General features: G+C 73.5%; 217 protein-coding genes, 2 tRNA genes and 1 pseudogene (1 of these 220 cut by a window edge). 133 read left to right on the forward strand and 87 right to left on the reverse strand.

Going from position 1 to position 226516, the window contains the following annotated elements:
- Nucleotides 1-65 precede the first annotated feature (65 nt).
- From trxA to ACLE50_RS00035, 7 genes are all read right to left on the reverse strand, one after another.
- The gene (trxA, locus tag ACLE50_RS00005; RefSeq protein ID WP_410941228.1) at nt 66-389 is read right to left on the reverse strand and encodes a thioredoxin; all 324 of its coding nucleotides are present in this window, start codon (nt 387-389) and stop codon (nt 66-68) included.
- Between the two features lie 75 nt (nt 390-464).
- On the reverse strand, nt 465-1469 hold the full coding sequence (trxB, locus tag ACLE50_RS00010) for a thioredoxin-disulfide reductase (RefSeq protein WP_410941229.1): 1005 nt from the start codon (nt 1467-1469) through the stop codon (nt 465-467).
- A gap of 208 nt (nt 1470-1677) precedes the next feature.
- On the reverse strand, nt 1678-2274 hold the full coding sequence (locus tag ACLE50_RS00015; RefSeq protein ID WP_410941230.1) for a hypothetical protein: 597 nt from the start codon (nt 2272-2274) through the stop codon (nt 1678-1680).
- Nucleotides 2271-2813 carry a sigma-70 family RNA polymerase sigma factor gene (locus ACLE50_RS00020; RefSeq protein WP_410941231.1) on the reverse strand — a complete coding sequence of 181 codons (543 nt, stop codon included), beginning with the start codon at nt 2811-2813 and terminating at the stop codon, nt 2271-2273. The genes ACLE50_RS00015 and ACLE50_RS00020 overlap by 4 nt, the downstream gene beginning before the upstream one ends.
- A 74-nt stretch (nt 2814-2887) precedes the next feature.
- Nucleotides 2888-4777 (reverse strand): protein kinase family protein, encoded by a 1890-nt coding sequence (locus ACLE50_RS00025; RefSeq protein WP_410941232.1) that lies wholly within the window; start codon nt 4775-4777, stop codon nt 2888-2890.
- 254 nt (nt 4778-5031) lie between these two features.
- Complete coding sequence (locus ACLE50_RS00030) at nt 5032-7287, reverse strand: DUF6049 family protein (protein ID WP_410941233.1); 2256 nt, start codon at nt 7285-7287, stop codon at nt 5032-5034.
- A complete protein-coding gene (locus ACLE50_RS00035) occupies nt 7284-7799 on the reverse strand; it encodes an NUDIX hydrolase (protein WP_410941234.1) in 516 nt (171 codons plus the stop codon). The genes ACLE50_RS00030 and ACLE50_RS00035 overlap by 4 nt, the downstream gene beginning before the upstream one ends.
- A 290-nt stretch (nt 7800-8089) precedes the next feature.
- On the opposite strand from ACLE50_RS00035, the gene ACLE50_RS00040 reads away from it, so the two are divergent.
- On the forward strand, nt 8090-9490 hold the full coding sequence (locus ACLE50_RS00040) for a CCA tRNA nucleotidyltransferase (protein ID WP_410942220.1): 1401 nt from the start codon (nt 8090-8092) through the stop codon (nt 9488-9490).
- A gap of 101 nt (nt 9491-9591) precedes the next feature.
- Nucleotides 9592-10185, forward strand: a complete 594-nt coding sequence (locus tag ACLE50_RS00045; protein ID WP_410941235.1) for a YqgE/AlgH family protein — start codon at nt 9592-9594, stop codon at nt 10183-10185.
- 308 nt (nt 10186-10493) lie between these two features.
- Here the strand turns inward: ACLE50_RS00045 and ACLE50_RS00050 are convergent, their stop codons facing one another.
- Nucleotides 10494-10955, reverse strand: a complete 462-nt coding sequence (locus ACLE50_RS00050) for an SdpI family protein (RefSeq protein WP_410941236.1) — start codon at nt 10953-10955, stop codon at nt 10494-10496.
- Nucleotides 10956-11198: 243 nt separating this feature from the next.
- Between ACLE50_RS00050 and leuS the strand changes: the two genes are divergently transcribed.
- A complete protein-coding gene (gene leuS / locus ACLE50_RS00055) occupies nt 11199-14057 on the forward strand; it encodes a leucine--tRNA ligase (RefSeq protein WP_410941237.1) in 2859 nt (952 codons plus the stop codon).
- Nucleotides 14058-14166: 109 nt separating this feature from the next.
- Nucleotides 14167-14991, forward strand: coding sequence for a hypothetical protein (locus ACLE50_RS00060; protein WP_410941238.1), 825 nt, complete (start codon nt 14167-14169; stop codon nt 14989-14991).
- A 22-nt stretch (nt 14992-15013) separates the two neighbouring features.
- Here the strand turns inward: ACLE50_RS00060 and ACLE50_RS00065 are convergent, their stop codons facing one another.
- Both ACLE50_RS00065 and ACLE50_RS00070 read right to left on the reverse strand, forming a co-directional pair.
- The gene (locus ACLE50_RS00065; protein WP_410941239.1) at nt 15014-15442 is read right to left on the reverse strand and encodes a DUF1707 SHOCT-like domain-containing protein; all 429 of its coding nucleotides are present in this window, start codon (nt 15440-15442) and stop codon (nt 15014-15016) included.
- A 22-nt stretch (nt 15443-15464) separates the two neighbouring features.
- Nucleotides 15465-16409: a DMT family transporter gene (locus ACLE50_RS00070; protein WP_410941240.1), complete on the reverse strand. Its 945-nt coding sequence runs from the start codon at nt 16407-16409 to the stop codon at nt 15465-15467.
- An 81-nt stretch (nt 16410-16490) separates the two neighbouring features.
- Between ACLE50_RS00070 and ACLE50_RS00075 the strand changes: the two genes are divergently transcribed.
- Nucleotides 16491-17423, forward strand: a complete 933-nt coding sequence (locus ACLE50_RS00075; protein ID WP_410941241.1) for a LysR substrate-binding domain-containing protein — start codon at nt 16491-16493, stop codon at nt 17421-17423.
- Here ACLE50_RS00075 and ACLE50_RS00080 read toward each other — a convergent pair.
- The 3 genes from ACLE50_RS00080 to ACLE50_RS00090 all read right to left on the reverse strand — a co-directional run bounded on the left by ACLE50_RS00080 (nt 17392) and on the right by ACLE50_RS00090 (nt 20287).
- Nucleotides 17392-18144, reverse strand: a complete 753-nt coding sequence (locus tag ACLE50_RS00080) for an SDR family oxidoreductase (protein WP_410941242.1) — start codon at nt 18142-18144, stop codon at nt 17392-17394. The two genes, ACLE50_RS00075 and ACLE50_RS00080, sit on opposite strands and share 32 nt — an antisense overlap.
- A gap of 91 nt (nt 18145-18235) precedes the next feature.
- Nucleotides 18236-18853 carry a C40 family peptidase gene (locus ACLE50_RS00085; RefSeq protein WP_410941243.1) on the reverse strand — a complete coding sequence of 206 codons (618 nt, stop codon included), beginning with the start codon at nt 18851-18853 and terminating at the stop codon, nt 18236-18238.
- Nucleotides 18854-19207: 354 nt separating this feature from the next.
- On the reverse strand, nt 19208-20287 hold the full coding sequence (locus ACLE50_RS00090) for an inositol-3-phosphate synthase (RefSeq protein ID WP_410941244.1): 1080 nt from the start codon (nt 20285-20287) through the stop codon (nt 19208-19210).
- Nucleotides 20288-20617: 330 nt separating this feature from the next.
- On the opposite strand from ACLE50_RS00090, the gene ACLE50_RS00095 reads away from it, so the two are divergent.
- The 4 genes from ACLE50_RS00095 (at nt 20618) to ACLE50_RS00110 (ending at nt 26107) form a co-directional block, all read left to right on the forward strand.
- Nucleotides 20618-21022, forward strand: coding sequence for a DUF5318 family protein (locus ACLE50_RS00095; protein ID WP_410941245.1), 405 nt, complete (start codon nt 20618-20620; stop codon nt 21020-21022).
- Nucleotides 21023-21159: 137 nt separating this feature from the next.
- Entirely contained in the window at nt 21160-23919 is a 2760-nt protein-coding gene (locus ACLE50_RS00100; protein ID WP_410941246.1) for a transglycosylase domain-containing protein, read from the forward strand.
- A 29-nt stretch (nt 23920-23948) separates the two neighbouring features.
- Nucleotides 23949-25448: a glycosyltransferase family 87 protein gene (locus ACLE50_RS00105; RefSeq protein ID WP_410941247.1), complete on the forward strand. Its 1500-nt coding sequence runs from the start codon at nt 23949-23951 to the stop codon at nt 25446-25448.
- Nucleotides 25445-26107 (forward strand): NUDIX hydrolase, encoded by a 663-nt coding sequence (locus ACLE50_RS00110; protein ID WP_410941248.1) that lies wholly within the window; start codon nt 25445-25447, stop codon nt 26105-26107. The genes ACLE50_RS00105 and ACLE50_RS00110 overlap by 4 nt, the downstream gene beginning before the upstream one ends.
- On the opposite strand, the gene ACLE50_RS00115 is transcribed toward ACLE50_RS00110, so the two are convergent.
- Complete coding sequence (locus ACLE50_RS00115) at nt 26108-26881, reverse strand: deoxyribonuclease IV (RefSeq protein ID WP_410941249.1); 774 nt, start codon at nt 26879-26881, stop codon at nt 26108-26110.
- Nucleotides 26882-27111: 230 nt separating this feature from the next.
- Here ACLE50_RS00115 and rpsF point away from each other — a divergent pair, with 230 nt between their 5' ends.
- The 8 genes from rpsF (at nt 27112) to ACLE50_RS00155 (ending at nt 33617) form a co-directional block, all read left to right on the forward strand.
- Nucleotides 27112-27426 (forward strand): 30S ribosomal protein S6, encoded by a 315-nt coding sequence (gene rpsF, locus ACLE50_RS00120; RefSeq protein ID WP_410941250.1) that lies wholly within the window; start codon nt 27112-27114, stop codon nt 27424-27426.
- 11 nt (nt 27427-27437) lie between these two features.
- The gene (locus ACLE50_RS00125; RefSeq protein WP_410941251.1) at nt 27438-27992 is read left to right on the forward strand and encodes a single-stranded DNA-binding protein; all 555 of its coding nucleotides are present in this window, start codon (nt 27438-27440) and stop codon (nt 27990-27992) included.
- Nucleotides 27993-28047: 55 nt separating this feature from the next.
- On the forward strand, nt 28048-28284 hold the full coding sequence (rpsR, locus tag ACLE50_RS00130; RefSeq protein WP_410941252.1) for a 30S ribosomal protein S18: 237 nt from the start codon (nt 28048-28050) through the stop codon (nt 28282-28284).
- Nucleotides 28285-28298: 14 nt separating this feature from the next.
- A complete protein-coding gene (rplI, locus tag ACLE50_RS00135; protein WP_410941253.1) occupies nt 28299-28745 on the forward strand; it encodes a 50S ribosomal protein L9 in 447 nt (148 codons plus the stop codon).
- An 828-nt stretch (nt 28746-29573) separates the two neighbouring features.
- Nucleotides 29574-30995, forward strand: a complete 1422-nt coding sequence (gene dnaB, locus ACLE50_RS00140; protein WP_410941254.1) for a replicative DNA helicase — start codon at nt 29574-29576, stop codon at nt 30993-30995.
- 196 nt (nt 30996-31191) lie between these two features.
- Complete coding sequence (locus ACLE50_RS00145) at nt 31192-31893, forward strand: FadR/GntR family transcriptional regulator (RefSeq protein ID WP_410941255.1); 702 nt, start codon at nt 31192-31194, stop codon at nt 31891-31893.
- An 11-nt stretch (nt 31894-31904) separates the two neighbouring features.
- Nucleotides 31905-32717, forward strand: coding sequence for an ABC transporter ATP-binding protein (locus ACLE50_RS00150; protein ID WP_410941256.1), 813 nt, complete (start codon nt 31905-31907; stop codon nt 32715-32717).
- Between the two features lie 72 nt (nt 32718-32789).
- Nucleotides 32790-33617, forward strand: a complete 828-nt coding sequence (locus tag ACLE50_RS00155; RefSeq protein WP_410941257.1) for a TSUP family transporter — start codon at nt 32790-32792, stop codon at nt 33615-33617.
- Between the two features lie 78 nt (nt 33618-33695).
- Here the strand turns inward: ACLE50_RS00155 and ACLE50_RS00160 are convergent, their stop codons facing one another.
- Entirely contained in the window at nt 33696-34037 is a 342-nt protein-coding gene (locus ACLE50_RS00160; RefSeq protein WP_410941258.1) for a DUF3040 domain-containing protein, read from the reverse strand.
- A gap of 116 nt (nt 34038-34153) precedes the next feature.
- Nucleotides 34154-34705, reverse strand: a complete 552-nt coding sequence (locus ACLE50_RS00165; protein WP_410941259.1) for a dTDP-4-dehydrorhamnose 3,5-epimerase family protein — start codon at nt 34703-34705, stop codon at nt 34154-34156.
- Nucleotides 34706-34941: 236 nt separating this feature from the next.
- On the opposite strand from ACLE50_RS00165, the gene ACLE50_RS00170 reads away from it, so the two are divergent.
- Nucleotides 34942-36105 carry a class I SAM-dependent methyltransferase gene (locus tag ACLE50_RS00170; RefSeq protein WP_410941260.1) on the forward strand — a complete coding sequence of 388 codons (1164 nt, stop codon included), beginning with the start codon at nt 34942-34944 and terminating at the stop codon, nt 36103-36105.
- 13 nt (nt 36106-36118) lie between these two features.
- Here ACLE50_RS00170 and ACLE50_RS00175 read toward each other — a convergent pair whose 3' ends face one another.
- A complete protein-coding gene (locus ACLE50_RS00175; protein WP_410941261.1) occupies nt 36119-37693 on the reverse strand; it encodes an SDR family oxidoreductase in 1575 nt (524 codons plus the stop codon).
- A gap of 575 nt (nt 37694-38268) precedes the next feature.
- Between ACLE50_RS00175 and ACLE50_RS00180 the strand changes: the two genes are divergently transcribed.
- Both ACLE50_RS00180 and ACLE50_RS00185 read left to right on the forward strand, forming a co-directional pair.
- Nucleotides 38269-38583: a hypothetical protein gene (locus tag ACLE50_RS00180; protein WP_410941262.1), complete on the forward strand. Its 315-nt coding sequence runs from the start codon at nt 38269-38271 to the stop codon at nt 38581-38583.
- A 377-nt stretch (nt 38584-38960) separates the two neighbouring features.
- Nucleotides 38961-40271 carry a D-arabinono-1,4-lactone oxidase gene (locus ACLE50_RS00185; RefSeq protein ID WP_410941263.1) on the forward strand — a complete coding sequence of 437 codons (1311 nt, stop codon included), beginning with the start codon at nt 38961-38963 and terminating at the stop codon, nt 40269-40271.
- A 45-nt stretch (nt 40272-40316) separates the two neighbouring features.
- Here ACLE50_RS00185 and ACLE50_RS00190 read toward each other — a convergent pair whose 3' ends face one another.
- Together ACLE50_RS00190 and ACLE50_RS00195 are read right to left on the reverse strand one after the other, a co-directional pair.
- Entirely contained in the window at nt 40317-41657 is a 1341-nt protein-coding gene (locus ACLE50_RS00190; protein ID WP_410941264.1) for an amidohydrolase family protein, read from the reverse strand.
- Nucleotides 41654-42307: an NYN domain-containing protein gene (locus tag ACLE50_RS00195; RefSeq protein ID WP_410941265.1), complete on the reverse strand. Its 654-nt coding sequence runs from the start codon at nt 42305-42307 to the stop codon at nt 41654-41656. Before ACLE50_RS00195 ends, ACLE50_RS00190 begins: the two co-directional genes overlap by 4 nt.
- 110 nt (nt 42308-42417) lie before the next feature.
- On the opposite strand from ACLE50_RS00195, the gene paaI reads away from it, so the two are divergent.
- The gene (paaI, locus tag ACLE50_RS00200) at nt 42418-42813 is read left to right on the forward strand and encodes a hydroxyphenylacetyl-CoA thioesterase PaaI (protein WP_410942221.1); all 396 of its coding nucleotides are present in this window, start codon (nt 42418-42420) and stop codon (nt 42811-42813) included.
- 9 nt (nt 42814-42822) lie between these two features.
- On the opposite strand, the gene ACLE50_RS00205 is transcribed toward paaI, so the two are convergent.
- The 4 genes from ACLE50_RS00205 to ACLE50_RS00220 form a co-directional block, all read right to left on the reverse strand.
- Entirely contained in the window at nt 42823-44058 is a 1236-nt protein-coding gene (locus ACLE50_RS00205; RefSeq protein ID WP_410942222.1) for a nitric oxide synthase oxygenase, read from the reverse strand.
- A gap of 352 nt (nt 44059-44410) precedes the next feature.
- A complete protein-coding gene (gene trmB, locus ACLE50_RS00210; protein WP_410941266.1) occupies nt 44411-45154 on the reverse strand; it encodes a tRNA (guanosine(46)-N7)-methyltransferase TrmB in 744 nt (247 codons plus the stop codon).
- A complete protein-coding gene (locus ACLE50_RS00215; protein ID WP_410941267.1) occupies nt 45147-46163 on the reverse strand; it encodes a glycosyltransferase family 2 protein in 1017 nt (338 codons plus the stop codon). The genes trmB and ACLE50_RS00215 overlap by 8 nt, the downstream gene beginning before the upstream one ends.
- Before the next feature lie 106 nt (nt 46164-46269).
- The gene (locus tag ACLE50_RS00220) at nt 46270-47229 is read right to left on the reverse strand and encodes a glycosyltransferase family 2 protein (RefSeq protein ID WP_410941268.1); all 960 of its coding nucleotides are present in this window, start codon (nt 47227-47229) and stop codon (nt 46270-46272) included.
- A gap of 583 nt (nt 47230-47812) precedes the next feature.
- Between ACLE50_RS00220 and ACLE50_RS00225 the strand changes: the two genes are divergently transcribed.
- Nucleotides 47813-48238: a hypothetical protein gene (locus ACLE50_RS00225; protein ID WP_410941269.1), complete on the forward strand. Its 426-nt coding sequence runs from the start codon at nt 47813-47815 to the stop codon at nt 48236-48238.
- Between the two features lies 1 nt (nt 48239).
- Nucleotides 48240-48638 carry a hypothetical protein gene (locus ACLE50_RS00230; RefSeq protein ID WP_410941270.1) on the forward strand — a complete coding sequence of 133 codons (399 nt, stop codon included), beginning with the start codon at nt 48240-48242 and terminating at the stop codon, nt 48636-48638.
- Between the two features lie 7 nt (nt 48639-48645).
- On the opposite strand, the gene ACLE50_RS00235 is transcribed toward ACLE50_RS00230, so the two are convergent.
- Together ACLE50_RS00235 and ACLE50_RS00240 are read right to left on the reverse strand one after the other, a co-directional pair.
- The gene (locus ACLE50_RS00235) at nt 48646-49113 is read right to left on the reverse strand and encodes a hypothetical protein (protein ID WP_410941271.1); all 468 of its coding nucleotides are present in this window, start codon (nt 49111-49113) and stop codon (nt 48646-48648) included.
- Between the two features lie 78 nt (nt 49114-49191).
- On the reverse strand, nt 49192-49800 hold the full coding sequence (locus ACLE50_RS00240) for a TetR/AcrR family transcriptional regulator (RefSeq protein WP_410941272.1): 609 nt from the start codon (nt 49798-49800) through the stop codon (nt 49192-49194).
- A gap of 139 nt (nt 49801-49939) precedes the next feature.
- On the opposite strand from ACLE50_RS00240, the gene ACLE50_RS00245 reads away from it, so the two are divergent.
- The 6 genes from ACLE50_RS00245 to ACLE50_RS00270 all read left to right on the forward strand — a co-directional run bounded on the left by ACLE50_RS00245 (nt 49940) and on the right by ACLE50_RS00270 (nt 59382).
- Nucleotides 49940-51520, forward strand: a complete 1581-nt coding sequence (locus tag ACLE50_RS00245; protein WP_410941273.1) for an MFS transporter — start codon at nt 49940-49942, stop codon at nt 51518-51520.
- Nucleotides 51521-51739: 219 nt separating this feature from the next.
- Nucleotides 51740-52066: a hypothetical protein gene (locus tag ACLE50_RS00250; protein WP_410941274.1), complete on the forward strand. Its 327-nt coding sequence runs from the start codon at nt 51740-51742 to the stop codon at nt 52064-52066.
- 402 nt (nt 52067-52468) lie between these two features.
- On the forward strand, nt 52469-54289 hold the full coding sequence (locus tag ACLE50_RS00255; protein WP_410941275.1) for a phosphoenolpyruvate carboxykinase (GTP): 1821 nt from the start codon (nt 52469-52471) through the stop codon (nt 54287-54289).
- A 236-nt stretch (nt 54290-54525) separates the two neighbouring features.
- Nucleotides 54526-56736 carry a carbon starvation CstA family protein gene (locus ACLE50_RS00260; protein WP_410941276.1) on the forward strand — a complete coding sequence of 737 codons (2211 nt, stop codon included), beginning with the start codon at nt 54526-54528 and terminating at the stop codon, nt 56734-56736.
- A complete protein-coding gene (locus tag ACLE50_RS00265; RefSeq protein WP_410941277.1) occupies nt 56733-56924 on the forward strand; it encodes a YbdD/YjiX family protein in 192 nt (63 codons plus the stop codon). Before ACLE50_RS00260 ends, ACLE50_RS00265 begins: the two co-directional genes overlap by 4 nt.
- Before the next feature lie 337 nt (nt 56925-57261).
- Complete coding sequence (locus ACLE50_RS00270; RefSeq protein WP_410941278.1) at nt 57262-59382, forward strand: hypothetical protein; 2121 nt, start codon at nt 57262-57264, stop codon at nt 59380-59382.
- Nucleotides 59383-59507: 125 nt separating this feature from the next.
- On the opposite strand, the gene ACLE50_RS00275 is transcribed toward ACLE50_RS00270, so the two are convergent.
- Entirely contained in the window at nt 59508-59846 is a 339-nt protein-coding gene (locus tag ACLE50_RS00275; RefSeq protein WP_410941279.1) for a DUF3024 domain-containing protein, read from the reverse strand.
- A gap of 94 nt (nt 59847-59940) precedes the next feature.
- Here ACLE50_RS00275 and ACLE50_RS00280 point away from each other — a divergent pair, with 94 nt between their 5' ends.
- The gene (locus tag ACLE50_RS00280; protein ID WP_410941280.1) at nt 59941-60531 is read left to right on the forward strand and encodes a peroxidase-related enzyme; all 591 of its coding nucleotides are present in this window, start codon (nt 59941-59943) and stop codon (nt 60529-60531) included.
- Nucleotides 60532-60538: 7 nt separating this feature from the next.
- On the opposite strand, the gene ACLE50_RS00285 is transcribed toward ACLE50_RS00280, so the two are convergent.
- From ACLE50_RS00285 to ACLE50_RS00295, 3 genes are read right to left on the reverse strand one after another with little or no spacing between them, the layout of a single operon-like run.
- A complete protein-coding gene (locus ACLE50_RS00285; protein ID WP_410941281.1) occupies nt 60539-61300 on the reverse strand; it encodes an amino acid ABC transporter ATP-binding protein in 762 nt (253 codons plus the stop codon).
- Nucleotides 61297-62220 (reverse strand): amino acid ABC transporter permease, encoded by a 924-nt coding sequence (locus ACLE50_RS00290; protein WP_410941282.1) that lies wholly within the window; start codon nt 62218-62220, stop codon nt 61297-61299. Before ACLE50_RS00290 ends, ACLE50_RS00285 begins: the two co-directional genes overlap by 4 nt.
- On the reverse strand, nt 62213-63157 hold the full coding sequence (locus ACLE50_RS00295) for an ABC transporter substrate-binding protein (protein WP_410941283.1): 945 nt from the start codon (nt 63155-63157) through the stop codon (nt 62213-62215). The genes ACLE50_RS00290 and ACLE50_RS00295 overlap by 8 nt, the downstream gene beginning before the upstream one ends.
- Nucleotides 63158-63455: 298 nt before the next feature.
- Between ACLE50_RS00295 and ACLE50_RS00300 the strand changes: the two genes are divergently transcribed.
- From ACLE50_RS00300 to ACLE50_RS00330, 7 genes are all read left to right on the forward strand, one after another.
- A complete protein-coding gene (locus ACLE50_RS00300; RefSeq protein WP_410941284.1) occupies nt 63456-63854 on the forward strand; it encodes an antitoxin in 399 nt (132 codons plus the stop codon).
- Nucleotides 63855-64166: 312 nt separating this feature from the next.
- Entirely contained in the window at nt 64167-65357 is a 1191-nt protein-coding gene (gene pdhA, locus ACLE50_RS00305; protein ID WP_410941285.1) for a pyruvate dehydrogenase (acetyl-transferring) E1 component subunit alpha, read from the forward strand.
- The gene (locus ACLE50_RS00310) at nt 65357-66337 is read left to right on the forward strand and encodes an alpha-ketoacid dehydrogenase subunit beta (protein WP_410941286.1); all 981 of its coding nucleotides are present in this window, start codon (nt 65357-65359) and stop codon (nt 66335-66337) included. Before pdhA ends, ACLE50_RS00310 begins: the two co-directional genes overlap by 1 nt.
- Nucleotides 66338-66345: 8 nt before the next feature.
- Complete coding sequence (locus ACLE50_RS00315) at nt 66346-67899, forward strand: dihydrolipoamide acetyltransferase family protein (RefSeq protein WP_410941287.1); 1554 nt, start codon at nt 66346-66348, stop codon at nt 67897-67899.
- Nucleotides 67900-67967: 68 nt separating this feature from the next.
- Nucleotides 67968-68483 (forward strand): FxsA family protein, encoded by a 516-nt coding sequence (locus tag ACLE50_RS00320; protein WP_410941288.1) that lies wholly within the window; start codon nt 67968-67970, stop codon nt 68481-68483.
- 484 nt (nt 68484-68967) lie between these two features.
- On the forward strand, nt 68968-70158 hold the full coding sequence (locus tag ACLE50_RS00325; protein ID WP_410941289.1) for an ATP-binding protein: 1191 nt from the start codon (nt 68968-68970) through the stop codon (nt 70156-70158).
- A 434-nt stretch (nt 70159-70592) separates the two neighbouring features.
- Nucleotides 70593-72527, forward strand: coding sequence for a VanW family protein (locus ACLE50_RS00330; RefSeq protein WP_410941290.1), 1935 nt, complete (start codon nt 70593-70595; stop codon nt 72525-72527).
- 75 nt (nt 72528-72602) lie between these two features.
- On the opposite strand, the gene ACLE50_RS00335 is transcribed toward ACLE50_RS00330, so the two are convergent.
- Entirely contained in the window at nt 72603-74429 is a 1827-nt protein-coding gene (locus tag ACLE50_RS00335; RefSeq protein WP_410941291.1) for an acyl-CoA dehydrogenase, read from the reverse strand.
- 214 nt (nt 74430-74643) lie between these two features.
- Between ACLE50_RS00335 and ACLE50_RS00340 the strand changes: the two genes are divergently transcribed.
- Nucleotides 74644-75921 carry a peptidoglycan recognition protein family protein gene (locus tag ACLE50_RS00340; protein WP_410941292.1) on the forward strand — a complete coding sequence of 426 codons (1278 nt, stop codon included), beginning with the start codon at nt 74644-74646 and terminating at the stop codon, nt 75919-75921.
- A 16-nt stretch (nt 75922-75937) separates the two neighbouring features.
- Here ACLE50_RS00340 and ACLE50_RS00345 read toward each other — a convergent pair whose 3' ends face one another.
- Nucleotides 75938-76570, reverse strand: coding sequence for an IspD/TarI family cytidylyltransferase (locus ACLE50_RS00345; RefSeq protein ID WP_410941293.1), 633 nt, complete (start codon nt 76568-76570; stop codon nt 75938-75940).
- Between the two features lie 392 nt (nt 76571-76962).
- Here ACLE50_RS00345 and ACLE50_RS00350 point away from each other — a divergent pair, with 392 nt between their 5' ends.
- The 5 genes from ACLE50_RS00350 (at nt 76963) to ACLE50_RS00370 (ending at nt 80315) form a co-directional block, all read left to right on the forward strand.
- Nucleotides 76963-77313, forward strand: a complete 351-nt coding sequence (locus ACLE50_RS00350) for a hypothetical protein (RefSeq protein WP_410941294.1) — start codon at nt 76963-76965, stop codon at nt 77311-77313.
- Between the two features lie 65 nt (nt 77314-77378).
- A complete protein-coding gene (locus ACLE50_RS00355; protein WP_410941295.1) occupies nt 77379-78203 on the forward strand; it encodes a hypothetical protein in 825 nt (274 codons plus the stop codon).
- Between the two features lie 10 nt (nt 78204-78213).
- A complete protein-coding gene (locus tag ACLE50_RS00360) occupies nt 78214-78936 on the forward strand; it encodes an alpha/beta fold hydrolase (protein WP_410941296.1) in 723 nt (240 codons plus the stop codon).
- Nucleotides 78937-78995: 59 nt separating this feature from the next.
- The gene (locus tag ACLE50_RS00365) at nt 78996-79334 is read left to right on the forward strand and encodes an MmcQ/YjbR family DNA-binding protein (protein ID WP_410941297.1); all 339 of its coding nucleotides are present in this window, start codon (nt 78996-78998) and stop codon (nt 79332-79334) included.
- 15 nt (nt 79335-79349) lie between these two features.
- The gene (locus tag ACLE50_RS00370) at nt 79350-80315 is read left to right on the forward strand and encodes a ketopantoate reductase family protein (protein WP_410941298.1); all 966 of its coding nucleotides are present in this window, start codon (nt 79350-79352) and stop codon (nt 80313-80315) included.
- Nucleotides 80316-80478: 163 nt separating this feature from the next.
- Here ACLE50_RS00370 and ACLE50_RS00375 read toward each other — a convergent pair whose 3' ends face one another.
- The gene (locus tag ACLE50_RS00375) at nt 80479-81078 is read right to left on the reverse strand and encodes a hypothetical protein (RefSeq protein WP_410941299.1); all 600 of its coding nucleotides are present in this window, start codon (nt 81076-81078) and stop codon (nt 80479-80481) included.
- A 475-nt stretch (nt 81079-81553) separates the two neighbouring features.
- Here ACLE50_RS00375 and ACLE50_RS00380 point away from each other — a divergent pair, with 475 nt between their 5' ends.
- Entirely contained in the window at nt 81554-82090 is a 537-nt protein-coding gene (locus tag ACLE50_RS00380) for a hypothetical protein (protein WP_410941300.1), read from the forward strand.
- Between the two features lie 50 nt (nt 82091-82140).
- Complete coding sequence (locus ACLE50_RS00385) at nt 82141-83049, forward strand: PrsW family glutamic-type intramembrane protease (RefSeq protein ID WP_410941301.1); 909 nt, start codon at nt 82141-82143, stop codon at nt 83047-83049.
- 405 nt (nt 83050-83454) lie between these two features.
- Here the strand turns inward: ACLE50_RS00385 and ACLE50_RS00390 are convergent, their stop codons facing one another.
- Nucleotides 83455-84003, reverse strand: coding sequence for a TetR/AcrR family transcriptional regulator (locus ACLE50_RS00390; RefSeq protein WP_410941302.1), 549 nt, complete (start codon nt 84001-84003; stop codon nt 83455-83457).
- A gap of 63 nt (nt 84004-84066) precedes the next feature.
- On the opposite strand from ACLE50_RS00390, the gene ACLE50_RS00395 reads away from it, so the two are divergent.
- The 6 genes from ACLE50_RS00395 (at nt 84067) to ACLE50_RS00420 (ending at nt 88413) form a co-directional block, all read left to right on the forward strand.
- On the forward strand, nt 84067-84504 hold the full coding sequence (locus ACLE50_RS00395; RefSeq protein ID WP_410941303.1) for a DUF6463 family protein: 438 nt from the start codon (nt 84067-84069) through the stop codon (nt 84502-84504).
- Between the two features lie 858 nt (nt 84505-85362).
- Nucleotides 85363-86046, forward strand: a complete 684-nt coding sequence (locus tag ACLE50_RS00400; protein WP_410941304.1) for a hypothetical protein — start codon at nt 85363-85365, stop codon at nt 86044-86046.
- Nucleotides 86047-86103: 57 nt separating this feature from the next.
- The gene (locus tag ACLE50_RS00405) at nt 86104-86742 is read left to right on the forward strand and encodes a pyridoxamine 5'-phosphate oxidase family protein (RefSeq protein ID WP_410941305.1); all 639 of its coding nucleotides are present in this window, start codon (nt 86104-86106) and stop codon (nt 86740-86742) included.
- 163 nt (nt 86743-86905) lie between these two features.
- Nucleotides 86906-87280: a hypothetical protein gene (locus tag ACLE50_RS00410; RefSeq protein WP_410941306.1), complete on the forward strand. Its 375-nt coding sequence runs from the start codon at nt 86906-86908 to the stop codon at nt 87278-87280.
- A 49-nt stretch (nt 87281-87329) separates the two neighbouring features.
- Nucleotides 87330-87740: a (R)-mandelonitrile lyase gene (locus tag ACLE50_RS00415; protein ID WP_410941307.1), complete on the forward strand. Its 411-nt coding sequence runs from the start codon at nt 87330-87332 to the stop codon at nt 87738-87740.
- Between the two features lie 10 nt (nt 87741-87750).
- Nucleotides 87751-88413, forward strand: a complete 663-nt coding sequence (locus ACLE50_RS00420) for a class I SAM-dependent methyltransferase (protein WP_410941308.1) — start codon at nt 87751-87753, stop codon at nt 88411-88413.
- A 92-nt stretch (nt 88414-88505) separates the two neighbouring features.
- Here ACLE50_RS00420 and ACLE50_RS00425 read toward each other — a convergent pair.
- Nucleotides 88506-88576: transfer RNA gene (locus ACLE50_RS00425), tRNA-Gly, on the reverse strand.
- A gap of 164 nt (nt 88577-88740) precedes the next feature.
- Here ACLE50_RS00425 and ACLE50_RS00430 point away from each other — a divergent pair.
- From ACLE50_RS00430 to ACLE50_RS00440, 3 genes are read left to right on the forward strand one after another with little or no spacing between them, the layout of a single operon-like run.
- On the forward strand, nt 88741-89931 hold the full coding sequence (locus tag ACLE50_RS00430; RefSeq protein WP_410941309.1) for a UDP-N-acetylglucosamine 2-epimerase: 1191 nt from the start codon (nt 88741-88743) through the stop codon (nt 89929-89931).
- Nucleotides 89932-89961: 30 nt separating this feature from the next.
- On the forward strand, nt 89962-90546 hold the full coding sequence (gene dcd / locus ACLE50_RS00435; RefSeq protein WP_410941310.1) for a dCTP deaminase: 585 nt from the start codon (nt 89962-89964) through the stop codon (nt 90544-90546).
- Nucleotides 90547-90592: 46 nt separating this feature from the next.
- Complete coding sequence (locus ACLE50_RS00440) at nt 90593-91801, forward strand: hypothetical protein (RefSeq protein WP_410941311.1); 1209 nt, start codon at nt 90593-90595, stop codon at nt 91799-91801.
- A 658-nt stretch (nt 91802-92459) separates the two neighbouring features.
- Here ACLE50_RS00440 and ACLE50_RS00445 read toward each other — a convergent pair.
- Nucleotides 92460-94766 (reverse strand): annotated as a pseudogene (locus ACLE50_RS00445) ((Fe-S)-binding protein); the annotation flags it as partial.
- Between the two features lie 570 nt (nt 94767-95336).
- Here ACLE50_RS00445 and ACLE50_RS00450 point away from each other — a divergent pair.
- From ACLE50_RS00450 to ACLE50_RS00475, 6 genes are read left to right on the forward strand one after another with little or no spacing between them, the layout of a single operon-like run.
- A complete protein-coding gene (locus tag ACLE50_RS00450) occupies nt 95337-95615 on the forward strand; it encodes a hypothetical protein (protein WP_410941312.1) in 279 nt (92 codons plus the stop codon).
- A 3-nt stretch (nt 95616-95618) separates the two neighbouring features.
- The gene (locus ACLE50_RS00455) at nt 95619-96413 is read left to right on the forward strand and encodes a hypothetical protein (protein WP_410941313.1); all 795 of its coding nucleotides are present in this window, start codon (nt 95619-95621) and stop codon (nt 96411-96413) included.
- A complete protein-coding gene (locus ACLE50_RS00460; RefSeq protein WP_458788545.1) occupies nt 96400-99495 on the forward strand; it encodes an ATP-binding protein in 3096 nt (1031 codons plus the stop codon). The genes ACLE50_RS00455 and ACLE50_RS00460 overlap by 14 nt, the downstream gene beginning before the upstream one ends.
- Entirely contained in the window at nt 99492-101456 is a 1965-nt protein-coding gene (locus ACLE50_RS00465) for a hypothetical protein (protein WP_410941314.1), read from the forward strand. Before ACLE50_RS00460 ends, ACLE50_RS00465 begins: the two co-directional genes overlap by 4 nt.
- Complete coding sequence (locus ACLE50_RS00470) at nt 101446-102048, forward strand: hypothetical protein (RefSeq protein ID WP_410941315.1); 603 nt, start codon at nt 101446-101448, stop codon at nt 102046-102048. The genes ACLE50_RS00465 and ACLE50_RS00470 overlap by 11 nt, the downstream gene beginning before the upstream one ends.
- The gene (locus ACLE50_RS00475) at nt 102045-103067 is read left to right on the forward strand and encodes a C40 family peptidase (protein WP_410941316.1); all 1023 of its coding nucleotides are present in this window, start codon (nt 102045-102047) and stop codon (nt 103065-103067) included. Before ACLE50_RS00470 ends, ACLE50_RS00475 begins: the two co-directional genes overlap by 4 nt.
- On the opposite strand, the gene ACLE50_RS00480 is transcribed toward ACLE50_RS00475, so the two are convergent.
- Together ACLE50_RS00480 and ACLE50_RS00485 are read right to left on the reverse strand one after the other, a co-directional pair.
- The gene (locus ACLE50_RS00480) at nt 103010-103837 is read right to left on the reverse strand and encodes an ESX secretion-associated protein EspG (protein WP_410941317.1); all 828 of its coding nucleotides are present in this window, start codon (nt 103835-103837) and stop codon (nt 103010-103012) included. The two genes, ACLE50_RS00475 and ACLE50_RS00480, sit on opposite strands and share 58 nt — an antisense overlap.
- Nucleotides 103825-105630, reverse strand: coding sequence for a hypothetical protein (locus tag ACLE50_RS00485; protein ID WP_410941318.1), 1806 nt, complete (start codon nt 105628-105630; stop codon nt 103825-103827). The genes ACLE50_RS00480 and ACLE50_RS00485 overlap by 13 nt, the downstream gene beginning before the upstream one ends.
- 270 nt (nt 105631-105900) lie before the next feature.
- Between ACLE50_RS00485 and dnaK the strand changes: the two genes are divergently transcribed.
- The 4 genes from dnaK (at nt 105901) to ACLE50_RS00505 (ending at nt 110372) form a co-directional block, all read left to right on the forward strand.
- Nucleotides 105901-107763: a molecular chaperone DnaK gene (gene dnaK, locus ACLE50_RS00490; protein ID WP_410941319.1), complete on the forward strand. Its 1863-nt coding sequence runs from the start codon at nt 105901-105903 to the stop codon at nt 107761-107763.
- 38 nt (nt 107764-107801) lie between these two features.
- The gene (gene grpE / locus ACLE50_RS00495; protein ID WP_410941320.1) at nt 107802-108467 is read left to right on the forward strand and encodes a nucleotide exchange factor GrpE; all 666 of its coding nucleotides are present in this window, start codon (nt 107802-107804) and stop codon (nt 108465-108467) included.
- Between the two features lie 154 nt (nt 108468-108621).
- A complete protein-coding gene (locus tag ACLE50_RS00500) occupies nt 108622-109881 on the forward strand; it encodes a DnaJ C-terminal domain-containing protein (protein WP_410941321.1) in 1260 nt (419 codons plus the stop codon).
- A gap of 5 nt (nt 109882-109886) precedes the next feature.
- Nucleotides 109887-110372, forward strand: a complete 486-nt coding sequence (locus ACLE50_RS00505; RefSeq protein WP_410941322.1) for a heat shock protein transcriptional repressor HspR — start codon at nt 109887-109889, stop codon at nt 110370-110372.
- Nucleotides 110373-110448: 76 nt separating this feature from the next.
- Here the strand turns inward: ACLE50_RS00505 and ACLE50_RS00510 are convergent, their stop codons facing one another.
- Nucleotides 110449-111681 (reverse strand): MDR family MFS transporter, encoded by a 1233-nt coding sequence (locus ACLE50_RS00510; protein WP_410941323.1) that lies wholly within the window; start codon nt 111679-111681, stop codon nt 110449-110451.
- A gap of 260 nt (nt 111682-111941) precedes the next feature.
- On the opposite strand from ACLE50_RS00510, the gene ACLE50_RS00515 reads away from it, so the two are divergent.
- The 4 genes from ACLE50_RS00515 to ACLE50_RS00530 all read left to right on the forward strand — a co-directional run bounded on the left by ACLE50_RS00515 (nt 111942) and on the right by ACLE50_RS00530 (nt 116193).
- Nucleotides 111942-113510 (forward strand): ABC transporter substrate-binding protein, encoded by a 1569-nt coding sequence (locus ACLE50_RS00515; RefSeq protein WP_410941324.1) that lies wholly within the window; start codon nt 111942-111944, stop codon nt 113508-113510.
- A complete protein-coding gene (locus ACLE50_RS00520; RefSeq protein WP_410941325.1) occupies nt 113507-114457 on the forward strand; it encodes an ABC transporter permease in 951 nt (316 codons plus the stop codon). Before ACLE50_RS00515 ends, ACLE50_RS00520 begins: the two co-directional genes overlap by 4 nt.
- Nucleotides 114454-115308, forward strand: a complete 855-nt coding sequence (locus ACLE50_RS00525; RefSeq protein WP_410941326.1) for an ABC transporter permease — start codon at nt 114454-114456, stop codon at nt 115306-115308. Before ACLE50_RS00520 ends, ACLE50_RS00525 begins: the two co-directional genes overlap by 4 nt.
- Nucleotides 115309-115383: 75 nt before the next feature.
- The gene (locus tag ACLE50_RS00530) at nt 115384-116193 is read left to right on the forward strand and encodes a TauD/TfdA family dioxygenase (protein WP_410941327.1); all 810 of its coding nucleotides are present in this window, start codon (nt 115384-115386) and stop codon (nt 116191-116193) included.
- Nucleotides 116194-116211: 18 nt separating this feature from the next.
- On the opposite strand, the gene ACLE50_RS00535 is transcribed toward ACLE50_RS00530, so the two are convergent.
- A complete protein-coding gene (locus tag ACLE50_RS00535; RefSeq protein ID WP_410941328.1) occupies nt 116212-117384 on the reverse strand; it encodes a globin domain-containing protein in 1173 nt (390 codons plus the stop codon).
- Between the two features lie 719 nt (nt 117385-118103).
- Between ACLE50_RS00535 and ACLE50_RS00540 the strand changes: the two genes are divergently transcribed.
- The 7 genes from ACLE50_RS00540 to ACLE50_RS00570 all read left to right on the forward strand — a co-directional run bounded on the left by ACLE50_RS00540 (nt 118104) and on the right by ACLE50_RS00570 (nt 124724).
- Nucleotides 118104-118427 carry a hypothetical protein gene (locus ACLE50_RS00540; RefSeq protein ID WP_410941329.1) on the forward strand — a complete coding sequence of 108 codons (324 nt, stop codon included), beginning with the start codon at nt 118104-118106 and terminating at the stop codon, nt 118425-118427.
- A gap of 239 nt (nt 118428-118666) precedes the next feature.
- The gene (clpB, locus tag ACLE50_RS00545) at nt 118667-121294 is read left to right on the forward strand and encodes an ATP-dependent chaperone ClpB (protein ID WP_410941330.1); all 2628 of its coding nucleotides are present in this window, start codon (nt 118667-118669) and stop codon (nt 121292-121294) included.
- A 102-nt stretch (nt 121295-121396) separates the two neighbouring features.
- Nucleotides 121397-121738 carry a YbaB/EbfC family nucleoid-associated protein gene (locus tag ACLE50_RS00550; protein ID WP_410941331.1) on the forward strand — a complete coding sequence of 114 codons (342 nt, stop codon included), beginning with the start codon at nt 121397-121399 and terminating at the stop codon, nt 121736-121738.
- Nucleotides 121735-122070, forward strand: coding sequence for a type VII secretion target (locus ACLE50_RS00555; RefSeq protein WP_410941332.1), 336 nt, complete (start codon nt 121735-121737; stop codon nt 122068-122070). Before ACLE50_RS00550 ends, ACLE50_RS00555 begins: the two co-directional genes overlap by 4 nt.
- Entirely contained in the window at nt 122067-122966 is a 900-nt protein-coding gene (locus ACLE50_RS00560; RefSeq protein WP_410941333.1) for a hypothetical protein, read from the forward strand. The genes ACLE50_RS00555 and ACLE50_RS00560 overlap by 4 nt, the downstream gene beginning before the upstream one ends.
- A gap of 66 nt (nt 122967-123032) precedes the next feature.
- Nucleotides 123033-123674, forward strand: coding sequence for a type III secretion system chaperone family protein (locus tag ACLE50_RS00565; protein ID WP_410941334.1), 642 nt, complete (start codon nt 123033-123035; stop codon nt 123672-123674).
- A 57-nt stretch (nt 123675-123731) separates the two neighbouring features.
- Nucleotides 123732-124724, forward strand: coding sequence for an adenosine deaminase (locus ACLE50_RS00570; protein ID WP_410941335.1), 993 nt, complete (start codon nt 123732-123734; stop codon nt 124722-124724).
- Nucleotides 124725-124776: 52 nt separating this feature from the next.
- Here ACLE50_RS00570 and ACLE50_RS00575 read toward each other — a convergent pair whose 3' ends face one another.
- On the reverse strand, nt 124777-126426 hold the full coding sequence (locus ACLE50_RS00575; RefSeq protein ID WP_410941336.1) for a flavin-containing monooxygenase: 1650 nt from the start codon (nt 126424-126426) through the stop codon (nt 124777-124779).
- A gap of 120 nt (nt 126427-126546) precedes the next feature.
- On the opposite strand from ACLE50_RS00575, the gene ACLE50_RS00580 reads away from it, so the two are divergent.
- Genes ACLE50_RS00580 through ACLE50_RS00590 form a run of 3 tightly spaced genes read left to right on the forward strand, consistent with a single transcriptional unit; the run spans nt 126547 to nt 128602 of the window.
- On the forward strand, nt 126547-127320 hold the full coding sequence (locus ACLE50_RS00580; protein WP_410941337.1) for an SDR family NAD(P)-dependent oxidoreductase: 774 nt from the start codon (nt 126547-126549) through the stop codon (nt 127318-127320).
- The gene (pyrE, locus tag ACLE50_RS00585) at nt 127317-127877 is read left to right on the forward strand and encodes an orotate phosphoribosyltransferase (protein WP_410941338.1); all 561 of its coding nucleotides are present in this window, start codon (nt 127317-127319) and stop codon (nt 127875-127877) included. Before ACLE50_RS00580 ends, pyrE begins: the two co-directional genes overlap by 4 nt.
- A complete protein-coding gene (locus ACLE50_RS00590) occupies nt 127874-128602 on the forward strand; it encodes a TrmH family RNA methyltransferase (protein ID WP_410941339.1) in 729 nt (242 codons plus the stop codon). Before pyrE ends, ACLE50_RS00590 begins: the two co-directional genes overlap by 4 nt.
- Before the next feature lie 133 nt (nt 128603-128735).
- Here the strand turns inward: ACLE50_RS00590 and ACLE50_RS00595 are convergent, their stop codons facing one another.
- From ACLE50_RS00595 to ACLE50_RS00605, 3 genes are all read right to left on the reverse strand, one after another.
- Complete coding sequence (locus tag ACLE50_RS00595) at nt 128736-129956, reverse strand: VTT domain-containing protein (protein ID WP_410941340.1); 1221 nt, start codon at nt 129954-129956, stop codon at nt 128736-128738.
- A 97-nt stretch (nt 129957-130053) separates the two neighbouring features.
- Nucleotides 130054-130521 (reverse strand): hypothetical protein, encoded by a 468-nt coding sequence (locus ACLE50_RS00600; protein WP_410941341.1) that lies wholly within the window; start codon nt 130519-130521, stop codon nt 130054-130056.
- Nucleotides 130518-131240 (reverse strand): RNA polymerase sigma factor, encoded by a 723-nt coding sequence (locus ACLE50_RS00605; protein ID WP_410941342.1) that lies wholly within the window; start codon nt 131238-131240, stop codon nt 130518-130520. Before ACLE50_RS00605 ends, ACLE50_RS00600 begins: the two co-directional genes overlap by 4 nt.
- A gap of 218 nt (nt 131241-131458) precedes the next feature.
- Here ACLE50_RS00605 and fbaA point away from each other — a divergent pair, with 218 nt between their 5' ends.
- The 4 genes from fbaA (at nt 131459) to ACLE50_RS00625 (ending at nt 135076) form a co-directional block, all read left to right on the forward strand.
- Complete coding sequence (fbaA, locus tag ACLE50_RS00610) at nt 131459-132487, forward strand: class II fructose-bisphosphate aldolase (protein WP_410941343.1); 1029 nt, start codon at nt 131459-131461, stop codon at nt 132485-132487.
- Between the two features lie 79 nt (nt 132488-132566).
- Complete coding sequence (locus tag ACLE50_RS00615) at nt 132567-132980, forward strand: DUF3151 domain-containing protein (protein ID WP_410941344.1); 414 nt, start codon at nt 132567-132569, stop codon at nt 132978-132980.
- 6 nt (nt 132981-132986) lie between these two features.
- The gene (locus ACLE50_RS00620; RefSeq protein ID WP_410941345.1) at nt 132987-134255 is read left to right on the forward strand and encodes an FUSC family protein; all 1269 of its coding nucleotides are present in this window, start codon (nt 132987-132989) and stop codon (nt 134253-134255) included.
- A gap of 140 nt (nt 134256-134395) precedes the next feature.
- Nucleotides 134396-135076: a lysophospholipid acyltransferase family protein gene (locus ACLE50_RS00625; protein ID WP_410941346.1), complete on the forward strand. Its 681-nt coding sequence runs from the start codon at nt 134396-134398 to the stop codon at nt 135074-135076.
- Nucleotides 135077-135097: 21 nt separating this feature from the next.
- Here ACLE50_RS00625 and ACLE50_RS00630 read toward each other — a convergent pair whose 3' ends face one another.
- On the reverse strand, nt 135098-135634 hold the full coding sequence (locus tag ACLE50_RS00630) for a hypothetical protein (RefSeq protein ID WP_410941347.1): 537 nt from the start codon (nt 135632-135634) through the stop codon (nt 135098-135100).
- 266 nt (nt 135635-135900) lie between these two features.
- Between ACLE50_RS00630 and ACLE50_RS00635 the strand changes: the two genes are divergently transcribed.
- Nucleotides 135901-137175: an adenylosuccinate synthase gene (locus tag ACLE50_RS00635; RefSeq protein ID WP_410941348.1), complete on the forward strand. Its 1275-nt coding sequence runs from the start codon at nt 135901-135903 to the stop codon at nt 137173-137175.
- A 17-nt stretch (nt 137176-137192) separates the two neighbouring features.
- On the opposite strand, the gene ACLE50_RS00640 is transcribed toward ACLE50_RS00635, so the two are convergent.
- The 5 genes from ACLE50_RS00640 to nth form a co-directional block, all read right to left on the reverse strand.
- Nucleotides 137193-138401 (reverse strand): MFS transporter, encoded by a 1209-nt coding sequence (locus tag ACLE50_RS00640; RefSeq protein ID WP_410941349.1) that lies wholly within the window; start codon nt 138399-138401, stop codon nt 137193-137195.
- 71 nt (nt 138402-138472) lie between these two features.
- Nucleotides 138473-139672: a MarP family serine protease gene (locus tag ACLE50_RS00645; RefSeq protein ID WP_410942224.1), complete on the reverse strand. Its 1200-nt coding sequence runs from the start codon at nt 139670-139672 to the stop codon at nt 138473-138475.
- Nucleotides 139673-139709: 37 nt separating this feature from the next.
- Nucleotides 139710-140456: an NUDIX hydrolase gene (locus ACLE50_RS00650; RefSeq protein WP_410941350.1), complete on the reverse strand. Its 747-nt coding sequence runs from the start codon at nt 140454-140456 to the stop codon at nt 139710-139712.
- Nucleotides 140453-141121: a TlpA family protein disulfide reductase gene (locus ACLE50_RS00655; protein ID WP_410941351.1), complete on the reverse strand. Its 669-nt coding sequence runs from the start codon at nt 141119-141121 to the stop codon at nt 140453-140455. The genes ACLE50_RS00650 and ACLE50_RS00655 overlap by 4 nt, the downstream gene beginning before the upstream one ends.
- Nucleotides 141118-141936 carry an endonuclease III gene (gene nth, locus ACLE50_RS00660; protein ID WP_410941352.1) on the reverse strand — a complete coding sequence of 273 codons (819 nt, stop codon included), beginning with the start codon at nt 141934-141936 and terminating at the stop codon, nt 141118-141120. The genes ACLE50_RS00655 and nth overlap by 4 nt, the downstream gene beginning before the upstream one ends.
- A gap of 224 nt (nt 141937-142160) precedes the next feature.
- On the opposite strand from nth, the gene ACLE50_RS00665 reads away from it, so the two are divergent.
- The 4 genes from ACLE50_RS00665 (at nt 142161) to ACLE50_RS00680 (ending at nt 145366) form a co-directional block, all read left to right on the forward strand.
- Complete coding sequence (locus ACLE50_RS00665; protein ID WP_344021712.1) at nt 142161-142409, forward strand: hypothetical protein; 249 nt, start codon at nt 142161-142163, stop codon at nt 142407-142409.
- A 164-nt stretch (nt 142410-142573) separates the two neighbouring features.
- Entirely contained in the window at nt 142574-143248 is a 675-nt protein-coding gene (locus ACLE50_RS00670; RefSeq protein WP_410941353.1) for a Crp/Fnr family transcriptional regulator, read from the forward strand.
- 157 nt (nt 143249-143405) lie between these two features.
- A complete protein-coding gene (locus ACLE50_RS00675) occupies nt 143406-144662 on the forward strand; it encodes an MFS transporter (protein WP_410941354.1) in 1257 nt (418 codons plus the stop codon).
- On the forward strand, nt 144659-145366 hold the full coding sequence (locus ACLE50_RS00680) for an HD domain-containing protein (protein ID WP_410941355.1): 708 nt from the start codon (nt 144659-144661) through the stop codon (nt 145364-145366). The genes ACLE50_RS00675 and ACLE50_RS00680 overlap by 4 nt, the downstream gene beginning before the upstream one ends.
- A 4-nt stretch (nt 145367-145370) precedes the next feature.
- Here the strand turns inward: ACLE50_RS00680 and ACLE50_RS00685 are convergent, their stop codons facing one another.
- Together ACLE50_RS00685 and ACLE50_RS00690 are read right to left on the reverse strand one after the other, a co-directional pair.
- The gene (locus tag ACLE50_RS00685) at nt 145371-146159 is read right to left on the reverse strand and encodes an MBL fold metallo-hydrolase (protein ID WP_410941356.1); all 789 of its coding nucleotides are present in this window, start codon (nt 146157-146159) and stop codon (nt 145371-145373) included.
- Nucleotides 146156-146962, reverse strand: a complete 807-nt coding sequence (locus tag ACLE50_RS00690) for an NUDIX hydrolase (RefSeq protein ID WP_410941357.1) — start codon at nt 146960-146962, stop codon at nt 146156-146158. The genes ACLE50_RS00685 and ACLE50_RS00690 overlap by 4 nt, the downstream gene beginning before the upstream one ends.
- Before the next feature lie 52 nt (nt 146963-147014).
- On the opposite strand from ACLE50_RS00690, the gene ACLE50_RS00695 reads away from it, so the two are divergent.
- Entirely contained in the window at nt 147015-147911 is an 897-nt protein-coding gene (locus ACLE50_RS00695) for a Gfo/Idh/MocA family protein (protein ID WP_410941358.1), read from the forward strand.
- Between the two features lie 87 nt (nt 147912-147998).
- Here ACLE50_RS00695 and ACLE50_RS00700 read toward each other — a convergent pair whose 3' ends face one another.
- The gene (locus ACLE50_RS00700) at nt 147999-148454 is read right to left on the reverse strand and encodes a RidA family protein (protein ID WP_410941359.1); all 456 of its coding nucleotides are present in this window, start codon (nt 148452-148454) and stop codon (nt 147999-148001) included.
- Nucleotides 148451-148621 (reverse strand): DUF4177 domain-containing protein, encoded by a 171-nt coding sequence (locus tag ACLE50_RS00705; protein ID WP_410941360.1) that lies wholly within the window; start codon nt 148619-148621, stop codon nt 148451-148453. The genes ACLE50_RS00700 and ACLE50_RS00705 overlap by 4 nt, the downstream gene beginning before the upstream one ends.
- A 99-nt stretch (nt 148622-148720) precedes the next feature.
- On the opposite strand from ACLE50_RS00705, the gene ACLE50_RS00710 reads away from it, so the two are divergent.
- Both ACLE50_RS00710 and ACLE50_RS00715 read left to right on the forward strand, forming a co-directional pair.
- On the forward strand, nt 148721-149770 hold the full coding sequence (locus ACLE50_RS00710; RefSeq protein ID WP_410941361.1) for an ArsA-related P-loop ATPase: 1050 nt from the start codon (nt 148721-148723) through the stop codon (nt 149768-149770).
- Nucleotides 149767-150936: an ArsA family ATPase gene (locus ACLE50_RS00715; RefSeq protein ID WP_410941362.1), complete on the forward strand. Its 1170-nt coding sequence runs from the start codon at nt 149767-149769 to the stop codon at nt 150934-150936. Before ACLE50_RS00710 ends, ACLE50_RS00715 begins: the two co-directional genes overlap by 4 nt.
- Nucleotides 150937-150954: 18 nt before the next feature.
- Here ACLE50_RS00715 and ACLE50_RS00720 read toward each other — a convergent pair whose 3' ends face one another.
- Both ACLE50_RS00720 and ACLE50_RS00725 read right to left on the reverse strand, forming a co-directional pair.
- Complete coding sequence (locus tag ACLE50_RS00720; RefSeq protein WP_410941363.1) at nt 150955-151650, reverse strand: class I SAM-dependent methyltransferase; 696 nt, start codon at nt 151648-151650, stop codon at nt 150955-150957.
- Nucleotides 151651-151674: 24 nt separating this feature from the next.
- Nucleotides 151675-151995, reverse strand: coding sequence for a WhiB family transcriptional regulator (locus ACLE50_RS00725; RefSeq protein WP_410942225.1), 321 nt, complete (start codon nt 151993-151995; stop codon nt 151675-151677).
- A gap of 344 nt (nt 151996-152339) precedes the next feature.
- Here ACLE50_RS00725 and ACLE50_RS00730 point away from each other — a divergent pair, with 344 nt between their 5' ends.
- The 11 genes from ACLE50_RS00730 to ACLE50_RS00780 all read left to right on the forward strand — a co-directional run bounded on the left by ACLE50_RS00730 (nt 152340) and on the right by ACLE50_RS00780 (nt 166628).
- Nucleotides 152340-154676 (forward strand): penicillin-binding protein, encoded by a 2337-nt coding sequence (locus ACLE50_RS00730; protein ID WP_410941364.1) that lies wholly within the window; start codon nt 152340-152342, stop codon nt 154674-154676.
- A 113-nt stretch (nt 154677-154789) separates the two neighbouring features.
- The gene (locus ACLE50_RS00735) at nt 154790-155638 is read left to right on the forward strand and encodes a hypothetical protein (protein ID WP_410941365.1); all 849 of its coding nucleotides are present in this window, start codon (nt 154790-154792) and stop codon (nt 155636-155638) included.
- A gap of 138 nt (nt 155639-155776) precedes the next feature.
- On the forward strand, nt 155777-157099 hold the full coding sequence (locus tag ACLE50_RS00740; protein WP_410941366.1) for an MFS transporter: 1323 nt from the start codon (nt 155777-155779) through the stop codon (nt 157097-157099).
- The gene (locus ACLE50_RS00745) at nt 157096-158247 is read left to right on the forward strand and encodes a DNA polymerase III subunit delta' (RefSeq protein WP_410941367.1); all 1152 of its coding nucleotides are present in this window, start codon (nt 157096-157098) and stop codon (nt 158245-158247) included. The genes ACLE50_RS00740 and ACLE50_RS00745 overlap by 4 nt, the downstream gene beginning before the upstream one ends.
- Nucleotides 158248-158252: 5 nt before the next feature.
- Complete coding sequence (locus ACLE50_RS00750; RefSeq protein ID WP_410941368.1) at nt 158253-158759, forward strand: 2'-5' RNA ligase family protein; 507 nt, start codon at nt 158253-158255, stop codon at nt 158757-158759.
- Between the two features lie 50 nt (nt 158760-158809).
- Nucleotides 158810-158886, forward strand: a tRNA-Thr gene (locus ACLE50_RS00755).
- A gap of 324 nt (nt 158887-159210) precedes the next feature.
- Entirely contained in the window at nt 159211-161259 is a 2049-nt protein-coding gene (locus ACLE50_RS00760) for an HNH endonuclease (protein WP_410941369.1), read from the forward strand.
- Nucleotides 161260-161937: 678 nt separating this feature from the next.
- On the forward strand, nt 161938-163677 hold the full coding sequence (locus ACLE50_RS00765) for a hypothetical protein (protein WP_410941370.1): 1740 nt from the start codon (nt 161938-161940) through the stop codon (nt 163675-163677).
- The gene (pgsB, locus tag ACLE50_RS00770; RefSeq protein ID WP_410941371.1) at nt 163674-165233 is read left to right on the forward strand and encodes a poly-gamma-glutamate synthase PgsB; all 1560 of its coding nucleotides are present in this window, start codon (nt 163674-163676) and stop codon (nt 165231-165233) included. Before ACLE50_RS00765 ends, pgsB begins: the two co-directional genes overlap by 4 nt.
- Complete coding sequence (locus ACLE50_RS00775; protein ID WP_410941372.1) at nt 165184-165561, forward strand: poly-gamma-glutamate biosynthesis protein PgsC/CapC; 378 nt, start codon at nt 165184-165186, stop codon at nt 165559-165561. Before pgsB ends, ACLE50_RS00775 begins: the two co-directional genes overlap by 50 nt.
- Nucleotides 165562-165581: 20 nt before the next feature.
- A complete protein-coding gene (locus ACLE50_RS00780; RefSeq protein WP_410941373.1) occupies nt 165582-166628 on the forward strand; it encodes a C40 family peptidase in 1047 nt (348 codons plus the stop codon).
- An 8-nt stretch (nt 166629-166636) separates the two neighbouring features.
- On the opposite strand, the gene ACLE50_RS00785 is transcribed toward ACLE50_RS00780, so the two are convergent.
- On the reverse strand, nt 166637-168859 hold the full coding sequence (locus tag ACLE50_RS00785) for a CapA family protein (protein ID WP_410941374.1): 2223 nt from the start codon (nt 168857-168859) through the stop codon (nt 166637-166639).
- A 152-nt stretch (nt 168860-169011) separates the two neighbouring features.
- The gene (locus ACLE50_RS00790) at nt 169012-170061 is read right to left on the reverse strand and encodes an iron-siderophore ABC transporter substrate-binding protein (RefSeq protein WP_410941375.1); all 1050 of its coding nucleotides are present in this window, start codon (nt 170059-170061) and stop codon (nt 169012-169014) included.
- A gap of 281 nt (nt 170062-170342) precedes the next feature.
- Between ACLE50_RS00790 and ACLE50_RS00795 the strand changes: the two genes are divergently transcribed.
- The gene (locus ACLE50_RS00795) at nt 170343-171317 is read left to right on the forward strand and encodes a ferritin-like domain-containing protein (protein ID WP_410941376.1); all 975 of its coding nucleotides are present in this window, start codon (nt 170343-170345) and stop codon (nt 171315-171317) included.
- Between the two features lie 45 nt (nt 171318-171362).
- On the opposite strand, the gene ACLE50_RS00800 is transcribed toward ACLE50_RS00795, so the two are convergent.
- Nucleotides 171363-172064: a GAF and ANTAR domain-containing protein gene (locus ACLE50_RS00800; RefSeq protein ID WP_410941377.1), complete on the reverse strand. Its 702-nt coding sequence runs from the start codon at nt 172062-172064 to the stop codon at nt 171363-171365.
- 66 nt (nt 172065-172130) lie between these two features.
- Nucleotides 172131-173177, reverse strand: a complete 1047-nt coding sequence (locus tag ACLE50_RS00805) for a zinc-dependent alcohol dehydrogenase family protein (protein WP_410941378.1) — start codon at nt 173175-173177, stop codon at nt 172131-172133.
- Between the two features lie 311 nt (nt 173178-173488).
- Between ACLE50_RS00805 and ACLE50_RS00810 the strand changes: the two genes are divergently transcribed.
- From ACLE50_RS00810 to ACLE50_RS00825, 4 genes are all read left to right on the forward strand, one after another.
- Nucleotides 173489-174115 (forward strand): hypothetical protein, encoded by a 627-nt coding sequence (locus ACLE50_RS00810; RefSeq protein ID WP_410941379.1) that lies wholly within the window; start codon nt 173489-173491, stop codon nt 174113-174115.
- A 176-nt stretch (nt 174116-174291) separates the two neighbouring features.
- On the forward strand, nt 174292-175284 hold the full coding sequence (locus tag ACLE50_RS00815) for an AraC-like ligand-binding domain-containing protein (RefSeq protein WP_410941380.1): 993 nt from the start codon (nt 174292-174294) through the stop codon (nt 175282-175284).
- A 33-nt stretch (nt 175285-175317) separates the two neighbouring features.
- A complete protein-coding gene (gene styD, locus ACLE50_RS00820; protein WP_410941381.1) occupies nt 175318-176787 on the forward strand; it encodes a phenylacetaldehyde dehydrogenase StyD in 1470 nt (489 codons plus the stop codon).
- Between the two features lie 50 nt (nt 176788-176837).
- A complete protein-coding gene (locus ACLE50_RS00825) occupies nt 176838-177959 on the forward strand; it encodes an NDMA-dependent alcohol dehydrogenase (protein WP_410941382.1) in 1122 nt (373 codons plus the stop codon).
- On the opposite strand, the gene ACLE50_RS00830 is transcribed toward ACLE50_RS00825, so the two are convergent.
- Nucleotides 177940-178860 (reverse strand): DMT family transporter, encoded by a 921-nt coding sequence (locus ACLE50_RS00830; protein ID WP_410941383.1) that lies wholly within the window; start codon nt 178858-178860, stop codon nt 177940-177942. The two genes, ACLE50_RS00825 and ACLE50_RS00830, sit on opposite strands and share 20 nt — an antisense overlap.
- A complete protein-coding gene (locus tag ACLE50_RS00835) occupies nt 178857-179360 on the reverse strand; it encodes a MarR family winged helix-turn-helix transcriptional regulator (RefSeq protein ID WP_410941384.1) in 504 nt (167 codons plus the stop codon). The genes ACLE50_RS00830 and ACLE50_RS00835 overlap by 4 nt, the downstream gene beginning before the upstream one ends.
- 262 nt (nt 179361-179622) lie before the next feature.
- On the opposite strand from ACLE50_RS00835, the gene ACLE50_RS00840 reads away from it, so the two are divergent.
- Together ACLE50_RS00840 and ACLE50_RS00845 are read left to right on the forward strand one after the other, a co-directional pair.
- Nucleotides 179623-179979: a hypothetical protein gene (locus ACLE50_RS00840; RefSeq protein WP_410941385.1), complete on the forward strand. Its 357-nt coding sequence runs from the start codon at nt 179623-179625 to the stop codon at nt 179977-179979.
- Nucleotides 179980-180312: 333 nt separating this feature from the next.
- Nucleotides 180313-180765: a hypothetical protein gene (locus ACLE50_RS00845; RefSeq protein ID WP_410941386.1), complete on the forward strand. Its 453-nt coding sequence runs from the start codon at nt 180313-180315 to the stop codon at nt 180763-180765.
- 106 nt (nt 180766-180871) lie between these two features.
- Here ACLE50_RS00845 and ACLE50_RS00850 read toward each other — a convergent pair whose 3' ends face one another.
- The gene (locus tag ACLE50_RS00850) at nt 180872-181588 is read right to left on the reverse strand and encodes an alpha/beta hydrolase family protein (RefSeq protein WP_410941387.1); all 717 of its coding nucleotides are present in this window, start codon (nt 181586-181588) and stop codon (nt 180872-180874) included.
- A 74-nt stretch (nt 181589-181662) separates the two neighbouring features.
- Here ACLE50_RS00850 and ACLE50_RS00855 point away from each other — a divergent pair, with 74 nt between their 5' ends.
- On the forward strand, nt 181663-182631 hold the full coding sequence (locus ACLE50_RS00855) for an aldo/keto reductase (RefSeq protein ID WP_410941388.1): 969 nt from the start codon (nt 181663-181665) through the stop codon (nt 182629-182631).
- A 24-nt stretch (nt 182632-182655) separates the two neighbouring features.
- Here ACLE50_RS00855 and ACLE50_RS00860 read toward each other — a convergent pair whose 3' ends face one another.
- The 8 genes from ACLE50_RS00860 to ACLE50_RS00895 all read right to left on the reverse strand — a co-directional run bounded on the left by ACLE50_RS00860 (nt 182656) and on the right by ACLE50_RS00895 (nt 187202).
- On the reverse strand, nt 182656-183255 hold the full coding sequence (locus tag ACLE50_RS00860) for an alkaline shock response membrane anchor protein AmaP (RefSeq protein ID WP_410941389.1): 600 nt from the start codon (nt 183253-183255) through the stop codon (nt 182656-182658).
- The gene (locus tag ACLE50_RS00865; protein WP_410941390.1) at nt 183255-183797 is read right to left on the reverse strand and encodes a DUF6286 domain-containing protein; all 543 of its coding nucleotides are present in this window, start codon (nt 183795-183797) and stop codon (nt 183255-183257) included. The genes ACLE50_RS00860 and ACLE50_RS00865 overlap by 1 nt, the downstream gene beginning before the upstream one ends.
- Nucleotides 183794-184207 (reverse strand): Asp23/Gls24 family envelope stress response protein, encoded by a 414-nt coding sequence (locus ACLE50_RS00870; RefSeq protein ID WP_410941391.1) that lies wholly within the window; start codon nt 184205-184207, stop codon nt 183794-183796. The genes ACLE50_RS00865 and ACLE50_RS00870 overlap by 4 nt, the downstream gene beginning before the upstream one ends.
- 5 nt (nt 184208-184212) lie before the next feature.
- The gene (locus ACLE50_RS00875) at nt 184213-184461 is read right to left on the reverse strand and encodes a hypothetical protein (protein WP_410941392.1); all 249 of its coding nucleotides are present in this window, start codon (nt 184459-184461) and stop codon (nt 184213-184215) included.
- On the reverse strand, nt 184458-185006 hold the full coding sequence (locus tag ACLE50_RS00880) for an Asp23/Gls24 family envelope stress response protein (RefSeq protein WP_410941393.1): 549 nt from the start codon (nt 185004-185006) through the stop codon (nt 184458-184460). The genes ACLE50_RS00875 and ACLE50_RS00880 overlap by 4 nt, the downstream gene beginning before the upstream one ends.
- A gap of 198 nt (nt 185007-185204) precedes the next feature.
- Entirely contained in the window at nt 185205-185672 is a 468-nt protein-coding gene (locus tag ACLE50_RS00885) for a hypothetical protein (protein WP_410941394.1), read from the reverse strand.
- A gap of 106 nt (nt 185673-185778) precedes the next feature.
- Nucleotides 185779-186483, reverse strand: coding sequence for a methyltransferase domain-containing protein (locus ACLE50_RS00890; RefSeq protein WP_410941395.1), 705 nt, complete (start codon nt 186481-186483; stop codon nt 185779-185781).
- A 137-nt stretch (nt 186484-186620) separates the two neighbouring features.
- Nucleotides 186621-187202 (reverse strand): L,D-transpeptidase, encoded by a 582-nt coding sequence (locus ACLE50_RS00895; protein WP_410941396.1) that lies wholly within the window; start codon nt 187200-187202, stop codon nt 186621-186623.
- A gap of 373 nt (nt 187203-187575) precedes the next feature.
- Here ACLE50_RS00895 and ACLE50_RS00900 point away from each other — a divergent pair, with 373 nt between their 5' ends.
- Nucleotides 187576-188760: a L,D-transpeptidase gene (locus ACLE50_RS00900; protein WP_410941397.1), complete on the forward strand. Its 1185-nt coding sequence runs from the start codon at nt 187576-187578 to the stop codon at nt 188758-188760.
- A gap of 87 nt (nt 188761-188847) precedes the next feature.
- Here ACLE50_RS00900 and ACLE50_RS00905 read toward each other — a convergent pair whose 3' ends face one another.
- Nucleotides 188848-189174 carry a putative quinol monooxygenase gene (locus ACLE50_RS00905; protein ID WP_410941398.1) on the reverse strand — a complete coding sequence of 109 codons (327 nt, stop codon included), beginning with the start codon at nt 189172-189174 and terminating at the stop codon, nt 188848-188850.
- Nucleotides 189175-189523: 349 nt separating this feature from the next.
- On the opposite strand from ACLE50_RS00905, the gene ACLE50_RS00910 reads away from it, so the two are divergent.
- The 7 genes from ACLE50_RS00910 to ACLE50_RS00940 all read left to right on the forward strand — a co-directional run bounded on the left by ACLE50_RS00910 (nt 189524) and on the right by ACLE50_RS00940 (nt 194693).
- Complete coding sequence (locus ACLE50_RS00910) at nt 189524-190489, forward strand: hypothetical protein (RefSeq protein ID WP_410941399.1); 966 nt, start codon at nt 189524-189526, stop codon at nt 190487-190489.
- Between the two features lie 196 nt (nt 190490-190685).
- Nucleotides 190686-191684, forward strand: a complete 999-nt coding sequence (locus ACLE50_RS00915; RefSeq protein ID WP_410941400.1) for a hypothetical protein — start codon at nt 190686-190688, stop codon at nt 191682-191684.
- A 67-nt stretch (nt 191685-191751) separates the two neighbouring features.
- The gene (locus ACLE50_RS00920) at nt 191752-192276 is read left to right on the forward strand and encodes a PadR family transcriptional regulator (RefSeq protein ID WP_410941401.1); all 525 of its coding nucleotides are present in this window, start codon (nt 191752-191754) and stop codon (nt 192274-192276) included.
- 76 nt (nt 192277-192352) lie between these two features.
- On the forward strand, nt 192353-192739 hold the full coding sequence (locus tag ACLE50_RS00925; protein ID WP_410941402.1) for a hypothetical protein: 387 nt from the start codon (nt 192353-192355) through the stop codon (nt 192737-192739).
- Between the two features lie 72 nt (nt 192740-192811).
- Nucleotides 192812-193444, forward strand: a complete 633-nt coding sequence (locus ACLE50_RS00930; protein WP_410941403.1) for a class I SAM-dependent DNA methyltransferase — start codon at nt 192812-192814, stop codon at nt 193442-193444.
- Between the two features lie 35 nt (nt 193445-193479).
- Nucleotides 193480-193863: a hypothetical protein gene (locus ACLE50_RS00935; RefSeq protein WP_410941404.1), complete on the forward strand. Its 384-nt coding sequence runs from the start codon at nt 193480-193482 to the stop codon at nt 193861-193863.
- A gap of 491 nt (nt 193864-194354) precedes the next feature.
- A complete protein-coding gene (locus ACLE50_RS00940; RefSeq protein ID WP_410941405.1) occupies nt 194355-194693 on the forward strand; it encodes a transglycosylase family protein in 339 nt (112 codons plus the stop codon).
- Between the two features lie 99 nt (nt 194694-194792).
- On the opposite strand, the gene ACLE50_RS00945 is transcribed toward ACLE50_RS00940, so the two are convergent.
- The 3 genes from ACLE50_RS00945 to ACLE50_RS00955 form a co-directional block, all read right to left on the reverse strand.
- Nucleotides 194793-195674, reverse strand: a complete 882-nt coding sequence (locus ACLE50_RS00945; protein WP_410941406.1) for an alpha/beta fold hydrolase — start codon at nt 195672-195674, stop codon at nt 194793-194795.
- Nucleotides 195675-195765: 91 nt separating this feature from the next.
- On the reverse strand, nt 195766-196671 hold the full coding sequence (locus tag ACLE50_RS00950; RefSeq protein ID WP_410941407.1) for an alpha/beta hydrolase: 906 nt from the start codon (nt 196669-196671) through the stop codon (nt 195766-195768).
- Between the two features lie 54 nt (nt 196672-196725).
- The gene (locus tag ACLE50_RS00955) at nt 196726-197406 is read right to left on the reverse strand and encodes a nuclease-related domain-containing protein (protein WP_410941408.1); all 681 of its coding nucleotides are present in this window, start codon (nt 197404-197406) and stop codon (nt 196726-196728) included.
- A 62-nt stretch (nt 197407-197468) separates the two neighbouring features.
- On the opposite strand from ACLE50_RS00955, the gene ACLE50_RS00960 reads away from it, so the two are divergent.
- A complete protein-coding gene (locus tag ACLE50_RS00960) occupies nt 197469-197948 on the forward strand; it encodes a DnaJ family domain-containing protein (protein ID WP_410941409.1) in 480 nt (159 codons plus the stop codon).
- A gap of 126 nt (nt 197949-198074) precedes the next feature.
- Here the strand turns inward: ACLE50_RS00960 and ACLE50_RS00965 are convergent, their stop codons facing one another.
- From ACLE50_RS00965 to ACLE50_RS00975, 3 genes are read right to left on the reverse strand one after another with little or no spacing between them, the layout of a single operon-like run.
- The gene (locus ACLE50_RS00965) at nt 198075-198566 is read right to left on the reverse strand and encodes an SRPBCC family protein (protein ID WP_410941410.1); all 492 of its coding nucleotides are present in this window, start codon (nt 198564-198566) and stop codon (nt 198075-198077) included.
- Nucleotides 198544-198882: an ArsR/SmtB family transcription factor gene (locus tag ACLE50_RS00970; RefSeq protein ID WP_410941411.1), complete on the reverse strand. Its 339-nt coding sequence runs from the start codon at nt 198880-198882 to the stop codon at nt 198544-198546. Before ACLE50_RS00970 ends, ACLE50_RS00965 begins: the two co-directional genes overlap by 23 nt.
- 46 nt (nt 198883-198928) lie before the next feature.
- Nucleotides 198929-199417, reverse strand: coding sequence for a DUF1707 domain-containing protein (locus ACLE50_RS00975; protein WP_410941412.1), 489 nt, complete (start codon nt 199415-199417; stop codon nt 198929-198931).
- Between the two features lie 167 nt (nt 199418-199584).
- Here ACLE50_RS00975 and ACLE50_RS00980 point away from each other — a divergent pair, with 167 nt between their 5' ends.
- The 3 genes from ACLE50_RS00980 to aroQ are packed head-to-tail and all read left to right on the forward strand — an operon-like array spanning nt 199585 to nt 201991.
- The gene (locus tag ACLE50_RS00980; RefSeq protein WP_410941413.1) at nt 199585-200757 is read left to right on the forward strand and encodes a sensor histidine kinase; all 1173 of its coding nucleotides are present in this window, start codon (nt 199585-199587) and stop codon (nt 200755-200757) included.
- Between the two features lie 47 nt (nt 200758-200804).
- Nucleotides 200805-201473, forward strand: coding sequence for a response regulator (locus tag ACLE50_RS00985; RefSeq protein ID WP_410942226.1), 669 nt, complete (start codon nt 200805-200807; stop codon nt 201471-201473).
- 44 nt (nt 201474-201517) lie between these two features.
- The gene (gene aroQ / locus ACLE50_RS00990) at nt 201518-201991 is read left to right on the forward strand and encodes a type II 3-dehydroquinate dehydratase (protein ID WP_410942227.1); all 474 of its coding nucleotides are present in this window, start codon (nt 201518-201520) and stop codon (nt 201989-201991) included.
- Between the two features lie 88 nt (nt 201992-202079).
- Here the strand turns inward: aroQ and ACLE50_RS00995 are convergent, their stop codons facing one another.
- On the reverse strand, nt 202080-202484 hold the full coding sequence (locus tag ACLE50_RS00995) for a VOC family protein (RefSeq protein WP_410941414.1): 405 nt from the start codon (nt 202482-202484) through the stop codon (nt 202080-202082).
- A 116-nt stretch (nt 202485-202600) separates the two neighbouring features.
- Here ACLE50_RS00995 and ACLE50_RS01000 point away from each other — a divergent pair, with 116 nt between their 5' ends.
- Together ACLE50_RS01000 and ACLE50_RS01005 are read left to right on the forward strand one after the other, a co-directional pair.
- Nucleotides 202601-203590, forward strand: coding sequence for a Gfo/Idh/MocA family protein (locus tag ACLE50_RS01000; protein ID WP_410941415.1), 990 nt, complete (start codon nt 202601-202603; stop codon nt 203588-203590).
- Between the two features lie 110 nt (nt 203591-203700).
- The gene (locus ACLE50_RS01005; RefSeq protein WP_410941416.1) at nt 203701-205167 is read left to right on the forward strand and encodes a peptide MFS transporter; all 1467 of its coding nucleotides are present in this window, start codon (nt 203701-203703) and stop codon (nt 205165-205167) included.
- A 98-nt stretch (nt 205168-205265) separates the two neighbouring features.
- Here ACLE50_RS01005 and ACLE50_RS01010 read toward each other — a convergent pair whose 3' ends face one another.
- Together ACLE50_RS01010 and ACLE50_RS01015 are read right to left on the reverse strand one after the other, a co-directional pair.
- On the reverse strand, nt 205266-205544 hold the full coding sequence (locus ACLE50_RS01010; protein WP_410941417.1) for a hypothetical protein: 279 nt from the start codon (nt 205542-205544) through the stop codon (nt 205266-205268).
- Between the two features lie 120 nt (nt 205545-205664).
- Complete coding sequence (locus ACLE50_RS01015) at nt 205665-206498, reverse strand: NmrA family NAD(P)-binding protein (RefSeq protein ID WP_410941418.1); 834 nt, start codon at nt 206496-206498, stop codon at nt 205665-205667.
- 133 nt (nt 206499-206631) lie between these two features.
- Here ACLE50_RS01015 and ACLE50_RS01020 point away from each other — a divergent pair, with 133 nt between their 5' ends.
- The 4 genes from ACLE50_RS01020 to ACLE50_RS01035 all read left to right on the forward strand — a co-directional run bounded on the left by ACLE50_RS01020 (nt 206632) and on the right by ACLE50_RS01035 (nt 209896).
- Nucleotides 206632-207612, forward strand: coding sequence for an AraC family transcriptional regulator (locus tag ACLE50_RS01020; RefSeq protein WP_410941419.1), 981 nt, complete (start codon nt 206632-206634; stop codon nt 207610-207612).
- A gap of 404 nt (nt 207613-208016) precedes the next feature.
- On the forward strand, nt 208017-208538 hold the full coding sequence (locus tag ACLE50_RS01025) for a maleylpyruvate isomerase N-terminal domain-containing protein (protein WP_410941420.1): 522 nt from the start codon (nt 208017-208019) through the stop codon (nt 208536-208538).
- A 70-nt stretch (nt 208539-208608) separates the two neighbouring features.
- Nucleotides 208609-209349, forward strand: a complete 741-nt coding sequence (locus tag ACLE50_RS01030; RefSeq protein ID WP_410941421.1) for an SDR family oxidoreductase — start codon at nt 208609-208611, stop codon at nt 209347-209349.
- A gap of 82 nt (nt 209350-209431) precedes the next feature.
- On the forward strand, nt 209432-209896 hold the full coding sequence (locus ACLE50_RS01035; protein WP_410941422.1) for a bifunctional nuclease family protein: 465 nt from the start codon (nt 209432-209434) through the stop codon (nt 209894-209896).
- 12 nt (nt 209897-209908) lie between these two features.
- Here ACLE50_RS01035 and ACLE50_RS01040 read toward each other — a convergent pair whose 3' ends face one another.
- The 4 genes from ACLE50_RS01040 to ACLE50_RS01055 all read right to left on the reverse strand — a co-directional run bounded on the left by ACLE50_RS01040 (nt 209909) and on the right by ACLE50_RS01055 (nt 216014).
- Nucleotides 209909-211786, reverse strand: a complete 1878-nt coding sequence (locus tag ACLE50_RS01040) for an ABC transporter ATP-binding protein (protein ID WP_410941423.1) — start codon at nt 211784-211786, stop codon at nt 209909-209911.
- 66 nt (nt 211787-211852) lie between these two features.
- Nucleotides 211853-213100 carry a multidrug effflux MFS transporter gene (locus tag ACLE50_RS01045; protein ID WP_410941424.1) on the reverse strand — a complete coding sequence of 416 codons (1248 nt, stop codon included), beginning with the start codon at nt 213098-213100 and terminating at the stop codon, nt 211853-211855.
- A gap of 131 nt (nt 213101-213231) precedes the next feature.
- Nucleotides 213232-215316 carry an acyl-CoA dehydrogenase family protein gene (locus tag ACLE50_RS01050; RefSeq protein WP_410941425.1) on the reverse strand — a complete coding sequence of 695 codons (2085 nt, stop codon included), beginning with the start codon at nt 215314-215316 and terminating at the stop codon, nt 213232-213234.
- Entirely contained in the window at nt 215313-216014 is a 702-nt protein-coding gene (locus ACLE50_RS01055) for a TetR family transcriptional regulator (RefSeq protein ID WP_410941426.1), read from the reverse strand. The genes ACLE50_RS01050 and ACLE50_RS01055 overlap by 4 nt, the downstream gene beginning before the upstream one ends.
- A 164-nt stretch (nt 216015-216178) precedes the next feature.
- Here ACLE50_RS01055 and ACLE50_RS01060 point away from each other — a divergent pair, with 164 nt between their 5' ends.
- From ACLE50_RS01060 to ACLE50_RS01075, 4 genes are all read left to right on the forward strand, one after another.
- Nucleotides 216179-217486, forward strand: a complete 1308-nt coding sequence (locus ACLE50_RS01060; protein ID WP_410941427.1) for an acetyl-CoA C-acetyltransferase — start codon at nt 216179-216181, stop codon at nt 217484-217486.
- Nucleotides 217483-218844, forward strand: a complete 1362-nt coding sequence (locus ACLE50_RS01065) for a 3-oxoacyl-ACP reductase (protein ID WP_410941428.1) — start codon at nt 217483-217485, stop codon at nt 218842-218844. The genes ACLE50_RS01060 and ACLE50_RS01065 overlap by 4 nt, the downstream gene beginning before the upstream one ends.
- Nucleotide 218845: 1 nt before the next feature.
- Nucleotides 218846-219721: a MaoC/PaaZ C-terminal domain-containing protein gene (locus ACLE50_RS01070; RefSeq protein ID WP_410941429.1), complete on the forward strand. Its 876-nt coding sequence runs from the start codon at nt 218846-218848 to the stop codon at nt 219719-219721.
- Nucleotides 219722-220111: 390 nt separating this feature from the next.
- Nucleotides 220112-221272, forward strand: coding sequence for a pyridoxal phosphate-dependent aminotransferase (locus ACLE50_RS01075; protein WP_410941430.1), 1161 nt, complete (start codon nt 220112-220114; stop codon nt 221270-221272).
- Between the two features lie 63 nt (nt 221273-221335).
- Here ACLE50_RS01075 and ACLE50_RS01080 read toward each other — a convergent pair whose 3' ends face one another.
- The gene (locus tag ACLE50_RS01080) at nt 221336-222064 is read right to left on the reverse strand and encodes a VC0807 family protein (RefSeq protein WP_410941431.1); all 729 of its coding nucleotides are present in this window, start codon (nt 222062-222064) and stop codon (nt 221336-221338) included.
- A 173-nt stretch (nt 222065-222237) separates the two neighbouring features.
- Between ACLE50_RS01080 and ACLE50_RS01085 the strand changes: the two genes are divergently transcribed.
- Both ACLE50_RS01085 and ACLE50_RS01090 read left to right on the forward strand, forming a co-directional pair.
- Nucleotides 222238-223797 (forward strand): adenylate/guanylate cyclase domain-containing protein, encoded by a 1560-nt coding sequence (locus ACLE50_RS01085; RefSeq protein WP_410941432.1) that lies wholly within the window; start codon nt 222238-222240, stop codon nt 223795-223797.
- 34 nt (nt 223798-223831) lie between these two features.
- A complete protein-coding gene (locus ACLE50_RS01090; RefSeq protein ID WP_410941433.1) occupies nt 223832-225448 on the forward strand; it encodes an acyl-CoA synthetase in 1617 nt (538 codons plus the stop codon).
- A 10-nt stretch (nt 225449-225458) separates the two neighbouring features.
- On the opposite strand, the gene ACLE50_RS01095 is transcribed toward ACLE50_RS01090, so the two are convergent.
- Both ACLE50_RS01095 and ACLE50_RS01100 read right to left on the reverse strand, forming a co-directional pair.
- Nucleotides 225459-226151 (reverse strand): SIMPL domain-containing protein, encoded by a 693-nt coding sequence (locus ACLE50_RS01095; protein WP_410941434.1) that lies wholly within the window; start codon nt 226149-226151, stop codon nt 225459-225461.
- Nucleotides 226148-226516, reverse strand: partial view of a prolyl oligopeptidase family serine peptidase gene (locus ACLE50_RS01100; RefSeq protein ID WP_410941435.1) — the end only. 1632 nt of this gene lie beyond the right edge of the window; 369 of the gene's 2001 nt are visible here — the last part of the coding sequence; its start codon lies off the right edge, out of view — the gene reads right to left on this strand; the stop codon is at nt 226148-226150. Before ACLE50_RS01100 ends, ACLE50_RS01095 begins: the two co-directional genes overlap by 4 nt.

The following is a 226516-nucleotide window of genomic DNA, read 5'->3' on the forward strand; positions in this document are numbered from 1 at the left end:
CGCAGCGTGATCTCGGTGCGCTACAGGCGCACTCGTCCGGGGCCGTGCCCGCGGCCCCGATCGGGTCAGATGTGGTCGGACAGGTCTGCGAGCAGCGCGGCCTTCGGCTTGGCGCCCACGATCTGCTTCACCGGCTTGCCCCCGGCGAACAGGATCATGGTCGGCACCGACATGACCTGGTAGTCGCGGGCGACCTCCGGGTTGGCGTCGATGTCGAGCTTGGCGACGGTGAGCTTCTCGGAGTTCTCACCGGCGATCTCGTCGAGCACGGGGGCGACCATCTTGCACGGGCCGCACCAGGTGGCCCAGAAGTCGACCAGGACGGGCTTGTCGCTCTTCAGGACGTCCTGGTCGAACGAACTGCTGGTGACGTCGACGGTGTTGGCCATGATGATCTCCTCGGATGTCGTACGTAGGTCTGTGACGGGCGTCTGGGACGAACGTCTGAACTGCGGTCGGGTGCGTCAGTGGGCCGCTTCGGCGACCTCGGCCGACGGGGCGTCGCCGTAGCCGCCGCCGGCGAGCTCGGCGGACACCTCGTGCCCGGCGAGCCAGCGCTCGGCGTCGATCGCGGCCGCGCAGCCGGAGCCGGCGGCGGTGATCGCCTGGCGGTAGGTGTGGTCGACCAGGTCGCCGCAGGCGAAGACGCCGGGCACGTTCGTGTAGGTGGAACGTCCGTCCGTCTGCACGTAGCCCTCGTCGTCGGTGTCGACCTGGCCTGCGAACAACGCGCTGCGCGGGTCGTGGCCGATCGCGACGAACATCCCGGTGACGTCGAGCGAGCTCGTCTCGCCGGTGACGGTGTCGCGCAGCTGCAGCTGCTTCACCGAGCCCTCGCCGGTCACCTCGGTGACCTCGGCGTTGGTGCGCCAGCGCATCTTCGGGTCGTTCACCGCGCGCTCGTACATGATCTTCGAGGCCCGGAACTCGTCGCGCCGGTGGATGATCGTGACGGTCTCGGCGAAGCGGGTGAGGAACGTGGCCTCCTCCATCGCCGAGTCGCCGCCGCCGATCACGGCGATGTTCTGGTCGCGGAAGAAGAACCCGTCGCAGGTCGCGCAGGAGCTGACGCCGCGGCCGAGCAGCTCCTGCTCACCTGGGACGTGCAGGTAGCGCGGCGCCGCACCGGTGGCGAGGACGACGGCCCGGGCGCGGAGGGTCTCCTTCCCGACCCGGACCTCCTTGACGTCGCCGTCGAGCTTCACCTCGTCGACGTCCTTGGCGCGCAGGTCGGCGCCGAAGCGCTGCGCCTGGCCGCGCATCTGCTGCATGAGCTCGGGACCCATGATCCCGTCGGTGAAGCCGGGGTAGTTCTCGACCTCGGTCGTGGTCATCAGGGCGCCGCCGAACTGGCTGCCCTCGAACACGAGCGGGGCGAGCTGGGCCCGCGCGGCGTACACCGCAGCGGTGTATCCGGCCGGGCCGGACCCGATGATGATCAGGTTGTGCACCGTGTCGTCGGTGGTCACCGGTACCGATCCCTCCTGGCACGCCCGGGCCCCGGGCGCGTGCTGACTACGCCTGCGGGCGGCCGGACCTGCCGGACCCCGCGTACTTACTTGGCCTCTGGCTGAACGCGATCCTAGTCGGGGGCATTCCCCGCCCCGGGCCGTCCCGAACGCGGTGCGGGTCACGGGTGGGCCACGGTCGCGGTACCGGCGTGCTGCCGATGCGGTGTCAGGGCGCCGGGGAGCCGGTCCCGCCGGGCCGCGCCGGGGCGTGGCCGGGGTGCAGCGGTGCGGTGTCGCCGACCGGGGCCGGGCCGGGTGCGGGCCGGTCGAGCAGCGGCAGGGCGACCGCGACGGCTGCGGCCGCCACGGCGAGCAGCGCGCCCCCGGCCCGCAGGACGCGCCGCGTACCCGGCCCGCGCCGCGGCCCGCGGGCGGCGGGCCGGGCTCCTGTACGGCGCCCGGTGCCCGGCGCGGCGGCGCGAGAGCTCCGCACCGCGGGGGCGCGGGAGCTCGACACCGCAGGGGCACGGGTGCTCCGCACCTCGGGGACACAGCCGGTGCCGTGCGTGCCACGGGCGCCGTGCGGGGCCCGGAGCGGGTCGCTGCGGGGTTCGGCCACCGGGATCGGGGGGCCGGGCTGCCGTGCGGTCTCGGCGCCGAGCGTCGCGCGGATGCGGGCCGCGACGTCGCCGGGCATCGGAGGGGCGCCCAGCGCCCGCAGCAGCGCCGCGGCCTCCTGCTCCGAACGTTCGCACCCCGGACGGTCGCACCCCGGACGGTCGTGCTCCGGGTGGTCCGGCGCGGGGCTCCCGGTGTCGTTCACGCGTCCTCCTGCAGGGGTCCGAGCAGCTCGACCAGCCGCAGCCGTCCGCGACGGCAGCGGCCCTTCACCGTCGCCGGGGCGATGCCGAGGATCGCGGCGGCGTCCGCGACCCCCGTGTCCAGGACGTCGACCAGCACCACCGCGGCCCGTAGCTCCCCGGGGAGATGGGTGAGCGCGTCGGTGAGGGCCAGCCGGCCGGGGATCTCCCGGACCGGGTCGTGCCCGGCGTCCGGGACGACGGCGGAGAGCCGGGCCCGCCGGCGTGCCGCCGAACGGATCCGGTCCAGGCAGGTGTTGACCAGGATCCGGTGCAGCCAGGTGCCGGGGTCGGCATCGCCGCGGAACCCGGGCGAGCGGAGAGCGGCGAGGAAGGTCTCCTGGACGGCGTCCTCGGCCTCGGCCGGGTCACCGAGCATCCGCAGCGCCACGGCCCAGAGCCGGTCGGCGTGCCGGCGGAACGCCGCGTCGAGGTCCGGCGGCGGGCCCGGCTCCCCGGTGCTCCCCGGCGCGGGGAGCGAGATGCGGTCGGTGCTGGTCACCGGCGCACCGTAGGCGGGTACGGCGGCTCACCGGGCCCGGTCGGGACCGGGCGTTCGCAGGTGCGAACGGATGGCTACTGGACCGTCCGCTGGAAGGTGACCTCGCTGATGTCGCTGGCGTTGTCCGAGCCGCCCCCGCCGAGCTTGGTGATCCACAGCAGCACGTGCTGGGTCGGCTGCGCGGTGTCCAGCGGGACCGTGGTCTCGCCGCTGCGCAGGGTCACCCGGTTCACCGGGGTCGTCGCCTCGAACGGGGCGTCCGCCGTCGGCGCGGTCCGGACCTCGACGACCGTGCCCGGGCTCGACGACGTGATCGTCAGCCGGTTGATCGGCTGCGCGGCGTCGAACGAGGCCATCAGACCGACGCCGGGCTTCAGCGCCGGGAACTGCTGCTTGTACTCCTGTGTCTTCCACGCCGTCGACGGGTTGCCGTCGATCGCACGCGAGGCCTGACCGGGGTTGTCCGGGTCCCCGCTCGGGTCGTAGGCCTCGACCGAGGACGGCACGACCGGGGTACCCGCCGCCTGCGCGGGTGCCGGACCGGGCTGCGCCGGCTGGGCGGGGGCCGACGCCGCGGGCGTCGGGACGACGACCGGCGGCCCACTGGACCCACCCGCGCCGAGCAGCGAACCGATCTGGATGCTCGCCCAGCCCAGGACGAGCACCACGGCCACGGCCAGCACCGACAGCCCGATGCGGAGGTTGCGCCGCCGCCGCGGGTCGTCGCGGGTGTCGGCGCCGAAGTCCTGCCAGACGTCGTCCGGCTCGGCGGGCGCACCGTCCCGCACCGGCGGGAAGAACGCCTGGTCGGCGTCGGTGGCGACGACGTCGCCGAGCATCCGGTGCATCGCTGCGGCGGTGTGCACGCGGCCGATCCCCTCGCCCTGGCCGAGCGCGCCGGTGCACAGCGTGTCCAGCTCCACCGGGACGCCAGGGCGCAGCGCCGACGGCGGCCGCAGCTTCCCGGCAGGGGTCCGCTCGGCGGCGACGAGACCGGCCCGCGCGGCGTCGGCCACCGACAGCGGCCAGCGGCGGGTCAGCAGGCAGTACAGGACGGCGCCGAGCCCGCGGACGTCGTCGGCGGCGGTCACCGACGGACGGGGCAGCAGGAACGCCAGCATCGCGCGGCCGTCCGGGGTGATCCGGATCCGCTGCGGGTGGTCGCAGCCGAGCACCAGGCCCTGCTGGTGCGCCTCGGTCGCGGCCGAGGCGAGGGTCTCGACGGCCTTCGCGGCGCGCTGCGCCCGGACCGGGCCCTCGGCGACGGCCTCGGCGAGCGACCGGCCGGGCACCCACTCGGCGACCGACGCGCCCAGCACGTCCTCGGGCAGCCCGTGCGTGCCGGGGGCCAGTACGTCGAGCAGCCGGGCGCTGCCGGGGTGCTCGAAGCAGCCCGAGCGCAGGGCGCGCACGACCATCTCGCCGGCGCGCGCGGCGCCCTCGGGGTCGTCCGAACGGTCATCGGCGGGCAGCCGCCGGAGCAGCGTGATGCCCACCGGACGGCGGAGCACCGTGTCCTCCGCGCGCCAGAACTCGGCACCGGCGGCCGGGTCGGACCCGATCCGCTGGCGGAGCACGTAGCGGTCGGTGACCTGGGATCCGGCGGTGGTGCCGACGGCGTCGCGGGCAGCGGGGATGCGGTCGGTGGACCGGGCCTGCGCGGGGACGGCGGCCGTGCGGCCGCCCTGGTCACCGGCGCCCTGTTCCCGGGGGGCCTGCTCCCGGGAGCCCGCGTCCCGCGGGCTCTGATCGCGGCCGTCCTGGTCGCGCTTGTGCGGGGACGGCTTGCGGTTCGTGGTGTGGGCCCGGGGCGCCGGTGCGGCGCCGTCCGGCCGGTCGACGGCCGGCTGCTCCAGCGTGGCGGGGCCGCCGTCGTCGTCACCCGGGTGGATCGGACGGGCCTCCCCGGAGTCATCGGGACGACCGTCGACACGGGCAGCACGTTGGTCGGTCTGCCCGTTCAACGGCCTCGCCCTCCCCCTGAGCTGACGTCACATCGGACTCAGCGTACGACACGTACGGCGTTCCCGGCCTCCTCGAGCGACCGGTCGCAATCGTTCGGTGATGTCATCGCTCGCTGCACCCCGGACGACTCCGGAAACATCGACCGCGTTCGCCCAGGTGCACCCGGGGTGCGACGAGCGGTCAAGTTCAGGGGACGAACGAGCAAGGTGACCCTTCTCATCCCGCGCGTGTCCCGCGCCGTGCGCGCCCGTGGTCAGCGGCCGCCGGGACGCAGCCTGCGCACGATCCGGCGTACCACCAGCACCACCAGCACCGCGCCCGCGACGGCGGTCAGCCACACCGTGACCGTCCCGTAGACCGTCGAGCGGACCCGGAGCCGGGTGTCCGGCCCGAGCTCGGCGCCGTCCGGGGTCCGCAGCCCGGCGTCGACGCTGAACTGGCCGGCCCGGGTCACCTGGGCGTTGACCCGGACCTGGACCCGGCCCAACGGTGGCACCGCCTGCACCTCGATCGGGTCGACGCGCAGCCCGCTGGTGGCCGCGAGCACGACACGGACGTTCATCGTGACCGGCAGCCCGTTCGCCACGGTGATCAGCAGCGGCGCGTCCGAGGTCCCCAGCGAGTACGGGCTCGGCGGCTCGAGCACCCGTACCGAGCTGCGGATCTGCTCCACCCGGTCGGCGACGACGTCGACCTCCCGCCCGGCGCGCGCCGGGTCGCCCCGCCAGGCCGAGGAGACCCCGCGCATCGTGCCGCGGACCAGCGGGTCGAAGACCTCGGCCGGGGTGGCGCCGACCCCGGTGCGGCTCTCGGCCGCCGCGCGCAGGCTCTCCAGTGCCCGGACCTGTCCCGCGACCGTCTGCACGGCGGTGTCCGGGATCTCCGCCCCGCCGGCCTGGGGCGGGTAGAAGAGCCGGACCGCGTCGTCGGAGTCGTCCCCGGCCGGGGCGCCGTCGGCAGGCGGGGCCGAACCGGTCGCGATCCCGGCGAGGCCGGCCGGGGCGATCCGGCCCTCGCCGATCAATGCGGCCAGTGAGCTCAGCACCCCGGTGGCGGCGTCGCCGTCGGCGGTCCAGCCGTGCGGCGGGGCCACCACCAGCGGGGCCGCCGGGGTCGCGCGCGACCGGGACGCCCGGAACGCCAGTGCCCCGCTCAGGTCCTGCCCGGCCAGCGCCCCGGCCGGGGACCCCTGCAGCTCCGGCCCGGTCGGCCCGGTGGCGGCCTCGGTGAGCAGCGGGTCGGTCAGCACCGCCCGGTCCGGGCCGCGGCCGTCGCGCCTGTCGCCGAGCCGCACCACCCCCGACGCCCGGCCACCGGTGCCGCCGCCGACGCCGTCGGAGGACAGGGCGAGGCGGGTGCCGCCGCCGAGCGCGGTGAGCGTCGGCTCGTCGAGGACGCCGTCGACCGGCCAGACCAGGTCGTTCTGCACCGTCGTGTCCAGCGCGGAGGACAGCGCGGTACGGCCCTGGGTCAGCACGGTCCGGGCGAGGTCGGCCTGGCCGCCACGGACCAGCGCGACCAGGTCGGCGTCGGCAGGCGGGAGGGCGACCAGGCAGCCGCCGCGGGCGGCGCCGGAGAGGTCGTCGAGCCAGGTGCGTGCGGCGTCGGCGCCGGTGCCGGGCACCGTGGCCCCGTCCGGCCCGGACTGCACCTGGTAGCCACCGCTCATGGCCTGCGCGGTGGCGACCAGCTCCGGGTCGACGGCCAGACACACCGACGCCCGGACCGGCGAGCCCGCGGGCGCCTGGCTCTCGAGCGCGCCGACCAGGCCCCGCAGCCGCCCCCCGGGGGCGAACGACGCGGCCAGCGAGTCGTCGGTCAGGACGGTGGGCTGCCCCGGCACCGGCGGGATCCGCCGCGGTGCGTCGGTGATCGGGTAGAGCATCGACACCGGGGTGGCGGCCGGTGGGCGCGGCGGCGCAGGCGCGCCGGGCACCGAGGACACCGGAAGCAGGGTCCGGACCGACGCCAGCCGGGAGGGCGGCCCGCCGCCTGCGGCCCCGTTGAGGTTCAGCAGCAGCGGGTAGGTGCCCGGCCCCGGCAGCGCCAGCGACGCGGCCGGGGCCCCGGCCAGCGGGACGCTGTAGCGGAACGGCGTCGAGGCCCCGGGGGCCAGCGGGCCGAGATCGGTGAAGGCGGGGGTGGCGTCGTCGGTGGCGGCGTCCCCGGCGAGTGCCGTCCGCAGCGCGGGCTCTCCGGACAGCAGCGGTCCCCGCTGGACACGGACGGAGAGCTGGTCGAGCGGGGTGTCGCCGGTGTTCGTGACGGTGCCGGAGACGACGAGCTCGGCCGGTCCGGAGCCGGTCACCACCCGCGGGGTCATCGCGTCGACGTCGATGCGGGCCGGGGAACCCGCCTGCTGGGCCGGTGCGGTGACCGAGGAGGCGATCCGGGCGGGTGCCGCGTGCGCCGCGTCGGGGGCCGTGCCGTGTCCGGGAGTCGTGCCGGCGCCGGGAGCGGCCACCAGAGCGGCCAGCGCGATCGCGGCCAGGGCCGCGACCCGGCTCACGCCGTCTCCTCCAGCAGGTTCGCCGCCTGCCGGACCAGGCGTCGCTCGTCGGCGTAGGCGAGGCGGCCCTCGAGGTCGCCGAGCGGGACCCACGCGACCTCGGAGACCTCCACGTCCTCGTCGGACAGCTCGCCGCCGAGCGCGCGCATCAGGTAGTGGTGCACGGTCTTGTGGACGCGCCGGTCCTCGGCGACGAACCAGAAGTCGATGGTGCCCAGGGGTGCCAGCACCTCGCCGATGATGCCGGTCTCCTCCTGGACCTCGCGCACCGCCGCCTGCTCGGCCGTCTCACCGGGCTCGATGTGGCCCTTGGGCAGCGACCAGAGCAGCCGTCCGCGCCGGTCGAGCCGGCCGATCAGCGCGGCCTCGCCGGTCCGCGGATCGACGACGAGGCCACCGGCCGACGTCTCGTCCACCGTCCGGAGCCGGCGGCGCCGGTCCGGAGACCGCGCCGCGCGTCGTCCGTGCCCCGCGCCTCGACCGGCGGACGAGCGACCGCGGGAGGTGGACATGTGGCGATGGTAACGAGGAGGTGGCGTTCCGGGGCGGTGACGAGCCGGTCGGGAAGATCGACATCCGGGGGAACGTGGCCGGACGGTGCCGGATGAGGTACCCGAGGCTGCACCGGGCCCGGGCGTGTTCCCTACACTGGCCGGTCGTGTCCTCGCGCTCCGTGTCCCCGCTGTCCGTGTCGTCGGCGTCGTCCCCGGCATCGGACTCCAGGACGAGCGTCCCGCCGGCGCCGGGTGATGCGCCGGAACCGGCGGAGCTGCAGCGCACACAGGAGAACGCCGTGCTCGAGATGCTCGACGTCCCGGCCGTCGCCGGCGACCTCGCCGCCCGGTTCGCCGAGCGCGGCCACACCCTGTTCCTGGTCGGCGGCAGCGTCCGCGACGCGCTGCTGCGCGGCACCGGCGCCTCCGACCGCGACTCCGGCGACCTCGACTTCACCACCGACGCGCGCCCCGAGGAGATTCTCGCCGCCGTCCACGGGTGGGCGGACGCCGTGTGGGACACCGGGATCGCCTTCGGCACCGTCGGGCTTCGCCGGGCCGGGTTCATCCTTGAGGTCACCACCTTCCGCGCCGACACCTACGACGGCACGTCCCGCAACCCCGAGGTCCGCTTCGGCGACTCCGTCGAGGGCGATCTGGTCCGCCGCGACTTCACCGTCAACGCGATGGCCGTCGAGCTCACCGGGCCGCAGCGCCGGTTCGTCGACCCGCACGGCGGGTTCGCCGCGCTCGCCCAGGGGATCCTGGACACCCCGGACCTGCCCGAGCGTTCGTTCGACGACGACCCGCTGCGGATGCTGCGCGCCGCCCGGTTCGTGTCCCAGCTGGGCTTCACCCCGTCCGAGCGCGTCGGTGTCGCGATGCGGGAGATGGCCGGGCAGCTGCAGCGGATCACCGCGGAGCGGGTGCAGGCCGAGTTCTCCAAGCTGATGCTCGGCGACCACCCGCGGCGCGGCCTGGAGCTGTTGTGCGACACCGGGCTGGCGGCTCAGTTCGTGCCCGAGATCCCGGGCATGCAGCTCGAGACCGACGAGCACATGCAGCACAAGGACGTCTACACGCACTCGCTCGTCGTCATGGAGCAGGCGATCGAGCGCGAGGAGGACGGCCCGGACCTGGTCCTGCGCCTGGCCACGCTGCTGCACGACATCGGCAAGCCCGCGACGCGGCGCAAGGAGCCGGACGGGCGCGTCAGCTTCCACCACCACGAGGTGGTCGGCGCCAAGATGGCGCGCAAGCGGCTGCGCGCACTGAAGTACCCCAAGGCCGTGATCGACGACGTCTGCCAGCTCGTCTACCTGCACCTGCGCTTCCACGGCTACGGCAAGGGCGAGTGGACCGATTCCGCGGTGCGCCGCTACGTCGCCGACGCCGGCCCGCTGCTGGACCGGCTGCACAAGCTCGTGCGGTCGGACTGCACGACCCGCAACCGCAGGCGGGCCGCGGCGCTGCAGCGCAACTACGACGGCCTGGAGGAGCGCATCGCGGCCCTGCGGGAGCAGGAGGAGCTCGACTCCATCCGCCCGGACCTCGACGGCAACCGGATCATGGAGCTGCTCGGGATCGGGCCGGGCCCGGCCGTCGGGAAGGCCTACAAGCACCTGCTGGCGCTGCGCATGGAGGAGGGCCCGCTCGGCGAGGAGCGGGCCGAGGCCGCGCTGCGTGAGTGGGCGGCCGAGAACCTGTAGCGGATTCACACGTCCGTGTAGGACGGACGTGTGGCACCGTGCCCGGCGCCGGCGGGCGGGTACCCGGTCCGCGCCCTCGGTGGGGGTGCGACGATGGGCTCGTGCGGGAACACCGCGCCGCGCGAGGCGCCGACATCCCCCCGGTCACCCCGGGGAGCCTGCTCGTAGCCGCACCCGGCCTGGGCGACCCGAACTTCGTACGGACGGTCGTCTACATGATCGAACACCGCCCGCACGGCAGCCTCGGTGTGGTGCTGAACCGCCCGGGGGCCACCGCCGTCCGCGACGTCCTGCCCGAGTGGGCCGGTCTCGCCAGCGACCCCGGTACGACGTTCGTCGGCGGCCCGGTGGAACACGGCACCGCGATCTGCCTGGCCGCGTTGCGCACCGGTCAGTCCACCGAGCTGCCGGGCCTGATGCCGGTACGGCCGCCGGTGCAGCTCGTCGATCTCGACTCCGACCCGGCCGTGCTGGCGCCGCGGCTGCGCGGCCTGCGGATCTTCACCGGCTACTCGGGGTGGGAGGCCGACCAGCTGGCCGGCGAGATCGCCCGTGGGGACTGGTACGTCGTGCCGGGCCTGCCCGACGACCTGATCACCACCGACGGCGACCGGCTCTGGGAGCGGGTGCTGCGCCGGCAGGGGACCCCGCTGGCACTGCTGGCCACGTACCCGCTGGACCCCGCGCGCAACTGAGCCGTTCATACGAACGTGTAGCGCGTCGCCGCAGGTGGGGCACTCTTCGATGATTGTTCATACGTATGTACACATCCGCGCGAGGCCGATGTCGGCGCCGACGAACCGGATGTTGTACGTACGTCCATCCGCGAAGTACCTCAGCTGCTGACGCATTCCGGTGTATGGATCCACGGCCGGGTGGTGACGCGGCGTGCGCTGTACGGATGTCCGTCCGTGAACGTCTCAGCCGATGAGGTGTCGCGACGGGCGGCGTCCCCGGCCGGGACGGACGCGCGACGCGCACCGGGCGTACGTCCGTACGGAACTCAGCTCGTCCCGGGCGTGGTGCCGGTGGCGTCACGGCACCCGGCGACCAGGTCGCAGCCCGAGCACACCCCGCCGCACACCGGCGCCGGCTGCTGCTCCACGACGTCGGCGGCGACGGTCAGCTCCGCCGCGCGCGCTCCGAGTGCCCCGCCGATCCCGGCCAGCACGACGGTGCCGACCGCGGACAGGACCGCCAGCACCCAGGCGGTGAGGCCGTCGCGGGCGAGGAACAGGGCCGCGCCCCCGGCCAACCCGGCGGCCGCGGCGGCGCCCATCGGCGCGGCGGCGATCCGGTTGGCGACGATCCACGCGTCCTGGGTGCGCAGGCTCGCGGTAGTCCGCACCCCGGCGTAGCGGTTGCGGGGAAGCCTGCCGGTCGCACCGAGCAGGGCGAGCACGACGAGTACCGCACCGGCCAGCACGAGCAGGACGGCGAGCACCAGGCGCAGCGTGGGAGGCACGTGACCAGGGTAGAACCCGGCGGAACCGGACCTCCCGCCCCGGCTACCCTGGAGCCATGTGCACGGCCCGGCGGCGGCCGATCCGCCGACTTCCCGGCGCCGCGCCACGGTGATCGCAGCCCCCGGCAGCAGATCCCACCGGCGCGGCGACGACCCCTCCTGCCTTCACGGGTGCGAGGGGTCGCAGCGTGTTCCGGGCCCCGACACGGGCCGTCGCGACAGGTTTCCCGAGGTGAAACGGACATGAGCACCGAGACCAGTACCGCCACCGAGCAGCGGGCGGACCGTCCGGCCTACCGCTACGACGCCGAGATGGCGACGCGGATCGAGCGCAAGTGGCAGGACCTGTGGGAGCGCGAGGAGACCTTCCACGCGCCCAACCCGGGTGAGCCCGGCTCGGAGAAGCCGAAGTACTACCTGATGGACATGTTCCCGTACCCGTCGGGATCGGGGCTGCACGTCGGGCACCCGCTGGGCTTCATCGGCACCGACGTGCTGGGCCGGTACCTGCGCATGACCGGGCACAACGTGCTGCACCCCATGGGGTTCGACGCGTTCGGCCTGCCCGCCGAGCAGTACGCCGTCCAGACCGGCACGCACCCGCGCACCACCACCGAGGCCAACATCGCCCGGTACCGCGAGCAGCTGCGCCAGCTGGGCCTGGCCCACGATCCGCGCCGCTCGGTGTCGACGACCGACATCGAGTTCTACCGCTGGACCCAGTGGATCTTCCGGGAGATCTTCGAGTCCTGGTACGACACCGACGCCGGCCGCGCCCGCCCCATCTCCGAGCTGTGCTCCGAGTTCGAGGACGGCACCCGCCCGACGCCCGACGGACGTCCGTACGCCGAGCTGTCCGAGGCCGAGCGCCGCAGCCTGATCGACGGCCACCGCCTGGCCTACATCTCCGAGGCCCCGGTGAACTGGTGCCCCGGCCTGGGCACGGTGCTGGCGAACGAGGAGGTCACCCCCGAGGGACGCTCCGAGCGCGGCAACTACCCCGTCTTCCGCCGCAACCTGAAGCAGTGGATGATGCGGATCACCGCCTACGCCGACCGGCTGGCCGACGACCTGGACCGCGTCGAGTGGCCCGATTCGGTCAAGTCCATGCAGCGCAACTGGATCGGTCGTTCCGAGGGTGCGCAGGTCCGGTTCGGCGTCGCCGGTGCGGACCCGATCGAGGTGTTCACGACCCGTCCGGACACGCTGTTCGGTGCCACCTACATGGTGCTGGCGCCCGAGCACCCGCTGGTCGACGCGATCACCCCGGCGGTCTGGCCGGAGGGCACCGACGAGCGCTGGACCGGTGGCGCCCCGACGCCGGCGGAGGCCGTCGACGCCTACCGCACCGAGGCCGCCCGCCGTTCCGAGCTGGAGCGGCAGGAGAACAAGAAGAAGACCGGCGTGTTCACCGGTGCGTACGCCACGAACCCGGTGAACGGCCAGGACATCCCGGTGTTCGTCGCCGACTACGTGCTGATGGGCTACGGCACCGGCGCGATCATGGCGGTGCCCGGCCAGGACCAGCGCGACTGGGACTTCGCGACCGCGTTCGGCCTGCCGATCGTGCGGACGGTGCAGCCGTCGGAGGGCTTCGACGGCGAGGCGTACACCGGCGACGGACCGGCGATCAACTCGTCGAACCCGGAGATCAGCCTGGACGGGCTGGGCGTCGACGAGGCGAAGCGCGTGATCATCGACTGGCTGGCCGAGCGCGGCGACGGCGAGGGCGTCGTCCAGTACAAGCTGCGCGACTGGCTGTTCTCCCGGCAGCGCTACTGGGGTGAGCCGTTCCCGATCGTGTGGGACGAGCACGGCCCGATCGCGCTGCCCGAAGACCAGCTGCCCGTCGTCCTGCCGGAGGTCGACGACTACGCGCCGAAGACCTACGACGCCGACGACGCGAACACCGAGCCGGAGCCGCCGCTGTCCCGGGCGACCGACTGGGTGAACGTCGAGCTGGACCTGGGCGACGGCCCGAAGGTCTACCGCCGCGAGACGAACACGATGCCGCAGTGGGCCGGGTCGTGCTGGTACTACCTGCGCTACCTGGACCCGGAGAACACCGAGCGGTTCGTCTCGAAGGCGGCCGAGGAGTACTGGGTCGGCAAGGACCTGGAGCGCTCGCCGCAGGACCCGGGCGGGGTCGACCTGTACGTCGGCGGCGTCGAGCACGCGGTGCTGCACCTGCTGTACTCCCGGTTCTGGCACAAGGTCCTGTACGACCTGGGCCACGTGACCAGCGAGGAGCCGTTCCGGAAGCTGTTCAACCAGGGCTACATCCAGGCCTGGGCCTACACCGACTCCCGCGGCATGTACGTGCCGGCGGAGGAGGTCGTGGAGACGGCTGGGGGGGACGGCGGCCCGGCTGGTTTCACGTGGAACGGCGAGCCCGTCACCCAGGAGTACGGGAAGATGGGCAAGTCGCTGAAGAACGTGGTGACGCCGGACGAGATGTGCGACCGCTACGGCGCGGACACGTTCCGGCTGTACGAGATGTACACCGGCCCGATGGACGCGTCCCGGCCCTGGTCGACCCGCGACGTCGTCGGGCCGCAGCGGTTCCTGCAGCGGGTGTGGCGCAACCTGGTCGACGAGAACACCGGTGAGGTCACCGTCGTCGACGGCGAGGCGCCCGAGGACATCACCCGCGCGCTGCACAAGGCGATCGCCGGTGTCCGCGAGGACTACCCGGCGCTGCACTACAACACCGCCGCCGCGAAGCTGATCGAGCTGAACAACGCGCTGACCAAGCGCGGGGCGCCGGTGGAGCGCGAGGTCGCCGAGTCGCTGGTGCTGATGATGGCGCCGCTGGCCCCGCACATCGCCGAGGAGCTGTGGCAGAAGCTGGGCCACGACGAGACGCTGGCCTACGCCCCGTTCCCCGAGGCCGACGAGCGGTTCCTGGTCGCGGACACCGTCGAGTTCCCGATCCAGGTCAACGGCAAGGTCCGCTCGCGGGTCACCGTCCCCGCCGACGCAGGCCAGGACGACATCAAGGCCGCGGCGCTGGCCGACGAGAAGATCGTCGCGGCGCTGGAGGGGGCCGAGCCGAAGAAGGTCATCGTGGTGCCGGGCCGCCTGGTGAACATCGTGCGCTGAGCGCCGGAATCGGGACCGTGCGCTGAGTCCCGGTGAACACTGTGTGCCGATCGGAGCCCCCGGGGAACGCCGGGGGCTCCGGCCACGTTGGATCGGCGGGAGGTACGACATGAGCACGGTAGTGACGCTGATCGTCGTGGTCGCGGTGATCGCCGCGATCGTCTGGCTGGTGCGCGGCCGGAACGCGCAGAAGGCCGCGGAGCTGGAGAACGCCAAGGCCGACGCGCGCCGCTGGGTCGAGCGGCTCGGCGGGCAGGTCTACAACCTCACCGGCACCGACGAGGCGTCGAAGCAGGCGCTCGCGGACGCGTCCGAGCGCTACACCGCGGCCGGCTCGCAGATGGAGCAGGCGTCGACGCCCGAGCAGTGCCGGCAGGTGACCGAGACGGCGTACGAGGGCCTGTACTACGTCCGCGCCGCCCGTACGGCGATGGGGCTCGACCCCGGCCCCGAGCTCCCGCCGCTGCCCGGGCAGCAGCAGGCCGGTGCGGTCACCGAGAACCGTGAGGTCGAGGTCGACGGCCACCAGTACGGCGCCTCGCCGAACCCGACCGACCGGAACAGTCACTACTACCCCGGCGGGACGGTCGCGGGCCGCCCGGTGCCGCGCGGCTGGTACTCCGAACCGTGGTGGAAGCCCGCGCTGATCGGTGGAGCGTGGGGTGTCGGGTCGGCGCTGCTGTTCTCGTCGTTGTTCTCCGGGATGGACGGCGCGGAGAACGCCGCCTACGCCGAGGGCCTGCACGACGGCATGGCCGACGCCGGCGGCGGGTTCGACGGCGGTGGCGACGGTGGGCCCGGCTTCGACGGTGACCCGGGTGGCATCGACGGCGGCGACCACGGCCTGTTCGGTGGCGACTGGGGCGGCGGCGACTGGGGCGGCGGCGACTGGGGCAACGACCAGGACTGGGGCGGGGGCGGCGACTTCTTCTGACCGTCGCGCCACCCCACCGGGGTCAGTCGCGGTCCCGCCAGAACAGGTTCGCGACGATCACCGCGGCCCAGATCCCGAGCGGGATCACCGGCCAGAAGAAGGAGAACCCGTCGTCGCCCGCCAGGCCGGTGACCAGCCAGATCGTGCTCAGCACGACCGCGGTCCCGGCCCAGCTCCGCCACTCGTCGAGGTGGCTGCGCTTCCCGGTCTCCGCCGGTTCGGCACCGTCGGCCGGGGCGACGGCGGCGGCCTTCGGCCGCACCGGCAGGTCCTCGACGACCTGCTCCAGCTCGTTGCGGACGGTCGCGGCGTAGGCCCGTTTCAGCCGTTCGTCGTACTCGATCAGTGTCAGCCGTCCCTCGTCCTGCGCGACGCGCAGCCGCTCCGCGACCTCGGCGCGTTCGGCGTCCGAGACCCGGACCAGTCCGGGATCCTGCTCCCCCGCCCCCATGGGACCCGAGGGTAGACCGGACTCAGGCGCCGGGGATCCGTCGTACGGACGATGTACGCGACGGGAGCGGTGCGGTCGCCACCCCGACCCCGGCCAGGCACAGCGCGCCCCCGGCGAGGGCGAGCGGCAGCGGGACCTCGGCGAGCAGCAGCCAGGACAGCGCCACGACCAGCGCGGGGATCGCGTACGTGGTGGCGGCGAGCCGGCCGGCGCTGGTGTGTGACAGGGCGTAGCCCCAGGCCAGGAACGCGACGGCGGTCGGGAACACGCCCAGATAGACCATGGTGACCGTCGACGACGCCGGTGCGGCCGCCGCGGCGGTGAGCAGCTGCGGGGCGAACGGCAGCGCGACGACGGTGCCGGCGAGGCAGCCCAGCCAGGTCGCGGTCAGCGGGTCGACGTGGCGCAGCAGCCGCTTCTGCCCGACGGCGCTGGAGGCGTAGAGCACCGCCGCGGCCAGCCCGAGCAGCACACCCGCGGTGTCGGCGCGACCGGCCGACGTCGCCGTCGTGATCAGGACGACGCCGGCGAGCGCGACCCCGATCCCGGCCACCAGGCGTCGTGGGAAGCCCTCCCCCAGCAGCAGCCCGGCGAGCACCGCGACGAGCACCGGTGCCACGTTGACCAGCAACGACGTCGTACCGGCGTCGAGGTGGCGCTCGGCGGAGTTGAGCGCGAGGTTGTAGAGCCCGAACCAGGCCGCACCCCAGGCCACGATCCCGGTGAGCACCCGTCCGCGGGGCAACCGGGGCGCCCTGCCCCGGGCCGCGCGGACCCCGACGACCACCGTCAGCACCGCCGACGCGGCCAGCAGCCGGCCCAGCGCCAGGGCACCGGCCGGGTAGTCGTGCCCGGCCGCCCGGATCCCGACGAACGCCGACGCCCACAGCACCACCGTCACGACCGCGGCGAGCACGGGCATCGGCACGGAACGCAGGGACGGCACGGGCGCGGCGACGGCGGTCATGTGATCAGCGTGGAACCGCGAAAGCTTCAGCACCAGCGGTTTCTCCTACCGGACCGTTCAGTCCCGCTGTACGGTCGTGGCGTGCTCGACACCCACCGGCTGCGCGTGTTCCGCTCCGTCGTCGCCAGTGGCTCGGTCGCGGCGGCCGCGGTGAACCTCGGGTTCACCCCGTCCGCGGTCAGCCAGCACCTCACCGCGCTCGCCCGCGAGACCGGGCTGACCCTGTTCGAGCGGGCCGGTCGCGGGCTGCGGCCGACCGCGGCCGGGCTGGCGCTGGCCGAGCAGGCCGACGCGATCCTGCTGCGGCTCACCGAGGCCGAGACCGTCGTCGCGGACCTGCGGGCGGGCCGTGCCGGATCGCTGACCGTGGGCTACTTCGCCTCGGTCGGTGCGGCGTGGCTGCCCGCGGTCGTGGCCCGGCTGACCGGCGAGTTCCCCGGGCTGCGGTTGCGGATGTCGCTGCTGGAGTGGCTGCCCGACGACCCGGCCGAGCGGGTGGACCTGCAGGTCGCCGTCGAGCGCCCGGACTACGTGCCCGGCGCCGGGTTCACCGCCCACCACCTGCGCGACGACCCCTACGTCGCGGTGCTCCCCGCCGGGCACCGGTTCGCCGGGCGCGAGGAGGTCGAGCTCGCCGAGCTGGCCGGCGAGCTGTGGGTGGACAACGACTTCGCCCGCGGCTGGTGCCGGCGCAACCTGGTCGAGGCGTGCACCGCGGCCGGGTTCAGCCCGCCGTTCGGCGTCGAGGCGCACGACTACCCGACGGCGCTGGCGTTCGTCGCCGCCGGGCTCGGGCTGACGGTGCTTCCCGAGCTGGGCGCGGTGTCGCTGCCGACGGGGCTGTGCGCGGTGCCGATCGTCCGTCCCACCCCGGTGCGCACGATCCTGGCCGTGGTCCGCGACGCCGTCGCCGGGACACCGCCGGTGCGCGCGGCGCTGGAGGTGCTGCGTTCCGAGGCCGTCGCGACCCCGGACCCGGTCCTCAGCCCTGCGGGCGGACCACGATCTCGGTGAGGTGCGCGTCCGGGGTCGCGGTGACCGCGGCCAGCACCGCGGCGGCGACCGACTCCGGGCGCAGGAACTTCGAGCCGTCGTAGACCCCGCCCACTGAGCCGATGCTCGTTCCGCCTGCGCTCATCTCGTGCTCGACGACGCCCTGCTGCATCACCGTGTCGGTCCGGCCCGGGTGCACCGATGTGACTCGGATGCCGTTGCCGGACTCCTCGGCGCGCAGCGCGTCGCCGAACGCGCGCAGCGCGAACTTGCTGGCCGCGTAGGCGCCCCAGCCGGGGCGGACGTTCAGCCCGGCCCCGGAGTTGATCAGCACGACGTCGGCCCCGCCGTCGGCGCCTGCGGCGCGCAGGGCCGGGAGCAGCAGCCGGGTGGTCTCGGCGACCGCGACGACGTTGACGTCGAACTCGTGGCGCCAGGTCGCGGCCGGGACCTCGGCGATCGTGCCGAGGTCGGTGACGCCCGCGGAGTGCACGAGCACGTCCAGCCGGGGCAGGTCGGGCACTGCGGCGGCCAGGGCCTCGTCGTCGGTCAGCTCGACCGGCATGGTCGTCACCTCGACCGGGCCCGCCGCGCGCAGCTCGTCGCGCACGTCGTCGAGCCGCTTCTCGTCGCGCCCGCCGATGACCAGGTCGTAGCGCGGGGCGAGCAGGCGGGCGACGGCGGCGCCGATGCCCTGGGAGGCACCGGTGACGAGGGCGACGGGGCGGCGGGGCGAGGTCATGGACGCAGAACCTACGCGAGCCGCGAGCGGCCCCGCCTCCCACGCACGGGGGTGCGGGAGGCGGGGCCGGTGGCCGGTCGGGAGACCTGGCTCAGAGGCGGCGCGCGGAGTTGAACGGCATCGCGTCGATCGACGAGGTCTTCACCGGCTGGCCGCTGGTGCTGGCGTGCACGACCTTGCCGTTGCCGGTGTAGATGCCGACGTGGCTGACCGGGGTGTAGAAGAACACCAGGTCACCGGGCTGCAGCGCGGACTTCGAGACCGCGGTGCCTGCACTCGCCTGCGCGCTGCTGGTGCGCGGCACGTCGCGGCCGGCCTTGCTGAACGCGTACTGCACGAGCCCGGAGCAGTCGAAGGCGCTCGGACCGGAGGCACCCCAGCTGTAGGGCTTGCCGATCTGGGCCTTCGCGGTGTCCAGCGCGGAGCTGCGGATCGCGGTGGCCGCAGCGGCGGCCTTCGCAGCGGACGCGGCGTGCAGCGCCGCCGGGTTCTGGGCGATCGGCTGCTGGGGCGTGGCGAACGCGGCGGGGGCCACGTCCCGGGTCACGGTGCCTGCGCCCGGGGCGGTGGCCCCGGCGGCGTCGGCGGTGGGGGTGTTGTCCGTGTCCTGGGAGCCGGTGGCCGGCAGCAGGGACAGGACGGCGGCCGCGGTGGCCGTGGTGGCGGCGACGGCGGCGCGGAGCGCCGGAGCGGTGGTTCGCTGGGGCACGGGGAGTTCCTCGGGGGTAGCACCACCGGAAGACCGTGGGGGCGGGGAGACCGGGGAGCTGCTCGCCGGGACGACGAACAGGTGGCCTGCAGCCCGCCCGCGTCGTCGCCCGGCGGTGACCTCACGCCCGTCCGCCCTCTGGTGGGTGCCGGTCGCGCGAGGCCGACAACCACGTTACGAACAGATATCAGGTAGATAAATGACGCACGACACAAAATAGTGATGACGGCGCTCACGAACAATTCCGAGACCGTTCCGGATCAGAAACTTCCGCATCCGGAAACGCGACGACCCGGCCGTGACCTGCGCGATCACCGGCCGGGTCGCCGAGCGGGTGTTACCGGAAGGAACGGTTCAGTTCTCGATCTCGCCCTGGATGAAGGACTCGACCCGGTCGTAGGCCTCGGAGTCGCGGTACTGCTCCGGCGGGGACTTCATGAAGTAGCTCGACGCCGACAGCAGCGGGCCGCCGATGCCGCGGTCCTTCGCGATCTTCGCGGCGCGGACGGCGTCGATGATGATCCCGGCCGAGTTCGGGGAGTCCCAGACCTCGAGCTTGTACTCCAGGTTCAGCGGGACGTCACCGAACGCGCGGCCCTCGAGGCGCACGTAGGCCCACTTGCGGTCGTCGAGCCACGCGACGTAGTCCGACGGGCCGATGTGGACGTTGCCCTTGCCCATGTCCCGGTCGACCTGGGAGGTGACCGCCTGGGTCTTGGAGACCTTCTTCGACTCGAGCCGCTCGAGCTCCTTCATGTTCAGGAAGTCCATGTTCCCGCCCACGTTGAGCTGCATCGTGCGGTCGAGCTGCACGCCGCGGTCCTCGAACAGCTTCGCCAGGACGCGGTGCGTGATCGTCGCACCGACCTGGGACTTGATGTCGTCGCCGACGATCGGGACGCCCGCGGCGCGGAACTTCTCGGCCCACTCGGGGTCGGAGGCGATGAAGACGGGCAGCGCGTTGACGAACGCGACGCCGGCGTCGATCGCGGCCTGGGCGTAGAAGCGGTCGGCGTCCTCGCTGCCCACCGGCAGGTAGGACACCAGCACGTCGGCCTCGGCGTCGCGCAGCGCCTGCGCGACGTCGACCGGCTCGCCGTCGGCCTCGGTGATCGTGTCGCGGTAGAAGCGGCCCAGCCCGTCGAGGGTCGGGCCGCGCTGCACGGTGACGCCGAGCGGCGGCACGTCCGCGATCTTGATGGTGTTGTTCTCGCTCGCCGAGATGGCCTCGGAGAGGTCCTGCCCGACCTTCTTGGCGTCCACGTCGAACGCGGCGACGAAGGTGACGTCACCGACGTGGTAGCCGCCGAAGTCGACGTGCATCAGCCCCGGGACCCGCGTCGACGGATCCGCGTCGGCGTAGTAGTGGACACCCTGCACCAGCGACGCGGCGCAGTTGCCCACGCCGACGACCGCGACCCGAACCTGACTCATCGCAGGCTCCTCCTGTTGTCTGTCTCGTCTGTCGTTGCACCGGCGGATCCGGGGCCGTTCCGTCGTGCCGCGCACGGCGGCAGCCACCCGGATCCCGCAGGCGGGGCCGTGGATGACACCCGCTCACCGCCGCCGTCGCCGCGCAGCTCCGTCGCGGGCCCGACCGTCGAGAGTATCCGCCCGTTCCGGAGGTGCGCTCCGCGGATGATCGTGCTCACAGCGGGAACACACCCGGACACCGGCTGCGACCTGGGACGAAGCGGTCGCGCCGTCGGGTGGACCCTCCGACCGACGGGCCCCACCGGCGCACACCGCGCGTACCCTGGACGGGTGCTCAGCCCGCGACAGGTGGTGGACTACGCCCTGCAGCGCCGTGCGCAGCTGGCGTCGGTGCGCGACGGCCGCGTCGGTCTCGAGGAGGCCTGCGACGCGGGCGCCTACCTGCTGCGGGCCGCCCGCTTCCACGGCGTCGCGACCCGGGACGACTGCCCGATCTGCGAGCGCGAGCACCTGGTGCACGTGTCGTGGGTGTTCGGCGAGAGCCTGCGCCACGTCTCCGGGTCCGCCCGGCCCGAACCCGAGATCGCCGCGCTGGCCGAGACCCACCCGGAGTTCACGGTGCACGTCGTCGAGGTGTGCCGGGGCTGTGGATGGAACCACCTGGTGCGGTCGTACGTCCTGGGAACGGGGCGTTCCGCACGTCGCAGGCCGGGCCGCCGGAGCGCCGGTGGCTGATCGTCGGTGACCCCGCTCGACCCCCGGCCGGCGTCCCCGCCCGGCCGGCTCCCCACAGCCGCGATCCCGCAGCACCGGGCACCCCGTCCCGTGACGCGGTGGGCCCGCCCGACCAGAGACCCCCACGGAGCCTCCCGGTGAACGACGAGCGAGACCCCCGGCGCCACGCCCCGCACCCCGGCCCGCCCCCCGGCGGCGCCGTCCGGCCCGGACCCCCGCCGCCCGGCGGACCCGGGCGCCCGGGCCCGCGGCCGGGCAACCCGCCGCAGGGAGGTGGCCCGCGTCCGCCAGCCCCGCAGCAGGGGCGTGGCGGCCCGCCGCCCGCGCCGCCGCAGCTGATCACCCACGAGCCGGCCGCGGCCGCGTCGCCGCCCCGGCCCGCGCCGCGACCCGCCCCCGGCGGGCCACCCGGCCCGCCGGACCGCGGGGACGGTGGCTCCGGTGGCTCGGGCGACGGCGGCTCCGGTGGCGGTGGCCGGAAGCGCTCCGGCCGCGGGCGGAAGATCGGCAAGGCGCTGTTGTGGCTGGTCGCGCTCGCCGTGCTCGGCCCGCTGCTCGCGGTCGCGATCGGCTGGGTCGTGTTCACCGTGCCCAGCGCCGAGGACGTCCGGGTCAGCCAGGTCGCCACGTTCGACTACGCCGACGGCTCGCCGCTCGCGACGGTCCGGCCGGACAACGTGAACCGGATCAGCATCCCGCTCGACCAGGTCCCGATGCACGTGCGGCAGGCCGTGCTGTCGGCGGAGGACCGCTCCTTCGAGTCCAACCCCGGCTTCGACGTCGGCGGTATCGGCCGTGCCGTGCTCAACCAGCTGCGCGGCGGTTCCGGCGGCGGCTCGACGATCACCCAGCAGTACATCAAGGTGACCACCGGTGAGGACCAGCACTCGCTGTTCCGCAAGTTCCGCGAGGTCGTCCTGGCTGCGAAGATCTCCAAGGAGATGACCAAGGACCAGATCCTCAACAACTACCTGAACTCGATCTACCTCGGTCGCGGGGCCTACGGCATCCAGGCCGCGGCGCAGGCGTACTTCGGCAAGAACGCGGCGGACCTGACCCCGTCCGAGGGCGCGGTCATCGCGGGGCTGATCCAGTCGCCGTCCCGGTGGGACCCGGCCAAGGACCTGCAGACGTCGAAGAAGCGCTGGAACTTCGTGCTCGACGGCATGGTCGCCCAGCGCTGGATGACCCCGGCCGACCGCGCGAAGCAGCAGTTCCCGCGGTTCAAGCAGACGGCAGGCGACCAGGGCGGCAGCGGTATCCCCGGCGACGACAAGGGGCACGTCTACCACGCCGCACGGGCCGAGCTGGAGCGGTTGGGGATCTCCGAGAACGAGATCAACACCCTCGGTCTGACGGTGGTCACGACGATCGACCCGAAGGCCCAGGAGGAGGCCGAGAACTCGGTCAAGCAGATCATGGAGAGCCAGCCGGGACAGCTGCGCTCGTCGCTGGTCTCGATCGACCCGAGGACCGGCGCGACCCGCGCCTACTACGGCGGGGACAACGGCGTCGGCCTGGACTACGCGGCCGTGCTCAAGCAGCCCGGGTCGTCGTTCAAGCCGTTCGTGCTGGCCGCGGCACTGCAGGGGAACCCGCCGATCGGGCTCGGAACGACCTACGACGGGTCGTCGCCGCAGATGCTCGCCGGCACGAAGATCACGAACTCCGAGGGCCTGAGCTGCGGCAGCTGCTCGGTCAAGGAGGCCATGACCAAGTCGATCAACACGGTCTTCTATAAGATGGGTCTCGACGTCGGTCCGCCGAAGGTCGCCGAGGCCGCGCACCAGGCCGGCATCCCCGCGGACCTGCTGCCCAACCCGACCGGCGGCATCTCGCTGGGTGACCGCGAGGTCCACCCGGCCGACATGGCGTCGGCGTACGCGACGTTCGCCGCCGACGGTGTCCGGCACGACCCGTTCCTGGTCCAGAAGGTGACCACCGCAGACGGTCGCGTGCTGTTCGACCGCGGCAACCCCGGCGACGGCGAGCAGGTCATGGACCCGAAGGTCGCGCGCAACGTCACCGAGTCGATGACCGACGTCGCGAGCTCGTCGCGGATCGCGCTCTCCGGCGGGCGCCCGGTCGCGGCGAAGACCGGCACCGTGCAGAGCTCCACCGAGGGCCAGAACAACGACGCCTGGACCGTCGGCTACACCCCGTCGGTCTCCACCGCGGTGTGGGTCGGCACCGACGACAACAGCCCCATCAAGACCTCCGCGGGACGACCGATCTACGGCCGGATGCTCCCGGGGTCGATCTGGAAGTCCTACATGGACGACGTCCTGGACGGCACGCCCGTCGAGAAGTTCTCCGACTACGAGCCGGTGGGCCAGGCGCCCCCGCAGCAGACCTCCACCGGCGAGAGCCAGGGCACCGGCCAGCAGGAGCCCTCGACGCAGCCGAGTACGGATCCGCAGCAGGGCGGCGATTCCGGCAACGGCGGGGACCGCGGCCAGGGCGACGGCGGGAACGGCGGCGACCGTGGCAACGGCGGCGACCGCGACGGCAACGGCGGCGACGGCAACAACCGCGGCGGCGACAACGGTGGCGGCAACGGCGGCGGTGGCAACGGCGGCAACGACGGCGGCGGTGACAACGGCGACAACGGCGGTGGCGGCAACGGGAACAACGGCGACAACGGCGGTGGCGACAACGGCGGCAACGACGGTGGCGACAACGGCGGCGACAACGGTGGCGGGGACAACGGCGGCGACAACGGTGGCGGCGGGAACGACGGCGGCAACGGTGGCGACGGCGGCGGCGAGGGCCGCCCGAACACGACCAACCGCGATGCGGCCGGCGGCGGCCCCGGTGGTGGCAACGGGGGAAACCCGAACGGCGGCGGTGACCGTGGCGGCGGGAACCCGAACGGTGGCGGTGACGGCGGGCGGTGACCGCGCCGACCGGAGCGGACCGCCCCGGCGTGACGGACCCCCGTCCCGGGACCGGTGAGCGAGCGGTCCCCACGTGGACCGAGCCTCTCGCCCGGGCCGCGAGCCGCGTCGTCGGCGGGCCGCTCGGGCGGCACGCGCTGGTCGGTCGGTCCCGCTGGTGGACACCGCTGCGCGTGGTGCTGCTGCTCGCCGTCGTCGTGCTGGCGCTGTCCTGGCTGGGCAAGGCGGCCTGCCTGCAGCAGTACCGGACCCCCGACGGGACGCTCGCGCTGGACTGGCGGGAGGACCGTCAGTACGTCGCGATGTGCTACTCCGACACCGTCCCGCTCTACGGCCTGGAGGGCCTCGCCGACGGCGGGCTCCCCTACCGCGACGCCTGGACCGACACCGCCTCGGACGGCAGCACGACCGAGCGCTACATGGAGTACCCGGTCGTCACCGGGTTCTTCCAGTGGACCAACGCGCAGCTGACCGAGGGATGGCTGTGGCTGGCCGAGCACTCGCCGCTGCCGGGCGGGCTCGACGTGGTCGTCTACTTCGACATCACCGCGTTCTGGCTGGCCGCGGCCTGGCTGACGGTCGTGTGGGCGGTGCTGATGCTGCGCCCCGAACGGCCGTGGGACGCCGCGCTGGTCGCGCTGTCCCCGCTGGCACTGGTGCACGCGTTCACCAACTTCGACGCGATCACCGTCGCCCTGGCCACCGGCGGCCTGCTCGCGCTGCGCCGGGACCGGACGCTGCTCGCCGGGGCCCTGCTGGGCATCGGCGCGGCGGCCAAGCTCTACCCGCTGCTGATCCTGCTGCCGGTGCTGCTCGTCGGGTGGCGCCGCAGGTCCGACGGCGGTCTCGTACGGGCCGCCCGCACGATCGGCGCGGCCCTGCTCACCTGCGCGGTGGTGAACCTGCCCGTCGCGCTGGCCTGGCCGCGGGGCTGGTCGGAGTTCTTCCGGCTCAACTCCACTCGGCTCGCCGACCCGGACTCGATCTGGTACGCGCTGAGCTGGTTCACCGGCTGGTCCGGCTTCGACGGCCCGCTCGACGACGGGCAGGTACCGGTCGTGCTGAACACCGTCGTCGCGGTGCTGACGCTCGTCGCGTTCGCCGGGATCGGCTGGCTCGCGCTGCGGGCCCCGCGCCCGCCGGCCGTCGCCGAGCTCGCCTTCCTGACCGTGGCGGCGTTCCTGCTGTTCAACAAGGTGTGGAGCCCGCAGTACTCGCTGTGGCTGGTGCCGCTGGCAGTGCTGGCGATCCCCCGCTGGCGCACCCTGCTCGCCTGGATGGCCGTCGACGCGCTGGTCTGGGTGCCGCGGATGTACCAGTACCTCGGCGTCGGGAACAAGGGGCTGCCACCCGGGCCGTTCCTGGTCACGGCGCTGGTGCGCGACGCGGTCGTCGTCGCGCTGTGCGTCCTCGTGGTCCGGCAGATCCTGCGCCGCGACCCGGTGCCCGGACAGGACCCGGAGCCGGTCTGGCCGCGTCCGCGCGGTCCCCGCTCCGCGGGGGCCGTCCGCGCGGGGGTCGGCTCGTGACCCCGGCGACGCCCGCGGCGCGGCTGCGGGAGCGGGTCGAGCAGGCCCTGCGGGTGCTCCCGCCGGAGCAGCGGCGCGTCGCCGACGACGCCGAACGGGCCGGGAGACGTGCGGCCGCGGTGACGATGACGCTGGTGCCGCTGTCCGGGGCGACCGGGGACGGGCCGCTCGCCGACGAACTCGGCTTCCTGCTCACCCGGCGGGCCGCGTCGCTGCGCGCCCACTCGGGCCAGTGGGCACTGCCGGGCGGGCGGATCGATGCCGGTGAGACCGCCGAGCAGGCCGGCCGCCGGGAGGTCTCCGAGGAGGTGGGACTCGACCTCGGCCCGGACCGGGTGCTGGGCCTGCTCGACGACTACCCCACCCGCTCCGGCTACGTGATCACCCCGATCGTGCTGTGGGCAGGCGACGCGGGCGAGCCGGAGCCGAACCCGGACGAGGTCGCCGAGCTGCACCGGCTGCCGCTGGCCGAGATCGACCACGAGCCGCGGTTCCTGACCATCCCCGAGTCCGACGCCCCGGTGATCCAGGTGCCGCTGCTCGGCCGCTACGTGCACGCCCCGACCGGCGCGGTGCTGCACCAGTTCCGGGAGGTCGTCCTGCAGGGACGCCCGACCCGGGTGGCGCACCTGGAGCAGCCGGTGTTCGCCTGGAAGTAGCTACTTCCCGACCTGTTCGCGGAGGTAGGCGATGTCGCGGGCCTGGCCGTCGGCCGGGGTCTCGACGACCACCGGTGCCCCCGCCTCGGCGACGACGGCGGCCAGCTCGTCCGGCGGGATCGTCCCGGCGTCGATGTTGGCATGCCGGTCGCGGGCCGAGTCGAACCCGTCACGTGAGTTGTTCAGATGGATCAGGTCGATCCGGCCGGTGATCGCCCGCGCCCGCTCGACGATCCCGGCGAGCTCCTCGCCGCCGGCGAACGCGTGGCAGGTGTCCAGGCAGAACCCGACGCCGAACTCGCCGACGGCGTCCCAGAGCCGGGCCAGCGCGTCGAACCGGCGGGCCATGGCGTGCTCGCCGCCCGCGGTGTTCTCGATCAGCACCGGCACGTCGAAGCCGTGCTCGCCCGCCTGGCGCTCCACGAACTTGCGCCAGTTGTCCACCCCGGCGGCCGGGTCGTCGCCGGAGGTCACGTGGCCGCCGTGCACGACCAGCCCGAACGCGCCGACCTGCGCGGCACCCGCCAGGTGCTGCTGGACGATCTTGCGCGACGGGATGCGGATCCGGTTGTTCGGCGACGCCACGTTCACCACGTACGGCGAGTGGACGACCACGGCGACGTCGGACGCGGCCAGCTCGGCCGCCCGCGGGTGCTCCGGCGGCTTCTTCCAGCCCTGCGGGTCGGACAGGAAGAGCTGGACGACCTCCGCCCCGACCTCCTCGGCCGCGGCGAGCGGATCCTCGGCGTCCCGGACGTGTGCCCCGATCTGCATGGGTCCACGGTAGCGAGCACCCCCGACACCGAGCGGTCGTGGCGCCACCGCCCGGCCCACGGACGGACGCCGTACCCGCAGGTCGGACCCCGGACGGCCGTTGGTAGTGTTCCCCGGTCATCCCGTGGTCCCGGTCCGTGTACCGGAAACTGTCGGGGTGGTCTGAGAACCTCCTGTCACGGCCGTCCGGGTCGTGACCGTTTCGAGTCCACAGGAGGTGAGTGGTTCTCATGCGTCATTACGAGGTCATGGTCATCCTCGACGGCAGCCTGGACGAGCGCACCGTGCAGCCGTCCCTGGAGCAGTTCCTCTCGGTCGTCAAGAACGACGGAGGATCGGTCGAGAAGATCGAGGTCTGGGGCAAGCGCCGCCTGGCCTACGAGATCAAGAAGCAGGGCGAGGCCATCTACGCGGTCGTCGAGATCACCGCGGAGCCGGCCACCGTCGCCGAGCTGGACCGCCAGCTGGGCCTGAACGAGTCCGTGCTGCGCACCAAGGTGCTGCGCAAGGACGTCACCCGTACGCCGGCGCCCGCCGCCGGCTGAGAGGGGTAGTCATGGCCGGCGAGACCGTGATCACCGTCGTGGGCAACCTGACGGCGGATCCCGAGCTGCGGTTCACCCCCTCCGGCGCCGCGGTCGCCAACTTCACCGTCGCGTCGACGCCGCGCACCTTCGACCGCCAGTCCGGCGAGTGGAAGGACGGCGAGGCGCTGTTCCTGCGCTGCAACATCTGGCGCCAGGCGGCGGAGAACGTCGCCGAGTCGCTGACCCGCGGCGCGCGGGTCGTGGTGCAGGGGCGTCTGCGGCAGCGGTCCTTCGAGACCCGTGAGGGCGAGAAGCGCACCGTCGTGGAGATGGAGGTCGACGAGGTCGGCCCCTCGCTCCGCTACGCGACCGCCAAGGTCAACAAGGTCGGCCGGGGCGGAGGCTCCGGCGGCTTCGGTGGCGGCGGTGGTGGTGGCGGCTACGACGGCGGCGGCTTCGGTGGTGGCCAGCAGGGCGGCTCCGGAGGCAACAGCTCCGGCGGCGGTTCCGGCTACGACGACCCGTGGGGTTCGGCCCCGCCCGCCGGCAGCGGCGCGGCGTCCGACGACGAGCCCCCCTTCTGATCCACGTAACCACCGCCCGCCCGACGGGCGGCTGAGACACTCCAGGAGCACCACCATGGCCAAGGCCATCGTGCGCAAGCCGAAGAAGAAGGTCTGCGCGTTCTGCAAGGAAAAGGCGCAGCCGATCGACTACAAGGACACCGGCCTGCTGCGGAAGTTCATCTCCGACCGCGGCAAGATCCGTGCCCGCCGGGTCAGCGGCAACTGCCGTCAGCACCAGCGGGACGTCGCCGTCGCGGTCAAGAACTCCCGCGAGGTCGCCCTGCTGCCGTACACCTCGACGGCCCGCTGAGGAAGGGGACACTCATGAAGCTCATCCTCAACGCCGACGTCCCGAACCTGGGTGCGCCCGGGGACATCGTCGAGGTCAAGGACGGCTACGGCCGCAACTACCTGCTGCCGCGCAAGCTCGCGGTCGTCGCCACCCGTGGCGCCGAGAAGCAGGTGGAGCAGATCCGCCGTGCCCAGAAGACCCGCGAGATCCGCGACCTGGGCCACGCCCAGCAGGTGGACTCGCAGCTGCGCAACATCAACGTGACCGTCCCGGCCAAGGCCGGCGACTCGGGCCGCCTGTTCGGCTCGGTCACCCCGAACCAGGTCGTCGACGCGGTCAAGGCCGCCGGCGGCCCGGTGCTGGACAAGCGCAGCATCGACGTCCCGGGTCACATCAAGACCCTGGGCAAGCACCAGGTGCAGGTCCGCCTGCACCCGGAGGTCACCACCGAGCTGGCCATCGCGGTCGTCTCGGTCTGAGTTGATCCGGGTCTGATCGCACCCCCGGTGCCGGCCACCGGGAACCGGCCACGGGCCGGGTGTCCGGTCGGCTACGCAGCGTGACAGGGCGGTGTCCGGAGCAGATGTGCTCCGGACACCGCCCTTCTCGCGTTCGAGGGGCCTGGTGCCGGCCCACGAGGCCCGTCGCGGAACCCCGCGGCGGGCCTTCGTCGTCTCCGCAGCCGCGCCGCGACGGTCGCCCGGACGGGGCGGGTGCGGGGGTGTGCGACACCCTCCGGAGCCGCGGGCACGGTCGCCGGGACCCGTTCGGGAACGACGCACGACACGCCACGCGGTGACGCCTCGCTCGTCGGGCGGTCCTGTGGACGCGGCGGGCGGCGAACGGCATCGACGACCGTGCCGACACGCCGATCACCCCGGTCCGGCGACACGCCCGGCCGAAGTTGTCCACAGCCGTCCCCATGGCACTGAACAGGGAAAACGCCGGTGAAGACGTCGTTGTCCCCATGCTGTCCACAGTGCGGTCCCGCGACGGGCGGTGTTCCTGCACAGTTCTGCACATTCCATCCCCAGGTCCCCCCACACCGCGATTCGTCAGGGGTCCACGGCGGCGCCTAGCCTCGGTTCCGGTCCCGGCGACGGACCCGCGAGCACCGCCCCGGCGACTGGCCCGCACGTCACCGCCGGGCCCCGGATCGAGACGACCGGCGAGCGGCCGGACGGTCCGGTGTGGAGGCAGGCGGGCGGCACGAGAGGCCCCGCCGACGGAGTTCGCGAAACGGTTCGGCGTGTCGCTCGCACGTCGAACTCGTGTTCGATACACTGGTTGCGGGGGTGACGCTGCGTATGGCTCTGACGGACGATCGTCCGGCCGGGAGGCCTCGTGCCGTCCGCGACGGCGAGGGATCGCCGGGCGGGAACGGGGACGGCGAGTCGAACGGTGCGTTCGACCGGCAGCCACCTCAGGACCTCACCGCGGAACAGTCGGTGCTCGGCGGGATGCTGCTGAGCAAGGACGCGATCGCCGACGTGGTGGAGGTGCTGCGGCCGGAGGACTTCTACCGGCCGGCGCACCAGACGGTGTACGAGACGATCCTGGATCTCTACGGCCGGGGTGAGCCCGCGGACGCGGTGACGGTGTCGGCGGAGCTGCAGCGGCGCGGGGAGCTGGTGCGCCTGGGTGGTGCGCCGTACCTGCACACGCTGATCGCGACGGTGCCGACGGCGGCGAACGCGTCGTACTACGCCGAGATCGTCGGGGAGAAGGCGATCCTGCGGCGTCTGGTCGAGGCCGGCACCCGGATCGTGCAGCTGGGGTATCACGGCAACGACGGCGGTGAGGTCGAGGAGGTCGTGGACCGGGCCCAGGCCGCAGTCTACGAGGTCACCGAGCGCACCACCACCGAGGACTACACGGTGCTGGAGGAGCTGCTCCAGCCCACGATGGACGAGATCGACACGATCGCGTCGCAGGGCGGGATGGCCGCCGGTGTGCCGACCGGGTTCGCCGACCTCGACGCGGTGACCAACGGCCTGCACCCGGGACAGATGATCGTCGTCGCGGCCCGTCCGGGTCTGGGCAAGTCGACGCTGGGTCTGGACTTCGCGCGGTCGTGCTCGATCAAGCACGGGATGACCAGCGCGTTCTTCTCGCTGGAGATGAGCAAGTCCGAGATCGTGATGCGTCTGCTCTCGGCGGAGGCGCGGATCCGGCTGGCCGACATGCGTGCGGGCCGGATGTCGGACGAGGACTGGACGCGGATGGCGCGGCGGATGTCGGAGATCTCCGAGGCGCCGTTGTTCATCGACGACTCGCCGAACCTGACGTTGATGGAGATCCGGGCCAAGGCGCGGCGGCTCAAGCAGCGCAACGACCTGAAGCTGATCATCCTGGACTACCTGCAGCTGATGACCTCGGGCCGCAAGGTCGAGTCCCGTCAGCAGGAGGTCTCGGAGTTCTCCCGGCAGATCAAGCTGATCGCCAAGGAGCTCGAGGTGCCGGTGGTGGCGATGAGCCAGCTCAACCGTGGTCCCGAGCAGCGCACCGACAAGCGGCCGATGCTGTCGGACCTGCGTGAGTCCGGCTCGATCGAGCAGGACGCGGACATGGTGATCCTGCTGCACCGCCCGGACGCGTTCGAGAACGACGACCCGCGCGCCGGTGAGGCCGACCTGATCCTGGCCAAGCACCGTAACGGCCCGACCACCACGGTCACCGTCGCCCACCAGCTGCACTACAGCCGCTTCACCGACCTCGCGCACGGCTGAGCCGGCGGCTGCAAGGTCTCGAATCCGACTGCACTTTCCGACGAAGGACGCACGTGATCTGCATTCGTGCAGATCACGTGCAGTCGCGCGGTGCGCTCGCGCCTCGTTCACCGCGCTCCAGTCGGCGAGCCACCGAACTCACTGTCATCAGACGTCTGAAGACTCTGCTAGCGTGCCGCACCGTGGAGATGTCCCCATGACCACGAGCTGGCGCCCACTCGAGCACGGACCAATCGTTCCCCAGGTGGAGACACGCCTCCGGGAGTGCGTCTCCACCGGTGCATGGGCCCCGGGCGAGAAGATCCCGAGCGAGTCGGCTCTTGCCGCCGAGATCGGCGTCGGCCGCTCGTCGGTACGCGAGGCCATACGCCTGCTCAGCAGCGACGGCCTGCTCGAAGTACGGCACGGCTCCGGAACGTTCGTGGCCACCCCGGGATCCTCGACGGCGTCAGTGGCGCAGATGCTGCGCTGCGCCCGGCTGCTGGAGGTCTACGAGGTCCGTCGGTCACTGGAGGTCGAGGCGGCCCGCCTGGCAACGCGCCGCGCCGCGGCCGACGACCTCGTAGGGCTCCGCGAGCGGCTGGCCGACCGTGCGGCGCGCGTCGATGATCCCGAGCAGTTCGTAGTGACCGATCTGGACTTCCATGAAGCGATCGTGCGTCTGTCCGGCAACGCCGTGCTGATCGATCTGTTCGCGTTCGCCCGGCCGATCATCCAGGCCGCACTGATCGACCGGATCGCGAACGACGGCCACCTGGCCGACGTGGACGACGCCCACGACGACCTCGTCACCGCCCTCGAGAACCGCGACGAAGCCGCTGCGATCGCCGCGACCATCGCGAACCTGGAGACGACGATGCAGGAGCTGCAGGCAGAAGAGCGGCGGGCCCGACGGTGACGGCGACACCTGTGCTCGATCGCCTCATCCTCGATGCGCGCTCGGTCGACATCACCCGGTCCGGGAAGCAGCTGCTCGACGACGTCGACATGCAGGTGCGATCCGGCGAGCACTGGGCACTGCTCGGCGCCAATGGGGCCGGGAAGAGCACACTGCTCGCGCTTCTGGGGGCGCGAATGCACCCCACAAGAGGCCAGGTGCATGTCCTCGGCCACCGGCTGGGGCGCGTCGACATGCGTGAGCTCCGTGAGTACCTGGGGCACGTCGATCCCCGACACGAGGTGACGTCGCCGCTCCCGGTCCGGGAGGTGGTCCTGACCGGTCTGACGAACACTCCCGAACCCGTCCCGCGCCGTTCTCTCACCCGGGAACAGATCTGGCGCGCAGAGCATCTGATCGACATGCTCGGCATCGGAGCCATTGCCGACTCGCCCTGGCAGCTGCTGTCCCAGGGCGAGCGGACTCGCACTCTGATCGCCCGGGCGCTCATGCCGGCTCCCCGCCTCCTGCTGCTCGACGAGCCCGCGACCGGACTCGACCTCGCGGGCCGCGAACAGCTACTGAGCAGGCTCTGCCGGCTGGCCGCCGAGCACCCGGAGCTGGCGAGCGTCACCGTCACCCATCACCTGGAAGACCTTCCGCCGCACACCAGCCATGCTCTGCTCCTCCGCAATGGACAGAGGCTGCGGGCCGGCCCCGCTGACGACGTCCTCACCACGCACAACGTGTCCCGGTGCTTCGACCACCCGGTGATCATCTCCAGGAAAGACGGACGATGGTCGGCGCGGAGCGCTCCTTCCGCGCCGAACGCCAGCACCACCTGAGCTGAACCGGCATCCGGGTCCGCGCCCAGTCGGCCACCAAGTCATCAGACGTCTGAACAGTAAGGAATCGTAGTGCCACAGCTCGACCGAACATCACAAGACATCGCCACCGGCAGTGCCGTCGCGATCGGCGCCACCGGCGGCCTCGTCGGAGGACTCCTCGGCGGCGGAAGCGGTGTCTTCTTCGTTCCTGCCCTCGACCATTTCGGTCGGCTGTCCCGGCCCGTGCTGCACGGCACCTCTACCGTGGCCAACATCGCCGTCTGTGCGATCGGCGCCCTCGTCTACTACCTCGCCGGGGGCGCCATCGACGTGGAGGTCGGAAGCGGTCTGATCGTCGGCGGCATCGTCGGCGGCTTCTTCGGCGCCGGAATCATCGCCCGCGTCCCCGACACGATCCTTCGGATCCTGTTCATCGCCATCGTTCTGCTGACCGCCCTCAAGCTCTACCTCGACGCCCTCGGCCTGAACCCACTCCACGACGCGGCGGCGCTCTCCCCCGAGCTGCTGGCGGTCCCGTGGTTCGTCGTCGCCGTCACCGTTGTCGCCGGGATCCTCATCGGCGCCTGGGCGGCTGCACTCGGCCTCGGTGGCGGACTGCTCGCCGTACCGGCGCTGGTGCTGCTGTTCGGAGCCGACATCCACACCGCCGCCGGTACCTCGCTGCTGATGTTCGTGCCGAACTCGATCGTCGGCGGGATCATGCATCTGCGCAAAGGCACCGCATCCCCACGGCTGGGGCGCCTGCTCAGCGTTGGCGCAGTCCCGGGCGCAGTGGCCGGAGCGCTGCTCGCGCTCGCCCTCGACGCGGTGGTGCTCGGCATCGTGTTCGGCACGTTCGCGCTGGCCATGGGCATCCGTGAGATCGCCCAGATGACCCGACAGCGCGTCGGCGGCTGACCTGGGGCCGCTGGGTTCACGACGTGGCTGTGTTCACGACGTGGCTGGTACTCGTCGGCGCGGGAGCCGTCGCCCGGGTCAGGCGGTGCGGGGGCGGCCGGGGTCCACGGCCGCGACCCCGAGAGCCAGCACGACGAACGCGATCCCGGCGACGACGACGGGGACGTTCACCGCGACCGCTCCGGCGAGCAGCACGACCATGGCGAGCACGAGCAGGATCGAGGGCAGCCAGCTGCTCATCCGGGCCTGGTGGCGGTGCGTGGCCGAACCGGCGGACCTGCTCAGCTCACCGAACCGGCGGACCAGCCACGGGTCGCTCACCCGCAGGTTCAGCTCGATCTCGTGCAGATCCCGGACCTCGCGCTCGCTCAGCACCGCGTACAACCCCTCGTCGTCGGGCCGGTGCTTCCTGCTGTGCACCGGCGCTCGGGCCTGGGGCGTCATCGATCCGGGCGGGACCCGAGTTTACGTGACCGGATCGTGATCTCCTCACCCGGACGAGCGGGATCACACCCCGCGGTGGGTGCGGGGCGGGATCACCAGTGCGACACCCGGTCCCGGCGTGGTCCGGCGGGCACGCCGAGCCGGCCGCACAGCGCGGTCCAGCTGCGGGCCGCGTCCGGCGGGAGCGGCGGTGTCGTGCCGTGCCCGGTGCGCGGCAGCAGCCAGCGGATCCGCAGGTCGGGGTCGTCGGGATCGACCTGGGCGCGGCCCGGCCGCGACCGGCGCACCGCTGTGGCGGTCTCCACGACCGTCCGCTCCTCGAGCGCCTGCACTCCGACCAGGCAGCCGGGCGGCACGATCAGGCGATGCCCCTCGCCGGCGTCGAGGACCTGGACCGCGAGCCGGCCGAAGGTCTCCGCGGCCGGGCGCGCGTCGACGACCACGGCGTAGCCTGCCCCGGCGACGACGTCGAGCAGCAGGCCACCGCGCGGAACCAGGTGCAGGCCGAGCACCGCTCCGGCGGACAGCCGGCGCCGGCGGCGGAACCGCAGGTCGTCGTAGGCACGCAGATCCGGAGCGTCCGGGCCGGGCGCTCCGGGATCGAGCAGCAGCGCTCCCGGGACGACGGTTCCCCGTACCCGCATGCCTGCCCCTCCCTCCTGATGCCCGGCGAGCGGCACGCGGTGCGTGCGACCCGTCGCCCGTCTCAACGAGCCGGTCGGACGGCGGTGACGCACAGCAAGATCACCATAGGCCGAACGGGTGTTGATCGTGACGGGGTGAAACCCCGCGCGGTCCCGGCCGTCTCTACGATCGGAAGGGAAGACGGTGACCGGGGAGTGCCCGCGTCGCCGGACGACGACCGGAACGGAGTGGCCCGATGGCCGAGGAGCCGCTGCGCGACACCGAGATGCGGTGCCGCAGCTGTGCGTCCACCGACGGCGTGACCGTCCTCGACCTGGGTGAGCAGGCACCGTGGGACCGGATGCCGCTGCAGGGCACCCCGCTGCCGGACGCCACCTTCCCGCTCCGGATGTGGCTCTGCGCGGCCTGCGGCCTCGCCCAGCTCGAGGTCGACGCCGACGTCGAGGAGGAGCTCGTCGCCGTCGAGCTGCGGGCGATGGCCGAGCAGAACGACAGCTCGGTCGCACGGCTCGCCGCGGACGGCATCGTCCGCCCGGGCGGAAGCCTCGTCGAGTACGGCAGCCCGCACGGCGACACCTGGCTGGCCCGCGTCGCGGCCCGCGGGATGGAGGCGCTCCCGGCCGAGGGCGTCGCGCCGGGGACCGCCGACGTCGTCGCGGACCTCTACGGCCTGCTGCACGCCCCCGACCAGGAGAGCGCGCTGCGCGACCGGGCCGCGATGCTCGCCCCCGGCGGCACGCTGGCGCTGCAGCTGCTGCCGCTGGAGACCCTGCTGCGTGAGAGCCAGTGGTACGACCTGCGGCACGGCCACTACGCCTACTGGTCGATCCCCGCGCTGGAGACGGCGCTGCGCCGCTACGGCCTGGGCGTGCACCGCGTGCACTGGTTCCCGCTCTCGGGCGGGACGGTGCTGGTCGTCGCGAACGCCGACCCGGAGCCCGACGAGCAGGCGCTGGCCTGGATCCGCGACGACGCCGGTCTCGGCGTCACCGACCCGGCGTCGCTGCACCGGCTGCAGGTCGCGGCCGACGACATCGCCCGTCTCGGCAACTGGCTGGTCGCCGAGCGCGCCGCAGGCCGGACCGTCGCCGCCTACGGAGCCGCGTCCCGCTCGGTGCCGCTGGTCTGCCACGCGCAGCTGAGCGCGGAGCTGCTCACCGCCGTCGGTGACGCGTCGCCGGCCAAGCAGGGACACCGGATGCCGGGCACCGACATCCCGATCGTCACGCCCGACGAGCTGGTGGCGCTGGAACCGGACCGGGTCGTGCTGTTCCTGGAGTCCCTGGCCGACGAGGTCCGCGACCAGCTGCCGCAGATCGAGGAGTCCGGCGGGCGCTGGGTGATCCCGGTCGCGGGCACCGAGCCGGTGCGCGAGCTGCCGGTACGCGTCGGGGCCTGAGCCCGGCCCGCGGTCAGGCCGCGTCGCGGGCGGCCTGCCTGCCCGTCTTCCCGGACGACGGCGCGGTCCCGGCCTCCCGCTCGGCGGTCCGGGTGATGTTGCGGACCATCCCGCCGAACACGATCCCGTGGAACGGCGCCACAGCCCACCAGTAGAGGTAGCCGGGCAGCCCGTGCGGGATGAACACGGCGCGCTGGTGGTACAGCGAGCCGGTGCCCTCGGGCCGCACTCCCATCTCCAGCCAGGCCCGGCCGGGCACCTTCATCTCCGCGCGCAGCCGCAGCAGCCCGGTCTCGCCGTCGGCGGCGGTGGGCTCGTCGATCCGCTCCACCCGCCACCAGTCCAGCGCGTCGCCGGTGTGCAGGTCGTCGGGGTCGCGGCGGCCGCGGGACAGCCCCACCCCGCCGACGAGCCGGTCCATCCAGCCGCGCACCGACCAGGCCAGCGGGAACGAGTACCAGCCGTGCTCGCCGCCGATCCCCTTCACCACCACCCACAGGTCCTCCGGTGGCGCGGTGCAGGCCTGCTCGCGCTCGTCGAGATAGACGCTGCCGCCTGCCCACTCGGGGTCACTGGGCAGCGGGTCGGAGGGCACGTCCTCGACGTCGGCCCCGGACCAGCGGGTCTCCACCGCGCCCTCGGTGACCCGGGCCAGCGCCAGCTCGACGGCGTGGTCGTAGCCGATGAGCCCGCCGGGCGGGTCGGGGACGTAGGTCTTGATGTCGTCCTCGGTGCACACCACCTCGTGCACCAGCGACTCGATCAGCGGGGTCGCGATCGATCCCGGCACCGGGGTGACGACGTTGATCCAGTGTGCGGACAGCGACGGGGACAGCACCGGCACCGGCAGCACCCGGCGCCGCTTCAGCCCGGCCACCGCGGCGTAGCGCTGCATCATCTCCAGGTAGGTGAGCACCTCCGGGCCGCCGATGTCGAAGGTCCGGTTGACCTCCGGCGGCAGCTCCGCGGCCCGGATCAGGTAGCGCAGCACGTCGCGCACGGCGATCGGCTGGATCTTGTTGTGCACCCAGCGCGGGGTCACCATGACCGGGAGTCGCTCGGTGAGGTGGCGCAGCATCTCGAAGCTCGCCGAGCCGGAACCGAGGATCACCGCGGCCTGCAGCACGGCCGTCGGGACGCCCGAGCGGAGCAGCGTCTCGCCGACCTCGGCGCGGGACGCGAGGTGCGCGGACAGGTCGGCCGGGTCGTCGTCGGGGTGCAGGCCGCCGAGGTAGATGATCCGCTTCACCCCGGCCTCGCGGGCGGCCTCGGCCATGATCAGTGCCGCGCGCCGGTCGGTGGCGGCGAACCCGGCCTCGGACAGTGAGTGGACCAGGAAGTAGACGACGTCGACGTCGGCGCAGGCCGCGCGCACGCTGTCCGGGTCGAGCAGGTCGCCCTGGACGATCTCGGCGTCGGCGGCCCACGGAACGTCGCGGAGCTTGTCCGGGTTCCGGACGAGGCAGCGGACCTCGACCGGGCCGCCGTCGGGGTCGGGGACGAGGTCGGGTTCGGGGCCGCGACCCAGCAGCCGGGGCGCGAGGCGCCCGCCGATGTAGCCGGTCGCTCCGGTGACGAGGTAGCGCACGGCCGCGATCGTGCCACCGGACGGCGCGTCCCGCCGGGTTCGTGCACCCCGCCGGGTCCGTGCACCGGCCCTGCGTACCCGGTGCGTACCGGCCGCGCGACGCCTGGCCCGGTCGGCGCAGCGGGCCGCGCGGGTGGAGCAGTCAGCGGGGCATGCGGTGACGGAGCGTCGAACTACACCCGTGTAGTCGACACCGTGTCCGGTCTCTGCGGCCGGACGGGTGCTGCGGTGGTGACCCGGCGCCACGACCCCCCTTCCGACCAGCCGATCCACGGCGGTAGTCGTGTGCGACCTCACGACGCCCGGGAGTTCTCGTCGGGACGACCGTTACCCACTGCTCCACCCGGGGCGCGAACGGGCACGAACAGTGGCCGTTCCCGCGCCTGTCCAGCACGACACGCCACCCCGCAGGGTGAATCGTGCGCGAACGCTGTAGTGGTTGCCGCGAGCCCGTTTCCCACCTCCGAGACACCCCGTTGACCAGAACGAGTGGGCCGAACAGAGCAGTCCCGGGTACGCGGACGGGGTAGCTCGGCACCCACGACCGGAGATCAGGGCAGCAGGAGGTAGCGCGGGTGTACGAGTTCGACAACGGCCTCGAGGCATCGGTCCGGCGGCGGCGCGAGCAGGGCTCCGCGGGCGACGGCTGGCCGTTCCCCGGCCGGCACGCGTCGCAGGACGAGATCCGCGACGAGACCCCGATCTTCCACGCGCTGACCATCGGCGGCTGGCGCGCGCGCCAGGCCACCGCGGGCGTGGGCTCCTCGGGCGCCGGCGTGCGGCGCGTGCACCGCGGCACCACCCGTCCGGTCGCGCCCCGGGGGGTGCCGGCCGTGCGCCGTCCGGCCGAGGGGGACGGCGGCGGCCGGCACCGGCTGAACGCGGCCTGAGCGGTACGCGGCGCCCGTCCCGGAGCCGGACGGGAGACGATCACCCGCGGCGACCTCGGGGTCCCGCGGGACGGGGACGGCCGGGCTCGGGGGAGCCGGGGCCGTCGGCACGCAGGGCGAGGGCCGGATGCCGGGCGGAGGGAGCCGCTCGGACCCGGCCCTCGCACGCGTGTGCCCGGCACTCCTGTGTGCGGTACCGGAACGGGCCGCACCGTCCGGAACCGTGGGGAGCGCGGTTCCGCGGCGGCGGGCGGGCGCCGGACGTCATCGGCCGGTACCCGAGTGGCGCAACATGATCGCCACGGAGTGTGACGGTAGTGGCAGTGCGGCCGCGTCACAAGAGGGTGCACGGCCCCGTGCGGGTCTACGCTCCACCGATGAGCACGGACGCCGTGGCGGGGCCGCGCCGGACCGACCGCCCACTCGACGAGGCGGGCGTGGTGACCGCGGTGCGCAGGGCCGCCGAACGCGGGGCCACGGTGCGTCCGACCGGCGCAACCGGCCGGATCCCGGGGCCGCTGGCCCGCACCGACGACGTCGCTCTGGACGCCTCCGCGCTGACCGGGGTCGTCCGGATCGGGCCGGCCCCCGCGAACGCGCCCGCTGACCGTGGGCCCGGCCCCGACACGCCCGGGTACACCCCCGGCGACGACACCACCGTCCGTGTCCGGGCCGGGGAGTCCCTCGCCGGGCTGTGTGCGGCGCTCGCCGCGTCCGGCCGGGCACTCGCGACCGTCCCGGACGCCCCGCGCGCGACGGTCGGCGGCGCCGTCCAGCTCGGCATGTACGGCGGGGCGCCGGCCGAGGGGTCGCTGTCCGCGCAGGTCCGTGCGGTGCGCCTGGTCGACGGCACCGGCCGGGTCCGCGAGGTGACCGGCCCCGATCTCGACGCCGCCCGCTGCGGGCTGGGAGCGCTCGGCGTCCTGACCGAGCTGGAGCTGCGTACCGTGGCGCTGCGCCGGCTGCGGGTGCACGAGCGGACCGCGGCGACCGAGGAGCTGCTCGCCGAGGGCTTCCCGGGCGCGCACGCGTGGACCGAGCTCGACGTCGCGGTGCACAGCGGGCAGGCGCTCGTGCGCACCGCGGACCCGGTGGACGACGACCCGGCCGCAGGCGACACCCCCGACCCGGCCGGTGCCCGCACCTGGGGCCGGGCGGTGTCCCGGCTGGCCGCGTCCTGGGCGGAGTGGGCCGAGTGGTCCGGCCGCCCCGGCTGGCCGCCACCGCCGCGCTGGGCGCCGGGCACCGAGGGCCCGCCCCACGAGGTGCTGCCCGACCCGCAGCCGTGGGACCCGGACCTCGCGGAGTGGGCGGTCCCGCTCGACGCGCTCGGCCCGGTGCTGCGCGAGCTCGGTGCCGCCGTCGCCGCCCGCGGTCGCGAGCTGCGCCCTGTGCGGGTGCGTACCGGCGCCGCGGAGACCGGGTTGCTGCACCCCGCGTCCGGCCGCGCCACCGCCTACCTGCGGATACGCACCCGCGGTACGTCCCAGGAGCCGGTCCGGCGCCTCGCCGGCGCGGTCTGCGAGGACGCCGGCGGGCGGCCCTGCTGGACCACCCGCACCAACTGGGGTCCCGACGAGATGGCCGTCGCCTACCCGGGCTGGGACGCCTTCCGCGCGGTGCGCGACCGCTACGACCCGGACCGCATCTTCACCGACCCCTACCTGGCGGACCGGCTCGGCTCCTGACCCCGGTCCGGATCCGCCCGTGGTCCGGGGTCCGGGAGGGGCGCGCTACGAGGCGGCGAGCGCGCCGCGCAGCCGTGCCGACACCGCACGGACCGCGGCGATCGCCTCGCCGCGGTCGGCACGCGTCGTCTCCCCGGCCTCGACGACCTGCTCGCCGCCGACCCACACGTCACGGACCAGCCGTGACCCGCCGGCCCAGACCAGGTTCGACACCAGCTGCGCGTCGTCGGACGGCGCGACGAACGCGGCGTCGTGCGTGTCGACGTGCACGACGTCGGCCCGCCGTCCCGCCTCGAGCGCACCCAGGTCGTCGCGCCCGATGGCGGCCGCGGCGTCGGCGGTGGCCAGCATCAGCGCGTCGGCCGCGGTGAGCGCGGCGGCGTCGTCGGCACCGACCCGGGCCATCAGCCCGGCCAGGCGCGCCTGGTTCCACAGGTCCATGTCGTCGCACGACGCCGGCCCGTCGGTGCCCAGCCCGACCGGCACCCCGGCGCGACGCAGGTCCAGCAGCCGCGCGGTCCCGGCGGCGAGCTTGGCGTTGGAGCCCGGGCAGTGCGCGACCGCGACCCCGTGCCGGGAGTAGACGTCGATGTCGTTGTCGGACAGGTGGACCGAGTGTGCGGCGAGGAACCGGCCACCAAGTGCGCCGTCGCCGTCGAGCATCGCGGGGACCGAGCCGTGCTCGGCGCGCAGCTGCTCGTCCTCGCCGAGGGACTCGGCGACGTGGGTGTGCAGCAGCGCGCCGCGCTCGCGGGCGTGCGCGGCCACCGAGGCGACCGCCCCCTCGGGCAGCGTGTACGCCGAGTGCGGGCCGTAGCCGTACTCGATCCGGCCGTCGGCGTCCGGGATCAGGCCGCCTGCGTCGATCCGGGCGGAGACGTCGTCGCGCATCTGCTCCCAGGTGCCGAGCCGGTCCCAGCCGGGGGCGGCGATGATCCCCGGGGTGAGCACGGCGCGGGAACCGGCGGCGCGCACGGCGTCGGCCAGGGCGTCGGTGAAGAAGTACATCTCGACGCTGGTCGTGCAGCCGGTGCGCAGCAGGTCCAGCGCTCCGGCGAGCATTCCGGCGTGGACGTCGTCGGCGGTGAGCAGCGCCTCGGCCGGCCACATCACCCCGGTCAGCCACGGCATCAGCGGCAGGTCGCCGCCCATGCCGCGCAGCACCGTCATCGGTGTGTGGCAGTGCGTGTTGACCAGGCCGGGCATCAACAGCCCCGGCAGCGGCCGCACGACGGCGTCGGTCGCCGGCGCCGACGCGGCCGGCCCGAAGAAGGCGATCCGGCCGGTGTCGTCGACGTCGAGCACGGCGTCGCGCACGACCGGGAAACCCGGCGTGCAGGGCAGCGCGACCGGTGCGGTGAGGCGTTGCACCGTCGCGGCGGTCAACGGCGGTCCAGCAGCGAGCGCAGCGACCGGAACGGCGGCAGCCAGGCGCCCTCGTCGGGCAGCGTGTCGAGGGAGACGCGCGGCAGCGGCTCACGGAACACGCCGTCCATGTCCTCGAGGTCGAGGAAGGAGATGACCTCCGAGGCCAGCGCGAACCCGGCGTACTCGCGGAAGCCGATGACGGTGACGTCGGTGCCGGCCTCGACCAGCTCCTCCAGCGGCTCCTTGAACGCCCGCCCGTCCCCGGAGGCGACGACGACGTGGCGCAGCCTTCCCTCGGACGCCCGCAGGTCGACGTGGGCGAGCATGTCGTCGTCGACGTCGGAGTCCTCGCTGGTCTTCGGCTTGGCGAAGACGGCGAAGCCGACGTTGCGCAGTGCCTCGACCCACGGCCGGACGATCTCGATGCTGCCCGGCGCGACGTTGGTGAACACGCACGCCTCGGCCTCGGCCTCGGGGCCGGCCAGGTCGAGCAGCCAGCGGCCGATCGCGTCGAACCGCGGCCGGTACGCCGAGGTGGGCCGCGCACCCAGCAGCGAGCCGAGGCTCATGTCCATGTTCGGGGCGTCCCACACGAGCAGGACCCGCTCGAGAGGGCCGGTCGCCCCCTGTCCGGCGTGTCCGTTGCCCGCGTTCGCCCCGCTGCTCATGGGCCGCAGCCTAATGCCGGACACTGGGCGCCGTGAGCGAGAGTCCCGACCCCCGCGCGACCGACGACGAAAGCGCAGCCCAGCGGACCGCCGAGCAGTCCGCGGCGGCGATGCGTGCCACCGACCGGGCGGCGGCCGGGGCGGGAATCACGATCACCGCGGTCGGCCCCGGCCACGCGACGGCGACGATGACCGTCCGCGAGGAGCACGTGAACGGCCACGACGTCTGCCACGGCGGTTACCTGTTCCTGCTCGCCGATTCCGCGCAGGCCTACGCGTGCAACGCCTACGGGGTGTCCGCGCTGGCGACGGGCGCGGACATCGCGTTCCTGCGGCCGGGACGGCTGGGCGACGTGCTGACCGCCGAGGCGACCGAGCGGGCCCTGGCCGGGCGGGCCGGTCTCTACGACGTCACCGTCCGCACCGCCGACGGCACGGTGGTCGCGGAGTTCCGCGGTCGGACCCGGCAGCTGCCGGGACTGGCCCCACCGCCCACGATCACCTGAGCGGGGTGCTCAGACCGGGCCGTGCGGCTCCAGGAACGCGGGACGCAGGGCGGGGTCCGGCTCGTCGTAGTAGCGGTGGAAGACCGGGGTCTGCCCGCCGGACATCGGCGGGACGATCCAGCTCCAGTCCGCCGGGCAGCTGCGTCCGGCGGCCTCCTCACGGGCCAGGTGGGTGAGGAAGCGCTCGGACTCGGTGAAGTGGTCGGCCATCGTGACGCCGGCGGCGTCGAAGGAGAACACCACGGCGCGGGTCAGCTCGACCAGCGCGCGGTCCCGCCACATCGTGCGCACCGAGCGGGTGTCCAGGCCGAGCCGGCGCGCGATCTCGGGCAGCAGGTCGTAGCGGTCGGGGTCGGCGAGGTTGCGGGCGCCGATCTCGGTGTCGAGGTACCAGCCGTTGAACGGCGCCGCCGGGTAGACGATCCCGCCGATCTCCAGCGGCATGTTGCTGATCGCCGGGACGGCGTGCCAGCGCAGCCCCATCCGGGCGAACCACTGGTGCTCCGGGTGCTGGATCGGGACCTCCTGCACGGCGTCCGGCGGGACGTCGAACAGGCGGGGACGGCCGTCCGCGCCGGTGATCATCAGCGGGAGGATGTCGAACCGGCCGCGCGGCTCCGGCCGCGGCCACCCCATGCCCGCGACGCGGTCGGTGAACCCGGCCTGACCGGGGTCACCGGTGACCGAGCCGTCCGGGTTGCGGTGCCCGGCGTAGCGGATCAGCTGGTCGTTGCGGATCCGCGGGCCCGGGCGGCCGGGCCGGTCCGGGGCGAACACCGTCATCGTCGAGCGGATGCGGCCGTCGCGGGTCGCGGCGCGCAGGTGCCCGACGCTCTCCTGCGCGACGTCCGCCGGGTCGTGCAGGTGGCGCAGGTCGCGGACCTGCAGCGACTTCCAGTACAGCCGGCCGATGCAGCGTGCGGAGTTGCGCCAGGCGACGCGGGCGCCGAACGCCAGCTCGTCGGCGGTGTGGGTGTAGGTGCCGGTCCGGTCGATCTCGTCGAGGACCTGGCGGCGGCGCTCGTCGAGCGCCGCGGACGGGCCGATCTCGGTGTGGAACTGCCGGAGGAACTCCTCGGCGGCGGCCGGGTCGGTCGGCTGCGGGGCACGCTCGTCCGGAGCGGGGGGCGGCGGATGCCCGCCGGAGCGGCCGTGGCCGGTGACGGGGCAGCCTGCGGGCCGGCCGGTCCCGGGGGCCGGGGCGGCGGGCGAGGCCGTGGGCGACGGCGTGGGCGCCGACGGCAGGGCGGTGGTGGTGCCGGCCGGGGCGGGCGGTCCGGCCGTGCCGTCCGGGGCCGGAGCACCCGAGGGGGTGATCGGGACGACGTGCAGCACCCGGGTCCCCTCGGCCGGCTCACCCGGCTCGGGCTGTGCCGCGATCCGCGTCGTCGCCGGGGCCTGCTCCGCAGCGGGTGCGTCCTCCGGGGACCCGGTGCGGCGCGGCGTCGGGCTCGGTCGGAAACCCGGCGACCGCGGATGCTGCGGCTGCGGCGGGTTCGCGGCGTGCTCGACCGTCGTCACGGGGTTCCTTCGGGATCACTCGTCTGAGGTTGCTGGTCGGGGAGCACCTCGACCGTAGTCGGTCACTCTCCGTGTGTCACCGGGCCTGCGGACGGGGGGTCGCGATGTGGACCAGATCCCTGATCGGCCGCCCCTCCTCCTCCGCCCGTTCCTCGAACTTCGTCATCGGGCGCCAGCCGGGCCGTGGCTGCCATCCGTCCGGGCCCACCGGCAGCTCCGGGTCGGGTACCAGCGCGGGCTCGGCGTCGACGACGCGACGCATCTGCTCGGCGTAGTGCTCCCAGTCCGTCGCCAGGTGCAGCCGTCCGCCCGGGGCCAGCCGCGACGCGGCCAGCCGGACGAAGCCGGGCTGTACCAGCCGCCGCTTGTGGTGCCGCCGTTTGGGCCAGGGGTCCGGGAAGTAGATCCGGATGCCGTCCAGTGTGCCCGGGGCGACCGCGTGCTCCAGGAGCTCGACGGCGTCGCCGCGCAGCAGCCGCTGGTTGGTCAGCCCGCCTGCCTCGATCCGCATGAGCAGCTGTGCCAGCCCCGGCTCGTACACCTCGACGGCGACGTGGTCGACGCCCGGCTCGGCCTCGGCCAGGAGCGCGGTCGTCTCCCCCATCCCGGAGCCGATCTCCAGCACCAGCGGGGCGTCCCGGTCGAACCCGGGGTTCCAGGGGGCGCCGGCCGCGACTGCGTCGACGATGTCGGTCACCTCGCCGCCCCACACCGGCCACAGCCGGTCCCAGGCGGAGCGCTGCCCGTCCGAGAGCCGGACGCGCTGGTGGACGAACGAGCGGATCCGGGTGTCGTGCGGGCGTTCCAGCTGCTCAGACACCGGGCGCGGACTGCTCGGGGGCCGAAGCGGCGGCGGGCAGCCGCACGTGCGCGGTGGCGCCGGGCAGCCGCCCGCGCAGGTACCCGGCGGCGGTGACGCCGAAGCAGGCGACGATCGCGGCGGCCGACTTCGGGTCGCGCTCACGGACCTCGCGGACGACGCCGCGGGGCAGCACCTTCATCGTGTAGCTGCTCTCCGCCGACAGCGAGTCCCCGGTTCCGACGACCCTGGAGACCGCGGCCTTGGACAGGCCCTCGGCCCAGCCGCGGCGCAGCAGGTAGCGCCAGGAGACGCGGTCGTCGGACACCCGGTGGTCGACGGCGGCGGCCGGCTCGAACAGGATCCGCGGGTTCCGGCCGTCGGCGGTGTAGGCCTGCCGGGCGCGGATGCAGAGCTCGGTCTCCTCGCAGCCCAGCGGGTTCTTCCCGATCCGGCCCATGTCCTCGGCGAACCCGCCGACGCGGTCGAACACCGTGCGGCGCAGGGACATGTTGCAGCCCATGAGGTTGCGCATCTCGGCACGCTCGAGGGGCTGGCCGGTGTAGGTGCAGCCGACGACCCAGTCCAGCTCGCCGGTGGCGTCCGGGTCGGCCGGGGCGGCGCCGGGCAACGTCTCCGGGCGCCCGCCGGGCCAGCGCGGGTGCGCGATCCCGCCGACGCCGATGACGTCCGGGTCGGCGTAGGGGGTGAGCAGGGCGCGCAACCAGCCGGGGCGGGCGGCGGCGTCGTCGTCGAGGAAGACGACGACATCGCCGGTGGCCAGCTCGACCGCGGTGTTGCGGGCACCGGAGAGGCCCTGGGTGTGCTCGTTGGCCACGACGACCACGCCGGACGGCCCGAACTCGCGTTCGGCCCGCTCACGCAGCCGCTCGTTGTGGTCGACGACCACGATCGTCTCGAGCGGGACGACGTCCTGGGCGGCGACCGACTCGACGGCCGCCTTGATGTCGTACCAGCGCTTCTCGGTGTAGACGCAGACCACCACGGTGGCGGTCGGCAGGGCGCTCACGGTTGCTGACTCCTCGGTTCGGCGCACACCCCGGCCACGACGGCCACGAGGGGACGCCCCGTGGTGGCCGCGGCCGGAGGGTGGTGGAACAGCCTCGACGGGAGGGTCAGCGGGCGTAGCCCGAGGACTTCCGGCGCTGTTCCATGCGGCGGTGCTCGGCCATCAGGGTACGCAGCACCCGGGTGCCGTCGGCGAAGGTCCGCAGGTTGGTGTCGCCGAACATGCGCTCGCGCTCGACCGACGGCACCTCCTTGATGGTGAGGTCCGCTGCGGCGACGCGGCAGTTCAGCACGGTCTCGATCTCGAAGCCGTCGCCCCAGATCATCGAGCCGTCCTCGGGCTGCGGCGCGGCCGGGTCCGGGAGCTCGAGCTGCGGGAGCAGGTCGGCCCAGAAGGCGTTGTAGCCGTAGCAGAGGTCGGTGTAGTGCGTGCCGAACAGCCGGTTCGCGACGGTGTTCAGGCCGGCGTTGCCGCTCTTGCGCAGCAGCGTGATGTCGTCGCTGCCACCGCCCTTGCGGAACCGGCTGCCCTTGGCGAAGTCCGCCCCGTTGACCAGCGCCTCGACGAAGGCGGGGATCTCGTTCGGGTCGGCCGAGCCATCGGCGTCGAACATGACGATGACGTCACCGGTCGCGGCACTGAAACCGCAGGCCATGGCGTTGCCCTTGCCCTTGCGGGTCTGGGTGATGACCCGGGCCCAGGGCAGCGTCCGACGCGCGGTGGCGACGGTGTTGTCGGTGGAGTTGCCGTCCACGACGATGACCTCGTGCACCGCGGGGCGCACGGCGGCGATCGCCGGCAGGACGATCTCGAGGTTCCGCGCCTCGTTGCGGGTCGGCACGATCACCGAGACGGCCGGGTTCGGGCTGCGTCGGGGTGCCGGACGCGGGCGCGGGCGCCGGAAGCCCTCGGGGCCCTCCGGACGCGGCGCGCGGGCGCCGTTGCTACGGGCAGGGCTCGCCGGGAAGGGCGTCTGTCCCACGCCGGAGCCGGTCTGGTTCCCCGAGGGCGCAGGTGCGCTCGACGCGGGGTCGACGGCCGGGCGGGCGGGCGTTACGGCGCTCACTCTTCCTCCATAAAGGTCCGCTCTACTCGTTCAACGACGGTTTCTCGGTGCGGTTGCGGTTCTTGCGTCCCGGGTGTGCGACGCGGACCCGTCGTGTTGACGCACAGGGGTGTCCCGGGGTTGCTCCGGACGGTCTTTCGTCCGGACTGCGGCCATCGGTTCCCGGTCGCACGCGGTGGTGCCGGTCACCGGGAGTCCCGATGCCGTGGGTGGAAACCGGTGGTTCTACGCATCCGCCCGGGTGCGGTGGCGGCGCACGCTTGTCGCCGTGTCCACAACCCGCACCCGGTCGAGCCGTGACGGCTCCGTCGCCGGCGCACTGGCCCTGACCAGGGCGAACTGTATCGACATCCTCGCCGACGTGCTTGCGCTGCAGGCGGATTCGGCTGTGCGGCGCCCGCGACGGGCCGCCGATCCGCAGTGGTGGGCTGCAGCGTTCGACGCTCCTGCCAGGGCGTTCGACGACGAGTGGGCCCGCGGCGCAGGACCACCCCTCCGACGGGCGTGCGTTCGATCACAACCGTTGCTCTCGGTCACGAATGCGGCCCCGGTCTCACTCGTACGACGGAGTGAGCGGGCGGCGGTGACCGCGCGTGGCGACATCCATCCGGTCCTCGTCGACGCCGCTGTGGCCGTCCTTGCCCGCGACGGTGAGCGCCCCGGACGCACCCGGGCGCGGAACCGGGCAGGGGCACGGCGTCGGGTCGGACAGCTGCCCGGCTCGTCGTCGACGGGGACGGTGGCGAGCCTGGCGGTGCTGCCGGGCGGCGCGTGCTCGGCGCTGCTCGGGGCGTTCCGGCTGCCCCATCCCGGACCGGCGGCGCTGCTGGTGCTCGCCGGGGTCCTCCTGCTGGCCGGGGCCGGGGTGGCCGTCCGGGTGCGTGCGGCGCGGACGGCCCGGGCGCGCGCGCTGGCCCTGCGGGTGACGACGGCCGTCCGCGCCGCTGCCGAGCGCGAGCTCCTGCGGCGCCGCGTGGCGGTGGAACGGGCGGTGTGTCGTGCGGCGTGAGGTGAGCGCACGTGAGGCGGGACGGCAGGTGGCGCGGCGGGCGCCGGCCCCGCGGCTGCCCTGGGGCACGGCGGGCTGCGTGGCCGCGGCGGCGGCTGCGACCTGGACGGCCCGCACCACGCACGACGCCTGGTGGACCGGGGTGGCGGTGCCGCGCGCGCCGGAGCCCGAGGACCTGCTGCGCTCGGGTGCGGCGGTACCGATGCCCGCCGGTGCCGACGCGTTCACCCACGTGTCGATGCACGGCACGACCGTGTGGGCCGACCTCGACGGCGACGGCTGGGCCGACCGGGCGGACCTCGTCGGCGCGGCGCCGGACCCCGGCGCGGACGACGCCGGGCACCCCGACCTGCCGGAGTACGGCGGCCCGGGCCCGGGAGACCTGGGCCCGGCCTGGTGAGCGGTGCTCAGTCCTCGGACTGGTCCCCGGCGGTGCGCGGCTCGCCGTCCGGCCCGACGGCCCCGCCGCCGCGCCGGAACCGGCCGCCGCGACCGGAGCGCTGCTCGGCGAGCTTCTCGTCGATCGCGGCCGACACCGCGGCCTGCCGGCGACGCTCGCGGATGCGCAGCAGCACGAGCATGCAGATGCCGTAGGCGACGCCGACGAGCAGCAACGTCACACCGATCTTGAACACGATCGTCTGGACCGCGCCCGCGTTCTTCGGGATGTCGACGATCGAGATCATCGCCAGGACGCCGAGGGTCAGCAGGTGGAACAGCACGACGAGCAACCGGTTGATCGACTGCGCCGTCTCCTTGTGCTGGAAGACGTCCTCCAGGAACGGCAGTCCGGAGCGCAGCAGGATCTGGCCGACACCGACCGTGATCAACACGCCGATCACCACCAGCATCAGGTAGCTGCCGGTTCCCTCCACAGTGGGCCCTCCAACGCTCGTGAGCAGGCTTGAACCCTACCCTGTGCGACCGTTCCGGCGCGCTCTGCGCGCGCCGGTTCACTCCTCCCGGTCGCCCGCCCCCGGGGAGCGGCCCAGCAATCGGGTGAGGGTCGCGTGCAGCTCCTCGGGCGGGACTCCCCCGGTCAGCGGAGCGCCGGTGAGGGTGCGCAGGTAGAGGCCGTCACCGACGAGCTGGACCAGCCACGCGACGACCGGGTCGTCGATCTCGGCGCGCAGGGCCGCGAGCCCGTCGGCGTCGACGGCGGCCAGGGCCTCCCGCGCGGCCGCGCCGGTGGTGCTGGCGTCGGCGATCCGCAGGGTGGCGAGGTAGCTGCGGGTGAGCCCGGCCGGTGACGGGCCGCCGGGCACCGAGGTCCGCAGGTAGTAGGCCACCGGGCCGTCGGGGTCGGCGCGCATGAGCTCGGCGTCGAGGGTGCTCCGCTCGCGCAGCCGGGTCAGCAGGCCCGTGGCCAGGGCCTCCTTCGACGAGAAGTGGTAGAGCAGCCCGCCCTTGGAGACCTCGGCGGCCGCGGCGACGGCGTCCAGGGTGGCGCCGGCCGAGCCCTGGTCGATCAGCAGCGATTCGTAGGCGTCCAGCACCCGGTCGCGGGCGGAGCTCGTGTGCGGGCTCCGGCCCGTCGCGGTGCCACGTCCTCGCTCGGCCATCGCCGCAGTCTAGGGGTGGTGCCACGTCTCACAGCGGCCGCATGGAATGAACTGCACCGTCTGGACGGTATATATGTGTACCGTCCGGACGGTAAAGATCCCGTCAGGACCGCTCGTGTGAGAAGAGAGGACGTCCGTCATGCCCGCCGCCACCGGTACCCGGGGCGCACCGGCCGGTCTGCGCGCCTGGCTGGCGCTCGCCGTGCTCGCCATCCCGACGCTGCTGGTGTCGATCGACAACACCGTGCTCGGTGTCGCGCTGCCCGCGCTCGGCGCGGCCCTGCGCCCCGACGCCTCGACGCTGCTGTGGGTGGTCGACGTCTACCCGCTGGTCCTGGCCGGTCTGCTCGTCACGATGGGGACGCTCGGTGACCGGATCGGGCGCCGGAAGCTGCTGATGGTGGGTGTCGCCGGGTTCGGCGCGCTGTCGCTGGTGGCCGGCTTCGCGACGTCCGCGGCACAGCTCGTGGTGGCCAGGGCGCTGCTCGGGGTGTTCGGCGCGATGCTGATGCCCTCGACACTGGCGCTGCTGCGCAGCGTGTTCGTCGACCGTGCGCAGCGGCGGCTCGCCCTGGCGATCTGGGCGACCGGGTTCGCGGCCGGTGCCGCGCTGGGGCCGATCGTCGGCGGGCTGTTGCTGGAGCACTTCTGGTGGGGCTCGGTGTTCGTGCTGAGCGTGCCCGCGATGGCGCTGCTGCTGGTCGTCGCGCCGTTCCTGCTGCCCGAGTCGCGCGAGGCCGCGCCCGGCCGGCTCGACCTGGCAGGCGTCCTGCTCTCGCTGCTCGCGATGGGCCCGCTGGTGCTCGCGGTGAAGCTGCTCGGCGCCGGGGACTCCGGCGGCCCGGCGGCGATCTCCGGGCTCGTCGGCGTGCTGGCTGCGGCCGGGTTCGTCGCGCACACCCGGCGCCGGGTCCGGCTCGGCCGCACCCCGCTGATCGATCTCGAGCTGTTCTCCCGCCCGGTCCTGCGGCACAGCGCGCTGGCCAACGCCACGACCATGTTCGGCCTCACCGGGCTGCTGTTCTTCTCCGCGCAGTACCTGCAGCTGGTGCTGGGGTACACCCCGCTGCAGGCCGGGCTGCTCCTGCTGCCGAGCTTCCTGGTGACGATCGTGTCCGGGCTGGCCGCGTCGCGTCTCGCCCGGCGCTTCCCGCTGCACGGGCTGGTGGCGGCCGGGCTGGCGCTGGTCCTGGCCGGCTACCTGGTCTGCCTGGCGCTGCGGGCCGGTACGACGGTGACGGTGCTGGTGGTCGCCGCCGTGCTCATCGGCGCCGGGATCGGGCTGTCGGAGACCGTCACCAACGACGCGATCCTGGCCGCGGCCCCGCCGGACCGTGCCGGTGCCGCCTCGGCGGTGTCGGAGACGGCGTACGAGATCGGCGCGGTGCTGGGCACCGCGCTGGTCGGCGGCGTGCTGTCCGCGGTGTTCCGGGCCGCGATCACCCTGCCCGGCGGTGCCCCCGCCTCCGCGGGCGAGACGCTCGGCGGCGCCGTCGACGCCGCCGCGACACTCCCGGGCCCGGCCGCCGCCGGGCTGCTGGACTCGGCCCGGTCGGCGTTCACCCTCGGCACCGACGTCGCCGCCGGGACCGGTGCGCTGGTCGTCGCGGTGGTCCTGGTCGTGGCCGGACTCGGGCTGCGCCGTGCCCACCACGACGTCCTGACCGCCGGCGTGGCTCCGCTCGAGGAGGTCGCCGCCGTCACCGGACGCGAGCGGTGAACACCCCGTCGCGCCGCGTGACCGGCTGCACGCGGTGAGCGGTGCCGGTCACCCGGACCGGTTCCGGGTGACCGCCCGGCTCCCCGGACGGGTCGACTGGGCGACGCGCGGGCATCACCCGGTCGCGATCGGGTCGATCCGGGTCATCCGGCTGGTTCACTACGCCTGCACGGGGCGGCCGCCACGGCCGTCGCAGTCGAGTCGAGCGGGAGGCGAGCCGTGCCCTACGAGGTGGTCAGCGCCTACACCCTGGTCGTCGGTGGCGACACCGTCGACCGTGCCGGAGGGACCCCGGACCCGGAGGTCTCCGTGCACACCACCGCCGAGGACGCCTGGCGCGCCCTCGACGTCGCGGTCCGCGCGCGCTGCGGGATGCGGCGGCGGCCGCACCGGGTGATCGACCCGGACGCCGTCACCCGGCTCGCCGACGCCTGGCGGGCCGGCGACCCCGAGGCCCGCTACTGGCAGGTGACCGCGCACCGGCTCCCGGTGATGCTGCCCGAGCTCGCACGGGCCGTGCCGGTTCCGGCAGGCGCCGTCCGCTGAGGCGGGCTTTCGCATTTGGGGTACCGAAGAACGTTCACATCGTGCGTTGATTCGGGACGTTCCGATTCTCCGGCGGCGTTATTCGGCAGCCCGATCGCGCTTTTCCGTGCCCGCGTCACCGTTCTGTGTGCTGCCGGTCATCCGGGCCCGGTTGCGTTCGTGTGACAAGGCCGTCACCAGGGACGACGATGCGTGCCGATTCGTCGTTCTGGATCGATCTACATGATCGGTGCTGTGCCTGACCTCTCAAACACGCCCATGGGTGCGCCCCGATTCCGCGGGTAGCCTCGCCGTACACATTTCCCGCCAGGGCCCGTTCCGCCTCGGTTGCCGAGACCGGATCGGGTTCACAGTTGTTCCCCCGGAACGGCGGGCCGGGGCCGGCGAGGAGAACAGGACGACATGACTGCAGCGACCGTTCCGGGTACCGACCGCGCACCGACCACCAACCAGGGCATCGTCGCCTGGGTTCAGGAGATCGCCGAGCTGGCCACCCCGGACCGCGTCGTGTGGTGCGACGGCTCGGACGAGGAGTGGAACCGGATCACCGACCAGCTCGTCGAGGCCGGGACCCTCACGCGTCTGGAGAAGAAGCCGAACTCGTTCTACGCGGCCTCCGACCCCGACGACGTCGCCCGGGTCGAGGAGCAGACCTTCATCTGTACCGAGACCGAGCGTGGCGCCGGGCCGACGAACAACTGGTGCGCGCCGGCCGAGATGAAGTCGACGATGACCGACCTCTACCGCGGCTGCATGACCGGCCGGACCATGTACGTGGTCCCGTTCTGCATGGGCCCCACCGACGCCGACGACCCGATGCTGGGCGTCGAGATCACCGACTCCGAGTACGTCGTGATCTCCATGAAGATCATGACGCGGATGGGCTCCGGCATCGTCCCGCTGCTCGACGCCGCCGGTGACCGCTGGGTCAAGGCCCTGCACTCGGTCGGTGCCCCGCTCGCCGACGGCCAGGCCGACGTCCCGTGGCCGTGCAACTCGACCAAGTACATCAGCCACTTCCCCGAGACCCGGGAGATCTGGAGCTACGGCTCCGGCTACGGCGGCAACGCCCTGCTCGGCAAGAAGTGCTACGCGCTGCGCATCGCCTCGGCCATCGCCCACGACGAGGGCTGGCTCGCCGAGCACATGCTGATCCTCAAGCTGATCTCCCCCGAGGAGAAGGCGTACTACGTCGCCGCGGCGTTCCCGAGCGCCTGCGGCAAGACCAACCTCGCGATGCTGCAGCCGACCATCCCGGGCTGGCGCGCCGAGACCGTCGGCGACGACATCGCCTGGATGCGCTTCGGTTCCGACGGCCGCCTCTACGCCATCAACCCCGAGTTCGGCTTCTTCGGCGTCGCGCCGGGCACCAACTGGAAGACCAACCCGAACGCGATGCGCACCATCGACGCCGGGAACGCGCTGTTCACCAACGTCGCGCTCACCGACGACGGCGACGTCTGGTGGGAGGGCCTCGAGGGCGAGCCCCAGCACCTCACCGACTGGAAGGGCAACGACTGGACCCCGGACTCGGGGACCGACGCCGCCCACCCGAACTCCCGCTACACCGTGCCGATCGAGCAGTGCCCGGTCGTCGCGCCGGAGTGGAACGACCCGAACGGCGTGCCGATCTCGGCGATCCTGTTCGGCGGCCGCCGCAAGACCACGGTCCCGCTGGTCACCGAGGCACGCAGCTGGCAGCACGGCACCTTCATGGGCGCCACCATGTCCTCGGAGAAGACCGCGGCCGCGGCCGGCGGGCTCGGCCAGGTGCGCCGCGACCCGATGGCGATGCTGCCGTTCCTCGGCTACAACGTCGGCGACTACTTCGCGCACTGGGTGGACGTCGGCAAGGGCGCGGACGACGACAAGCTGCCGAAGATCTTCTACGTCAACTGGTTCCGCCGCGGCGACGACGGTCGGATGCTCTGGCCCGGGTTCGGCGAGAACAGCCGCGTCCTGAAGTGGTGCATCGAGCGGATGGAGGGCAAGGCGGCCGCTGTCGAGACCCCCATCGGCCACGTGCCCACCCCGGACCAGATGGACCTGACCGAGCTCGACGCCGACCCGGCCGACATCGCGGCGGCGCTCGAGGTCGACGTCGAGGAGTGGAAGGCCGAGATCCCGCTCATCGAGGAGTGGTTCGCCAAGATCGGGGACGACAACCTGCCGTCGTCGATCAAGGACGAGTTCGAGGCGCTCAAGCAGCGACTCGGGGCCTGAGGGGCACCGGCTCCACCACGACACGTCCGCCCGAGGCGGTCCGGCAGCACGCCGGGCCGCCTCGCGGCGTGTTCGGGGCCGGGACGCGCGGTGACCAGGCGGATCCCCGCGGTGGCCACGGGTCGTTGAAGGGAAAACATCACGTCCGCGCCCGGTGACACCGTCGGTGCCCGGATCTACTCTGCGTCCTGTCCAGGTTCCACGGTGGCGCCGGACGCGCACGGCAAGGGGGCGGCATGGTCACGACGGAGCGACCGAGGGAACCGGAGAGCCCGCGGGGCGGGGCCGGTCGCCGGCTCGACCCGAAGCAGATCGCCATCTGGGCGGCCGTCGCCGTCGTCGGTGCGATCGCCTGGTCGATCGTCGCGTTCTCCCGCGGTGAGCAGATCTCCGCGGCCTGGCTGGTCTTCGCCGCCGTCGCGTCCTACGCGATCGCCTACCGCTTCTACTCGCGGTTCATCGTGCGCCGGGCGTTGCGCCCGGACGACACCCGGGCCACCCCGGCAGAGGTGGTGAACGACGGCACGGACTACCAGCCGACCGACCGCCGCGTGCTGTTCGGCCACCACTTCGCGGCGATCGCAGGCGCGGGCCCGCTGGTCGGCCCGGTGCTCGCCGCGCAGATGGGTTACCTGCCCGGCACGATCTGGATCATCGTGGGCGTCATCTTCGCCGGCGCGGTCCAGGACATGGTCACGCTGTTCTTCTCCACCCGCCGCGGCGGCCGCAGCCTCGGCCAGATGGCCCGTGAGGAGATCGGCCCGGTCGGTGGCATCGCCGCGATGGTCGCCGTCCTCGCGATCATGGTGATCCTGATGGCGGTGCTGGCGCTGGTCGTCGTGCAGGCGCTGGCGAACTCGCCGTGGGGCACGTTCTCGCTGGCCATGACGATCCCGATCGCCCTGTTCATGGGCTTCTACCTGCGCTTCATCCGGCCCGGGAAGATCACCGAGGTCTCGGTGATCGGTGTCGTCCTGCTGCTGCTCGCCATCGCGGGCGGCAGCTGGGTGCAGAACTCGGCACTGGCCGACGCGTTCACGCTCTCCGGCAACCAGCTGACCCTCGCGCTGGTGATCTACGGCTTCCTGGCCTCGGTGCTGCCGGTGTGGATGCTGCTCGCGCCGCGGGACTACCTGTCGTCGTTCATGAAGGTCGGCGTCGTCGCGCTGCTGGCGGTGTCGATCCTGGTCGCCTGGCCGACCATGCAGATGGCGCCGCTGACGCAGTTCGCGTCCAACGGCCTCGGGCCGGTCTCGCCCGGTGCGCTGTTCCCGTTCGTGTTCATCACGATCGCCTGCGGCGCGCTGTCCGGCTTCCACGCGCTCGTCGCCTCGGGCACGACGCCGAAGCTGATCCAGAAGGAGTCGCAGGTCCGGGTCATCGGCTACGGCGCGATGCTCACCGAGTCCTTCGTCGCGGTCATGGCGCTGGCCGCGGCCTGCATCCTGGACCCGGGGCTGTACTTCGCGATGAACATGCCGGCGACCGTGCTCGGCCCGACGGTCGAGTCGGCGTCGGCTGCGGTGCAGCAGATCGGGTTCACGATCTCGCCCGCCGACCTCACCGCGGCGGCCCAGGCCGTCGAGGAGCAGAGCCTGGTCGGCCGCTCCGGTGGCGCGCCCACGCTGGCCGTCGGCCTGTCGACGGTGTTCTCCCAGGTCTTCGGCGGCGACGCGCTGCGGGCGTTCTGGTACCACTTCGCGATCATGTTCGAGGCGCTGTTCATCCTCACCACGGTGGACGCCGGCACCCGCGTCGGGCGGTTCATGGTGCAGGACACGATCGGCAACGTCTGGCCGCGCTTCGCCGACACGAGCTGGCGCCCGGCCGCCTGGATCTCCTCCGCGGTGATGGTCGGCGCCTGGGGCTACCTGCTCTGGGCCGGTGTGAACGACCCGCTGGGCGGTATCTACCAGCTCTTCCCGCTGTTCGGCATCGCCAACCAGCTGCTCGCGGCGGTCGCGCTGGCCGTCTGCACCACGCTGATGATCCGGACCGGCCGGGCGCGCTACGCCTGGATCACCCTGGTCCCGCTCGCCTTCGACGCCGTGGTCACGCTCACCGCGAGCTACCAGAAGATCTTCTCGAGCAACCCGAAGATCGGGTTCTGGGCGCAGCGCAACCAGTACCAGGAGGCGCTCGACGCAGGGAAGACCAGCCTGGGCTCGGCCAAGACCGTCGAGGCGATGCACAAGGTCGTCTTCAACACCACGCTCGACACCGTCCTCACCGTGCTGTTCGCGGTGCTGATCCTCATCGTGCTGGCCGACGCGATCCGGGTGTGGATCAGGGCGCTGGGCGGCGGGACGCTGCCGGGCGGTTCCGAGGAGCCCTACGTCCGGTCCAGGATCTGGGCCCCGTCCGGCCTGATCCCGACGAAGGCCGAGCGCGAGCACGAGCGCGAGCTCGCCGGTGCCGGCGCGGGTGACTCGGGGGCGCGGCCGTGACCGGCTGGCGGGCGCGGCTGGCCGTGGCCCGGCGGCTCTTCCGTGAGCTCACCGGGGACGCGGCCTACGAGCGCTACCTGGAGCACCACGCCGAGCACCACCCGGACCGCGCACCGATGACCGAGCGCGAGTTCTGGCGGGAGCGCACCGACCGGCAGGACCGGGTGCCGACGGCGCGGTGCTGCTGACGCGGCGGGCCCGGCGTCCGGGTGTTTCACCCCGATGGAGCAGTGCATGCTGCTTCTGAGTGACCGAACGTGGACGCCGTGCGGTCCGGACGGGTGGCGTCGGGCGGGCCACACTCGTCGTCGACGCTGCGTGAGCGGGGTCGCGGGTAGCCTCCGGTGCGCAAATCGGTGTGCCGCAGCCGGGGTCGCGAGACCCGGGCGGGAAACACCGGACGGACCACGGCGATACACACCGTAGGCGTCGCCGCAGCCGTGGCGGTGCCGAGCGGTCGGAGCAGGTGTGCAGCAGCGGCCGGGTCACGAGCCCGGCCGTGCGTGTCACGGAGGTGTGGGCCAGATGCTCGATGTCCGGGTGAACCGGAGTCCGGACCCGGAGTCGCTCGTCGCGTTCGTCGAGCGGCTGGCGGGCAGTGGCCGGGGCGGTGCCGGGGTCAAGCGTGCCCGCAGCAGGGTCGTCGCCGACGTCCGGGCGGGGCGCACCCCCGCCGGTCTGCGCACGCTCGAGGCCGCCCTGGAGGCGCCCGCCCCCGAGGACCGGCCGGAGCCCGCCACCGGGTCGCTGCTCGACGCCGTCGCCGACGCTCCGCTGACCGTGCTGTCCGGCACCGCGACCGACGAGCTGGGGCGCGCGCTGGCCGAACTGACCCGCCGCGGAATGCGGGTGCTGCTCACGGGGCAGGACGCCGCACGGCTCACCGCGGTCACCACCGCGGTGCGCACGGCGCTGCCCGCCGGATCCACCGGCCGGATCGTCGACCGGATGCCCGCACTCGACCCCGCCGAGCTGCGGCGACTCCGCCGCCACCTGGCCCGTCTCGGCGCCGCGGCGGGCGCCGACCGCACGGGGCGGACGGTGCCGGAGGACTCCGTGCTGCCGTCGGCCGCGGTGATCGCCGAGTGCTGCGAGCGCGCGAACCACGTCGCCGAGGGCGATGCCGGCCGCACCGGCCGCGAGCGCGGTGACGCCGCCGCGGTCCCCGGCATGCTGCGCGGCCTCGAGGACGACCGGCGTGCCGCGGTCACCGAGGTCGCCCGCGGCGTGCTCGCCGCGCTGGACGACTTCGCCCGGCTGCCCGACGCCGACGGGCTGCGCGGCGTCGTCGGCCGCCTGGTGCACCAGGGCCTGCGCAGCGAGTTCGAGAACCTGCGCCACCTGCTCGCCCGCCAGCGCGACGACCGCCGCCGCTACGCCAGGGGTCCGACCGTCGAGCAGCGCGGGCCGCTGCCGGCCGGTGGCGACGCCGCGATCCACCGCTACCTGGACTTCCTCGAGTCGGGGGGCCGCGGCCGCCGGCGCTTCCGGTCGCCGGAGCAGCGGCAGGCCCAGCCGGCGCTCGACACGTTCCGGGTGCCCGACGCCGGCAGCGACTACGACGCCGTCTGCGCGATCGTCAACCACCTCGACCTCGCCGCCCGCGACGCCGAGATCGCCCGGCTGTGCGCGGTGCTCGGGCTGAACGCGCCGTCGTCGGCGGCCGAGCTGCCGGGCATGTGCCGCCGCCTCGACCAGGTCGCGGAGACCGTCCGCTCGGTCGGTGCGCTGCGCCACGACGTCCTGTTCCTGCAGAAGGACTCGCCGGTGATCGTGCCCGACCTGGCCGCCGCCGAGCGGGTCGCCCGCGCGATCGTCGAGTACGACGAGCACGGCGACCCGGTGCAGGCCGCCGAGGAGCTGGACACGTTCGCCGACGAGCTGGAGGCGGCCGTCCCGTCCGGGTCGCGGACCTCCGAGCACCTCGCCGCCGTCGCCGCGCTGCGCGAGCACGACGCCGACGCCTACGCCGCCGCGCTCGAGGACCTCACCCGCGCCCGCCGCGAGGTCGCCGACCGTGCCGACCTCGACCGCCTGCTCACCGAGCTGCGCCGGGGCACGTCCGGCCTGGCCGCCGCGTGGACCGCCGACGCCGAGGCAGGCACCCCCGGCTTCGGGCTCCTGCGTGCGGTCCCCGCCCGGACCCTGCTGACCTCGCTGCCGGCCGCGGACGCCGCGGACGTCGTCGTGGTGCTGGGCGCGGGCGCGCTGCAGGCCGACGCCCTGCTGCTGACCGCCGCCGCCCCGCGCCTGCTGGCCGTCGTGGGCGACGAGGCCCGCGCGTCGGGCACGACGCTGGTGGAGGTGCTGGGGCAGGCCTCCGCGCGGTTCCTGCGCGGGACCGGCGCCACCGGTGCCGAGCACGAGGCGGCCCCGGAGACCGGGACTCCGGAGACCGGGACCCCGGTCCCGGCGATCCCGGCTCAGGTCTCCGGCGAGCCCGCAGCCGCGGCGAGCACGGCCACGGGTGCCGAGTCCAGGGGTGCGGAGTCCGCGGGTGCCACGTCCGCCGGTGCTGCGGCTACGGGGGCCACGGAGGCCATGTCGACGGGTGCCGCGTCGGCGGGCGCGGTCCCGGCCCAGCGCCGTCCCGCGCCGGCCCGTCCTGCGACGACGTCGGCGCTGGCCCCGGCCCGGAAGGACTGAGGTCCTCAGCCGGTCCCGCCCTCGGCTCCGGGGCGGCTCCGGCCACGATCATCAGCGCGTCGACGGGGGCACGGCGGCAACGACGTGCTGATCATCGGCGAGGCGCGCTCGGGTGGGCCGGCGGTTCAGCGGGAGGCGCGGATCCCCGCAGCGACCCGTTCCAGCAGCACGAACGGGTCGTCGTCGGGCGGGTCCTGGCGCACCCAGCGTTCCTCGGAGGCCGGGTCGGCGCGGGCGTAGAGCGTCCAGCGGCCCTCCTCCGGGTCGTCGGCGCGCAGCTGCGCCAGCGACGTCGACGACCACGCCGGGCTCAGCTCCGGGTACGTCGGCGGCCGCCGGTCCAGGATCGTGACCGTGCGGCCCGCGGTGGTGTAGCCGATCCGCCGGTGCGCGCGTTCGTGCTCGTCGAGCACGTCGGCGCACCAGGTCGCCAGCTCGGTGCGCACCTGCTCGGGGACTCCCATGGCGCGTCATGCTCCCGGAGCGGCGCGGCCCGGGGAAGGGCGACGGCGCCGAAAGGTGTCCCCCGCGCCGCCGGGGGCACTAGCGTCGGTCACCGTGAGCAGCCACGAGGTGAGCAGGTTCGGGCACGTCGATCTCGACGGTCTCCCGCCGGACCTGGCCGAGCGGATCGGCGCGATCGCCGAACGTTCCGGCTTCGTCCCGAACGTCTTCCGTGCGCTGGGCCGGCGGCCCCGCGAGCTTCGCGCGTTCCTCGACTACCACGACGCGCTCATGGAGCCCGCCGACGACGGGGCCGGGCTGAGCCGGGCCGAGCGGGAGCTGGTCGTCGTCGCGACCTCGGGCGCCAACCACTGCACGTACTGCGTGGTGGCGCACGGCGCGGTCCTGCGGATCCGGGCCAAGGACCCGGAGATCGCCGACCGCGTCGCCACCAACCCCTACGCCGTGGAGCTGCCGGAGCGCGAGCGCGCGATCGTCGACCTGGCCCTGCTGGTCGCCCGGGACTCCGAGGGCCTCACCGACGCCGACCTCGACACCGCACGCGCCGCGGGCCTGAGCGACGACGAGATCTGGGACGTCGGCGCGATCACCGCGCTGTTCGCGATGTCGAACCGGCTCGCGCACCTGACCGCGCTGCGCCCCAACCCGGAGTTCTTCCTGATGGGGCGGCAGCCGCGCGCCTGAGCAGGGGTCAGAGCACCTTGGACAGGAACGCCCTGGTCCGCGACTCCCGCGGGTCGGACAGCACCGCGCGCGGGTCCCCGGCCTCGACGATCCGGCCGTCGTCCATGAACACCAGGCTGTCCCCGACCTCGCGGGCGAACCCCATCTCGTGCGTCACGACGATCATCGTCATGCCCTCGCGGGCCAGCTCGCGCATCACGTCGAGCACCTCCCCGACGAGCTCGGGGTCGAGCGCGGAGGTCGGCTCGTCGAAGAGCATCAGCTTGGGGCGCATGGCCAGCGCCCGGGCGATCGCGACGCGCTGCTGCTGGCCGCCGGAGAGCCGGCTGGGGTAGGCGTCGGCCCGGTCGCCCAGCCCGACCCGGCCGAGCAGCTCCATCGCCTGCTTGCGGGCCGCGTCCTTGCGCTCACCCCGGACGACGACCGGCGCCTCCATCACGTTCTCCGCGGCCGTGCGGTGCGGGAACAGGTTGAACCGCTGGAACACCATCCCGATGTCACGGCGCTGCCTGCCGAGCGCGGCGTCGCGCAGCCGGTACAGCTTCCCGTTCTCCTCGCGCAGACCCATGAGCTCGCCGTCCACCCACAACCGTCCGGTGTCGACGGACTCCAGGTGGTTGATGCAGCGCAGCAGGGTGGACTTGCCCGAGCCGGACGGCCCGATCACGCAGCACACCTGCCCCGGCTCGACGACGAGGTCGACCCCGCGCAGGACCTCGGTGTCGCCGAAGCTCTTGCCGACCGTCTCGGCCCGGACCATCGCCGTCATGCCTGCCCCTCTCCGGACTTGCCGAGCAGCCGGCTGCGCAGCAGTGGCGTGCCCTCGGTGACCGCACCGGCGACGCCGCGGCCGTAGCGCCGCTCGATGACCCGCTGCCCGGCGGTGAGCAGCGAGGTCAGCAGCAGGTACCAGGCCGCGGCCACGATCAGCAGCGGGATGGTCTGGAAGTTGGTCGAGTAGATCCGCTGCGCGGAGGTCAGCAGCTCGGTGTATCCGATGACGACGACCAGTGACGTCGTCTTCAGCATGCCGATCGTCTCGTTGCCGGTCGGCGGCACGATCACCCGCATCGCCTGCGGCAGGATCACCCGGCGCAGCGTCTGCACCCGGGTCATGCCGAGCGCCTCGGCGGCCTCGGTCTGGCCGTGGTCGACCGACTGGATGCCGCCGCGGACGATCTCGGCCATGTACGCGGCCTCGTTCAGCCCCAGGCCCAGCAGGCAGGCCAGGAACGGGCTGATCAGCGTGTTCGTGTCGAACACGACGAACTCCGGGCCGAACGGGATGCCCAGCGACAGGTTCGGGTAGAGCGCCGACAGGTAGCTCCAGAACAGCAGCTGGGCGATCAGCGGGGTACCGCGGAACAGCCACAGGTACACCCCGGCGACGCCGGAGAGCACCGGGTTCGGCGACAGCCGCATCACCGCGAGCCCGATCCCGCCGAGGATGCCGATCAGCATCGACAGCACGGTCAGGATCAGCGTGTTCTGCAGCCCGCGCAGGATCGGGCCGGAGAACAGGTACTCCCCGACCAGCGACCAGCCGAAGTTGTCGTTGGTGAGCAGGGTGTGGACCAGCATGGCCGCAAGCACGGCGAGAACCGCGATCGCGACCCACCGTCCGGGGTGCCGGACGGGGACCGCGTCGCGGGGCTCGGGCCGGGTGCCGGTCGGGGCCGGCTCAGCCACCGTTGATCTGCGAGGTCGGGACCGCGCCGTTGGCGACGTTCCACTTGTCGAGGATCTTCGCGTAGGTGCCGTCGGCGATCAGCGCCTGCACCGCGCCCTGCACGGCCTTGGCGTACTGGCCGTCGTTCTTCTTCACCGCGATGCCGTACGGCGCGGTGTCGTAGGGCTGTCCGGAGACCTCGACGGCGCCCTGGGTGGTCGTCTGGGCGTAGGACGCGACCGGGGAGTCGGCCAGCATCGCGACGATCCGGTTCGAGTTCAGCGCCAGCGTCACGTCGGTCTGTGCCTGCAGCTCGGTGACCGCGATCGCCGGCTTGCCCGCGTCGGTGCACTTCTTGGTGCGGGCCTGCACGTCCTCGACCTGCACCGTGCCCTGCTGGACGCCGACGGCCTTGCCGCACAGGTCGTTCGGGTCGATCTTGTCCGGGTTGCCCTTGCGGGTGGCGAAGCTGGTGCCCGCGGAGAAGTAGCCGACCATGTCGAGCACCTTGGTGCGCTCGGCGTTGATCGTCAGCGACGAGATGCCCGCCTCGTAGCGGCCGCCGGTGATGCCCGGGATGATCCCGGAGAACTGGCTCTGCTGGAACTGGGGCTGCAGCCCGAGCTTCTGCGCGACCGCGGTGCCGAGGTCGACGTCCATGCCGATGATGCTGCTGCCGTCGGCGCCGGTGAACTCGTTCGGCGGGTAGGTCGGGTCGGTGCCGACGACCCACTTGCCGTCGGCCTTCACCGCCGCCGGGACCATCGCGGCGAGCTTCTCGTCCTTCGCGGCCGCCGGGATCGGCGTGTCGGTGGAGACGGCTCCGGAGCCACCGGAGGGGGCGGAGCCTCCGCTGCCGTCGCCGCCCGCGCCGCAGCCGGCGAGGACCAGTGCGGTCAGCGAGACCGCGGCGACCCCGGTGAGGGATCGGACGCGGCGGGATCGGGCGGTCGTCATGCGGGCCTGGCCTTCCGGGTCGTGCGCGGGTCGAACCGGGCGATCGTGCCACTCCTGAAGCAGGTGCTCACAGCGTTCGGGCCGATCCGTTACACGCCCGTCGCAGCGCCGCGGAACTCCGCACCGGTCCGCGCACGTTCCCCTACTGTGGGTCGACGACCGGCTGCCCGGTTGACCGACCGGTGCAGCGGGAAGTCCGGTTCCCACGACCTGCGCCCACGCGCGATGCCCGGACCCGGACGCAGCGATCCCGACGCACGCGCGGCCCACCGCCGAGCCGCGCCCACAGGAGGTACCCATGTCGATCTTCCGCCGACTCACCGTGCTGGCGGGGGCCGCCGAGGCCGCCCGCCGCTACGCCCGGAACAACCCGGACAAGGCCGGCAAGGTGCTGGACCAGGCCGCCCAGTTCGTCGACAAGCAGACGAAGGGCAAGTACACGAACCAGATCTCCGGGGCGACCCGCAAGGTCAAGGACGCCACCGGCATCCCGCAGCCCGGCTTCGGCTACGGCGCCCCGGGCACCACGCCGCCCGCGCCGGGGCAGCCGGGCACCGCCACTCCGCCGCCGCCGGGTGCTACGCCGCCGCCGGCGCCGGGTGCTCCGGGCACCCCGCTGGGCAACGGGCAGCAGCCGGGCGCGGCGTCGCCGCAGCAGCCGCCGGTGATCCCGCCGGAGCGCCCCGCCGGCTCCTGAGCAGTGCCGCGGCGTCACGGCGCGCGATGATCTTCGTCGGACGTCCGACCGTCGTGAAACCGATGGTCAGGGCGTCCGACGGTCCGTCTCCCGATGGCCCCGGTGCCCGTCCACGGTACCGGGGCCGTCGTGTGCCCCGAGCGCCCGCGCCGGTGTCCGCGACCGCCTCCGACGTGCCAGGATCGACGACGACGCGCCCGCGTCCGGACCGCCACCCGCGGCCGGGTACGCGCGTCGGCCGCCCGCGACGAGGCGGGCATCGAGACCGTCGCCGGCCGTCACCCCGGTCCGTGCGACAGGAGGAGGTACGCCGTGGAGGAACCGCAGGCGTGGGTACCGACCGATCCCCGGTCACGCCCCAGCCACGACCAGGTCGTCGCCGGGCTCAAGGGGGTCGACGAGGGTGGCCCCGAGCTCGTCCAGCTGCTGACCCCCGAGGGTGAGCGGGTGCACGACGAGCGGTTCGACCGGTACGCCGACGAGGTGGACGTCGAACAGCTCAAGGCCCTCTACCGGGACATGGTCCTGGTGCGCCGGGCCGACCGGGAGGGCAACTCCCTGCAGCGCCAGGGCGAGCTCGGCATCTGGGTGCCGCTGCTCGGCCAGGAGGCCGCGCAGGTCGGCTCCGGGCGGGCGCTGCGCCCGACCGACATGGCGTTCCCCAGCTACCGCGAGCACGGCGTCGCGTGGACCCGCGGGATCGACCCGACCGAGCTGCTCGGGATCTTCCGCGGCACCGACCACGGGTCCTGGGACTTCGCCGAGCGGCGGTTCCACCCGTACACGATCGTCATCGGCAACCAGTGCCTCAACGCCGCCGGCTACGCGATGGGCCAGCGCTTCGAGTCCAAGGTGGGCGATCCCGCTTCCGGCGAGGCGACGATCTGCTACTTCGGTGACGGCGCCACCAGCCAGGGCGACGTGCACGAGGGATTCGTCTGGGCCGCCGCGTACGACGCGCCGCTGGTCTTCTTCTGCCAGAACAACCAGTGGGCCATCTCGGTGCCGCTGGACCGCCAGACCCGGGTGCCGCTCTACCAGCGTGCCCGCGGCTACGGCTTCCCCGGAGTCCGGGTCGACGGCAACGACGTCCTCGCCTGCCTCGCCGTGACCCGGTGGGCGCTCGAGGAGTGCCGCACCGGCAACGGCCCGGTGCTGATCGAGGCGTTCACCTACCGGATGGATGCGCACACCACCTCCGACGACGCGACCCGCTACCGGCTCGCCGACGAGGTGGAGCTGTGGAAGCTGAAGGACCCCATCGAACGGGTGCGCGTGCACCTGACCCGCCGCCTCGGCGTCGGGCAGGACTTCGTCGACGCCGTCGAGGCCGAGGCCGACGAGCTGGGCGCGCGGCTGCGCGAGTTCTGCCGGGCGATGCCCTCGCCAGGGCCGGAGCGGATGTTCTCCGAGGTGTACGCCGACGCGTCCGACCAGGTATCCCGTCAGCGTGACGAGTACCTGGCCTACCATGCGTCCTTCCTGGACGGGGAGGCCTCCTGATGGCCGGCGGGACGACGATGGCGAAGGCGCTCAACGACGGCCTGCGCGCCGCGATGGAGCGCGACCCCAAGGTCCTGGTCATGGGTGAGGACGTCGGCAGGCTCGGCGGTGTCTTCCGGATCACCGACGGGCTGCAGAAGGACTTCGGCGAGCAGCGCGTGCTCGACACGCCGCTCTCGGAGTCCGGGATCATCGGCGCGGCCGTCGGGCTCGCGGTGCGCGGGTTCCGCCCGGTCTGCGAGATCCAGTTCGACGGGTTCGTGTTCCCCGGCTACGACCAGATCGTCTCCCAGCTGGCGAAGCTGCGGTACCGCACGCAGGGCCGGGTTCCGGTCCCGGTCGTCGTCCGGATCCCGTTCGGTGGCGGCATCGGCGCGGTCGAGCACCACTCCGAGTCGCCCGAGTCGCTGTTCGCGCACGTCGCGGGGCTCAAGGTCGTCGCCTGTTCCAACCCGGCCGACGCGCACTGGATGATCCAGCAGGCCGTGCTGAGCGACGACCCGGTCGTGTTCTTCGAGCCCAAGCGCCGCTACTGGGAGAAGGGCGAGGTCGACACCGACCTCGCCGCGGCCCCGCCGCTGCAGTCCTCGCGCGTCCTGCGCCCGGGCTCGACGCTCACCCTGGCCACCTACGGGCCGATGGTGAAGACCTGCCTGGAGGCCGCCACGGCCGCCGCGGAGGAGGGTCGCGAGCTCGAGGTGATCGACCTGCGCTCGCTGTCCCCGCTGGACCTCGGCCCGGTCGCCGAGTCGGTGCGCCGCACCGGGCACCTCGTCGTGGTATCCGAGGCGCCGTCGGAGTCGTCGGTGACCTCCGAGGTCGCGGCCCGGATCCAGCAGGAGTGCTTCTTCTCCCTGGAGGCGCCGGTGCTGCGGGTGACGGGCTTCGACACCCCGTACCCGCCGTCGCGGCTGGAGGACGACTTCCTGCCCGATCTGGACCGGGTGCTCGACGCCGTCGACCGTTCGCTGGCCTGGTGAGGAGACCCGTGCGCGAGCTGTTCAACCTTCCCGACGTGGGCGAGGGACTGACCGAGGCCGAGATCGTCACCTGGCGGGTCCAGCCGGGCGACACCGTCGCGGTGAACGACGTGATCGTCGAGATCGAGACGGCGAAGGCCGCGGTGGAGCTGCCGTCGCCGTGGGCCGGGACGGTGCAGGAGCTGCTGGCCGAGCCCGGGGTCACGCTGACCGTCGGGACGCCGATCATCGCGATCGACACCGCCGGTGGTGCGGCGTCCTCGCCGGAGCAGTCGCCGGCGGAGGGTTCCGCGGACGGCGGCGCGAAGATCGGCGAGGCGGGCAAGGACGGCCGGATCGCCACGCTCGTCGGGTACGGGCCGCGGCAGGGGTCGGCGAAGCGCCGCCCGCGCCGCGGCGCTGCCCCGGAGGGCGGGCCGCTCCCGCCGGTCGCGGGAGCCCCCGCGGTACCGGCCGGGGACCCGGTCGCGCCGGACACCCCCGCCGCGACCGCGCCGGCGCAGCCGGCCGGCGCCGTGCAGGGGGGTGCCGCGCAGGAGGGTGCCGCAGAGGTCCCGCACGACGGTGGCAGCCGCGGTACCCCCGACGCGGGCCCCACCGCCGGTGCCGTGCCGCTCGCCCCGCCGCCGGTCCGGATGCTGGCCCGGGAGCTGGGCGTCGACCTGCGGACGATCACCGGCTCCGGTCCGCACGGCCGGATCACCCGCGACGACGTGCAGGCCGCGTCATCGGGTGCGGCGTCGTCGGGTGCTGCGTCGCCGGGTGTGGCTGCCGGTGCGGCCTCCGGTGTGGACGGAACGGGGGCCGGAGCCGCGGCACCCGCGAACGGGGCCGGTGCGCCCGCACCCGTGCGCCCGGCCGGTTCCGGGGACCGGCGCGAGCCGATCCGCGGCGTGCGCAGGGCCACCGCGGCCGCGATGGTCTCCAGCGCGTTCACCGCCCCGCACGTCACCGAGTTCCTGTCGGTCGACGTCACCGAGACGATGGCGCTGCGCGAGCGGCTGAAGGCGTCGAGGGCGTTCGCCGGGGTGAAGCTGACCCCGCTGGCGTTCGTGGCGAAGGCGGTCTGCCTGGCCGCCGCCCGGACCCCCGCGGTCAACGCCAGCTGGGACGAGCGGGCCGGCGAGATCGTCTACTACGAGCGGGTGCAGCTCGGTATCGCCGCGGCGACCCCGCGCGGGCTGGTCGTCCCGAAGATCCGCGACGCCGACCGGCTCGGCCTGCGCGACCTGGCCGAGGGGCTGTCGACGCTCACCGACACGGCCCGCGCGGGGAAGACGGCGCCCGCGGACCTGGTCGGCGGCACGTTCACGATCAGCAACGTCGGCGTCCTCGGCGTGGACACCGGCACGCCGATCCTCAACCCCGGCGAGGCGGCGATCCTGGCCGTCGGCTCGATCAAGCAGGCGCCGTGGGTCGTCGACGGCGAGCTGGCCGTGCGGACGGTGTGTCAGCTGGCGCTGTCGTTCGACCACCGGGTCGTCGACGGGGCCGAGGGCTCGCAGTTCCTCGCCGACGTCGGCGCCCTGCTGGAGGACCCGGGGATCGCGCTCACCTGGTGAGGTTGCTCCGTCCGGGGACGATCCGGGCGGAACGGGAGCAGAACGGCGTGCCCGTGCGTTGAGAGGGCATGCCGTTCCTGCTGCTGTACGTCGTGCTCGAGGTGCTGGCGGTCGTCGCGCTGGCGTCGTGGATCGGGCTGGGCTGGACGCTGCTCGTCCTGCTCGCCGGGTCGCTGCTGGGGCTCGCCCTGGCCCGGCGGGAGGGCATCCGTGCCGCCCGCGCGCTGGCCACGGCGGTGCAGCGCGGGAAGCTGGCCCACTCCGAGGCCACCGACGGCCTGCTCGTCGCCCTCGGCGGTGTGCTGCTGTTCGTGCCCGGTCTGATCACCGACGTGCTGGGCCTGCTGCTGCTCGTGCCGCCGATCCGCGGGATCGTGCGGCGCAGGCTGGTCGGCGCGGCGGAGCGCCGCTCGCCGGGCCTGCGCACGGCGCGGATCCGCTACGGCGCCACCGTCGTCGACGGCGAGGTCGTGCCGGACGAGCCGGCAGGCCGCGGCCCGGCCCCGGCGGTCGGCCGGGGTCCGGTGGTCGAGGGGGAGATCGTCGAGGGCGAGGTCGTCGACGGTCCGCGCCGGGAGTCCTGACCCCGGCGCGGGGAGGTCACCAGCTGGGGCGGGCGGTCACGAGGAGCGCGCGGAGCCCGTCCCACCGGCTCCGTCGTACACGCTGTGTGATGGGTCGCATGCGGAGGGTCGAGTGGTGCACCTGCACGGCGCGGTGCCGTCCACGGTTGCGGCTCACGATGGTCCCTTCCCCTGCGGGATCGGCGCTTCTGCGGGTGTACGCGACCCAGTGTCGCTGCTCAGGCGGGTCGTGACCAGGGGTCGGGGTGGAGGCCACTCCATCGTGACGACACCGATGTGATTCAGCTGCCGGCCTCTACGCAGGGTCGGCACGGGCGGCGCGCTGGGCCCGTGGGAGTCGGTCGTGCGCAATGCTCAACTCACGTTCCGTGACCGGGCCGTGAGGCGTCGTCCACTGGGCCGCACGGGTGAGAGCCGGCGACACGCCGCGCGTCGCATAGTCACGTCTACGGCTCGCGCAAGACCGGCGGATACCGTCACAGACATGGACCCGGTGCGGAACCCGTTCGCCCCCGGCGCCGGGCAGCGCCCGCCCGAGCTCGCCGGACGCGACCGCGAGGTCGACGCGTTCGAGATCGTCCTCGAGCGGGTCGCGCGCGGCCGCCCCGAGCGCAGCCTCGTGCTGACCGGGCTGCGCGGCGTCGGCAAGACCGTGCTGCTCGGCGAGCTGCGCTCGATGGCGATGCACGCAGGCTGGGGCGCCGGGAAGATCGAGGCCCGCCCGGACGCCGACCTGCGCCGGCCGCTGTCCGCCGCGCTGCACCGCGCGATCCGCGATCTCGCCGTCCGGCACCGTGCCCCGGAACGTATCGACGAGGTCCTCGGTGTGCTCAAGGCGTTCGCCATGCGGTCGGCCCCGGACGGCGCGAAGCTGCGCGAACGCTGGCAGCCCGGCATCGACGTCCCGGTGAAGAACGGCCGCGCCGACTCCGGGGACATCGAGATCGACCTCGTCGAGCTGTTCACCGAGGTCGCCGAGCTCGCCCAGGACGTCGGCTCCGGGATCGCGCTGCTCATCGACGAGATGCAGGACCTGCGGCCCGAGGACGTGTCGGCGCTGTGCGCCGCCTGCCACGAGCTGTCCCAGGCCCGTCAGCCGCTCGTCGTCGTCGGGGCGGGGCTGCCGCACCTGCCCGCGGTGCTGTCGGCGTCGAAGTCCTACTCGGAACGGCTGTTCAAGTACTCCCGGATCGACCGCCTCGACCGCGCCGACGCCGACTTCGCGCTGATCGCCCCGGCCGAGCGCGAGGACGCGGTGTTCGACCAGGAGGCCCTCGACGACCTCTACGTCCGCTCCGGCGGCTACCCCTACTTCGTCCAGGCCTACGGAAAGGCCGCCTGGGATGCCGCACCCACCAGCCCGATCGGGGTGCCGGACGTCGCGATGGCCGCACCCGAGGCCGAGGCCGAGCTGGCCGTCGGGTTCTTCGGGTCCCGCTACGAGCGGGCCACCCCGGCGGAACGGGAGTACCTGCGCGCCATGGCCGAGCTGACCGACGGCGAGGACCTCCCGGTCGAGACCGCGCTGGTCGCCAAGCACCTGGACCGACGGGCGTCGTCGCTCTCCCCGGCCCGCGACAGCCTGCTCAAGAAGGGTCTCGTGTACTCCGCGCAGCGCGGCCAGATCGCGTTCACCGTCCCGCATTTCGGCCGGTACCTGCTCGCCAACACATGATCTTCGAAGATCTTTTCCGGCCGGTGTAACACCGCCGGGGCCTGCGACGACGTCCTCTGTGAGCCCCGCGGCAGCACCGGACCCCCGACCCGATGCAGCCGCGGGGCGTTCCACGTTCCGGGACCCCTGCGGATCCCGCCGTGCCGGGGGCCGGTTCGCACGCCGGTGTCGCGGCGCCGGGTGCTGCCGGGGCCCGGACCGGCCGCCAGTAGCATTCCTCCGCGTGACCGCGTCCTGACGGCCGCCGACGACCAGCACGAGGTCGAGGTCCAGGGCGTCGCCTGCCCGGTGATGCGCGAACGCGACCTGTACGCCGTCGCCGGCACACGCACCGAGCACAGGACCGGCCTCCACCCCAGGGCCCGTCCCTCCGGTCGCCGATCCCCGACGGCGGCCGGAACCGCCCGAGCTGCCCGAGCGCGGAAGGAACCCCGATGCCCGATCGTCAGTCCCCGGCCGGCGAGAACACCGGCTCGCCGGGTGGCCCGCAGGGCATCCCGCTCAGCGAGCAGCGCACCCACGTCCTCCCCCGGGTCGGTGCCGACGGCGGCACCGCGGTCCTGGGCGGCGACGCCCCGGCATCCGCGCCCGCACCCGGCCCCGGTGGTCCCGGCGGCCCGGGCGGCCCCGGTGGCGGCGGGGACGACGGCGGCAACGACAACAACGACAACGGCAACAACGGTGACGGCGGGCGGCGCCGCAAGCGCCCGGTCGGCCTGATCGTCGCGGCCGCGGCCGTCGGCGTCCTGGGGCTCGGCTACGCCGGTGACCTGGTGTTCAGCTCCGGCAGCGTGCCGCGCGGCGTCACCGTCGCCGGCCAGCAGATCGGCGGGCTGTCCCGCGCCGCGGCCACCGAGAAGCTGCAGGGCGCGATCGAGCCGCGCACCTCGAAGCCGGTGCCGGTGCAGGCCGGCGACGTCCGGACCGAGATCGACCCGAAGGCGTCGGGGCTGAAGGTCGACTACCGCAAGACCCTGGACGACGCCGGCAGCCAGCCGCTCAACCCGGTGACCCGGATCAGCTCGTTCTTCACCAACCGCGAGGTCGGCGTGGTCAACACCGCCGACGACCGCGCCGTGCGCACCGCGCTGGAGCAGCTGTCCCCGCTGGTCAACTCCGAGCCGGAGGAGGGCGCGGTCCGCTTCGACGGTGCCAACCCGGTCGCCGTCCCGCCGAAGCCGGGCCACACGCTCGACGTGAACGCCGCCGTCGGCGAGGTCGAGGAGAACTGGGCCTCCGGTGCTCCGGTGCAGCTGCCGGTCAGCACCCAGCCGGCCGGGACCACCCCCGAGGACGTCCAGAAGGCCGTCGACGAGGTCGCCCGCCCGGCCGTGGCGTCGCCGCTGACCGTCACCGGCGAGGGGGCGACGGCCACGATCCAGCCGGCCGACGTCGCCAAGGCGCTGAGCTTCAGCCCTGACCCGGACGGCGCGACCAAGCTGGTCCCGAAGGTCAGCGACAAGATCCTCGAGGACGCGGCGGAGGACCAGCTCAAGGGCACCGAGAAGCCCGGCGTCGACGCCCGTCTCGACCTGGGGGCCACCCCGCCCAAGGTCGTCCCGTCGCAGGACGGGCGGGGCATCGACTACGCCAAGACCTTCGCCAACGTGCTCCCGGTGCTGACCGGCCCCGGCAAGCACGAGGTCCCGGCGATCTACGAGACGAAGCCGGCCGAGATCACCACCCAGGACCTGCAGTCCCTCGGCGAGGCCAAGGAGATCAGCTCGTTCACCACGGGCGGGTTCGCCCAGGACTCCGGGCAGAACATCAAGCGTGCGGCCGAGGCCATCGACGGCCAGATCGTCCAGCCCGGCCAGACGTTCAGCCTCAACGGCGTCACCAACCCGCGCGACGCCTCCAACGGCTACGTCGACGCCGGCATCATCGAGGACGGCCACCCCGCCCGCGGCGTCGGCGGCGGTGTCTCGCAGCTGGCCACCACGCTCTACAACGCCTCCTACTTCGCCGGGATGACCGATGTGGAGCACAAGGAGCACAGCTTCTACATCAGCCGCTACCCGGTGGCGCGCGAGGCGACGGTCTTCAACAACCTGATCGACGTCAAGTTCCGCAACGACGGGCCCACCGCCGTGCTGATCAAGACGTCGTGGACGCCGAGCAACGTCACCGTGAAGTTCCTCGGCCAGAAGATGTGGGACGTGAGCTCCCAGACCGGGCCGAAGTCCGACCCGACCGAGCCGCAGGTCGTCACGATCCCGCCGGGCCAGGAGTGCCAGCCCAGCGAGGGCAAGCCGGGCTTCACTTCGACCGACACCCGGACCATGCGCAACGTGCAGACCGGGGAGACGCAGAGCCACACCCGCACGGTGAAGTACAACCCGCACCCGACGGTGAAGTGCGGCAGCTGACGGCGTAGCAGCCCACACGACGAAGGCCCGGCCCGGGAGTCCCGGGGCCGGGCCTTCGTCGTCGGTGGGGCCGGATCAGAACGCGGCCTCGTCCAGCTCCATCAGCGCGTTGTCCGCGTTCTCGACGACCGCGCGGTCCGAGGTCAGGCGAGGCAGCACGGTCCTGGCGAAGAACGAGGCGACGCCGACCTTGCCCTCGTAGAACGACCGGTCCTTGGCGGAGAGGCCGTCGGTGCCCAGCTTCTCCAGCGCGACGCTCGCCTGGCGCAGCAGCAGCCAGCCGACGAGCAGGTCGCCGACCGCCAGCAGCAGCCGCACGGTGTGCTGGCCGACCTTGTAGAGGTTGGTGACGTCCTCGGCGGAGGCGTAGAGGTAGCCGGTCAGCGAGCCGAGCATCCCCTGCACGTCCTGCAGGGCCGTGCCGAGCAGCGCCCGCTCCTCCTTGAGGCGGCCGTTGCCTGCGTCGGAGTCGAGGAACGCCTGCACCTCGCCGGCGACGAACGCGAGTGCCTGGCCGTTGTCCCGCACGATCTTGCGGAACAGGAAGTCCAGGGACTGGATCGCGGTCGTGCCCTCGTAGAGGGAGTCGATCTTCGCGTCGCGGATGTACTGCTCGAGGGCGTAGTCCTGCAGGAAGCCCGAGCCGCCGAGGGTCTGCAGCGACTGCACCAGCTGCTCGGTGGCACGCTCGGAGCCGACGCCCTTGACGATCGGCAGCAGCAGGTCGTTGACCTTCTCGGCCAGCTCCGCGTCCTCGCCGCCGAGACGGATCTTGTCCTGCTGGACGGCGGTGTAGAGGTACACCGAGCGCATGCCCTCGGCGTAGGCCTTCTGCAGCATCAGGCTGCGCCGGACGTCGGGGTGGTGGGTGATCGTGACCCGCGGCGCGGTCTTGTCGGTCATCTGGGTGAGGTCGGCGCCCTGGACGCGCTCCTTGGCGTAGTCCAGCGCGGTCAGGTAGCCGGTGGACAGCGTGCCGATCGCCTTGGTGCCCACCATCATCCGGGCGTACTCGATGACCTGGAACATCTGCGCGATGCCGTCGTGCACCTCGCCGAGCAGCCAGCCCTGGGCCGGGGTGCCGTGCGCCCCGAACGTCAGCTCGCAGGTGGTGGAGCCCTTGAGGCCCATCTTGTGCTCGACGTTGGTCACGAACGCGCCGTTGCGCTCGCCCGGCTCGCCGGTCTGCGAGTCGAAGTGGAACTTCGGCACCAGGAACAGCGAGAGGCCCTTGGTGCCCTGCTTCGCGCCCTCGGGGCGGGCCAGCACCAGGTGCATGATGTTCTCGGTGAAGTCCTGCTCGGCCGAGGTGATGAAGCGCTTCACGCCCTCGATGTGCCAGCTGCCGTCGGGCTGCTCGACCGCCTTGGTGCGGCCGGCGCCGACGTCGGAGCCCGCGTCGGGCTCGGTCAGCACCATCGTCGCGCTCCAGCCGCGGTCGATCATCAGCTGCGCCCAGCGCTTCTGGTCCTCGGTGCCGTTGCGGTGCAGGATCGACGCGAAGTTCGGGCCGGTCATGTACATGAACACGGCCGGGTTCGAGCCGAGGATCATCTCCGCGGCGGCCCACTGGACGGAGGGCGGGACGCCCATGCCGCCCAGCTCGTTCGGCAGGCTCAGCCGCCACCACTCGCCGTCCCAGAGGACCTTGTAGGCGTCCTTGAGCTCCTGCGGGGTGGTGACCGAGAAGGTCGCGGGGTCGTAGACCGGCGGGTTCCGGTCGATCGTCGCGTAGTGCTCGGCCAGCGGCCCGGTGCACACCGACGACAGCTCGGACAGCACGCCCCTGGCGGTGTCGGCGTCCATGTCGGCGAACGGTCCGGTGCCCAGGTGGTCCTGCACCGAGAAGACCTCGAAGAGGTTGAACTCGAGGTCGCGCACGTTGCTCTTGTAGTGGCCCATCCCGTACTCCCCGCAACTCTGCCAGGGCCGATCGAACTTACCGGCCGGTAACTGACGCCAGAGTATTACTCGCTGGTAACCGTTTCAAGGCCCTTCCGGTACCGGTCGTGCCGGGTATCTCCGGGTGACCCTCCGGCGCGCCTCGTCGTGAAACGTGTGTTGCGCACGAGGATGAGGTGACGCATGGGGTGAGTACGGCGGCGTGGAGGCGGGCATGGACGGGGCAGGACGTGCGTGGAGCCGGCGCGGGGTGCTGCTCGGTTCGCTGGTCGCCGGGGCCGCGCTGACCGGGCTGCCGGCCGGACCCGGGCGGGCGCTCGCGTCGACGGGCGCCCCCGGCCGGGCACCGGTCCCGCCACCGGGCCCGCCGGTCGCACCCGGCCCGCCCGCGGTCCCGGGCCCGGTCGGCGACGGGCTCGCCCACGCCGAGGGCGTGCCCGCGCCCTACATCGCGCGCTGCTTCGAGTGGGGAGCGCGGCCGCCGTCGTCACCGCCGCAGATCCACGATGTCCGCCCGATCCGGATCCTGGTGCACCACACCGCCGGCCCGAACGGCACCGACTACGGCGTGCCCGCCGCGCACGCGCTGGCGCGGGGCATCCAGCGCTACCACATGGACCACAACGGCTGGCTCGACTCGGGCCAGCACTTCACGATCTCCCGCGGTGGCCACGTCATGGAGGGGCGGCTGTGGAGCCTCGGTGAGCTCAACCGCGGTCGGCGCGTCGTCGAGGGCGCGCACTCGCCCGGGCAGAACGTGATCGCGATCGGCATCGAGAACGAGGGCACCTACACCGGCGCCACCCCGACGCCGATGCTGTGGCACTCGCTGCGCGCCACGTGCGCCTACATCTGTGACAAGTACGGGATCGCCCCCACCGAGCTCTACGGGCACCGCGACTTCCGCGACACGCTCTGCCCCGGCGACCGGCTCTACGCCGCGCTGCCCCGGCTGCGTCGCGAGGTCGCGTCGCTGATGGGGCGACGGGTGTCCCGTACCGAGGTGGTCCGGTCCGGGTGGCCGGCCCTGCGTGGCGGCGACCGCGGCCCGGCGGTGGAGGCCGCGCAGTACCTGCTGCGCGACAGCGGTTTCTACCGGGGCAGGCCGGACGGCCGCTACGACGCGCGCACCGGCGCCGCGGTCACCGCGCTGCAGCGGGCCCACCGGGCGGGGAGACCGGTCTGCGGCGCCTGCGGCGCCGACGCGGGCACCGGAGTGCTCGGCGGACTGTCCTGGCCGTTGCTGGCGCGCCCCGTGCGGCTCGGTTCCGCGGGTGTACGCGGGGGGCGTGGCGCCGAGGGTTCCGGTGTCCCCGGCGGCCCGGGGGTCCCGGGGGACGACGTCGTTCGGGCGGTCGGGGTGCTCGCGGCGGCGCGGAACACCGAGAGCGTCCCGGACGTCGTGGACGGGCCGGCATGGCAGCGGCTGCTGTCCGGACCGGGGACCCCGGTTCCCGGTGGCGGCGACCCGGCAGGCGTCGCGAACCGCTGAGCGTGGCGCCGCCGGTTCAGCGGGCCAGGCGCCGGACCACCGCCAGGTCCTCCGGGCTCGCGACGTGCAGGTTCGCCGGGTCCCCCGGCACCGTCACGACCCGGTGGCCGAGCGCGGCCAGCATTCCGGAGTTCTCCACCGGACGGGGCGCGTCGGCGTGCGCGGCGCGCAGCACGTCCGCCCGGAACGCCTGCGGGGACTGGGCGAGGACGGTGTCCTGCTTGGGCAGCGTCTCCTGCACGACGCCGTCGACGACCCGCTGCACGACCTCGAGCATCGGGACGACCGGCACCGCGGCGTCGGCGCCCGCCCGGACCGCGGCGATCGCGTCGGTGAACAGCCGGTCCGCGGCCAGCGGATGTGCCGGGTCGGCGAGGACGAGGATCTCCGTGTCGTCCGGGACGGCCGCGAGCCCGTTGCGCAGCGACACCGCCTGGTGCTCGCCGCCGACGGCCGGCGCATCGACCGGCTCACCGTCCCACTCGACCCCGGCGGGCAGCACGAGCGCGACCCGGTCACAGGTGCGTCGCGCGGCCGCGACGGTGTGGTCGACCAGGCGTCGCCCGGCCAGCTCCTCCATCTGTTTGAGCCGGCCGAACCGGCTGCCGCTGCCCCCGGCCAGGACGATCGCCCACACCGCGCCGGTCACGTGTCGCACCTCTCCTCGGTCACTCCTGTGATCCTGCCCTCCGTCCGAACGGGACGGCGCATGCGGCGCGGAGCGTCCCGAAATGCCTGATCGATCCAGTTGTGCAGCACCGGTTGTCACCCCTGGCACAGACGCGACTGCGCCGAGTCACCCCCCACCTCCCCGCGGCGGGGGACGGGGGCGGGATGATCGGGTGCGTCGGGCCGGCGTGGAACCGGGAGCCCCCGCGCCGGCCCGGCCCCGAACCGTGCACCGCGCCCGGGGCGGCACCGTTATCCCATCGTGCGCGAGATGTGATCGGCAAGTGCCGACCCCGCGCGTCCCGTACCCCCTCTGACGTGGTAAAACTTCAGACGATCACGCGACGGACACGGGGTCGGGGGGAACACGTCGTGAAGCGGTTGGCAGGGGCGGTCGTCGGTATGTCGGCGGTGGCGCTGGTGGTGGCGTATCTGGCGTTCGGGTGGCCTGTGCTGCTCGTCGGAGGCCCGCTGTTCGTGGGCGTCGCGATCACGGTCGCGGTGATCGTGGTCACGGAGCGTCCCCGGGCGGTGCTCGTCGAGCGCCGCGAGGAGCGGGCCGGAGCCTCCCCCTGGCGGACCGCCGCCGAGCGTGGCGAGCAGCCCAGCACCGGTCTGATGAGCGGCTTCTTCGAGCTGTCCTCGGTGTCCGGCGTCGCGGGTGTCCCCGAGCAGCGGCCTGCGCCGGCAGCGCCGACAGCCCGGCCCGCCGCCGCGCGGTAGCGGTAGGACACAATCGCGGGGGTGACGATCTCCGTCGCCATCTCCAACCCGGTCCGGAGCCGCACGTGCTGATCGGAATGACCTTCGCCGTCCTGGCGATGTTCTGCAGCACCGGCGCCGCCATCCTGCAGGCCGACGCGGCCAGCCAGGGCGGGAGGACGAGCGCGGTCATGACCCGCCCCCGGTTCATCGGCGGGCTGGGCATGGACCTGCTGACCTGGCTGTGCATGGTCGTGGCCCTGCAGTTCATCCCGATCTTCGCGGTGCAGGCCACGCTCGCCGGTGCCATCGCGATGACCGCGCTCTACGCCCGGTACTTCCGGGGCGAGTGGCTGCGACCGGTCCATCGCTTCGCGATCGGGTTCAGCATCGCCGGGCTCGCGCTGGTCGCGGCCAGCGCCGGCACCGAGCGCAAGGCGCCGCTGACCGACCACGCCCAGACCGTGACCGTCCTGATCGCGGCCCTGGTCGTGTTCATGGGCGTCACGCTGGCGGTGCACAAGCAGACGAGGCCGTGGCCGTCGGCGCTGCTGGCCGGGCTCGGGCTCGGCGGCGGCTCGGTCTGCATCCGCGCGCTGCACGTCTCGGAGAGCACGTCGGTCGTCGGGCTGCTCGGCGAGCCGTTGATCTACGTGCTGGCCGGCATGGCCGTCACCGGGCTCTACAACTACGCGCGCGCCCTGCAGCTCGGCGACGTCGCGACGGTGACCGCGCTCTACATGGTCGTGCAGGTCGTCGTGCCCGGGATGGTCGGCATCCTGCTGCTCGACGACACCATCCGGCCCGGCTTCGTGCCGTTCCTGCTGCTCGGCCTGGCGCTGACCGTGACCGGCACCGCGATCCTGTCCCGGCGCCGTCCGGAGAAGCGGACACCGCCGCGCGTGTCCTAGCGTGGCGGGCATGCCGACCTTCTCCCGTCCCGGCGTCTCGATCTCCTACACCGATCACGGCGAGGGCTTCCCGATCCTGCTGATCGCCCCGGGCGGGATGCGCTCGGCCGCCTCGTTCTGGGAGAAGGCGCCGTGGGACCCGCGGACCCATCTCGTCGAACGCGGGTACCGGGTCATCGCGATGGACCAGCGCAACGCGGGCGAGTCCACCGCCGAGGTCCACGCCTCCGACGGCTGGCCGGTCTACACCGCCGACCAGCTCGCCCTGCTCGACCACCTCGGCGTCACCGAGTTCGCGGTGTTCGGCATGTGCATCGGCGGCGGCTACACCGCGAGCCTGCTCGTGACGGCGCCGGAGCGGATCCGGGCCGCCGTCACGCTGCAGCCGACCGGGCGCGAGAACAACCAGCACCGCTTCGAGGAGATGTTCGACGGCTGGCGCGACGAGATCGCCGACGACCATCCCGAGGCGAGTGCCGAGACCTGGGACTCGTTCCGGCACAACATGTTCGCCGGTGGCGGGATCCTGTTCTCGGTGCCCGACGAGGCACTCGCCCGGATCGCGACGCCGTGGCTGGTCCTGATGGGCGGCGACGAGTTCCACCCCGAGGCCGTCTCGCGGACGCTGACCGAGGTGGCCCCCGGCGCGCAGCTGGTGGAGCGGTGGAAGGCCGACGAGTACGTCGCGGACGGCAGGGCCGCCGTCGACGACTTCCTCGCGACGCACCTCTGAGGGGCCGGGCCTCCGATTCCTCCACGCCACCGGCCGCCCGGCGGCGCCAGACTGGGCGCATGCCGAGCTGGGACGACGTCGTACGGATCGGGTGTGCGCTGCCGGGAGTCGAGGAGTCGACCTCCTACCGCACTCCCGCGCTGAAGGTGCGGGGCAAGGGATTCGCCCGGCTGCGGACCGAGGCCGAGGGTGGGCTGGTTCTTTTCTGTGGCCTCGACGAGAAAGCGGCGTTGCTGGCTTCCGGTGACCGCGCGTTCTTCACCACCCCGCACTACGACGGCCACGGCGCGGTTCTCGTCGACCTGACGCGGATCGGCTCCGACCAGCTTTCCGAGCTGATCGAGGAGTCCTGGCGGCGGAAGGCCCCGGTGTCGCTGGTGCGGGCGCACGACGGCTGAGCGAAGATCGCTCACGTGCGCTACGTGATCATCGGTGCAGGTGCGGTCGGCGGAACGATCGGCGTCCGGTTGTACGAGTCGGGCCAGGACGTCGTGCTCGTCGCGCGCGGCAGGCACCTCGCGGCGATCCGCGACGGCGGGCTGCGGCTCGACGACCCGGACCGTTCCCGCACGGTGCCCGTCCCGGCCGTCGGGTCGGTGCGCGACGTCGACTGGCGGATCGGTGACGTCGCCGTGCTCGCGGTGAAGTCGCAGGACACCGTCGCGGTGCTCGACGAGCTGGCCGCCGTCGCGCCGGACGTGGTCGTCGCGTGCGCGCAGAACGGCGTCGGCAACGAGCGGGCCGCCGCGCAGCGCTTCGCACGGGTACAGGCGGTGCTGGTCATCCTGCCCGCCGAGCACTACGAGCCGGGCGTGGTCGTCGTGACGTCCGGCCCGGTCCCGGGCGTGCTCGACGTCGGCACCTACCCGACCGGCACCGACGACGTCAGCGAGGCGATCGCCGCGGATCTGGCCGCCGCCGGGTTCTCCGCGCACGCCGACCCGGCCGTCATGGAGGCCAAGTACGGCAAGCTGCTCACCAACCTCGCCAACGCCGCGGACGCCGCCTGCGGCGGCGACGACCCCGGCTTCCCCGCGCTGGCCGAGGCGCTGACGGCCGAGGGCCGCACGGTCCTCGACGCCGCCGGGATCGTCGCGCGGACCGGTGAGGACCAGCGCGTCCGCGACGAGGGGATCCTCGTCGACCGGCCGGTCGCCGGGCAGGAGCGGCGGGGCTCGTCGTCGTGGCAGAGCCTGCAGCGTGGCACCGGCTCGATCGAGGCCCGGTTCCTCAACGGCGAGATCGTGGCGCTCGGGTCCGCGCACGGCGTGCCGACGCCGGTGAACGCGGCGCTGCTGCGGGTGGCCGAGGAGATGGCGTCGCATGGGGAGGAGCCGGGCACCCGGTCGGCCGAGGAGCTGCTGGCAGGGAAGGCCTGACCGACGGTGCGTCGAGCCCGTACCCGCTGACCGCCCGCCTCAGGCACACGGGAGACCGCGGAGGCGCTGCTCGACGATCCCCCCGGTTACTCGACGAACCGGCGCCGTTCGAGCTGGTGGGGCGCCGGTCGTGAGCTCGCGGCGGAGCGGTGTCGGGCTGACCTCAGTTTCCGTACGACAGGGAGGCGCCGGAGGTCTCGAGCTCGGTCCGGGTGAACGGGACACCGGCGGCGGTGCCGCTGCCGACGGCAACTCGATAATAGTCGTCTCCGGTCGGGACGTCGGTCAGCGTGAAGTGGAAGGTGCAGGTGTCGGCGTACGACGAGGACCAGCCGTTCCCCTGGTAGCTCGTGATGCCGGCCCCGAGAGTCGTCGAGCCCACAAGATCGCCGGAGGCGTTGTAGATCGACACCGGAGCGCCGGGCTGAAGAAACGAGTAACCATTCCTCCCCTCGCAGCCCACGCCCGGGGAAAGTGAGCTCCACCTGACGTTCAGGGTGACGTCGCCGTCGACCGTCATCGTCCGGTGGGCTGCGGCGTACGCACTCACCATCACGATCGCCAGCAGAAGGCCGACCGCACCCAGCGCGATCCACCCGGCCCGGTGGCGTGGAGCGGCAGCCATCGGGCCGTGGAGGCCGGCCGGCGGCGGGCCGCCGTACCAGGGCGGGCCGGAGAAGCCGGCCGCGTGCGGAACTCCCTGGTGCTGCTGTCCCGGCTCGGGCATCCAGCTCTGCTGGTACGGCTCGCGAGTGCTCGTCATCTGGTCACGTCCCCGACATCGGCGCGCACCGGATGTGCCCGCGATGCCCGGCTTTCGGACGTTCGCGTTGGGCCGTTACGACTAGTCATCGAAAGAGATGATCTGCGCTGTTCGGCCCAGTACTCGCGATAACAGCAGGTCCTGGACTCCGATGGGATCGGTGTCATGGCCGGAGCGACCGGCCACGCGTCGTCGGGGAGAAGACATGAGCGAGCGGTGCCGGTGCGGGGCGGAGATCTTGCCGTCCCTGCACTTCTGTGCGGGGTGCGGCCTGGAGCGTCCGAGGATTCCGGAGCAGCGTCGAGCTCCGGTGACCGCCGTCCCGGCTCGGGGTGGAGCGCCCACCCCGGTGGCGACGTACTCGCCCGAGGCACAGTACGCATGGAGCGGACAGGGAGCCGGCTGGGCCCCGGCCCCGACGCAGTACCCGCCGCGTCGGGCGGAGCTCCCGTGGCTCGCCGCCGCTCTTGTGCTGGTGCCCGTCCTGCTCGCCGGTGCCGCGCTACTCGTCCTGCGTCCCGAGCTGTTCCCGACCTCGACCCGGACGGTCGTTCCGGCGTCGGCGCCCGTGGTACCTGCATCGGCTCCCGTGTCGACCCCGGCCACGGTTCCGACCGCGACTGCTCCGGTCCCGCAGTCCGCGGAGTCCGAGCTGGCCGACGCGGCTGCCGGAGATCGCACACGAGTCGCTGCGACAGTCGGCTACTGGGTCCCTCAGCTCTCGTCGAAGAAACCGGGAACGACGGATGGGGGTGTCACGTACGGATCGGAGGCGATTTTCAGGCAGTACCAGGCGTTCGCGGCGCAGTATCCCGGCGCGGCGCTGCTCTGGTCTGGAGACTGGCCGGTTTTCAAGAACGACGACTACTGGGTGGTCGTCGTCGCGCAGCCCTATTCGACCGCGGCGGAGGCAAACGCCTGGTGTTCTGCGCAGGGCTTCGGCGCCGACGACTGTTTCGCGAAGAAGCTCTCGAACACCGAGGGCCCGCAGGGAACGACGGTGCACCGGTGACCGCGCCCGCACACCCCCGCCACCAGGCAGCCCGCGTCTCGTTGCCTCCGGTGTCCGTGCTGTTCCCTTTTCGCGCGTGGCTGCGGAACCCTCAGTTCCGTAACCCGGTCACCTGGGGCTTCGTCGCACTTCTCGCGGTTCCGCCCTTCGCGATGAGCCTGGAGACTTCGTCGGGAGACGAGGGGCTGTCGAAGGCGGTGTTCGGGATCTACTTCGCAGTGGCGTGGTTCCTGGTGCTGCGCGCGCTCATCGCACCCGCACGGATCCGGGTGGTTCTGGTCCTCACTGTGATGGCGGTCGCGCTTGTCGTCGGGGGGCCGCTGGCGCTGGCCTTGGAACGGGCACTCGACGCCCCCCGGTACGACAATCTGGTTCTGGGGATCGTCACGGTGGCTGTTCCCGAGGAGTTGGCGAAGCTTCTCCCCGTCGCTGCGCTGGTGCTGTTCCACCGGCCGGTCCGCCAGATGCTCGGCCCACGTGAGTTCCTGTATCTCGGAACCGTGAGCGGGTTGGTGTTCGGGGCTGTGGAAGGAATCGACTACGCAAACCATCAGCCGAGTACCACCGGCGTCATCCTCGTCTGGCGCCTTCTGACCGACCCCATCGTGCATGCCTGCTGGGCGGGGCTGTCCGGATACTTCCTCGGCCTCGCAGTGCGTTACCGCGAGCCCGGGCCGGTCCTGGCGATTTCCGGTGTCGGCCTCGCCGTACCGGCGGTGTTGCACGGTCTGAATAATGCGTCGTCGGGTGAGTACGGGCTGATCTGGGCCGCGGTCGTGGCGGTCAGCGCCCTGTTGCTCCTCGGATACGCACGGATCGGCCTGATTGCCGCGCCGCCACAGTGTCCCGCTCCGGCCGGAGCCGATGTCCTCGCTGATCCTCCGACCGTGCGGATGCCCGTAGTCCGCGGCCCGGGGTCCGAACCCCGCAGCGGACTGTCCTCGACATACCGACGGTGAGGGCATAACAGTCGCACTGGACACCACGGCGCTGCTCCAGCTCGGCGATCACCCCGTCCCGGTCGGCAACGATCTGCTCGGCATCTCGGTCGGCTCGCGCGTAGCGCGCGAACGCCTCGTCCTCCCGCCGTCGACGCTCGGCCTGATCAGTCATCGAGACGATCGCTTGCTGCTGCGATGGCATCGGCACGATCCCGGACCTCCCGCTCCGCCTCGCCGCCGCTGCTTCCATCGTTCGCTCCCCCGCCCGGAACCTTCCACTAGCACTCCGTTTCGCCTGTGCGTCTCTCTCAGCGTTCTGACTTGGCCTCTCCCTGATCTGACTCGGTCCGCTTCTTCGAACTCCCACTTGTATGGAACGACGGTCGAGTGACAATGCGGGACTTCAGGCGGCGCTCGGCGAGCTCAGTCGAACAGCACGCGGGCGGCGCGGTCCATGACCTCCTCCCGGCTGCGTAGTGGATGATCCACGGCGATCAGGTCGTCCGCGACGGCGGCGCAGAACGCCAGTAGGCAGCGGGCCTCCAGCTCGTCGGGATCTCTGATGGTCGACCGGAACTGGTCGCGCAAGAACTCCATCCGCGCGTTGTCGACCCGACGCAGGCGCGCGGCGACCGTCGGGTCTCGTCGGGACCAGTCGCGTACGGCCAGGTCGACCGGCAGCAGCGCAGGGGAGAAGGTGAGGTCAGCCGCCCGTCGCGCTCGGGTGAGTGGCTGGCCGCTCTCCGCCGTGACCTGCGCGATGACGTCGTCGACGCTGCGACGCTCCCACGCGTCGAGCATTTCTCCGAGCAGGTGGGTGCGGTCGGTGAAGTAGCCGTAGAAGCCGCCCTTGGTCACACCGAGTGCGCGCGCGAGCGCTTCGACCCGCACCGCGTCCGGTCCGCCCGTGGCCAGCGCGCGTAGTCCCTCCTCGATCCACGAGCTGCGGGGGGTCCGCGCGGTCGCCGGCATGTACGGGAGCGTACAAACGCTGGTACGGTCCGATCCATACGCATCCGTACACATGGAGGCACGATGGGATCCGACTCGACCCGCCGCCGATACCTGACCGCGGCTGGCGGTTGGCTTGCCGTCGTGTTCGGGGCGGTGCATGTGGTCGCCGCGCCCTTGGCCCACCGCGCCGAGTTAGAGCGGGCCCGCGACGACGGGTGGTGGTCGACATTCACTCTGGACGAACCCACGACGCTCGACACGGCGAGACGGTCGGACGCGTTCTGGCGCACACTGGGCAGCTTCGGCGTCCCGGTGCTGACGTTCGGGGCGCACGTCGTGTGGTCGGTGCAGCGTGGGCAGCGGGTCCCGGCGTGGCTCGGCTGGGGGTTCCTGGTCTGGTCGTTGCCTTTCGTGACCGCGCTGCCTCGCTCGCCGAGCTGGACGGTCCCTGCGATCGGTGCGCTGATCGCCGCGGGCGACCGGGGAATGCCTGGCCCGTCGTGGACCGCCGACCGCTGACACCGACTCCGTCCCTCGCTCCGCGTCAGTGCGCCCACGTCGCGTAGAAGCGCCGGGGGTCCATGGCCCGTCCCGCTGGGGATCCCCTACTGGGCGCTCATGAGCGTGCCAATCCGACGACCGTGAGCTGCGCAGACACTGTCTCACGAGACCCGTCCGCTGAGGTGCACGACGTTCGAGTGACAGTCCCGTCGATCGCGGGTCGGGCGGGTTGGGTCAGCTGCCGCTGGGTGTGCCGGGTTCCTGCTCGAGCGCGCGGACGTAGGCCCGTATCTCGTCGAGCTCTCGTTGCACATGCTGATGGCGCGCTCGGGTGAAGGCCGACCAGTGCAGCGTGATTACCGCCTGCGCCCCGGTCTCGTCGGTGTCGAGGAGGGCGGCCAGGGCGGTGCGGGCGGTGTCGGGGTCGGCAGCAGCGCCTCACCATCGACGCAGCCAGCCCCGCCGAACTGCACCGACCATTGATCGTGCCCGCTCAATCGCCGCTCGATCAGCGCCGTCACTGGCGCTGCATGCAGTTCTCAGGACGCACGGGGGGCACCCGGTCGGCCGAGGAGCTGCTGGCAGGGAAGGCCTGAGTTCCCCTCATCGAAAGAGATGAACTGTCCCGAACCGGGCCGCCGTACCGATAACGGCGGGTCCGGGACCCCGATGACCCGGGTGTGACGGCCGGACCGACCGGCCGCACGCGTCGTCGGGGGGAAGCGGATGAACCAGCGGTGCCGGTGCGGAGCGGAGCTCTCGCCCGCCCTGTCCTACTGCGTGGGGTGCGGGCAGCAGCAGCCTGTCGTGGTCCCGCAGCAGCGGACGGCGACGGTCCCGGGGATCCCGCCGCAGCGCGCATACCGCAGGGAGGCGATGTACGAGACGGCGGGCGCACCGGCCCACCCGGCCTACGGGGCCCCGGTCCACCCGTCGTACAACTACGAGCCGCCGGCCGGGCTCGGGTACCCGGCACCGGCCGCCCCGGCCCGGCACCGCAGCGCGACGCCGTGGCTCGCCGCCGTTCTCGTCGTGGTCCCGATCCTGCTGGCCGGGGCCGCGCTGATGGTGCTGGGCCCGGACCTGGTGCCCGGCCGTACCGCCGAACCGGTCCCGGCCGTCGCCTCGCCGTTCGTCGCTCCGGCCGCCGCGCCGCCGAGCACTCCGGTCGTGGCTCCGGCCGCGTCGGCCGAGGTCGAGCTCGCCTCCCAGGTGGTGCTCGACGGTCCGCGGGTCGCGCAGGCGGCCGGCTACTGGGTGCCGCAGCTGTCGTCGAAGAAGACGGGCACCACCGACAACGGCATCGTCTACGACTCCGGCGCGATCCTCGCCCAGTACCGGGGCCTTGCCGCGCAGTACCCGGATGCCGCGCTGCTGCGCTCCGAGGACTGGCCGGTGTTCCGCAACGGCGGGTACTGGGTGGTCGTCGTCGCCCAGCCCTTCAGCACTGCCGACGGCGCCAACTCCTGGTGCGCCGCACAGGGATTCGGCCCGGACGACTGCTTCGCCAAGAAGCTGTCGTACACCTCGGGCCCGGAGGGCACGACCGCGCACCGCTGAGCGCACGGCAGCGGGAAACGAGACGACGACGCGACGGTCGCTGCCTACCGTGGAGCCATGACCGCTGCACCGGAGAGCACCGGGACCGAGATCCGCACCCTCGCCGAGCTGCAGGAGATCACCGGCGAGGCGTCCGGCCCGGCGATCGCGAAGGAACGCGCCCGGATCCTGCCGGTGCACCGGCAGTGGCTGGAGACCTCCCGGTTCTGCCTGCTCGCGACCTCCGGTGCGGACGGCACCTGCGACGTCTCCCCCAAGGGCGACCCGGCCGGCTTCGCGCACGTCGTCGACGAGCGCACGGTCGCGATCCCGGAGCGTCCCGGCAACGGCCGCGTCGACGGGTGGCGCAACGTCCTGGAGAACCCGCACGTCGGGCTGATCTTCCTGGTCGGCGGGCGCACCGACACGCTGCGGATCAACGGCGGCGCCCGGCTGGTCCGCGACGCGCCGTACTTCGACCTGCTCGCGGTCCGCGGACGACGCCCGCTGCTCGCGCTCGAGGTCACCGTCGCGCAGGTCTACTTCCACTGCCCGAAGTCGTTCCTGCGTTCGGAGCTGTGGGACACCGCCGGCTGGCCGGAGAAGGACGCCCTGCCGTCGGTCGCGCGGATCGCGAAGGAGCTGGCCCGCCCGGACGAGCCGCTGGAGAGGATCGAGGAGTACTACGGCCCGTCGTACGCCCAGAAGCTGTACTGAGCAGCTGTACGGAGCGCGACAGGGTCACGCCCCTCGGCGACGACCGTGGCGACACGTGCACCGCGGGGCAGCGGACGACCACCCGCCGTGCAACATCCCGGTGATCCGGACGTCACGCACGTTACATGGAAACCGCAGGTCATCAGGTGGAGAATCCGTCCATGTGACGTTCCCTGCCCAGCCGCTGCGGCGGCCCGTCCGCGCCCTGATGCTCGCCGTGCTCACCGCTCTCGCGGTACCGCTCGCGCTGGCCGGTGGCGCCGCGCTGCCCACCCGCGCCATCGTGCTCGGGATCGTCATGGGTGTGCTCGTGGGCGGGGTCGCGCGGACCGGGCTGTGGCTGGCCGGCGGGCCGATCGGCGCCGAGCGCGCGAACTCCCTCGCGGTGACGTCCGGGTTCGTCGCGGGCGTCGCGATGGAGGTCCTCGGAGCAGTCGCGGTCCTCGCGGGCCCGGTCGTGCTGGCCGCGATCCCGATCCTCACCGGTGGCGGCGTGCTGACCTGGTGGGTGCGGCGCGAGCCCCGCGGCCTGGCCTGAGCACCGGCCCCGGCGTGCTCCGGCACCTCGGCCGGAGCAGAGTGGTGCCGTGCAGATCACGCGCAGCAGCACCCTCGACACCCAGCAGGGCCCCGGTGACTGGTTCACCGGCGACGTCCACATCGACCCGGTCGCGTCCCCGGCCGCGAACTCGACGGTCGCCGCCGCGTCGGTGCACTTCGCTCCGGGGGCACGGACCGCATGGCACACCCACCCGCACGGCCAGACGATCTTCGTGACCGAGGGGTTCGGCGCCTGCCAGCGGGAGGGCGGCCCGGTCGAGCTGATCGGCCCCGGTGACCGCGTCTTCTTCGAGCCCGGCGAGAACCACTGGCACGGCGCCGCGCCGAACCGGTTCATGGTGCACACCGCGATCCAGCAGGTCGACGAGTCCGGCAGCGCGGTGACCTGGGGACGGCACGTCAGCGACGACGAGTACGCGGCGGCGCAGGCGTCGTAGGCTCCGCCGGGTGAGCGAGCCCGGACACCTGACCCGGACCAGAGCGGGCTACGACGCCATCGCCGAGGTGTGCGCGGACATGTTCCGCACCGAGTTCGACGACGCCCCCTACGACCGGGCGGTGCTCGCCGGGTTCGCTGAGAGCGTGCGCCGCGACCACCCCGACGCGCGGACGCTCGACGTCGGCTGCGGGCACGGGGTGGTGACGGCGTTCCTCGCCGGGCACGGCCTCGACGTCCGCGGGATCGACCTGTCCGCGGAGATGGTCGGGTTCGCCCGCCGGGCCCACCCGGGGATCACCTTCGACGTCGGCGAGATGAGCAGGCTCCCGGTCCCGGACGGCGACCTGGCCGCGCTGGTCGCCTGGTACTCGCTGATCCACGTCCCGGCAGGCGACCGGCCGGGCGTCGTCGCCGGGTTCGCCCGCGCGCTGCGCCCGGGCGGCTACCTCGCGCTGGGTTTCCAGGCCGGAACCGGCATCCACCGGCGCGACGAGGCGTTCGGCCACGCGATCGAGCTGGAGTTCCACCGCCTCGACCCGGACGACGTCGCGGCACTGCTGGCGGACAACGGGTTCGATGTCGTCCTGCGGCTGGTGCGCGCCCCGGAGGAGCGCAGTGCCGCCGCGCAGGTGCCGCAGGCGTGTGTGGTCGCACGCAGAACCGCGAAATAGCACGCGGAAAGCACGGAGGAGCCCGGAGAACCCCGGGAACGACGAAGGCCCAGGGACGGAACATGCCGTCTGACCTGGGCCTTCGTGCTCTGAGCGGATGACGGGAATCGAACCCGCGTATTCAGCTTGGGAAGCTGATGTTCTACCATTGAACTACATCCGCACGGTGCACGATCACCTTAGCACTCCGCGCCTCGGGCGTCGGCGGACCCCTTCCTCACCCGATCGGCCCAGCCGCCGACCACCTGGCGACAGCTGGTCGCAGTTTCGGCCCCGGCTTGCGACACTCGTTCGTGTTGTCGCCGCTCCCCGGCCGGAAGGATCCAGATGGGTGTGTTCGATCCGTTGACCGGTGAGAACTCGGTTCTGGACGACCACGAGCACGACGTCCTGCTCGTCGCAGGCAGCCGCCCCGAGGTGGCCCGCCTCGCCCCGGTCGCCGGCGCACTCGCCCGCGCGGACCGCATCCGCGGGATCACCGTCGCGACCGGCGTCGACCCGATGGCCGTGCACGAGACGTTCGAGGCGCTCGGCGTCGACACCGACATCACGCTGCTGGCGCCCACGGATCCCGAGGCCGGTGTCGCCGAGGTCGCGGCCGCCCTGCTCGTGCGGCTCGACCGGCTGATGGTCGACCAGGACCCGTCGGCGGTGCTGATCCACGGCGGCGGGCTGACCGCCTCGGTGACGGCCACCGTGGCGTTCTGGCGCCGCATCCCGGTCGTCCACATGCAGGCCGGGATGGGTACCGACGACCTGCTCTGCCCGTTCCCGCAGGAGGCGCAGCGCCGGGTGATCGGCCAGCTCGCCTCCCTGTTCCTGACGACGAGCGGCTCGGCCCTGGGCAGCCCGCTCGGCCCGAACGTGCTCACCATCGGCGACACCATCCACTCCCTGCCCGCCCCGCAGGACCCCGGATGCGCCGACGCGCTCGCCCGGATGCAGGAGAAGGACCGCCGCCTGGTGCTCGTCGACCTGACCCGGGCGGCGTCGCTGCCGGTGCTCGGCGCGCTCCCGGACCTGCTGGAACGGCACGCCCGGGTCGAGGTCGTCGTCACCGGGATGCTGGCGACCGCCGAGCCCGCGCTCGCCCTCGGTACACACCCGCGCGTGACGGTGGTGCCCGAGCTGGACCTGTCCGACGAGCTCGTCCTGCTGGGTGCGGCGACGGTGCTGGTCAGCGACTCGCCGGAGCTCGTCGTCGACGCCCCGGGGATGGGGTCGATCGGCGTGCTGGTCGACGGTCCCTACGTTCCCCAACCGGGCGACTCGATCCGCAGCACTCCCGCGAGCCAGACGGCCACCGCCGTCGGGCACATCCTGCACAGCGACCAGGGACGCCTGCCGACGCCGTCGGACGGGTTCGAGGCCGCGCGCGCCGAGCAGGCCGTCGCGTGGATGTTCGGGCTCAGCCGGTCGCCGCGGCTGCCCGTCGACGACACGCCCCCGCCGTCCGGCGGTCACGGCAGGCCCCGCCCGGGGGCCGACGGGCCGGGCGTGGAGTCCTCCGGCGCCTAACGCCGCGGGCACGGCCGTTACGCTGCCCCGGTGCTGCTCTCCGACGGAGACCTGAGCAAGGACATCGAGTCCGGCCGTCTCGTGCTCGACCCCTGGGACGCCGAGATGCTCCAGCCGTCGAGCATCGACGTGCGGCTGGACCGGTTCTTCCACGTGTTCCAGAACTCGCGCTACACCCACATCGACCCGTCCCAGCAGCAGGACGAGCTGACGACCGGCGTCGAGACGCCGGACGGCGAGCCGTTCGTGCTGCACCCGGGTGAGTTCGTGCTGGGATCGACGTTCGAGCGGGTCGGCCTGCCCGACGACCTGGCCGGACGCCTCGAGGGCAAGAGCTCCCTGGGGCGCCTGGGCCTGCTGACCCACTCGACGGCCGGGTTCATCGACCCGGGCTTCACCGGGCACATCACCCTGGAGCTGTCGAACGTCGCGAACCTGCCGATCACGCTGTGGCCCGGGATGAAGATCGGGCAGCTGTGCCTGTTCCGGCTGTCCAGCCCGGCGCAGAAGCCCTACGGCAGCGAGGGCGTCGGCTCCCGCTACCAGGGCCAGCGCGGCCCGACGCCGTCGCGGGCGTACAAGAACTTCCACCGCACCGACACCACGCGCCGCTGACCCGAAGGCCCCCACCGAGGGTGGCCGCGTCGCTACCCTGACCGCGATGGACGACGCCGACCGCACCGACCAGGGCCGCCCCGATCCGTGGGCCACCGGCCGCCGACGGCCCGGCCGTCCGGACCGGGCAGGCAGCCGTCCGGATCGGACGGGGCCGCGTGCCGCCGGTTCCGGGAGCGCGGGGCCGGACGCCGCCCGAGCCTCCGCCGATCCGGATGCCGCCGCCCCTGGCGCCGGCCGTGCCGGGGCCGCGCCGGAGCCGGGCGGATCCGACGGCCGGGCCCCCGACCTCGTCCCCGCCCCGCCACGGCCGAGCGGCGCGGAGCTCGTCACCCGCGAACCCGACCGGCACGGCTCCGGAGGGACCGGCGCCTCCGACGACGACGGCCCGTCGACGCCCCGGCCCCGCGATCGGGACCGCCCCCGCGACCGGGACCGCGACTCGGACCCCTGGCAGCACTGGCGCAGGCTGCGCCCGCGCTCCGTCCGCGGCGCGACGATGCTCGGCCTCGTCGGTGCGGCGCTGCTGCTGTTCCCGTTCCTCGACGACCCCGGACGCTGGTGGATCCCGGCCGGGCTCGGCCTGGGCACGCTGGTCCTGCTGGCACTGCTGCGGATCGACCGGCTGCTGCGCGGCTGGACTCCGCATGTCGCCGGGTTCGTGCTGGTCGTCGCGCTGCTGTACGGCACCGCGAACAACCGGTGGTCGTGGGCGCTGGCGCTGGCCGTGGGCGTGATCGTCGCCGGGCTCCTGCTCCTGCCGCGGTGGAAGGTGCTGGCCGTCGGCGTCGTGCTGCTGGTGGTGTCCGGGACCGGTTACGCGTTCCGGTCGTCGGAGATCACCGAGGAGAAGGCACGGGCCGACGAGCAGAGCACCGCCCAGTTCCGCAGCGAGTACGGGGTGCCGCGTCCACAGCTGGCCCTGGTCGGGCTCGACTCCGCAGCCGCGATGGGCGACCGGCGGGTGTGCTCGTTCGTGCAGCCCGCCGCGGTCGACCAGCTCCGGGCGGCGACCAACACGCCGACCTGCCCGGACGCGGTCGCCGCGTTCCAGGGCCGGACCCCGGCCGGTGCGCCGGTGACCCGGATCGACCGCAGCTCCGACCCGGTCGTCGCCCCCGGTGCCACTCTCACCGTCGACGGCTGCCGCACCGCCTGGGGAGCAGGCGCCGGTCCGGGGCTGGGCCGCGCGGTCCTGACCCGGACCCCGGCGGCGTCACCGACCTACCAGATCAGCTCGTTCGCCCCCTGCTGAGCGAGCCCCTCGCACGCCTCGGGTGCTCCGGCGCTCCGCATCCCGTGCCCCGAGGGGCACCCTCGCTACCGCCCGTGGCAACGAGGGTGCCCCTCGGGGCACGGGCGAGGGCGCGGCGCCCGAACAACGACGGCCGGCCCACCGCATGAGGTGGACCGGCCGTCGTCGGTAGCGGGAGCTGTCAGCTGTCGCTGCGCTCCTGCTGCTTGGCCTGCTCACCGGACGCGGCGCCGTTGCCGTTGGCGTGCCCGTTGCCGGTCGAGGTGCCGTTCTCGCCGGCGGACGCGCCGTCGGACCCGGACGACGGCGTCGTCCCCGACTTCTCCGTCCCCGACTTCTCCGTCCCCGACTTCTCCGTCCCCGACTTCTCCGTCCCCGACTTCTCCGTCCCCGACTTCTCCGTCCCCGACTTCTCCGTTTCCGTCTTCTCGGCGTCCGTCCCGGACTCGTTGTCCGCCTCGCCTGCCTCGGCCTCGGTGGACGCGGACCCGGCCGCTGCGGCGTCGGTCGTCGAGGAGTCGCTGGTCGCGGTCTCGGCGGCCTTGTCGTCCCCGGCCTTCACGTCCGTGGCGTCGGCCGTCCCGGAGTCGCCGGACCCGTCGGACGCCGCCGCACCGGAGGCCGCCGACTCCTTCGCCGACTCCTTCACCGGGTCCTCCTGCTCCGCCTCCTCGGCGACGTCGGCCTCGTCGGTGGCGACGGCAGGCGTGTCCGTGGTCGGCGCGGACTCCCCGGTCTCCTCCGGCTCCGGCTCCGGGGCCGGGTCGCCGCGCTTGACCGCGGCGAGCAGCATCTGCGAGACGTCCTGGACCTGCACGGCCTCACCGGCGACCTGGTTCACGCCGTCGGTCATCATCGTCCGGCAGAACGGGCAGCCCACGGCCAGCGTGCCGGCGGGGGTGCCGCCGTCGGCCTTCTCCAGGGTGTCGACGGCCTCGGTCGCGCGGGTCACGTTGATCCGCTTGCCGATCCGCTCCTCCATCCACATCCGGGCGCCACCGGCGCCACAGCACATGGAGCGGTCACCGTGGCGCGGCATCTCCGACAGCGTCGCGCCGGAGTCGCCGATCAGCTCGCGCGGGTCGGCGTAGACCTCGTTGTGACGGCCCAGGTAGCAGGGGTCGTGGTAGGTGACCGGCCCCTCCTCGCCCGCGGGTGCCGAGACCGGGACCAGCTTCTTCTCCCGCACCAGCTTGTTCAGCAGCTGCGTGTGGTGCACGACCTCGTAGCTGCCGCCCAGCTCCGGGTACTCCTTGCCGAGCGTGTTGAGGCAGTGCGGGCAGGTCGTGACGATCTTGCGGGTGCCCGGCTCGCGTCCCTCGAAGACGGTGTTGAGGACCTCGACGTTCTGCTGGGCGAGCATCTGGAACACGAACTCGTTGCCCGAGCGGCGCGCCGGGTCGCCGGTGCAGGTCTCCTCCGGGCCCAGGACGACGAAGTTCACCCCGGCCCGGTTGAGCAGCTCGGCGGTGGCGCGGATGGTCTTCTTCTGGCCGTCGTCGAACGCGCCGGCGCAGCCCACCCAGAACAGGTACTCGGTGTCGGGCGAGAGCTCGCCGTCGAACACCGGGACCTCGAAGTCCAGGCCCTTGGTCCACTCGAGGCGGTCCTTGGCGTTCTGGCCCCAGGGGTTGCCCTTGTTCTCCAGGTTCTTGAACAGCGAGTTCAGCTCGGTCGGGAACTCGGACTCGATCAGCACCTGGTAGCGGCGCATGTCGATGATGTGGTCGACGTGCTCGATGTCGACCGGGCACTGCTCGACGCACGCGCCGCAGGTGGTGCAGGACCACAGGATGTCCGGGTCGATGACGCCGGCGACGTCCTCACCGCCGACCAGCGGACGGCCCGCGGCCTCCAGCGCGTCGACCGGGATGGTGGCCATCCGGGCCTCGGCGTCGTCGCCGACGATGCCGATCTCGTCGCCTGCCATGTCCTTCTGCCCGCCGGCGAGCAGGTACGGCGCCTTCTCGTACAGGTTGTCGCGCAGCGCGTTGACCAGCAGCTTCGGGGACAGCGGCTTCTCGGTGTTCCACGCCGGGCACTGCGACTGGCAGCGGCCGCACTCGGTGCACGTGGTGAAGTCGAGCAGGCCCTTCCAGGTGAAGTCCTCGACCTTGCCGACGCCGAAGGTGTCCTCGTCGGGGTCGGCCTCCTCGAGGTCGAGCACCTTGCCCTTCGACAGCATCGGCTTCATGCCGCCGAGCGCCTTGTAGCCGTCGTCGTTGCGCTTGAAGTAGATGTTCGGGAACGCGGTGAACCGGTGCCACGCCACACCCATGGTGGGCTTGGCGGCGATCACGATCAGCCAGATCGTCGCCGACAGGACCTTCACCGTCGCGAACACGCTGACCAGCACGAGCGAGGCGGGCAGGATCAGCGACAGCAGGTAGGACACCGGCGCGGACCAGACCGGGACGTCGAAGGCACCCAGCGACATCTTCGCGCCGCGCACGATCAGGATGCCCGCACCCTCGAGGAACACGATCGCCTCGACGAAGTACGCACGGCCCATGTTCGAGCCGTAGAACCGCGACATGCGGCCCTCGCGGCTCGGGTTGTTCAGCTGGCGGATCACGATCAGCACCGCGATGCCGACCACCGTGCCGATGCCCAGCAGCTCCACGAACAGGGAGTACAGCGACCACTCGCCGATCAGCGGGAGGTGGAACGTCGGGTTCCAGACCTCGACGAACGCCTCGATCAGCGCCAGGAACAGGCCACCGAAGCCGACCATCACCAGCCAGTGGAAGATGCCGACGTGGCTCCACTTCAGCATCTTGGTGTGGCCGAGCGTCTCCTTCAGCATCTGCGTGAAGCGAGGCCCGAACGGGGCGAAGCGGGTCGGATCCGGCTCGCCGAGCTTGATGATCCGAACCATGTACATGACGGTGCGCGTCACCAGCACCACGGCGACGATCGCCGAGAGCACCGTGATGATGCCGAGCACGTACTGCACCCAGGTCATGCGGAGCTACCTCCCTGTAGAGCACCCGTCCCGAGGGTGGTTCCGGGACGGGCAGGCCGGTGACGGGAGACGCTGTCGCTCGTGGTGGGGGCAGCGTTGTCGTCGCGGCGGGACGGGACGGGAATCGGGGTGGAGAACGACGGCGGGACTCGGCCGGCCGGGGGCGCGCACGGGCTACCGTGCACCCGGGTCCGGGCGGGCCTCTCCATCGCGGTGCCTCCTCGAGTCGCCGGCGCGCGGTCGTGGTGGGACGTGCCGACGGTCGGGCGAACAGTAGTGCCCCGGAACCGCGAACGCCCTCCTCGACGAGGGGCCGGGTCGTGCTTTGTTACCGAAGAGTAGCCTGCCTTGACCACGGCGTCCCCGCCCGGTGTCGCACAGCACGACACCGCGCGATGAGGCAGGCGTCACGTACCGCTCGTCGCGGGGTGTTCCGCCGATCGTGTCCGGACGCTCGCGGTGCGTGGCGGTCACGCCGTGCGGACGGGCCATTCCTCTACTATCACTACGGGTCTCGTGGTGTACTCGCCTGCGGGAAACGACCATGAAGTGGATCCGCTAGGAGGAGCTGTGCAGACCTCGCGCGGAGCGCTGCAGCAGGTGCTCGCCCAGGGCCAGCTGTCGACGCTCAACCTTCAGCAGTGGATCACCAACAACATCGTTCCGCTGATCCTTCTCGCGATCGCCGTGATCCTGCTGTGGGTCGGTGGCCGCGGTGACAACGCCGGCGTGGCCCGGCGCAGCATCGGCCTCGTCGTGGGGCTGATCGCTCTGGGAATCGCGGTGAGCGGCAACGGCCGTGTCGTCGGCGAGGCGCTCGCCGGCCTGCTCGTCCCGTCCCGCGGGTGAGCCTTGCTGATTCGCACGGACGACGAGGTGTACCGCGTCGACGCGGTGTGGCTCGGGCCGCCGCGTGCCACCTTCCCGTGGCGCGCCCGCTACGTCAGCTACGGAGTCGGTCTGATCGTCATGGTGCTGATCATGGCGGTGCAGCGGCAGCTGGGCATCGGGCTGAGCTTCTTCTCGGTGGCCTGGGCACTCGTCGGCACGATCGCGATCACCAAGTTCCTCGGTAAGAAGATCGACTACGAGCGCCCGCTGGGGCAGGTCCTCGGCCAGTTCTGGGCCGAGGTGACCGGGCCGCGGGAGGAACGCAAGGTCGCAGGCGGGCTGGTCCGCGCCAAGCACGTGCGGGTGGGGCAGTCGTCGCGGGGCTCCCGTGACTCCCGGCGCGACACCCGCCGGGGGTCCGGCGGTGCCGGATCCCGTCCCGCCCGCCGGGGTGGGGCCGACGGGGCGGCCTGGGGCACCGGGCGACGCGGCGGACGTGCTGCGACCCGGACCGAGCCGTCGGGGATCTCGGGGCCGTCCGCGACGGCCGGACGTCCGGCCGCCGGCGGGGCCCGTCCCGCCGCGCTGCCCGAGCCGAACGCCGGCGCCGTGCCCGCCGGGGCCACGGCGGCACCGGTCGTCGTCGAGGCCGGACCTGCGGATACCGGCACCGAGGCGCCGCGCAGGCCCGTCCCGCCGCTGCCCGAGCCGGGCAGCGCGCGCAAGCCGCGGAAGCCGGTCCGCCCCCGCGCGACCCGGGCCCAGGTCAGGAAGAACGACCCGTGGCGCAGGAGCGGCCGCAGTGGCCGCACCTGAGCAGACCCCCCGCCGGCAGCGCCGTGGCCGTGGCCGCGCCGGTGAGGGAGGGTCGGACTACACACCGTCGATCGCGCTGCGCTCGATCGACGGACACATCACGCGCACCGGATCCCAGGTCATGGCCTGGTACCGGCTCGCAGCGCAGGCCTGGAGCTTCCGCAGTGACTCCCAGCGCGAGGTGCTGATCCGCCAGATCGCCGCGCAGCTCGGTGAGCTGCAGGGACGCTGGCTGCACCTGCGGGTCACCACGCGCCCGTACCCGGTGCACATGTGGGCGGAGTCGTTCGACCAGAACGCCGTCGGCCGGATGCCCGACGTCCCCGGCGCCCTCGGCTGGGACGGCTTCCTCGAGGGCGAGCAGCGCCACCTCATGGGCCTGTCCATGGCCGACAAGGAGGTGTTCATCGGCGTCGAGGTGTCCGGGCGCGGGCTGCTCGACCGCTGGGTGGAACGCGCCGCCCCGGTCCTGGACCGGATCGCGCCCTCGGCGGTGCGCGCCGAGCTGGCCGCGCTGGAGTCCGAGGTCAACCACATCGACGTCCTGATGGGCCAGTCCGGGCTCGACGCCGTCCCGGCCGGCGCCGAGGACATGGCCTGGCTGATGCACCGCTCGGTGGCACTCGGGCTGCCCGCGCCCCGCGGTCTGTCGTCGGTGCCGCGCGGGGTCTCCACCTGGGAGGCCGAGGACCTCGCCGCGTTCACCGAGGGCGTCGACCTGTACCAGGAGCCGTACGCGCCGACCGTGCGCGTCGTCGGTCGGATGCGGTCGCAGACGGTGTCGCGCAACGTCGCCGTCCTCTCGCTGGGTCTGATGGAGGGCCTGCGCATCCCCGAGGTCGACGACCCGTGGATGCAGCACTCCGACCGGCTGCCGTTCCCCGTCGAGTGGTCCGCGCGGATCTACATCCGCCGCCCGGAGGACGTCACCGGCGAGCTGCAGCGCCAGATGGGCAAGGTGCGCAGCCAGATCCGGCACTACACCCACGACCACGACCTCGACCCGCCGATGTCGCTGGCCCGCCAGGCCGACCGCGTGCTCGAGGTCGAGGACGAGCTCACGACCGGGCTCACCCAGCTCAACACCCGGCTCTACGGCTGGTGGCGGATCGCCGTCTCCGGCCGGGACGAGGCCGAGGCCACCACCCGCGCCCAGCAGGTGGTCGACATGTACCGGCCGAAGGTGCAGATCGAGCACCCCGAGGCCCAGTACCGCTACGCGCGCGAGTTCATCCCCGGCGAGCCGCTGGCGTCGACGGCGTATCGGCGGCGCGGCTCGGTGACCTGGGCCGCGGCCGGCGTGCCCGCTGCGACGGCCAGCGTCGGCGACCGGCGCGGGATCATGCTCGGCGAGACCTGCACCGCGACCCGCCGGCCGGTGGCCTGGGACCCGTGGCTGGCCCAGGAGGTCCGGCGGGCGTCCGGCCTGACCGCGATCGTCGGCGGGCTGGGGTCCGGCAAGTCGTTCCTGACCGGGCTCATCGTCTACAAGACACTCCGGGCCGGGGCCCGCTGGACGGTGCTCGACCCCTCCGGCCCGCTCGCCGAGCTGGCCCGGCTGCCGGAGCTGGCGCCGTTCTCCCGGCACATCAACCTGCTGCGCGCCGACCCGGGCATCCTCAACCCGTACCGGGTGGTCGCCGAGCCGCGCCCGGACCACTTCGCCGACGACGAGGACCCCGAGCGCGCCTGGAAGCGGGAGCGCTCGCTGGCCGCCGCCACCCGCCGCCGCCTGGTGCTCGACGTGCTGTCCGGCCTGCTGCCGTACGAGATCGCCCGCCAGCCGCACACCCGGATCGTGCTGCTGCGCGCCGTCCGCGAGGTCGGCGGTGCCCCCGACCGGCACCCGGGCATGGTCATCGACACGCTGCGCCGGCACGCCGATGAGGGCGAGGAGCACGCGGGTGTCGTCGCCGACTTCCTCGACGAGCGCCGCGAGCTGCCGCAGGCCGCGCTGCTGTTCCCGGACGAGACCCGCGACGACCCGTGGCACGCCGACCGCGACTACCGGCTCACCGTGCTGACCATGCAGGGTCTGTCGCTGCCGCGCCCGGGCAGCCCCCGCGAGGAGTGGACCGACAACGAGTCCCTCGGCGTCGAGCTGCTGAACCTGGCGTCCTGGCTGACCCAGCGCACGATCTACGACGCCGACCGCAACCTGCGCAAGGGAGTCGCGCTGGACGAGACGCACTTCCTGTCCCAGGTGCCCACGGGCAAGGTGCTGATCGACCGGCTCGCCCGTGACTCCCGCAAGTTCAACGTCCGCGCGCTGTTCGCCTCCCAGCTGGCCGGTGACCTGCTGCGGGTCTCCGGGTTCGCGGCGCTGGTCAACGCGGTGTTCGTCGGCCGCACCGACGACGAGGAGGCCCAGTCCGAGGCGCTGCGGCTGCTGCGGGTGCCCACCGACGTCGGCTACGAGGAGATGCTCGGGACGCTGTCCCCGCGCCCCCGGCACGACGACCGCCCGGACGACACCCCGCGCCAGTTCGTCTTCGCCGACGGCCACGGCGGCGTCGAGAAGATCCGGATCGACCTGGAGGGGCCGCACCTGGAGCACGTCCGGGAGGCCCTGGACACCAACCCGGACGCGGCCCGCGCCGCCGTCCCCCGGCCTCCGGCACCGTCCGGCGGGGACGCCGAGATCAACGCTCCCGACGAGCCCGCACCGCTGCCGTCCGGTCCCCGATCGGTGCCGGCAGCCGTCCCGGACCTCGACGGCGACGACCTCGATCTGGACGGTGACGGCTGGGCGGGCCTGCGCGGCACCGACACCCGCATCGGCCCCGGTGACACCGACCCGGTCCTGGCCGGGCCGGGGGTGCGGGCCCCGGCGGTGCGCGTCGTCGCCGCGGTGCCGGACGGGCCGGACGGCCTCGCCGACGCCGAGCTGTACGACGACGAGGAGATCGACCTGCTCGACGAGCTGGACGAGGACCTCGACGACCCGCGCGACCGGGACCACGGCGCCGGCACGGCCACCGGCACCGGGCGCGATCCGGAGGCCGACGGCGACCCCACCGAGCCCGGCCCGCACGACCCCGGGCGCGACAGGCCGCACGAGCCCGGCGAGGGCGGGCGGTGAAACCCGGGCTGGACCCCTCCGGCGGCGCCGGCCTCTGGGTGGTGCTCGGCGTCGTCGTCGCGGCGGTGCTGGCCGCGGAACGCCGCAGGCGCCTTACCCGCCGCAGGCAGCTCGGCCTGCCCGCCGCGCCCGCCCGGCGACGCCGGCGGGCCCTGGTCGTCGTCGCGGCGCTGGTCGGCGGGGTGGTCCTGCTCGGCTCGCCGGCGATGGCCCAGCCGCTGGACTGCAAGACCCCGCCCGAGCCCGACCGCCCGGGCACCGGCCTGGTCGGCTCGCTGGACCGGCCCGCCCCGATGCACGGCGAGCCCGGCTCGGTCTACGAGGAGGTCGGCTACGCGGGTCTGGTCTGGCACAACTACGACCTGGGCTGCACCGGCTCCGGTGTGCTGAACCCGTCGGTCACCACCGACACCTGGCTCGGCAACCAGGTCTTCAACCTGGCCAAGCTCACCGTCGGCGGGGTGAACTGGGCGCACTACCTGATCGCCGACGGCGGCTCGCTGTTCGAACCGCTCGACAAGCTCATCGCCACCGCGACGAGGGCGATGTACGAGACGGTGTTCACCACCTGGGTGGGCGTCGCCCTGCTCGGCTTCGCGGTGATCATCCTGCTGCTCGCGATGCGCGGGGAGCTGGCCCGGCAGGCGCAGCGCACCGGGATCGCGGTGTTCGCCCTGATGATCGGCTCGGCGGCCTACCTCGCCCCGGTGGACTGGTCGAAGGCCGCCGACGGGCTGCTGCTCGACGGCGTCACCCAGATGCAGGAGGGCTTCCTCTCCCAGGTCGGGCTCGGCACCCGCGACACGCTCCCGACGGTCCTGGTCGACCAGGTCGCCTACCAGAACTGGCTGCGCGGCACCTTCGGCGCGCCGGACGTCCCGCAGGCCCATGACCTGGGCCGGGACCTGCTGCGCGCCCAGACGTTCACCAACGCCGAGGTGCTCGAGGGCCGCGCCACCGGTGAGCTCGCGGAGAAGAAGAAGTCCGACTACGGCGCGATCGCCGACCGGATGGGTGACCGCTACCCCTACTTCACCGGCGCCGCGGGCAGCCGGATCGGGTCCGGGACGCTCGCGCTGATCGAGGCCGCGTGCATTGCGCTGTTCCAGCTGCTGTCCAAGGTGCTGGTGCTCGTCGCGATGCTGGTCATCCGGCTGCTGGTGGTGTGCGCACCCGCGGTGGCCGTCGTCGCGCTGCTGAAACCCGACGTCGTGCCTGCGCTGCTGCGCGTCGCCGGGTCCGCGGTGGTGAACACCCTCGTCGTCGGTGCGCTGGCCGGGCTGCACGCGCTGCTGGTCGTGTCGCTGTTCGCACCCGGCGCGGGCATCGACCTGTGGCTCGCGCTGCTGGTCACCGGGGTCGTGACGCTGGTGATGTGGGCGGTCGCGCGGCCGTTCCGGCGGCTGGTGTCGATGGTGTCGCTGACCCGGGAGCAGTTCGGCGGCATCGTCCCCGGCGCCGGGGACGGCCCGATGGGGCGCATGTGGAACCGGATGCGGGGGCCGGCGCCCGGCGAGGAGCGGCAGACCCGCTGGTGGGCCGAGCGCAGCTCCGGCACGGGTGCCGGGGACGGCGACGCCGCCCGCCCCGAGGCCGAGACGGTCGCCGGTCCGGGCGCGCGCACCCGTCGCCGGGCCCGGCCGGAACCCGCCCCTGCGGCCCCGGTGGCCGGCGGACCGACGCGGATCGCCGAGCCGCGGCGCGGCGCGCTGCCCGCCGGCGCGTCCGGGCGTGCCGACACCGGCTCCGGTGTGCCCGGGCGCAGCGATCCCGGCGAGATCGACGACCGCTCCATCTACCGCCGTACCGACGCCCGCAGCCGCCGCGCCGGCGAGCCGGCCGCGGTGACCCCGGAGCTGGTCGACGGCGTCCCGGTCTACAAGATCTACCGGCCGCGGGCCGCGCACGGTGCAGGCCGCGACACCCGGGGTGGCGACGTGTGGGGCGGCCGTGCCGATTAGGTCCTCGCGGGGCCGGCTCGGTGCGTACCGGGCGATCTGGCAGTGGCCGCTGCGGTCCCCGTTCCACCTGGCGGTGTTCGTGCTGGTGGTGGGCGCGGTCGTCGTCGGCCTGGTGATGCTCGGTGGCCGCGGTGACGGCACCGCGACCGCCGGTGGTGGCCTGCAGCAGCCCGACGACCCCTATGCGTCGCAGAGCGCCCCGTCGTCGGGGATCTCCGCGACGCCGACCCCGACGATGCTCCCGCCGGTCGCCGAGCTGACCCCCACGACACTGCCCCCGGCGAAGGCCCCGAAGGCCGCGCTGGACACCGCACGGCAGTGGGCGGCGGCGTGGGTGCGGCACCCGCAGGGCGTCACCCCGCAGCAGTGGCTCGCCGGGCTGCGGCCGTACACCACCGATGAGTTCCTCGGCGTCCTCGGCGGCGTCGACCCGTCGAACATCCCGGCGACGAAGGTGACCGGCGCGGCGACGCCGACGAAGGCGTCGCCGAAGAGCGTGCAGGTCACCGTGCCGACCGACGCCGTGACGCTCTCGATCCAGGTCGTCGACACCGACGCCGGCTGGCGGGTCTCCCGCTACGACCGGGCATGAACCCGGTGACCCGGGCACTGCGCCCGCTGCGCCTGCTGCTGCCGTTCCTGGTCATCGGCCTGGCGCTGGTGCTGTTCCTGACGGTCGGGTTCCTCGCGTTCAGCCCGAACCTCGCACAGAAGAAGGCGCCGGTCTCCGGCTGCGACACCGGGATCAGCACCGCGACCGCCGGGCCGGGCGGCGGCGGGGCGACGCTGGAGACCCTCACCGACGAGCAGCGGCAGAACGCGAACGCGATCATCTCCGTCGCCAAGGACATGGGGCTCCCGCCGAAGGCGTGGCTGGTCGCGCTGGCCACCGCCATGCAGGAGTCGACGCTGCGCAACATCAACCACGGCGACCGGGACTCGCTGGGGCTGTTCCAGCAGCGGCCCTCGCAGGGGTGGGGGACGCCCGCGCAGATCACCGACCCGGCGTACAGCACGCGGATCTTCCTCGACCGGCTCCAGGAGATACCCGGCTGGGAGCAGATGCCGGTCACGGTCGCTGCACAGACGGTGCAGCGCAGCGCCTTCCCCGATGCCTACGCCAAGTGGGAGGGCCTCGCCGCGGGCCTGGTGAAGACCGTCGGCGACGTCGCGAACCCCACCGGATGCGCCCCCGGCACCACGGGCGCGCTCCCGCCGGGCGCGAGCGGCGCCGCGATCGGCTTCGCGCTGCGCGAGGTCGGCAAGCCCTACGTCTGGGGCGCCACCGGCCCGGACGCCTACGACTGCTCCGGGCTGATGCTGCGCGCCTTCCAGGCGGCCGGCCTCACCCTGCCCCGGGTGTCGCAGGACCAGTACAACGCCGGCGGGCACGTCCCGGTCCGTCAGATGCAGCCCGGAGACCTGTTCTTCTACGCCTCCGACCGGACCGACCCGGCCACGATCCACCACGTCGCGATGTACCTGGGCGACGACAAGATGGTCGAGGCACCGAACAAGGACAACCCGGTGCGGGTGCAGCCGATGCCCTGGACCTACGGCGAGCTGGTGCCGCTCGCGACCCGGCCGGGGACGACGCCGAACCCGGCCTGAACGGCCAGCGCGGTCAGCTCGGCGGCCAGCACGGCGGGGCCTGCGGGGCGCGCGTGGATCGTCGCGTCGTCGGCGAGCGGGCCGCCGATCCGCGCCGGTGCGGGGCGTCGTTGCAGGTAGCAGCCCGAGTCGGTCGCGTGCACGACCAGGAAGGCCGGCGCGCGGCGGGCGTCGGGGACCTTGCGTCCGGCGCCGAGCTGGGCCAGCGCGCCACCGCCGGTCACCCGGTGCAGCAGCGCCGCCTCCGCTCCGGGGACGCCGCGGCGCAGCAGCTGGGCGACCAGCCGGTCGTGGGCGCCGTCGCACGCCTCGGCGGCGTCGGCGAGCAGGCGCACGGGGATCCGCACCGCCGGACCGGGCCCGGGGACGAGCGGGCCGAGCAGCTCCACCAGTGCCGCCGCGGGGTCGGCGACCCGGACCAGCCCGACCTCGTCGCCGAGGCGGACGGCGAGCACCGCACCGCTGGGCCGCACCCCGGCCAGCGCCCGAATTCCGTCCGGGACGACGAGGTCCAGCTGGAACTCCGGGGCGTGCACGGTGCGCAGGTCCTCGACCAGCCCGGGCCGGAACGTGGTGCCGTCGAACAGGCCGCGCGCGGTGAGCGAGGCGAGCGCGGTGCGGACGACCCGGGCCCGTTCGACGTCGGTGGCCCCCGGGCTGAGCAGTTCCAGGACCGAGGGGGCGGGCCCCAGGTCGAGGACGTCACGGGCGACGTCGAACTCGGTGGCGGACAGCACGACCGCCTTCGGCCACTCGATCACGTCGTCCATCTGCGCGTGCCCTCCGTGGAGCCGGTGCCGGTGTCGAAGCCGGGTCGCGCGGTGCTGTCGGGCCCGTCGGTGCCGTCGGTGGCGTCGGGGCAGTCGGCGCGCAGCACGGCGTCGACGGCGTCCACACCGACGTCGAAGACCTCGTCGGTCGGAACGACGTAGCGGTTGCGGTGGTCCTGGCCGTCCCGCATCCCGCCGCCGCCGAGCATCGGGCCGTAGCCGTTCTGGGCTCCTGTGCGCTCGCCGGACCGCAGCCCGGAACCGGGCTCGGCCTGCGAGCCGCGGAGCCCCCGGCCGTCCTGGGCCCGGCCCTCGGCCGGGTGGTCGGGGCCGTGGCCGCCGGGGCCGCCGCGCTCGTAGGGGCCGAGCCGGTCGTACCGGCCGCCGGACCCCGGTTCGTGGCCGCGCCCACCCCCGTAGCCGGCGCCGTACCCATAGCCGGCGCCGTACCCGCCCCCGGGAACACCGCCGTGGCCGCGCCCGCCCCCGTAGCGCTCGCCGTACGGGGAGCGCGACCCGCCGGGGCCGGACTCGGTGGTGCGTCCGCCGCCGTATCCGTTCGCGCCGTACCCGTTGCCGCCGTATGCGCTGCCGTTCCGCGATCCGCCGCCCCTCGGGACGGGTGATCCGTACGGACCGCCCGGGCTCTGTGTCCGGGGGGACAGCGGCACGGCACGGATGCGGTCGCCGAAGTCGGCGCCGTGGCGCCGCGGGTCCGGCACTCCGGGGTCGGGTGTCGTGCCCCGGGGCGGAGTCGTGCCGTTCCCGGCGCCCGAGCCCGGAACGGCGTCCGGGCCGGAGCCGACCGGCGTGATGCGGTCGGCGGGAGGCCGCGCGGGGCCCACGGTCCCGGAGTCCCGGCCCCCGGTCCCGCCGGGGGCCGGTCCGCCGGACCCACCCCGGCCGCCCTCCCCGCCCGGTCCGGTGGGGCCGCCGGGTCGCGGAGTGCGCGGGGTGACCGGGCGCGGGTCCGGTCCGTCCGGGCGGGTGCCGCCCGGGCCACCGACGGTGCCGGGCGGGGGTACCGGAGCCGGGACGGCCGCGTCGTCGGCCGGGCCGTGCGCGCCGCCGTCCGTACCTCGCGGGCCCGGCGGCCGGACCGGCGTCCCAGCACCGCCGGGCGGTGGCACCCGGGCCGGCGCCGCCGCCCCGCCCGCGGTCTGCACGGATCCGCCGTGCGGCACCGGGACCCCACCGCCGCCGGCACCACCCCCGCCGCCCGGGTGCGCGCCGGGAACCGGTGCCGCCGGGCGCGCCGGGGCGCTCGCCGTGGTGAACCGGTCGTCGACGGCCGAGGTCTCGTCCGCGTGCTGGTCCAGGGCCCGGGTGGCCGCGGTGTTGTTCAGCTGGTTCCGGTCGGCGATCGACACGTAGTCGTCGCCCGCACCGGCCGCCGACGCCATGAGCTCGGCCGAGTTGTCGGCGGCCTTCACCAGCCAGGCGAAGTACTTCGGATCGACGAACTCGATCTTGCGGCGCATCACCTCGAAGGAGTGCCCGTAGTCGGTGAGCCGGGCCGACGCGTTCTCGGTGACCCCGGCCGTGGCCGCGACGCCGCGCGCAGTCGTCGTCAGCGACTCCTTCGCCGCGTCCGACGCCTGCCCGCGCCACGCGAGCTCCAGGTCCCGGACGCCGCGGTCGGCCTGCTCCCGCGCGGCGTCGAGCCCGGTGGTGAGCGTGCCGAGGCCGCCGGTGACCGGGGTGACGGCGCCCATGCCCGGCTTGCCCGTCACCCAGGCGTACTTGGTGGCGATGTCGATGCTGTCGAAGGCGTAGCAGTGCGGGAGGGGCATGGCGGGAGGCTAGGGAGGCTCTCGAGCCGGGCGGAGCCGTTCCACGGAACCGGTCGCGATCGCGAACGGCGGGCCCGGGCGGAAGAAGATCGCAGAAAGTTGAGCCGTGTGGGAACAACCCCGTCCGGGTACCCGTTGAACGGGACAGAACAGGTTGAGTGCGGATCGCTCAAGCGGCTCGTGCGGACCGTGAACCGGTCTGGTACAACATGAGTCGAAGGCACTCAGCCCCGGACAGTGTCATCTCGGACTCAAACGGAGGAACCACACATGGCTCGTACGGTCGGTATCGACCTCGGGACCACCAACTCCGTCGTCTCCGTCCTCGAGGGCGGAGAGCCGACGGTCATCGCGAACTCGGAGGGCTCGCGGACCACTCCGTCGATCGTCGCCTTCGCGCGCAACGGCGAGGTCCTGGTCGGCCAGTCGGCCAAGAACCAGGCCGTCACCAACGCCGACCGCACCTTCCGCTCGGTCAAGCGCCACATCGGCACCGACTGGAAGACGCCGCAGATCGACGACAAGACCTACGCGCCGCAGGAGATCAGCGCCCGCGTCCTGCAGAAGCTCAAGCGGGACGCCGAGGCCTACCTGGGCGACGAGGTCACCGACGCGGTCATCACCGTCCCCGCCTACTTCGAGGACGCGCAGCGCCAGGCGACCAAGGAGGCCGGCCAGATCGCGGGCCTCAACGTCCTGCGCATCGTCAACGAGCCGACCGCCGCCGCGCTGGCCTACGGCCTCGACAAGGGCGAGAAGGAGCAGACCATCCTGGTCTTCGACCTGGGTGGCGGCACGTTCGACGTGTCCCTGCTGGAGATCGCCGACGGCGTCGTCGAGGTCAAGGCGACCAACGGTGACAACCACCTCGGTGGCGACGACTGGGACGAGCGGATCGTCACCTGGCTCGTCGACAAGTTCAAGTCCAGCCAGGGCATCGACCTGACCAAGGACAAGATGGCGATGCAGCGGCTGCGTGAGGCCGCGGAGAAGGCGAAGATCGAGCTGTCGAGCTCCAACTCGACCACGATCAACCTGCCCTACATCACCGTCGACTCCGAGAAGAACCCGCTCTTCCTCGACGAGACGCTCTCCCGTGCCGAGTTCCAGAAGATCACCCAGGATCTGCTGGACCGCACGCGCCAGCCGTTCAACCAGGTCATCAAGGACGCCGGCATCTCGGTCAGCCAGATCGACCACGTCGTGCTCGTCGGTGGCTCCACCCGGATGCCCGCCGTCACCGAGCTCGTCAAGGAGCTGACCGGCGGCAAGGAGCCCAACAAGGGCGTCAACCCGGACGAGGTCGTCGCCGACGGCGCCGCCCTGCAGGCCGGTGTGCTCAGCGGTGACGTCAAGGACGTCCTGCTGCTCGACGTCACCCCGCTGTCCCTCGGCATCGAGACCAAGGGCGGCGTGATGACCAAGCTGATCGAGAAGAACACCACGATCCCGACCAAGCGCTCGGAGATCTTCTCCACCGCGGACGACAACCAGCCCTCGGTGCAGATCCAGGTCTTCCAGGGTGAGCGCGAGATCGCCGCGTACAACAAGAAGCTCGGCATGTTCGAGCTGACCGGCCTCCCGCCGGCCCCGCGTGGCGTCCCGCAGATCGAGGTCTCCTTCGACATCGACGCCAACGGCATCGTGAACGTGTCCGCCAAGGACATGGGCACCGGCAAGAGCCAGGAGATGCAGATCACCGGCGGCTCCGCGCTCGGCAAGGACGAGATCGACCGGATGGTGCAGGAGGCCGAGACGCACGCCGACGAGGACCGTCAGCGTCGCGAGGAGGCCGAGACCCGCAACCAGGCGGAGACCCTCGTCTACCAGACGGAGAAGTTCGTCAAGGAGAACGACGAGAAGCTGCCGTCCGAGGTCAAGGACTCGGTGAACGCGGCCCTGGGCGAGACCCAGGAGGCGCTCAAGGGCACCGACGCCGCCGCCATCAAGTCCTCCATGGAGAAGCTGGCCGAGGAGTCCCAGAAGATGGGCTCCGCGCTGTACTCGCAGCCGGGCGCCGAGGGTGCCGAGGGCGCTGCCGGTGCGGCCGGTGACCAGTCCGCCGCCCAGGACGACGACGTCGTCGACGCCGAGATCGTGGACGACGACAAGGACGACAAGGGCAGCAAGTGACGGCCGGCGGCCATCCCGAGGACAGGACGGTCGACGACATGGCACACGACAAGCACGACGAGCAGCACACCGGCGAGCCGGACGTCGCTGCGGAGACCGCGGGTACGGACGGGGCCGGCTCGGCCCCGTCCGGGGCGGCCGACCCGGTCGCCGGGCCCGGCGAGGGCGCGGACCCCGAGGTCGAGAAGCTCACCTCCGAGGTGGCCGAGCGGACCGCGGACCTGCAGCGGGTCAGCGCCGAGTACGCCAACTACCGGCGCCGGGCCGAGCGGGACCGCGAGCAGGCCCTGCTGGGCGCGAAGGTCTCCTTCGTGTCCGACCTGCTCACGGTGCTCGACGACTTCGAGCGGGCGGAGTCGCACGGCGACCTCACCGGCCCGTTCAAGTCGGCGGCGGACAAGGTCGTCGGCGTGGTGAACAAGCTCGGTCTCGAGCCGTTCGGCGCGCCCGGCGAGGTGTTCGACCCGCAGCTGCACGAGGCGGTCCAGCACGAGCCTGCCGAGGGCTCCGGCCCGACGGTCACGGTGCTGGCCGACGTCCTTCGCCGTGGTTACCGGATCGACGACCGGGTGCTCCGGCCGGCGATGGTGACCGTGGCCGACAAGCCCGAGTCCGAGGTCGCCGCGGCGTCCGGGGACCAGGGCACCGACGGCACCGCGGACACCGACGGGACCGGCACGGCGGACGGGTCGCAGCAGGCCTGACGGCCGTACGGCGGAACGACGGACACGGTGCGGCGGGCGGCGGAGCGGACCTCCGCCCCCGCCGCACCGTTCTGCGGAGCACGGGCGTGCCTGCGGACGTTGTCGTGACAGACGTCGTGCCGGACACGACGAGCAGGACCGGAGAGGAGGCGGCATGACCCAGCGCGACTGGATCGAGAAGGACTTCTACCGCGACCTGGGGGTCTCCTCGACGGCGTCCCAGGACGAGATCAAGAAGGCGTACCGCAAGCTCGCCCGCGAGCTGCACCCGGACGCCAACCCCGGTGACGCGAAGGCCGAGGCCCGCTTCAAGGCGGTGTCCGAGGCCTATGGCGTCATCGGCGACGAGAAGAAGCGCAAGGAGTACGACGAGACCCGCGCGATGTTCTCCGGCGCCGGTGGATTCGGCGGCGGTTTCGGTGGCGGCGGGTTCCCCGGCGGGGGGTTCCCCCGTGGCGGCACCCCCGGCGGTGGCGCTGGCGGTGCGGGCGGGTTCGACTTCGGCGACCTGTTCGGCCAGGCCGGGGGCGGCCGCGGTGCCGGAGCCGGCGCCGGGACGGGCGACTTCAGCGACATCCTCGGGGACATCTTCGCCCGGGCCGGGCGCTCCGGCGGCGGCGCGAACGCGGGCTACGGCCCGACCGGTGCGCGGCGCGGCCAGGACGTCGAGAGCCGGATCACCATCCCGTTCGAGGACGCGGTGCGCGGCGCGAGCGTCCCGATCAAGCTGAACTCCCCGGGCCGTTGCGAGCGCTGCGCGGGTACCGGCTCCCGGCCGGGCACCACCCCGCGTACCTGCCCCACCTGCGACGGCGCCGGGCTGGTCAACCGCAGCCAGGGCGCGTTCTCCTTCTCCGAGCCGTGCCGCGACTGCCGCGGCACCGGCCGGATCGTCGACGACCCCTGCCCGCAGTGCCACGGCGAGGGAGTCAGCGACCGGACCCGGTCGCTGACCGTGCGGATCCCGGCCGGCGTCGACGACGGCCAGAAGGTCCGGCTCTCCGGCCAGGGTGAGCCCGGGCGCGGCGGTGCCCCCGCCGGCGATCTCTACGTCACGGTGACGGTGACCCCGCACCGGGTGCTCGGGCGGTCGTCGAAGAACGGCGACGACCTGACCGTCACCGTTCCGGTGACCTTCCCCGAGCTCGCCCTGGGTGCGACCCTGACGGTGCCCACGCTGGACGGGTCCGTCTCGCTGAAGGTCCCGGCCGGGTCCGCGAGCGGGCGGACGCTGCGGGTGCGCGGCCGGGGCGTCGAGCGGAAGAACGGCAAGAAGGGGGACCTGCTGGTGACCCTGGAGCTCGCCGTCCCGCAGAAGCTCGACGCCGCGGCCGAGGAGGCACTGCAGGCCTACGCCGAGGCGACCAAGGACGTCGATCCGCGGGCTGACCTGCTCGGGAATGCCAGGAGGTGACGGCGATGGCCGGACGAGCACGACGACCGGCAGTGGACGCGAACTGGGCCGAGACCGGACTGCCCGAGGGCACCCCGGCCGACCACCCGGTGTTCGTCATCTCCGTGGCGGCGCAGCTGTCCGGGCTGCACGCCCAGACCCTGCGCAGCTACGACCGGCTCGGCATCGTCTCGCCCGGCCGCGCGGCCGGCGGCGGCCGTCGCTACTCCGCGCGCGACATCGCGCTGCTCCGTGAGGTGCAGCGGCTCTCCCAGGACGAGGGCGTCAGCCTCGCCGGGGTGAAGCGGATCATCGAGCTCGAGGAGCAGGTCGCGGACCTGCGCTCCGAGCTGGCCGAGGTCACCGAGGAGCTGGAGGCGGCCCGCGCCGCCGCCGCGCAGGCGACCGCGGCCGTGCACCGCTCCTACCGGCGCGACCTGGTGCCGGTCGACCGGCGGCAGGCCGTGGTGCGCTGGCGTCCCGGGCAGCCGGACCCGGACGCCCGGGGCTGACCGGCCCGGCCCGAACACGGCACCGCCCGGGTACGAGACGGCACGACACGACACCGCCCGGGCCCCGGTACGCAGCTCAGGCCGAGGCCAGCCCGCCTCGGCGGGCCAGCAACCCCAGGACCACCGCACCGGCCAGCGGGATCGCCGTCAGCACCGCGAACGGCACGACCGGCGGGACGTCCGGGCCGAGCAGCGCGCCGACGCCCGTCGAGCCGAGCAGCACCATCAGCCCGCCGAACGAGGCCAGGACGCCGAAGTGCGCGCCCAGCCGTCGTTCCCCGGCCAGGCGCGGCACCAGATCCTGCGCGACCGGCACGGCGAGCATCTCCCCGGCGGTCAGCAGCAGCACCATCACCACCGCCGGTGCCGCGGCCCAGTGCCCGGGCAGCCCCGGCAGCAGCCGCGCCACCGCCACGACCCCGAACGACGCCGCCATCAGGCAGAACCCGAGCACCACCGCGCGCCCCGGCCCGATCCGCCGCGACCACCGCGTCACCCGCATCTGCAGGGCGATGACCAGCACCGACATCGTCACGAACAGGAATCCGAGCAGCCAGGTCGCACCGACCCGGCCCAGCTCGGCGGGCAGCGCCAGGTAGACCTGGTTGTAGCAGAGCAGATAGCCCGAGTAGCCGATCGCGAAGACCAGGAACGTCCGGTTCCCCAGCACCTCGCCCCAGCCCGCGAGCACCGGCTCACCGGTGTGCTCACCGGGCCGGTTCGGCAGCAGCCGCCAGTGCGCGAGCCCGACGAGCACGAACCCGGCCGCGCCCACCGCACACGCGACGCCGAAGTCGACGAGCAGCAGCGCCGTCCCGACCAGCGGCCCGGTGACCGTCCCGAGCTGGCCGGCGACGGCGAACAGCGCGAACACCTCCGCACGCGGTGGCCCCTCACCGCTGCGTTCGCGGGTTCCCGCCTCCCGGGCCAGCGACGACTCGACGGCCGGGGAGAACAGCGCCGCCGCGAACCCGGTGAGCAGCGCACCGGCGATCACCCAGGTCAGCGAGCCCGCGACGCCGAGCAGTACGAATCCCAGCACGCGCAGCGCGCACCCGGTCAGCACGACGGGCTTGGCGCCGTAGCGGTCGGCCAGCGCCCCGCCCACGACGAACAGGCCCTGCTGGCTGAACGTCCGCAGACCCAGCACCAGCCCGACCGCGGCCGCCGCCAGCCCGAGGTCGTCGGCCAGGTGCGTCGCGAGGTAGGGCAGCACCATGTAGAAGCCGAGGTTGAACGCCAGCTGGGTGGACACCAGCAGCTTCATCACCGGCGGCAGCCCGGCGAACTGCGCCCACCGGCCCGGCACCGGTGGGCGGGCTACGGGAGTCGTCCCGGCGGCGTCGCCACGGTCACCGGGGCGGCGGAGCAAACCACGCATCACGGTACAAGTGTTATCAGGCCGACGTTGCAGTCGCGATCCGGTGGCAGTAACGGGCGCGCCGTCTGTGCGAGATCCGGGTATGTGATCGGTGCCGACGTCGACAGATGCGCATGTGTGATCTTGACCGTTTCGTCATCCTTGCCGAGGATCCCCCGGGCGCTCGACCAGGCGCCGGAGAGGACCGCATGACCCCCGTCCCGACCCTTCCCACCACTCGATCGACCCGCCCCGCCCGCCGGGCGCTGCGGACCGTCGCCGCGCTCGCGGCGACCACCGCGGTGCTCACCGCCTGCGGCGGCTCCGGCTCCGGCGGCGGCACCCCGGTCCCCGACGGCCGGATGACCATCGACATGACGTTCTCGCCGGGCGCGGGCTACGCGATCGACACCGACGACGCGTTCGTGCTCTCCCAGCTCGGCGCCACCGAGACGCTCGTGACGTCGGGTACCGACGGCGTCGCGAAGCCCGGGCTGGCCACGGAGTGGTCCCGGCCGGACCCCCGTACGTGGCGCTTCCAGCTGCGCCCCGGCGTCACCTTCCAGAACGGCGAGCCGCTGACCGGCCAGGCCGCCGCGGGCGCGCTGAACTGGGTCGCGGGCGTCGACGCGCCGCCGCGGGCGGTCAAGGGCATCGGGCTGAAGGCCGTCGCCGACGGCGCGGACGCGGTGAAGGTCTCGACGACGAACCCGGACCCGATCCTGCCGCTGCGCCTGTCCGGCGCCAACACCGCGATCCTGGCGCCCTCGGCGTACAAGGCGAACCCGCCGGCCGCCCAGGGCACCGGCACCGGGCCGATGACGCTGACCAAGGTCGACGGGAACCAGTCCGCCGAGCTCGTCCGCAACGACAAGTACTGGGGTGAGCGCCCGAAGCTCGCCGCGGTCACCGCGAACTACGTCGGTGACCCCGCGGCCCGCGCCCTGGCGCTGCGCGCCGGAGACGCCGACATCGCCCAGGAGCTGCCCGAGTCCGCGGCGCTGGAGTTCACCGGCGGCGAGTACACCGACGAGACCGTCGCGGCCCCGCGGACGGCGTTGCTGCAGCTCAACGAGGCGCGGCCGCCCTTCCAGGACGTCCGGGTCCGGCAGGCGGTCACCGCGGCCGTCGACCGCAGGGCGCTCGCCGAGCAGGCCCTCGCCGGGTCCGCGCTGCCCGCGAGCGAGCTGTTCGGGCCCGCCGTCGCCTGGGGCTCGCAGGACCCCCCGCCGCCCGCCGACCCGCAGAAGGCGCGCGACCTGCTCGCCCAGGCCGGGTACGGCCCGGACAAGCCGCTGCGCGTCGAGCTCGGCACCTACGCCAACCGCGCCGAGCTGCCGACGCTGGCGACCGCGCTGCAGCAGATGCTGAAGGCGGCCGGGATCGAGGCGAACATCAAGGTCGGCGACTACGACGCCCGCGAGCCGGAGCTGCTCGCCGGTCGCTACGACATGTACCTGACCTCGCGCAGCTACCTCATCGACGTGCCCGACGCGGGGGCCACGCTGTCCACCGACTACACCTGCCAGGGCTCCTACAACATCAACCGGTACTGCTCGCCCGCGTTCGACGCCCTGCTCGCCCCGCTCGCCACCGAGACCGACCCGGCTGCCCGCCAGGAGGTCTTCCGGAAGGCGTCGGCGCAGCTGACCGCGGACGCCGTCGGGGTCCCGCTGGTGCACACCCGCGCCAACGGCGTCGGCCACCAGGTCGCGGGCTACACCGTCGACCCGCTGGCGAAGACGCTCGTCGTACCGGGGCTGGCGAAGACGGAGTGACCGCGGTCCTGCTCCGCCGGCTGCTCGCACTGCCGGTGGTCCTCGCCGCGGCGGCGCTGTTCGTGTTCGCGCTGCCGCGCCTGTCCGGACGCGACACCGCCCTGTCGGTGTTGCGCAGCCGTACCGGTGAGGCCGAACCGGACCCGGCGGCGCTGGCCGCGCTGCGGGAGCGGTACGGCCTCGACGGCTCCTGGCTCGACCAGTTCCTGAACTGGGCCGGCGGGATCCTGACCGGAGACCTGGGGATCTCCTGGACCAGCCGCACCCCGGTCTCCGGCCTGCTCTGGCCCGCGCTGGGCACCTCGCTGATCATCACGGTGCTGGCGCTCGTCCTGGCCGGGCTGGCCGGGGTCCCGCTCGGCGTCGCGGCCGCCCGGCGGCCCGGCGGGCGCCTGGACCGGGCGCTGACCACCGGGTCGGTGCTCGGCGTCGCCGTCCCGGAGTTCGTGCTGGGCACCGTGCTGGTGCTGGTGTTCGCGGTGCTGATCCCGGTGCTGCCCGCGACCGGCTGGGGCAAGCCCGCGCAGGCCGTCCTGCCGGTGCTGACGCTCGCGGCGTTCCCGGCGGCGCTGACCGCGCAGCTGGTGCGCGCGGAGACCGTCGACGCGCTGGGGCGTCCGCACGTCGCGGTCGCCCGCTCCAAGGGCCTGACCGACCGGGTCGTCGTGTGGCGGCACGGCGGGCGGCTCGCGCTCACCTCGGTGACGTCGCTGTCCGGGCTGTTCCTCGGCGGGCTGCTCGGCGGGTCGGTCGTGATCGAGGTGCTGTTCTCCGTGCCCGGCCTCGGCCGGCTGCTCTACGACGCCGTGCTGGGCCAGGATCTGCCGGTCGTGCAGGCCGGGCTGCTCGCCGTCGTCGCGGTGGCGGCCCTGGCCGGGATCGGCGCCGAGCTGCTCGCCCTCGCCCTGGACCCGGTGGCGCGCAGCGCGGACGGAGCGGCGTCGTGACCGCCCAGGCCGCGGCCGTGTCCGCGGGTGACATCCGGGACCGGCTGCGCCGCCCGCTCCGGATCGCCGCGGTCGCGCTGCCCGTGGTGCTGGTCCTGCTCGCCGTGCTGCCGTTCGACGCCTACGGCACCGACCTGTCGTCGCGGTTCGGCGGCCCGTCGGCCGAGCACCTGCTCGGCACCGACCAGCTCGGCCGCGACGTGTTCGCCCGGCTCGCCGTCGGGGCCCGGGTCTCGGTCGGGTTCACCGTGCTCGCGCTGCTGCTCTGCGCGGTCCTCGGCACCGCGCTCGGGACGGCCGCCGCCTGGGGAGGTCGCCTGGTGGGCCAGGTGTTCCAGCGCGTCGTCGACGTCCTGGTCGCGGTCCCGGCGGTGCTCGTCGGGCTGGTCGCGATCGCCGCCACCCCGGACGGCGGGCCCGGCCTCGGAGTCCTGCTGCTCGCGATCGTCTCGGTGGGCTGGCTGCCGTTCGCCCGGCTGGCCTACCAGCTCGTGCTGCGGGAGAAGGGCCGCGAGTACGTCGAGGGCGCCGTCGCGGTCGGCGCAGGCCAGGTGCGGATCGTGTGCGTGCACGTCCTGCCGAACCTGGCCCGCCCGCTGCTGGCACACCTGTGCCTGCGGTTCGCCAACATCCTGCTCACCGTGGCGGGGCTGTCGTTCCTCGGGCTCGGCCCGCAGCCGCCGACGCCGGAGTGGGGCGCGATGATCGCCGAGGGCCGGCAGTACATGTTCGCGGCGCCGCAGCTGGTGCTGGTGCCGTCGGTGGCCGTCGTCGGGACGGCGCTGCTGGTCGTACTGCTCGGCCGCGATCTGGAACGACGGGCACTGACCGGACCGTCCGGACAGGTCTGACGCTCGGCGCGTTCTGGCAACGGTGCGTTCCTGCCACACTTGTGCAGCAGGCACGACAGCGGCAGGAGGCCCCACATGGCACGGATGGGTACGGACGGGCGGCGCAGCGGCGAGGCGCGCGCCGAGCTCAAGGACCTGGTGGCCGACACCGGCGTCACGCCGCGTCGCGCGGAGCTCGGTGACGCCCGCACGGTGCTCGCCGAGGACGGCGTCGTCCTGGTCCCGGGCACGGGGCAGGATCCCGAGGCGCTGGTGACCACCGCCGCGGTGACCCTCGGCGGCCGGCTGCGCGAGCTGTTCGGCATCCGCCCGCAGGGCGGCACCGACGCCCCGGTGCTGGGCCTGCACAACGACGGCGCGATCCTGACCGGCGACGTGCACGGCCGCACCGTGCGGCTGCGCGACCCCGACGAGGACTACCTGTTCATGCACTGCTCGTCCCCCGCCCCCGACGGCGGCGACTCGGTGCTCGTCGACGGCTACGCGCTGGCCGACCGGCTCGCGACCGAGGCACCGGAGCTGTACGCGTTCCTGACCGGCTCCGACGTCGACTTCTTCGGCACCCGGACGAACCCGCCGCGCGGGGTGCCGAACACCCCGCTGCTGCGCCGGATGATCGAGTGGACCCGCGGCGGCCGGCGCGCGGTGCGGGCCAGCGACTACGCGCTCCCGGTCCCCCGCGAGCCGTACTTCGACGAGCACCTGGCCCGGATCGAGGAGTACGCCGACCTGCTCGCGACGGCGTTCGAGCTGGCCCCGCGGTTCCGGATGGAGGCGGGGGACCTGGTCGTGCTCGACAACTACCGGTTCCTGCACGGGCGGGACGCCTTCACCGGCTCCCGCACGCTGCACGTGCTCTCGGTGCGCACCACCGAGGCGTTCTGATCCCGGGCGGGGACCCGCTCAGTCCATCGTGAACGGGTCGTAGCTGATCCGGTCCAGGGGCGTCCCGGCGACGAGCATCCGGGAGACCGTGGACCGGATCATCGCCGGGGAGCCGCAAACCAGGACATCGTGGTCGCTCCACGCGCCGAACCGGGTGACGACGTCGGCCAGCGTGCCGACCTCGGCACCGGAGGCCCCGTCGTCGTGCTCGACGACCGGGATGACGTCCAGCCACGGCCTGCTGTAGGACATGCGGCGCAGCGCCGCGAAGTCGTAGAGGTCGGCCCAGCTGCGCCCGCCGACGAACACCTGGGTGCGCGGCGGGTTCGGGCGCCTGCCGACCTCGTCGAGCAGCGCCTTCATCGGGGCGACACCGGTACCACCGGCCACCATCAGCAGCTCGCGGTCGGAGTCCTGCGGCACGGCCATCCGGCCCATCGGCGGGCCGATCCGCCAGGTCTCGCCGACCGCGCTGTGCGCGACGATCGCGCGGCTGACCCAGCCGCCCTCGACGGCGCGGACGTGGAAGTCGATCGTCCCGTCCGGACGCGGCGCGTTGGCCGGGGACAGGTAGCGCCACAGCCGCGGACGGTGCGGCGTCTCCACCGACACGTACTGCCCGGCCTGGTAGGGCACCGGGTGGTCGGTCGCGACGGTGACCACGGCGAGGTCCCAGCCGATCCGCCGGTGCTCGACGACGCGGCCCAGCCACGACGCCGGGCCGTGCTCGGCGGCCGCGGCCTGCTGCATCGCGTCGGAGACGATCCCGTAGGCACCGACCCAGGCGTTCTCGACCTCGGGGGTCCAGGCGTCACCGGCGAAGGTCTGGATCGCCGAGAGCAGGGCCTGGCCGACGGCGTCGTAGTGCTCGGACAGCACGCCGAACTTGCGGTGGTCGCGGCCCAGCTGCTGCAGGAACGGGACCAGGTCGTCGGGCTGGTCGACCATCTGCACGACGTGCACGAGGGCGCGCAGCAGGCGGCTGCGCTGCACCTCCATGTTCACCGGGAACAGGTCGCGCGTCTCGGGCGCGGCGGTGAACAGCGTCGAGTAGAAGTGCTTGCCGAGCTCCTCGGCCTGCGGCTCCACCAGGGCGAAGCTCTGGCGGATGATCTCGACGGTGCGGTCCGCCTCGGACGTCGGCCGCTGCGGCGTGGCCACGTCGCCGGCGATCAGCTGGTCGGCAGTCATGCCTGACGGACACTCTCCTCGGTCGAAATCCGTACCGCGGGCGCACCGGGGGACACGGCCCCGATGCCGACGGCGAGCGTACGTGAGTGCCCTCGATGGCGGACATGCCGCACGACGGAACGAGCACGGAGCGTGCGTTCGCCGGTACGTGCGGTCACTTCGACATCCGTTCGGGGACGGGGCACTCGTCATGGCGTGGGGGCGCCACGATCAGGATAGCCCCCGGACCCCGGAACGCCGCACGTGGCGGACGGCACCCGCTCTCGGTGGGGGCGTTCGCCCGGGGCGGCGGCGCGGTGCCGTTCCCGGGGTGTCGCGGTGCCGGTTCCCGGGTTACGGCGCATCCGGGAACCGGAGCGTCACCGCCTGCTCCGCGGGCGGGCACGACTGCGCAGGGCGACGACGCCGCGCGCTCATCACCCGTCCGGGGCGGACGTCGCTCCCCGGGTACGTGCGGCGCTGACCTGCGCGGAACCGGACGAACGGGGTCTCCCGGACGGGAGACGCGCACCGGGCCGCGCGGTTGCCTCACCTGATCAGTATGAGCCGATCGTGCGATGTCAATACCCGTCACCGAATATCCGACTGGATCGTTTCCCTGGCAGACCGTCACCGGCCGAACACATGGAGCTATGGGTTCGGCCGGATGAGGCGGCAGGTGCGGCTCCGGCTCCCGGGGACTGCGCCACGACAGGAAACGGGCACGGAGGAGACCAGAAATGCTGTCCAAGAAGAAGCTCGCCCTCGCCGGTGGCGCCGCCGCCGTCGCCATCTGCGCGTCCGCCCCGATGGCCATGGCCGTCGGCGACCACGACCACACCAGCGGCCCGGACTACAGCACCACCGGCCCGAAGCAGTGCGACTTCGCCGGCGGTGACTCGGAGAACAACACGTTCACCACCATTTCCCCCGCGACCGACTCCATCACGGGCAAGGTCGACGGCACCGTCCGCGGCAACAACACCGGCAACGCCGGCAACTGCTCGGAGTTCGCCAACGACAACGGCAAGGACAACGAGGTCACGTTCTTCGACTTCTCCTGAGTCCAGCCGACTCGAGCACGCGTCCGGCCGGTGGCCGGGGCACGCACCACGGTGCGCCCCGGTCGCCGGCCGTTCGGCGTTCCAGGGGGCGATGAACCGCGCGAGAAAACCCCGGTTGAGCGGAATGGACTCAAGGTTCCCGTCGTTGCACCTGTCAAAGGGCGACATCGGCCGGGCACACTGGTCCTGCGTCGCCACGGACAGAAGACGACGAACCTCAGCGGGAGGACCCCCGGAGCATGGACTCCTTCAACCCCACCACTCGTACGCAGCAGGCCGTGTCCGCCGCCGTCCAGGCCGCGACCCTGGCCGGGAACCCGGACGTCGGGCCGACCCACCTGCTGGGTGCCCTGCTGGCCCAGGGCGACGGCATCGCCGCGCCGCTGCTGGCCGCCGTCGGCGCGGACGCCGACGTCATCCGCAAGGACGTGACGGCGCTCGGGAACCGGCTGCCCTCGGCCGCCGGCTCCTCGGTGAGCGCCCCGCAGCTGTCGCGGGACGCGCTGGCCGCGATCACCGCCGCACAGCAGCTCGCCACGGAGATGGGCGACGAGTACGTCTCCACCGAGCACCTGCTCGTCGGGCTGGCGCAGGCCGGCGGCGAGGTCGCGCAGCTGCTGCAGCGCCACGGAGCCACGCCGGACGCGCTGCGTGAGGCGTTCGGGAAGGTGCGCGGCTCCGCCCGCGTCACCAGCCCGGACCCGGAGGGCAGCTACCAGGCGCTGGAGAAGTACGGCCAGGACCTGACCGCGCGCGCCCGCGAGGGCGAGCTCGACCCGGTCATCGGGCGGGACTCCGAGATCCGCCGCGTCGTGCAGGTGCTGTCCCGGCGCACCAAGAACAACCCGGTGCTGATCGGCGAGCCGGGCGTCGGCAAGACCGCGATCGTCGAGGGCCTTGCCCAGCGGGTCGTGGCAGGCGACGTCCCGGAGTCGCTGCGCGGCAAGCGGGTCATCGCACTCGACCTGGGTTCGATGGTGGCCGGCGCGAAGTACCGCGGCGAGTTCGAGGAGCGGCTCAAGGCCGTCCTCACCGAGATCACCGAGTCCGCGGGCGAGGTCATCACCTTCATCGACGAGCTGCACACGATCGTCGGTGCGGGCGCGTCCGGCGAGGGCGCGATGGACGCCGGCAACATGATCAAGCCGATGCTCGCCCGCGGTGAGCTGCGCCTGGTCGGTGCCACCACGCTCGACGAGTACCGCGAGTTCATCGAGAAGGACGCGGCGCTCGAGCGCCGGTTCCAGCAGGTCATGGTCGGCGAGCCGAGCGTCGAGGACACCGTCGGCATCCTGCGCGGGCTCAAGGAGCGCTACGAGGTGCACCACGGCGTCCGGATCACCGATGCCGCGCTGGTCTCCGCCGCCACCCTCTCGGACCGCTACATCACTGCCCGGTTCCTGCCGGACAAGGCGATCGACCTGGTCGACGAGGCCGCGTCCCGGCTCCGGATGGAGATCGACTCGCGCCCGGTGGAGATCGACACCGTGGAGCGGGCCGTGCGCCGCCTCGAGATCGAGGAGATGGCGCTGACCCAGGAGGTCGACGCCGCGTCGAAGGACCGGCTGGTCGCACTGCGCGCCGAGCTGGCCGAGAAGCGCGAGGAGCTGTCCGCGCTCACCGCACGCTGGCAGAACGAGAAGGGCTCGATCGAGTCGACCCGAGAGCTCAAGGAGCAGCTGGAGCAGCTCAAGGGCGAGTCCGAGCGCGCCGAGCGCGACGGCGACCTGGGCCGCGCCGCCGAGCTGCGCTACGGGCGCATCCCCGAGCTGGAGAAGGAGCTCGCGGCGGCGACGGAGAAGGCCACCGGCACCGCGGACGGCGACGTCATGCTCAAGGAGGAGGTCGGGCCGGACGACGTCGCGGACGTCGTCAGCTCCTGGACCGGTGTGCCGGCGGGCAGGATGCTCGAGGGCGAGACCGCGAAGCTCCTGCGCATGGAGGACGAGCTGGGCGAGCGCGTCGTCGGGCAGGCCGAGGCCGTGCGGGTCGTCTCCGACGCCGTCCGCCGCGCCCGCGCCGGCATCGCCGACGAGAACCGTCCGCTGGGTTCGTTCCTGTTCCTCGGGCCGACCGGTGTCGGCAAGACCGAGCTGGCCAAGGCGCTGGCGGAGTTCCTGTTCGACGACGAGCGGGCGATCATCCGCATCGACATGAGCGAGTACTCCGAGAAGCACTCGGTGGCCCGCCTCGTCGGTGCCCCGCCCGGCTACGTCGGCTACGACCAGGGCGGCCAGCTCACCGAGGCCGTCCGCAGGCGTCCGTACTCGGTCGTCCTGCTCGACGAGGTGGAGAAGGCCCACCCGGACGTCTTCGACACGCTCCTGCAGGTGCTCGACGACGGCCGCCTCACCGACGGCCAGGGCCGCACGGTCGACTTCCGCAACACCATCCTGGTGCTGACCTCGAACCTGGGCGGCCAGGCGATCGCCGACCAGTCGCTGGACGAGAAGCAGCGCGACGAGGCCGTCATGGCGGTCGTCCGGGCGCACTTCAAGCCGGAGTTCCTCAACCGCCTCGACGACGTCGTGATCTTCCACGCGCTGTCGACCGACGAGCTGACCCACATCGTCGACATCCAGCTCGGCGTGCTGGGCAACCGGCTGGCGAAGCGGCGGCTGACCCTCGACGTCAGCGACGCGGCCCGCGAGTGGCTCGCCATGAACGGGTTCGACCCGGTCTACGGCGCGCGCCCGCTGCGCCGGCTGGTGCAGTCCGCGATCGGCGACCAGCTCGCCCGCGAACTGCTGTCCGGTGAGGTCCGCGAGGGCGACACCGTCCGCGTCGACCTCGACCCGTCGGCCGACGGCGGAACCGGCGGCCTGGTCGTCGGGTCGGCCACGGATCCGGTCGCGATCGCGAACTGATCCGGCCGAACCGGCGGTGACCGGCTGCGGGGCACGTCATCGTGCCCGGTCATGCAGCCGACCTCGCCCGCAGCCGGAACGACAGCAGGAACCGCACGGGCGGTGCCCCCATCCGGGGGCACCGCCCGTTCCTGGTCGGAGGACTACCGCGACCGCATCGAGACGGTCCGTGCCGACGCCGAACGGGCCGCCGAGCAGATCCGCCGGGTCCGCGCCACCGCCCGCTCCGACGACGGCGCGGTCACCGTCACCGTCGACTCCTCGGGGGCGTTGACTGCGCTGGACCTGGGGGTACGCGCCGACGACCTGCCGCGGGCCCGGCTCGCCGAGCTGGTCCTGCGCACCGCCCGGTCCGCGGCCGCCGACGCGGCCGCGCAGGTGCAGGCGGCCGTCGCCCCGCTGACCGCACACCACGGCGCCGAGCGCGGCGGACCCGGCCGGTGACCGGCCCGGACGGCCTGCGTGTCGAGCCGGAGCGGGTCACCGCGCACGCCGACGCGATGACCGGGATCGCCGGCGCGGTGCGCGCGGCCCGCCCGCCGGACGGCGGCTTCTCCACCGACGCCTACGGCGTGATCGGCCAGGTGTTCGCCGGGCAGGCGAGCGCCGCGCTCGCGCAGGGCGCGGTCGCACTGACCGACCTGGCGGCGGACCTGGAACGCAGCGCGGAGCGGCTGCGGGCGTCGGTGCAGGACTACCGGCTCACCGACTCCCGGGCGGCCCTCGACCTGGCGGCGATCGAGGTCCCGCGCGCCGGCGACGGAGACCTCGGGTGAGCGCGCCCACCGGCGGGACCGCTGCGGCGGATCCCGGCGAGGCCATGGACGACGCGTTCGAGGGCGCCGGTGTCGTCTCCTCCCTCTACGACTACGTCACGGCGCAGGGGGAGCAGGACGAGCGCGGGGTCACCGCCGCGGGCGACGCGGCCTGCATCGACGCGCTCGGGTTCGTCGTCGACCCGTTCGGCAGCCTGCTCGAGGCCGGGCTCGGCTGGGCGATCGAGCACATCTGGTTCCTGCGCGAGCCCCTTGACGCGCTGTGCGGGGACCCCGGCCGGATCGAGGACCGGGCCGAGGCCTGGCACACCGTCGCGGCGGCGCTGCGCACGCAGGCCGGTGCGCTCGACGACGCCGTCCCCCGCGCGGCCCAGGGCTGGTCCGGCGCCGCCGCCGACGCCTGGCTGGCCGCGGCGGGCGCGCAGCGCGCCGCGCTCGGCTCGGTCGCGGGAACCGCCGACCGGGTGGCCGGGCTCGTCCTGGACTCCGCCGTTCGCGTGGCGACCGAACGGGCGGTCGTCCGCGACATCGTCGCCGGGCTCGCCGCGGATGCCGTCCTGGCCCTGATCGCGGCCGTGGCCACCGGCGGGGCCGGGTTCGCGGTGGCGCTGCCCGGCGTCGTCGCCGATGCGGTGGCGACGGCGGTGAACCTGGCGCGTCGGGTGGAACACCTGGCCGACGCCCTGCGGATCGCGGCGAAGGAGGCCGACGAGCTGACCGGCGCGTTCGCCGAGACCTCCCGGCAGGCCTCCCGCGCCGAGCGGATCACCGGGCGGATCGGGGCGGTGGCGACCGCGGCCGTGGAGGAGGGAACCGGCGCGACGGTGGAGTACGAGAAGCAGTCCGGGTCGGGCCGGGCGACCCGCGAGGAGTGGCAGCTACCCCCGACCGGGTGACGAATGCGCCGGTCGGGGCCGTGGCGCTACCGCGTCGCGGGCCCGATCGGGGCTACGCTCCGCGGCATGTCCGTCTGGCTCGTCATCGCCATCATCGCGATCCTCGTGGGTGTCGGTCTGCTCCTCTTCGAGCGTTTCCGCGGCGGGGCGACGCGCGACCGCAAGCGCTGGGCGCAGATGCGCGAGTGGGAGTTCCAGGACTCCGACCCCGTCCTGCCCAGCCGCTGGCGCTACGGGACGATCCACCAGGGCGGCCCCGGTGTGGCCCGCAACCTGGTCTCCGGTTACGTCCCCACCCCGGACGAGCCGCGCAAGGCCTACGCCTTCGATCACGAGCAGGCCGGGAAGATCAGCTCGGTGCTCTGCGCGGTGAAGGTCCAGGAGGCGCTGCCGGCCGCCGTCGAGCTGCGGCTGCCCTCGGCCCCGCTGCCCGACGACGCCGGGCTCGACCTGCTCGAGCCGGTCGGCGAGCGCTACGCCTTCGTCAGCGACGCCGACGCCGTCCGCCCGCTGCTCACGCCGCGCCTGGCCGACGCCAGCGACGCGATCGGCGATGACGTCGAGCTGCTCTGGGCCGAGGAGTCCTGGGTGCTCGCCGCGGCACCCGTCGGGATCTCCGCGGACCGCATGCAGGACCTGCTCGCGGACCTCGCCGAGGTGGCGACGGTCCTCGAGGAGGGCATGAAGGCGCACCGCCCGACGGTCTGATCCTTCTCACGCCGGGACGGCGGGCACCGCGCGGTGTCGATCCGGAAGAATGACCGGATGACCACCGGGACCCCGCCGCTGCCGAAGGCCGAGCTGCACCTGCACATCGAGGGCACGCTCGAGCCCGAGACCGTTTTCGCGCTGGCCCGCCGGCACGACGTCGCGCTCCCGTGGACCGACGTCGAGGCGCTGCGCTCGGCCTACGACTTCGCCGACCTGCAGTCGTTCCTGGACGTCTACTACGCCAACATGGCCGTCCTGCGGACCCGCGACGACTTCGCCGAGCTGGCCTCGGCCTACCTGCGGACCTGCCCGGACCAGGGCGTCGAGCACGTCGAGATGTTCTTCGACCCGCAGGCGCACACCTCCCGCGGCGTCGACATCGGCGACGTCGTCGGCGGGCTCACCGACGCGATCGAGGAGCACTCCGGCACCGTGTCGGCCGGGCTGATCCTGTGCTTCCTGCGGGACCGTCCGGCCTCGGAGGCGGAGGAGACGCTGCGCGCCGCGGAGCCCTACCTGGACCGCGTCGTCGGCGTCGGGCTGGACTCGGCCGAGGTCGGCCACCCGCCGTCGGGGTTCACCGGAGTCTTCGACCGGGCCCGCTCGCTCGGGCTGAAGCCGGTCGCGCACGCCGGCGAGGAGGGCCCGCCCGCCTACGTCCGCGAGGCCCTCGACGACCTCGGCGTGCTGCGCGTCGACCACGGCATCCGCGCCATCGAGGACGACGAGCTGGTCGCCCGCCTGGCCCGTGACCGCACCCCGCTGACGGTGTGCCCGCTGTCCAACGTGCGCCTGGCGTGCGTCCCGGGTATCGGGCTGCACCCGCTGCCGGAGATGCTCGCCGCGGGGCTGAACGTGTCGCTGCACTCCGACGACCCGGCCTACTTCGGCGGCTACGCCGACACCACCTACGCCGCGTCCCGCGACGGGCTGGGGCTGAGCGCAGAGGACCTGCGGACGATGGCGGTGAACTCGTTCGAGTCGTCGTTCCTCGACGCCGACGTGATCGCGAAGCACGTCGCCGCCGTCCGCGCCTGGGAGGCCTGAGTCGCCCCGGCCGGGCGCGTTCAGGTCCGGCGCGGGTCGGCCCGGGCGCGGGTCAGGCCGTGGCGGCGAGCCGGACCGGGCGCGGGTCCAGCGGGCGTCCGGCGCCGGTCCGGCCGCGCACGACGCGGAACGGCGCGAGCCGGAACCGCCGGGTGCGCAGCTGGTACTCCGCGGTGTTCGACGGCCACATGACGACGTTCGCGCCCTCGCCGTTCTGGTAGTAGCTGGCGCAGCCGCCGGTCTCGTAGACCGTGCCCGCGGACTTGCGGCGGATGGTGCGCGTCCACCGCTGCTCGACGTCCGGGCGCACGTCGAGCGAGGTGATGCCGTCCTCGGCCATCCGGCAGACGGCGTCGGCGACGTAGCGGGACTGGGCCTCGGAGAACAGCAGCGTCGAGCTGGCGCCGCTGGTCGCGTTCGGTCCCTGCATGAGGAACAGGTTCGGGAAGTTCGGGTAGCTCATCCCCAGGTAGGCGCGCGGGTAGGCGCCCCAGTGGTCGTGCAGCGACCGGCCCTGGGCGTCGTGGATGCGCCGCGCGATCGGGGCCGTCGCGCCGACCTCGAAGCCGGTGGTCAGCACGATCGCGTCGACCTCGGCGCGCGACCCGTCCCCGGCGACGACCGTCGAGCCCTCGACCCGGGCCAGCCCACCGGTGTGCAGCGTGGTGTTCGGCGCGGACATCGCGGGCAGGTAGTCGTTGGACACCAGCGGGCGCTTGCACGCGTAGTCGTGGCTGGGGGTGAGCCGGGCGCGCAGCTCCGGGTCCGGGACCTGGTGGCGCAGGTGCCGCATGCCGACTTTGGACAGGGTGTCGCGCAGCAGCCGGGAGCGCCGGGTCGCGGCCAGCAGCTCGGCACCGACGTAGATCAGGTCGAACTGCATGCGGCACAGCAGCGGGTTCGCCGCGAACAGCCGCCGGGCGCTCTCCCCGATCGGCTTCTCCGGTTTCGGCAGCACCCAGGCCGGGGTGCGCTGCAGGACGTGCAGCTCGGCGACCTCGGGCTGCAGCTGCGGGACGAGCTGGATCGACGTCGCCCCGGTCCCGACGACCGCGACGCGCTTTCCGGCGAGCTCGGCGGAGTGGTCCCAGCGCGCGGAGTGGAAGACCGGGCCGGGGAAGGTGTCCAGGCCAGGCACGTCGGGCAGCTTGGGGTCGGCGACCAGGCCGGCCGCGCTGACCAGGACGTCGGCGGTGATCCCGCCGCGCGGGGTATCGATCCGCCAGCAGGACGCGTCGGGGTCCCAGGTCGCGGCGTCGACGGCGGCGCCGAACCGGACGTGCCCGAGCAGCCCGGTCGAGCGGGCCAGCCGTCGGGCGTAGTCCTGCACCTCGTGGCCGGGCGCGTAGAGCGTCGACCACTCCGGGTTGGTCATGGCGCGCAGCTGGTACAGCGGCGACGGCGTGTCGACGCCGACCCCGGGGTAGGTGTTGTCCCGCCACACCCCGCCGACGTCGTCGGCCCGCTCGAGCAGCACGAAGTCGTGCACGCCGCGGCGCAGCAGCGCCAGGCCGACGGCGAGGCCGGTGAACCCCGCACCGATCACCGCGACGCGGGTGTGCCGGGAGCGGCCGCGGTCGGCGGGGCCGTCCGGCGCGGCACGGCCTCCGGGGACGACGGGGGTCCCGGCCGGGGGCGTGGTGGCCGTGTCCGGGGAGTCGGGGTCGGCCGGCGGTCGCACCGGCGGCGCCTCGGACGTCATGGCCACGACGGTAGGCCCTGGAGTGGTCGAGGGCACCCGCGAGAGGCCCGTCTCACGCGTCGCCGGGCGATCTCCCGCCTCGGGCCGCACGAGTGCCGCACGGGCGGCTAGGCTCCCCCGGTGCCCTCCGTCATGATCACGGGCGCGTCGTCGGGGATCGGTGCCGCGTTCGCCGACAGGCTCGCTGCCGACGGCCGCGACCTCGTCCTCGTGGCTCGCGACACCGACCGGCTGCAGGCGGCCGCGTCCCGGTACCGGGACCTCGGCGTCGCGGTCGAGGTGCTGACCGCGGACCTGTCCGAGCCGTCCGGCCGGGCGAAGGTCGCGTCCCGTCTCGGCGACCCGGACCTGTCGCCGGTCGAGCTGCTGGTGAACAACGCCGGGCTCGCGCTCGGCTCGTCGTTCCTGCAGAACGACCCGGCCGCGCTGGCCCGCCAGCTCGCCGTCAACGTGACGAGCGTGCTGGAGCTGACCCGGGCCGCGCTGCCCGGGATGGTCGACCGGGGTACCGGGGCGGTCGTGAACGTGGCGAGCGTGGCGGGCTTCCTCGCCGGGCGCGGCTCCACCTACCCCGCCGACAAGGCGTGGGTCATCACGTTCACCGAGGGTGTGGCCGCGACGCTGCAGGGCACGGGGGTACGGGCGATGGTGCTCTGCCCCGGATACGTACGCACGGAGTTCCACGAGCGGGCCGGGATCCGGGTCGGTTCCCGGCGCGGCCCGCTGTGGCTGGAGGCCTCCCAGGTCGTGGACGAGGCCCTGGCGGATCTGGACAGGAATCGGGTGGTGTCGGTGCCCTCGCGGCAGTACAAGGCGATCGTCGGGCTGGCCGGGGTGCTTCCCCGGGGTGTGCTGCGGCGGCTGACGGCGTCGTTGGACCGGGACCGGACGTGAGCGCCCCGCACACGGAGCGCGCCCGGCTGGCCGCGCTGGTGCGCGAGCTGGGGGTCGTGCACGAGAAAGTGACGCTGTCCTCCGGCGCCGAGGCCGACTACTACGTCGACCTGCGCCGGATCACGCTGCACCACGAGGCGGCCCCGCTGATCGGGCGGCTGCTGCGCGCGCTGACCACGGACTGGGCCTACACCGCCGTCGGCGGGCTGACGCTCGGTGCGGACCCGGTCGCGACGTCGGTGCTGCACGCGGCCGCCTGCGAGGACGGCACCGAGCCGGTCGACGCGTTCGTGGTGCGCAAGGAGACCAAGAAGCACGGGATGCAGCGGCTCATCGAGGGCCCGGACATCACCGGGCGGCAGGTGCTCGTCGTCGAGGACACCTCGACCACCGGTGGCTCGGTGCTCACCGCGGTGCGGTCGGTGCTGCAGGCCGGCGCCGACGTCGTCGGGGTGTGCACGGTCGTCGACCGCGACACCGGCGCGCGCCAGGCCGTCGAGGCCGAAGGCGTGCCCTACCGCGCGCTGCTCGGGCTGGCCGACCTGCAGCTGGGATGACCGCGCCCGGGCCGTCCGAGCACACGGAGGCCGGGCACACGGAGGCCGGGCCCACGGAGGCCGGGCACACGGAGGCCGGCGACGCGGTGGGGCCGAGCGAGTGGTCGGTGCCCGGCCAGGTCGGCGTCGGTCCGTGGGAGGGCCCGTGGCCCGAGGGCGACGAGTGGGACCCCGAGCTGCTCGAGCACGGTGACCGGCGCAACGTCGTCGACGGGTACCGCTACCTCCGCCGCGAGGCGGTCGCGGCGGACCTGGCGCGGCGCGCGCACCCGTTCCACGTGGCGTTCGAGAACCTCGGTCACGACCACAACATCGGGACCGTGGTGCGCACGGCGAACGCGTTCGGCGCGGCCGGCGTGCACGTCGTCGGACGACGGCGGTGGAACCGGCGCGGCGCGATGGTCACCGACCGCTACCTGCAGCTGCACCACCACTCCGGCTACGACGGGCTGGCCGCCTTCGCCAGGGAGCACGGCCTCGCCGTCGTCGCGGTGGACAACACGCCCGGCGCGCGACGACTGGAGCAGACCCCGCTGCCGCGCGACTGCGTGCTGCTGTTCGGCTCCGAGGGCCCCGGCCTGTCCGCCGAGGCCCGCGCCGCCGCCGACCTGACCGTCTCGATCGCGCAGTTCGGGTCGACGCGCTCGATCAACGCCGGCGTCGCGGCGGGGATCGTCATGCACACCTGGATCCGGGAGCACGCGGACCTGTCGCAGGCGTGGTGATCCGCGTTCCGCGGAACGCCGGTGATCACGAGTTCGGTGGGATTCCGGCCATCGGTGGCCGGAATCCCTCCCGATCCGTGATCACGGCCGGGCCGGTCGCGGACGGAGCCGGACGGTCTGCCCGGTCGGCTGCTCAGTCCTGCTGGTCGGGGCGCGGCACGGCGGGCCGCCCGGTCCGGTGCCGGTAGGTCGGCTGCTCGTCCGGACCGCCCTGCGGCGCACCCGGACCCGGCTCGACGGGGCCGCCGTGCACCGGGTCGCCGCCGTGCGGGCCGAACGCCTGGTCGCCGCGAGATGCACCCTGCGGTGCGGACCCGTGCTGCGGCGCCGAGCCGTGCTGCGGCGCGGACCCGGGCTGCGGGGAACCCTGCTGCGGGGCACCGGCGTACGGGGCGCCCTGCTGCGGCGCACCACCCGGCGCCCCGTGGCCCTGCTGCTGCCCGGCCCGACCCTGCTGCTGCCCCGAGAAACCCTGCTGCCCCGAGAGACCCTGCTGCCCGGAGAAACCCTGCTGTGGCGGGTGGCCCTGCGGCGCGGCCCCCTGCTGTGGACCGTGCCCCGGCTGCCCGGCCTGCCCGTGCTGCGCACCGGCGGGCGCCCCCGGCGCGACCTCCGGCTGCCCCGGCCCGGGCACGGCGGCCATCTGCGTCGTGACGGCGGCCGGGTCGGTGTCGGCGGACGGGGCACCCCCGGCGGGAGCGGCCTTCTTCTTGGCCAGCTGCGCCCGCAGCACCTCGATGATGATCGGGATGACCGACACCAGCACGACCGCGACCAGGATCAGGTCGATGTGGTTGCGGACGAACTCGAACTGCCCGAGGAAGTAGCCGAGCACGGTCACCCCGGCGGCCCAGGCGACGCCACCGATCAGCGAGTACGTCAGGTACCGCTTCGGGTCCATCCGCGCGACGCCCGCGCTGACCGTGATGAACGTCCGCACGATCGGCACGAAGCGGCCCAGGACGATCGCCCGGTTGCCGTACTTCTCGAAGAACTCGCTGGTCTTCTGCACGTGCTTGGGGTTGAACAGCTTCGACTTCGGCTTGTCGAAGATCGCCGGCCCGGCCCGGTAGCCGATGAAGTACCCGACGGCGTTCCCGGCGAAGGCGGAGACCGTCAGGATCACCGCGACCAGCCACAGCGGCATGCCGATCGTGCCCTGGGCGACGAACAGCCCCGCTGTGAACAGCAGCGAGTCACCGGGCAGGAAGAACCCCAGCAGCAGGCCGCACTCGGCGAAGATGATCGCGGCCACACCGACGACGGCCCACGGGCCGAGCGACTCGATGATGACCGTCGGGTCCAGCCACGAGGGGCCGAGGGCGAGCGTCTGCGTCGCGGCGAGCACCGTCACGTCGGACGACGGTACCGGCCGTAGCTGTGGATCAACTGAGCACCCGCCCCGGAACCGGGACGGATCGGGCACGACCCCGGGTGGGGACGACCGGGGCTCAGCCGAAGGTCGGCAGGGTGCCCGGCAGCAGGACCGACACCAGCGCCAGCCCGCCGCCGAGCAGCGCGCCGAGCAGCAACGCGACCAGCACGGCCCACACGATCTGGCGCACCGGCGACCCGGGCGGGGTCGCTGCCGCGGCGCCCGTGCCGACCGGTGGCGGCACCGGACGCGGCGCGGGCGGCGGCAGCGGCCCGCCGGGGCGGACCGGCCCGACCGGCCGTCCGGCCTGTGAGGACTGCGGAAGCGACGGCTGGGGGACCGACTGCTGGGGACCCTGCGGTCCCGGGGGGCGTCCCGGCCGGCCCGAGGGCGGGAACTGCGACGACGCGACCGCCGTCGGCATCGGCGGGCCCTGCGGCGACGGGACCTGCCGGGCCGATCCGGTGCCGCGGGCGTGCGCGTGCAGCGCCTCCCCGAGCCACCGGGCCGCTCCGTCGTGCACGGGGCCGTGCGCGCCGGTCACCGCAGCTCACCGGGCATCGGGATCCCGTCGCCGGTGGCCTCGGCGGAGCCGCCGCGGTCCTGCATGATCCGTGCGACGGCGTCGAGCGCCCGGCTGGCCGTCGACTTCACCGTGCCGCGGCTCATCCCGGCGGCCTCGGCGATCTCGGACTCGCTCAGGCCGCCGTAGTAGCGGAGCACGAGCACCTCGCGCTGGCGCGGGGGCAGGTGCGACAACGCGTCGACGACGGCCTGGTGCTCGGCCGAGAGCATCGCCAGCGACTCCGCGGAGCGGGCGTTCGCCGAGTGCGGCGGCACGTACTCCCGCGCCGTGCGCCGCCGGCGCAGCACCGACCGCGATCCGTTGACGACCGCGGCGCGCAGGTAGGCGACGGCGGCCGCCTCGTCGCGCAGCCCGGTCCAGTTCCGGTGCAGCCCGGCGAACGCTTCCTGCACCACGTCCTCGGCGGTGGCCGGGATGTCGACCAGCAGCATCGCCAGCCGGACCAGCCGCAGCCGGTGGTCCCGGTACAGGTCGGCCAGCGTCAGCGGCTGCTCGGTGCCGTCGGCGGCGGTGTCTCCCGCCTCGGCGCCACCGGCCTCCTGGGTGCCCGGTTCGGCCGTCGAGGTGTCCTCGGGGGGTGCGAACGGACCCGTGCCGCCACGGTCCGGACGGCTGTCGATCGCGCGCAACCGGCCCAGTGTGCGGTCCACGGCGTTCTCGGCGCGCTCGTCTGCCACGGGGGACACCCTAGCGACCACACGCCGGTTCGTCCGACGTGTCCGGGGTTCCGGAGCGTGATCGGTCCCATGCGCTGCAGGACTCCCGTGACGTTCCGGGTGCGTGATACTCAGCGGTGAGACCCGTCGCACCCCGACCGAACCGGGGCGCGGGGGCCGCACCGCCGCTGTACCTGAACAATGCTGTCACCTCAGCTGCTGCCGACGAGGAGTCGATCGTGCCGATCGCCACGCCCGAGATCTACAACCAGATGCTGGACAACGCCAAGGCGGGCGAGTTCGCCTACCCGGCGATCAACGTGACCAGCTCGGAGACCCTCAACGCCGCGCTGCGCGGGTTCGCCGAGGCCGGGTCCGACGGCATCGTGCAGATCTCCACCGGCGGCGCGGAGTTCCTGTCCGGGACCCGGGTCAAGGACATGGTCACCGGATCGGTGGCGCTGGCCGAGTTCGCGCACGTCGTCGCCGAGCAGTACCCGGTCAACATCGCGCTGCACACCGACCACTGCCCCAAGGACAAGCTCGACGGCTTCGTCCGGCCGCTGATCGAGATCAGCCGGGACCGCGTCGCGAAGGGCGGGAACCCGCTCTTCCAGTCGCACATGTGGGACGGCTCCGCGATCGAGCTGGAGGAGAACCTCGCCATCGCCGCCGAGCTGCTCGAGGCCGCGGGCAAGGCGAAGATCATCCTCGAGGTCGAGATCGGCGTCGTCGGCGGCGAGGAGGACGGCGTCGACAACGACATCAACGAGAAGCTCTACACCGCCCCGGGCGACTACGAGCGCACCGTCGAGGTCCTCGGCGCAGGCGAGAAGGGCCGCTACCTGCTGGCCGCGACGTTCGGCAACGTGCACGGCGTCTACAAGCCGGGCAACGTCAAGCTCCGTCCGGAGATCCTCGAGCAGGGCCAGGAGGTGGCCCGCGAGAAGATCGGCGCCGGTGCCGCGGACAAGCCGTTCGACCTGGTCTTCCACGGCGGCTCCGGCTCGCTGCTGGAGGAGATCCACGAGGCGCTGGGCTACGGCGTCGTGAAGATGAACGTCGACACCGACACCCAGTACGCGTTCACCCGCCCGATCGCCGGGCACATGTTCGAGAACTACGAGGGCGTCCTGAAGATCGACGGCGAGGTCGGCAACAAGAAGCTCTACGACCCGCGCGCGTACCTGAAGAAGGCCGAGGTCGGGATGGCCGACCGGATCGTCGAGGCCTGCGAGTCGCTGAAGTCCGCCGGCAAGGCGCTCTGACGACACGCACGACCGTCCGGGGTGACACCGGCGTGTGGCTGCCGGTGTCCCCGCGGGCCCGAGGCGCCATGATGGGCACATGAGTCTGCACGGCAACTTGCTCGAGCCCGACGACACGCGCCTGCCCGCCGACCCGGCGGCCGCCGAGCTGGCCGCGGGGACGAGCCCGACCGAGGTGGCGGCGGGCAGCCCGTCGTCGTCGATCGCGTGGGCGGTGCTCGCCGAGAACGCCCTCGACGCCGGCGAGCCCGTCGCGGCCTACGCCTACGCCCGCACCGGCTACCACCGCGGGCTGGACCAGCTGCGCCGCAACGGCTGGAAGGGCTTCGGCCCGGTGCCGTGGTCGCACGAGCCGAACCAGGGCTTCCTGCGCTCCTGCGGCGCGCTGCTGCGCGCCGCGCAGGCCGTCGGCGAGGCCGAGGAGGTCGAGCGGCTGCGGACGCTGATCACCGACTCCGACCCGCAGGCGCTCGGCGCGCTCGGCATCGCCTGATCCGTCGTGCCGTCCGCGCTGCGTTCCCCGGTGTCCCGGGCCCGGTCGCGGCTGCGGCTCGGTGCCCGGCGGCTGCGGGGGTCCTGGCTGCCGGTGCTGCAGTGCGCCTTCGCGGCCGGGCTGGCGCTCTACGTGGCGGCCGACCTGATCGGCCACCAGCGGCCGTTCTTCGCGCCGATCGCCGCGGTGATCAGCCTGGGCATGTCGCTGAACTCGCGGCTGCGCCGGGCCGCCGAGCTCGTCATCGGGGTGAGTCTCGGGATCCTGGTCGGCGATCTGATCATCAGCCAGATCGGCAGCGGCGTCTGGCAGCTGATGCTCGTCGTCGCCCTGGCGCTGGGCATCGCGGTGTTCACCGACGGCGGCAGCCTGTTCGTCAACCAGGCGGGGTCCTCGGCGGTGCTGGTCACCACCCTGCTGCCGCCGGGGCAGTCCGGTGGTCTCGACCGCTGCGTCGACGCCCTGGTCGGCGGCCTCGCCGGGATCCTGGTCGCCGCGATCATCCCGGCGAACCCGCTGCGGATCGCCCGCCGCGAGACCCGGCGCGCCCTCGACGACCTGGTCACCGTGCTCACCGAGGTGGCAGGCGCGCTGCGCGAGCACGACGTCGAGGCCGCCCGCCGGGCGCTGCGCCGTGCCCGGGACACGCAGAAGAGCATCGACCAGCTCCGCGCGGCCGTCGGGTCGGCCGGCGAGGTCGCCACCGTCTCCCCGTTCCACCGCCCCCGGCGACGGCTGCTGCGCGGCTTCCGCGGCCTGGCCGAACGCATCGACTACGCCCACCGCAACGCCCGCGTGCTGGCCCGCCGCGCACTCACCGCGCTGGAGGACGGGGAGAGCGTGCCGCCCGAGCTCTCCGAGGTCCTCACCGAGATCGCGTCGGCGGTGAACGCGCTGATCTCCGAGATCAGCAAGGACGGCGACCGCGAGCGGGCCCGCTCGGTCCTGCTGGAGACCGTGCACCGGGCGCAGGTGCTCACCGCCCCGCTGACCGCGCCCGCGCCCCCGTCGACCGGGTCGTGGGCCGCCGGCGGCGAGGACACCCGCGCGGCGCCCCCGACCGCCCCGACCTGGGAGGACCCGGTCCCCGCGGTCTCGGTCCCGGTGCTCGTCGCGCAGATCCGCTCCATCGCGGTGGACCTGCTGCAGGCCACCGGCATGACCCACTCCGAGGCGCTGCGCGCGCTGCGCGAGCAGCTGCCCTCCCCGCAGGCGCTCCCGGACCGGGGTGCGGTCCGTGCCCGGGTCACCGGCGAGGGCGCCGACCTGGGCTGATCGGGCGCATCCGGCGCCGAAGGGGTTCCCCGGGCAGAGGGGCCGGAGCACAATCGGGCGCGCTCCGGCGCCGGGACTCCATACGTCCCCTGCACAGGGTGGTGCGGCCGCCGCCGTCGACCACGATCGGGGATCCGCACGTGCAGCTGCTCATCCGCTACGTCCTGGCCCCGCTCGTCCGGCTGGTCTGGCGACCCCGGGTGCACGGGGCCGACCGCATCCCGCTGCGCGGGCCGGTGGTGCTCGCCGCCAACCACCGGGCCGTGTTCGACACCGTGATCATCCCGCTGGTCGCGCCGCGCCCGGTCGCGTTCCTGGGCAAGGCCGAGTACTTCACCGGGCGCGGCCTGCGCGGACGGCTGGTCGCGTCGTTCCTGCGCGGGCTCGGCTACGTCCCGGTCGACCGCGGCAACGCCCGTGCCGGGCTCGCCGCGCTCGACGCCGGCCGCGGCGTCCTCGACGACGGCGGCGCCTTCGGGATCTACCCCGAGGGCACCCGCTCGCTGGACGGCAAGCTGCACCGCGGGCACACCGGGGTGGCGAGCCTGGCGCTGTCCACCGGCGCCGTCGTCGTCCCGGTAGGGCTGCGCGGAACCGACCGCGTCCAGCCGGTCGGGCACCGGTTCCCGCGCCCGGCGCGGATCGAGATCCGGTTCGGGGCGCCGCTGGAGTTCAGCCGCTACGAGGGCCTGGAGAACGCACCGGCGATCCGCCGCGCCGTCACCGACGAGATCATGGACGCGATCGCCGACCTCTCCGGCCAGGTCTACGTCGACTCCTATCACCGCCGTCCCGACGACACCCTGCGCGACGCCGCCTGAGCTGCGGAGACGGTGCAGGGCTCAGCCGGGCAGCACCGGATGCCATGGCTCGGTGTGCCGGTACCAGGCCCACCGGGTGACCTCGCGCGGGTACGGCTCGCCGTCGCGCACCGGTCGGGCGCCGGTCGTCCCGAGCTGGATCGCCCGCCCGGTCGCCGCGGTCACGCCCCGCCCGGAGTGCACCCGGATCCCGTCGGGGACGGCGTCGACCCGCAGCCGCGGGACCCGCCCGCCGAACACCCGCACGGCGTCGCAGTAGGCCTCGCCGTGCACGTCGAGCAGCTCACCGCGCCCGGCCAGGACGCCGCCGTTGTCGTCGCGGATCAGCGGGGCGGGCTGCGCGGTACCGGTCCGGGCCAGCGTCGCCGCCGCCCGCGGCGAGCGCGGCAGCCCCCAGACCGCGGCGACGACCGAGCGGCGGACGGCGGGGACATAGCCGACCTCGGTGGCCAGGGCCCCCTTGCGCAGCAGCCGGACCAGCACCGCGGCGAGGTCGGCGTCGTCGCCGTGCACCACGAGCCGGACGCCCGGGTACTCGGCGAGCAGCGGATCCACCACGTCCCTGCCCGGTCGCGGGCCCGCCGTGACCGAGCGCACCGCCGGATCGCCGACCAGGAACGACGGTGGGCGTTCCCGGCGCGCAGCGGGCCGGATACCGTGGGCACGAAGACGGCCGCGCGGCCGTTCACCCGCCGGTGAACAGGTCAGCAGTACCGCTTCGGGATCGGTCGAGACCACGGATCGAGTACCCTCCCCGCCGCGGAACCGGATGGCACGCCCGGATCCGCGGCCGTGACGTGCGTGTGTGAACTGGAGTCTCTTACATGCCCGCAATCGTGTTGATCGGCGCCCAGTGGGGCGACGAGGGCAAGGGCAAGGCGACCGACCTGCTGGGCGGCGAGTTCGGCTGGGTCGTCCGCTACCAGGGCGGCAACAACGCCGGGCACACCGTCGTCACGCCGGACGGGCGCGACTTCGCGCTGAAGCTCATCCCCTCGGGCATCCTCTCGCCGGGCGTGAAGAACGTGATCGGCAACGGGGTCGTCGTGAACCCCGAGGCGCTGATCGAGGAGAAGGCCGGGCTGGAGAAGCGCGGCGTCGACACCTCCGGCCTGCTGATCTCCGCCGACTCGCACCTGATCATGCCGTACCACGTGGCGATCGACCGGGTCACCGAGCGCTACCTCGGCAAGGCCAAGATCGGCACCACCGGCCGCGGGATCGGCCCGGCGTACCAGGACAAGGTCGCCCGGGTCGGCGTGCGTGCCGCGGACCTGCTCGACGAGAAGATCCTGCACCAGAAGGTGGAGGCCGCCCTCGAGCTGAAGAACCAGATCCTGGTGAAGGTCTACAACCGGCGCGCGCTCGACTTCCACGAGGTCGTCGACACCGTGCTGGAGCAGTCGAAGGAGTTCGCCGACAAGATCGTCGACACCCGGCTGCTGCTCAACCAGGCGCTCGAGCGCGGCGAGACGCTGCTGCTGGAGGGCTCGCAGGGCACCCTGCTCGACGTCGACCACGGCACCTACCCGTTCGTGACCAGCTCGAACCCGACCGCGGGCGGCGCCGCCGTCGGCTCGGGCATCGGGCCGAACCGGATCGACCGGGTGATCGGGATCCTCAAGGCCTACACGACGCGCGTGGGGTCCGGCCCGTTCCCGACCGAGCTGCACGACGAGATGGGCGAGTTCCTCCGCAAGACCGGCGGCGAGGTCGGCGTGAACACCGGCCGGGACCGCCGCTGCGGCTGGTTCGACGCCGTCATCGGGCGCTACGCCGCCCGCGTCAACGGCATCACCGACTTCTTCCTGACCAAGCTCGACGTGCTGTCCGGGCTGGAGACCGTGCCGATCTGCGTCGGCTACGAGGTCGACGGCCACCGCATCGACGAGATGCCGATGACCCAGACCGGCTTCCACCACGCGGTCCCGGTGTACGAGGAGATGCCCGGCTGGATCGAGGACCTCTCCTCGGCCCGCAGCTGGACCGACCTGCCCGCCAACGCCCGCGCCTACGTGGAGCGGATCGAGGAGCTGACCGGTGCACCGGTGTCCGCGATCGGCGTCGGCCCGGGCCGCGAGCAGACGATCACCCGCTGAGCCCGCACGGGCCGGGGTCAGCGGTTCGCCGCCGCCTCGGCCCGCGCGGCCGGCTCGTCGCGCACCGGCGTCACCGCCGTCGCGACGAGCGGAGCCAGCGCGGCCACGGCGAAGCCCAGGCCGTAGCCGGTCGCGCCCACCAGGGCGCCGAGCACGACCGGGACCGCCGAGGCGATCGCGTTCTGCCCGGTGTTCTGGACGCCGAGGGCCCGCCCGGACCAGGACACCCCGGCCAGCTCGGCGGTGCTGGTGAAGGCCAGCCCGTTGTCGGCGACGGTGACCACCGCGCCGACCGCCAGCATCGTCACGGCCAGCCAGGGCGCCACCGCGTCGCCGAGCGCGAACAGCAGCAGCACCACCGTCGCGCCCACCGCCACCTGGCGCATCGGCCGCAACCGCGAGCCGACCCGGTCGGACCACCAGCCGGACCCGATCCGCCCGAACGCGCCCGCGACCTGACCGGCGGCGACGAACGCGCCGGCCGCTGCGGGAGCCCAGTGCTGCTGGCGGACCAGGTACTCGGTGCCGAACGCCGACACCGCGAACTGCGGCACCACCAGCAGCGCCGACGCCGCGTGCACCCGCCACAGCGTCGGTGTCCGGTACGGCGACCGCACCGGCGCCGAGCCGGCCGGGCGTTCCCTGCGGGGCGGGTCCGGGGCCAGCAGCAGCACCAGCACGGCCGCGACCAGGCACAGCGCAGCGGGCAGCAGCAGCGCCGTCCACGGCCCGGCGGCGACACCCAGCGCAGGCAGCGTCAGCCCGGCCAGCGCGACACCCAGCGGCTGCGCGGTCTGCCGGATGCCCATCGCGGTGCCGCGCTCGCGCACGGAGAACCAGCCCATCACCATCCGGCCGCTGGCGGCGAACACCGACGCGGCACCGGCCCCGCCGAGCAGCAGGAACACCAGCGTCGCGGGTCCCGGGAACAGCGCGGCGAGCCCCACGGCGGCCGCACAGGCCACCAGCCCTGCGGCGATCACCCGTCGCTCGCCGGACCGGTCGGCGGCCGCACCCCAGGCGATCAGTGTGAGCAGCAGGCCGGTGGTCGGCGCGCCGACGTAGGTGCCGACCCGGGCCAGCGAGAGCCCGCCCTGGTCGCGCAGCAGCGGGACCAGGAACGGCAGGCCGTAGACGAACGAGCAGGCCGCGGTCTGGGCGAGCACGCCGACGCCGAGGACCAGCCAGCGGCGGCGGCTCCGGGTGACGTCGGGCGCGGAGGTCATGTACCTACGCTAAGCATCGTTCTCACCATCCGGCCAATCGCTCCCGGATGCTGAGAACCGTGCTCAGGCGGTCAGGACGCGCACTCCCCGGTGTCGGCGGCCTGCGAGCCGCCCGAGGCGGCGGCGTTCAGAGCCTGCGCGACCTGCTCGGCGGTGAGCACGAAGCCGGTCTCGGAGTCGTCGAGCGCCGCGCCGAAGACCACGCCGACGACCTTCCCGTCCGGGGTGATCATCGGGCCGCCGGAGTTCCCCGAGCGGACGACGGCGCGCACGGTGTAGACGTCGCGCACGACGCTGCCCTGTTCGTAGATGTCCGGGCCACGCAGACGGATCCGCTCGCGGATCTTGCCCGGGGTGATCGTGTACGGCCCGTCCAGCGGGTAGCCGAGGATGATCGTGTCGTCGCCGACGCGGGCCGGGTCCGGGCTGAACGGCAGCGGCTCCTTGTCCAGGTCCGGCACGTCCAGCACGGCGACGTCGACCTCGGGGTCGTAGAACACGACTGTCGCGTCGAGCATGCGGGTACGCCCGCTCGACGTGGTCGCCTCGACCGAGGTGCTCGAGGTACCGGCGACGACGTGCGCGTTGGTCATGACCTTCTGCGGCGCGACGACGAACCCGGTGCCCTCCAGCGCGCGGCGGCAGGACGGCGCCCGCCCGCGGATCTTCAGCACCCGGTCCTGGACCTCGGAGACGATCGGCGAGCGCGCGAGCGCGGAGTCCGGTGGCCCGACCGCGGCGACCGGGGTCCGGGAGAACGGTGAGACGACGTCCGGGAAGCCGGAGTCGTCGAGGATCTGGCGCAGCTCGGCGGGCAGCCGGCGCGCCGAGTCGGGCATGACGCCGTCGACCGAGGACAGCACGCGGGAGTCCCGCAGCCCGCTGGTCAGTCCGGTCAGGTTCGTCGAGGCCAGCGGCAGCGCGATCAGCCACGCGGCGACGACGACCGCGACGGCCTGCACCCCGGCACCGAGTGCGGAGTCGACCTTGAGCGTGCGCTCGCCGCGGATCCGGTCGCGGACGAACCGGCCGAGGTAGACACCGGTGGCCTCGCCGAGCGCGACGAGCAGCACGACCGCGCCGATCCCGAGCAGGATCTTGGCCTGCTGCGACTCCACCTGCGCGGCCAGCAGCGGCGCGAGCCGCAGCCCGAGCACCGCCCCGGTGAGCACGCCGAGGAACGACAGCACCGCGACCGCCACCCCGTGCCGCCAGCCGGACGCGGCCGCCAGCAGAGCGAGGAGCACGACGACGACGTCGACCCAGCTCAGATCCACACCGGCACCTCGATCCGGTCGTGCGGGTCGGTCACGCGCTCTCCTCGCCGTCGGTCCGGGGGCCGGTGTCGTGGTCGCCGGCAACGGTGCCGGTCCGGTCGGTGCCGCCGTCCCGGGCCCGGGACCAGGCCCGATCGAGCTCCTCGACCCGGGTGGCGTCCCACGGACGCTCCCAGCCGGACCGGTGCAGCAGAGCGGACAATATGCCCCCGGTGAATCCCCAGATCACCAGCCCCGAGGTCCGGAACGCCGGGCCGGTGTGCCCGCGCGGACCCCGCACGGTGAACCGGTTCGCGGGGTCGGTGAGCTGCGAGATCGGTACCCGCAGCACCCGGGCGGTCTCCCCGGTGTCGACGGCGCGGACCGCGCACGGCTCGGCCCACCAGGCCAGCACCGGGGTCACGAGGAACCCGGTCGGGGGAATGAACAGCTCCGGCAGGACGGCGAGCGGCCGCACCCCCGCCGGGTCCAGCCCGGTCTCCTCCCGGGCCTCGCGCAGTGCGGCACCGACCGGGCCGTCGTCGCCGGGGTCGAGAGCGCCACCGGGGAAGGCGACCTGACCGGCGTGGGCGCGCAGGGTCGGCGCCCGCTCGGTGAGCAGGACGGTCGGCTCCGGGCCGTCGTCGGAGAACAGCATCAGCACCGCGGCCCGGCGGGCCTCGGCAGCGCGTGCGCCCGGGTCGCGGCGGGCCGGGAACCAGGACAGGTCCAGGTCGCGGACGCCGTCGACCAGCGGGGCGAGGGTGTGCGGCACGGTCACCGGGTCGGGGACGTTCACGTCAGGCGCTCCACCGCGGCGGCGACGGCGTCGGCGTCGCGGAACGGGACCGGCGGGAGGACCGGGGCGACCGACCCGTCGGCGCGCACGACGTAGCTGGCAGGAAGGGCCGGTGGGACCCGCAGCGCGCTGCGCAGCCCGCCGCCCGCGTCGGCCACGGCGGGCAGCCGGATTCCCAGGTCACGGGCCAGGGTGAGCGCCGCGACCGGGTCGTCCTGCACGTCGACGGTGAGGACCTCGACCGCGCCGGGGCGGGCGGCGTAGGCGGCGAGCGCGGGCAGCTCGGCACGGCAGGGAGCGCACCACGACGCCCACACGTTGACCAGCACCGGCCGTCCGGCCACGGCGCGCCCGACGTCGACGGTGCCGTCGTGCCCCAGGCAGGGAACGGTCACCCCGGCCAGCGGCCCGGCCGCCGGGGCGCCGGTGGGGCCCGGGCAGGGGGCGAGGGCGGCCGCGTCCCGGGCGGCGGCGAGCGCGGCCGGGTCCGCGGCGGCGGGGTCGGAGTCCGGGGCGGCCGCGGCAGGCGGGCTCCCGGAGCGGGCCGGTGCGGGCCCTGACTGCTCGGAGGAGGCAGGCCACAGCGCCCACACCGCGATCGCGACGAGCACGGCCACGACGGCCGTCGAGACGATCTCGGAGCGGCGGGCGCCGGTCCGGCTCACCGTGCGGCGTCCGTGGTGGCGCCGTCCGGGGTGATACCGGCGAGCTCGAGCAGGTGGTCGCGCTCCGGGCCCTTGACCAGCGCGGCGGCCTCCGCCGGGTCGGTCGGCCCCAGCCCGTAGGACGGGCAGTCCACGGCCAGGGTGCACGCGCCGCAGGCGGGCTTGCGGGAGTGGCAGACCCGGCGCCCGTGGAAGATCACCTCGTGCGACACGGTCGTCCAGTCGCGCCGCGGGACCAGCGCCCCGACGGCGTGTTCGACCTTGACCGGGTCCTCCTCGGTCGTCCAGCCCCAGCGGCGGACGAGCCGGCCGAAGTGGGTGTCGACGGTGATGCCGGGGACGTCGAAGGCGTTGCCGAGGATGACGTTCGCGGTCTTGCGGCCGATGCCGGGCAGCTTCACCAGGTCCTCGAGCCGCGCGGGCAGCTCCCCGCCGTACTTCTCGACGACGGCCGCCCCCAGCCCCATCAGCGACGACGCCTTGTTCCGGTAGAAGCCGGTCGGCCGGATCATCTCCTCGAGCTCGGTCCGGTCGGCGGCGGCGTAGTCCGCGGCGGTGGGGTAGCGCGCGAACAGCGCCGGGGTGACCTGGTTGACGCGCACGTCGGTGCACTGCGCGGACAGGATCGTCGCGACGGCGAGGTCGATCGGAGTGGTGAAGTCCAGCTCGCAGTACACGTGCGGGTACGCCTCGGCCAGCGCGCGCAGGATCCGGTTCACCCGCCGCGCGCGCCCGATCGGGGACTCCCCGGCCTGCACCCGCGCGGCGAGCCCGGCCGCGGCGCGCCGGGACGGCCGCCGGACGGAGGTGCTCACGTCACCGAGCGTACGGGTGGGCCCCGACAGGATGGGCACCGACAGGATCGGCGCCGACGGGATGGGCACCGGTGGGAACGCGACGGCCCCGGCGTGCCACGGGCCTCCCGGCCGACTGCCGCATGATCATTACCGGACCGGGGTCACGAACGGGTCACAGGTCGGTGGCGCGCCGACCCCCGGTCGCCCGGCACGCGGACGGGTGCGAGAGGATCAGGTCTGCCATGACTGCCTGGTTGAGCGTCCTCGTCCCGCTGCTGGTGATGTTCTTCGCGCTCGGTATGGAGCGTGTGGAGTCCCGGCTCCGTGAGTCCACCGTGCGGCAGGACGAGCTGGACGAGATGCTGGAACAGCCCCGCCCGGACGAGGTGCGCGCGCTGTTCCGCTCCGGTACCAGTCGCGCGCTGGAGCTGTTCCGCCTGCGGAACCGTCGGCGCCGGGGTACCCGACGGAGCCAGGTTCCGTCTGCCTGACAAGATCGTCATGGGTGCTTACGGGTGCCCCTGGCGGACAATGACGACCCGATCGGCGGAAGCCGATCGGGTCGTGTGCTGCGCACGTGTGTGGTGAAGGCCTCTACACTGGCGCGCCGACGACCTGCCGTGGCCGAAGCGGCCGGTGAGCGAGGAGCATTGCAGTGGACGAGGTTCTGATCCGGGCGGGGATCTTCCAGGGCGTGGAACCCCAGGCGGCGGAGGCGCTGACCGAAGCGCTCGAGGCCACCGAGTTCTCGCGTGGGCAGGTCATCTTCTCCGAGGGTGAGCCCGGTGACCGCCTCTACATCGTTGCCGGCGGCAAGGTGAAGCTCGGCCGCAAGTCCCCGGACGGCCGGGAGAACCTGCTGATGGTGGCGGGGCCCTCCGACATGTTCGGCGAGCTGTCGATCTTCGACCCGGGCCCGCGTACGTCGTCGGCGACCGCGGTGACCGAGGTGCGCTGCTACACGATGGACCGCGCCGCGCTGCGCGAGTGGATCGGCAAGCGCCCGGAGATCGCCGAGCAGCTGCTGCGCGTGCTGGCCCGCCGCCTGCGCCGCACCAACAACATGCTCGCGGACCTGATCTTCACCGACGTGCCCGGTCGTGTCGCGAAGTCGCTGCTGCAGCTCGCGCGCCAGTTCGGCTCCCAGGAGTCCGGCCTGCTGCGGGTCACCCACGACCTCACCCAGGAGGAGATCGCCCAGCTCGTCGGCGCCTCCCGGGAGACCGTGAACAAGGCGCTCGCCGACTTCGCGCACCGTGGCTGGCTGCGGCTCGAGGGCAAGAGCGTGCTGATCCTGGAGCCCGAGCGTCTCGCGCGTCGCGCGCGCTGAATCGGCACCGCGCGTCGCGCGCGTTGATCGGTACCGCGCGTCGCGCGCGTTGATCGGTACCGCGCGCCGCGCGCGCTGATCTTCCCCGTGCCCCTGGCGTCCCGGGGGGACGGAAACTCTCTGGTACGCACGTACCAGAACATGTGATGCTGGGAGCATGGGCGCCACGTTCTCCGACTACCGGGCCGCCCTGTCCGCACCCGGCGCCGCCGCGCCGGTGTGCGCGTCGGCGCTCGGGCGGCTGCCCATCGCGATGTACAGCCTCGCGGTGCTGCTCTACGTCCGCGAGGCCCACGGGTCCTACGCCGTCGCCGGTGCGGTCTCCGCGGCCGCGCTGGTCGGCGTCGCGACCGGCATGGTCGCCCAGGGCCGGCTGCTCGACCGGCTCGGCCCGACCCGCCCGCTGCTGCTGATCGCGGCGGTGTACCTGCTGCTCGCGGCCGGTCTGGTCGTCGCGATCGAGGCTCGGGCGCCGCTCGCGGTACTCGCCGTGGTCGCGTTCGGGACCGGTGCGGCCGGCCCGGCGCTGGAGGGCGCGTCGCGGGCGTTGTGGTCGGAGCTGGTGCCCGCGGGACGGCGGCTCGAGGCGGCGCTGACCTACGAGGCGATCAGCCTCGAGACGTTCTTCATCCTCGGGCCCGCGCTCGCCGCGATCCTGGTGACGACGACGCCGTGGCCCGGCACCGCACTCGTCGTCGCCGCCGTGCTCGACGCCGGCGGGACGGTCTGGTTCGCGCTCACCCCCGCCGTACGGCGCCGGTCGGCGCGGATCCGCACCGCACGCGCGGCCGGGCCGCGGACGCCGTCGGGGGACGCGCTTCTCGGGGTGATCCGGCGGCCCGGGCTGCAGACGGTGGCGCTGGCGTCGTTCGGGTTCGGGCTGGTCGCGGGCACCGCGGAGGTCGGGGTGCTGGCCGCGTCGGCGCATGCGGGGGCCCCGGCCGCGGGTGGCGTGCTGCTGTCGGCGTGGTCGGTCGTGTCCGTGCTCGCCGGGATCGGTTACGGGATGCGGCCGTGGCCGCGGGCACTGCACCTGCGGATGCCGGTGCTGCTCGGCGGGTTCGGCGTGCTCGTCGCGGTGATGGGTCTGGTGTCGCCGTCCGGGTCGCTGGTGTGGCTCGGGCTGGTCATGATCCTGGCCGGGGCGCTGATCACCCCGCAGACCACGGCGCACTCGCTGGGTGTGGAGCTGACCGCGCCCGCGTCGGCGGCGACCGAGGCGTTCAACTGGGTGGTGACCGCGGCGGTGCTGGGGGTCTCCGGTGGGCAGTCGCTGGCCGGGGTGTGCGTGGACCGGCTCGGGCCCGCGGGCTACGCCGTCGGCGGCGGGCTGGGTGCGCTGGTCGCGGTGCTGCTGTGGATCCGCAGGCACGGGGTCGCCCGCGCCGCATCGGCACGGGAGGCGATGGCGTGAAGCGCAGTGCCGCGGACCTGGGCGAGCTGCGTGCGGTCGTCGCCGCCGAGATGGCCGGGGCCGACGTCGCGCACGACCTCGGGCACCTCGACCGGGTCGCCGGACTGACCGGGCGGCTCGCGTCACGGGAGGGCCTGGACGGCTACGCCGCCACGGTCGCCGCCTACGTGCACGACCTGCACCGCGCCGCCGAGGCCCGCACCGGCGTCGTCGTCGCCCCGGCCGAGGTCCGCGCCGCCGCGGCCGCGGTGCTGGACCGGGCCGGGATCGACCCCGCCGTGCACGAGGCCGTGCTGGACGCGGTCGAGGCCACCGGCCGGTACTCGTTCTCCGCGGACCCCGCCGCCACTGTTCCGGAGGGCGACGCGGCCCGGATCGCCGCCTGCCTGCACGACGCCGACATGCTGGACGCCATGGGCGCCACCGGGATCGCCCGCGCCTTCGCCTACGGCGGCGCGATCGGCGAGCCGCTGTGGGACCCGGCCGCGTCGGTGCGCACCGACGGCTACCGCTCCGGGCCGACCGGCTCCGTCGTCGCGCACTTCCACGAGAAGCTGCTGCGGCTGCGCGGGGAGCTGGTCACCGCGGCCGGCCGCGAGCTGGGCGAGCGGCGGCACGCGGCGCTGGAGGAGTTCGTGCGCCGGTTCCGCGAGGAGTGGATCGAGGCCCACGACGACGCCGCGGGGGCCCCGCCCGCGCCGTGAGCGCTCAGCCGCGCAGGTGATCCAGCTGCGCGCGCACCGACAGCTCCGCGGCGTCCCACAGCGACTCGTCGACGTCGGCGTAGACCACCTCGACCACCCGGCGGGCCGTCGCGTCCGGGCCCAGCTGCTCCAGTGCGGCCCGAACCTGGTCCAGGCGCTGCTCACGGTGGGTGAGGTACCGGGTCGCGACCGCGGCGGCGTCGGGCAGCTCCGGTCCGTGCCCGGGCAGCACCGGCGTCCCGGCAGGCAGCTCGGCGATCCGGCGCAGCGAGGTCAGGTACGGACCCAGTGCCCCGTCCGGGTGGGCGATCACCGTGGTGCCGCGGCCGAGGATCGTGTCCCCGGCCAGCAGCGCGGCCCCGTCCACCCCCGGTGCGGTGACCAGCAGTGACACCGAGTCCGAGGTGTGTCCCGGGGTGGCGAGCACGGTCAGCTCCACCCCGGCCGCGCAGATCGTCTCCCCGTCGGTCAGCGGGGCCGTGCCGCACACCAGGTCCGGGTCGGCGGCGTACACCGGGGCGCCGGTCAGCTCGGTGAACCGGTCGATCCCGCCCGCGTGATCGTGGTGACGGTGGGTGAGCACGACCGCGGCCACGGTCCGGCCGCCGGCGAGCGTCTCGAGGTGGGTGCCGTCGTCCTCACCCGGGTCGACGACGACCACGTCGGCCGCACCGGGCGCGGCCAGCACCCAGGTGTTGGTGCCGTCGAGGGTCATCGGGCCGGGGTTGTCCTGCAGCAGGACCGACGCCAGCGGGTGGGCCGGGCGCAGCTCACCGTAGAGCGGGTGGGTCACCGGCCGGCCTCGGTGAAGCGCCAGGTCGGGTCGCCGGGCAGCGTGATCGTCACGACCTTCCCCTCGCGGCGCACCTCGGGGGTGATCGGCGAGATGTCCCGGCTCTCGGCGGCGTCGAGGACGGCCGCGGTGTCGTTGTGCTCCGCGAGCTCCTGCAGCGTGCGCAGGGTCGGCGGCATCAGCTTCACGTCCCCGGTCTCGTAGGCGGCGAGCGCATCGGCGGGGCGCCACCAGCGGGCCTCGACGGCCTCGCTGGTGTGGTCGTCGGCGTCCTGGCCCTCGGGAACCCGTGCGACGAGGAACGCGGTGTCGTAGCGCTTCGGCTGCCCCTGCGGGGTGATCCAGCGCGACCACGGCACCAGCAGGTCCGCGCGCAGCTGCAGGTCGTGCTCGGCGAGCAGCCACGGCAGCGAGACCCGGTGGTCCACCAGCTGGGCGCGGTCGTCGGCGAGGTGGCCGACCGGGCCGGGGGCGTCGCCGTCGGTGGCGGCGAGCAGCACCCCGCTCTCCTCGAACGTCTCGCGCACCGCGGCGGTCACGACGGCGGCCGCGGGCTCGGCGTCGAGACCGAGACGGGCACCGAACCGTTCCGGGTCCGGCCCGGTCCAGCGGTCGGGGTCCGGGGTGTCGTCGCGGGCGACACCACCACCGGGGAACACCGTCATGCCGCCGGCGAACGCCATCCCGGCGACGCGGCGCTGGAGGAAGACCTGCAGGTCACCGGAGCCGGGCTCGTCGCGGACCAGCAGCACGGTGGCGGCGGGTCGCGGCTCGACCGGCGTCTGCGGCGGAGGAGCTGTCATGTGCCGGACCCTAGGACATCGCACCGGTGCACCGGCGAGTGAGAATGCCCGCATGAGGATCGGACTGGTCGGCGCGGGCCCGTGGGCGCGCACCGTGCACGCGCCCGCGATCGCCGCACACCCGCAGTGGAGCGCGGCGGGTGTCTGGGCCCGGCGCCCGGAGGCGGCGGCCGAGGTCGCGGCGGTGTCCGGCGGGCCGGTGCACGACTCGTTCGACGACCTGCTCGACGCCTGCGACACCGTCGCGTTCGCCGTCCCGCCGCAGGTCCAGGGTGAGCTCGTGCTCCGCGCCGCGGCCGCCGGGAAGCACCTGGTGCTGGAGAAGCCGCTGGCCGCGGACCTGGTGGCGGCGGAGCGGGCAGCCGCCGCGATCGACGACGCCGGGTGGTACTCGGCGACGATGCTGACCCTGCGGTTCGACCCGGCGATCCGGGCCTGGCTCGACGCCGTGCCGGCCGGCCCGCACGGGCCGGACACGGTCGCGGCGGCGCGCTGGCTGTCCGGGGCGCTGCTCGGCGGGCCGTTCGCGACGTCGTCGTGGCGGGCCGAGCACGGCGCGCTGCTCGACGTCGGCCCGCACGTGATCGACCTGCTCGACGCCGCACTGGGCCCGGTGACCGGCGTCGACCAGGCCCGGCTCGACGAGCCGGACCTGTGGCGGATCGGGTTGTCGCACAGCGGCGGCGCGCACAGCTCGATGATGCTGTCGCTGCGGATCCCGGTGGACCCGACCGACTTCGAGGTCGCCGTCGCAGGCGGCGCCGGTCGGCACCTGCTCGACACGCGCCCCGCCGACGCCGCGGCCTGCTACGGCACGCTGCTCGGCGAGCTCGCGACCGCGATCGACACCGGTGAGCCGCTCACCGCTGTCGACGCCCGCCGTGCCCTGCACCTGCAGCAGATCGTCGAGGAGATCCGCGCCGCCGTACGGGACCGAGAAACCGGGTAGGTACGACCGCGCCGGGCGGACGATCCGGGTGCTACCGCGCTGGGCGGACGACCTGGGTGCTACCGCGCTGGGCGGACGACCTGGGTGCTACCGCACCTCGACGACCAGCTCCACCTCGACCGGGACGTCCAGCGGCAGCACCGCGACGCCGACGGCGGAGCGGGCGTGCCGCCCCGCGTCGCCGAAGATCTCGCCCAGCAGGTCGGAGGCCCCGTTGACGACGCCCGGCTGCCCGGTGAACGACGGGTCCGACGCGACGAAGCCGACCACCTTCACCACACCGGTGACGGCGTCGAGCCCGACCAGGCCGTCGACGGCGGCGAGCGCGTTCAGCGTGCAGATCCGGGCCAGGTCGTAGGCCTGCTCCGGGGTGACACCGGCGCCGACCTTGCCGGTCGCGGCGACCTTCCCGTCGACGAACGGGACCTGGCCCGCGGTGAAGACGAGGTCGCCGGTGCGGCGCGCCGGGATGTAGGAGCCGGCCGGCGTCGCGACCTCGGGAAGGGTGATCCCCAGCTCCTGCAGGCGGGCGCGCGCGCTCACGACTGGACCGGGCGCTTGAAGTAGGCGACGAGCTGCTCGGGGCTGGCACCGGCGGTGACGGTGACCAGCTCCCAGCCCTCCTGGCCGAAGTTGTCCAGGATCGCCTTGGTGTTGTGGATCAGCAGCGGGGCGGTCAGGTATTCCCACTTCACGACCGGAGAGCTCATGGTCGCGACCCTAGCGGTCGGCGGCGGGACACGTGTGGGCCGCACCTCGTCCGGGCTCGTCGGGAGGCCGACGGCGTGCGATCTCCGTACGCTGCCCCCGTGACGACGAGTGCGCCCGACGCCGCCGCCGATCCCGCCACCTGGCCCGCCGAGCTCGCGCAGGCCCGCCTGCACGTGGTGTCGGGGAAGGGCGGGACCGGCAAGACGACGGTCGCCGCCGCCCTCGCGCTCGCGCTGGCCACCGGCGGCAAGCGGGTGCTGCTGATCGAGGTCGAGGGCCGCCAGGGCATCGCCCAGGTCTTCGACACCGCCCCGCTGCCCTACGAGGAGCGCCGGATCGCCGTCGCTCCGGACGGCGGCGAGGTCCGTGCCCTGGCCATCGACACCGAGGCCGCGCTGCTCGAGTACTTCGAGATGTTCTACAAGTTCGGCATGGCCGGGCGGACGCTGCGCCGGATGGGCGCCATCGAGTTCGCGACGACGCTGGCCCCGGGTCTGCGCGACGTGCTGCTCACCGGCAAGGCCAAGGAGTGCGTCGCCCGCACCGACCCCGACGGGCGCCCCACCTACGACGCCGTCGTCGTCGACGCCCCGCCGACCGGGCGCCTGGTCACCTTCCTCGACGTCACCAAGGCGATGGCCGACCTGGCGAAGGTCGGCCCGATCCACTCCCAGGCCAAGGGCGTCGACAAGTTGATCCACTCCCCGGAGACCGCGGTCCACCTGGTCACCCTGCTGTCGGACCTGCCGGTCACCGAGACCCTCGACGCCGTCGACGAGCTGGAGGCCGCGCGGATCCCGCTCGGCACGGTCGTGGTGAACCGGATGCGCGAGCAGTGGCTGCCGGACCGCTCGGTGACCGCCGCCGCGGGCGGCCGGGTCGACGCGAACCGGATCCGGCACGGCCTGCAGAGCGCGGGCATCGAGCTGGACGAGGCCGAGATCGACGGCCTGGTCGAGGAGACCGTGGAGCACGCCGTCGCCGTCGCGTCGGAGACCGAGGCGCTGACCCGGCTCGACACCGAACCCGATCCGCCGCTGCCCCGGGTGACGCTGCCGGCGCTGCTCGGCGGCGTCGACCTGGGGACGCTCTACGAGCTCGCCGAGATCATGACCGAGCAGGGTGTGCACGTGGAGGGACGGCGATGAGCCCGGAGACCGGCAAGAAGGGCACCCCGCCCCCGACGCTCGACGTCGACGCCCTGATCGACGACCCGCAGACCCGGGTCATCGTGTGCTGCGGCTCCGGCGGCGTCGGGAAGACGACGACGTCCGCGGCGATCGCGCTGCGCGCCGCCGAGCGCGGCAGGCAGGCCGTGGTGCTGACGATCGACCCGGCCAAGCGCCTGGCCCAGGCCCTCGGCCTCGACGAGCTGTCCAACGACCCCGCGCCGGTGGCCGACGCCGACGGCGAGCTCTCGGCGATGATGCTGGACATGCGCCGCACCTTCGACGAGATGGTGCACGGCCACGCCCCCGAGGACCGCGCCCGCAAGATCATCGAGAACCCCTTCTACCAGACGATCTCGACGTCGTTCTCCGGAACGCACGAGTACATGGCCATGGAGAAGCTCGGCCAGCTCGTCGCGGCCGGGACCTGGGACCTCGTCGTCGTCGACACCCCGCCGTCGCGGTCGGCGCTGGACTTCCTCGACGCCCCGCAGCGCATGTCCCGCTTCCTCGACGGCCGGATGATCCGGCTGCTCGCCTCCCCGGCCCGGGCGGGCGGCAAGGGTCTGCGCAAGATCGTCGGCGCCGGGTTCGGGCTGTTCGCCAAGACCGTCGGGACGATCATCGGCGGGCAGATGCTGCAGGACGCGTCGGCGTTCGTGCAGGCCTTCGACACGCTGTTCGGCGGGTTCGCCGAGCGGGCGGAGAAGACCTACGCCCTGCTGCGCTCACCGGGCACGGCGTTCCTCGTCGTCGCCGCGCCGGAGCCGGACGCGCTGCGCGAGGCCGCGTACTTCACCGACCGGCTGTCGTCGGAGGAGATGCCGCTGGCCGGGCTGATCCTCAACCGGACCCATCCGGTGCTGGCGCCGGTGTCGGCGGCCCGGGCACGGGCGGCGGCCGAGCAGGTCGGCGGGCCGGGCTCGCAGATCGCCGCGGCGGTGCTGCGGCTGCACGCCGACCGAGTCGACCTGGCCGAGCGCGAGCAGCGGCTGCTCACCCGGTTCTCCGGTGCGCACCCGTCGGTGCCGGTGGTGCGGGTGCCCGCCGTCGTCGAGGACCTGGCCGAGCTCGACGGGCTGCGGCACGTCGGCGACCTGCTCGGCGGCGAGGCCCGCTCGGGCGCCGCCGCGACCGTCGGCTGAGGCCGGTCGAACGGCAGGTCAGGGCAGGTCGAAGAAGATCATCGGGTTGCGCGTGGTGCCGCGTGCCCCGGTGATCCCCAGCTCGGCGCGCACGGCGTCGAGCGCGCGCAGGTTCTCCCGGCCCGCGGTCCGGGCGGCGGTGAACCAGGTGACGTCCTGCTCGCGCAGCCGGCGCAGCACCTGGGAGCCCTCGGTCCACGGCCGTGCCCACCGCAGGTGGAACACGTCGTGCACGCTGGCCGGGGTGCCCGCCGCGACCCGCGGGAACAGCTCGTCGAGGTACCAGCGGGCGAAGCTGCGTCCGTGGTCGGCGTCGACGAACAGGTAGCCGGTGCCCGCCGGTACGGCGCCGACGGTGTCGCGCAGGTCGCCGGGGTGGAACACCCAGCGGTCCCGCGCCAGCGCCGCCGGCACCGACCCGCGGGCACGGTCGACCTTGTCGAACGAGTGCAGCTCGCCGTACCCGTTGTCGCGCAACGCGGAGAGCATCCAGGTGGTCGACCAGCCGTGGAAGGTCCCGACCTCGGTGACCTGCGCAGGCCGGTGGTGGCGCAGCAGCAGGTAGGTCAGCTCCGCCTCGACGTCGTCGAGCTGCGGGACGACGTCCGGGTGCGTGGCGAGGAACGCCCGCTGCTGGGCGATCACGGCCGCGAGGTCGCCCGCGTGTTCCCGGTACAGGTCGGTGAGAAGCGACAGCCGGTCGGTGGTCCGCACCCCCCGAAGCGTAGCGGGCGATGATCACGCACCCTTGTGACCACCGGCGTAGTGCTCGCTGCGGGCACGTCCGAGCAGCCGCGCCCAGTCGCCGACGCCGGGCCTGCGGCGCAACAGGGCGCGCCGCTCCCGCTCGGTCGTCCCGCCCCAGACGCCGGAGTCGATCTCGTTGTCCAGGGCGTGGGCGAGGCACTCGGTGCGGACCGGGCAGCGCACGCAGAACTCCTTCGCCTCGCGCTGCCGGGAGCCGGTGACGAACAGGTCCTCGGCGTCGGTGGTGCGGCAGCGTGCCGCGATCCGCCAGTTCCAGACCGGGCCAGACGGGCGGCGGCGGGCGGCGCGCAGCCGGGGCGCCCCGGTGCGGCGGGAGCCGATCGGGACGACCGGCGCGTGCCGGGCGGGGACGGGGTGCGCGGTGCTGCTCGGCGCAGTGCTGATCGAGTCGGTGCCGATCGGCTCGGTGTTGATCGGCTCGGTGTTGATCGAGTCGGGGCTGCTCGGGTCGATGCTCATCGGGGTGCCTCCGGGGCCGGGGCGGACCGGTTCGGGGTCCGCGTCGTGACACCGTCGATCCTGGAAGGCGTCACCCGTCCGGGGCAGGTCGCAAAACTACGCAACCACGCGGCGCGCACCTGACGGGTTCGGAACACCGGGGCCGTAGGCTGGCCGTCGTGAGGTTCCCCCGGCGCATGCTCCGCCCGATCGGTGTGCTCGCGGGACTGTGTGTCCTGCTGGGTGTGGTCACGGCCGGGATGGCGTTCCCGCTGGTCGGCGGCCTCGGCATCATGTCGAACGAGGCCGGGGACAGCGTCACGTCCAGCTCGGTCGACCTGGTCAGCAACCCCGCCCCGCTGACGACGACGCTGACCGACTCCGGCGGCAAGCCGATCGCGTACCTGTTCGACCAGAACCGGACGCAGGTCACCAACGAGCAGATCTCGCCCGCGATGAAGGCCGCGATCCTCGCGATCGAGGACCGCCGGTTCTACGAGCACCAGGGTGTGGACTGGCAGGGCACGCTGCGCGCGGTCGTCGCGAACTCGGCGTCGGGCGACGTGAAGCAGGGCGCGTCGACGCTGACCCAGCAGTACGTCAAGAACTACATGCTCTACGTCGACGCCCGCACCGAGGCCGAGCGGCTCAAGGCCACCGAGCAGACCCCGGCGCGCAAGCTCAAGGAGGCGCGGATCGCCCTGCAGCTGGAGCGCCAGCTGTCCAAGGACCAGATCCTCAACCGCTACCTCAACATCGTGTTCCTGGGCAATGGCTCGTACGGCGTCGCCGCGGCCGCCCGGACGTACTTCAACACGACGCCGGACAAGCTGACCGTGCCGCAGTCGGCGATGCTCGCCGGCATGGTCCGCTCGACCACCCAGTTCGACCCGGTCCAGCACCCCAAGACCGCGACCGACCGGCGCAACGTCGTCATCGACCAGATGCGCCAGCAGGGCATGATCGACGACGCGCAGGCCAAGCAGGCGACGGCCGCGCCGCTCGGCATCGTGAACCCGCTGGTCCGGGTGCCGAACGGCTGCATCGGCGCCGGCGACACCGGCTTCTTCTGCAAGTACGTCGTGCAGTACCTGACCGAGGCGGGCTTCTCCGACGAGCAGATCAACCGCGGCGGGTACACGATCCGCACGACGCTGGACCGCGGCGCGATGGAGAAGGTGAAGGCCTCCCTGGACAAGGAGGTCCCGCCGGACACCCCGAACGTCGCGAACACGATGTCGCTGGTCCAGCCGGGCAAGGACAAGCACCGGGTGCTCGCGATGGGCGCCAGCCGCCCGTTCGGCCTCGACGCCGACCGCGGCGAGACCAGCTACGGCCTGCCGTACCAGCCGGTCAACCTGGGTGCCGGCTCCATCTACAAGATCTTCACCGCGGCCACCGCGCTGGAGAAGGGGCTCGGCATCAACTACCAGATGCAGATCCCGCCGTCGGGCTACGCGTCGCCGATCTACGTCGACGGCGCCGGCCGCCCGATCCCGGTCAAGAACACCGGCAACTTCCCCGGCTCGATGACCCTGACCGACGCGCTCGCGAAGTCGCCGAACACCGGGTTCATCAAGCTCGAGGAGTTCACCGGCGTCCCGGACGTCGTCGACATGTCGGTGCGGCTGGGGATGAAGTCGCTGGCCAAGTCCCCGTTCGTCGACCCGAACACCGGGGAGCGCACCGACCGCTCGATCGCCGAGGTGATCAAGCAGCAGCGGCTGGCGTCGTTCACCCTCGGTGTGACGCCGACGTCGGTGCTGGAGCTGGCGAACGTCGGCGCGACGCTGTCCTCGGGCGGCCGCTGGTGCCCGCCGACCCCGATCGACTCGATCACCGACTCCACGGGCAAGAACGTCCCGATCACCGAGGAGCCGTGCGACCAGGCGGTCGACCCGGCGCTGGCGAACACGCTGCTCACCGGCATGAGCCACGACGACACCATCGGTACGTCGGCGAACGCGGCCAAGGCCGTCGGCTGGAACCGGCCGATGTCGGGCAAGACCGGTACCACCCAGCAGCACAAGTCGGCGGCCTTCGTCGGCGCGGTCCCGGAGATGTCCGGCTCGGTCATCACGTTCGACAACTCCGACTCGCCCCGCCCGCTGTGCGACGGCGGCGGTGCCCCGTTCGCCTGCGGTGAGGGCAACATCTTCGGTGGCAAGACCCCGGCGCGCACCTGGTTCGGTGCGGTCAAGCCGCTGCTCGACGGAAAGCCGCCGACGCCGCTGCCGCCCACGGACCCGCGCTACCTCGAGGGCGGCGCCGAGTCCAAGGTCCCGGAGGTGCTCGGCCGGTCCGAGGGCGACGCCCGCGGCGAGCTGGAGGGCCAGGGCTGGAAGGTCGGGACGCGCACGGTGGACAACCTCGCGCCCAAGGGAACGGTCGTCGGGCAGGAGCCGCGCGGCGCTGCGCTTCCGGGCGAGCAGGTGACCCTGCAGATCAGCAGCGGGACCGTCCCGGCTCCGCCGCCCCCGCCGGGTGCCGGTGCGCCTGCTCCGGCGGCCCCGGCGCCGCAGCCGGGCGGCTGACCCGGCCGCCGTCGGGCCTGATCAGGGCCGCGCGTCACCCGTCCGGGGCAGCGACGCGCGGCACGGACCGCCGGATCGGGGCGGACGGGCGCCGGCCGACCTAGCATGCGGACATGGCCGTGGGGTGGAGGGGTAGGCGCCGACCCGCGCCGGTGCCCGACGCCGGCGGCGAGCGCTGGGGCGTCGCCCGGCTGGTCGCGGAGCGGCGGGCCGAGCAGGACGGCACCGACCCCGGTAGCCCCGAAGGCCGGACTCCGGTCGACGGGCCGGCGGCCCGCTCCGCCCCCGTCGGGCGCGCCCGGCAGGCCGCAGGCGCCGACCGGGACCCGGTACCCGCGCCGCGGTCCGGTGGTTCCGGGGAGCCCGGGGACGCGCCGGCCCGGCCCCCAGAATCGGCATCGGCATCGGCATCGGCATCGGCCGGGCCGGAGGCCACCCCCGTCCGCACGCCGCCGGTCCGCACACCCCCGCCCCCGCACGACCCGGGGCCCGTCCGCGACGCCGAGCCCGCGAACGCAGGCCGGGTGGTCGCGTCCGGGCGGCCCGTCCGCCGTGCGGTGCCGGTGCAACGCCGTCCCGGCCCGGTGACCGCGACCGACCCCGCCGCCAGCTCCGAGGCCAACCCGCCCGCAGCCGAGACCGCGACCGAGGCCGACCCGGCCGCAGCCGAGCCCGCGTCCGGTGCCGCCCCGCGGGCGGCCGGGTCCGCAACCGGGTCCGGATCCGCCGCCGAGCCCGCAGCCGAACACCGTCGCCGGGCCCCGGACCGCCCGGCGCGCCCCGGTGGAGACGCCGCCTACCGGGTGCCCGCACTGCCCGCGCGCCCGCCGGTGGACCTCGAACCGGGGCTGGTCGGGTTCTCCCGGCTGACCCGTGGCCGTACCGGGGCCCGGGTGTTCGCGCTCTGCTTCGTCCTGATCTACCTGGTGATCGTCGTCCAGACCCTGATCTCGATCTTCTGAGCCCGTTCGTCCGCAGCCGGTGCCGTCGGTGGTGTCGGTGCCCCGCACTACCCTGAGCCGGACCGGGCCGGCCCCGGGCCGAGTGTGAGGAGGTGACCGGCGATCCCGTCGCACGCTCCCCCTGCACCGCGCGGCTCGGTGCTGGCGATCCCCGCGTTCCGCCGCCTGTGGACGGTCACCGCGCTGACCTCGACCGGCGAGTGGCTGTCGCTGCTGGCGCTCACCTCGCTGGCCACCCACCTCACCGCGACGGCGGGTTTCACCGCGCAGAGCTTCGCGCTCGGTGGGGTCGTCGCGACCAAGCTGGTGCCGTCGCTGCTGTGCGGGCCGCTGGCAGGGGTGCTCGCGGACCGCTTCGACCGGCGCCGGGTCATGATCGTCTGCGACCTGGCGAAGTTCGTGCTGCTGGCGTCCGTGCCGTTCGTCCACTCGCTGTGGTGGCTGCTCGTCGTGACGCTGCTGCTGGAGCTGTGCACGATGTTCTGGATCCCGGCCAAGGACGCGGCGGTGCCGAACCTGCTGCGCCGCCCGGAGCAGATGGAGCAGGCCGCGCAGCTGAGCCTGGTCGTCACCTACGGTGTCGCGGTCGTCGGCGGGGCCGGGCTGTTCGCCCTGGTCGCGAAGGCCGCCCCGCTGCTCGACGCCGCCGACCCCACGGCCGCGGTGCACGTCGCGCTGTTCCTGAACTCGTTCGTCTTCCTGGCGTCGGCGCTGGTGGTGGCGCTGCGGATTCCCGAGCTGTCCGGGCGGGCCGCGGTCGCCGACCGGCGTGAGGTCCCGCCGTCGATGCTGTTCCTGCTGCGCGACGGCTTCCGGTTCGTCGCCGGCACCCCGCTGGTGCGCGGGCTGGTGATCGGCATCGTCGGTGCGTTCACCGCGGGCGGCGCGGTGATCGCCACCGCGAAGCTCTACGCGTCCGGCCTCGGTGGCGGCGACGCGGCGTACTCGGTGCTGTTCGCCTCGGTGTTCGCCGGGCTCGCGCTCGGGATGCTCGCCGCGCCCCGGCTGGCGCAGCGGCTCCCGCACCAGCGGCTGTTCGGCGCCGCGATCGTCGGGGCCGGGCTGGCGCTGGTGCTCGTCGCCGTCGCCGTGCACCTGTTCATGGCGATCGCCGCGGTGGTCCTGGTCGGTGGGTTCGCCGGCGTCGCGTTCCTGACCGGGCTGACGATCATCGGGACGCGGGTCGCCGACGAGGTCCGCGGCCGGGTGAACGCGTTCGTCCAGTCGCTGGTGCGGCTGGTCCTGCTGGGTGCGATGTCGCTGGTCCCGGTGGTGGTCGGGGTGATCGCGACCCGGACCGTCATGATCGGCGGCGCCGCGGTCGTCGTCGACGGGACGCGGTTCGTGCTCGCCGGTGGTGGCATCCTGGCGGCCGCGGTCGGCGCGATCGCCTACCGCCTGATGTCGGGGGCCGACGCCGTGGAGCCGACCGGTCCGGTGCGTGTGGAGGAGATCCCGTGAGCGTCTGGGACGACGTGGTGGGCCAGCCCGCCGCCGTCGCCGAGCTGGGTGCGGCAGCCGCGGATCCGGCGGCGATGACGCACGCGTGGCTGTTCACCGGGCCCCCCGGGGCGGGTCGGTCGAACGCGGCACGGGCGTTCGCGGCGGCGCTGCAGTGCCCCTACGGCGGCTGCGGCGAGTGCAGTGCCTGCCGGACGACGCTGGCCGGTACCCACTCCGACGTCCGCGAGATCAACCCCGAGGGTCTGTCGATCAAGGTCGACGAGATGCGCGCCCTGGTGCAGCTCGCGGCGCGGCGCCCGGCCACCGGCCGGTGGCAGATCGTGATCATCTCCGACGCCGACCGGCTCACCGAGGGCGCGTCGAACGCCCTGCTCAAGGCGATCGAGGAGCCCGCTCCGGAGACGGTCTGGCTGCTGTGCGCGCCGTCGGACCACCCGGAGGACGTGCCGGTCACCATCCGGTCCCGCTGCCGCCCGGTGCACCTGCGCAGCCCCGCCGTGGAGGCCGTCGCGAGCGTGCTGCGCGAGCGCGACGGGATCCCGGCCGAGCAGGCCGAGTGGGCGGCGTCGGTGTGCGGCGGGCACGTCGGCCGCGCCCGGCGGCTCGCCCGTGACCCGCAGGCCCGTTCGCGCCGCGAGACGATTCTCGGCGTCCCGACGCACCTGCGGCGGCTCGGCGACGCGTTCTCCCACGCCGACGCGCTGATCCGCTCCGCGGAAGCCGAGGCCGAGGAGATCCGGTCCTCCCGCGACGACGTGGAGAAGGAGGAGCTCGCCGTCGCCATGGGCGCGGGCGGCACCGGGAAGGGTGCGGCGACGGCGGCCCGGTCGGCGAAGGCCGCGGAGCGGGACCTGGAGAAACGGCAGAAGAGCCGCGCGACCCGGACCCAGCGCGACGCCCTGGACCGTGCACTCGTCGACCTCGCCGGGTTCTACCGGGACACGATCGTCGCCGCCTCGGGCGCCGAGGTGCCGCTGAGCAACCCGGACCGGGACCGCGAGATCCGCACCGCGGCCGCCGAGTGGGGCCCGGAGTCCTCGCTGCGGCGGCTGGAGGCCGTGCTGGCCTGCCGGGACGCCCTCGAGCAGAACGTGAAGCCGCGGATCGCGGTCGAGGCGATGATGACCGCGCTGCACCGCGGCTGAGCACCGTGGACGACCGGCCGCTGATCCTCACCGGCGTGCTCGACGAGCCGGTACGACGGTGGCTCGACGACCTGCGCGAGCGGCACTTCCCGCCCCAGCGCAACCACCTCGCCGCGCACCTGACGCTGTTCCACGCTCTGCCTGCCGACGACGCCGACGCGGTCACCGCCGATGTCCGCGCCGCCGCGTCGGAGCGCCCCCCGCTCGCCGCGACGGTGACCGGACCGCGCCTGCTCGGCCGCGGGGTCGCGCTGCGGATCGACTGCCCGGAGCTGCTCGCTCTGCGCCGTTCGCTCGCGGCCCGCCGGGCCGACCGGCTCACCCGGCAGGACGCGACCAAGAACGACCTGCACGTCACGGTGCAGAACAAGGTCGACCCCGACACCGCCCGCAGGCTGTACGACGAGCTGGCCGCCCTCGAGCCACAGGCCACGACGGTCACCGGCCTGGCCCTCTGGCGCTACGACGGCGGCCCCTGGGCCCCGGCCGGACGCTTCGCGTTCGGGGGCTGATCCCCCTCGTCGGATCGGCGGGGCCGATCGCTACACTGGGTCCGCACCACGCCGCCTTAGCTCAGTCGGTTAGAGCGACGCACTCGTAATGCGTAGGTCAGGAGTTCGACTCTCCTAGGCGGCTCCACAGGTCGGAGGCCCGTTTCGGGCCTCCGACCAGCTCTTGTACAAGCTCGTGGCCTCTTTTGTGTGGCCTCCCGCTCGCCGGCAGAGGCCCCGTTCGGGCTCTGCCCAGCTTCCAGGCGAGCTTCGTGGCACGTTCGTGGCACGGGGTTGGGGCGGCGCCTGCTTCCATGATCGGCGTTCTGCCGGTGTTCGGTGCCGGATATGGCACCGAACACCGGCAAACCGATGATCACGGTACCGGTGATGCCATCCCGCCCCGCTCGCACAGGGTCTCGTGGCTCGACGGTCCCGGGTCAGGATTCGAGCGGAGCGAGACCTCCGCCGCGTGCCGGAGCCCCGGGCGGGGAAGCGGAAGGGCACGGGCTCTGAAGTGATTACCGGGATGCCGGGCTGCCCAGGGCTCGTCGGAAACGAGCCGGCGCACGAGCAGGTCACCGGGGATCCGGTTGCGGCCGACGAAGACCTTCCCGCCCTACGGGCCTGCTCGCTCCCCGCCTGTCATCGTCCGCGCCTGCCCCGTTCAACGGTCATCTCCCTGCGCCGAATGACCGCAACTTTTACTGGAGAACTGGCTGCATACTCCGGTAGAATCGAACACGTGGTCGACACAACGGTCGAAGAGGCACTCGCCGGGCACATGCCGCCCGGCGGGACCCTCGCCGCGCTCTGCGAGGCCACTGCCGCCGTACCCGGCGAGCTGTCGGATCGTGAGTTGCTGAAGACCGTCGAGGCTGCGGTGCAGCTGGAGCGCTGGGCCGGTGCGGTCCGCACCCGCCTGCTCGGCGCCCTGGTCGAACGGCACCCACCGGGCAGTACCGCACCCGTCCCCGACGCCACCGGCAAGACACCGGTACCGGTGGCCCGCTGGCTACCGTCGCAGGTCGCGATCGCCACCCATCTGACCGAGGACCAGGCCCGCGGCGAACTCGGCATGGCCGAACGCCTCTACCGGGTGCTGCCCGAGACCCTCGCCGAGTGGGAGGCCGGGCGGATCGGGGAACGCGCCGCCGAGGCCATCGCCGAGTCCACCCAGGTCCTCGACGACGCCGCCGCCCGTGCGGTGCAGGCCGCGATCCTGCCCGGCGCCTCCACGATCACCCAGACCCGGCTCCGCGCCCGGCTGCGGACCGCGATCCACCGCGCCGACCCCGACGGAGCAGCCAAGCGCCACCAGCGGGCGTTCGACGACCGCGAAGTGACGATCAGCCGCACGGACAACGGCATGGGCTCACTGTGGTTGTCCGGATCGGCGGCCCAGACCGAAGCCTCCTGGAACTCTCTGGATCGTCTCGCCCGGTCGTTGGGCAGCGAGGATCCGCGGACGCTGGCGCAGCGGCGCTGCGATCTGGCGCATGAGTTGTTGCAGGGCACGGTGACGATCACCGATCTGACCTCGGTGATGACCGCGGTGAGCACCGTGATCAACAGCCGCCACCCGGCAGACGCCGCGGCGGCCACGAGCACCGGGACTGGAACTGCAACTGGTGTACCGCCAGCGACGCACCCAGCGCGCCCCAACAGGGCCGCGGGGGCCTCCCGCGAAGCCTCCGGCAGCGACACCACGGCCGGACCCGGTACCGCACAGACGGCCGCGGCGACGACCAACAGCGCGACCGAGACGCCGACCGGCGCAGCCACCGATAGCTGCCCGAACGATGTCGACCCCGACGTCATCGCCACCGCCGTCGCCGAAGTCCTCGCGTGTAAGCCCGACCCCAACGCCACGATCGGGCGTAAACCGTTGATTCAGGTCGTGGTCGGCCTCGACACCCTGCTCGGCGGTAGCCGGCCCGGGGAGATCACCGGCCACGGCCCCATCTCCGCGACCACCGCCCGCGCTCTGGCTGCCGGTGGTGACTGGAAACGGCTGGTCACCGACCCCGCCACCGGACAGTTGCTCGACTACGGACGCAACGCCTACCGGCCACCGGCGAACCTGCACGACCACGTCCACGGCCGCGACGGCACCTGTCGTGGTCCGGACTGCGAACGCCGCATCCGCGACCTCGATCATCACCAGGACTGGGACAAGGACGGTCACACCGTCGACGACAACCTCTTCGGGCTCTGCCAACGCCACCACAAGCTCAAAGACGTCACCGGCTGGCACGCCCTGGTGCGCCCCGACGGTGGACTGACCTGGATCAGCCCGGACGGGTATCAGTCGACCACGTACCCGAAGGACTACCGCGTCTTCACCGAGGACACCGTGGTCACCGAGGGCGTCGCGGAGCGGCGGGTGATCAAACTTGACACCGATACCGGCACCGACATACCCAACGTCCGGAGCAGGTTCACCCGCCCCGCCGGCGAAGGGGAAACCTTGATCCCGGAACCCCGCGACGGCGACGACGACACCCCCGCACCGTTCTGACGATCCCCCGATCGGTCTGAGGCCTGGGTGTCCGACTGCGGAGCACCGACGTGCCTGACAAGCGCGTGTGCGTGTGAACCAGCGGTAGGCCGATGCGTGACCGGACACCGAGCACGATGGTCGCGGGGCCGCTTACCCCGAATGCGACTGCCCCTGCACCGGGGGTGATCACGGACGCGGCACAGCGCAACCGGTGGGCGACGCGTAGTGACCCACGCTCCTTCTTCTCGTTGAGTCGGATGAGCGCCCGGGACCGGGCTCGGCTCGCCGGACACCAGGTCCGGCTCAGGGGAAGACAGACGGTGTGGTCGGCCGCGCGGGGCGCGGTGCCGGCGGCACAGGGGAACAGCGATGACGTCAGTGTCCGCCGCGCACCGCGCGACCGAGGGCCGTACCGGGCTGCGTCGGGTCGCACCGGAGCGGTCCGCTGCGGAGCGGACCGAGACGGTGACCGAGGCAGCAACAGCAGCTCCGGCGCAGGCCGAGGCAGCGCGAACCGAGGCAGCGCAGACCGGTGCAGCGCAGACCGGTGCAGGGCGGGCCGGTGCAGCGCAGACCTGTGGAGCGCAGGCCGGTGGAGCGCAGGCTGAGGCCGTGCAGGCCGGTGCAGCGCGGACCGATCAGGCGCGGGGCGATGCAGCGTCGGACGACCGAGCGCACACCGAGTCGGAGCGGGTCGTGCCCGGCTCGGAGCACGTCTTCCCGCCGCCGCGGTTCCCGGCGGGCGTCGGGGTCGCGCCGGCCGTGCTGCTCGCCGTGCTGCTGGCCGGCGGGGCCGGACTGGCGCTGCTGTCGGTCCCGGGCACCGACCCGGCGACCGGGGCGTCGACGGGCGGGGTCGACCGGCCGGGACTGGTGGCCGGGGTGTCGGTCGCCGTCGCCGGGATCTGGGCCTACCTCGCCCTGCGGACGACGATCGTCGGCCCGGTCCGCCGCCTGCGCGACGACCTCGAGGCCCGGGTCCGCGACGGCGAGCACGTCCCGCGCGCGTCGTTCACCTCCGAGACCGAGCGCGTCGTCACCGCGATCCGGGGCACGCGGCGGGGCCGCACGCTGAGCGCGGTCCTGGCCCTCGTGCTGGTCGGGGCCGGGCTGGTGTCCTGGCTGGTGGCGGCGACGGTGCTGGTCGGCGAGCGTCCGCGCGCCGCCGACGAGGTCGCCGCGGAGGGCCGTCGCACGGCGGGCGACGTCGCGCTCGCGGTGCGCCACGAGCTGGAGAACGGCCTCGGCGGGCTGACCGGGGTCGCCGCCGGTGCAGCCGGGCTGGACCCGGGCACGGTCGCCGGCGAGGTGCTCGTCGCCCGCCCGGTGTTCGACGCGGCGACCGTCCTCGACCCGGCCGGCGACGTCGTCGGCGCGGCCGGGACCGGACGTGCTGTCCTGCGCACCGCCCCGGCCCCGGGCATCACGCTGCTCAACACCCGCGGTCCGGAGCCGATCCTGGTCGCCGCCGCCCCGCTGGCGGACGGGAACACGCTCGTCGGCGAGTACGACGTCCGCACCCTCAACGAGCTCCTGCGCGGCACCCCCGACCAGGTCGCCGTCGTCGACCCGGGGATGCGCACGGTCCTGCGCAACACCGGCTACCGCGCCTTCGCCGACCTGAGCGACCCCGAGCAGCGCAGCGCGGCCGAGCAGGCGGCCCGGCCGGTGCCCGCGGCCCCGCTCGCCGGACCGCTCCCCGGGGCCCCGCCCGGCGCCGGTGACGCGGCGACCGCCGGTGGTGCCGTGACCCCGGGCGCTCCGGTGACTCCTGTCGACGGGACCGTCGCCGCCGCCCGGCGGATCGGCTTCCAGGACGCGACGGCAGCGCTGGGCTGGGTGGTCGTCGTCGAGCAGGATCTGCGGGCCACCGCGGTCAGCCAGGACGCCGTCGGCCGGTCCGCGACCGCGATCTGCGGCGTCTGCGCCGCGGCCGTGCTGTTCCTGCTGGCCTGGACCTGGGTCGGCACCGTGCGGCCGCTGCGCGGGCTCGGCGGGTACGCGGAGGCGATCGCCGGGATCCCGGAGGGCGGGGTCGCGCCGGCGCCCCGCGCCCCGCAGCGGGTGAACGAGGCCGGCGCGATCGCGGCCGCGATGAACCGCCGGCTGATCACGCTGCTGCGCGAGCGCGCTGCCGCGGGCTCGGCGTCGGCGGCTGCCGACCGCGAGAGCGCCGACCTCTACGAGACGGTCTGCTTCGCCCGGATCACCGACGAGCCGGCGCAGGCCCCGCAGTGGGTCCCGTTCCCCGCCGGCGGGGCGAGCGCCGATCGGGGAAACCGCGGTGAGGAGAGCTCCGGTCAGGGGAACCCCGGCCCGGAGAACGCCGGTCAGGGGAACCCCGGCCGGGACCACACCGACCACGCGACGGTCTGCTTCTCCGCCGTCACCCGGACCGCCGCCGGGCGGGAGCTCACCGGGGCCGAGCGCCGATGACGTTCCTGTTCACGATCTACGCCGTCGGGTGTGCGATCGCCCTGGTCGCGGGGATCGTCGAGCAGCGACGGCACTACCGGAACCTGCGCAGCATCCCGCGGCGGATCGTCGTGAACGGGATCCGCGGCAAGAGTTCGATCACCCGGCTCTGCGCCGGTGCGCTGCGCGGTGGCGGCCTGGTCACCGTCGCGAAGACGACCGGCACCGCGGCCCGGTTCATCGGCCCCGACGGCGTCGACGAGCCGATCTACCGCAAGTTCGGCCTGGCCAACATCGTCGAGCAGATCGACATCGTGCGCCGCGCCGCCGCGTTCCGGCCGGACGCGCTGGTCATCGAGTGCATGGCCGTCCTGCCCGATCTGCAGGAGGTCAACGAGCGCAAGCTCGTGCAGTCCACGATCTGCGTGATCTGCAACGTCCGCGAGGACCACCTCACCGAGATGGGGCCGACCCTCGACGACGTGGCCCGCTCGCTGTCGCGGTCCATGCCGCTCGGCGGCATCTGCGTCACGGCCGAGCAGGACCGGGTCGGGATCCTCCGCGAGGAGGCGGCGCGCCGCGGCTGCCGGCTGATCCAGGTCGACCCGGAGTCGGTCACCGACGCCGAGGCCGAGGCCTTTCCCTGGATCACCTTCAAGGAGAACGTGGCGATCGCCGTCGCCGTCGCCGAGCTGTCCGGGATCGGCCGCGACGCCGCGCTCGCCGGGATGGTCGCCGCCCGCCCGGACCCCGGCACCGTCGCCGTCGACACCTGCCACGCGGCGGGGACGACGCTGTCGTTCGCGAACGTGTTCGCGGCCAACGATCCCGAGTCGACGCTGCTGAACGTCGAGCTGCTCACCGCGCGCGACCTGATCGGCTCACCGCTCAACCTGGTGATCAACTGCCGGCCGGACCGCCTGGAGCGCAACGGCCAGATGGGCGAGCTGACCGGGCGGCTGCGGCCGGACCGGGTCGTGCTCATCGGTGAGCAGACCCGTTCGGCGCGGGTCGCGGTCCCGGCCGACCTGGCCGACCGGGTCGTCGACCTGGGCGGACCGCTGCAGTTCGAGGCCCTGCTCGACGCGCTGGTCACCGACGACGACAACGCCGCCTCGCTGGTGGCGGTCGGCAACATCCACGGCCAGGGTGAGGCGCTCCTGGACCGGCTCCGCGCGCTGCCCACCGCGCCTGCCCGCGCCCGGCGCCGTATCCCGGCACCCGCGCCGCGGAGCCCAGCACCCGCGCCGGGGAGCCCAGCACCCGCGCCGGGGAGCCCGGCACCCGTGCCGGGGAGCCCGGCACCCGGGCTGCGGAGCCCGGCACCCGCGCCGCGGATCCTGCACCGCCCGGACACCGACGACTGTCCGACCCGGCCGCTCCCGTCCCACCGCCCCTCGACGACACCCACCGGAGGCAGCCATGCTGTTCGGGACCCTGGCGGCGGAGGTCGCCACCGTCGCCCTCGCCCTGGGCGTGCTGCTGTCCCTGGGCTGCTACCTCACCACCAACCTGTCGCCCGGCGGCATGATCACGCCGGGCTGGATCGCGCTGACCCTGACCGAGGACAGCCATAAGATCCTGGTCATCGCGGTCGTGACCGGCCTGACCTACGGCGGGACGCTGCTGCTGCAACGGCACGTGATCCTCTACGGCAAGCGGCTGTTCGCGGTCGTCACGATGATCAGCGTCCTGCTCTCCACCGGGCTGTTCCTGGTGATCCACGAGGACTTCCCGCTGCTGTTCGCGCACGAGACGCTCGGCTTCATCATCCCCGGGCTGATCGCCTACCAGCTGGTCCGGCAGCCCACCGGCGCCACCGTCCTCTGCACGACGGCGGTGAGCGCGGCCGGTTACGGCATCCTCGCCGTCGGTATCCTGCTCGGCGCCGTGGCCACGACATGACAACCGGCCGGAGGCCCACCGTGACCGAATCCCGACTCGCCGAGAAAACCCCACCCGGGAGCCGGATGATCCTGCTCGTCGTCGTGGGGGTGGTCGGGATCCTGGCCGGGGTAGCGGTCGGGCCGGTGATGTCGATGCTGAAGCGGCCCGACGCACCGGTGGCCGGTACGGAACCCGCGGCACCGCTGCCGTCCACCGACCCCGGCGGCTTCCGGTTCTCCCCGGCCGGGGCCCCCGGGGAGACGGAGGTCGTCGACCGCGCCGGGAACCCGGTCGCCCGGTTCACAGACGGGGCGCGGACAGTGACCCTGGTCGGGCCGTCGCGCACCATCGCCGAGCCCGCGTACGCCCGGTCGTCGGTCGTGACCAGCACGTGGGTTCGGCTCGCTCCACACCCATGGCACACCGGATCCGAGGCGGAGCCGTGGGTGCGCGACTGGCTGTCGACCGCCCTCGCCGACCGCAGCCCGGACGTGCTCGCGATCGCGATGCAGTACACCCGGGACGCCCCCGACCGGGTTGACGACCAGGGGGTGCGCTACGCCGGCCGGGCCCGCTTCGGCCCCGAGCTCGACGACGGCCGCCGCGAGATCGGCGCCGACTTCTACGACTACCTCGGCATCCCCTGGCGCTTCGCGGACGGCACCGTGAAGCAGCCCGAACCTGCGCAGCGCGGTGCCCTGGACTGCTCCGGCTTCCTGCGGATGGTCTACGGCTACCGCAGTGGCTTCCCGCTGCTCGCCGGTCGCAGCGGCGACGGCCTGCCTCGCCGTGCCGACCCGATGGCGCACAGCGGCCCCGGAAAGGTGATCATCGCCGACGAGGAGCAGCGACCGACCGACCTCGACGGGATCCGGCCCGGGGACCTGCTGTTCTTCACCACCGACGACGAGCCCGACATCGACCACTCCGCGATCTACCTCGGCACCGACACCGACGGCAGGCACCGCTTCATCTCCAGTCGCGGCGGCGCGAACGCCCCCACCCTCGGCGACGAGGGCGGGGCGTCGGTACTCGACGGCGAGGGCTTCTACGCCAACGGCTTTCGCACCGCGCGCCGGATCTGACGGGTCCGTCAGCGGGGCGGGCCCTCGCCGCCGCCGGGCAGCACCGTCAGCGGCTCCGGGACCGGTCCGCCCGCGGTCGTGGCGGCCCGCTCGAGCCGCGCCTCGCCACCGACGTAGGTGCGCAGGTGGGTCGCGCGTGTCGTGGCGTGCGGACCGGGCCCCGACCACTCGATCAGCCGCAGGCCGTCGACGTCGGCGCTCGTCGTGGAGGGCGGGTTCGGCCGGCCCGGCGTCGCCCGCGGCGGGTACAGCCGCACGAACACCTGCACGGCAACCGCGTCCGGGGGTGCCGTTGCGTCGACCCGCAGCGGCTCCCACGGACGGCCGGTGGCGCCGCCGTCGAGTACCCGGACGGTCTGTGAGGCCGAGGGACCCTTGGTATCGGAGAACCAGGACAGCTGTACCTCGGCGCGGGCGCCCGGGTCGAGGCGGGCCATGCCGTTCAGGGTGAGTTCGGGCCTGGCCACCGGGGGCCCGTCTGCCGGCGGGGCGGCACCCTCGTCATCGTCGTCCTTGTTGAGGCGGCGGAGGCGCTCGGCGCTTGCAGCGTTCAGGAGCGCACGGTGGGTCGTTGTTCCGGTCACCGGTTTAGCGTCTCCGCTGGTACGGGTGAGGCGGTACACCTGGCCGCGCGAGGGGTCCGGGTCCCCGATGATCGAAGCGTCGGGGCTGCTGGTCCACAGCGCTCCCGGTCCTTCGCCGAGGGTGTCGGCCTCGAAGTCGCCGGTCCACAGCAGATCCTGACCGGTCTGCACGACTCCCGGCGGACCGGTGTCGCGGACCGACCAGCCGGTCCCGATCTCCGCGATCGTCCCGGCCGGGGACGGCGGCAGCGGGACCGAAGCCGGCACGGGCGGTGGGCGGCCGCCGAGGTCGAGTTCCACCGCACCGTCCTCGACGGTGAACGGGCCCTTGCTGCGCCCGAGTGCCGTGCGGTCGACGTGATCGGCGAAGCCCGGGCGCAGCCCGTGCGCGACGTAGCCGTCGATCATCACCGGCTCGAGGAAGGCCCGCACGATCCGGCCCTGCCGCAGGTGCACGTTCAGGACGTAACTCTCGAACGTGGGCCAGACCGTCTGGTCGAACACCAGGTTGCCCAGCGACCAGGCCGCCAGGCTGCTCCCGTTCCAATCCAGCCCCCCGACGACGTGCGGGTGCGCGTTGACGACGAGGGTCGCGCCGGCGTCCCGGGCCGTCTGGGTGAACGACTGGACCTGACCCGACGGTGATCTGCCGTATTCGAAACCACCGTGCACGCTGAACACGACCACGGCCCCCGAGGCCTTCGCGGCGGCGACGGAGTCCCGGATGCGGATCGGGTCGCACGGAGCGGCACCGCCCTTCTCCGGGCCCGCCACGTAGGAGATCGGCTGCTCGCTACCGGTGATCGACGTGCAGCCGAGGAACGCGATGCGGGTGCCCTTGACCGTGTTCACCGCGGGCGCATAGGCCGCGTCGACGCTGTGCCCCAGCCCGAACTGGCGGGCGCCCGGGGCGAATCCGGCGGCGGTGAAGCGGTCGACGGTCGACCCGACACCCTCCTCCAGCATGTCGTACTGGTGGTTGTTGGCCAGCCCGACGACGTCCACCCCGGCGCGGCCGAGAGCTTCCGGGAGTGCCGGTCCGCTGGCGAAGACGAACCGCTTCGTCGGGTGCGCGGTCGATGGCCGCGGCTGGGCGGGGTCGATGAAGGGTTCGGCGACCACGGGGCTCTCGACGTTGACCTCGGTCAGGTCCCCGTCCCGCAGCAGCGGCGCGATCGAGTCCAGCAGCGCGGTGTGCTCGCCGACATCCGACGGATCCTTGATGAGGGCATCGGATCGGCTGCCGTCCTCGTCCGGGTCGAAGAACCGGCGGCCCATCATCACGTCGCCGCCGAACTGCAGGGCGACGGTCTGCCCGTCGTCCGGGGTGAGCCGGACGAGCAGCGGGTCCCCGGGGGTGCCGGCCCGGGTACGGCCGAGGAATCCGGCGTGGGCGACGGTCACCCAGCTGCCGCCGACCGTCGCCGGGACGGAGAACCCGCCCTGTGCGTCGGTGCGGGTGGTGCCGGAGTCGGTCCGCACCTCGGCGTCGGCGACGGGGCGGCCGTCGAGGTCGACGACCCGGCCGGGCACGTCCGCGGCGGGGACCGGGCCAGGAGGCGGCGGGGGCGCACAGCCGACCGGCGCCACGACCAGCACGCAGAACAGGACGAGAGCCGATCGCCGCCGGCCGCGCTGCGTCGCCATGATCTGTCAGGGACTCCCTCGTCGGTGCCGGACGGGTCCGAAGCTAGCCGACCGTGCCGACTGCGAGAGGGTCTCCCCCTGCCCGGCCCCGTCCCGGGGGAGCCCGCCCACGGTGTCCGGTATGCGGGGGACGACGGGCGGTACGTGTCCGGTCAGCGGGCCAGCGTCGGCGCGATCTTCGCGGCGAGGGCGTCGACGACGGTCGGCAGGCTCAGCACCGTGCCCCACGTCCAGGCCCCGGAGACCAGCGGATCTTCGACGAAGATCGACCGGCCGGCCTTCACCACGTTCAGGAGCGGGTAGAGCGGCAGCTTCTCGATGATCGCCCGGTTGCTCGGCTTGCTGCCGATGTTCCACAGCAGCACGTCCCGGTCGAGCAGGCGCATCTGCTCGTCGCTGACCGGCGCGCCGTCGTTCTGTCCCTGCAGGGCGGGGATGTCGTCGGGGACGACGAAGCCCAGCCCGGTCAGCAGCTGCGAGCGCGGATCACCCGGGGACCGTACGAACGACGCCCCGGGCTGGAAGCGTTCCGCCACCAGCGCGGTGCGCCCGGCGAACTCCGGGTGTGCGCGCCGGGTCGCCTCGACCTTGTCCTTGACGCCGGCCACCGCCTTCTCCGCGGCGTCGGTGCGGCCGAGTGCCTGCCCCGCCAGTCGGGTCACCGCCTCCCATGGCGCGGCGAACTCCGGGTAGCCCTTCGGCGGGCCGACGGTCGGCGCGATCGCGGAGAGCTTGCGGTACTCGTCCTCGGACATCGAGGTGTAGAGGCCCAGGATCAGATCCGGGCGCAGCGCGGCGATCTGCTCGTAGCGGTAGTCCGGGGTGCCGGTGAACTGGCCCTTGTTGAGCACCGTCGGCTTCGCGTCACCCAGGGCCTGCTGCGCCCAGGGCCACACGGCGTAGGGATAGTCGCCGTACCAGTCGGTGACCGCCACCGGACGCACCCCGAGCGCGAGCACGGCGTCCTGGTCGCTGTAGCCGACCGTCACGACGCGCTGCGGGTCGGCCGGGACCTCGGTGACGCCGCGCAGGTGCTCCACGCGGTTCGGCGCCGCAGCCGGGCGCGCGGGGTCGGTGCCGCCGGTCGTCGCGCAGCCGGACAGCACGCCCCAGGCGGTGACGGCACCGGCGCCGAGCAGCAGGCGCCGCCGGGTGAGGTCGCTGTCCGGGCCCACGGGGCGGGTCGGCGTCAGGGTGCCCATCGCGTACGTCCTCTGCAGTTCGGTGAGGCTTGCCTTGCCCCGGTCGGCTCATTCTGGGTCGGCGTGCCCCGGAGATCAACGGCCCGTGCCCGCCGGCCGTCGACCCGGCCACCCGGCCACCGGGCCGGACGCGCCCTCCTGCGCGGCACCCGATCGGTTCGTCACCCGCGCCGGGCGGTGTCGTTGACCACACGAGGGCACCGTGGCGGTGCCCTCCACCACCCGACTGCGGAGACGGCCCCGGACCCGGCCGCCCCGTCGGGCCGGCACGAGGAGTTCTCGTGTTCCACGGTTTCACCACGAAGTTCCTGAAGGACTCGATCGAGCGCAGCACCACCGACGGCATGGACCGTCGCCGGTTCCTGCGGGCGGCCGGGCTGACCGGCGCGGGCGTCGCCGGGCTCGGTGTCCTCGGCAGCGGCATCGCCTCGGCCGGGTCGGACTCCGGCTCCGGTGACGGCTCCGCCGGGGGCGACTCGGGCAAGGTCTCCGACGCCGCCGTCCTCAACTTCGCACTCAACCTCGAGTACCTGGAGGCCGAGTTCTACCTGCGTGCCGTCACCGGCAGCGGGCTGAAGGACTCCCAGATCGACGGCAAAGGCAAGCTGGGCAAGGTCACCGGCGGTCGTCAGGTGAAGTTCGAGACCAAGCTGGGCCGCCAGTACGCCGAGGAGATCGCGCACGACGAGCGCAAGCACGTCGAGTTCCTGCGCTCCGCGCTCGGCGACGCCCGCGTGGCCCGTCCCGAGATCGACCTGCAGTCCGCGTTCACCGCGGCCGCGCAGGCCGCCGGCGTGATCGGCAAGGGGCAGACCTTCGACCCGTTCGCCGACGAGACGAGCTTCCTGCTCGGTGCGTTCATCTTCGAGGACGTCGGGGTCACCGCTTACAAGGGCGCGTCGCCGCTGGTGGCGAACAAGACCTTCCTCGAGGCCGCGGCCGGGATCCTCGCCGTCGAGGCGTACCACGCGGGCCTGGTCCGCACCCTGCTGCTGCAGGGCGGCGCGGCCGAGACCGCCGGGAAGATCTCCGACGCCCGCGACTCCCTCGACGGGCCGTCCGACCTGGACCAGGGCATCGTCAACCGCGACGGCAGCGCGAACATCGTCCCGACCGACGAGAACTCGGTCGCGTTCTCGCGTACGCCCGGCCAGGTGCTCAACATCGTCTATCTGAACCCGGCCTCGGTGAAGTCCGGCGGCTTCTTCCCGGACGGTGTGAACGGCGCCGTCGACACCAGCGACGCCAACGGCTGACCCCCACCCTGAGCAGGGGAGGCCGCCCAGCCAGCCATCCCCTGCTCAGCGGGGCACCAGGACCTCCGTCGCCGGCAGCTCCCCGTGCACGACGGCGGAGGCCACCTCGGCCAGCGGCCGCCCGTTCCGCCGGGCGTAGGACCGCAGCGACTCGAACGCCGTCGTGATGTCGGTACCGGCGTGCACGGCAAGCATCCCCTTCGCCTGCTCCACGGTGATCCGGCTGGTCAGCGCCGTCCGCAGCTGGCCGGCCTCCTGCTCGGCACGATCCCGCTCCCGCGCGCGCAGGATCCCGGCGGCCGCCGCCCCCGCCAGCACAGCGGCGACGTCCAGGTCGGGCTCCGAGGCACGCCCACCCAGCAGGAGCAGCGCGCCGACCGTCTCCTCCGCGTGTCGGACGGGCAGCGCCCATGCGGCTCCGATCCCCGCAGCGCTCGCCTTCGCGACGAACGCCAGCCACCGCGGGCGCTCCCGGTCCAGGTCGGTGCTCAGCACCGGACGGCCGGTGCGGGCGCACTCGCCTCCCGGACCCTGCCCGAACCCGGCGGCCAGCACCTCGCGCGGCCGCGGTGGCCCGACCCCGGCGATTCCGCGCACCGCGCCGTCGGCCAGCACGGCGGCACCGGTCGTCAGCCCGAGGCGCGTGCCGACGGCGTCGACGAGCCGGCCCAGCACCGCGTCGGGCTCGCCGCTCTCCGCCGTCGCGAGACCGAGGACGAGGCCGCCGACGTCCGCGCAGGTGTGCATCGTCAGGTCGTTCGCACGGAACCCTCGTCCGGTTCTGGACGGCGGCGATCTCGTTCCGGTGCGCGGTCAGCCGGGCGTGATCACGACCTTCAGCGCCTCGTTCGCCGCGGCGTTCGCGAACACGTCGTAGGCCTCGTCGATCCGGTCGAAGGTGAACCGGTGCGTCCCCATCTTCTCGGCCGGGATCCGCCCGCTCTCCACCATCGTCAGCAGCGTGGGGATCGAGACGGTGTCCACCAGTCCCATCGTCAGCGCGACGTTGGAGATCCACATGTCCTGCATCGGCAGCTCCACCGGGGCGCCGTGCACGCCGACGTTGGCGATGGTGCCACCGGGCCGGACCACCGCGGCCGCGGTCAGCAGCGTCTCCGGGTAGCCGACGGCCTCGATGGCGACGTCGACGCCGAGCCCGTCGGTCAGTGCCCGCACCTCGTCGACGACGCCGGGTCCCGCCTCGACGGTGTCGGTGGCGCCGAACTCCAGGGCCTTCTCCATCCGGAACTTGTTCGAATCGACGGCGATCACCTTCGACGCGCCCCACAGCCCCGTGGTGAGGACGGCGGACAACCCCACGGCCCCGGCCCCGATGACGGCGACGGTGTCCCCGGGCCGGACCTTCCCGGCGAGCACTCCGACCTCGTAGCCGGTGGGCAGGGAGTCCGCGAGGAAGACCGCCTGCTCGTCGGTGACGCCCTCGGGGACGGCGTGCAGCGACGTGTCCGCGTAGGGGACCCGGACGTACTCGGCCTGGGTGCCGTCGATGAGGTGACCGAAGATCCAGCCGATGCCACCGACGGTCCGGCAGTGCGACGGCATCCCGCGCCGGCAGTACTCGCACCGTCCACACTGGGTGATCGCGGGTACGAGCACCCGATCGCCGACCGAGAAGCCGGACACGGCGTTCCCGGTGGCGGTGACGGTGCCGACGGCCTCGTGGCCGAGGATCCGTCCGTCGGTGACCGCGGGGACGTCGCCCTGCAGGATGTGCAGGTCGGTCCCGCAGATCGTGGTCGTGTCGACCTGCACGACGACATCGGTCGGCTCCTGGACGGCCGCATCCGGAACCTCTTCCCAGGTCTTGCTGCCCGGGCCGTGATAGACGAGCGCCTTCATCTGCTCACTCCGTTGGTCGCAGGACTGCGTCGGTCCACCGACGGTAGTGAGGTCATGCGCATGTGACCGTCTCGCATTGCGACAGGGACCGGTAACCACTCCGGAGCCGGCCGAAACCCCCTGGTGACGACACGTACCGGTGGTTCTCCCGGAGGTCGTCGGGGCCCGTCCACCGCGTCGTGCGGGACGCCCACCGCAGGGCTCCGGCAGGCGTTTCGCTCCGAAAGGCCCGGCACCGTCGATCTTGTTAGGTTGCATCGACTTCGGGCCGGCCGATCGGGGGCGGGCCCACCGGAGGAATTGGAAGTGCAATGAATCGATCGTGGCAGGCCGTACTGGCCGCCCTGCTGTCGGTGCTGGTGGTGGCCGGCTGTGGCTCGTCGGGGTCCTCCTCGTCGTCCTCGGGCTCGTCCGGCTCGTCGTCGTCCTCCCAGGGCGCGAACGTCTCCGACGACGGCGACGCACCGCCGGACCCGGAGGAGAAGGGCGCCGACGCCGCGCCCATCAACGAGCAGTGCCCGACCGAGAACACGAAGTCCTTCGCCAAGACGAAGTTCGTGCTGCACTCGGGCCTGGCGTTCGGCGCGTTCCACCGCTGGATCTACAAGCCGTACAAGGCCGGCACCTTCCAGAAGGGCGCCAAGGGCCGGGTCACCGCGTTCATCAAGGGTGGTCTCGCGGCGCTGTTCATCAAGCGTGAGATCCGCCTGGCGTCCGAGGACGTCAAGGCCAACCCGACCCTGTGCAAGACCATCTCCGCTCCGCTGGCGAAGGTCGGCAACAAGGCCAAGGACTCGCTGACCAAGCTCAAGAGCGGCGACACCAGCGAGGTCGAGGACCTCAACTCCTCGATCGGCGCGGTCAAGGGCGGCTCCGCGAAGCAGGGCGCCGAGATCAAGGAAGACGAGAACGCCGACATCACCTCGGTGCCGAAGTAGCCCTTCGCCGCACCGCAGTCACGTCTCCGGCAACGGCCCGGTGGACGCCCCGTAACGGGGTGCCACCGGGCCGTCGCCGTTCCCGGCCTCCGCGGATCCGGGCCGACGGTGGTAGAACGAACCCCGTCGCGACAGCACGGCCGCTGCCGCAGACCGGGCCGAGACGAGGTGACGCCGTGGGCTCCATCGCCGCCGCGAGCACGCACGTGCCGGACGAGTGGCAGTCCGTGCTCTCCGGGACGTTCGTCCCGCTGGAGTGCGCGTCGGCCGCCGGGAGCGGCCCGGGCGGCTCCGGGTCGCTGCGTGCCCTCGGACTCGACGGCCTGCACCTGGCCGACGTCAGCGGCTCGCCGCAGGTCGTCCGGCGCAGCCAGGCGTGCATCCGGGCGGCCGACCCGGCGTACTACAAGATCGGGCTGCAGCTGGCGGGTACCGCACTGCTGGAACAGGACGGGCGTGAGGCCCGGCTCGGTGCCGGGGACTTCGCCCTCTACGACACCCTGCGCCCGTACCGGCTGCGGTTCGACGGCCCGTTCCGGATGCTCGTGCTGATGTTCCCGCGCACCGCCTTCCCGATGCGCGCAGGCGACCTGCGGGACCGGATGGCCGTCCCGGTCCGCGGTGCCGACGCCGTCGGCGGCATGGTCGGCACGTTCCTCACCGGCCTGACCCGGCTGCTCGACCACGACTCCGACGCCGAGCGGCTCGGCATCGGCGGCGGTCACCTCGGCCCGGCGGTGCTCAACTCGCTGGCCGCCGTCTACGACGACACCCCGCACCGCAGGCCCGCGGTGCCCGAGGGGCTGCTCCACCAGGTGCGCGCCTACATCGAGGACCACCTCGACGACCCGGATCTCGGGCCGGAGCGCCTGGCTGCCGCACACCACGTCTCGGTCCGCTACCTGCACCGGCTGTTCGAGGCCGAGGGCGAGACCGTCGCCGGTCGGATCCGGGCACGACGACTCGAACACTGCCGCCGCGACCTGTGCGACCCGGCGCTGCGGTCCCGGCCGGTCAGCGCCGTCGCAGCCCGGTGGGGACTGCTGAACCCGGCGCACTTCAGCCGGGCGTTCCGCGCGACCTACGGCGTTCCGCCCACCGAGTACCGCCGTGGCCCGCTGGGGGCCGAACCATGCACGGACGCGCAAGGATCGTTCGCTCGGGGATAAGCCGGGCCGTGGCCGCCGGGAGACGGTGGTCACATGACGACCACCGACGTTCGTCCGGCCGCACAGGAGCTGCCGGACCAGCTGTTCATCGGCGGCGAGTGGCGGTCCGGCTCGGCCGGCACCGTCACCGACCTGAACCCGGCCACCGAGGAGGTGCTCGCCGAGGTTCAGGCGGCCTCGGCGGCCGACGTCGACGCGGCCGTCGCCGCGGCGAGGGCCCAGCTCGACGGCGAGTGGGGTGCCCTGCCGGGCGTCGAGCGGGCGAAGATCCTGCACCGGGTCGCGGACCTGCTCGAACGCGACGCCGACGAGCTCGCCCGCCTGGAGGCCCTCGACGTCGGCAAGCCCGTCGGGCAGCCCGCGATGCTCGACGTGCCGAACGCGATCGCCACGTTCCGCCACTTCGCCGGGTGGGCCGACAAGATCACCGGGCAGACTATCCCGACCGCCGGCTACTTCGGACGGCCGACGCACTCCTACACCGTGCGCGAGCCGGTCGGCGTGATCGGCGCGATCACGCCGTGGAACACCCCGCTGATGATCGCGGCCTGGAAGGTCGCGCCCGCGCTGGCGGCCGGGAACACCGTCGTCGTCAAGCCGGCCGAGGACGCGCCGCTGTCCACGCTGCACCTCGCGCGACTGCTGCAGGAGGCGGGACTGCCCGACGGCGTCGTGAACGTCGTGCCGGGCCGCGGTGACGTCGCGGGCACCGCCCTGACCACACACCCGGGCGTCGACAAGATCAGCTTCACCGGCAGTCCCGAGGTCGGACGGGCGATCCAGATCGCCGCCGCCGACGCGTTCAAGCGGGTCACGCTGGAGCTCGGCGGCAAGTCCCCGCAGATCGTGCTCGCCGATGCCGACGTCGACGCCGCCGTCAACGGCACCGCCATGGGGCTGTTCTTCAACCAGGGCGAGGTCTGCGCCGCCGGCACCCGCGTCCTGGTGCACCGCTCGCACTACGACCGGGTCGTCTCCGGGCTGGCCGCCGCGGCGGAGGCGCAGGTCGTGGGCGACCCGTTCGACGCCGCGACGACGATGGGCGCCCTGGTCAACGCCGAGCAGCGCGACCGGGTGCTGTCCTACGTCGAGGCCGGCCGGGCCGAGGGCGCGACCGTCGTCGCGGGCGGCGGCCGCCCGGACGGGGCGGGCTTCTTCGTCGAGCCGACGATCGTCACCGGCGACAACGGCATGCGGATCGCCCAGGAGGAGATCTTCGGCCCGGTCGGCACCGTCATCCCGTTCGACGACCCCGCCGAGGCGGTCCGGATCGCCAACGACACCCGCTACGGCCTCGCCGCGACGATCTGGACCCGTGACGTCGGCGCCGCCCACACCCTCGCCGCACAGGTCCGCGCCGGTGCGGTCTGGGTCAACGGCTGGGCCGCGATCGACCCCGCCCTGCCATGGGGCGGCATGAAGTCCTCCGGCATCGGCCGCGAGCTGGGCTGGAGCGGCATCGTCGCCAACACCGAGGAGAAGACGGTCACCGTCGTCCTCTGACCTCGCGCTCGTCCCTCCCGCACTCCCTTCACCGTCGAAAGGAAACCGTCATGCAGACACGCGGCGCCGTCCTCCGTGAGGCCCCCGGCAAGTACGAGGTCGTCGACCTGGAGCTCGACGACCCCCGCCCCGGCGAGATCCAGGTGCAGATGGCCGCCTCCGGTCTCTGCCACTCCGACGACCACCTCGCCACCGGCGACGTCCCCTGCGGGATCTACCCGATGGCCGGCGGCCACGAGGGCGCCGGGATCGTCACCAAGGTCGGTGCGAACACGCCCGGCTACGCCGAGGGCGACCACGTCGTGTTCTCCTTCCTGCCCGGCTGCGGTCGCTGCCGCTGGTGCGCGTCGGGTCACCAGAACCTGTGTGACCTGGGCCAGTTCCTGCTGGCCGGCTGCCGTCCGGACGACCCGAGCAGCTTCCGGCTCTCCTTCGACGGGGCACCGGTCGGGCAGATGTCGGGCATCTCGACGTTCTGCGAGCACACCACCGTCTCGGTCCACTCGGCGGTGAAGATCCCCGACGCGATCCCGCTGGAGGTCGCCTGCCTGACCGGCTGCTCGGTGGGCACCGGCTGGGGCTCCGCGGTGAACTCCGCCGAGGTGAAGCCCGGCCAGACCGTGATCGTCATGGGCATCGGCGGGATCGGCATCAACGCGGTGCAGGGCGCGGTGCACGCCGGAGCCACGCACGTCATCGCCGTCGACCCGGTGGAGTTCAAGCGCACCAAGGCCCTCGAGCTGGGGGCCACGCACGCCGTCGCCTCGATCGAGGAGGCCGGCGAGATCGCCCGCGGGTTCACCAACGGGCAGGGCGCGGACTCGACGATCGTCACCGTGGGCGTCACGACCGGGGACCACGTGGCCGCGGCGTTCGCGACCGTCCGCAAGCAGGGGACCTGCGTGGTGACCGGGCTCGGCGACATCACGAAGACCGGGGTGAACATCCCGCTCGGCGAGCTCACGCTGTTCCAGAAGCGGCTGCAGGGCTCGCTGTTCGGCGAGTCCGCGCCGAGCTTCGACATCCTCCGCCAGCTGGAGCTCTACCAGGAGGGGGTACTCAAGCTCGACGAGCTCGTGACCACCCAGTACACCCTCGACGAGGTCAACCAGGGCTACGAGGACATGCACGCGGGCAAGAACCTGCGCGGGGTCATCCGGTACGACGCCTGAGCGGTGCCGGCCGCCGGCCTCCGGCCCTCCGCCGGGCCGGGCGCCGCACGACGAGGCGGACGCCGGCCGCGGCCACCCCGAACCCCAGCAGGGTGGCCGCGGTCAGCGGCTCGGCGAGCAGCAACGCGCCGAGCACCGCCGTCGTGGGCGGGACGAGGAACAGCAGGCTCGTGGCCTCGGCGCCGGACCTGCTGCGCAGCAGCGCGAACAGCAGGACGAAGGCCAGGATCGAGCCGATCCCGGCGAGCCACAGCACCACCGCCACCGTCGTCGGCGTCAGCGGCATCGTGAACCCGCCGTGCAGGGCAGCGACCGGGGCCATCGTCGCGGTCGCCCCGACGAGCTGGACGAACGTCGCGGTCAGCATGTCGGTCCGGTCCTGCACCGCCTTCTGGTAGAGCGTGCCGCCCGCGGCCCCGGCCAGGCCGACCACCGCCGCGACCAGTGCTGCCGGACCGAACCGCAGATCCAGTCCTTCACCCACGACCACGCACACCCCGGCGACGCCGAGGACGACCCCGGCCACTTGCAGGGGCCGTAACCGCTCACCGAACAGCACCACCGACGCCACAGCGACAACGACCGGCGACGCGTCGGAGATCAGCGCCGCGAGCCCGGCGGACATCCCGAGCCCGATCGCGGCGAACGCCCCGGTGAACTGCACGTTCTGCAGCAGCGCCCCGATCGCGAGCAGGTCCAGCCACTGCCGTGGGCGCGCCGGCCACCGGGGCCCGCGGACGGCCACCGCCACACCGAGGACGACGGTCGCGATCGCGAACCGCCAGAACCCGAGCGTCACCGGATCGGCCTCGCGCGCCCCCAGGCTGCCCGCGATGTAGCCGCTGCTCCACACCAGGACGAACGCCGTACCGAATCCGAGCGCGGACGCGGCCCGGGTCACGTGTGCGGGTCGGCCGGGTCGACGGTGTGCTCCAGCGGGCACTCCCGCCCGTCGCTCGTGCAGGCACCGCGGTCGCACAGCCGGCAGGTGCGCAGCGCGGGCAGCCGGGTGTCCGCGGCCTCGCCGACGAGCACGCCGAGCAGGTTCTCCAGGTCACGTCGTTGCGTGCTGCTCAGCCGGGTGGTGCGGGCGGCGAGCGAGTCCGCGCGCTCGTCGAGCACGGCGTGTGCGCGCTCGCGGCCGGGCACGGTGAGCCGGACGCGCCGTTCGCGCGTGTCGGCCCCCGCTGTCCGGGCGACGAGGCCCTCGCGTTCCAGCCGGGTCACCAGGCGGGTGGCTCCGGACCCGGTCAGCCCGAGGACGTCGGCGAGCCAGGAGACGGTGCGCCCGGGGTGGGCCAGCAGGGTCACCAATGCGGCCCGGTCGGTCCCGCCGGGACCGAGCAGCTCGTCGGTCACCGACAGGGCGTACGCACCGAGGAGGTTCTCGAGCCGGGCCATGGGCCCACGGTAGACCAGTTGCCTGACTCAGTCATGTTTCACCCGGTGACGGAGCGTCCGGATGGTGGTGGCCGGTGTCGTGGAAACCCGCCTGGATTCACCCGGAAAGGCGGCTGAGAATTCACTGGGTGACCGACACACACGGTGGTGTTCACGGATTTGTCCGAGCCGCCCGGTACAGATAGATTCCCGCACAGTCGGCACGGGCTCCCCCATTCGTCAGCGTGCCGGCAGGTTCGAGCGGTCCGCGCTCGCGACTCACATGGAGAAGACTGTGCAGAAGAAGAAGCTCGGCCTCGTCGCCGCCGCGTCCGCCGCCGCCCTGCTCGGCCTGAGCCCGCTGGCGTTCGCCGACAGCAAGTACGACGAGGGCAACATCGACAAGGGCGCCCAGGGTGCCGTCGCAGGCCTGAACGGCAACAACGGCCAGCTGCCGATCCAGGGCTGCGGCAACACCGTCCCGGTCAACGTCCTGGGTGTCCAGGTTCCGGTCCAGGACGCCAACCTCCTCAACGGCATCACCGGCGCCGTCAACGGCACCGCCGAGTCCGGCGACTCGACCACCGACTCCTCGGGCCACTGCGACCAGGTCGCGGGCACGGGCGACAAGAACGGCTGATCCACCTCGGATCACGGGTGGCCCCGGAGCGACAGTGCTCCGGGGCGCCCGGGCCGGAGGGCGTCGGTGCTGGACCGATCGAGGGGTGACGCCCACCGACCGTGACGGATCTCCTGCCGGTTGCCCCGGTCGGAGGACGCGCAGAAATGCCCGATCCGACCAGTATCGGAACGGAAAGTAATGACGGCGGAAAATGTGCCGACCCACTTGGTCCGGGTAATGATGGGCCGCTAGATTGTCCCGCAACCGGCGCAGCTCCCCCATTCGTTTGCGTCGGAGTCGGAACGAGACCGGCCGCTGGCACGGGCTCGCGAGTCGTATCAGGAGTAATCTGTGCTGAAGAAGGCCGGAATCGTCTTCGCGGCGTCCGCCGCGTCTCTCGTCGCGATGGGCCCGCTCGCGTTTGCGGGCGACTACACCGGCGACCCGGGCCAGGGCAAGCAGGACCCGGGCCACGGTAAGCAGGACCCGGGCCACGACAAGCAGGACCCGGGCCACGGCGACAGCCACGACGACGGGCCCGCCGGCAACATCGACAAGTCCGCGAAGGGCGCGATCGCGCTGCTGAACGGCAACAACGTCAACGTGCCGATCCAGGTCTGCAACAACACCGTCCCGGTGAACGTCCTCGGTGGCCAGGCGCCGCTGCAGGACCTCGGCCTCGGCAACGGTGTGACCGGTGCCCTGGGCATCGCGGGCGAGGGCAAGGCCGAGTCGGGCGACTCGAAGACCGACGCCTCCGGCAGCTGCGGCCAGGAGTCGGGCGCGGGCGACACCAACAAGTGATCTGACGCCGTACGCAGCGCGTACGGAACGAGCCCCCGGAACCCCGGTTCCGGGGGCTCTGTCATGCGCGGGGTCCGGTGCGGAGCCGGCTCGGACTCGGATCGGCTCAGCCGGTGACGCGGCGCAGCTCGGCCACGACGTCCGCCCACGCACCGGACCACGGGTCGACCGGCGCGAAGTGGTCCGCCCCGGGCAGCCCGACGAGCCGCGGACCGGGACGTTGCCGGACGTAGGACTCCGACACCTCGAACGGCACCCGGTCGTCACGGTCGCCGTGCAGGATCGTCACCGGCCCCGCAGGGGCGGGCAGCAGCGCCGGGTCCAGGTCCGGATGGGCTGACGCGGGGCCGCCCAGGTACTCCTGCGCCGCACTCTCGCCGAGCCCGAGGCGGTCGCACAACCCGACGTCGGCGACCGGGGCGAGCGCGACCGTCGTCCGCACCAGGCCGGGCTCGGTGACCGCCGCGAGCAGGGCCAGGTGCCCGCCCGCGGAGTGCCCGACGGCGATCACGCCCGCGGGTCCGGCCCCCGCGGCCACCGCCCGCAGCCCCGCCACCACGTCCGACGCCGATGCGTGCGGGTCGCCGGGGGTCCGCCGGTACTCCAGCGAGGCCACCGGGAAGCCCAGCGCGTGCAGCGCCTCCGCCGCCGGGCGCAGGTGCGTGCGGTCGAACCGCGGCCGCCAGTACCCGCCGTGCACCAGCGCGACCGTCGGGCGCCCGGTCGCGCCGCCGGTCCACCACTCGACGACCTGGTCCGGGTCGTCGCCGTAGCCGGTGGTGCGCTGCGGGTCGGGCCCGGCGCGGTGCGGTACGGCGCTCATGCCCCCAGTCCAGCACGGATGATCACGCGGTGCGCGGCCTCGCGTACCGCGCGGTGCGGGACCAGGATGGTCCGGTGACCGATCCCGCTCCCGCCGCACGTCTCGGCCTCGGCCTGGCCGCGATCGCCCGCCCGGCCTACATCACGTCGGGCCGCGCCGAGGACCTCGGCGACGATCGCGCCGTCGACACGATGCGCGAGCGCACCACCGCACTGCTCGACGCCGCCTACGACGCCGGGATCCGCTACGTCGACGTCGCCCGTTCCTACGGACGTGCCGAGGAGTTCCTGGCCGGCTGGCTCGCCGGCCACCCCGGCGCCGACGACGTCGAGATCGGGTCGAAGTGGGGCTACCGATACGTCGGCGACTGGGCGCTCGACGCGGAGAAGCACGAGGTCAAGGACCATTCACTGGCCGCGTTCACCGAGCAGTACGCGCTGTCGCGGGACCTGCTGGGCGACCGGATCGCGGTCTACCACGTGCACTCGGCGACCCTGGACACCGGCGTGCTCGACGACGCCGGTCTGCACCGCGCACTCGCCGGGCTGCGCGACCGCGGCATCCGGGTCGGCATCTCCACGTCCGGCCCGCAGCAGGCGGACGCGATCCGCCGCGGACTCGAGGTCCGGGTGGACGGCGAGCCGCTGTTCACCTCGTTCCAGTCGACGTGGAACCCGCTGGAGCCATCGGCCGGGCCTGCGCTGGCCGAGGCCGCCGACGCCGGGGCACGGGTGATCGTCAAGGAGGTCTTCGCCAACGGCAGGCTCGCCCCGGGCGGCCGCGACGGCACCCACGGCGCGGAGCGGGCGGAGAACCTCGCGGCGCGGGCCGGGGTCCCGCTGGACCGGATCGCCGTCGCCGCGGCGCTGGAGAACCCGTGGGCCTGGCGGGTGCTGCTCGGCCCGGTGAACACCGCTCAGCTGGCGGACAACATCGCCGGGGCCGGGCTCGCGCTCACCCCGGGGATCCGCACCGAGCTGGCTACGCTGGCCGAGCCGCCGCAGCAGTACTGGTCGACCCGCTCGGCGCGGGCCTGGACCTGAGCAGGCCCGGCAGCCGGGCCGGGTTCAGCCGACCCGGGCGCGGCGGTCGTCGGTGGCGAGGCGGAGCAGCAGCTCGGTCCGGCCGGGCTCGGAGCCGATCGCCTCGCGCAGCCGCGGCAGCGCGTGCTCGGCGATCCGGGCACGCAGCGCGGTGAGGTCGGCGGCGGCCTCTGCGGTCACGTCGAGCTGCACCCGCGGCCGGTGCTGTTCACCGACCAGGACCGCGGAGGCCCGGCGGACGCCGTCGTAGGACCGCACGTCTGCGGCCAGGGCGTCGGCGACCCGGTCGGAGTGCATCCGGGTACGGCCGGTGTCGCGGCCGTCGACGGGCTCGGCGGGCAGCGCCCACTCACTCGTCCTCGGCTTCCGGCGGCCCTGGGCGAGCAGCCAGCGCAGCGCCAGCAGCCCGACCACCACCCCGGCGACGACGGCGAGCCACGGCCACCAGTCCGGTGGGTCGGGCGGAGCCGGCAGCAGCGGGGCGGCCGGGTCGGGGACGCCGGGTACCGCGGCGAGCAGCCCGGTGCCGAGCAGCAGGACGGCGGCGCCGACCAGCAGCAGGACCAGGCCCGAGAGCGCCAGCAGGGTCCGGTTGAGCCGGGCCGGAGGATTGGGCGCGGGCATCAGGACCTGCCCTTCTCCGCCGACACCGACGCGCTCACACGGGGGCGGCGGGCCGGGCCGATGGCGTCGAGCCGTTCGGTGACGGCGGTACGGACGTCGTCACGCAGGCCCGTGGGGTCGCCGAACACCGAGCGGGCGCGGACCGTCGCGCGGCGGCGCCCGGACGTCGCCGAGGCGCGCCCGATGCCGTCCACGCCGTCGGCGGCGTCGGCGAGGGCCTTCTCCAGGCTGCGGCGGGTGACCCCGGCGGCGACCCCGCCGTCGTCGTCGACGGGGGCGAGCGGCAGCACGGTCGGGCGGCCGGGCCGCAGCGCGACCACCAGCAGCACCAGCCCCACCAGTGCGACGACCGCGCCGGCGACCAGCGCGAGCGGGTCGGCCGGGGACGTGGCCGCGACACCGTCGGCGAGCGTGCCGAACGGCAGCACGGGTGCCTGGGCGAGCAGCAGCTGCACGCTGCCCACGACGACGAGCACGCACACCACCAGCACGGCGAGCGCGACGAGAATCGCGGCCGGGGTGCGGCGCGGACGCCGGATCATGCGAGCTCCCTCCCGGTCCCGGGCTTCCGGGCGGCCGGATCATTGAGTGCCGACACGACGATGTCGCAGCGGGTCACCTCCAGGCCGGTCAGTGCGTGCACTCGTTCGACGGTGTGCGCGCGGGCCCGATCGCAGGTGGCCGCGACCGGGCTCGGGTAGACCAGCGGGACCTGTGCGGACAGCCGGACCGACGACCCGACGACGTCGGCGTCGACCTTGGTCCTCCCGCTCCGGTCGACGCCGTCGACCTCACCCAGCGCCGCACCGGCGATCTTCTCGACGACGCGGTCGGCGACGTCGACGCGGCCACGGCGCTCCACGAACGCGTCCCGGCCCAGGACGATCTCCCGGGTCGGGGTGTCGTCCGCGGGTGGCGGCTGGGGTGGGACACCGGGGACGGCGCCGGTCACGCCGGTCACCGGTCCCGGCCGCGCCCGCCGAGCCCGGCGCGTTCGCCCAGCTCACCGAGTGCGGAGAGGTCGAGGCCGCCGTCGAGGTAGCGGCCCACCGCGAGCCCGATCACGCCGAGCAGCGCGGCGGCGAGCAGGCCGAACAGCCCGCCCAGCGCCCAGGCGATCCCGAGGAGCAGTCCGGTGAGCAGGCCGGCGGTGGTGTACCGCGCCGGCCTCCGCCCGTCGGCCGGCCGCTCGGCGTCCGGACTCATGCGACCCGCGGGTTGCTGGTCTCGATCTTCTGCTGCTCGTCGTCGGTGCCGTCGTCGTCGGAGGGCAGGTGGACGTCGTCGACGGAGATGTTGACCTCGACGACCTCCAGGCCGGTCATCTGCTCGAGCTGGCCGATGACGTTGCGGCGCACGGCCTTGGCAAGCTCGGCGATGGCCACGCCGTACTCGACGACGACGTTGATGTCGACGGCGGCCTGCTTCTCCCCGACCTCCACCGACACGCCCTGGGAGGCGTTGGTGCTGCCGCCCGGGATGCGCTCGCGCAGGGCGCCGAACGCGCGGGCCGCGCCGCCGCCGAGCGCGTGGATGCCGGGAACCTCGCGGGTGGCGAGGCCGGCGATCTTCGAGACGACGGTGTCGGCGATCCGGGTGCTGCCGTGGTCGGACTGCAGTGCCGACGGCGTGCCGGTCACGGCCGGGGCCGCGCCGGTGCCGGTGGGCTCGGGGCTGCCGGTCGAGCCGGACGTGGCGGTCGATCCGGCGCCGCCCTTGGTGCCCTTCGTGGTGGGCTCGTTGCTGCTCATCTGACGCCTCCTGCGTGTCTCGCCCGGGCCGCCGGGTGCGGCGGTCCGGCTGCTGTTCGCCGGTGGCCGGGGCCGGTGGCGGCCGACGGTCGCCCTCGGCCTCCCCGGCCGCATCGGCCGACACACGTGGGAGGCGCGGATTCACCCGATCCTCACGCCCGCATTCGGGTGAGCTGCATCACAGTGTGCGCGAATGGCTCATTCGGGCGGGAGCCCGATCGTCCAGCCGGTGACGTCGCGCAGCGCGACCTGCCAGCAGGCGGGCGCGGTGTAGTTCGGGTCGGCGTCGGCGGACGGGACGATCATCGCGTTGACGAAGTAGATCCAGTGGATGCCGTCGGCGGGGACCTCCCGGGAGGCGTTCCCGCGCTCGCCCGCCATCTCGTCGAACATCGCGGCCATGGACTGGGCCGCGACGTTCTGCGGGTCGTCGCCGGTGAGATCGCGCAGCTGCTCGCCGAGCTGGTGCAGCCATGTCGCCGGATGCACGGCGTTGCCGAACACGAGTCCGGCCGGGGTCGCGACGGTGAGCGGGACGCTGTTGTGCTCGTCCCGGTAGGTGACGGAGAGGACCGCCTGCAGGTAGCTCGGTGCGCTGAGCTCGGGGATCGTGACCACCCGCCGGGCGTCGGTCACGTCGGCGGGATCGTTCGCGTCGACCGTCATGGTCTCGGACGGTAACGGTGTGTCACCAGCTCGGGACAGGTCCAGGTCGCCCTGACGAGAACACCCGAACGGTCCAGCGGTGCTGCGCTGTCCGGCGCAGCGACGGTTAACGCCGACGCGCGCCGGTCGGCTGGTCGGCCGGTGCGGTGCGCGGCGACGGCACGGCCGACGGCCGGAGCGGGGCCCGGTCCGCGGGGCGCCGCACGACGTCGAAGCGGGCGTCCGCACGGTCCTGGCGGACCGGGGTCTCCATCCCGCGTCCGAGCGCGGTCGCGTGCAGCTCGTCGTGCACGCGGTCGGCCGCCCGCTCGCCGTCGCGGGAGCACTCGGCGCGGCGGTGGTAGGCCAGCAGCAGTCCGCCGGGGCGCAGCATGTCCAGCAGGGTCCCGACGTGGTCACCGAGACCGGCGGGGTCCCAGTCCTGCAGGGTGTCCGCGCAGACGATCAGGTCGAACGTGCCGCCGGGCAGGTCCCCGGGCAGGTCGCGCCGCTCGAACGTCGCCGCCGGGGCGCGCCGGGCGGCCCCGGCCAGGGCCGTCGCGTCCCGGTCGACGCCGACCAGGGCGTCGGCGTGCGCGGCCAGCCGCGGGGTGAGGGCGCCGTCGCCGCAGCCGACCTCGAGGGCCCGGTCGAAGTGCTGCCCGGACAGGGCGTCCATCAGCGTGCCGCAGCGGACCTGCTCGCTGGGGCCGAGGCCGACCGCGTAGGCGGGGGCCCGCTCGTGGCCACGGGCCCGGGCGGCGGCGTACCGGGCGCGCCGGGCGGCCCGGCGGACGACGGCGCCGGCGCGACCGGAAGAGCTGTCCACCATCGATTACTCCGGTTGGGCGTCGTCCGTCAGGTCCGTTCGCCGGAAGGCGTGTTGGTGTCTCGCGTCCGGGCCGGGTTCGTTACCGGCAGCCGGTCGCTCGACCCGATCGGAGCAGCTCGTGCCCCGGTCGGAGGGGATCAGCGGCGCGGGGGCGGGGGCGGCGGAGCCTTGCGCGCCTTGGCCTCCTCGGAGGCCCGCACGACCTGCACCTGGTCGCCGATCTGGAGGTAGTCGAACCAGGCCTTCGCGTCGCGGTCGGCCAGGTGGATGCAGCCGGCCGAGGACCGGTTCGGCGAGCCGCTGTGGAAGGCGATGCCGCCGTCCTCGAAGAAGGTCGACCACGGCATGGGTGCCGGGCGGCCGTCCGGGGTGCGGGACTCCTTGCTGACGTGCTTGGGGTCCTTGCGGTAGACGCGCAACGAGTGGCCGATCGGGGTCTCCTGGCCGTTGCCGCCCGAGGCGATCGCGACGGGCCCACGGACGACCTTGCCGTCCTTGATCAGCCAGGATCGCTGGGAGTCGAGGTCCACGCAGGCGCGGGCGCTGACCGAGCACGGGGTGCCCGGGACGAGCGGCTGGGCGCGAGCCTTGTCGGCCGCGGGCGAGCCGGCGAGCGCGCTGCCGGCCAGTCCGACACCCGCCACCGTCGCAAGCCCCAGGCCGAGCGCCGCCAGGCGCCGCGTGCGGCGGGGAGCGGGCTGCTGCCGGTCGGGGTTCATCGCACTCCTGTTCCTCTGCACCGCCGTCGACGATGACGGTGCGGTTGGCCCATCTCGGGGGTGATGGGCACGTCCTCCTCGGAGGACGCCCGGGCCACGGGTCGGGTTGCGTCGAGTCGGCGATCTTTTCGGGGAGACCGCCGGGCTCCGGTCGGACCAGTGTGCCGCGGCCGTACGACGTAGTAAACGGCGGGGTTGCGCTGCAGCTGGTTACACCGGATGTCCGACCGGTCACGCTCCGGCCACGGTGTCCGGGAAGTCCGGTCCCGGGATCGCAAAATCCGGGTTCCCCGGCGGGGCGACTTCCGCACACCACCCGTTCGCGGGATCATGACGGCGGTGAGCCGGTCAGGGTTCCGGCGGAGGGGGAACCGTGAGGGCTGCTCGGGTGGGGCGCAGGACGACGACGGCCGCGATCGCGACACTGGTGGCGTTGCTCGCCGCGACGGCGGGCTGCACCGACGGCGGTACGCCGGGCCCCGGCCCCGAGGCGCCCCCGCCTGCCCCGGCGACGGTCACGGCGACCCCCGCGTCCGGTGACCGGGTGGCGCCCGCGCTCCGGCCGAGCGTGCACGTCGAGTCCGGCACGCTCGACCAGGTCGCCCTCACCGGCGACGACGGCAAGCCGCTGCCCGGCACGTTCTCCCCGGACCACCGGACCTGGACGGCGACGGCCGCCCCCGCGTTCAGCCGCGGCTACCGCTGGTCGGGCACCGCGACCGGTGCCGACGGCGGGCAGGTCCCGGTCGCGGGCGGCTTCCGTACCGCGACGCCCGGGACGCTGCGCAAGGCCCGCTTCGGCATCGCCGACAACACCACCGTCGGCGTCGCCGCCCCGGTGATGCTGCAGTTCGACGGGAAGATCAAGAACAAGGCGGCGGTGCAGAAGGCGTTGACCGTCGCGACGTCGAAGACGAACGAGGGGGCCTGGGCCTGGCTGCCCGACACCGCCGACGGCTCCCGGATCCACTACCGCACCCGGTCGTACTGGACGCCCGGCACGGTGGTCGACACGAAGGCCGCGCTCTACGGCGTCGACATGGGCGACGGCGTGTACGGCGCCGAGGACCTGACCAGTCACCTGACCGTCGGCCGGTTCCAGGTGACGAAGGCGAACTCGAAGAAGCGCCAGCTCGTCGTCTACCGCGAGGGCAAGGTCGTGCAGCGGGCCCCGGCGAGCTTCGGCATGGGCGACGACCTCAAGCTCGTGACCCGCAACGGGATCCACGTCGTGTCGAACAAGCAGCCCGAGGCGTGGCTGTCGAACCCGGCGTACCACTACGCCAACATCTACGTCCGCTGGGCGGTGCGGATCAACAACAACGGCGAGTTCGTGCACTTCAACCCGATGACGCTCGATGCGATCGGCCAGCAGAACCTGACCCACGGCTGCATCAACGTCAACGAGAAGAACTCCCACCAGTTCTACAACTCGTCGCTGGTCGGGGACCCGGTCGAGGTCTCCGGCGGCCCGGTGAACCTCTCGGCGTCCGACGGCGACATCTACGACTGGGCGATCCCCTGGAAGAAGTGGGTGAAGATGTCGGCCCTGAGCTGACACCGGCCTGAGCCGACTGACGCCGACCGCACACGACGGCGCCGGCACCCCGTGGGGTGCCGGCGCCGTGGCGTGTCGGGGCGCGGGTCAGTGCGGGGTGACCTCACCCATCTCGACCCAGGCGTCCTTGCCGTCCTCGCTCTGGAAGTTGATGAGCGGCTTCTCCGGCACGACGCTGCCCATGAAGTCGAAGAACTTCTGCGCGTGGTCGGTCTTGACGTGCGCCTCGCCTGCGGCGCTGTCCTCGAAGACCTCCACGATCACGAACTCGTTCTTCTTCTCGAAGTTCTCGTGGTAGTCGAACGAGATGTTGCCCGGCTCGCTGTTCACGTCCTTCTTGTACTGCGAGATGCCGGACAGCCACTCCTCGCGCTTGTCCGGGCGGATCTGTGCCTTCAGCACGATCAGGATCACGGGGACCTCCGGTTCGGTCGTCGGGAACGTCGCAGGCGATCGTTCCACGGATCGGGGACGGTGTGCGTCTCGATCCTGGACGCCCGGGGCGCCACATGCCTCAGCCGAACGACGCGGTGTCGATCACGAACCGGGGGTGGGTCGCCGCGGCGGCCGGCTCGGCCCGTGGGAGGACCGGGCCGGGGGTGAACGGGACCGCGGGAGGATCCGCGGGCCGCCGGAGCCGACCTAACGTCCCGGGCGTCGGAGATCGGGACTCGGAAGTGGGGCGGCGATGGTGCAGACGGCGGCACGGGCGACGGGCGGGACGGCCGGGGCGGACCCGGTGCGGGCACGCAGACCGTGGTGGGTGACGACGCTGTGGGGGCTGCACGCGCTGCTGCGCTTCCTGGTCATGTGGTGGCTGTCGGGCTACGCCTTCTCGAAGCTCTTCCTGGCCCAGATGGAGCGGCTCGACTACTCCTGGGCTCTCTTGACGGTCGGTGAGAAGAGCCCGATGGGGCTGCTCTGGCTGTTCATGGCCTACTCGCCGGTGGTGCAGTTCCTCGCGGGGCTGGCCGAGCTGGTCGTGGTCCTGCTGCTGGTGTTCCGGCGCACGGCCTGGCTCGGTGGTCTGATCGGTGTGGTCGCGCTCGGCACGGTCTTCCTGCTCAACCTGACCTTCGACGTGCCGGTGAAGCAGCCCGCACTGGCCGGGACGATCGCGCTGCTGCTGATCGCGGCGCCGGAGCTGCCCCGTGTCGTACGGTTCCTGGCGGGCCGCCCCGCGGCGGGGACCGCCGGGTCGCCGGCGCTGCTGCCCTGGCCGCGCGCCCGGGCGGTGACCCGCCTGCTCAGCCCGGTGCTCGGGCTGCTCTTCGTCGCCCACCAGGGGTACGGCGCCTGGCAGGAGACCCCGCCGCCGAGCCGGATCGACTCGGCGCTGCCCGGCGTCTATCGCGTGCTCGGCGACCGGTCGACGGTCGCGGCCGGTGACCGGTGGACGCAGGTCGCGATCGGGCAGTGGACCCACGCTGACCGCGACGGCGCGGGGACGATCTCCGTGCGGGCCGCCGACGGGCGGCTCCTGGCCGGCTCCTACCGGCCGGTGCGCGACGGCGTCGTCGCCGCGTCGCTGGACCCGTTGCTGCTCCCCGGGGACCCCGCCGCGGACCGGCCGTCGCAGCAGCTGGAGCTGACCTGGTCGGCGCGGCCGGACGGCACGGTGACCCTCACCGGCGGCGGGCAGGACATGACGCTGGCATCGGACCCGGTCCAGCGGCTGCTCTACGACCGCGGCTTCTCCTGGGAGATGGGCTCCTACGTCAACCGGTGAGCCCGCGCCGGCTCGGTCTCCCGGAGGGGGCGCGAGGTCCGGAGATCGGTCGTGAGGAGGATCCGCCGCGAGGGGGTGTCGCCCTACCGTCGGGGTGTCCGGAACTCGGGGTGGGGGGACGACGATGGTGGACACGGCGGCACGGGCGGCGACGACGGAGATCGAGGGTCCGGCGCGGGCACGCAGACCGTGGTGGGTGACGACGCTGTGGGTGCTGCACGCGCTGCTGCGGTTCGTGCTGATCGTCTGGCTGTCGAACTACGCGTTCGCCAAGCTCTACCTCGGCCAGATGCAGCAGCTCGACTACTCCTGGGCGCTCACGACGGTCGGTGAGAAGAGCCCGATGGGGCTGCTCTGGCTGTTCATGGGCTACTCGCCGGTGGTGCAGTTCCTCGCCGGGCTGGCCGAGCTGGTCGTCATGCTGCTGCTGGTGTTCCGGCGCACGGCCTGGCTCGGCGGGCTGATCGGTGTGGTCGCGCTCGGCACGGTCTTCCTGCTCAACCTGACCTTCGACGTGCCGGTGAAGCAGCCAGCACTGGCCGGGACGATCGCGTTGTTCCTGGTCGCGCTGCCCGAGCTGCCCCGGGTGCTGCAGTTCGTGACGGGGCGCCCGGCCGCGGGGACCGCGGGGTCGCCGCCGCTGCTGCCGTGGCCGCGGATCCGGCGGGTGACGCGGTGGGCCGACCCCGTCCTGGGGCTGGTGCTGGTGGTGTTCCTGGGCTGGTCGCAGTGGCAGTGGCAGTCCCCGAGCGCCCGGATCGACTCCGCCCTTCCCGGTGTGTACCGGGTGGTGTCGGACCGTTCCACGGTGCCGGGCGGCGAGCGGTGGACCGAGGTCGCGCTCGGACAGTGGACCCCGACCGCCGCGATCGAGCTGCCGGGGATCAACTGGGAGAACGGGTCGGCAGGCGTCCGGACCCGGACCGCCGACGGGCAGCTGCTCAAGGGCCGATACCACCTGGTGCGCGGCGACGGCGTCGCGATGACGCTGAAGCCCGACGTCGTTCCCGATGATCCGGCCGCGGGCCGGCCGCCACAGGATCTCGAGCTGCGCTGGTCCGCCCGCCCGGACGGAACGGTCACGCTCACCGGTGCCGGGCGCGACCTGGTCCTGGTACGGGACCCGAACCGGACGCTGCTCTACGACCGAGGCTTCTCCTGGAACCTCGGCGACGACGCCGCCGTCAACCGGTGAGGTCCGCCGGCCGGTGACACGGCGACCGGTGGCACCGGCTGCGGATCGCGCTGCCTAGGCTGGGGCGATGCCCCTCCCGCGGCTCGGACTGGCGGAATGGACGGTGCTGGCGCTGACCGCCGAACGGCCGGTGCACGGCTTCGCCATCGCCGCCCTCACCGCGTCCGACGGCGAGATCGGCCGCGTCTGGCAGATCCCGCGCCCGGTCGTCTACCGGGCGATCGGGCGGCTGGTCGAGGCCGGGCTGATCACCGCGGGCGCCGTCGAGACCGGAGGCGGGCCGCCCCGCACGCTCTACGCGGCCACCGGCCAGGGCGACGAGCTCGCCACGGAGTGGCTGCTCACCCCGGTCGCGCACGTCCGGGACCTGCGCTCGGAGTTCCTGCTCAAGCTGGCCGTGCTGCACCGGCGCGGCACGGACCCGTCGCCGCTGGTCGCCGGGCAGCGAGCGGTGCTGGAGCCGATCGTCGCCGCACTGCGGGTCGAGCAGGACGGCGCCGACGAGTTCGACCGGGCCCTCGTCGCCTGGCGCCGGACCTCGGCGGAGGCGGCGCTGACGTTCCTCGACGAGCTGGCGCCGCCGTCGTCCTGAGACGCCGGTTCCTCGTCGTGCCGCCTCTGCGGTGCCGGAGAGGTTCCGCAGGCACCGCGCCGGGTATGACCGCTGCATGCCCCGACCTGACCTGACCTGGATCCCGCGCCTGCTCGGCGCCGCCACCGCCGGCTACAGCGTGGCGATCGCCGCCAAGCCCGACCTGTTCCTCGGCCCGACCGGGCTCGACTCGGAGGACGCCGACGGCAAGGGCGTGACGCTGACCCGGGCGATCGGCGGCCGCGACCTCGCGTCCGGCCTGGCGATGCTGTTCGCCCCGGCGGGCACCCCGCTGAAGGTCGCGATCGCCGCACGGGTCGGCGCCGACGTCGCCGACCTCGCGATCCTCGGCTCGCAGCTGCCCGACCGCGACACCCGGGAGAAGGCGACGATGGTCGCCGCGGGCTGGGGTGCGCTCTGCGCCCTGTCGATCCTGGCCGCGGACAAGCCGGCGCGTCGCTGACCCGTGGTGGGCGGGGCACGCATCCCGCGTCGCGCATGTGACACCGCCGTCGCGGTGGACCATGATCGGTGGATGGCCACGAGCACCGGGGGCGACCCCCACCTGGAACGCGCCTACACGCTGGGCGGCCCTGACGATGCCCGCGCCTTCTACGACGAGTGGGCCGACACCTACGACGCCGACCTCACCGGTGCGGCGCAGGGTTACGTCGCGCCGGCCGGGACCGCGCAGGCCGTCGTCGATGCGGCAGGCACCGACATCGAGGTCCTCGACGCCGGCTGCGGCACCGGCCTGGTCGGCGTCGAGCTGAACAGGCTCGGCGTCACCACCGTCGACGGCCTCGACCTGTCCAGCGGCATGCTGGAGAAGGCCCGCGCCACCGGCGTCTACCGCGAGCTGGCCGAGACCGACCTCACCGCCGCGCTGACCCTGCCCGACGACCGCTACGACGTCGTCGTCTGCGTCGGCACGCTCACCCACGCCCACGTCGGGCCGTCGGCGCTCGCCGAGTTCGCCAGGGTGATCCGCCCCGGCGGCTACCTGGTCGCCACCGTCCTCGACGACGCCTGGGTCTCCGGCGGCTACCGCGCCGAGGTCGACCGGCTCTGTGCCGCCGACGTCCTGGAGGCCGTCTCCATCGGCGTCGCGCCGTACCGGGCGGGGCAGCAGGTCGACTGCCGGCTGCTGGTGCTGCGGGTGCGCTGATCACCATCGGCGCGGGGCGGGCCAGACTGTCGGTCATGTCCGCCACACCCGCGCCCGGTGCCGGGACCCGCACCGGCCGCCGGATCCTCGCCGTCCTGCTGGTCCTGGCCACCGCCGTGCACGCCCACCAGGCGGTCGTCGCCGGTGACCTGGCGACGACGGTGCTCGACGGCCTCGTGGCGATCGGCGCGCTCGTCGCGCTGGTGCTGATCCTGCTGCGCGGCGACGACGCCCGTGTCCTGCTCGCCGCGGCCGTCGTCGGCGGGGCGGGTGTGGCGCTGTTCCTCGTGCCCGGGCTGATCACGGTGTCGCGGGGCGGGATGTGGCAGGCGTGGCTCGATCCGTGGGCGTTCGGGGCCCTGTTGTGTGACGCGATGACGGTCCGGATCGCGGTCTTCACGCTCCGCCGGGCCGGCTGAGAGACCGGCCGGGAGCCGTCCGCGCGACCCGGTCGCAGGGCCGAAACATCTCCGGAACGAAAGCAACTTCGCCCCGCGTAGACGATCCGTGACCAGCAGATTCGGTCTCTGACCTGGGAATCGTCGCGTTACCGTTATCCCGGTGTGATAGGTCACGAGCGCGTTTCTTGACCCGATCTCGGTCCCTGCCGCACCTTCGTTGTCGCTCCGCCGCGACCGGCGGGGTCGCCCCGCGCCGCAGACCGGCCGGGGGTACACACCGAAGCGCCGGAACCACCACGCCAGGACGGCCCCGTCCCTTGGTTTCCGGTCAGTCGACCTGCACAGGCGGGACGGGGTCGCGGGCCACGAGCCTCATAGCGCTCGTGATGAAACACCGGACGTCGCTCCCCGCGTCGGACGGGCGCCCGGAAAGTCGTGGGTCTGGATCCAAGGTGACGAAAAAAATGAGCAGCACTCGCATGACCTCCCGTGGGCGTTTTGTCGGTTCCGTGACCGCCGCCGTGCTGGCGTTCGGTGCCCCGATCGCCATGGCCGGCACCGCGAACGCCGCCCCCTCGACCCCGACCAAGTCCGCGGCGCAGTCCGTGCCGACCAGCACCTGGGACAAGCTCGCCCAGTGCGAGTCCGGCGGCGACTGGAGCATCAGCACCGGTAACGGCTTCTCCGGCGGGCTGCAGTTCACGCCCTCCACCTGGAAGGCCTTCGGCGGCTCCGGCAGCCCGACGAGCGCCAGCAAGTCCGAGCAGATCGCGGTCGCCAAGCGCGTCCTCGCCGAGCAGGGCTGGAAGGCCTGGCCGGCCTGCTCGAAGAAGCTCGGCCTGCGCTGATCTTCTCGAGCCGCTGAGCCCGGACGCCGGGCTCGCAGCCACCGACGGCCGGTGGCCCCGTTTGGGGCCGCCGGCCGTCGTCGTGCGCGGGGTGGGTGGTCAGCCCGTGCGGGCCGGGACCACCCGCTCCAGCCAGCCGACCAGTTCGCCGACGACCTCGTCGCGGTTGGTCTCGTTGAACACCTCGTGCCGTGCGCCGGGCCAGACGGTCAGCGTGACGTCGTGCAGCCCGGCCTCGTGGTAGCGCTCCAGCATCGGCTCGACCAGGGCGAGCCCGCCGTTGAGCGGGTCGTGCTCGCCGACGACGAGGTGGATCGGCAGACCGCCGGGCAGCCGCTTGAGCGTGCGGGTGTCGGCCAGCGGCCGTGCCCCGGCGAACATCGCCTGCGTGCCGGGCAGGTCGAGACCGAACCCGCAACGGGTGTCGCCGACGTAGGCGTCGACCTGGGCCGGGTCGCGGGAGAGCCACTCGAACCCGGTCCGCTGCTCGAACGGCGCGTTGAACGACGACAGGTCCAGCGGCTCGGAGAGGTCGAGCCCCTGCTCCATGAGGTCGAGCAGCGCGGTGCCGGACAGCACGACCGCGTCCGGCGGGGTCGCGTCGCGCAGCAGGAACTGCTGCACCGCGAACGAGCCCATGCTGTGCCCGAGCAGCACCAGCGGGACACCCGGGTGCTCCTCGCGGGCGATCTCGCCGAGCACGCCGATGTCGGCGACGAGCTGGTCCCAGCCGTCGTCGCCGAGCACGCCGTAGTTCTCCGGGGAGCCGGCCGTGGCCCCGTGCCCGCGATGGTCCTGGGCGTACACCGCGAAGCCGCAGGCGGTGAGCACGTCGGCGAGCGCCACGTAGCGCAGCGCGTGCTCGCCCATCCCGTGCGTGAGCTGGACGATCCCCCGCGCGGGTTCGTCGGGGATCCACCGGTACGCGGTGACGACGACACCGTCACGACCGGTGAAGGTGAACGTCTCGGTCTCACTCATACCGCGCACCACCTCGTGCTGGGGACGACCTGGGTCGGATCGTCCGTCACGGGGTGTCGTGCGTCAACGGCCGGGATGCTCGGGTGGCGCCTTATTCCAGGGCGGTGCGCAGCCAGTCCAGGGACCGGTCGGTGAACTCCCCGGCGATGCGGGTCCCGGCGGCCCAGCCGTCGAAACCGTGCGGGGCGCCGGGCACGACGTCGGTCTCGACCAGAACCCCGGCGTCGCGGAGCCGCTCGGCGTAGGCGAGGTCCTCGGCGTGGAACAGGTCGATGTCACCGACGCCGATCCAGGCCGGTGGCAGGCCCGCCAGGTCCTCGCGGCGGGCGGCGACGGCGTAGGGCGGCACGGTCTCGGCGCCCGGCTCGGCGCCGAGGTAGCTGCGCCAGCCGACCAGGTTGTTCTCGTTGTGCCACACCCGGTGCCGGGGCCGGTCGAGGTCGCGCCGGGCGGCGGTGCGGTCGTCGAGCATCGGGTAGAAGAGCCACTGCGCGGCCGGGACGAGGCCGCCCTCGTCGTGCAGGCGCTGGGCCAGCGCCGCGGCCAGCCCGGCACCCGCGCTGGCCCCGCCGATGGCGAGCCGGTCGGGGTCCAGTCCCATCCGGTCGACGGCACGGACCAGCCAGTGCCAGCCGGTGTGGCAGTCGTCGAGGGCGGCCGGGAACGGGTGCTTCGGCGCGAGCCGGTAGTCCACCGACACGACCGTGATGTTCAGCTCCGCGGCCAGCTCGCCGCAGCGGCCGTCGTCGAGCAGGTTCGAGCCGAGGACCAGGCCGCCGCCGTGCAGCCACAGCAACGCCGCGCCGTCGTGCCGGTCGGGCTCGTGCACCCGCAGCGCGGGCGGGCCGGGGACGGTGGTGGCGCGGACGCCGTCGACGGCCACCGGCCGCCCGCGTCGCGAGAGGCGTTGCAGGATCGGGAGCAGCCGCCGGTTGCCCAGCGGGAGCGACGGGACCCGCCGCAGCAGGCGGCGCAGTTCGGGATGGATCGGCGTCATGCGTGGTGCCCTCCACGGCTCCGGTCGTCTCGCGACGATCATTCCCGACGGTCGTCAGCGCCAGCACTCCGCCCACCGTGCGACCTCCCACGCCTCGGCGACCTCGCGCGGGCCCAGCACTCGTGCCATCCCGCGCAGCGCCGGGACCAGCGCGGTCTCGGTCGCGACGACGACGTCGTCCGGCCAGCGCCGCACCCGCATCGTCGCCCCGACCAGCGCCACGACCGGCCGGATCGGTATCTCGGAGCCGAGGCCGAGGCGCGGGAGCAGCAGCTCGCGCACCCGCTGCGCGTCCCTGCGGGCCCGCGGGACCGCCTCGGTCTCGACACCCGCGACGACCAGCCGGTCCCCGTCGAGCAGGACCTTCCGCTCCCGGTGGTGCCGGGTGCCGATCACGCAGATCCCGGGCGGCCCGATCAGCACGTGGTCGAGGTCGCTGGCGCCGCCGTCGAGCGGGATCGAGTGCAGCACCCGCCAGCACGGCGGCCGGTGCAGCAGCCGGTCCGCCCGGGTGCGCCCGGTCAGCGGCCGCAGCAGCTCCGCGGTGCGCTGCTCGCCGTCGGCGCCGAGCCGCCAGTTGCGGTCGGTCGCGCCGGACTGCCGGACGCGGGCGGCCTCGTGGCCCACGTGACGACCGGGGTAGTGGTCGGACAGGTCGACCGCGGTGTCGATCGGTGTGCTGTCGGTCGGTGCGGACTCGATCGGTGCGGTGTCGAGCGGTGCGGAGTCGGTCATGGCGGGGAGTGTGACGGCGACCACCGACAGTTTCGCCTATCCTCGGGAGCGGGGTGGTGGTCATGAGCAGGCCAGATCCACGTTTCGAGTCGCCGGTCGACCGGTCGATCCGGGAGGCCACCGAGCGCGGCGACTTCGACGACCTGCCCGGCAAGGGCAAACCGTTGCCCGGCGCGGGCACCGTCGGACCCGTCGACGAGAACTGGTGGGTCCGCGGCTACGTGCGGCGCGAGGGGCTGTCCTCGGAGGCGTTGCTGCCGCCTTCGGTGCAGCTGCGCAAGGAGCTCGACCGGATCGACGAGACCTGCGCACGCTTCGTCGACGAACGCCGCGTCCGCGAGCACGTCGCCGAGGTCAACTCCCGGGTCGTCGACCACATGCGGTTCCCGTCCGGGCCGCGGGTCCCGATCCGCAAGCTCGACGCCGACGAGATCGTGGAGCGCTGGCGTGCGGCACGCGCCCCGCGGCCGGCGCCCCGGCCGGAGCCCGTGCCGGAACCGGCGCCGCGCCGGGGCTGGCGGTCGCGGCTGCGCCGCTCCTGACGCCCCCGGTACGCCGCGGCACTCCGCCGGCGCCCTGTGACTCCGCCGGCGCCCCGTGACTCCGCCGGCGCACCGTGCGGGGGCGGGGCCCGTCCCGTCGCGCGGGTGGCAGGCCGGGGCACGGACTCAGGCCGTCGAGGCCGGGCTCCGCGGCGCGAAGTGCCCCGGCGCCGGCAGCGGCCGGCCCGTCTCCAGCAGCGTCTTCAGCGCCGCGAAGATCGCGGGCCAGCCCTCGCCGACGTTGCGCACGTCCTGCGCGCCCTGCTCGTCGTCGGTGAAGCCGGTGTGCACGACCTGCAGCTTCACGGCCTCGTCGCCGAACGGCGAGATCGTGAACTCGACCGTCGTCGGGGCCCGGCCCGCGGCCTCCTCGGCCTTCCCGGTGAACGTGTACGACAGCCGGTGCGGCGGCTCGACGGCCAGGATCGTGCCGATGAAGTCGTCGCGGTCGGGGTGTACCGCCTCCAGTGGGCTTCCCACCTCCCAGGTCGAGGTCAGCTCCGCGCCACCCCAGTACTGCATCGTGAACTCGGGCGTCGTCAGCGCCCGGAACACCTGCTCCGGCGTCGCGCGGATGTAGGTCGTGTAGACGTAGCTACGGTCGCTCGTGCTGGTCATCGGGCTCCTCCAATGCCGCGCGCAGGCGTGTCACCGCCTGCACCCGGCTGCGCTCGAACTTCCCGATCCACCGGTCGTGGATCTCCTGGATCGGTACGGGATCGAGGTGGTGGAGCTTCTCGCGGCCGCGCCGGACGGTCGACACCAGTCCGGCGGACTCCAGCAGTGCGACGTGCTTGGACACGGCCTGGCGGCTCATCTCCAGCCCGGCACACAGCTCGGCGAGCGTCTGCCCACCACGCTCGTGCAACCGGTCCAGGACGCGCCGGCGGGTCGGGTCCGCGAGGGCCCGGAACACCGTGTCCAGATCGGTCACGCCGACGATTATGCAACCTTATGGTTGCGTGTCAACGGCGGACCGGTCAGCGCAGCTCCTCGGGCACGGTCTCGTCCGGCGAGGGCTCGCGGTCCGCCCGGCGCAGGTGCACGAACAGCGTCAGCAGCATCAGGAACACCGGGAACAGGGGGAAGAACGGCCCGCGCCCCGGCCCCGGCCCCGGCATCGGATCCATGAGCAGCCAGCCCACGAACATCAGGGAGAACAGCGACGCGATCACCCCGGCGTGCACGAGCACACGCCGCCGGGCGGCCGGAGTCAGCGGGCCGCGGCGCGGCCGGTGCCGGTGCGGCCGGGGCAGGTCCGCGACGAGCGGGACGAGGTCGGCGCGGGTGCGGGCGGCGTAGGCGGCGGCCTGACGCTCGTCCGCCTCGGACATGGCCAGCCGCCCCTCGGCGGCGGCCTCGCGCAGCCGTGCGGCGACGTGTTCGCGCTCGGGGTCCGAGGCCAGGACGGCGGAGCCGGCGGACGGGACGGCGGGTTCGGTGGCGGACGGTGTCTCGGGAGTCGTCATGACAGCCAGCGTGGCCACCGGGCCGGGCCGGCGCGTCCGCCCCGGGAAGCCGGTTCGACTGCGACCTGCGCGGCAGCACAACCTGTGCTGCTACTCCCGGGGGAGTACGCGAACCGGCACCCTGTGACGGACGCCGGTCCCCGGCGATCCGGTCTAGCGTGATGGCCGTGCGCACCGAGGTCCGGCCTGGTCGCACGGCTCCGTCCTGGTGGGGCGGTGTCGTGCCGACCCTCGTCGTGCCCGCACTTGTCGCCCTGCTCACCGCGGGCGGGACGGCGTTCACCCTGTTCGCCAGGGCCCGGTACCTCGGCGCGCCGCCCCCGTTCGACGGCCTGGCCGTCGTCCTGCTCGCGGTCGGCCCGGTCGCGCTGGTGTTCCGGCGGGCGAACCGGGTCGCGGCGCTGGCGGTCACGGCGGCCGCCGCGGTCCTCTACGTCGGCCTCGGGTACCCGGCGAACCCGGTGACCGCGCTGGCGCTGGTGGTCGCGCTGGTCTCGGCGGTTGCGGCCGGACTGCATCACCGGGCCCTGGCGGTGGTCGTCGCCGCGGCCGCGGTGCTGGTCGGCTGGCTGCTGTTGACCGGCCGTGGCGTGCCCTGGGAGGCGGTCGCGCCGCTGTCCGCGTGGCTGGTCGCGGTCTTCGCCGCCGGGGCGCTGTGGCGGGTCCGCCGGGAGCGGATGGCGCAGGCCCGCCGCGCCGCGGAGGAGGCCCACCGCCGCCGGGCCGGCGAGGAACGGCTGCGGATCGCCCAGGAACTGCACGACGTTCTCGGCCACCACGTCTCGCTGATCAATGTGCAGGCCGGCGTCGCCCTGTTCCTGCTCGACGACGATCCGGAGCAGGCCCGCACGGCGTTGACCGAGATCAAGCGGGCCAGCCGGGACCTGCTGCGCGAGATGCGGTCCACCCTCGGGGTGCTGCGCGCGGTCGACGAGGAGGCCCCGCGCCTGCCGACGCCGGGGCTGGACCGGCTGGAGGCACTGCTCGACGAGACCCGCTCCGCCGGGCTCCCCGTGGAGCACCGCACCGAGGGCGAGCCGCGGCCGCTGCCGACTGCGACCGACCTGGCGGCGTACCGGATCGTGCAGGAGTCGCTGACCAACACCCGCAGGCACGCCGACGCCGATGCCGCCGTCGTCACCGTGCGGTACCTGCCCGACGAGCTCGAGCTCACCGTCGACGACGACGGCGCCGGCCCCGGTGTCGCTCCGCCGGAGGGCACCGGCCTGGCCGGGATGCGCGAACGCGCCCGCTCGGTCGGCGGCCGGCTCGACGCGGGCCCGGGGCCGGCACACGGGTTCCGCGTCCAGGCGCTGCTCCCGGGCAGGGTGGAGGCATGAACGAGGTGGAGGCCGTACGGGCCGCGGAGCGCGAGCAGGGCGGTGCCGTGATCAGCGTGCTGCTGGCCGACGACCAGTCCCTCGTCCGCTCCGGCTTCCGCGCGCTGCTCGGCTCCCAGCCCGACCTCGACGTCGTCGCCGAGGCCGCGGACGGCGCCGAGGCCGTGGCCCGGGTCCGCGAGCACCGCCCGGACGTGGTGCTCATGGATATCCGCATGCCCGGCACCGACGGCCTCGCCGCGACCCGCGATATCACCGCCGACGAGCGCCTGGCCGGGGTGAAGGTGATCGTGCTGACCACCTTCACCGACGACTCCTACGTCTTCGAGGCGATCCGCGGCGGCGCGAGCGGGTTCCTGGTCAAGGACGCCGAGCCGGGCGACCTCATCCACGCCATCCGGGTCGTGCACGGCGGCGAGGCACTGCTGGCACCCGGCGTCACCCGCACCCTGATCGCCGAGTTCGCCGCCCGCTCCCGCGGCGGCCCGGCCGCGGACGGGCGGCTCGACGTGCTCACCGACCGGGAGCGGGAGGTACTTGCCGCCGTCGCCGCCGGACGCTCCAACGACGAGATCGCCACCGAGCTGCACATGAGCCCGACGACGGCGAAGACGCACGTCAGCCGCACGATGAGCAAGCTCGGCGCCCGCGACCGGGCCCAGCTCGTGGTGATCGCCTACGAGTCCGGCCTCGTCCGGCCGGGCTGGGCCGGCTGAACCACCGGCTCGGCGCCAGGGTCCCGGACGACGGAGATGGCAGGATCGGCCCCGTGACGACGGTGTACGTGTTCAACGGTCCGAACCTCAACCTGCTCGGCACCCGAAAGCCGGAGGTCTACGGCACCGCGACCCTGGCGAGCGTCGAGGAGCTCTGCCGCGCCACAGCCGCCGGTCACGACCTGGAACTGGACTTCCGGCAGACCAACCACGAGGGCGACCTCGTCGAGGCGATCCACGAGGCCGGCGCCGCGGTCAAGCGCGGCGAGGCCCTCGGCGCGGTGATCAACGCCGGGGCCTGGACCCACACCTCGCTCGCCCTGCACGACGCGATCGAGGGGGCCGAGCTGCCGGTCGTGGAGGTGCACATCTCGAACGTGCACGCCCGCGAGGCCGTCCGGCACCACTCGTACCTCTCGCCGGTCGCGGCGGGGATCGTCGTCGGGTTCGGCGTCGACGGTTACGCCCTGGCCATCGACGGCCTGGTCCGCAAGCTCCGCCCGGTCCGCTCGGCCTGAGCGAGCGGACCCGCGCGGCCGGTCGGCCTGAGCCGAGCGGATCCGCGCGGCCTGCCGACCGGGGACGGCACCGGCCGGAGAACGACGGTCAGCCCTCCACCGCGGCCGGGTCCATCCACACGAACTCCCACCGGTGCCCGGTCGGGTCGTCGACGCTGCGCCCGTACATGAAGCCGTGGTCCTGGGTGTCCCCACCGACGGTTCCACCGTTCGCCAGCGCGGCGTCGGCCAGCCGGTCGACCTCGTCGCGGCTCTCCACCCCGAGCGCGTTGATCTGCAGGCACGTCGTCTGCGGGTCACCGATCTCCTTCTTGGTGAAGTCGGCGAAGCGCTCGCGGGTCATCAGCATGATCACGATGGCGTCGCCGACCACGAAGGACGCGGTGTTGTCGTCGGAGAACTGGGCGTTGAAGGTGAAGCCGAGGCCGGCGTAGAAGGTCTTCGACGCGTCCAGGTCGGTGACCGGCAGGTTCGGGAAGATCATGTTCGGCATGGCGGGCTCCCGGTGCTCGTCGGCGCCGGGGCTCCGGTGCCGTTCGAAGGTGCAGACCCCGATCTCGCCGGGGACTCATCGATCGTCACGAAGATCTTTCCGGCAGGATCGTCGGCATGACCGTGAAGTGGGGAATCATCGGACCGGGCCGGATCGCCGACAACGTCGCGCCGGACTTCGCGCACGTCCCGGACGCCGAGCTGGTCGCGGTCGCGTCCCGCTCGACCGACCGGGCGACGGCGTTCGCCGACAAGCACGGCATCGGCCGCGTCCACACCGGCTACCAGGCGATCCTCGACGATCCCGAGGTCGACGTCGTCTACATCGCGACCCCGCACCCGCAGCACCGCGGACAGGCGCTGGCCGCGCTGCGGGCCGGCAAGGCCGTCATGGTCGAGAAGGCGTTCACCGTCAGCTCGGTCGCCACCCGGGAGATCGCGGCCGTCGCCCGCGACCGCGGGGTCTTCGCGATGGAGGCCATGTGGACGCGGTTCTTCCCGGCGATCGTCCGGATGCGGGAGCTGATCGCCGAGGGCGCGATCGGGGAGGTCCGCTCGGTGCAGGCCGACCTCGGCGTCCGGAACCGGACCGAGGCCGACGACCGCTTCTTCTCCCCGGAGCTGGGTGGCGGTGCGCTGTTCGACCTCGGCGTCTACGTCATCTCGTTCGCCCAGATGGTCCTGGGCAGCCCGTCCGCCATCGCCGCGAGCGGCGCACTGGCTCCGACGGGCGTCGACCTCGAGGAGTCGATCCTGCTCGGCTGGCCGGACGGCCGCAGCGCCGCGCTGCAGGTCAGCCTGCAGTGCGCCATGCCGGGATCCGCGATGGTCATTGGCACCGACGGCTGGATCGAGGTGCCGCCGCGCTTCCACCACCCGGACCGGATCGTCGTCCACCGGCACGGTGCCGACGCCGAGGAGATCGTGCTGCGGGCGGCCGGGCGCGGCTACACCCACGAGATCGAGGAGGTCACCCGGCGGATCGCCGCAGGGGAGACCGAGAGCCCGGTGATGCCGCTGGCCGACACCGTCGCGGTGCAGGACATCATGGCGGCCGTCGCGGACCGGCTGGGGATGGTGCCGGAGGAGGGGCCCGCATCGCTCTGACCTCCGGTTACGGCCACGCTGCGAGGTCTCGTCGTCGCAGGTCGTTGCTGTGAGCAAACAATCTCCGGCGAACTCTTTACGCGGGGGCTACCAGCGGGTAGACCGGCCCGGTGACCGACCTCACCGCTTCAACGCCGCGCCGGGAGAAGACCTTTCTCGGCCACCCGGCTCAGCTCAGCACGCTGTTCGGCGTCGAGATGTTCGAGCGCTTCTCGTTCTACGGCATGCAGGGAATCCTGCTGTACTACATGTACTTCGCCGTGACCGAGGGCGGACTCGGGATCAACGAGGGGGTCGCAACGGGCATCGTCGGTGCCTACAGCGGCACCGTCTACCTGTCGACGATCCTCGCGGCCTGGACGGCGGACCGGCTCTTCGGTCCGGAAAGGGTCCTGTTCGGCAGCGCGCTCTCGGTGATGGCCGGGCACATCGCGCTGGCCCTGATCCCCGGCGGGGCCGGGCTCGCGATCGGCCTCGTGCTCGTCGCGTTCGGCAGCGGCGGAGTGAAGGCCAACGCCTCCACCATCCTCGCCACGCTCTACGGCCCGGGCGACGACCGGCGCGACGCCGGTTTCTCGATCTTCTACCTGGGCGTCAACATCGGGGCCTTCCTCGGCCCGATCCTGACCGACGGGCTGCGCGTGGTGGCCGGTTTCCACATCGGCTTCGGCCTGGCCGCCGTCGGTATGGCCATCGGCCTGACCCAGTACTGGTTCAACCGCCGCAAGCTCCCCGAGTCCGGGTTCCAGGTGCCGAACCCGCTGCCGCGAGCGGCCCGGGCGCGTGCCCTCGCCGTGGGCGTCGGCGTGCTGGTCGTCATCGCGGTGCTGCTGCTGACCGGTGTCATCACGGCCAACCGGCTGAAGTGGATCGTGTTCGGCGTCGTCATCGTCGCCGCCATCAGCTACTTCACCCTGCTGCTGCGCAGTCCGAGGGTGGACCGGGTGGAGCGGCGCCGGGTGGTGGCCTTCATCCCGATGTGGCTGGTCAGCGCCGTGTTCTGGGCGATCTTCCAGCAGATCTTCACGGTGCTGGCGATCTACTCCGAGAAGCGCCTGGACCGGTCGGTCTTCGGCCTCTTCGAGATGCCCCCGGGCTGGAGCCAGTCCATCGAGCCGATCTTCGTCATCCTGCTGGCCGGCGTCTACGCGACGGTCTGGACCAAGCTCGGGCCGCGCCAGCCGTCGTCGCCGCTGAAGATGGCCATCGGCACGATCATCATCGGCCTCGGCTTCCTGGTCTTCATCCCGTTCGCCGGCACCGGCGCCAACGGCACCCCGCTGCTGGTCCTCGTGCTGATCATGCTGATCTTCTGCCTCGGTGAGCTCATGACCTCGCCGGTCGGACAGTCGCTGTCCACGAAGCTCGCGCCGCAGGCGTTCCAGACCCAGATGGTCGCGCTGTTCTTCCTGTCGGTGTCGCTGGGCTCGGTGCTCTCCGGGCTGCTCGCCGACTACTACACCCCCGAGAACGAGGTCGCCTACTTCGGCATCACCGGCATCGTGGCGATCGTGGTCGGCCTGATCGTCATCGCGATGATTCCCAAGATCAAGGGCCTGATGGAGGGCGTCCGCTAGCCCCGAGCAGGCGAAATTCCTGTGTCGTCGAACACGGGTTCGAGCTGTCCCCAGCTGTGTGCACACCTGTGGACAACTCGCCCCGCCCTGGGGACGGATCACCGGCGACGGGTGCGCCGCACCGTCGGCCGGTCCATCCCGTCGCCGGTCATCTCCCGGGCGATCCGCACGACGTGCGTGCGGACGTCCGGGGGCAGGTCGGCGACGCGCAGGGCCAGCTGTTCGAGCACCGAGGCCAGGCCGAACGCCATCTCGGGGGTCGACAGTCCGGCGTAGTGCGCCTGGACGGCCTCGTGGCGCAGCCGGGCCGCCGCGGCGAGCACGGTCTCGCGGTCGGTGCGCAGTGCCACCAGCCGGCGTCGTTCGTGGGTGTTCATGGTCCCCCGGGGTCGCGGGCGTGCAGGTTTCGCCCGGGGGAGCGGGCGCGGTGACGATGGTGCCGTGCCCGCTCCGTCCGGGGCCAGCGAAGTCCCCGAGATGTCGCACACACGTTCGATCTACAGGGGCAGTTCCGCCGCCCACTGCTCGACGGTGAGCGCCTCGCCGGTGCGCGGGCCGTGCGCCCGCACCCGGCCCTCGTTGAACGCGCGGTTCATCGCCACGTGCAGTCGCGCCGAGTCCGCCGGCATCCCCGCTCGCTGCAGCACGTTCTCCATCTCCTCGTCCGGCAGCCGGACGTAGCCCAGTTCGGGCAGTCCGAGCCGGGCCCCGAGCGCCGTGACGACCTCGGGCACCGTCCGGTCCGCCGCTCCCTGCGTCTCGACCACCGCCGGTGCGTCCGGGGTGAGCAGCGCGGTCGCGGCGGCCCGGCCGACGTCGCGGGTCGCGACCATCGGCAGCGCGACGCCCGGGTCGATCGAGTCCGCGTGCATCCCGTGCTCGCACATGATCTGCAGCGACCACAGGAACGACTCGAGGAACATCCCCGGCCGCAGCCGGGTGACCTGCGCGTCCAGTGTCGCGAGACGTTCCTCCTGCTCGTGCAGGCTCCCGAGGTAGCCGGTCGTGGCCAGGTCCGGCCCGCCCGGGACCTCCGCGCCGAGCGAGCTCAGCGCGACCACCCGCGGCACGCCGGTCGCGCGCAGCGCCTCGGTGATCGAGCTTCCGAGCCGGGCCTGGTGGCAGGCGTAGCCGGGCGCGGTGACGTCCATCGGCAGCAGGACGAACGCGGCGTCGGCGCCGTCGAGCGCCCGCCGCAGGAAGTCCGGATCGGCGATGTCGCCGCGGAACCCGGACCGGCGCGAGACGGCTCGCACGTCCTCGCCCGCGTCCGCCAGCTCCGTCACGACCTGCGAACCCACGTTCCCGGTGGCGCCCAGAACGGTGATCATCACGTGCTCCCCTCGTCGGTGTGCATCCAGAGTCGGCTCCGAGTTCCGGACACAACAGCGTCATGAGTACGGTCTGGTTGCTCATCCGTCCACAGCTGGGGACGAGCTGTGGACGAACTGTCATGCTGTACCGGTGTCCGCAGCACCGCCGTTCCCGATCGCCGACCCGCTCGGCGAGGCGCTGCACGTCCTGCGGATGAGCGGGGTCTTCTACTGCCGCTCCGAGCTGAGTGAGCCGTGGGGGATGACGCTGCCCGCGACGCCGGGCTGCCTGTGGTTCCACGTCGTCACCTCCGGCGGCGGCCGGCTCGACGGGCCCGGCGGTGACGACGAGCCGCTCCGGCCCGGCGAGCTCGTCGTCGTCCCGCACGGCAGCGGGCACGTGCTGCGCAGTGGACCCGGCGTGCTCACCCCGGACATCCGGTCGATCCCGCATCCGATGCTCGACGGCCGCTACGCGCTGCTCCGGCACGGCGGGGACGGTCCGGTGACCCGGATGGTCTGCGGCGCAGTCCGGTTCTCCCACCCGGCGGCCCGCGACCTCGTCGACCGGCTCCCGCCGCTGATCCGGGTGGAGCCGTCGCCGCTGGCCGATCGGGTGCAGGACACGCTGCGGCTGCTCGCCGCGGAGGTCGAGGGTGGCGGCCCGGGCAGCGACGCGGTGATCACCCGGCTCGCGGACGTGCTGGTCATCCAGGCCGTCCGCACCCGGCTGGAGCGCGACGCGACCGCCCGCACCGGCTGGCTCGGTGCGCTCGCCGACGACCGGATCGGCCGGGCGCTGGCCGCGGTGCACCGCGAGCCGGAGCGGGACTGGACGGTCGCGTCCCTCGCGGCGGTGGCGGCGATGTCCCGCTCGGCGTTCGCGGCGCGGTTCACCGAGCTCGTCGGCGAGCCGGCGATGGGATACGTGACGCGGTGGCGGATGCAGGCGGCCGTCGACGTCCTGTCGGTGGGTGATGCGACAGTGGCCGAGGCCGCGCGCCGGTTCGGCTACCGCTCCGAGGCCGCGTTCGTCCGGGCCTTCGCACGGGTGGTCGGGGAGTCCCCGGGCCAGGTGCGCAGGCGGGCCGCGACGCGGGGCCCGGCCGGGCTGGACGTGTTCGCGGACTGACCCAGGGGGTCGTACGCATGTTCGATGCGGGCGTGCTACGCTGCAACTACAACAGCGAACAACAGTTCGACATGCACTCGATCGTCTCGTATCGCACAGTATCGTGACGGTCGTAGAGAGTGCTATGCGGAGGCATCGACGGGCGTCGATGCCGTCGTATGCACGTGTCTTGTTGGGTAGCTAGAAAATGGTAGACGGGGCGATCGACGACTCGATGGCGTCGTATGTCGTTCTCTAGTGCTGCCGCGAGAGCGGTCGAGAGAGTGCGAGTATCGGGCTCCGCTCGGGTTCTCTGCTGCCCTCTAGCGGCTCCGGTAGAGAGTCGGATACGGCGGCATCGATGACATACAGCGGTTGTCGGAGTCACTTCCGGGAGTAGCCCCTGACATCCGGAGGACCGACCGATGCTCGACCTGACGCCCGCCTGTGCCGCCCTCGCCGACCGTGTCGAGGCAGTCGGCGACCACGAGCTCGGCCTCCCGACGCCCTGTGCAGGCTGGGCTGTCCGAGACCTGCTCGCCCACCTCGACCTCGTCGCCGGCGGTGACGGTCGCCCGGTCGAGGACCGGACCGATCTCGCCGTCCGGTTGCGCACCGTGCCCGCGGCCTGGGCCGATCCGGCCGCGTGGGAGGGCGCCTCCGGTGACCCCGAGCTGCCGAACGCGACGTGGGGCCGGATCGCGCTGACCGAGGCCGTCGTACACGGCTGGGACCTCGCCGTCGCGCGGGGTGAGGCGTTCGAGCTGCCGGACGAGACGCTCCGGGCCTGTCTGGAGCACGTCGAGGAGTTCGTACCGGCGGCACCGCTGTCCGAACTCTGGGGCCGCGGCCCGCAGCCGGTCGGCGCCGCGGCCGGTGTCCTCGACCGGATCGTCGCGGCAACCGGTCGGCGGCCCGCGGAGCATCTGTGGCCGAGGAGTACGTGAGAGCGCTTCGATCGACGATTTTCCGCGCTGAGGTACCCCTCGGCGCAGTGGCCTTGCGAGGGTGACCCCCATGAACGCAGTGGCGGTGGTGACCGGAGCCGGGACGGGCATCGGGGAGGCGGTGTCGCGCACCCTGCTCGACGCCGGGTGGCGGGTCGCGCTGGCCGGCCGCCGGACCGAGCGGCTGGAGACCGTGGCCGCGGCGTACCCGCAGAACGCGCTCCCGGTCGCCACCGACGTCACCGACGAGACCTCGGTCCGCGCCCTGTTCGACGCCGCGCGCGAGCGCTGGGGCCGGATCGACCTGCTGGTCAACAACGCCGGCACGTTCGGCCCGGCCGGCACCGTCGACGAGATCGCGGTCGCCGACTGGCGCGCCGCCGTCGAGGTCAACCTGACCGGCTCGTTCCTCTGCGCGCAGCAGGCGTTCGCGGCGATGCGTGCCCAGGACCCGCAGGGCGGCCGGATCATCAACAACGGCTCGATCTCCGCGCACGTCCCGCGGCCGGGCAGCGCCGCGTACACCGCGACCAAGCACGCGATCACCGGGCTGACCAAGTCGCTCTCGCTCGACGGCCGCCCGTTCGGCATCGCCTGCGGCCAGATCGACATCGGCAACGCGGCCACCGACATGACCGCCGGCATCGCGACCGGGGCGAAGCAGGCCGACGGCACGGTCGCGCCGGAGCCGACCTTCGACGTCGCGCACGTCGCCGAGGCGATCCGCTACATGGCCGAGCTGCCGCTGGACGCCAACGTCCAGTTCCTCACCATCGCCGCGACGACGATGCCGTGGCTGGCCCGCGGCTGAGGCCGCAGGCGGAGCGGCCACCCACGGGAGACCGTCTCGTAGTGAGACGCCCGGGACCCCACGGAGCCGGGAGACTGCGGGGATGACCAGCGCGATGCACGTCCTGCGGCTGTTCGTGCACGCCCGGTCCCGCCAGCCCGTCCTGCTGCTGGGCGAGGACGGCGGAGACCGGTGCGTCCCGGTCTTCCTGCGCCCGCCCCAGGCCGAGGTCATCGCGGCCGGTCCGCGCGGCGAGGAGAGCGTCCCGATCCCGCTCGACGTGCTGTTCCCGGTCGTCGAGGCGCTCGGCCGCACGCTGCGCTCGGTGGAGATCACCGACCTCGTCGACGGCGTCTACACCGCCGAGCTGGTGTTCGACGACGACACCCGGCTCTCGGTCCTGCCCTCGGACGCGCTCGCGCTGGCCGTGCGGGAGCAGCTGCCGATCGCCATGGCCGACCACGTCCTGGAGGAGGCGGGCCAGCCCGACCCGGGCGAGCCCGCCGACAAGCAGGTCCGGGAGTTCCGCGAGTTCATCGACGAGGTCACCCCGGACGACTTCCGCTGAGGCACCCGCAGCTCAGGCGGCGGTGCAGGCGTACTGCTCCGGGCCGAACTGGGTCCGGTACAGCTCGGCGTAGCGCCCGTCGCGGGCCAGCAGCGCCGCGTGCGTGCCGCGCTCGGCGATCCGGCCGTGCTCGAGCACCAGGATCTCGTCGGCGCCGCGGACCGTGGACAGCCGGTGCGCGATCACGATCGCGGTCCGGCCGTCGAGGGCCTCTGCCAGCGCCGCCTGCACCGCCGCCTCCGACGTCGAGTCCAGGCTGGCCGTGGCCTCGTCGAGCACCACGACCCGCGGCCGGGCCAGCAGCACCCGCGCGATCGTCATCCGCTGCCGCTCCCCGCCGGAGAGCCGGTACCCGCGCTCACCGACGACCGTGCCGAGCCCGTCGGGCAGCGAGGCGACCAGCTCGTCGAGCCGGGCCCGGCGCAGCGCGTCCCACAGGTCGTCGTCGGTGGCGTCCGGGGCGCCGATCCGCAGGTTCGCGGCGATCGTGTCGTGCAGCAGGTGACCGTCCTGGGTCACGAACCCGACGGTCCGGTGCACCGACGCCGTCGTCAGCTCCCGCACGTCGGTCCCGCCGATCCGGACGGCGCCGGAGCCTGCGTCGTAGAGCCGGGCGACGAGCTGGGCGACCGTCGACTTCCCGGCGCCCGACGACCCGACCAGCGCCACCATCCGGCCGGCCGGGACGGTGAACGAGACGTCGTGCAGCACCTGCTCGCCGCCGCGGGTGTCCAGCGTCGCGACCTCCTCCAGCGAGGCCAGCGACACCTGCTCGGCGGTCGGGTAGGCGAACGAGACGTGGTCGAACGCGACCCCGACCGGGCCGTCCGGGACGGGGCGGGCGCCCGGCGCGTCGTCGATCATCGGCTTCAGGTCGAGCACCTCGAAGACGCGCTCGAAGCTGACCAGCACCGTCATGATCTCCATGCGGGCCCCGGCCAGCGCCGTCAGCGGCTGGTAGAGCCGGGTCAGCAGCATCGCCAGCGCGACGACGTCGCCGGAGCTCAGCGAGCCCGCCAGCGCGAACCCGCCGCCGATGCCGTAGACCAGCGCGACGGCCAGCGACGACGCCAGCGTCAGCGCCGTCACGAACACCCACTGCAGCATCGCCGACCGGACGCCGATCGTGCGGACCCGGTCGGCCCGCTCGGCGAACTCCGCGGACTCCTGTTCCGGGCGCCCGAACAGCTTCACCAGGGTGGCGCCGGGTGCGGAGAACCGCTCGGTCATCCGGGTGCTCATCGCCGCGTTCTGGTCGGCGGCCTCCCGCTCCAGCGACGCCAGCCTGCGGCCCATCAGTCGCGCCGGGATCAGGAACAGCGGCAGCAGCACCGCGACGAACACGGTGACCTGCCAGGACGTCGCGAGCATGACGCCGAGCGTCAGCGCCAGGACCACGACGTTGGACACGACCCCGGCGAGGGTGTCGGAGAACGCGCGCTGCGCGCCGAGCACGTCGGAGTTCAGCCGGGACACCAGCGCCCCGGTGCGGGTACGGGTGAAGAACGCGACCGGCAGCCGCTGGACGTGGTCGAACACCGTCGTCCGCAGCTGGTGGATCAGGCCCTCGCCGAGGTTCGCCGAGAGCCACCGGGTGACCAGCGACAGCCCGGCCTCGGCGAGCGCCGCGACCGCGATCAGCGTGGCGACGCCGACCAGGATCGGGAGCGGGCGGGCCGCGGTGATCGCGTCGACGGCCCGCCCGGCGAGCAGCGGGGTGACCACGGTGAGCACCGCGGCCGCCGTACTGCTCGCCAGGAACCACGCCATCCGCCGCCGGTGCGGCCGGGCCAGGCGCAGGATCCGCCGGGTCGTCTCCCCGGCCGGGCGGTGCTGCGTGCCCGGCTCGGAGCTCGCGTTGCGCATGGCCATGTAGATGCTCGCGTCCATGACCAGGACGCTAAGAGCTGAAGTTCACTTCAGGTCAAGCGAATCCGCGGATCGGATCCGCGCAGCTCAGGCCGTCGCGGCCTCGAAGTCCTCGTCGGCGGCGTCGTTGACGTCGGGCAGCGTCCACGGCCGCACGACCACGAACAGCGCGATCGCGGACAGCGTGATCGCCCCGAACATCGACAGCCCCATGGCGAGCGCGTCGTTGCCCAGCAGGCCGACGATCGGGGAGGTGGCCGCCCCGATGCCGAACTGCAGGCAGCCCAGCAGCGCCGACGCCGTACCGGCCGTCTCGCCGTGCCGGGCCAGCGCGAGCGCAGGCGCGTTCGGCAGGACGAACCCGGCGCACAGCAGCAGCGGCCAGACCCCGGCGAGCACACCGGGCAGCCCGCCGACCCCGAGGGCGGTGAGCACCGCGAGCAGCGCACCGAACACGACGCCCGCGGAGACCGCGACCGTCATGACCTGCCGCGGCTCGAAGCGGCGCAGCAGGACCGGGTTCAGCTGGGTGCCGACGACCAGCCAGATCGCGCCGGCGCCGAACAGCAGGCCGAACGTCTGCTGGTCCAGCCCGAACTGCTGCTGGTAGACGTACGCGGCGCCGGAGACGTAGCTGAACAGCGCGCCCATCGCCAGGCCCGCGACGAGCACCAGCCCGACGAAGGTCCGGTCGCGCAGCAGGTGGCCGTAGGTGCGCAGGGTGGCACCGAACCGCAGCGGGCGGCGCCGCGACGGCGGCAGCGTCTCCGGCAGCCCGGTCGTGACCACGGCGAGCATCACCAGGCCGTAGACGGCGAGCACGAGGAACACCCCGCGCCACGACGTCCAGGTCAGCAGCGCCCCGCCGAGTGTCGGCGCGAGCACCGGGGCCGCGCCCATGACCAGGATCAGCCGGGACAGCATGGTCGCGGCGGCGCGCCCGGTGAACAGGTCACGCACCACGGCCAGGCCGACGACGGCCCCGGCCGAGGCACCGACGCCCTGCAGCACCCGCAGCACGCCCAGCATCTCGATCGACGGCGTGACCCAGACCAGCGCGGACGCGACCACGTGCAGCCCGGCGCCGAGCAGCAGCGGCACGCGCCGCCCCAGCGCGTCGGACAGCGGCCCGATCAGGATCTGGCCGAGCGCGAGCCCGGCCAGCGTCCCGGTCAGCGTGAGCTGCACGGTCGTCCCGGACGCGGCCAGATCGCGTCCGACGTCCGGCAGCGCGGGCAGGTACGTGTCGATGGTCAGTGGCCCGAGCGCGATGAGCGCGCCCAGGATCAGTGCGAGCCGAACCTTGCTCGGTGCGGCCGTGCCGGTAGTGGACACCGGTCTCCCCTCCGTGTCGGGCACGGCGTCGGAACGGATGACGTGCCCGAGTCGGTCCAACCTCATCCGTTCCGACTTCGATTCCCTCCCGCAATCATCGGTCGGGTGACCGCGGTCACTCCGGGCCGGGGTCAGCCGGTCGTGACCTCCTCCAGCACCCCGGCCGCGGGCGCGCCCGGCGCCGGGGCCCAGGCGTCGTCGTCGAGCATGGGGCAGGCCAGCCAGGTGTCGGGGATGCCGAAGCCGTCGACGAGGGTGCCCGCGTACGGGCGCAGCTCGGCGCACAGGCCGTTGACCAGCGGTCGGATCGAGCGGGACTCGGCGGCGGTGAGCCGGCCGGTCTCCAGGTACCAGGCGCGCTCGCGGTCGATCGTCGACAGCACGTGCAGGTCGTAGACCTTCTCCAGCAGCTCCCGCACGCCCGGGTCGGTGACCGTCTCAAGCTTCGCCGCGAACGACTCCTCGACCAGGCAGTCGACGTGCGCGCGGGCGGCGACGAGCAGCAGGTCCTGCGAGGCGTTGAACACGGCGAACTCGTCGTTGCCCGAGCGCATGGCGGGGGCGAGCCTGCGGATCGCGGTGGCCAGCGTGTCGGCGCGGCGCAGCGCCAGCAGCTCCCGGCGACGACGGCGGTCGGTCAGGTCCAGGCGCAGCCCCGGCAGCCGCCGGCCCAGCGAGGACAGCCCGGTGTGCTCGGCGACGACCCCGGCGAGCTGACGCCCGACCAGCGGCGCGATCTTCAGCGGGTTGCCCTGCTTGATCGTCCGGCCGTAGTCGGACAACAGCTCCTTGGCCAGCAGCTGCAGCAGCACCGTGTTGTCGCCCTCGAACGTGGTGAACACGTCGGTGTCGGCCTTGAGCGCGGGCAGCAGGTTCTCCTCCAGGTAGCCCGCGCCGCCGCAGGCCTCCCGGCAGGTCTGGATGGTGGCCGTGGCGTGCCAGGTGGCGATCGCCTTGATCCCGGCCGCGGACTGCTCGAGCGTCCGCTGCTCGCGCGCACCCACCGGGCCCGAGCCCGGGGCCTGGATGTCGTGCATCCGGGCGACCAGGTCGTCCTGGGTGAAGTGCAGGGCGTAGGTCGTGGCCAGCGCGGGCAGCAGCTTGCGCTGGTGGGCGAGGTAGTCGAGCACGGCGATCTCCTCGCCGGTCGCCGGGTTCGCGAACTGGCGGCGGCGCTCGCCGAACCGGATCGCCAGCGCGAGCGCCTTCTCCGCCGCGGCACCCGCGCCACCGGCGACCGAGATCCGGCCCCGGACGAGTGTGCCGAGCATGGTGAAGAACCTCGCCGTCTCGTTGTCGATCGACGACGAGTACGTCCCGTCCTCGGCGACGTCGGCGAACCGGTTGAGCAGGTCCTCGCGCGGGATCCGCACACCGGAGAAGGTGAGCCGCCCGTTGTCGACGCCGTTGAGCCCGGCCTTGCGGCCGTCGTCGCCGATGGTGACGCCGGGCGCCGGGTTGCCGTCGGCGTCGCGGATCGGGACGAGGAAGGCGTGCACACCGTGCGAAGCGCAGGCGGAGCGCGCATCGGCACCGTGCGAAGCGCAGGCGGAGCGCGCATCGGCGCTGTGGCCAACTCCGCCCGTCACGAGCTGGGCGAACACCACGGCCATCCGGCCGTCGCGGGCGGCGTTGCCGATGTACTCCTTGCGCGCCGCCGGGTACGGGGTGTCGATCACGAACTCGGCGGTGGCCGGGTCGTACACCGCGGTGGTGTGCAGGTGCTGCACGTCCGAGCCGTGCCCGGACTCGGTCATCGCGAAGCAGCCGAGCAGCTCGCCGTCGATGATCCTGCGCAGGTAGCGCTCGTGGTGCCGCTCGGTGCCGAGCACCTGCACCGCGCCGCCGAACAGGCCCCACTGCACACCGGCCTTGACCAGCAGCGACAGGTCGCCGTAGGCGAGCATCGCGAACGCGGTGACCACGCCGCCGACGTCGCCCTGCCCGCCGACGGCCGGGTCGAACCCGGAATGCGCGCGGCCGGTGGCGGTCAGCAGCTTCAGCGCGTCGGTGACGTGCGCGCGGTAGGCCTCGGAGCTGAAGTCGGGGTCGGCGCGCATGCCGGGCTGGCCGGCGAGCTGTGCGCGCGTCTCCTCGCGGACGGTCGCCCAGCGGCCGTCGACCACCGCCCGGAGAGCGGAAGTGTCGACCACCGCCCGGAGGGCGGAAGTGTCGACAGCAGTGGGGTCGACGGCGGTGGTGTCGGGAGCGGTCATGGCTGAACCTCCTGCACGTGCGGTGCCAGGCCGGACAGGCCGGACCAGGCGAGGTCGGTGAGGCGTGCGGTGAGCTGTGCGCGATCGGTGCCGTCCGGGCGGGCGAGCCAGTCGTCGGCCGCGCCGCGGACCAGTCCGACGACGCCGTGCCCCCAGATCCGCGCGGACGCGGCGCGCTCCTCGGGGCCCGCACCCGGGTTCAGGTGCGCGCCGATCACGGCGGCGACCTCGTCGCCGATCACCGTGACCAGGTCGTTCACCGGATCGGGTGTTCCGTCGTCGGGGGTCGCGGTGCGCCCGCGCCGGGCCGGGGCCTGGGTGAGCAGCGGGCGGTGCACGACGAAGCGGTAGAGCTCGGGGTCGATCTCGATCAGCCGGACGTAGGCGTCGATCCCGGCGGCGACGGCCGCACGCGGCCCGAGCGCGGGGTCGTCCAGCGCGGCCGTGGTGGCGGTGCGGATCTCGTGCAGCAGCACGCCGGCGACGGACTCGCAGACCGCGGTGTAGAGGCCCGTCCGGTCGCCGAAGTGCCGGTAGACCACGGTCTTGCTGGTCCCGGCGTCGGCGGCGATCTCGTCCATCCCGAGCCCTGCGCCGTGCCGGCGGATGGCACCGATCGCGGCCGCCACGAGCTGCGCCCGCCGCTGCTCACGGTGCTCGTCCCACCGGCTGTCCCGCCGGTCTCGTCCCGCCTTCACGAAACTCAGAGTACCGTGTACCTTGAGTATCGGCTACCCGGTGGTAACCGGTGACGAGTACGGCGAGACCGGCCCAGGATCCGCCCGCGGCCCCGTTTCCGCAGGGGACGAGCCCGATCGGGTGGTGGACGGGCCCCACTGAGCCCACTGAGAAGGGACATCCCATGCCAGCCAGCACCCGGCGCGCCGCCGTCATCGGTGGTAACCGGATCCCGTTCGCGCGGGCCAACGGCGCCTACTCGGGCGCCTCGAACCTCGACATGCTCACCGCGACCCTCGACGGCCTCGTGGCCCGCTTCGGGCTCGCCGGTGAGCGGCTCGGCGAGGTCGTCGCGGGGGCGGTGCTCAAGCACTCCCGCGACTTCAACCTGACCCGTGAGGCCGTTCTCGGCTCGCGGCTCAGCCCGGCCACGGCCGCGTACGACATCCAGCAGGCCTGCGGCACCGGCCTGGAGGCGACGATCGCCGTCGCCAACAAGATCGCGCTCGGCCAGGTCGAGGCGGGCGTGGCGGGCGGCGTGGACACCGCGTCCGACGCGCCGCTGGCCCTGAACGACGACCTGCGCCGGATCCTGGTGCGCGCCAACGCCGCCCGCAGCGCCGTCGAGCGCATCCGGTTGCTCGGCGACCTGCGCCCGGGCCAGATCGTGCCGGAGATCCCGCAGAACTCCGAGCCGCGCACGGGACTCTCGATGGGCGAGCACGCGGCGCGCACCGCGCTGGAGTGGGGCATCGGCCGCACCGAGCAGGACGAGCTGACCGCGCGCAGCCACCGCAACCTCGCCGCCGCCTACGACCGCGGCTTCTTCGACGACCTGGTCACGCCGTACCTGAAGCTGACCCGCGACGACAACCTGCGCCCCGACTCGTCGGTGTCCAAGCTCGCGAAGCTCAAGCCGGTCTTCGGCAAGGACAGCCCGGACGCGACGATGACCGCGGGCAACTCGACCCCGCTCACCGACGGCGCCGCGCTGGTGCTGCTCGGCTCCGACGAGTGGGCCGCCGAGCACCGGCTGCCGGTGCTCGCCCATGTCGTCGATGCCGAGACCAGCGGTGTGGACTACGTGCACGGAGGCGACGGGCTGCTCACCGCGCCGGTGTTCGCCGTGCCGCGGCTGCTCGAGCGCAACGGGCTCACCCTGCAGGACTTCGACCTGTACGAGATCCACGAGGCGTTCGCGTCGGTCGTGCTGGTGCAGCGCAAGGCCTGGGAGGACGCGCAGTTCTGCAAGGAACGGCTCGGCCTCGACGCCCCGCTGGGACCGATCGACGACGCCAAGCTCAACGTCACCGGCTCCTCGCTGGCCGCGGGGCACCCGTTCGCCGCGACCGGTGGCCGGATCGTCGCCACCCTGGCCAAGCTGCTGCGGGAGAAGGCCGACACCGAGAAGAAGGACCAGCGCGGGCTGATCTCGATCTGCGCCGCGGGTGGCCAGGGCGTCACCGCGATCCTGGAGGCGAAGAAGTCGTGAGTACGGACCTGCTGGCATCCCTGTCGCACAACCCGCTCGTCAAGCAGCTGGGGCTGCCCGAGGTGCCGTCGCTGCGCCGCCACCGGCCCGGCGACCCGCTGCTCGGCGGACCCGTGCTGGTCGCGGCCGTCGGTGAGGGTCGCTTCGCGACCGCGGTCACCGCGTTCGTCGAGGAGCAGGAGCAGACCGCGCACACCGAGGTGGGCGAGGACAAGCTCTACGCCGCCGTCGTCGACCTGACCGGGGCGACGACGCTGGCCGACCTCGCCGCCGCCCAGGAGATCCTCACCCCCGCGGTGAAGAAGCTCGGGCCGTCCGGGCGGCTGCTGCTCATCGGCGCCGAGCCCGCGCAGGCCGCGGAGGTCTCGGCCGAGGCGGCCGCCGTCGCGCAGTCCCTCGACGGGCTGGTCCGCTCGATCGGCAAGGAGCTGCGCTTCGGCGCGACGGCGAACCTGCTGGTCGCCGCGGCCGACGTCACCCCGGCGGCGATCGACTCGTCGGTGCGGTTCCTGCTCTCGGCCCGCTCCGCCTACGTCGACGGCCAGGTCGTGCACGTCGGGGCTCCGGTCGGCACGCCGGCCGACCCGCCGGAGGTCGACGCCCCGGACGCCGAGGAGCGCCCGCTCGACGGCCGCGTCGCCGTCGTCACCGGGGCTGCGCGCGGCATCGGGGCCGCCATCGCCGACACCCTCGCCCGCGACGGCGCGACGATCGTCGCCGTCGACGTCCCGGCGGCCGGGCAGGGCCTGGCCGACACCGCCAACCGCACCGGCGGCACCGCGCTGCAGCTCGACATCACCGCCGACGACGCGGCCGACCGGCTGCTCGCGCACCTGGTCGAGCGGCACGGCGGCGTCGACCTCGTGGTGCACAACGCCGGCATCACCCGCGACAAGCTGCTCGCGAACATGACCCCGGACCGCTGGAACTCCGTGCTCGCGGTGAACCTCGGCGCCCAGCTCACGATCAACGAGGCGCTGCTGGCCGAGGGCTCCCCGCTGCGCGACGGCGGCCGCGTGGTCTGTGTGTCGTCGCAGTCGGGCATCGCGGGCAACCGCGGCCAGACCAACTACGCCGCGTCCAAGGCCGGCGTGATCGGGATGGTGCATGCGCTGGCCCCGCGGTTCGCCGAGCGCGGCGCGACGATCAACGCCGTCGCGCCAGGGTTCATCGAGACCGAGATGACCGCGAAGATGCCCCTCGCCACGCGGGAGGGCGGCCGCCGGGTCAACTCGCTCAAGCAGGGCGGGCTGCCGGTCGACGTCGCCGAGGCCATCGGCTGGTTCGGGCGCGCCGAGTCCGGCGGGCTCAACGGCCAGGTCGTGCGGGTCTGCGGCCAGTCCATGCTGGGGGCCTGACGTGGCCGTGAACGAGCTGACCGGGCCGCCGTCGCTGGGCCCGCTCTACGCCTCCGCCGCAGCAGGCGCGGTGTGGCCGGGCCGGGCACGGGCCCTGCCCGACACCGAGATCGTCCGGCGCGGGGTGACCGTCGACCCCGCCCACCTGGCCGACTACGCTCGGGTCTGCGGCTTCCGCGTCACCGACGCACTGCCGCTGACCTACCCGCACGTGCTGACGTTCCCGCTGCAGGTCGTGCTGATGGCCGACCGGTCGTTCCCGCTGCCGCTGCCCGGGATGGTGCACCTGGCCAACCGGATCACCGCGCACCGGCCGATCTCGCCGTCGGAGACGCTCGACGTGCACGTGCGCGCCGACCGGTTCACCGCGAACGCCAAGGGTGCGCAGGTGGACCTGATCGGCGTCGTCGAGTCGGACGGGGAGGTCGTCTGGGAGGGCCGCTCGACCTACCTCTCGCGCGGCGCACCCGCCCCCGTGGTGAAGTCCACCGAGGACTACGACGAGGACATCCTCGCCCCCGAGGCGCCGTCCGGGACCCCGAACGCGATCTGGCGGGTGCCCGGTGACCAGGGCAGGCGCTACGCCGGGGTCAGCGGCGACGTGAACCCGATCCACCTGCACCCGTGGACGGCGAAGGCGATGGGGTTCCCCCGTGCCGTCGCGCACGGCATGTGGACCGCGGCGCACGCGCTGGCCGCGCTGGAGGGCCGGGTACCCGACGCCGCGACCTACGACGTGGTGTTCCGCAAGCCCGTCCTGCTCCCGGCCACCGTCGGGCTGGTGACCGCCCGCGACGGGAACGACGCGTGGCGGTTCGCCGTCCGCGGCGTCAAGGACCCGGAAAAGCTGCACCTGATCGGCCGCGTGCAGGGATAGAACGGACCTCGCCCCCGGCCGGACGGGCCGCCTCCCGCCCGGCCGGGTGGTTCTTGATCGGTCCACGGACCGGAAAAGGAACCGCAGCACGATGACGCGCGTCACCTGAGCGTCCACCATTCGTCATCTGCTGCACGCGAGGAGGTCAGTCATGAACGCCACCGACACCATCACCCGGTCCGCGGACTCGTCCGCGGACACCGACACCCGGGACGACGAGGAGACACACATCGTCCGCGGGCTCGACTGAACACCGGGCACGGCACACGTCCCGGGGCCGTGGGATCCGTCGGCCGCCGGTGACGCACGGGCTGCGCGCGGGCCTCGACCAGGCCTGCGCCCGCCCCGCGCCCGCTGCTCCACGGGGGCCGACTGGCTAGGGTCGCGAGCATGCTGGTCGAGCGCATGCGCCCCTTCACCTCGACGATCTTCACCGAGATCTCGCGGCTCGCCGCCGAGACCGGGGCGATCAACCTCGGGCAGGGCTTCCCGGACACCGACGGCCCCGCCTCGCTGCTCGTCGACGCGGCCGCGAACATCACCGAGTACGGCCGCAACCAGTACCCGCCCGGCCCGGGCGTCCCCGCGCTGCGCGAGGCCGTCGCCGAGCACCAGCGCCGGTTCCACGGCCTGACCGTCGACCCGGCCGACGTCGTGATCACCACCGGCGCCACCGAGGCGATCTCCGCGACGCTGCTGGGGCTCTGCGGCCCCGGCGACGAGGTCGTCACCTTCGAGCCGACCTACGACTCCTACGCCGCGGCCACCGCACTGGCCGGCGCCACCCTGCGCACGGTGCCGCTGCGCGCGCCGGACTTCACCTTCGACGACGACGAGCTCGCCGCCGCCTTCTCCGGCCGCACGAAGGTCGTGCTGGTCAACACCCCGCACAACCCGACCGGTGCGGTGTTCACCCGCGAGCAGCTGCTGCGCATCGGCGAGCTCGCCGTCGCCCACGACGCGGTGATCGTGACCGACGAGGTCTACGAGCACATGACCTTCGACGGCGCCGAGCACGTCCCGATGGCGAGCCTGCCCGGCCTCGCCGACCGCACGCTCACGATCTCCTCGGCAGGCAAGACGTTCTCGGTGACCGGCTGGAAGGTCGGCTGGGTGCACGGCCCGCCGCACCTGGTCGAGGCTCCGCGGGCGGTCAAGCAGTTCCTCACCTTCCACGGCGGTGCGCCACTGCAGCCGGCCGTCGCGAACGCGCTCGCGCTGCCCGACTCGTTCTACGAGACCGTCACCGCGGACCTGACCCGCAAGCGCGACCTGCTGTCGGCGGGGCTGCGCGCGGCCGGGTTCGACGTGCTCACCCCGCGCGGCACCTACTTCGTGGTGGCCGACCCGCGCCCGCTCGGCCACGACGACGGCGTCGAGCTGGCCTGGAAGCTGCCCGAGCTGTGCGGGGTGGCGGCGGTCCCGGTGTCGGTGTTCTGCAGCTCCGAGTCCGGCGCCGCGGCGACCCGGCCGCTGGTGCGCTTCGCGTTCTGCAAGCGCGACGACGTGCTGCGCGAGGCCACCGAGCGGCTGGCGGGCCTGCGGGCATGAGCGGGGCGGAGTCGTGCAACGGGACCTGGAGACGCTGAAGGCCCTGGTCGAGGACCGGCCGGGTCACCGCGCCGCGCGGACCGTCCGCTTCATGGCGACCACCAGCAGCAGCGACAGCCCCATCCAGACGACCACGGACTGCGCGCTCAGCAGCGGCATCGCGACCGCCACCGGCAGCGTGTAGGCCAGCGTGATCCGCAGCGCGGTCTCGGCGGCCATCACCAGCGCGCCGATCACGGTGGCCCGGCGGACCACCCGGCGGAAAGCGGGGTTGGTCTCCCACTGGTGAACCATCCGCGCCGGGATCTCCGGGTCCCGGGCGCCGGCGAACAGCCGCATCACGTGGAACAGCAGCGGGCGCCGCCCGATCACCAGCGACCCGGCGAGCAGCACGCCGAACACGATGCTCTGCAGCGCGTCGCGGGCGACGGCGAACCGCGGGTCCCCGGAGATCAGCGACGTCGCCAGCCCGATCCCGATCGTGACCAGCACGAACGCGCCGATCCCGTTCAGCTTCCGGGACCGGACCGCCTGCCAGGCGACGTTCAGGGCCGGCGGGATCGCGGAGAACGCCAGCGCGGCGACGTCGGAGACGCCGTGCGCGGACAGCGTGGCGTAGACGGCGTAGGGCAGGGCCGCGTCGATCAGCAGCGACGGGCCGGCGCTCCGCAGGAACGTGCGGAACGCGGTACCCCGCCCCGGCGCCCCCGTGGTGCGCGGTGCGGGCGCGTCGGTGGCGGCGGCGGTGTCGTCGGCGGTGTCGCTGCTCTGCGGTGTCGCTACGGCCTGCATCGCGGGTCCCCTCCCGGCGGTCCGGACGCGGTGCCCGGAGCTGTCCCCAGAGTCGCGCCCGGACGGGGCCGGGGAATCAACCTGCGGGTCCAGCCCGGGTGGAACCTCGGCTCACCCGGTTCTCTCCCGTGTCCCGGCGGCACCATCACCCTTCCGGCCTAGTATCGATGGTCATGACGGCGGAGCGGGCGACGAAGCGGCGCCGGGCGGTCATCGGCTGGCCGGTCCGGCTGCTGCTCGCCGCCCTGGTCGTCGGCGCGAACGTCGTCGGTGCCGCGGTCGTGCTCGTCGTCGCCGGGTTCGTCCTGCCCCGCGAGCAGCTGCCCGACCCGGCCGGGATCCGGCTGATGAACCTGTACTGGGTGTGCGGGTACCTGCTCGTCGTCGTCCCGCTCGGGATCCTGTTCGGACGGCGCCGGTTCATGGTGCGCCGTCGCGCGTCGAACCCCGAGGCCGTCGAACGACGCCTGGTGCTGCGCGGCCCCATGCGGATCACCCAGATCGTCGCCGTGCTGTGGGCGCTGGCGGTCGTCCTGTTCACCCTGCTCGACCTGCGGTGGTCCGGCCGGCTGGCGTTCTCCGTCGGCGCGTCGACCGTGATCGGCGGGATCACGACGTGCGCGATGACCTACCTGCTGGTCGAGCGGATCCTGCGCCGCGCCGCGGCCCGCGTGCTGTCCGGGGAGCCGCCGCACCGCCGCAGGCTCGTCACCGGGGTGATGGTCCGCTCGCTGGGGTTCTGGGCGCTGGGCACCGCGGTGCCGGTCGCCGGGATCATGCTTGCCGGTCTCGTCGCGCTGATCTTCCGGGACAGCTCGCCGACGCAGCTCGCGGTGACGATGCTGGCGCTCGGCGGCGTCGCGATCGCCACCGGGCTGCTGGCCACCGGCGGTGCGGCCCGCGCCATCGCCGACCCGGTGCTCGCCGTGCGCCGGGCGCTGGCCCGGGTGCAGGACGGCGACTTCGACGTCCGCGTCCCGGTCTACGACAACACCGAGCTCGGGCAGCTCCAGGCCGGGGTGAACGGCATGGTCGAGGGGCTGCAGGAACGCGAGCGGATCCGGGACCTGTTCGGCCGCCACGTCGGCCGCGACGTCGCCGAGGCCGCCGCGGCCCGCACCGGTGACATCCGGCTCGGCGGCGAGGTACGCCGGGTCGCGGTGCTGTTCGTCGACCTCTCCGGCTCGACGTCGATGGCGGTCCGGCGCCCCGCCGAGGAGGTCGTCGCGGTGCTCAACCGGTTCTTCGGCGTCGTCGTCGAGTGCGTCGAGCAGGCCGGCGGCTGGATCAACAAGTTCGAGGGCGACGCGGCGCTGGCCGTGTTCGGCGCCCCCACCGACCTCGACGACGCCCCCGGCGCCGCGCTGGCCGCCGCCCGCACCCTGGGCCGCCGGCTCGCCGCGGAGATGCCGGAGATCGAGGCCGGGATCGGCGTCTCGGCCGGCGACGCCGTCGCCGGCAACGTCGGCGACCCGCGCCGCTACGAGTACACGGTGATCGGTGACCCGGTGAACGAGGCCGCCCGGCTCACCGAGCTGGCCAAGACCGTGCCCGGCGGGGTCGTCGCGGCCCGCCGCGCCGTCGACGCCGCGGGGGCCGAGGCCGGTCACTGGCGCGACGACCGGACCGTCCCGCTGCGCGGGCGCGACGAGCCGACCGGTACCTGCGTCCCGGCCGGCGACGGCAGCGGCGACGAGCACGAGCAGGAACAGTCACCGCTGACCGCCCCGTGACGTCCACCGCCCGGTTCGGGCAGTATCGGCGGCCATGAGCAGCGTCGCTTCGTCCTTCAGCGCCCCGACCGCGGAGAAGATCACCCGCGCCCGTCGTCACGCGCTCGGGGACCTGTTGCACCGCACGGCGATCCGCTACCCGGGCAAGCTCGCGATCGTCGACGGCGACACCCGCTGGACCTTCGCCGAGCTCGACGCCTCGGTGAACCGATGCGCCGCCGCGCTCACCGAGCAGGGCCTCGGGAAGGGCGACCGGCTGGCGCTGCTCTCGCACAACTGCCACCAGTTCGCGGTGGTGGTGTTCGCGACGGCGCGGCTCGGCGTCGTCCTCGTCCCGATCAACTTCATGCTCGGTGCGGAGGAGGTCGCCTACATCCTCGACCACTCCCGGGCGACGGCGTTCGTCGTCGAGGACGCGCTGGCCGGGACCGCGGAGAAGGCGCTGGAGCACGCGTCGCACCGGGCGCCGGTGCGCGCCCGGATCGGGCTCGGCGGCGGCGAGGCCACCGGGGACTGGGCGGACCTGGACTCCTGGATCGGCGGTGACGGCGACCCGGGGCAGCCGGACGTCGACGTCGCCGACGACGACCCGATCCGGCTCATGTACACCTCGGGCACCGAGTCACGCCCCAAGGGCGTCATGCTGCCGAGCCGCTCACTGATCACCCAGTACGTGTCCTGCATCGTCGACGGCGGGATGGAGCACGACGACGTCGACCTGCACTCGCTGCCGATGTACCACTGCGCGCAGCTGGACTGCTTCCTCTGCATCGACGTCTACCTGGGCGCGACCAGCATCGTCCTGCCCTCGCCGGACCCGGCGCGGCTGCTGGAGACGATCGAGCGGGAGAAGGTCACCAAGCTGTTCTGCCCGCCGACGGTGTGGATCTCGCTGCTGCGCCACCCCGACCTCGGCACCCGCGACCTGTCCAGCCTGCGCAAGGGCTACTACGGCGCCGCGGCCATGCCCGTCGAGGTACTGCACGAGCTGTCCCGGCGGCTGCCGGACGTGCGGCTCTGGAACTTCTACGGCCAGACCGAGACCTCCCCGCTGGCCACGCTGCTCCCGCCGGACGAGCAGCTCGCGCACGCCGGCTCCGCGGGGCGGGCGTCGCTGAACGTCGAGACCCGTGTCGTCGACGAGAACGACGAGCAGCTCCCGCCCGGCGAGGTCGGCGAGATCGTGCACCGCGGCCCGCACATCACGCTCGGCTACTACCTCGACGAGGACAAGACCGCCGAGACGTTCCGCAACGGCTGGTTCCACTCCGGCGACCTGGGTGTGCTGGACGCCGATGGCTACCTCTCGGTCGTCGACCGCAAGAAGGACATGATCAAGACCGGCGGGGAGAACGTCGCCTCCCGCGAGGTCGAGGAGGCGCTCTACCTGCTCGACGGCGTCGCGGAGGTCGCGGTCTTCGGTGTCAGCCACCCGCACTGGATCGAGGCGGTGACCGCGGTCGTCGTACCGAAGCAGGGCGGGACGCTCACCGAGGAGCAGGTGCACGCGCACGCCCGCGAGCGCCTGGCCGGTTACAAGCGGCCCAAGTACGTGGTCTTCGCCGACGCCCTGCCGAAGAACCCCTCGGGCAAGATCCTCAAGCGGGAGCTGCGGACCGAGCACGCCGGCCTCGCCGCCCGGGACGCGTGAGGCCGCCCGGTCAGGGCCCGGGCACCACGAACTCGGCCTCCACCTCGGCGTGGACCGTGATGTCGTCCGGGGTGAGCAGCGGGCCGAGACCCTCGGGTTCGGCCGGCGCGGCCATCGCCCGCGCCGCGACGGCCCGGGTGCCGGGGCGCCCGAGCAGGCCGGTGTCGGCGACCGAGCGGGGTGCCACCGGGCCCAGGCCGAGCGCGTCGGCGTAGTCCTGGGCGCGTTGCACGGCCTCGCGCAGTGCGTCCTGCCGGGCGGCCCGCTCGGCCTCGCGGCGGTGCTCACGCGACAGGTCCCAGCCGATGCCCTGGACCTGGGCGTGCGGGCCCAGCCCGGAGATCCAGGTACCGAGCCGGGTGACGTCGTCGAACTCGACCGACACCGACACCGACGCGTGGAACACCGGCGGCTGCGGGCGTCCCTCGTGCCGGGGCTGCTCGACCCGGCTGCGGACCTGCTCGACTACGTAGTGGCGCACCGGGCCGTCGTCCGGGTCGTGCAGCGCCCGGACCCCGTCGACCAGTGCGGCGCAGGCGGTCTGCACCTCGGCGCGCACCGGGTCCGGCTCCGGGCCCTGCGCGGCGACGAGTACCTGCGCGGTGCCGCGCTCGGCGGGCAGCTCCTGCTCGTGCCTGCCGCGCACCCGGATCACCACCGGCTCGCCGGGGGTCGCCGCACTGCTCACGTCGGCACCGGTCACGCCAGCTTCTCCCACAGGAACGAGTACGCCAGCGCCGCCATCCGCGCGGCCTGCGCGTTGTCCGCGGCGCCGCCGTGCCCGCCCTCGATGTTCTCGTAGTAGGTGACGTCGTGCCCGGCCTGCTCCAGCGCTGCGGCCATCTTGCGGGCGTGCCCGGGGTGCACCCGGTCGTCGCGGGTGGAGGTCAGCAGGATGACCGGCGGGTAGCCGGCCTCCGGGTCGATCAGGTGGTACGGCGAGAACGTCCGGATGAACTCCCAGTCGTCGGTGTCGGGGTCGCCGTACTCGGCCGTCCAGGACGCCCCGGCGAGCAGGTGGGAGTAGCGCTTCATGTCCAGCAGCGGCACCTGGATCACGACGGCGCC

Source organism: Pseudonocardia phyllosphaerae, assembly GCF_046546475.1.
Lineage (GTDB): Bacteria > Actinomycetota > Actinomycetes > Mycobacteriales > Pseudonocardiaceae > Pseudonocardia > Pseudonocardia phyllosphaerae.

What these genes read in the sequence shown, in the direction of transcription:
- trxA (WP_410941228.1), bottom strand. Translation starts at nt 389, where the DNA reads ATGGCCAACACCGTCGACGTCACCAGCAGTTCGTTCGACCAGGACGTC.
- ACLE50_RS00035 (WP_410941234.1), bottom strand. Translation starts at nt 7,799, where the DNA reads ATGTCCACCTCCCGCGGTCGCTCGTCCGCCGGTCGAGGCGCGGGGCAC.
- ACLE50_RS00040 (WP_410942220.1), top strand. Translation starts at nt 8,090, where the DNA reads ATGCTCGACGTCCCGGCCGTCGCCGGCGACCTCGCCGCCCGGTTCGCC.
- leuS (WP_410941237.1), top strand. Translation starts at nt 11,199, where the DNA reads ATGAGCACCGAGACCAGTACCGCCACCGAGCAGCGGGCGGACCGTCCG.
- ACLE50_RS00060 (WP_410941238.1), top strand. Translation starts at nt 14,167, where the DNA reads ATGAGCACGGTAGTGACGCTGATCGTCGTGGTCGCGGTGATCGCCGCG.
- ACLE50_RS00065 (WP_410941239.1), bottom strand. Translation starts at nt 15,442, where the DNA reads ATGGGGGCGGGGGAGCAGGATCCCGGACTGGTCCGGGTCTCGGACGCC.
- ACLE50_RS00070 (WP_410941240.1), bottom strand. Translation starts at nt 16,409, where the DNA reads ATGACCGCCGTCGCCGCGCCCGTGCCGTCCCTGCGTTCCGTGCCGATG.
- ACLE50_RS00080 (WP_410941242.1), bottom strand. Translation starts at nt 18,144, where the DNA reads ATGACCTCGCCCCGCCGCCCCGTCGCCCTCGTCACCGGTGCCTCCCAG.
- ACLE50_RS00090 (WP_410941244.1), bottom strand. Translation starts at nt 20,287, where the DNA reads ATGAGTCAGGTTCGGGTCGCGGTCGTCGGCGTGGGCAACTGCGCCGCG.
- ACLE50_RS00115 (WP_410941249.1), bottom strand. Translation starts at nt 26,881, where the DNA reads ATGCAGATCGGGGCACACGTCCGGGACGCCGAGGATCCGCTCGCCGCG.
- rpsF (WP_410941250.1), top strand. Translation starts at nt 27,112, where the DNA reads ATGCGTCATTACGAGGTCATGGTCATCCTCGACGGCAGCCTGGACGAG.
- ACLE50_RS00125 (WP_410941251.1), top strand. Translation starts at nt 27,438, where the DNA reads ATGGCCGGCGAGACCGTGATCACCGTCGTGGGCAACCTGACGGCGGAT.
- rpsR (WP_410941252.1), top strand. Translation starts at nt 28,048, where the DNA reads ATGGCCAAGGCCATCGTGCGCAAGCCGAAGAAGAAGGTCTGCGCGTTC.
- rplI (WP_410941253.1), top strand. Translation starts at nt 28,299, where the DNA reads ATGAAGCTCATCCTCAACGCCGACGTCCCGAACCTGGGTGCGCCCGGG.
- dnaB (WP_410941254.1), top strand. Translation starts at nt 29,574, where the DNA reads ATGGCTCTGACGGACGATCGTCCGGCCGGGAGGCCTCGTGCCGTCCGC.
- ACLE50_RS00145 (WP_410941255.1), top strand. Translation starts at nt 31,192, where the DNA reads ATGACCACGAGCTGGCGCCCACTCGAGCACGGACCAATCGTTCCCCAG.
- ACLE50_RS00165 (WP_410941259.1), bottom strand. Translation starts at nt 34,705, where the DNA reads ATGCGGGTACGGGGAACCGTCGTCCCGGGAGCGCTGCTGCTCGATCCC.
- ACLE50_RS00170 (WP_410941260.1), top strand. Translation starts at nt 34,942, where the DNA reads ATGGCCGAGGAGCCGCTGCGCGACACCGAGATGCGGTGCCGCAGCTGT.
- ACLE50_RS00185 (WP_410941263.1), top strand. Translation starts at nt 38,961, where the DNA reads ATGAGCACGGACGCCGTGGCGGGGCCGCGCCGGACCGACCGCCCACTC.
- ACLE50_RS00195 (WP_410941265.1), bottom strand. Translation starts at nt 42,307, where the DNA reads ATGAGCAGCGGGGCGAACGCGGGCAACGGACACGCCGGACAGGGGGCG.
- paaI (WP_410942221.1), top strand. Translation starts at nt 42,418, where the DNA reads ATGCGTGCCACCGACCGGGCGGCGGCCGGGGCGGGAATCACGATCACC.
- ACLE50_RS00240 (WP_410941272.1), bottom strand. Translation starts at nt 49,800, where the DNA reads ATGGCCGAGCGAGGACGTGGCACCGCGACGGGCCGGAGCCCGCACACG.
- ACLE50_RS00245 (WP_410941273.1), top strand. Translation starts at nt 49,940, where the DNA reads ATGCCCGCCGCCACCGGTACCCGGGGCGCACCGGCCGGTCTGCGCGCC.
- ACLE50_RS00255 (WP_410941275.1), top strand. Translation starts at nt 52,469, where the DNA reads ATGACTGCAGCGACCGTTCCGGGTACCGACCGCGCACCGACCACCAAC.
- ACLE50_RS00260 (WP_410941276.1), top strand. Translation starts at nt 54,526, where the DNA reads ATGGTCACGACGGAGCGACCGAGGGAACCGGAGAGCCCGCGGGGCGGG.
- ACLE50_RS00270 (WP_410941278.1), top strand. Translation starts at nt 57,262, where the DNA reads ATGCTCGATGTCCGGGTGAACCGGAGTCCGGACCCGGAGTCGCTCGTC.
- ACLE50_RS00275 (WP_410941279.1), bottom strand. Translation starts at nt 59,846, where the DNA reads ATGGGAGTCCCCGAGCAGGTGCGCACCGAGCTGGCGACCTGGTGCGCC.
- ACLE50_RS00285 (WP_410941281.1), bottom strand. Translation starts at nt 61,300, where the DNA reads ATGACGGCGATGGTCCGGGCCGAGACGGTCGGCAAGAGCTTCGGCGAC.
- ACLE50_RS00295 (WP_410941283.1), bottom strand. Translation starts at nt 63,157, where the DNA reads ATGACGACCGCCCGATCCCGCCGCGTCCGATCCCTCACCGGGGTCGCC.
- ACLE50_RS00300 (WP_410941284.1), top strand. Translation starts at nt 63,456, where the DNA reads ATGTCGATCTTCCGCCGACTCACCGTGCTGGCGGGGGCCGCCGAGGCC.
- ACLE50_RS00310 (WP_410941286.1), top strand. Translation starts at nt 65,357, where the DNA reads ATGGCCGGCGGGACGACGATGGCGAAGGCGCTCAACGACGGCCTGCGC.
- ACLE50_RS00320 (WP_410941288.1), top strand. Translation starts at nt 67,968, where the DNA reads ATGCCGTTCCTGCTGCTGTACGTCGTGCTCGAGGTGCTGGCGGTCGTC.
- ACLE50_RS00325 (WP_410941289.1), top strand. Translation starts at nt 68,968, where the DNA reads ATGGACCCGGTGCGGAACCCGTTCGCCCCCGGCGCCGGGCAGCGCCCG.
- ACLE50_RS00330 (WP_410941290.1), top strand. Translation starts at nt 70,593, where the DNA reads ATGCCCGATCGTCAGTCCCCGGCCGGCGAGAACACCGGCTCGCCGGGT.
- ACLE50_RS00335 (WP_410941291.1), bottom strand. Translation starts at nt 74,429, where the DNA reads ATGGGCCACTACAAGAGCAACGTGCGCGACCTCGAGTTCAACCTCTTC.
- ACLE50_RS00340 (WP_410941292.1), top strand. Translation starts at nt 74,644, where the DNA reads ATGGACGGGGCAGGACGTGCGTGGAGCCGGCGCGGGGTGCTGCTCGGT.
- ACLE50_RS00360 (WP_410941296.1), top strand. Translation starts at nt 78,214, where the DNA reads ATGCCGACCTTCTCCCGTCCCGGCGTCTCGATCTCCTACACCGATCAC.
- ACLE50_RS00365 (WP_410941297.1), top strand. Translation starts at nt 78,996, where the DNA reads ATGCCGAGCTGGGACGACGTCGTACGGATCGGGTGTGCGCTGCCGGGA.
- ACLE50_RS00375 (WP_410941299.1), bottom strand. Translation starts at nt 81,078, where the DNA reads ATGACGAGCACTCGCGAGCCGTACCAGCAGAGCTGGATGCCCGAGCCG.
- ACLE50_RS00390 (WP_410941302.1), bottom strand. Translation starts at nt 84,003, where the DNA reads ATGCCGGCGACCGCGCGGACCCCCCGCAGCTCGTGGATCGAGGAGGGA.
- ACLE50_RS00395 (WP_410941303.1), top strand. Translation starts at nt 84,067, where the DNA reads ATGGGATCCGACTCGACCCGCCGCCGATACCTGACCGCGGCTGGCGGT.
- ACLE50_RS00400 (WP_410941304.1), top strand. Translation starts at nt 85,363, where the DNA reads ATGTACGAGACGGCGGGCGCACCGGCCCACCCGGCCTACGGGGCCCCG.
- ACLE50_RS00405 (WP_410941305.1), top strand. Translation starts at nt 86,104, where the DNA reads ATGACCGCTGCACCGGAGAGCACCGGGACCGAGATCCGCACCCTCGCC.
- ACLE50_RS00430 (WP_410941309.1), top strand. Translation starts at nt 88,741, where the DNA reads ATGGGTGTGTTCGATCCGTTGACCGGTGAGAACTCGGTTCTGGACGAC.
- ACLE50_RS00440 (WP_410941311.1), top strand. Translation starts at nt 90,593, where the DNA reads ATGGACGACGCCGACCGCACCGACCAGGGCCGCCCCGATCCGTGGGCC.
- ACLE50_RS00475 (WP_410941316.1), top strand. Translation starts at nt 102,045, where the DNA reads ATGAACCCGGTGACCCGGGCACTGCGCCCGCTGCGCCTGCTGCTGCCG.
- ACLE50_RS00480 (WP_410941317.1), bottom strand. Translation starts at nt 103,837, where the DNA reads ATGGACGACGTGATCGAGTGGCCGAAGGCGGTCGTGCTGTCCGCCACC.
- ACLE50_RS00485 (WP_410941318.1), bottom strand. Translation starts at nt 105,630, where the DNA reads ATGCCCCTCCCGCACTGCTACGCCTTCGACAGCATCGACATCGCCACC.
- dnaK (WP_410941319.1), top strand. Translation starts at nt 105,901, where the DNA reads ATGGCTCGTACGGTCGGTATCGACCTCGGGACCACCAACTCCGTCGTC.
- grpE (WP_410941320.1), top strand. Translation starts at nt 107,802, where the DNA reads ATGGCACACGACAAGCACGACGAGCAGCACACCGGCGAGCCGGACGTC.
- ACLE50_RS00500 (WP_410941321.1), top strand. Translation starts at nt 108,622, where the DNA reads ATGACCCAGCGCGACTGGATCGAGAAGGACTTCTACCGCGACCTGGGG.
- ACLE50_RS00505 (WP_410941322.1), top strand. Translation starts at nt 109,887, where the DNA reads ATGGCCGGACGAGCACGACGACCGGCAGTGGACGCGAACTGGGCCGAG.
- ACLE50_RS00515 (WP_410941324.1), top strand. Translation starts at nt 111,942, where the DNA reads ATGACCCCCGTCCCGACCCTTCCCACCACTCGATCGACCCGCCCCGCC.
- ACLE50_RS00530 (WP_410941327.1), top strand. Translation starts at nt 115,384, where the DNA reads ATGGCACGGATGGGTACGGACGGGCGGCGCAGCGGCGAGGCGCGCGCC.
- ACLE50_RS00535 (WP_410941328.1), bottom strand. Translation starts at nt 117,384, where the DNA reads ATGACTGCCGACCAGCTGATCGCCGGCGACGTGGCCACGCCGCAGCGG.
- ACLE50_RS00540 (WP_410941329.1), top strand. Translation starts at nt 118,104, where the DNA reads ATGCTGTCCAAGAAGAAGCTCGCCCTCGCCGGTGGCGCCGCCGCCGTC.
- clpB (WP_410941330.1), top strand. Translation starts at nt 118,667, where the DNA reads ATGGACTCCTTCAACCCCACCACTCGTACGCAGCAGGCCGTGTCCGCC.
- ACLE50_RS00565 (WP_410941334.1), top strand. Translation starts at nt 123,033, where the DNA reads ATGTCCGTCTGGCTCGTCATCGCCATCATCGCGATCCTCGTGGGTGTC.
- ACLE50_RS00570 (WP_410941335.1), top strand. Translation starts at nt 123,732, where the DNA reads ATGACCACCGGGACCCCGCCGCTGCCGAAGGCCGAGCTGCACCTGCAC.
- ACLE50_RS00575 (WP_410941336.1), bottom strand. Translation starts at nt 126,426, where the DNA reads ATGACGTCCGAGGCGCCGCCGGTGCGACCGCCGGCCGACCCCGACTCC.
- ACLE50_RS00590 (WP_410941339.1), top strand. Translation starts at nt 127,874, where the DNA reads ATGACCGCGCCCGGGCCGTCCGAGCACACGGAGGCCGGGCACACGGAG.
- ACLE50_RS00615 (WP_410941344.1), top strand. Translation starts at nt 132,567, where the DNA reads ATGAGTCTGCACGGCAACTTGCTCGAGCCCGACGACACGCGCCTGCCC.
- ACLE50_RS00635 (WP_410941348.1), top strand. Translation starts at nt 135,901, where the DNA reads ATGCCCGCAATCGTGTTGATCGGCGCCCAGTGGGGCGACGAGGGCAAG.
- ACLE50_RS00640 (WP_410941349.1), bottom strand. Translation starts at nt 138,401, where the DNA reads ATGACCTCCGCGCCCGACGTCACCCGGAGCCGCCGCCGCTGGCTGGTC.
- ACLE50_RS00665 (WP_344021712.1), top strand. Translation starts at nt 142,161, where the DNA reads ATGACTGCCTGGTTGAGCGTCCTCGTCCCGCTGCTGGTGATGTTCTTC.
- ACLE50_RS00675 (WP_410941354.1), top strand. Translation starts at nt 143,406, where the DNA reads ATGGGCGCCACGTTCTCCGACTACCGGGCCGCCCTGTCCGCACCCGGC.
- ACLE50_RS00690 (WP_410941357.1), bottom strand. Translation starts at nt 146,962, where the DNA reads ATGACAGCTCCTCCGCCGCAGACGCCGGTCGAGCCGCGACCCGCCGCC.
- ACLE50_RS00695 (WP_410941358.1), top strand. Translation starts at nt 147,015, where the DNA reads ATGAGGATCGGACTGGTCGGCGCGGGCCCGTGGGCGCGCACCGTGCAC.
- ACLE50_RS00705 (WP_410941360.1), bottom strand. Translation starts at nt 148,621, where the DNA reads ATGAGCTCTCCGGTCGTGAAGTGGGAATACCTGACCGCCCCGCTGCTG.
- ACLE50_RS00715 (WP_410941362.1), top strand. Translation starts at nt 149,767, where the DNA reads ATGAGCCCGGAGACCGGCAAGAAGGGCACCCCGCCCCCGACGCTCGAC.
- ACLE50_RS00730 (WP_410941364.1), top strand. Translation starts at nt 152,340, where the DNA reads ATGCTCCGCCCGATCGGTGTGCTCGCGGGACTGTGTGTCCTGCTGGGT.
- ACLE50_RS00735 (WP_410941365.1), top strand. Translation starts at nt 154,790, where the DNA reads ATGGCCGTGGGGTGGAGGGGTAGGCGCCGACCCGCGCCGGTGCCCGAC.
- pgsB (WP_410941371.1), top strand. Translation starts at nt 163,674, where the DNA reads ATGACGTTCCTGTTCACGATCTACGCCGTCGGGTGTGCGATCGCCCTG.
- ACLE50_RS00775 (WP_410941372.1), top strand. Translation starts at nt 165,184, where the DNA reads ATGATCACGCCGGGCTGGATCGCGCTGACCCTGACCGAGGACAGCCAT.
- ACLE50_RS00785 (WP_410941374.1), bottom strand. Translation starts at nt 168,859, where the DNA reads ATGGCGACGCAGCGCGGCCGGCGGCGATCGGCTCTCGTCCTGTTCTGC.
- ACLE50_RS00790 (WP_410941375.1), bottom strand. Translation starts at nt 170,061, where the DNA reads ATGGGCACCCTGACGCCGACCCGCCCCGTGGGCCCGGACAGCGACCTC.
- ACLE50_RS00800 (WP_410941377.1), bottom strand. Translation starts at nt 172,064, where the DNA reads ATGCACACCTGCGCGGACGTCGGCGGCCTCGTCCTCGGTCTCGCGACG.
- ACLE50_RS00805 (WP_410941378.1), bottom strand. Translation starts at nt 173,177, where the DNA reads ATGAAGGCGCTCGTCTATCACGGCCCGGGCAGCAAGACCTGGGAAGAG.
- ACLE50_RS00810 (WP_410941379.1), top strand. Translation starts at nt 173,489, where the DNA reads ATGAATCGATCGTGGCAGGCCGTACTGGCCGCCCTGCTGTCGGTGCTG.
- styD (WP_410941381.1), top strand. Translation starts at nt 175,318, where the DNA reads ATGACGACCACCGACGTTCGTCCGGCCGCACAGGAGCTGCCGGACCAG.
- ACLE50_RS00825 (WP_410941382.1), top strand. Translation starts at nt 176,838, where the DNA reads ATGCAGACACGCGGCGCCGTCCTCCGTGAGGCCCCCGGCAAGTACGAG.
- ACLE50_RS00835 (WP_410941384.1), bottom strand. Translation starts at nt 179,360, where the DNA reads ATGGCCCGGCTCGAGAACCTCCTCGGTGCGTACGCCCTGTCGGTGACC.
- ACLE50_RS00840 (WP_410941385.1), top strand. Translation starts at nt 179,623, where the DNA reads ATGGAGAAGACTGTGCAGAAGAAGAAGCTCGGCCTCGTCGCCGCCGCG.
- ACLE50_RS00850 (WP_410941387.1), bottom strand. Translation starts at nt 181,588, where the DNA reads ATGAGCGCCGTACCGCACCGCGCCGGGCCCGACCCGCAGCGCACCACC.
- ACLE50_RS00860 (WP_410941389.1), bottom strand. Translation starts at nt 183,255, where the DNA reads ATGCCCGCGCCCAATCCTCCGGCCCGGCTCAACCGGACCCTGCTGGCG.
- ACLE50_RS00865 (WP_410941390.1), bottom strand. Translation starts at nt 183,797, where the DNA reads ATGATCCGGCGTCCGCGCCGCACCCCGGCCGCGATTCTCGTCGCGCTC.
- ACLE50_RS00875 (WP_410941392.1), bottom strand. Translation starts at nt 184,461, where the DNA reads ATGAGTCCGGACGCCGAGCGGCCGGCCGACGGGCGGAGGCCGGCGCGG.
- ACLE50_RS00880 (WP_410941393.1), bottom strand. Translation starts at nt 185,006, where the DNA reads ATGAGCAGCAACGAGCCCACCACGAAGGGCACCAAGGGCGGCGCCGGA.
- ACLE50_RS00885 (WP_410941394.1), bottom strand. Translation starts at nt 185,672, where the DNA reads ATGACGGTCGACGCGAACGATCCCGCCGACGTGACCGACGCCCGGCGG.
- ACLE50_RS00890 (WP_410941395.1), bottom strand. Translation starts at nt 186,483, where the DNA reads ATGGTGGACAGCTCTTCCGGTCGCGCCGGCGCCGTCGTCCGCCGGGCC.
- ACLE50_RS00895 (WP_410941396.1), bottom strand. Translation starts at nt 187,202, where the DNA reads ATGAACCCCGACCGGCAGCAGCCCGCTCCCCGCCGCACGCGGCGCCTG.
- ACLE50_RS00920 (WP_410941401.1), top strand. Translation starts at nt 191,752, where the DNA reads ATGCCCCTCCCGCGGCTCGGACTGGCGGAATGGACGGTGCTGGCGCTG.
- ACLE50_RS00925 (WP_410941402.1), top strand. Translation starts at nt 192,353, where the DNA reads ATGCCCCGACCTGACCTGACCTGGATCCCGCGCCTGCTCGGCGCCGCC.
- ACLE50_RS00930 (WP_410941403.1), top strand. Translation starts at nt 192,812, where the DNA reads ATGGCCACGAGCACCGGGGGCGACCCCCACCTGGAACGCGCCTACACG.
- ACLE50_RS00935 (WP_410941404.1), top strand. Translation starts at nt 193,480, where the DNA reads ATGTCCGCCACACCCGCGCCCGGTGCCGGGACCCGCACCGGCCGCCGG.
- ACLE50_RS00945 (WP_410941406.1), bottom strand. Translation starts at nt 195,674, where the DNA reads ATGAGTGAGACCGAGACGTTCACCTTCACCGGTCGTGACGGTGTCGTC.
- ACLE50_RS00950 (WP_410941407.1), bottom strand. Translation starts at nt 196,671, where the DNA reads ATGACGCCGATCCATCCCGAACTGCGCCGCCTGCTGCGGCGGGTCCCG.
- ACLE50_RS00955 (WP_410941408.1), bottom strand. Translation starts at nt 197,406, where the DNA reads ATGACCGACTCCGCACCGCTCGACACCGCACCGATCGAGTCCGCACCG.
- ACLE50_RS00960 (WP_410941409.1), top strand. Translation starts at nt 197,469, where the DNA reads ATGAGCAGGCCAGATCCACGTTTCGAGTCGCCGGTCGACCGGTCGATC.
- ACLE50_RS00965 (WP_410941410.1), bottom strand. Translation starts at nt 198,566, where the DNA reads ATGACCAGCACGAGCGACCGTAGCTACGTCTACACGACCTACATCCGC.
- ACLE50_RS00975 (WP_410941412.1), bottom strand. Translation starts at nt 199,417, where the DNA reads ATGACGACTCCCGAGACACCGTCCGCCACCGAACCCGCCGTCCCGTCC.
- ACLE50_RS00995 (WP_410941414.1), bottom strand. Translation starts at nt 202,484, where the DNA reads ATGCCGAACATGATCTTCCCGAACCTGCCGGTCACCGACCTGGACGCG.
- ACLE50_RS01000 (WP_410941415.1), top strand. Translation starts at nt 202,601, where the DNA reads ATGACCGTGAAGTGGGGAATCATCGGACCGGGCCGGATCGCCGACAAC.
- ACLE50_RS01010 (WP_410941417.1), bottom strand. Translation starts at nt 205,544, where the DNA reads ATGAACACCCACGAACGACGCCGGCTGGTGGCACTGCGCACCGACCGC.
- ACLE50_RS01015 (WP_410941418.1), bottom strand. Translation starts at nt 206,498, where the DNA reads ATGATCACCGTTCTGGGCGCCACCGGGAACGTGGGTTCGCAGGTCGTG.
- ACLE50_RS01025 (WP_410941420.1), top strand. Translation starts at nt 208,017, where the DNA reads ATGCTCGACCTGACGCCCGCCTGTGCCGCCCTCGCCGACCGTGTCGAG.
- ACLE50_RS01030 (WP_410941421.1), top strand. Translation starts at nt 208,609, where the DNA reads ATGAACGCAGTGGCGGTGGTGACCGGAGCCGGGACGGGCATCGGGGAG.
- ACLE50_RS01035 (WP_410941422.1), top strand. Translation starts at nt 209,432, where the DNA reads ATGACCAGCGCGATGCACGTCCTGCGGCTGTTCGTGCACGCCCGGTCC.
- ACLE50_RS01040 (WP_410941423.1), bottom strand. Translation starts at nt 211,786, where the DNA reads ATGGACGCGAGCATCTACATGGCCATGCGCAACGCGAGCTCCGAGCCG.
- ACLE50_RS01050 (WP_410941425.1), bottom strand. Translation starts at nt 215,316, where the DNA reads ATGACCGCTCCCGACACCACCGCCGTCGACCCCACTGCTGTCGACACT.
- ACLE50_RS01060 (WP_410941427.1), top strand. Translation starts at nt 216,179, where the DNA reads ATGCCAGCCAGCACCCGGCGCGCCGCCGTCATCGGTGGTAACCGGATC.
- ACLE50_RS01075 (WP_410941430.1), top strand. Translation starts at nt 220,112, where the DNA reads ATGCTGGTCGAGCGCATGCGCCCCTTCACCTCGACGATCTTCACCGAG.
- ACLE50_RS01080 (WP_410941431.1), bottom strand. Translation starts at nt 222,064, where the DNA reads ATGCAGGCCGTAGCGACACCGCAGAGCAGCGACACCGCCGACGACACC.
- ACLE50_RS01085 (WP_410941432.1), top strand. Translation starts at nt 222,238, where the DNA reads ATGACGGCGGAGCGGGCGACGAAGCGGCGCCGGGCGGTCATCGGCTGG.
- ACLE50_RS01090 (WP_410941433.1), top strand. Translation starts at nt 223,832, where the DNA reads ATGAGCAGCGTCGCTTCGTCCTTCAGCGCCCCGACCGCGGAGAAGATC.